We start from the raw sequence: 225212 nt of genomic DNA, 5'->3' as shown, positions 1-225212 counted from the left end.
GCAGCGCATCCCACGCATCGTTCGAGGCCGCCGGGAACTTGTGCTCGGGCGCCAGCCGGTAGTCGAGCGAGATCACGGCAGAGCCGCTCTTCTGGCTCAGCACGCGGCACAGCGTGTCGTGGGTCGCAATGCTGCCGACGGTGAAGCCGCCGCCGTGGAAGAACAACAGCAGCGGCAGCACGGCGCGCGAGGGCGCATAGAGCCGCGCCGGCAGCGCATGGCCGTCGCGCGCAGGCAGCGTGAAGTCTTCGACGCGTTCGAGTTGCGGCTTCGGCACCTCGAGCACGCCGGCGCCCTTCTCGTAGGCGGCCTTCGCCTCCGCGGGCGTCAAGGTGTGGAACGGGGGCTGGTGCGCGCGCGCCATCCGGTCGACCACGCCGGCCATTTTCGGGGTCAGCGCTGGCGCAAGGGTTTGGCTCATGGGCAAGAGAGGCGGCGCTTGTTAAATTGGAAGGCCCGCATCGTACCGTTCACACGCCATGGCCCTCATCCAATACCTCACCCAGATCCAGTTCGAGTTCGGCGCCGTCAAGCTGCTCGGCAGCGAATGCGCGCGCATCGGCATCACGCGTCCGCTGGTCGTCACCGATGCCGGCGTGCGCGCGGCCGGCGTGCTGCAGAAAGCGCTCGATGCGCTCGGCGAGCTGCCGGTCGTCGTGTTCGACCAGACCCCGTCCAATCCCACCGAGGCCGCCGTGCGCACAGCCGCCGCGATGTACCGCGAGGGACGCTGCGACGGCCTGATCGCAGTCGGCGGCGGCTCGGCCATCGACTGTGCCAAGGGCGTCGCGATCGCGGCCACGCACGAAGGCCCGCTCAAGACCTACGCCACCATCGAAGGCGGCTCGCCGAAGATCACCGAGCGCGTGGCGCCGATCATCGCGGTGCCCACCACCAGCGGCACCGGCAGCGAGGTGGCGCGCGGCGCGATCGTGATCGTCGACGACCATCGCAAGCTCGGCTTCCACAGCTGGTCGCTGATGCCCAGGGCCGCGATCTGCGATCCCGAGCTCACGCTGGGCCTGCCGCCGAAGCTCACCGCCGCGACCGGCATGGACGCCATCGCGCACTGCATGGAGACCTTCATGTCGGCCGCCTTCAATCCACCGGCCGACGGCATCGGCCTCGACGGATTGCAGCGCGCCTGGCGCTACATCGAGCGCGCCACCAAGGACGGCAGCGACCGCGAGGCGCGCCTCAACATGATGAGCGCATCGATGCAGGGCGCGCTGGCCTTCCAGAAGGGGCTGGGCTGCGTGCATTCGCTGAGCCACAGCCTGGGCGGCATCGATCCGCGCCTGCACCACGGCACGCTCAACGCCCTCTTCCTGCCGGCCGTGATCCGCTTCAACGCGGGCGCCGAATCGGTGCAGAAGGAGCAGCGCCTGCAGCGCATGGCGCAGGCCATGAACCTCGATTCGGCGGGCGATCTCGGCGTCGCGATCCGCGACATGAACGCGCGCCTCGGACTGCCCAAGGGCCTGGCCGAGGTCGACGTCGCGCCGGCGATCTTCGAGCAGGTGATCGATGGCGCGCTGGCCGACCACTGCCACAAGACCAATCCGCGGCTCGCGACGCGCGAGGACTACCGCGAGATGCTCGAAGCGTCGTTGTAGCCCGTCTGCGCGAGCAGCCAGGTGCTAAAGGCGTCCATCGCCGGGCTCGGTGCGCGCGACCTGAGCCGCGTGAGCCAGTAGCTTCCCGTCAACACCTCGGTCGCGAGCGGCCGCACCAGGCGGCCCTCGCCCAGCTCGCGCTCGAACATCGAGGCCGGCGCCAGCGCCACGCCGGCGCCCTGCATCGCGGCCTCGACCATGAGCCGCGATGAATCGAACACCGGCCCGCGAATCGCCGGGCAGGCCACGCCGGCCGCGGCGAACCAGCCCGGCCAATCGTCGGGCCGGTAGGAGCGCAGCAGGGTCTCGTGCGCGAGGTCCTGCGGCCGCGCGATGCGCGCCGCGATCGCCGGCGTGCACAGCACCGCGAGCGGCGCCGCCAGCAGATGCTCGGACTGCAGCCCCTGCCAGGTGCCGTCGCCGAAGCGGATTGCGAAATCGAGCCCCTCGCCGGCCAGGTCGACCACGTTGTTGTGCGTCATCAGGCGCAGATCGATGAAGGGACAGCTCTGCTGGAACAGGCGCAGCCGCGGCAGCAGCCAGCCCACCGCGAAGGTGCCCACCACGCCAACCGTTAGCACCTCGAAGAAATGGCCGTTGTCGAACTGCTGGACGACGGCTTCCATGCGCCCGAAGGCATCGGCCAGCACCGGGAGCAGCGCATGGCCTTCGTCGCTGAGCGCGAGCCCGCGCGGTAGGCGCCGGAACAGCGGCGCGCCGAGCCGCGCTTCGAGGCCGCGGACCTGCTGGCTGACCGCGGCCTGCGTCACGTTCAGCTCGGCGGCAGCGAGCGTGAAGCTCAGGTGGCGCGCGGAGGATTCGAAGGCGCGCAGTGCGTTGAGTGGAAGATGGGTACGCGCCATAAGATTTTCTTTTGCGAGACAGCAAATACTATCGTTTGTGCCGCCGCCGCGGATGGCCGAAAGTCGCTCGCTTTCAGGAGCAACTCATGATTCATCGACGGCAATTCACAAGCACCCTTTTCGTCTCGCTGGCCGCCACATCCTTCGGCATCCGGGCCGAAGAGGCCAGCGCCCTTTCCAAGCAGCTGGCAGACATCGAGAAAGCCAGCGGCGGCCGGCTCGGCGTCGGCGTGCTCGACACCGGCAACGGCCGGCGCGCCGGGCACCGCGAGGACGAACGCTTCCCGCTGTGCAGCACCTTCAAGTTCCTGGCCGCCGCCTTCGTGCTGGCGCGCGTGGACCAGCGCAAGGAGAGGCTGGAACGTCGCGTGGTCTACGGCCCGCGCGACTTGGTCACCCATTCGCCGGTGACGGAAAAACACGCCGACGGCACCGGCATGACAGTCGCGCAGCTGTGCGAAGCGACGCTCACCCTGAGCGACAACACGGCCGCCAACCTGCTGCTCCAGAGCTTCGGCGGACCGAAGGGCCTGACCGCCTTCATGCGTTCGATCGGCGATGCGAAGACACGGCTCGACCGCTTCGAAACGGCGCTCAACGAGGCCCGGCCCGGCGATCTGCGCGACACCACCACGCCGGCCGCGATGAGCCGCAGCATGCAAAAGATTCTCTTGGGCGACATCCTCACGCAGCCCTCGCGTGCGCAGTTGCTGCAATGGCTGGACGGCAACAAGACCGGCGACGAGCGCATCCGCGCCGGGCTTCCGGCGGACTGGAAGGTGGGCGACAGGACGGGCTCGGGCCAGAACGGCACGACCAACGACATTGCCATCCTGCGGCCGCCGGGGCGTGCGCCGATCCTGCTGTCGGTCTATCTCACGGAGACGGCGGCGGCGCCGGCGGCGCGCAATGCGGCGCTGGCCTCGGTGGCGGCGGCCGTTGCAGGCTGGGCCTGATGATCACTCGGCCTTCACGCCCGCAGTCCTGATCACCCGCGCCCACTTGGCCGTCTCCGCATCGATGAAGGCATCGAACTCCTCGGGCGTGCTGCCGGCCGGAAAAGTGCCCATCGCATCGAGCCTGGCGCGGGTCTCGTCGCTCTTGATGATGCGCGCCACCTCGTCCGACATGCGCTTGACGATCTCTCGCGGCGTGCCCGCCGGCGCCAGCAGGCCGGCCCAGGTGCTGCCGGTGAAGCCCGCGAAGCCTTGTTCGATGAAGGTGGGCACGTCCGGCACCGCGGGCAGGCGGCGCTCGCTGGCCACCCCGATCAGCCGGACCTTGCCGGCCTTGCCCTGGTTGATGAGTCCCGTCGGCGCATCGAAAAAGAGCTGGATCTGCCCGCCCATCAGGTCGGTCAGCGCCGGTACCGCGCCGCGGTACGGGATGTGGATCATGTAGGTCTTGGTCAGCGATTTCCACAGCTCGCTGGTCAGGTGCGCGGCCGAGCCATTGCCCGAGGAGCCGAAGCTGACCTTGCCCGGGTTCGCGCGCGCATAGTCGATCAGCTCCTTCGCCGTCTTGAAGGGCGCGTCGTTGTTGACTGCCGCGAGCAGCGGCGAGACGCCCATCAGCGAAACGCCTGTCAGGTCCTTCTTCGGGTCGTAGGGCAGCTTCGGGTAGAGCGTGGTGTTGGCCGCATAGGCCGCGATGACGACGCCGAAGGTGCTGCCGTCGGGCGGCGCTTTCGCGATCGCATCGACGCCGATCAGGCTGTTGGCGCCGGGCTTGTTCTCGATCAGCACGGGCTGGCCCAGTCGTGCCGAAAGACCCGGCTGCACCAGCCGCGCCATCTGGTCGGTGAAACCGCCGGGCGTGTACGGCACGATGATGCGGATCGGCTTGTTCGGCCAGGTGGCCTGCGCGAAAGAAGGCGCCGCGACCGAGGCCGCAGCCGCAGCGGACCACAGGTTGAAGGCGCGGCGGGACAAAGAGGCTTGCGGCATGAAAGGGTCTCCAGTGGAGCGACGATTCTGGAAGGACGCCACGGCAACGCCCCTCAGGGTTTGCCCTTCGCGCTAGCATCCGCGCATGGCACACGACCACGACCACGACCACAGTGAACTCAGCGAGATGGACCTGCGCGTGCGCGCACTCGAAACCGTGTTGACGCAGAAGGGCTACATCGACCCGGCCGCGCTCGACGTGCTCATCGATACCTACCAGACGAAGATCGGTCCGCGCAACGGTGCCCGCGTCGTTGCGAAGGCCTGGACCGACCCCGCCTTTCGCGACTGGCTGCTGAAGGACGCCACCGCGGCGATCGCCTCGCTGGGCTACACCGGCCGCCAGGGCGAGCACATGGCCGCAGTGGCCAACACCGACACGCAGCACCACATGGTGGTCTGCACGCTGTGCAGCTGCTACCCCTGGCCGGTGCTGGGCCTGCCGCCCACCTGGTACAAGAGCGCGCCCTACCGATCGCGCGCGGTGAAAGATCCGCGCGGCGTGCTGGCCGAGTTCGGCGTGAAGCTGTCCGCCACCACCGCGATCCGCGTGTGGGACTCGACGGCCGAGGTGCGCTACCTGGTCATTCCGCAACGGCCGGCCGGCACCGAAGACTGGAGCGAAGAGGCACTGGCCGATCTGGTGACGCGCGATTCGATGATCGGCACCGGCCTGGCCCGCAGTCCCGAGACCGCACCATGACGTACACCACGCATGCCGATCTCGGCGGACGCGAGGTGGCCGGCGCGATCGTGCCCGAGCCCGAGGACGAGCTTTTCCATGCCGGCTGGGAGCCGCGCGCGCTGGCCCTGACGCTCGCGATGGGCGCCACCGGCTCCTGGAACATCGACGCCAGCCGCAGCGCACGCGAAACCCTGCCGGCCTACGCGCGGCTGAGCTACTACCAGATCTGGCTCGAAGCGCTCGAGAAGCTCATGGCCGAGCGTTCGCAAGTCCTGCCCGACGAGATCGCCGCCGGCCGGATGCTGCATGCGCCCGTGCCCGTCCGTCGCGTGCTCCACGCTGCCGACGTGCCCGCCGCCCTGGCCAAGGGCTCCGCAACCGAACGCTCCCCGACTGCACCCGCTCGCTTCGCCATCGGCCAGAAGGTGCGCACGCGCGCAGAACAGGTCGAGCACCACACGCGTCTGCCCGGCTATGTGCAAGGCAAGCTCGGCACCATCGAGCACCTGCACGGCATGCACGTGTTCGCCGACACGCACGCGCAGGGCCTGGGCGAGCAGCCGCAATGGCTCTACACGGTGGTCTTCGACGGCGTGGACTTGTGGGGCGCCGAGGCCGAACCCGGACTGCGCGTGTCGGTGGACGCCTGGGAAAGCTACCTGACGGAGGCCGCATGAGCCGCCCGGCCGTTCCGAAGGCGAATACCGAAGCGCGTAGCGCGGAGGTTGCCCAATGACTGACTCGACCACGCTGCCGCTGCTGCCCGGCATGCCCATCGACGGCGCCGAGCCGGTGTTTCGCGAACCATGGGAGGCGCATGCCTTTGCGCTGGCCGTCTCGCTGCACCAGCGCGGGCTCTTCACCTGGCCCGAATGGGCCGAAGCGCTGGCAGCGCAGATCGGCGCTGCCCAGGGGGCCGGCGATGCCGACCTCGGCGACACCTACTATCGTCATTGGCTCGCCGCGCTGGAGACGCTGGTGGCTCGCAAAGGCGCAAGTTCCGTCGATGAACTGACGCGCTACCAGCGAGCCTGGGACCGCGCGGCGGACCGCACGCCGCATGGGCGGGCGATCGAGCTGCGCGAGCAGGATTTCGGCTGAGGGCTCAGCCCTTCTTGCCGCCGAACACCAGCAACGCCCCGCCCACCACGATCGCGGCCACGCCGGCCCAGGCCGGGAAGTTGACGTCCTGCTTTTCCTTCACCGACAGCTCGATCGGCCCGATCTTGGCCTGATGGGTCTCCTTGGTGAAACTGAAACCGCCCAGACCGAGGGCGGCGATGCCGGCCACGATCAGGATGATGCCGACGATGCGGGTTGCGTTCATGGAGGTCCTCCGAAATTGATTCAGGCCCGACTTTAGGGCCTGTTGACGCTATTCGCGGGGATCGCGTTGCCCAGCCAAGGGGCTGGATGTAGCGTCGACAGGGCCCCCCGGGGCTCAAAGCGGCAGCAGCTCGCCGGCGTCGCCGCGCGCCAGCCACTCGGCCAGTTCGTCCGCCAGCCGGCGCGCTTCATCTGCAGCCGTGCGCCAGGCCTTCATGCGCGCCGGCGCATCCTTGCCGTAGCGCACGAAGTCGCTGCGATCCGGCAGCTTGCCGTTCGGCAGGCTGCGCACCCATTCCGGATCCGGCGCCAGCACCACCGTGCGGTCCAGAAAATGCGTGGGCTTGTGGCGCCACTTCAGTCCCTTGTCGAGCCAGCCCGGCACCACCGCCTTCTGGAAGTGCGGATACAGCACGACGCCGTCGGTGTTGGCGTAGTTCAGGTGCAGGTGGTAGTCGGTGATGCCGCCGTCCCAGTAGGCGCCGGGCGGCGCGCCGGGAATATCGTGCACCGCCTCCAGCATGAAGGGGATCGAGCACGAGGCCTGCAGCGCGGGCTCGAAGTTGGCTTCCGTGAGCTCGACCTGCCGCGTACGGAAGTCCAGCGTGCCGAAAGGCAGCGCCGCACCGGCGCTGGAGAACACCACGCGCTCGAGCCAGGCGCCCAGGCTCTTGCGGTGCACGCTGTTGGTGATGAAAGCCCCCAGGTAGCCGACCGGCGTGCGTGCCCTGCCCTCGCGCCCGAGGATGTGGCGCCCGCGCGAGGTGATCACATGCAGCCGGTAGCGCGAATGGCGCAGCACCTCGGGCGCGCGGCCGCCGTAGAAGTCGCGCAGCCCTTCGCCGAACTGCGCGCTGACCTGCTTCGCCGTCATGCGCTTCTGGCCCGGCGGCACGTCGAAATGCTGATGGATGTAGCCGTGCTCGAACTGCTCGAAAGCAGTCTTCGGATTGTCGAGGCAGGCGTTGGCGAGCCGCCAGGCGCCGATCGAGGCGCCCACCAGGTCGATGGGCTGCGTCGACTGCGGCAGCCATTCGCCGAACAGGAAGCGGTCGATGGGCCCGAGGATCAGGCCCTTGGGGCCGCCGGCCGCGCCGGGAACGATGCGTACGTCCTGCGGGCGCAGGCCGTGCCGGCCGATGTGTTCGCGCGCGAGCGGGCCGGCATGGATGCGAAGCGCCTTCATCGCTTGCCGACCAGCACGCCGAGGCCCAGCGCCTGCAGCAGCCAGCCGATGCCCAGGCCGCCGGCCAGCGTCGCGGTGACCACGGCAATCAGCCCCCACGGGCCGGCATGCGACACCGCGAACGCCGTGATGCCCGTGCTCCTGCACACCTCCAGCATCGCGACGTTGGCTACGTAGATGGCGAAGGTGTTGCGGCCCACGAATGCGATCGTTCGGCCCACGATCTTCGGCGGCTGCGGTTGCACGCGATCGGCAGCGACCGCGCTCATCAGCAGCAGCAAGGAGGCGATCGTTACGGTGACGGACAGGTAGGCCGAGTGCTCGGTGAAGAGCCTGCTCTCGAGCGGCGCTGCCAAGAGCAGCAGCACGGCGACGATGGCCAGGCCCGGCTTGCGGCCGAACTCGCCGCGTGCCAGCGCGATGCCCATGGCCACGTAGGGAATCCAGTAGATGAAGAGCCGGTCGCCGACGGCCGAGATCCATCGGTTCTCGAACAGCCAATAGCACGCGGCGACGTTCAACGCCACGCCGGCGGCGATGACCGGCAGCGTCGGCGCCTCGGCCACCCAGCGCCGCAGCAGCGGGAAGAGCAGCGTGAGCTGGAACAGGATCACGAAGTAGTACTGCCCCGACCACCCGTAGCCGCCGAACCAGCCGCCGACGATGGTATGCACCGGCGTGGCGTCCCACCGGCCCTGGTAGAACTTCTCGATGTAGAGCAAGGTCCAGGCGATGTAGGCGACGCCCAGCTCGACCAGTCGCTGCCCGAGGTAGGCGAAGTGCGTTTCGGAACTCCGTCGCGCGAGCGCCTTCTCGAGGTAGTAGGCCCACATGCCGATGAATACCGGCACGCCGAAGCGGTACACGTCCTCGAATGGCAGGCCTGCGTGGATGCAGACCACGCCGACGATGGCAGCCGCCTTCAGGTAGTCGGCATGCAGGTCGCGCGTGCCGATGGCGGCCTGCGCATCGCTGCGATCGGCGGTGTTGCGAAGCTCAGCCATCCACGCGCCCTAGGACTTGCGCAGCCCCTGCAGCTTGGCGAAGGCGCTGGCCATCTGCCCCGCAGGCTGCGGCGCGCTGTCGCGGCGCGGGCCCTGCTGGCCGCGCCCTGCCCCTTCGAAGCGGTTCTCGCGCGCACCGTCGCGCCGCGCCGGCGCCGCGTCGAGCTTCATCGACAGGCCGATGCGCTTGCGCGCCACGTCGACCTCCATCACCTTGACCTTGACGATGTCGCCGGTCTTCACGACTTCGCGCGCATCGTTGACGAACTTGTGCGAGAGCTGGCTCACGTGCACCAGGCCGTCCTGGTGCACGCCGAGGTCGACGAAGGCGCCGAACTGGGCCACGTTGCTCACGGTGCCTTCGAGCACCATGCCCTCGACCAGGTCCTTGATGTCCTCCACGCCGTCGTTGAAGCGCGCCACCTTGAAATCGGGACGCGGGTCGCGGCCCGGCTTCTCGAGTTCGCCGAGGATGTCCTTCACCGTGATGACGCCGAACTTCTCGTTCGCGAACAGCTCGGGCTTGAGCGTCTTCAGCATCTCGGCGCGGCCCATCAGTTCGGCAATGGGCTTGCCGGTCTTCTCGATCATCTGCTCGACCACCGGATAGGTCTCGGGATGCACGCCGGTCAGGTCGAGCGGATTGGCGCCGCCGCGGATGCGCAAAAAGCCTGCGCTCTGCTCGAAGGTCTTGCCGCCGAAGCCGCCGACTTCGAGCAATTGCTTGCGGGTGGAAAACGCGCCGTTGGCCTCGCGCCAGCGCACCACCGCCTTGGCCACGCCGGCCGACAGGCCCGAGACGCGCGACAGGAGCGGCACGCTCGCGGTGTTGAGGTCGACGCCGACCGAGTTCACGCAATCCTCCACCACCGCGCTCAAGGTGCGCGCGAGCTCGCTCTGGTTCACGTCGTGCTGGTACTGGCCGACGCCGATCGACTTGGGATCGATCTTCACCAGCTCGGCCAGCGGGTCCTGCAGCCGGCGCGCGATGCTCGCCGCGCCGCGCAGGCTGACGTCGACATCGGGCATTTCCTGCGAGGCGAATTCGCTCGCGGAGTAGACCGAGGCGCCGGCCTCGCTGACCACCACCTTGTCGACCTTCATCTCCGGCGCGCCGGCCTGGGCCGCCATCTTGGCCAGCAGCTTGATCAGGTCGCCCGCCAGCTTGTCGGTCTCGCGGCTGGCGGTGCCGTTGCCGATCGCGATCAGGTTCACGCCATGCTTGGCGCACAGCTTGCCGAGCGTGTGCAGCGAGCCTTCCCAGTCGCGGCGCGGCTCGTGCGGGAACACGGTGGCGGTGTCGACCAGCTTGCCGGTGGCGTCGACCACCGCGACCTTCACGCCGGTGCGGATGCCCGGGTCCAGGCCCATCACAACGCGCGGGCCGGCCGGCGCGGCCAGCAGCAGGTCGCGCAGGTTGTCGGCGAAGACCTTGATCGCGACCTTCTCGGCATCTTCGCGCAGCCGGGTGAACAAGTCGCGCTCGGTGGACAGCGAGAGCTTCACGCGCCAGGTCCAGGCCACGCACTTGCGGATCAGGTCGTCGGCCGGACGAGCAGCATGGCTCCAGCCCAGGTGCAGCGCGATCTTGCCTTCTGCGATCGACGGCTTGCCCGGCTCGGGCTCGACGGGCAGCACCAGCTTGGCATCGAGGATGTCCTGCGCGCGGCCGCGGAACACGGCCAGCGCGCGGTGCGAAGGCACGCGGCCGATGGGCTCGTCGTAGTCGAAGTAGTCGCGGAACTTGGCGATGTCGGCGTTGTTCTCGTCCTTGCCCGCCATCAGGCTGGACTTGAACAGGCCCTCGGCCCACAGCCATTCGCGCAGGCGCTGCACCAGCGCCGCATCTTCGGCCCAGCGCTCGGAGAGGATGTCGCGCACGCCGTCGAGCACCAGTTGCACGGTGGAGAAGTCCAGCCCGTCCGCAGCCGGCTTGACGAAGGCCGCAGCCTCCTCGGCCGGGTTCAGCGTCGGGTCGGCGAAGAGCTTGTCGGCCAGCGGCTCGATGCCGGCCTCGCGCGCCATCTGGCCCTTGGTGCGGCGCTTGGGCTTGTACGGCAGGTAGAGGTCTTCCAGTTCCTGCTTGGTCGGCGCGGCGTCGATCGCGGCGCGCAGTTCGGGCGTGAGCTTGCCTTGCTCCTCGATGCTCTTCAGCACCGCCGCACGGCGGTCTTCGAGCTCGCGCAGGTACGAAAGGCGCGCCTCGAGCTCGCGCAGCTGGATGTCATCGAGGCCGTCGGTCGCCTCCTTGCGGTAGCGCGCGATGAAGGGCACGGTGGCGCCCCCGTCGAGCAGATCGACGGCGGCCTTCACCTGGTGCTCGCCGACCTTGATCTCGGACGCGAGCTGGCGAATGATTTTCTGCATGTCTGGGGAGGATCCCTGGCGAGCGGCGCCGTGCGCGCCCGACGGGTGGAGAAGAAAGGAATGGAACGAAGCGCGGAAGTTTGCCATAGGGCCCTGCGCACAATCCCTCACGATGCGTATCCTGAAGAAACTGCTGCGCGCCCTCGCCGCTGCCCTGCTCGTTCCCTTGCTGCTGTTCGAGGAGTGGGGCTGGGAGCCGCTCGCCGCGCTGGCCGCACGGCTGGCGCACCTGCCGCTCTGGGCTCGACTCGAACGCATGGTGCAGGCCCTGCCGCCCTGGGGCGCGCTGCTGGTGTTCATGGTGCCGGTGCTGATGCTGCTGCCGCTCAAGCTGCTCGCGCTGTTCCTGCTGGGCCGCGGCCATGCTGCAGGCGCCGTGCTGCTGCTGGTGGGCGCCAAGCTGGCCGGCACCGCGGTCGTGGCCCGCCTGTTCCAGCTGGTCGAGCCGGCGCTGATGCGCATTCCGTTGTTCGCGCGCTGGTATCCGCGCTGGAAGCAGTGGAAGGATCGCGTGCTGGGCTTCGTGCGCCTGAGCGCGCCCTGGCGAGCGGCCCGGCGCCTGAAAGACGGCACCCGCCGCTGGTGGCGCAGCCTGCGCCGCGCATCCTGAAGATGTTTCACCCGGGTATATTGCATGGATTGTTTTGCCCGGGTATTATTCGCCCCCATGTCATCTTCTCAATCCAACCTCACCGCCTTCGCCGGTTTCAGGCGCATCGCTGCCGGCCCGCGGGCCGAGGTAATCGCCCTGCTGCGCGCCCGCGCCGATGAGCCCCCGGCTTTCGTGTTCGACGACAGCACGGGTGAGCAGCTCGATCTCGATTTGCGCGAATCGGCCAATGTCGTGTCCGAAAGCGCGAAGCACGATGAACAGGCGGCGCGCGGTGTCGGCCGCCCGAAGCTGGGCGTGGTCGCGCGCGAGGTCACCCTGCTGCCGCGTCATTGGGACTGGCTCAGCCGCCAGCCCGGCGGCGCATCGGTCGCGCTGCGCCGGCTGATCGACGAGGCGCGGCGCGTGCATGCCGACCGCGACGCCGAACGCGCGGCGCGCGAAGCCACCTACCGCTTCATGACCGCGATCGCGGGCGACCTGCCCGGCTTCGAGGAAGCGGCGCGCGCCTTGTTCGCCGGCGACCGTGCGCGCTTCGAAGAACTCGTCGCCCCCTGGCCTGAAGACGTGCGCCTGCATCTGCACAAGCTGGCCGCAACGGCCTGGAGCGTGTCATGAGGACCGATACGCCCGCAACGGCCGCGCAACCGGTACCGCCGGCCCCTCACCTCAACGCGCGCGCAGCGGCCATGGCCTCGCGCCCGCTTTGGAAGACCTTCCTGTTCTTCCTCGCGCCGATGCTGCTCAGCAACATCCTGCAGTCGCTCTCCGGCACGCTCAACAACGTCTATGTGGGGCAGATGATCGGCGTCGGCGCGCTGGCGGCGGTATCGAGCTTCTTTCCGGTGATGTTCTTCTTCATCGCCTTCACCATCGGCCTCGGCGCCGGCGCCTCGGTGCTGATCGGCCAGGCCTGGGGCGCCCGCGACACCGAGAAGGCGCGCGCCGTGGCCGGCACCACGCTCACCGTGGGCGTGCTGTTCGCGCTCGCGGTCGCGGTGTTCGGCGGCACCTTCACGCAGCCGATGCTGGCGGCGCTGGGCACGCCGCCCGACATCCTGGCCGATGCCACGGCCTACGCGCGCATCATCCTGATCGCGATGCCCGGCCTGTTCGTGTTCCTGCTCTCCACCGCCATGCTGCGCGGCGTGGGCGACACGGTGACGCCGCTCTACACGCTGATGATCTCGACCGTGCTCGGCCTCGCGATCACGCCAGCGCTCATCCGCGGCTGGTTCGGACTGCCGATGCTCGGCGTGGCGAGCGGCGCCTGGGCCACGGTGATCTCTTTCGTGGTCGCGACCGCCTGGCTGGCCGTTCACCTGCGGCGCAAGAAGAGCCCGCTGGCGCCGGATGCCGACTTCGTGCGCCACTTGCGCGTGCGGCCGGCGCTGCTGAAGGCCGTGCTCAAGGTGGGCGTGCCCACCGGCGTGCAGATGATCGTGGTCTCGCTGGCCGAGCTCGCGCTGCTGTCCTTCGTCAACGCCTACGGCTCGAGCGCCACCGCGGCTTACGGCGCGGTGAACCAGGTCGTGGCCTATGTGCAGTTCCCGGCGATCTCGATCGCGATCACCGCTTCGATCCTCGGCGCGCAGGCCATCGGCGCCGGCCAGGCGCAGCGCCTGGGCGCCATCACGCGCACCGCGCTGCAGATGAACCTGGTGCTGACCGGCGGCCTGGTGCTGCTGGGCTACCTGTTCTCGCGTCCGCTCATGGGCTTCTTCATCACCAGCGAGCCGGTGATCGAGGTGGCGCAGACGCTCTTGCACATCATGCTGTGGAGCACCGTGATCTTCGGCATGGGCGCGGCGCTGTCGGGGATCATGCGTGCCAGCGGCTCGGTGCTGGTGCCGACCGCGATCTCGATCTTCTGCATCGCGCTGATCGAGGTGCCGGTGGCCTGGTGGCTGAGCCATCGCATGGGGCTCAACGGGATCTGGATCGCCTATCCGGTGGCCTTCACCGCGATGCTGACGCTGCAGGCCAGCTACTACCGCTTCGCATGGCGCAAGAAGACGATCAGCAGGCTGATTTGAGCGCCGGCGGCGCGCGGCCTGTGCTCTATTCGTTCCGCCGCTGCCCTTATGCGATGCGCGCGCGCATGGCCATTGCCGCGAGCGGCCAGCGCTGCGAGCTGCGCGAGGTCGTGCTGCGCGACAAGCCGGCCGAGTTGCTGGCCGCGTCGCCCAAGGGCACGGTGCCGGTGCTGGTCGATGTGGACGGCACGGTGATCGACCAGAGCCTGGACATCATGCTGTGGGCCTTGCGGCGCAACGATCCCGAAGGCTGGCTGCAAGCCGAAGGCGCGACGCTGGACGAGATGCTCGCGCTCGTCGCCGAATGCGACGGCGAGTTCAAGCGGCATCTCGACGGCTACAAGTACCCGGAGCGTCATCCGGACGCCGACACAGCAGCGCATCGCGCGCAGGGCGGCCTCTTCCTGATGCGGCTCGACGCACGGCTCCAGGACAGTGCCGGTCTGTGCGGCGGGCGTATCGCGCTGGCCGACATCGCGATTGCGCCATTCGTGCGGCAATTCGCGCAGGTCGATGCGGCCTGGTTCGAAGCCCAACCGTGGCCAAGGCTTCAAGTCTGGCTGGCCGCACAACTGGATGCACCGCTCTTCGCGCGTGTCATGGAGAAGTACCCGCCCTGGCGCACCGGAGGGCGCGGTGTGGAATTTCCGCCAGCTTGACTCGCTGGTCCTTATTCATGCGTCATCCCGGGGGTGGTTGCGCGCGCATCAAAGGCCCAGTGCCCTCACCCCAGCCCTCTCCCGGAGGGAGAGGGAGCAAGACAGCAGCGTGTCCGCGCCCGGCCAATACAAGCAGCCCTACTCGAACACCTCATCCCCCGTAGGCTCGTAATGCGGCACCGCATTCATCCGGTGCCGCAGCTGCGAGAGCTCCCAGTACATCCTCTTGCGCGCGCGGCTCTGGTTGCCCAGCGGCCGGTGCTCGGCGATGGTGTGCCAGGGGTTGTATGAGAGCCTCTTGGCGAATTCCATCTGCGCCGGCGAGTCGAAGCTCTGGCGCGGTAGGCGCAGCGTGGCCACGGTGATGCGCGGCGAGAGCTTCTCGGGCCACAGCACGCCGGCGTTCTCGATCGGCATTCGATGCGGATCGGTCTGCATCTGCAGCCGGATGTCGAACTCGACATCGCCCTCGGCCAGCGAGGCCACCATGGCCTGGCGCAGGTAGTCGTCCGGCGGGCGCAGCGGCAGGCGCGGGATCGGCGTGCGCTTCTTCGTCTTCGGCCACACGGAGTACTGCATCGCCTGCCCCTCGCCCATCAGGTAGGGCACGCAGCTGAAGTACGGCGCCTCGAAGGGACTCGACTGCGTCTTGATGAAGAGCGACTGCATGATCAGGTCCAGCACATGCGAGTCGTGGAGATTGACGAAGTAGAAGATCTGCGCGTTCTTCACGCTTTCGATCTGCAGCGCCGCGTTGGCACGGGCATCGGGCGTCACGAAGGTGGGCGTGGAGACGCCGAACATGTCCAGCGTGTGCTTCTCCTCCTCCAACAGCTTCGGCCCGGGCACGCCCAATAGCTTGATGCTGATGCTCATGAAGCCGACGTCGTCGATGTCGGGCGTGATGTAGGGGCCGGGCCCCGAGAAGCGCACCCAGGCCCTGAAGGTCTGGGGCCTGGCGTAGATGCCGCGCTTCATGTGCTCCGGGATGTCCTGGTGCACCGTGAACTCGCCGCGCACGATGCCTTGCGTCTTGGTGTTGCCGCCGCGCTCGAAGCCGCCGGGCTTCCAGAGATCGCCCATCTGGCGAGTGAAGCTGCGGACGATCGAATCGGTGAAGCTCTCCTCGTCGGCCATGAGCTTTTCCTCCGCGATCGCGAGACCCTCGTCGGGCCGCCGGCTGTTGATCAGCGCCGTGGTCAGGCGCGCCAGCGGATCGCGCAGCACGGCGTCGAAGGCCGGGCGAACGAAGGGGTCGAACCTGCGTTCCAGCCGCAGCAGGGCCATGCCCGAATCGCTGACGAAGTTCTTCAGCAGGGAGCCCGTGTTGGCCCTGGGCGCGGGACGGCTCACATTCGAATTCATGGCTGCACCTTCGAGAGATAGCGCAAGGCCCGGATGCCGGGCAGGAAGAAATAGGCGCCGCCCTTCACGGTCACGAACTGCGGCAGGCCGGTCAGGCGCCGGTCGGGCCCCGAAGCCGCGGGCATCGAGAAGTTATCGGTCGGCATGCCGTCGGCGCCGGGAAGCCGGTGGCCCAGCAGCGGATCCCCCTCGCCGGACAGGGCGTCGAACTGGGTGCCGGTCAGCCAGGCGCCCTGCACGAACTCGAACTGGCGCGCGATGTTGGCGCCCAGGCAGATGAAGTGCAGTCCCACGTCCTCACCCGGAGTTCCGCCGTACTCGCGGCCCCGGCGAAGCAGCCGGTGGAAGCGCGTCGATGCGATCAGGTCGCGGCGCAACGCGCTCGATCCGAAGCCGAGTCTGCGCACGAGCCGCGAAATCGGATCCGGCCAGCCGGGCGGCAGATCGGCATTGCGCGGATTGCTGCGGCGGATGTGCGCACCGAAGGGGCAGCGCAGGCCGTCCGCATCGCCGTCGTAGGTGAAGCCGTTGAGCGGATCGTCGCCCGCCGACACCACCAGCGGCTCGCCCTCCATGGTGCGGCCAACCATCGCCTCGGCCAGCCTCTTGCGCAAGGCGGCATCGCCCTGCGCCTGGCTGTCGACGAAGCGCCAGAAGCCTTCGACATCCTGGTGCAGCTGGCGCATGACGAGGTAGCTGCCGTTGCGCCCCAGGTCGGCTTTGCCGGCATCGTCTTCGGCGCGCGGCAGCAGCGCCGCGGGATCGCGCCGGGCCTCCAGCACGGGCCGGTCGGTGTAGGCGCCGTACTCGTTGGGATAGCCGAGCAGGTACTCGCCGAGGCATGAGAGATTCGTATATTCGAACTGCTCCAGATCGCGTGCCGCACGTTCGCGCTCCCAATCGATGCGCGGCTGCGAGACACCATCGACAAAGCCGAAGGGCTCGACGCCGTCCAAGTCGGATGTCCCGAGGCAGTCCATCTGCGCAAAGCCCGCATCGCATTGCACGCGGATGGTCCGCAGCCATCCGTCGAGCTCGCCGGGCACCGCATAGAGCAGCACCAGCACGTGCGGCACGCGGTCCTGCGCGCCGCCCCACTGCCAGTGCGCGGGATCGTTCGCGCCGAGGTCGCCGAGCCGCCGGGCACGGCTCTGGTCGCTGTTCATGCCGGCCAGGAACTCGGCCGAGAAGCCTTCGACGATGTCCTCGGCAACGCCCAGCGCACGCAGGCCCGGGGCCGTGAAGGCGATCTGCATCGCCGTTCGGGGCGGCGGCTTGCGCGTAATCGCGCTGGTGACCGGCGCGATCGCGAGCCAGGCACGGGCGGCTTCGGCATCGCGGACGCGCAGCAGAAGAAAGCAGGCCTGCGTCAGGTGCTTGTAGCCGAAGCGCACCAGGCCCTGGATGTCTTCGTACTCGATGCTCATAGCAGCCTCAGCCATGCGAGCACCTGCGCATCGCTCATTTCGACGCGCTCGTAGCCTTCGCGGATGCGGCGGTTGCGGTCCAGATCGGCCAGCGTGAGGCCGGGGTAGGCCTTGTACCAGACCTGGGTCGGCAGCTGGTGTCCGCGCTGGTAGTACTTGAAGCGCAGCTCGTGGCGCGCACCGCCCTTGATGAGCCAGTCGGTGCGCGGCCAGCCGAAGCCGTTGCTGAAGATCAGGTTGAGGCCCCACGCCACCTTGTTGATGAAGTCGTCCATGTAGCTTTCGTGGCTGCCGTCGTAGTTGCTCGCGAACAGCACGCGGGTCTTGTCGTCGAGGAAGACCCAGTGTGCGAAATGGATGGTGCGCACGCGCCCCAGGTGGCCGCGGCCGAACACGTGGCGGCAGGCGTAGGCGATCAGCACCAGCAGCAGCTGCACCAGGCCGCGCCGGAACAAGCCCGGCTTGACCGGGCCGAGCGCGGTGAAGCTGTTGCTCGGGTCGTGGTCTTCGAGCTCCTGCATCTCGCGCACCGCCGCTGCGCGCGGCCGCGGACAGTGTTCGGGGTCGCGCTTTTCGTGGCGGCGCAGCAGCACGAGGAAGGCCGGCAGCAGCACGATCACCAGCGGCAGCAGCACCAGTCCGGCGAGCGGCAGGCCGATCGCATGGAGCAGATTGCGGATCTGCCAGCCGAGCGGCGTCGGCGCGGGCGGCGTCAGCACCAGGCGTCCGGCGGCCTGCTCGGCGCGCGCGAAGGCCAATAGTTGGCGCCGCATCGTTCGCGGATCGACGGCCGCCTCGCTCAGGCCGCGCGGTACCTGCGCCGACAAGAGGCGCTGCAAAGCGCTTTCTTCGCGGATCTGCTGCACGGTGCGCCCGATCCAGTTGACGTAGGGCGCAGCCACCGGCCGGTCGTGCTCGATGAGCCAGTCGAGCAGATCGTCGCGCGGATCGAGGGCCCTGCAGTGCGAGAAGATGCGGCGCAGGCCCTCGCCGGCGCGCTGCACCAGCTCGGCCAGTTGCTCCTGTCCGGGCCCGTCGCAGTCGCCCATGAACACCAGGTAGATCGGAAGCCGCGGCCGCGGCAGGCCGAAGACTTCGAGGTCGGCCATGGTCGCGTCGCCCAGCACCGCGAAGCGCGCGAAATGCAATCGCGGGAAGGCGGCAAAAGGCAGCACTGCATTGGCGGGGTCGACCACGCCGGGCCTCACGTTCATGGTGTCCAGCAGTTTCCGCAGGCCCGCTTCGCGGCCGGGAGAGATAGCTGCGGCCACCACGAAATGCGATTGGGGAGTCACCGCATCGGGGTCGCTAGAACTTGAGGCAGAAATCGATCAACCGCTCTTTGCCCCAGTACACCTTGCCGAGATAGAAGCCCGGAGAGATCAGGCGAATCTCGTCGCGGATCCAGTGGGCCACCAGCGAGGTCTCGGAGTAGTCGAGCACGATGCACTCCTTCTGGTCGAGCCAGCTGTCGCCCTTGTAGACCTTGGCCACGATCGCCTGCACGCCGAAAGGACTGACCTTGTTCTTCAGCACGCCCTTCTCGGCATCGAACACCTTCCCCTGCCAGCCGAAGAAATTGATCATCTTGGCGATCGACTGGGTGTAGCGGGTCCCGGGCGCGATGATCGCGGTGCCCTCGGCTTCGCCCGAGGGAATGTCGCCCGGCGGGCTGGCGCGAAAGAGCTCGTCGAGCTGCTCTTGCGACATGTCGAGCAGTTGCTGTACGTCATAGGCCATGGGCATTCCCCTCGGTTGAAGACCCGTCGTTCACAAGTGTCGGCCTCGGGTCGGAGGGCCGTCAATTTGCCGAAAGTGGTGCGCGCATCGCTGCGCGCAGCACTGCATCGGCCGCCTTCTCCGCGATCATGTAGACCGCGGCGGCCACGAAAAAACCGGGTATGCGCGGGAAGACCGAGGCATCGACCACACGCAGCCGCGGCACGCCGTGCACGGCGAAGGCGCTGTCGAGCACGCCGCCGTCCTCGACCGGTCCGATGGCGCAGGAGCACGAGGCGTGGTGACCCCAGGCCGTGTTGCGCACATAGTCGGCCAAGGCCTCGTCGCTCTGCACGGTCGGCCCCGGCGCCAGCTCCTCGGCGATCCATCCCTTGGCGAGCAGCGGTGCCGTCATCCGGCGTACGGAGCGGATCGCCTGCACCACGGCACGCAGGTCCTCGCCGGCCTGGTCGCCTCCTTCCTCGAAATAGTGAAAGTTCACGAGCGGCGTGTCGCGCGGATCGGCCGAACGCAGGCGCACGGTGCCGGCGCGGTTCTGCGTATGTGCCTTCAGCACGGCCCAGGTCAGCTGGTCCTGCTGCTCGCGGACCTGCTTCGAGAAGCCGGGGAAGTAGCCCTCGAAGCGTGCCAGCAGCGCCATGCAGAAAAGATCGGGCTCCTGTCCCGGCCGCTCGGCGGCGGTCGAGCGGCTCACCACGCCGAGCGCGGCGCCGTTGGAGGCGTACATGCCCGAGCGCTCCTCATGCCAGTGGCGCCACAGCGTGTCGTCGCGATCGAAGCGGGCGCCCTCCAGCACCTCCCAGGGTTCGCGCATGCGGTGCGTGACGGCGATCTCGTAGCGGTCCTGCAGGTTGCGGCCGACGCCGGGGAGGTTCTTCTGCAGCGCGATGCCGTGCGCTTCGAGTTCGGCGGCCGGGCCGATGCCGGACAGCATCAGGAGCTGAGGCGTGTTGAAGGCGCCACCGCACAGGATCACCTCGCGCCGCGCGCGCACTTCGCGCCGCACGCCCTCCACGGTGCTCGACACCGCATGGGCCCGGTAGAGCCGCTTGCCTTTGAGGTACTCGATGCCACAGGCCGCGCCTTCGGCATCGAACAGAACGCGCGTCGCCAGCGCGTCGAGCTCCAACTGCAGGCGGCCCGGATGCCTGGCCGCGACGTCGAGCAGCCGTTCGCGCACACCCACCCGGCGGTGCTCCGAAGTCGCGAGCGGCGTGTAGCAGATGCCCTCGAAGCTGCCGGGCCGCAAGCGACGCGAATTCGGGTCGCCCAGCCCGCCGCGCAGCCAGCGCAGGGTGCTGAGCATGGGCGTCGGCAGGCTGCTCGCGAAGGCGCCGGCCGTGTCGCGCAGCACGCGCACCAGGCCCTCGTCGCCCAGCACCGACAGCGGGATCGATTTCTCGATGCGCAGCCAGCCGCCCCAGCCGTGCCCCGTCGGATCGAGCCCCACATGGCGCAGGGTTCGCCAAACCGGCCGATGGCGGCAGTCCTCGACGCGGCGCGCGTAGCGGCGCATGCGCGAGGCGCGCCACGAGCGGTCGCCGGTGAGCTGTGCCACATGGTTCCAGTCGGCATCGTGCGGCAGCATGAAGATCATCGCGTTGTGCGAGGTGCATCCGCCCAGCCCCGCCGCGCGCGGGTACAGCACGCCCTGCCCCGCCTCGTACTTCCAGTCCTTCGCCTGCCGGCCTTCGTCTGCGTAGTGGCGCACGCGAAAGTTCCAGCTCATCGCCGCGTTCTCGCAGGCGAAGGCATGGAAGGCCGGCACGTCGTAGTCCTCGGGCAGGCGTTCGCCGGCAGCGCGCGGATCGCCTCCGGCCTCGAGCAGGAAGACGCGCATGCCGGCTTCGACCAGGCGGGCCGCGAGCGTGCCGCCGCCGGCGCCCGAGCCGACGATCACGTAGTCCCAGGCAGCTGATTCGGCATCGGACATGGCCCCGGCGCAGGTGATGGTGATGGTGATGGTCAGAAAGTCTTGAGGAAGGCGATCAGCGCGCGCTTGTCGTCGTCGCCGAGCTCCGGCTCGCGGCCGAAGGCTTTTTCGTCCTCGCTCAAGCCCTCTTGCCGGTTGAACTGCGCGGTGCCGAAATAGTGGCCGCGGTTGACCACGAAATCGGGGCACTTGCTCAGCTCCATCATCGGGCCGCGAAGGCTGGCGAAGTGCTCGCGCAGCTGCTCGTCGGAAGCACCCTCCGGCGCGCTCCTGAGCGCGCGCTTGAGCTTGATCAGCAGCTCGCCCACGTCGCGCGCATGCGAGGCCTTCTCGCCGAGGCCATCGCCTTCCGCGCGCAGCTTGAGGTTGGCCAGCAGCGCCACCGGAACGCCCTTCGGAATCGGGCCGAGCACGATGTCGCCGTCCTGCTCGACCAGCCACGGGAACCAGCGATGCAGCCGGCCCTGCAGCGGCTGCATCGCCTCGGGCACGAAGCCGATCGGCACGGTCACCGTGCTGCGCTCGGTGGTGCGGTCGATGAAGCCGCCGACCTTGTCGCCGACCTCGGGGTCGCGGTCCCGCATCTCGGGCCACAGCATCTGCTCGATGGAGGCATCGAAGGACTTCAGGCGCGCCTCGACCGAAGGGCTGGATTCGAATGGGCCGACCGTGTTGTTGAGCAGGAAAGGCGCGGTCGACCAGATGCTGATCAGCGAGGGCACGCGCGTGTAGCCGCGCCCGCCGCCCGGCATGGCGTAGGGCCTGGGTTCGCCGGTGAAGGGATCGTGCAGCGTGACGGTGCCGACCGAAGGCAGGCTCTTGTAGGTCTGCGAGGAGAAGTTGTCCCAGATGTTGCCCTTGATCGCGTTGGTCGCGAGCGGGCTGCAGACGTTGGTGCGCAGCAGGGTCGCCGGAATGCGCGCTTCGGTCGACAGGTAGTTGCCCTGCAGAAAATCGGGCGACTGCACGATCTTGCGCATCTGCGCCTTGTAGTCGTCGGTCTGGGTCCACGTCCAGTAGCGCTTGAAGCAGTCCACGTAGCCGGGGCCAGCGCATTGCCCGGCCGTGAGTTCGAGGGCTGCCGGCGGCGGCGGCACCTTGCTCGAATGGCAGCGCGCACAGGTGTCGGCGAAGGCGTTCTTCCCGCGCTCCAGCATGGCCGTGTCCGCCGCCAGGTGGGCGTTGCCGCCGGGTGCATCCTTCAGCCGGTCGGGCTGGGCCGCCTTCAGGAAGAACAGCGCCGTGGCGGGCGTGCCGGCCTCGGTGGCCTGCCAGTAGCTCGAGTTCTTCTGCGCGGTCGCGATCGGGATCGGGCTGATCGTCTTGCCGCCGACCACCGGGTTGAAGTGCAGCAGCCACTCCTCGCTGAACAGGCCGATGTTGAGGTAGACCCGGTTGAGCGCGCCGAGCAGGCCCACCGAATCGGCGCCGTCCTTCAGCACATGGGGCGTGCGAACCGTGGCGTCGGACTTGTTGAAGAACTCGGTCAGCGGGCCGCTCTTCACATAGTCGTTGAACTGCTTGTTGTCGAGCTCGCCGCCGTCGATCTTTTCCTGCCCGATGCGCTTGGCCATGTCCAGGCGGGCGACGAAGTCGTAGACCGCGTTCATGCTGCGCGGATTGTTGATGCTGTCGGTGGAGACCAGCGAGGTGTCCATGGTGCCCTGCCGGTAGGTGTGGGCCAGCTGGTACATGTAGTTCTTGCGGCCCTCTGGCTTGTTGGCGTTGTAGATGAAGAGCCGGTCCACCCACATGTATTGCGCGCCGACGGACGAACTGAGGTTCTCGAACTTCGGGTTGTTCGGATCGGCCGGCGGCTTCACCGGGCTGGGCCCGACGTGGCAAAAGCCGCAGGACATGCCCACGCGGTAGGGCCGCACCAGATCCTTGCGGTTGTAGTAGTTCGGGTCGGTGTAGTACTTCTCGGCGTCCCATTCCTTGGCCGCCTTCTCGTCGAATGCCGGATTGGGGAAGAGGCGCAGGCCGGCGATGCCGGTGCCCCAGCCGTAGAAGGAGCCCACCGGCTGGGTGCTGCCGTCGCCTAGCGGCTTGCCGCGCGAACCGGTTTTCACGCCCGGGTACTTGCTCTCGTTCTCGAAGGGGTCGGGCGCGCAGTCCTTGCTGCGCATGTCGAGCCACAGGCCGCGGCGGCTCTTGTCGGGGCCGGTGGCGGGCTCGAAACAGGGCTCGTTGACGAGGCCGAAGTATTCCCATCGATTGGCGCGCGAGTAGCCCAGCGTGGGATGGGTGCTGACCACCTTCAGCAGGTCGAAGGCACCGAAGGTGTAGTCGGTCATTTGGGTCCAGAAGCGGTCGTTGCCGCCGCTCCAGACCAGCCACATGTTGCGGCCCTTCTCTTCCTCGGGCGTGAGCGCGATGCCGCCGTCCATGTCGCTGAAGTAAGGCTCGTCGGCGTGCGGGAACGAAGCTGCATTGCGGCCGGCCAGCTTCGCCTCATCGAACACCTCGCCGGGCCGCGGGGCGTCGGAACATGCCGCGAGAAGCATGCAGGCAACAAGCGGCAACAACTTCGCGGCGTCCCAGCAACTTTGGATCATTGCCATTCCTCCTGCGTCCGACAACGTCGGTGAATGGGCAAACACGAGGGGCAGTGTCGATGCGGGGTGGTGCCTTGCCTATCGGCCATGCGCGCTAACGCAAAGGACGTAAGCAATGCCGAAGAGGCAGGCGCGGCGCGAGGACTATCGGCGCGCGGGAGCGGAAGCGGGAACGGCCGCGCGGCCGATCATGATCCACGCGCTCAGCGCGCTCAGCAGCGCCAGGCCGGCGCAGAGCAGCATGACCCAGCGGAAACCGGCCACGAAGGATTCGGCGACCGCGCGCTTGAACACGGCCGCCGCGGCCGCATCGATGCCCGGCGGCATCTCCGCGCCCGCGAGCCGGCTGCGCTGGCCTTCAAAGAAGGCGCTGATTTCGGCCGACGCGCCCGCCTCGCGCAGGCCATGGGCCAGCATCGCATCGAAGGCCCAGGCCATCACCACGCCGAAGACCGCGATCGCGAGCACCGAGGCCGCGCGCGACACCGCGTTGTTGACGCCCGATGCGATGCCCGCAGAATCCGGTCCGACGGCGTTCATCACCGTGGTCGTGAGCGGCGCGACCGTGATCGTCATGCCGAAGCCGAGCACCACCACGGCCGGGAAGAACGTGGTCCAGTAGTTGGCGCCGACGCCCGGCACTGCGAACAGCGCGAAGCCCGCCGCCGCAATGGCCGGCCCCACCACCAGCGGCAGGCGCGGACCGAAGCGATCCACCAGCTGCCCGGCCCAGCCGGAGAGCGCGAACATGATCAGGATGAAGGGCAAGAGCGCCGCGCCGGCCACGGTGGCCGAATAGCCCTGCACCTGTATCAGGTTGAGCGGAAAGAAGTAGAGCCCGCCGCCCAGCGCCGCATAGAGCAGCAGGGTCAGCAGGTTGGCGCCACCGAAATTGCCGATGCGCATGAGCGAAAGCGGCAGCATCGGCGATCGGACACGGCTTTCGACGACCACGAAGGCGGCGCTGGCCGCGATGCCCGAGGCCAACGCCGCCAGCACGGCCAGCGAGTTCCAGCCCTGCGTGGGCGCCTCGATGAACGCATAGACGATGCCGCCGAGCGCGACCGTGGCGAGCGCCGCGCCCCAGAGGTCCAGCTCGCCGTCGGCAGCGCTGCCGCGGCTTTCCGGGACGTGGCGCCAGACGATCAGCAGCACCGCGACTGCTATCGGCACATTGACGAGGAAGGCCCAGATCCACGAGTAGTGGTCGACCAGGAATCCGCCGACCACGGGCCCTATGGCCGCCGTGATGCCGCTGAAACCCGACCAGGTGCCGATCGCCCGCCCGCGCTCCTTCTCGGGAAAGGAGGCGCTGATCAGCGCCAGGCTGCCCGGCACCAGCAAGGCGCCGCCGATGCCTTGCACGGCACGCGCGAGGATCAGCTGCTGCACGCTGCCCGCGAGCGCGCAGCCCACCGAGGCCAGTGCGAAGATCACGACGCCGATGGCGAAGATGCGCCGCCGCCCGAAACGGTCGCCGAGCGCGCCGCCCGCCAGCAGCAGCGCCGCGAGGAAGAGCGCATAGGACTCCACCACCCACTGCGCCTGGAAGGCCGTGGCGCGCAGATCGTGCTGGATCGCCGGCAGCGCCACGTTCACCACCGTGCCGTCGATGAAGGCCATGCTCGAGCCGATGATCGCCGCGGCCAGCACCCAGGGCTTGGAAGCCTTCGGGCACGGCACCGCTTCGCAGCCGTGGCGGATCAGCGTGTCGTCGCCAGGCGGCTTGCCGATCTGGCTCATTGGCCCGGCTCTCCCAGAGGTTCCAGCTTGCCCAGCAGCGTCGGGATGAATTCCGAGACGGTCGGATGGATGTGCATCGCGCGCTGCAGCACCGTGTACGGCGCGCCGGCGGCCATCACGTCGAGGATCGAATGGATGACTTCGTCGCCCTCGATGCCGAGGATCGCGGCGCCGAGGATCTTCTGGTCCGACGCATCCACCAGGATCTTCATGAATCCCTGCGTCTCGCTGCGCTCCTTCGCGCGGCCGACACGGCTCATCGGCAGCTTCGCGACGAGTGCGCGGCGGCCGTCCTGCCTGAGCTCGCGCTCCGTCACGCCGACGCGGCCCAGCGGCGGATCGATGTACAGCGCGTAGGCAGGCAGGCGATCGGAGACGCGCCGATGCGCGTTGTCGAGCAGGTTGGCTGCCACGATCTCGTAGTCGTTGTAGGAGGTGTGGGTGAAGGCGCCGCGGCCGTTGACATCGCCGAGCGCCCAGATGCCGGGCACGCTGGTGCGCAGCTCTTCGTCCACCGTGATGTAGCCGCGCTCATCCGTCTTCACGCCCGCCTTGTCGAGGCCGAGGTCGTCGGTATTCGGCACGCGTCCGACCGCGAGCAGAAGGTGCGAGCCCTCGATCTCGTGCGGGTCGTCCTGGCAGTCGAGTCCGACGCCGATGCCGCCCCCGCGCCGCGCCAGCGTGATGCACTTGGCGTTGAGCCGGACCTGGATGCCCTCGCCTTCGAGGATCTCGCGGATCGCCGCCGACACTTCCTCGTCCTCGCGCGAGACGAGGCGCGGGCCCATCTCGACGACGGTGACGCGGGCGCCGAAGCGCCGGTACATCTGGGCGAACTCCAGGCCGATGTAGCTCCCGCCGACCACCACCAGGTGCTCGGGCAAGGTGTCGAGCTCGAGCATGCCGCCATTCGTGAGATGGTCGACCTCGTCGAGGCCGCGAAGGTCCGGCACATTCGCGCGCGTGCCGACGTCGATGAAGATCTCGCCGGCCTCGAGCTGCGCGTCGCCGACCCGCACCGTGCGCGGGCCTTCGAAGCGCGCATGTCCTTCGTAGACCGTGAGATTCGGCGTCCCCCTGAGCCATTGCTCGACACCCTGGTTGGAGGCCCGCACCACGGCATCCTTGCGCGCCTTGACGCGCGCCATGTCGACGCGCACGTTGTCGACCATCACGCCGAAGTCGGCCGCACGGCGCGCCAGGTAGGCAACCCGCGCGCTCGCGATCAAGGTCTTGGTCGGAATGCATCCGGTGTTGACGCAGGTGCCGCCGAACAGCTTGCGCTCGATGATCGCGGTCTTGCGGCCGGCCTGCGCCAGGCGCACGGCCAATGAAGGCCCGGACTGGCCGGTTCCGATGACAATGGAATCGTATCTCTCGCTCATTTGGATGCTGCTCCAATCAGGGAAACAGGCATGCAGGATAGATGCGAAACGTGGATACGTCACGGCCGCTGCGCGGCGCTGAAGCAAGGAAGCGCCGCTCAGGCGTGGCGGGTGCTGGGCCCGCGCGTGCGCAGCGCGCTGCACACCGCCGCCACGGCCGCGCAGCAGGCGGCCAGCCCGAGCGCGATCACCTGGCCCTTGCCGTCGTGCGGGCTCCAGACGCTGAAGATCGCGGCCAGCAGCACGGCGCCGAGGGTCTGGCCGGTGAGCCGCGCCGTGCCCAGCATGCCGCTCGCGGCGCCGCTGCGGTGCGCGGGCGGCGAGGTCACGATGGTGTGGTTGTTGGGCGACTGGAACAGGCCGAAGCCCAGGCCGCACAGCGCCATGCGCCAGACGATGTCGGCATTGCCCGGCTGCGCGGGCAGCGCCGCGAGCAATGTCAGGCCGAGCGCGAGCAGGCCGAGGCCGATGCCGCCCAGCAGGCCGTCCGGATAGCGGCCGATCAGCCGGCCCGCGATCGGCGCCATCACCACGATCGCCAGCGGCCAGGCGGTGATCAGCAGGCCGGCTTCGACATGCGAGCGGCCGTAGGTGTCGAGCAGCAGAAAAGGCAGCGCGATGAAGGACAGCATCTGAGCGCAGAAGGCCGCCACCGAAGTCCCCATCGACAACGCGAACACCGGGATGCGCAGCAGGTCGACCGGAAACAGCGGCACGGCCTGCGCGCGCTGGCGCCGCAGGTAGACGAAGCCCACCGCCGCGCCCGCCAGCAGCAGCGCCCAGGCCATGGGCTGCGCACCCTGCCCTGCATCGCTGCCGCGCACGCCGAGCCGGTCGGCGCCGATGAAGACGAGCGAGAACATCAGCACGTTGAGCGCCACGTCGACGACCGAGAAGCGCGCGCCGGCGGCGGCCGCCGCGCTGTTGGCCGGCAGCGCGTAGAAGCCCAGCGTCAGCACCAGCGCACCCAGCGGCAAATTGAGCACGAACAGCCAGGGCCACGAGGCCACCGACAGGATGGCGGCCGCCACCGAGGGCCCTGCCACCGACGCGGTCGCCACCACCATCGAGTTGATCGCCATGCCGCGGCCGAGCTGCGCCCTGGGATAGATCAGCCGCACCAGCGCCGCGTTGACGCTCATGATGCCGGCGGCGCCCAGCCCCTGCACCGCGCGCGCTGCGATCAGCGTCGCGAGCGAATCGGCCAGCACGGCGCCGAGCGAGGCAAAGGCGAACAGCGCCATGCCGACCAGGTAGACGCGCCGGTAGCCCACCAGGTCACCGAGCGAGGCCAGCGGCAGCAGCATCACCAGCGTGGCGATCTGGTAGGCGTTGACCACCCAGATCGCATGCGCCGGATCGGCACGGAGCTCGCGCGCGATGCCGGGCAGCGCCAGGTTGACGATGGTGCCGTCGAGCACCGCGACCGCGATGCCGAGGATGATCACCAGCATCGCGTGCCGGCGCTGCGGCAGCGGCAGCCCGTCGAGCGCGGCCGTTGGAGAGTGGCTCACCGGCTCAGCGCGCCGCATAGGCCGCCGGCTGCCGGCCGCCGAGCGTGAACCATGTCAGTACCACCGCGATCAGCGCGCCGGCGGCCATGCCCGTCACCATCGGCAAGGGCCGGCCGTCGGTGAACAGGCCGACCACCGCCATCACCACCGCGCCGGTCAGCATCTGCAGCGTGCCCAGCAGGGCCGATGCCGTGCCGGCGATCGCGCCGTGCTTCTCGAGCGCCAGGACCGAGGTGGTCGGAATGACGAAGCCCATGAAGCCGCTGGCGATGAAGTACAGCACGATCAGCACCGCCAGCCGGTCGCCGCCGGCCAGGTAGTAGGCGAACATCGCCAGCATGACGAGCCCGCAGGCGCTCACGCTGGCCTTGACCACGCGCACGATGCCGAAGCGCTCGCACAGCGCGCCGTTGAGCTGCGCGGCGCCGAAGAAGGCCGCGGCGTTGATGCCGAAGGCCAGGCTGTAGAGCGTCGGCGAGAGGCCGTAGTGGTCGATCATCACGAAGGACGAATTGGCCAGGTAGGTGAAGAAGCCGGCCATCGCGAAGGCGCCGATGAAGACCAGGCCGAGGTAGTGCGTGTCGCGCAGCAGCACGCGGTAGGCGCGCAGCGCGCTGCCCAGGCTGCTCTCCACCCGCTCTTCGGCGGGCCGGGTTTCCTTCAGCATCAGGCCCATCATTGCGAGGCCGGCCACAGCCGCCAGCGTCACGGCCCAGAACACGCCGCGCCAGCCGGCGAAGGCGATCACGCCGCTGCCGGCCAAGGGCGCCAGGATCGGCGACACGCTGAACACCAGCATCAGCAAGGACATCAGCCGCGCGGCATCGTTGCCGGTGTGCAGGTCGCGCACCACGGCGCGCGGGATCGCCATGCCGGCGGCGGCGCCGAGCCCCTGCACGAAGCGCAGCGCGATCAGGGTCTGGATGTCGGTGGCGAGCGCGCAGCCGATGCTGGCCAGCGCGAACAGCCCGAGCCCGAAGTACAGCGGCGGCTTGCGTCCCACCATGTCCGACACCGGCCCGTACAGCAGCTGCCCGACGCCGAGCGAGATGAAGAAGGCCGTCAGACTCATCTGCACCGGGCCGATGCCGGCGCCGAGGCTCGCGCCGATCTCCGGCAGCGCGGGAAGGTACATGTCGATCGCGAACGGGCCGATGGCCGACAAGAGGCCCAGCACGAGCGCGATCTTGAAGAAGCGCGAAGAAGTCATGCGTCCATTGTCGCCAAGGCAGCAATGGCGTTGGGGAGCGCAATGCGGCGCGCTGTGCTAGCACAGCGCCGCGGCGTGATCCGCGCGGTTCTCGAGCCGAAGCCGATCAAGGCGCCGCCGTAGCCGCCGACCCGCTCACTTCTTGTAATGCAGCGCCCAGAGCCAGAACGGCCGCGGCGTCAACAGCATCGAGAGCACCAGGCCCGAGCGAAGGGAGAATCTCTCCCGCCAGGGAACGTCGGGCGAAAGGAAGGCTCGCCATGCGTTCATGCGTTCGCCATCGCGCGCATAGCGCACGGCCACGACCAGCATGTACCGGTTGAAGCGCTTGCGCTTCGCCGCTTCCATTTCGGGAGGCACGCGCAATTCGCACGCCAGTTCGTAGGCCCGGTGGGCGTCGACGCCGCGCCCGGCACTCGTGACGGATCCGGCCTGCACCCTGTAGCGCGATACGACCTGCCCGATGAAGCGCGCCCAGCCGCCGCCGTTGGCCAGACGTACCGAAAAGGCCCAGTCCCCCACGTTGCCGTCGTGCTCGCCGCGCATGTATTGCAGGTAGGTCGCCGTCTCCACCAGGAAGGCATTGGAGGGGATGGACTCCGTCAGGCACCACTCCCACACCGGGCGCGTCGCACCCGGGCCCTGCCTGCCGAACCACCGGTCGCTGGCGGCGGTTCGCTCGGGATCGACCACACCCGCCTCGTCCATGATCGAGTGCGTGCCGAACCACAGCTTCACGCGCGGATCGGTCTCGCTGGCGCAGGCATTCGCCAGCAGGCTCAGCGCGCCGGGGCAAAGCTGGTCGTCGTTGTGCAGGAAAAGCAGATGCTCGCACTTGGCCCGCGAAGCCAGGAACCACTGGTTGGGATAGGTCCCCCTCGACGGTTCGCTCGGCAGATATTCGATGAGCTCCGCCAGGCCGCTCGCCGCGATGACGGCCTGGTTGCTCGCCCAGTACGAGCGCGGGCTGTCGTCGCCGATGATGATCTCGCCGATCAGTGAGCGATCCTGCTGCGCGATGCTTGCCAGCGCTTCGGCCAGCTGTTCCGGCCGCGCGTAAGCCGGGATGAGGATGGAAATCAGCACGACGCAGTGGATGCCAGCGCTGCATGCGGCTGCAGAATCAGCCGCACCGCGGAAATCACGTCGCCGACGTCCTGATCGCTCAGCTTGGCCGAGATCGGCAGCGAGACGGTCTGTCTGCCCACGCGCGTGGCATGCGGCGTGTGCTCGGGCCGCCAGCCGAGGCTTTGCTGATAGTAGGGGTGCTCGGTCAATGCCAGGTAGTGCACGCCGACGCCGATGCCCTGCGCCGTCATGGCGTCGAGGAAGCCGTCGCGCGAGATGCCGCAGCGCGCCTCGTCGACCTGCACGCTGAAGAGATGATGTGCGTGGCGCGTATCCGGCGCCGGTTTCGGGGGCAGCTGGAGAGGCATGTCCGCCAATTCAGCGGTATAGCGCTCCCAGATCGCCCTGCGCCGCTGCCAGTACGACTCGACGCGTGCCAGCTGCTTGAGGCCGATCGCCGCCTGCAGGTCCATCATGTTGTACTTGAACCCGGCCTCGACGACGTAGTAGTGCTTGTAGCCCTCGTCGCCGAAGCGCTTCCACGCGTCCTTGCTCATCCCGTGCAGGCCCAGCACCTTGATGCGGGCAGCGTCTTCTTCCTTGCGCGCCAGGACCATGCCGCCCTCGCCGGTGACGACGTTCTTGGTCACGTAGAACGAGAAGCAGCCGAAGTCGCCGATCGTGCCGACGTTGCGGCCGTGGTACTGCGTTTCGATGGCGTGGGCGCAGTCCTCGATGACCTTGAGTTCGTACTGCCGCGCCAGCGACATCAGCTCGTCCATTTCGCAGGGCCGCCCCGCGAAGTGAACCGGCACGATGGCACGCGTGCGCTCGCTCAACCTGGCTCGCACCTGCACCGGATCGATGTTCAGCGTGTCGGGGTCGATGTCCGCCAGCACCGGCGTCGCCCCCGTGTGGATGATGGCGTTGACCGTTGCGCAGAAGGTCAGCGGCGTGGTGATGACTTCGTCGCCCGGCCCGACGCCGGAGGCCAGCAGGGAAAGATGAAGGGCTGCCGAGCAGGAGTTCAACGCTACGGCATGCGCTGCACCGCGGTAGACGCCGAAATCATGCTCGAACTGCGCCACCCGCGGGCCTGTGCCGAGCCAGCCGGAGCGCATGACCGCCTCGACCTCCAGTATCTCGTCCTCTTCGATCTTCGGGGAGCCGAAGATCAGAAAGTTGTCCTTACCTCGTGTTGGCATCGAGTTCCCCGGTTGCGCGGAGGCCATCAGGCCCGAATCAGCTTTGCTGACTCGAAACTGACTCTCCTGCTCTTGAGGCGAATGCTAATACAAAATGACGCATTCCTAACAGGTTGTGATGTCGGACAAGGGCTCGCCATGCCCGCCCGGCAGATGCGTCACGGTTCAGAACAAGGGCGCGGTATCGCTCTGCGGCCTCGCGCCTTCGATCATCAGCATCCTGAGCTTCGCCGTCGCACCGCCGTGCGCCGAGAAGCCGCCGGGCTTTCCGCCGGCGGCGAGCACGCGATGGCAAGGCACCACCGGCGCGAAAGGGTTATGGCCCAGCGCCTGGCCGACGGCGCGCGCCAGGCCCTTGTCGCCGAGCTCGGCCGCGATCTCGCCGTAGCTGCGCGTCTGCCCCGGCACGATGCGGCGCGCGATCTCGTAGACGCGGCGGTGGAAGTCGGAGACGCCCTCGTAGTCGAGCGCGATCTCCGCCAGGTCGAGCGGCTCCCCCGCCATCAGGGCGCGAATCGAGGCCGTTGCCTTCTGCACCTCGGGCGGGAGCTCGGTCTCGTTCAGGCGCGGAAAACGCCGCAGCATGCGCGCGCGCGTCGCGCCCTCCCCGGCTTCGGGCAACTGCACGCCGACGATGCCGCGCGGCCCCCAGGCGATGCCGCAGGCGCCGATGGGGGTGTCGAACAGTGCGAAGCCGGCGTCGTTCATCTCAACCCGGGCAGGCATTCGCCGTCACGCTGCGCGCGATGGCGTCGGCCAGCTTCGCGGTGGCGCGCTGGGTGCCGCGGGCCAGCGCATCGATGCCGGCCCCGTCGACCGGCTCCGACAGCGCCAGTTGGCAGGCGACCGGCAGGCCCTCGTCGCGGCGGCGCAGGGTCCAGCTGAAGCCGGCATCGATGCGGCTGCTTTCCACCGCGTCGAACTGCCGCAGCTGGACGGCGATACGCACCACCGGCTGGCCGCGCGGCGATCCGCCCCGGGTCGCGTCGACGGCGCCGAGGCGGCCTGCGATGCCGCTGCCCAAGGCGTCGCGCAGTTCGTTCTCGAACGAGGAGGACCAGCGGTGCTCTTCGAGGACGTCGACCTGCGGCCCGTCGATGGCGGCCTTCTGCCGCACCACCAGCTGCGGGCGCGCGAAGCGCTCGGGCATGGCAACGGGCGCCAGCTCGATGAAGAGCAGCGCGTTGCTGCCCGCGGCCGGCATGCGCGCTGTGGGCGCGGTCGGCGCGATCGGCGCGGTCTCGGCCAGGCTGTAGTACTGCGGCGCGGTGCTGGCGCAGCCCGCAAGCAGCATGGCGGCGAGCAAGGCCGCCGCCCGGGTATTCGTCGTTCTCATCTCTTCTTGTCCTCCGGCTTGCCGCGAATCAGCGATTCAGGATGGCGTTCGAGGTAGTCGGTCAGGATGCGCAGCGACCCGGCCGCGCGCGCGACCTCCTGTAGAGTCTGGCGCAGGTCCTGCTGCAGCGGCGAATCGTCGGCCAGCGTCTTGTCGGCGGCATTGAGCGTCTTGCGCACATCCTTCATCGCGGCCGTCATCTCGGGTGCGACGTCGTTGTTCAGCCGGCCCGCGAGCTGCTCGGCGCTGCCGAGCGTCTTGTTGAGCGTGGCCAGGGATTTGCGCAGATCGGAGCCGATCTCCTCGAACGGCACCTTGTTGAGCTTGCTGGCGATCTCGCCGATCTGCGCCTGGATCTCGTCCAGGCTGTTGGGCACCGTCGGCATCTCGATCGGGTTCTGGTTGATGTCGATCTTCGCCGGCGGCGCCTTCGGGAAGAAGTCGAGCGCCACGTACACCTGGCCCGTGAGCAGGTTGCCCGTGCGAAGCTGCGCCCGCAGCCCCTTGGCGACCAGGAAGCGCAGGCGATCGGTCTGCGCATAGCGCGACTCGTCCGGCTCGTGGCCTGCGCCGCGGCGCAGGCGATCGGGATAGACCTGAATCAGCACCGGCATCTTGAACTGGTTCTCCTGGCGGTCGAACTCGACGCCGATGGATTTGACCTCGCCGATCTCCACGCCGCGGAAATCGACCACCGCGCCCGGGGACAGGCCGCGCAGCGACTGGTTGAAGTACAAGAGCAGCGTCTGCGAGGGCCCGTCCGGTGCCTTCATCGCCGTGGTTTCGTCGGCGGCCAGCGTGAACGCGGCGTTTTCCTGCGCCGCCGGGCCCATCGCATCGTCGGGCGCCTGGAAGGCGATGCCGCCGAGAAGCACCGTGGCCAGCGACTGGGTGCGCAGCTTGACGCCGCTCGCGCTCAGTTCCACATCGAGGCCGCTCGCATGCCAGAAGCGCGTGTTGACGCCGACCAACTTGTCGTAGGGCGCATTGATGAACACGCGCAGCGTGACGCCGCGGCCGTCGCCGTCGAGTTCGTAGGCCGCGAGCTGGCCCACCTTGATGCGCCTGAAGTAGACCGGCGAGCCGATGTCGAGCGAGCCCACGTCGTGTGCGCGCAGCAGGTACTGCCGCCCCGAGGCGTCACGCGTGACGATCGGCGGCACCTCGAGCCCGGTGAACTCGCCGGCCGTCTCCTTCGAGCTGCCCGCGTCCGCGCCGATGTAGGCGCCCGACAGCAAGGTGCCGAGGCCCGAGATGCCCGAGGTGTCGAGCCGCGGCCGCACCACCCAGAAGCGCGTGTCGGCGGCAGTGAAGCCCTTGGCCTCCTTGGTGAGCTGCACCAGCACGCGCACATGCGAGCGATCGTTGGCCAGCCGAATGGTCTGCACCGTGCCGATCTGCACGTCCTTGTACTTGACCGCGGTCTTGCCCGCTTCCAGTCCCTCGGCGGTCTTGAAGGTCAGCACCACTTCGGGCCCGCGATCGAGCAGGATGCGGGCGACCAGCGCGATGCCGACCAGCGCCGCCACGATGGGAATCAGCCAGATCAGCGAAGGCAGCCAGTTGCGGCGCCTGGCGACGACCGGTTCGGCCAGCGGTGGCGTCTTGTCTTCGTCGCTCATTGGGCAACCTCCGTGCTACGCATTGCGGTGCGAACCCCTTCGGGCGGCCGGGCGGGGCTCATGCAATCCCTTCTTTTCTTCCGTGCATGTCGTGCGCGGGTTCCGCTTCTTCCATGACGTCCTTGCTGTCCCAGGTGAGGCGCGGATCGAAGCTCAGCGAGGCCAGCATCGTCAGCACCACCACCGCGCCGAATGCGGCGATGCCGACGCCCGCCGTGATCTCGGCGAAGCCCTGGATGCGCACCAGGCCGGCCAACAGCGACACCACGAAGACGTCGAGCATCGACCAGCGGCCGACCACCTCGAGGATGCGATAGAGCCGCGCGCGTTCGAGTTGGCCGGCGGGGCTGTGCCGCTGGGCCATGTAAGCCAGCAGCATCAGCGCCGTCAGCTTGAACAGCGGCACCAGGAAGCTGGCGATGAAGATGATCGCCGCCAGCCCATAGGCGCCCGAGACCCAGAAGTAGATCACGCCGGAGAGGATCGTGTCGTACTGCGTGCCCAGCAGGCTCTTGGTGATCATCACCGGCAGCAGGTTGGCCGGCACATACATGATGCAGGCCGCGATCAGCAAGGCCCAGGTGCGCTGGATACTGTGGGGCTTGCGGCGATGCAGGTGCGTGCCGCAGCGCCCGCAGGCCTCGCCCTCGGCGGCGCCCTGCCAGACGGTGCCGCAATGGCGGCAGCTCAGGAGTCCGAGCCGCGCCGCCGTCCTGATGATCGGCGCCGTCGCCGTCATGCCTTCTGTCCCGGCCGCGGCTCGAAGGCCATTTCCCAGAAGGTGCGCGGGTTGAAGGACAGCACCGCCGTCAACAGCACCGTGAGGCCCATGAAGCCCCACAGCGCCGGTCCGGCCACCACCTGCGCCAGGCTCGAGAGCTTGACGATGGCCACCAGCACGCCGAGCAGAAAGACCTCGATCATTCCCCACGGCCTGAGCGATTGCAGGATCCGGACCAGCACGCCGAAGCCGGCCGGCCGCCGCTCGCGCGCCATCGGCACCAGTAGGTAGAACAGGATGCACAGCTGCAGCAAGGGAAAGAGGATGGTGGTGGCCAGCACCAGCAGCGCCACCACCGACATGCCCTCGCCGGTGAGCACGATCACCGCGCCGGCCAGCGTGGTCTGGCTGCTGAGGCCGCGCAACTCGATCTCGACGATCGGAAACAGGTTGGCGATCGCGAACAGGATCAGGCTCGCCACCGTGAGCGGCAGCACGCGCGCGCCCTGGTCGCCCGCATGCCGGTCGAGCTCGGTGCCGCAGCGCGCGCAGTGCGAGGCCTCGCGCGGGCGCAGCGGCGTGCGGCGGTAGACGGCGTCGCAGCCCTCGCAGACGATGGCGTCGGGAACTTCCTTCATGGTCGTGCCCAGCTATTGTCGGCGAGCTGCGCCGACAGGTGGTCGAGCACGGCGCGCACTCGCGCCGGCAGGCGGCCGGGCTTGCCGAGGTAGACGGCATGCACCGGCGTCATGTCGCGCGGATTGAATTCCTCCAGCACCGGCACCAGCCGGCCGGCCTCGATGTCGGGCTGGATGTGATAGAGCGAGAGCCGGCCGAACCCGACGCCTTCCAGCACCAACCGGCGCAGCGTTTCGCCATCGCCGGCACGCACCGAGCCCACGACCGGCATGTCGATCGGGCGCCCGTCGACCACCAGCGGCCAGTCGGGTACGCTGCGGTGGTAGCTGGAGCCGATGCGGTTGTGCGCTTCCAGCTCCTGCGGCGTGCGCGGCGTGCCGTAGCGCTCCAGGTAGGCGGGCGATGCGACGATGGCTTGGCCCGTGTCGAAGAGATGGCGCGCCACCAGGTCGGAGGGCGGCAGCGGGCCCCAGCGGATCGCGACGTCGGTGCGCTCGTCCATCAGGTCGACCACGCGATCGGTCAGCACGATGTCCAGCGTCACCTGCGGATGCAGTTCGAGGAAGCGCGGCACCAGCGGCATCAGCAGAAGGTGGCCGAAGGAGATGCTGGCGTTGATGCGCACGCGCCCGCGCGGCGCGGCGCCGGCCGCTGCGCAGCGCTCGGCCTCGTCCATGTCGGCCAGCACGCGCACGCTGCGCTCGTAGAAATTCTGGCCCTCGGGCGTAAGCTGCAGCTTGCGCGTGGAGCGGTGCACCAGCTGCGTGGCCAGCCGCGCCTCCAGCCGCGCGACCAGCTTGCTGACGGCCGAAGGCGTCATGCCCAGCACGCGCGCGCCGGCCGAGAAGCTGCCGCGGTCGACGACCTGGACGAAGGCCTCCATTTCGCCGGAACGGTTCACGTCGATGCGGGGCATGTCGGTGGCGATTGGCTAGACGCTGTCGCCGAGGAGGACGCGCAAGTCCGCCAGCCGAGAAAAATCGCGCTCGTGCGTCACCAAGGCAATCGCACCGATCTCCAGAGCGGTAGCGGCCTGCATCGCGTCTGGCAAGCGCAGCCCCGTGCTCGCGCGGATGCGCGCAGCGGTCACGGCAATCTCCTGAGAAACAGGAACCACATCGAATCCGGCCATTGCTTTTTCATAGCGCTTCGCCAATACGTCCTGACCGTGCTTGAAAGGGCCAGCGAGGACTTCCGCCATGGCGATTGTCGAGATTGCAATCTGGATCACGCTTTGTGCGTGCAGTTCGAACAGGCCCTCGAACATGGGCGCAAAGTCCGGATGGTCGTCGAGCAGGTAGATGAGCGGGGCCGAATCCACGACGACGAGATCGCCGCCGCGCAGACCACCCCATAGCGATGCGGCCGCAACCGTCTTGCGCGGCCGTGGCTTGCGTACCGCCTGCTTCGCGCGTGCGGCAGCCACTCAGTCCCACTCGCTGCGAGCGTCGGCTATCGCCTGCGAAGGTGAGGCGCCCCAGAGCCCCTTGCCGGTGCCGCGCAAGCTCAGGAAACGCGTGCGCGGCCTCGACCTCATCAGCACGTCGGGCGACACGATCGCGGCGTAGGGCTTGCCGTGCCGCGTGAGGAGGCTCGGTTCCCCTGAGTGCGCGCGGGAAGCGAGTTCCGGCAGCGTATTGCGGCCCTGTTCGAGCCCGACGGTTCGCAACGACATGTTCACTCCTTCTGTACGGTCTGTACATTCTATGCCGAATGCCGGGTGTATGCCCTGGCGCCTGCATTGTTGACTTCAACTCATCAATGCTTGTCCATCAGCCATCCTAGTCAAGACACTTCGATGCCCGCACAGTACGAAGCATCATGCCTGTCGCCCTCCTCGCCCTCACCGCCGGTGCCTTCGGAATAGGCACCACCGAATTCGTCATCATGGGCCTGCTGCTGCAGGTCTCGGCGGATCTTCATGTCTCCATCGCGGCCGCCGGCCTGTTGATCTCCGGCTACGCGCTCGGGGTCGCAGTCGGCGCGCCGCTGCTCACCATCGCCACGCGGCGCGTGCCGCGCAAGACCGTGCTGCTCGCGCTGATGGCGATCTTCACGCTCGGCAACATCGCCTGTGCATTGGCGCCCAACTACGAGATGCTGATGGCTGCGCGCGTGATCACCTCGCTCGCGCACGGCACCTTCTTCGGCGTCGGCGCGGTGGTGGCCACGGGCCTGGTCGCGCCGGAGAAGCGCGCCTCGGCGATCGCGGTCATGTTCACCGGCCTCACGGCCGCGACCATGCTCGGCGTGCCGGCCGGCGCCTGGCTGGGCCTGCACTTCGGCTGGCGCTCGACCTTCTGGGCCGTGGCACTGATCGGCGTCTTCGCCTTCGCGGTGCTTGCGGTCTTCGTGCCGCGCGATCGGGCCGCCGACAAGCAGGCGCCCGCCTCGCTCGCCGACGAGCTCGCGGTGCTGGCCCGGCCGCAGGTGCTGCTCGGGCTCGCGATGACGGTGCTCGGCTTTGCCGGCGTGTTCGCGGTGTTCACCTACATCCAGCCGCTCCTGACCCGCATCACCGGCTTGTCCGAGGCCGCTGTGTCGCCGATCCTGCTGCTCGGCGTCGGCCTCGCGGTGGGCAACATCCTGGGCGGCAGGCTGGCCGACCGCTCGCTGATGCCGGCCGTGCTGGGCACCCTGGCGGCGCTCGCCGTGGTGCTGGCCGTGATGGAGCCGGCGCTCCACTCGGGCGTGACGGCGGCGCTGTTCGTCGGCCTGCTCGGCATCGCCGCCTTCGCGACCGTCGCGCCGCTGCAGCTGCGCGTGCTCGAGAAAGCATCCGGCGCCGGGCAGAACCTGGCATCCAGCCTCAACATCGCGGCTTTCAACCTCGGCAATGCGCTCGGCGCCTGGGTCGGCGGCGTGGTGATCGACCGCGGCCCGGGGCTCGGCGCGCTCGGCTGGGTAGCCGCACTGCTCACGCTCGCTGGCCTCGCGGTCGCGCTCTGGAGCCGTGCGCTCGATCGGCGCGAACTGCCGCTGGCCTGCGCGCCCGTCCGCAGCTGAATCATTCATTCCAACCCTAAGGACTCGTCATGGAACATCGCTATCTCGGCAACTCCGGCTTCAAGGTGCCGGCCCTCGGCTTCGGCGCCGGCACTTTCGGCGGCCAGGGCCCGCTCTTCAGCGCCTGGGGCAACACCGACGTCGCCGGCGCGCGCCGCATCGTCGACATCTGCCTCGAGGCCGGCGTCAACCTCTTCGACAGCGCCGACGTGTACTCGAGCGGCGCCTCCGAATCGATTCTCGGCGCCGCGGTGCAGGGCCGGCGCGACAAGGTGATCCTCTCGACCAAGCTCTCGCTGCGCGCGGGCGACGGTCCCAACGACGTCGGCTCCTCGCGCCATCACCTGATAGCCGGCACCGACGCGGCGCTCAAGCGGCTGGGCACCGACTACATCGACCTGCTGCAGCTGCACGCCTTCGATGCCATGACGCCGGTGGAGCAGGTGGTGGGCACGCTCGACGATTTGGTGCGCGCCGGCAAGGTGCGCCATATCGGCGTCTCCAATTTCTCGGGCTGGCAGCTGATGAAGTCGCTGGCCGCGTCGGACCGCCTGGGCCTTTCGCGCTACGTCGCGAACCAGACTTACTACTCGCTGGTAGGACGCGACTACGAATGGGAGCTGATGCCGCTCGCCATCGACCAGGGCGTGGGCGCGATCGTCTGGAGCCCGCTGGGCTGGGGCCGCCTCACCGGCAAGATCCGGCGCGGCCGGCCGCTGCCCGCGGGCAGCCGGCTGCACGATACGGCCGGCTTCGCGCCGCCGGTGGACGACGAGCGCCTGTACCGCGTGATCGATGCGATGGATCAGGTGGCCGAGGAGACCGGCAAGACGCTGCCGCAGATCGCGCTCAACTGGCTGCTGCAGCGGCCCACGGTTTCGAGCGTGCTGATCGGTGCGCGCGACGAGGATCAGTTGAAGCAGAACCTCGGCGCGCTCGGCTGGAAGCTCACGACGATGCAGGTTGCGCGCCTCGATGCGGCGAGCGCCGTCACGCCGCCCTACCCCTACTACCCCTACTGGAACGGGCAATTCTCGGAGCGCAGTCCGGTACCGGTCTAGGGGCTGTTAACGCTAACAGGCCCGAGGCCTATCCGACCATGCCGAAGTTGCTCTCGCCGAACTGCGATTGCGTCGCGGCCTTCACCAACTGAACCCTGTTGCGTGCCGAGAAGCGCCGTCGCAATTGGCGCATGTGGTAGTCCACCGTGTGCGCCGACAGCTGCAGGCGGTAGGCGATCTCCTTGTCGCTGCGGCCCTGCAGCAGGTGTTCGAGGATGTACTGCTGCGTGGGCGAGAGCTGCGACAAGTCGATGCGCGCCGCCGCAGGCGCCGCCGGCAGGCGCGTATGGCGCGACAGGTACTCATGCACGCTCAGGCTGAGCAGCAGCGCACGGCCCGTCACGCCGCCGTCGATCCAATCGCGTCCGGGCGTGCTGGACAGGAGGCTGATCAGCGTGTGCTCGTTGACGTGAGTGGGCGAAGCGAGGCGAAGGAACAGCCCGCTGCGGATGCCGCTCGCATGCAGGTCCTCGATGAACTGCCGGCGCTGGGCCGGACGATCGGAGCGGTCGAGCTGTGCCTCCAGCTGGCCGACATCCCAGATCAGCGGCAGGCTCGAGGCCGGCGCATCCTGGTGCCGCGTGTCGACCTGGTAGTGCCGGTACGCGAAGTAGCGCCGCATCCATCCGGCGTTGGCATAGCTGGTGAAGAAACTCAGCGGCCACAGGCTGCCCGCCATGAAAGTGACGGCGCCGTAGCCCAGCCACTCGAAGCCGAGCTGGTGCAGCAGGCCGCGCACGAGGCGCGCGCGCGCCTCCACATCGCCCGCCTCGACCAGCTCGCCGACGATGCCCGACGGCTCCGCGCGGCCCCTGGCCATCGACGGTATCGCCGACAGGTCCTCGTCCGCGTAGAGATGCGGCTGCGGTCCCTCGAGCTCGGGCCGCGGGTCGCGCCCGGACTGCGCGAGATCCGCATCGGGATCGAGCGAGGAAGCGGCGGCGCGCTGCAGCAACGACGAAAGAATCATCGGCGGCACCTCGAGGTGCGTTCGGCGTGAATAGATTTCATGGTGATCCAGCCCGCAAGGGCTTTCCAGATATCGTGTCGAAACCGGAACTCTTCTCCTCGACGCAAATTACCAAACGCCCGTGACGGCGCCTTGTAAATTCTTAGCTTCCGACGCCGAGCGACGCGCCTTCCACGGGTGCGGGCAGCCTCGAAAGGAGCTCGTCGATGGCGATCTGAATGCTTTCGTACACACGTGCGCGGCTGCGCGGCGACGGAAGGTAATGGTTGAAGTAGCTGTTGCCTTCCACAGGCACGCCCAGCAGCGTGATCGCACGCACAGAGAGGCCGGTCGCGTCGATCGGGTGGCCCGACCGGTCGATGCAGGCCGGTGAAGCGGGTGTCGCTGCAACCAGGCCCGAGCGAACCATCGCCGAAAGAAGAGAAGGTCCACCGCGCTCGGCCACGGGCTGCGGGGCGCGGCCATCCACCCACTGTTCGAGGACGCTCACGAGCGGCACGTCGAAGGCGCGGCTGCGCGCGCGCCACAAGCCGCGCGCGGGATCGCGCTCGATCGCCGGCGACGGCCCGAGCTCCGGCCGCAGCAGGCCGCATCGCATCAGCGCCAGCCACTCCCGGCCGCGCGACACCGGCGGACCGACCACCAGTTGTTGAATGCGCGGCGCGACGCGGCCATGGAACAGGCGTCGCGAGGCCGGCGCGAGCGCATCGAACTCCACGCCCTCGCGAATGAAAGGCCGCAGCACGCGCAGCATCTCCAAGGCGTACTTGTACGGACTGCCCGCCTCGCCCTTGCGCGCCTCTGCCACGTCGAAATCCAGGCGCTCTTCGAAGCCGGCAGCAAAGGCGGCGGCCGAGTTCCAGCTGGCGCGCGGGTCGGGCATCAGCAGCTGCTCGGGGCAGAACGACGCCATCGCCGGCCATCGACGAAGGCACGCCTCGCGCACGTCGGAGAAAGCCAGCGCGGACAGCGCTTCGTGGCACGCCGCGGCGGCCTGCTCGCCCTGCGCGATCGCCAGCGCGCGGAACAGGTAGGCAGACCGCATCTCGGCGCAGATCGGTGCGAGCACGTCTTCTTCGAGCTGCAGCCCCGCCCTGCCCCGCACCGCGCGTCGAACGGCGAGGTGCGCTTCGGTGCAGAAGAGCGGGCGATGCACGGTCGAGAGATCGAAGGACACCGCGGGGCGGCATGCGAAGGGCGTGCCGGTGCGCGAATGAACGTACATCACGGGCTCCCTGCCGCTGGGCAGGTAGCGCAGCGCACCGTCCCCGCCCTCGATGAAGCGCCCGTCGCGGCCATGCGTCAGTGCCGCCACGACATCGACGGCCACGAGGCCGCTGCCGGCAATGCCCACTGCGCTCCCAGGCTCGATGCGCTCGAGTCCGGCGACCGGATAGGCGGCGATCGCTGCCACGCTGGGCGGCGGGTCCGGCGGGTCCGCGAGCCCGTGGCCGGTGCAGACGAATGCGTGGTCCACGGTCAGCGAAGAAGCGTCGTCGAGCACCACGCGAACCCGGCCTTCTGCCGCGAGCGAGAGCTCCGACACCGACGCGCGCACCATGCGCAGCGCGAGGTTGCAAGGCGCTTGCCTCTGCAGCACCTCGACCACGTGGCGCAGGTATTCGCCGAAGAGCGCCCGCGGCAGGAAGCCGTGGGGATCGGCCTCGATGGCGCGCGCCGCCCGCAGCCACTCCACGAAGCTCGCGGCGCCGGGCAGCGGTGCCTCGCCGAAGTGGGAGGCGCTGAAACTGTCGATCTGGCCCGACACCGTGTTGAGGAGCAGGAACGAAGGCAGCTCCGGCCGATGCACCCCCGGTCCCGGCCCGGCAGGATCGATGACGTTCAACGCGACCTGCAGCTCTGGCTTCCGCCGCGCCGTCGTCACCAGGCGGTCCAGCACGGCCACGCCCCAGGGCCCGGCGCCGACGATGGCGAGTTCGATCGTCATGAACGCGCGCCCTGCCCTTGCGCGGCGCCGGCGGGCGACGCCGTCCCGCCCTTCCAGGTGATCAAGGCCACGCCGCCGAGGATCAGCGCCGCGGCCAGCACGACATTCCAGCCGAGCGGCTCGGACAGGAAGAAGACGCCGAACAGCACGCTGAACAGCGCACGCAGGTAGGCATTGCTGGTCGTGGCCACCGAGCCCAGCGTGCGGATGAGCCGGAAAAAGATCACGCTGGTCAGCGCGGTCGAGAGCAGCGCCAGGCCGAGCGCCGCCAACGTGGTCTCGAAGCCGGGCGCGAGGGTCCATGGCCGGTCGACCGCCAGGCTGATCGGAACCATCAGCATGCTGCCGCACAGCAGCGAGGCCGCCGCCGTCACCAGCGGCGGCTGGTCGTCGAAGCGGTGGCCGAAAACCGCGCCGCAGGCATAGGACACGCTCGCGCCGAGCACGGCCAGCACCGCGAGCAGGTTCGTGCCTTCGAGCGCGCCGATTGCCTCCGCGCCGGCGATCACGAGCACGCCGAGCAGCCCCAGCACGACGCCCGCGAACTTGCGCGGCACGAAGGGCGCCGAACCGAGCACGAAAACCGACAGCATGAACGCGAACATCGGCACCGTCGAATTGATGACGCCGGCCAGGCTGCTCGCGATGTGCAGCTCGCCCCAGCTGATCAGCGTGAAGGGCAGCGCGCCCTGCAGCAGGCCTTGCACGAAGAGCTCACCCCAGCGGCGCAAGCTGCGCGGGAACGCGAGGCCTTTGGCGGCCGCGAGCGCTGCGAGCACCAGCCCGCCGACGAGGACGCGAAGCGCGACCAGCGAGGCCGGCGGGTAGTCCGCAAGCGCCACCTTGATGAGCGTGAACGAGCCACCCCAGAGCGTGGCGAGCAGCAGCAGCAAGGCGTACTCCGCGGCCGGCGGCTTGGTTGTCTCAGGCATGGCAAAGCATCTCCAGGTGGTGGCTGTAGTCCTCGGCCACGCGCTCCACCGCGGCGGGCGAAAGGAGACCGGCACGGTACTGGACCTCGAGGTTCGTGACATCGCTGTGGTCGCGCACCAGGAACAGCAGGTCGTACTTGAGCCGGTAGCCGCGATCGGCATGCCGAAGCGCCGCGGCCGAACCGGTGGACTTGTTCGGCATGAAGTTGAGCGAGAAGCCGGTCAGCGGATTGCGGTCCGGGTCGAAAGCGATGCCCAGGTCGTCCAGCAGCTCGTCGAACTGCCAGGCCTGGTGCGCGGCGGCGCCTTCGATCTGCGCGCGGACTGCAGCGAGGAGCTCGCGCGGCTTCAGGCGGTGAACCTGCATCACGCGCAGCGGCACGAGGTTGATGAAGTCGCCGATGGCGCGCGCGATCTGCGGATGGGCGCGGCCCGCCAGGGGCGTGAGGATGGCGATGTCCTCTTGCCGCGCAAGCGAGGCCGCGAGCCGGAAATACGCAGCGACGAAGAATACGTACGGCGTGCAGCGCTGCCGGCGCGCTGCGCTGCGCAGCATGGCCCGCAACGGCGCCGCCAGCGATGTCTCGAGCGCCAGGCAGCGCTGCGGATCGGCGCACTCGACCATCGGCGGCAGGTAGCGGTGCGTGCGGGGCGGACTCATCAGCGCGCGGAAGTACGCGCGCGCCGCATCCTGGCCCGGCCTGCGCTGCGCAGACGCTGCCATGTCCCGGAAGGACGGCGGCACCTCGGTCTTGTCGCCGGCCAACTGCGCAGCGAGCTCTTGCGCGAACAAGCCCTGGCTGGTGCCGTCGCTCACGAGGTGATGCACCGTCCACAGCAGCTTGCGCGCATCGTCCGGCAGCAGCAGCAGCGTGGCGCGGAACAGGGGGCCGACGCCGAAGAGCGCGATCGCCTGCTCACCCTCGGCAATGCGCAGGGCTTCGATCGTCGCGGCCACGTGCGCGTGCGCTTCGGCACTCAGATCGCAGACGCGCACGTCGAAGTCGGAGCCCGGATCGATCGACTGCATCACCGTGCCGCGCTCGTCCTGGGCAAAGCGCAGGCGCAGGCTGTTGTGCTTGAGCGCGATCTCGGCGAGTGCGTGCTGCAGCGCATGGCGGCCGGTGGCGGGCGGCAGGTCGAAGACAGCGACCATATTGCACCAGTTGCCATTGCCGCCCGCGCAGAAGGTGCGGAAGTAGCGGCGCTGCTGCGGGCTGAGTTCGAACCAGGTCGTGCGCGGCGCGGCCGGGATGGGCTCGGGCGCCTTGCCGCCATGCGCGCGAAGATGGTTCGCGATCTCGCTCGGCGACGCTGCATGCAGCAGGGCCGCGGGCTGCAGATGCATTGCCGAGCGCGTTTCGAGCTCGATGCACAGCTGCACCGCGGCCAGCGAATCGCCGCCGAGCGCGAAGAAGTCGTCGGCCGCGCCGACCAGCCCCACGCCGAGCGCGGCCGCCATGGCGTCGGCCACTGCCTGCGCCAGCGGGTCATCGAAAAGCGGCGCGTCGGGCGAGGCGCTCGAGGGAGCGGGCAGGCGCGATCGATCGAGCTTGCCGTTGGCCGTGACGGGCAGCACGTCGAGCGCGATGAACCGGTTCGGCACCGCCGCCGCGGGCAATCGCTCGGCCATGTAGGGCCGCAGGCGCCGGCGGACGGCTTCGGCATCGCTTGCGGTCGTGAAGTACGCAACCAGCTGCGCATCGCCGGCGTCGTCCGTCACGCAGACCACGGCGGCATCGTCCACGTCCGGGTGGGCTTGCAGCACCGCTGCGACGCCTACCGGCTCGATGCGCGTGCCGAGGATCTTGAGCTGGTGGTCCTTGCGCCCCCGCAGGTGCAGCGCGCCCTGCGCGTCGAGCCAGCCGAGGTCGCCGCTCAGGTAGCCGGGCACGCCCTCGTGCTCGACGAAGCTGCGCGCGGCAGGCTCGGACGGATCAAGGTAGCCGAGCGACCGGTGGACGGTCCGGATCAGTACCTCGCCGAGCTGCCCAGCGGGCACGGGCGCGACCTCTTCGTCGACGATGCGCACCGAGGTCTGCGGCAGCGGCATGCCGCAGGACTGGATGCCCTCCGGCGCTGGGTCGGGGACCAACGCCCAGAACTTGGCGAGCGTCGTCTCCGTCGGACCGTAGAGGTTGTGCACCGCGCTGCGCGCGAAGGCGGCGCGCCAGCGCTCGACCAGCGCGCCGGTGAGCGGCTCGCCGGCAAAGAGCGTGTGGCGCAGCACATCGTTGCGAAAGCCGGCAGGACGCGCGGCCAGGTAGCTCCGGGCGAGCGAGGGCACCGTGTGCATCACGCTGACCTGCATGTCTGCCAGCCACTCCAGCACCTGCGCGGGGCTCTGAACCTCGCCCTGCGGCGGGACGCAGCCCGTGACGCCGGCGACGATGGGCAGCAGCAGGTCGCGCAGCACCACGTCGAAGGACAGGCGCGTGAGCATGCCGACGCGCTCGCCCGGCGCGAGGCCCAGCACCCCCGCCTCCCAGGCCAGGAAGTGCGCGAGTCCGCCGCGCCGGCCGACGATGCCTTTCGGCCGACCGGTGGTTCCGGAGGTGAAGAAGACGTAGCACGGGGCGTCCTGCGCCACCTGCGGCAAGACCATGTCGCTCAGGCCCAGGCCAGGTGTGCCGGACCAGGCTTCGGCCTCGTCCTGCGTGAAGTCGAAGCTGAGCGTCGGCGCTGCCGCCTGCACCATCGCCTGCTTGCGCTGCGCGGGCAGCGTCGCGTCGATCGGCACCACCACCAGGCCTTCGAGCAGGCAGGCCACCAGCATCGCGACGAGCGACGGCGTGGCGACACCGTGCAGCAGCACGCGCGTCCCCTGCGTGGCGCCGTGTCCACGCAAGCGCGCGATCTGCGCCACGACGCGCTGCTCGAACTCGCTGCGCGTCACGCGACAGGCGTCGGCCTGCACCAGCATCTCGGCATGGCCGTGGCGCAAGCCGTGGAGCAGCAGCTGCGTCAGCGAGGGTGCGGCGAGCGCCGCAGCGCCGCGCATCATGCACTCGCCTCGAACACGTCCGCGAAGCGCCGCGGATGGTAGAGCGCGTGCATCGGATGCGGCCTCTCCTGCAGTGCGCACAGCACCGCCTGCGCCACCTCGGGCGACTGGGCGAAGCCGCCCGTGTTGTGGCCGCCGCTGACGACGAGACGGCCGCCGCTCGCCGCGTCCTGCACTTCGAGCAGGCCCAGGCCGGAAGGCGTCCAGGGACGGATGCAATATTCCGGGGTAGCGCCGATCAGGCCGCTGCTGCGCGCGCGGTGGAACTTGTCGCCGAACAGATCCTCGGCCGTTTGCATCACGCAGCGCGCCAGCTCCTCGAGGTCCGCTGCGCGCACGTCGGCCGCATCGACGCCGACGAAGCCATGGCCCGAACTGCAATGCAGCACCGGCGCGCCGGACGCATCGCGCCCCGGCACGATGTTGGCACCCTGCGCCGCCTCGCCGCTGCCGAAGCCGCGCCGCCGCACCTTGAGCGGCGAGGACAAGGGCATGCCATCGTTCGGCAACGTGACCCATATGCCCACCATCGCGCCGATCGCATCCAGCGCCGCGCTGCGCCCCTCGATCGAGCGGCCATGCGCGCCCGGACAGATCACGTAGTGCCGGGCGCGGCAGAGCTGTCCGCCGATGACCAGGCCGCTCACCGCACCGGCGTCGTCGTGCCGGATCGTCTCGAGCTGCTGCTGCCACGAGAAGCGCACGCCCAGCTCCTGCAGCAGCCTGACCAGGTTGCGGCCGAAGCGCTGGATGTTGAGCGAGAAGCCGCGCACGGCAAGCGCGCCCGCGATCGCGCCGCGGTCGATGGCGTCGGCCAATGCGGGCTCGTCGTCGCGCAGGCGCCGCAGGTCGAGTGTGCGGATCAGCGCGCCGATCTCCGCCTCGGCCGTCCGCGCCGCGGCGAAGGAGGCCTGGTCCGGATAGACCCGCAGGAGCCGGCCGATGTAGTGCGCGTCCTGCAGGATCTCGGGATGGAGGCTGAAGATCTCCTGCCAGCGCGCGGCGCTCTGCCGGTTGAAGCCGACGATGTCGTTGCCGTACGCGAGCGCAACCCACGGCGGCACCTGCTCCAGCTGCCGGATCCATTGCTGCTCGCGCGCGCCAAGATGCTCCGGCACGCGCGAAAGCCAGCCGTCCTGCGACACCTTGGCGCGAAACTGCGTGTGCGTCTGCGGCGTGTAGCGCGGCGAACAGGCGAGGTGCTGCCGCGATTCGTTGAACGAGAAGATCCGCGCATCCCTGCCGCCGAAGGTGGCGCCTGCGCCGCGAGGCCGCTCGTGCTCCGAGGCCAGCGGATCGGCCATGCGATCCACCACCGAGACATCGAAGCCGTGCGTGCGCAGCACGAGCGCCGTCACGAGATTGACTACGCCTGCACCGACGAGGATCACGTCCGCCGGCTGTCCGCCCATCGCCGGCGGATGGGGCCAGTGCCGCGGGCGGCAAAGCGCTTCGGCCAGGACGAAGGCCTCGTACTCCGCGCGTTCCCAGGTGGAGGCGCAAACCCACGCACAGCGCGCGCCGGGTTGCGGCAGGTCGCGCGCCGGCTCCGCGCTTGCGAGGCGGCAGACGATGAAGCGGCAGTCCGGCAGCAAGGCCTGCAGCGCGGCGACGGCTTCGCCGTCTGCAGCGCGCGCGATCACGACATCGGGCGCAAGCAGCGCCAGCTCATCGCCCGCCACATGCGCCGGCCTGGCCGCGAGGTCCGGCCGGTAGGCGATGTTGCTGCGCAGGAAGATCTCCACCGTCTCGCGCGCGAGCCAGGACATCACCACGATCTTCACGGCGCGCTCTCGGTCACAGCCATCCGGGGGGTGCCGGCATGCCAGCTTTCGTCGGCTTGCACGCGATGGCAGGCCACCCATCGGCCTGCCGTCACATTGCGCAACGCCGGCACTTCTTCCGCGCAGCGCGGCAAGGCCTGCGGGCAGCGCGGATGGAAATGGCAGCCTCGGGGCGGGTTCATCGGGGACGGGATCTCTCCCCGGATCGCGACATAGGTCTTCCTGCGCACCTCCAGCCGCGGCGCCTCTTCCAGCAGACCCTGCGTATAAGGGTGCAACGGCTCCTCGAACAGGTCCTCTGCCGACGAGGATTCCACCACCCGCCCGAGGTACATCACGACCACGCGATCGCTGATGTGCCGCACCACGCCGAGGTCGTGGCTGATGAAGAGATAGGTGAGATCGAGCTCGTCGCGCAGCTTCATGAACAGGTTGATCACCTGCGCCTGGATCGAGACGTCGAGCGCCGCGACCGCCTCGTCGCAGATCAGCAGCGCGGGCTCGACCGCGAGCGCCCGCGCGATGCCGATGCGTGCACGCTGGCCGCCGGAGAACTGGTGCGGAAAGCGCCGCATGAACTGCGGGTCCAGCCCGACCTTGTGCATCAGCTCGGCCACCACCGCCTGCTGGTCCGACGCCTCGATCATCCCGTGCGCAACCGGCGCCTCGCCGATGATCTGCTGGACGCGCAGCCGCGGATTGAGACTCGCGTACGGGTCCTGGAAGATCATCTGGACGGCCAGCATCCGGCGCCGCCAGGCCGCGCTGCCGAGCCGGTCTTCGAGCGCCACGGTGTTCTCGCCCTGCCACCAGCGCTCTCCCTCGGTGAGGCCGTGCAGGCCGGCCGCCATGCGGCCCAGCGTGGACTTGCCGCAGCCGGATTCGCCCACCAGGCCGACCACCTCGCCGCGGCGCACCTCGAGGTCGACGCGGTCGACGGCGTGCACGGTCTGGTCGGCGACCTTCGCGCCCAGCAGGCCCGCCAGGCGGGCCGCCGCATCGGGCTTCTTCACGAAGCGCTTGGAGACCCCGCGAAGTTCCAGCAGAGGGAGGGAGGAAGTGGTTGGCATTCGTCAGGCCGGCTGAAAGGGATGGAAGCAGCGCAGTTGCCGCTCGCCCAGCTGCGTGAGCGGCGGTGCGGCGCTGCAGGCCGCGGCGCGGCGGCCGCAGCGCTCCTGGAAGGCGCAGCCGGGGGGCAGCGCAAGCAGCGAGGGCGTCATGCCCGGGATCTGCGCGAGCGGCCGGCCGCGCACGTTGCGCGACGGGGCGCTCGCGATGAGTCCGCGCGTATAGGGGTGGCTCGGAGCCTCGAGCACGTCCGCCACTGCGCCCTGCTCCACGATGCGGCCGGCATACATCACCGAGACCGTGTCGGCGAGGCCCGCCACCACCGAGAGGTCGTGCGTGATCCAGATCAGCGCCGTGCCCGACTCGCGGCACAGCGCCTGCATCTCGGCCAGGATCTGGCCCTGGATCGTGACGTCGAGCGCCGTGGTCGGCTCGTCCGCAATGATGAGATCGGGCTGGTTGAGCAGCGCGATCGCGATCGCCACGCGCTGGCGCATGCCGCCCGAGAACTGGTGCGGATAGGCCAACAGGCGTGCGTGCGGCGAGGCGATGCCCACCGCGGCGAGCGCAGCGGCTGCGCGTTCACGCGCGGCGCCGAAGCTCACGTCGTGATGCGCGCGGATCGCCTCGACCATCTGCGTGTCGATGCGCAGCACCGGATTGAGCGTCATCATCGGGTCCTGGAAGATCATCGCCACCCGGTTGCCGCGCACGCGCTGCAGCGCACGCGGCGACAGCTGCAGCAGGTCGATCTGTTCCCCGCTGCGCTGCGTGAGCAGCACCTTGCCGCCCACCACCCTGCCCGGCGGATCGACGAGGCCCAGCATCGAATAGCCGGTCATCGACTTGCCGGAGCCGGACTCGCCGACCAGGCCCATGATCTCGCCGCGCTTCACGCTGAAGGACACGTCGTCCACCGCCTTGACGACGCCGGCACGGGTGGAAAACGCGGTCCTGAGGCCCTCGACGACCAGCGTGGGAGAGGTCATGGCACTCATTGCTTCTGCAGGCGCGGGTTCAGCACGTCGCGCAGCTGGTCCGCCACCAGGTTGATGGCGAGGATGGTCGCGAGCAGCATCAGGCCCGGGTACAGCGACATCCAGTACTTGCCGGCAAGCAGGTACTGCTGGCCGTTGGCGATCATCAGGCCCAGCGAGGGCTCGGTAATCGGCACACCGATGCCGAGAAAGGACAGAGTCGCTTCCAGCGAGATCGCGTTGGCCACCTGCAGCGCCGCGACCACGATCACCGGCGGCAGGCAGTTGGGCAGCAGGTGCCGGAACACGATGCGCGCGCCCGAGAGGCCCAGGCCGTGCGCCGCCTCGACGTATTCCTTCCTGCGCTCGATCAACGCGGCGGCGCGCACGGTGCGCGCGTAGTAGGCCCATTGCACCGCCACCAGCGCGAGCGCCACGTTGCCGACCCCCGGCTTGAGAACCGTGATCAGCACCAGCGCGAGCAGGATGGCCGGGAACGACAGCTGGATGTCGACCACGCGCATCAAGAAGGCGTCGAGCCGCCCGCCCGCGTAGGCGGCCAGCAGCCCGAGCGTGCTGCCGATCGACAGCGCGGCCAGCGTCGCGACGATGCCGATGCCCAGCGAGATGCGCAGGCCATAGAGCATGGCGGAGAGCATGTCGCGCCCCTGCTCGTCGGTGCCCAGCAGATAGATGCGGCCCGACGCTGCATCGGCGCTCGGCGAGCCCGGCGGCAGGCGCCCGTCCAGGATGTCGAGCTGCGCGAGGTCGTAGGGATTCTGCGGCGCGAGCACCGGCGCGAACGCGGCGCTCGCGACCAGCAGCAGCAGTACCAGCGCGCCGACCAGCGCCAGCCTGGACTCGGCGAACTGGCGCAGGAAGACGCGCAACGGCGAGTCCGCCGGTGGGCTCGCGGGCCGCGCGGCCGGCAGCAGCGCGGGCGTGCCGATCTCGTCGCCCAGGGTTGCAAACTGAGTGCTCATGGTGAATGTTTTTGGTTGGAGTTCGGGGGACCTTGCGCGTCAGGCGGCCTGGTCGCTCAATCGCACGCGCGGATCGAGCGCCGAGTAGGCGATGTCCACCAGCAGGTTGAGCAAGGTGAACATCGACACCACGATCAGCAGGTAGGCCACCACGACCGGCCGGTCGAGCAGGCCGATGGATTCGATGATCAGCTTGCCTGCGCCCGGCCACGCGAAGATGGTCTCGGTGACGGCCGCGAAGGCCACCAGTGCGCCGAACTCCAGTGCCATCACCGTGACGATCGGCACCATGATGTTCTTGAGCACGTGCACGCCGACCACGCGCGTGGGCGACAGGCCCTTGGCGCGCGCGAACCTCACGTAGTCCTGCGTCAGCGCCTCGCGCGTGCCGGCGCGCGTGAGACGCGTGACCAGCGCGAGCTTGAAGAGCGCGAGGTTCACCGCCGGCAATAGCAGGTGCCGCAGGCCCTCGGCGCTTAACATCGACAACTGCAGGCCCAGCACCTCGCGCGTCGGCCCGCGGCCGCCGGCGGGCAGCCAGCCGAGCTGCACCGAGAACACCACGATCAGCATCAGGCCGACCCAGAAGGTGGGCAGCGAGAAGCCCAGGATCGAGCCGGTCATGATGGCCTTGCCGGCCATCGATTCGGGCCGCAAACCGGCCCACAGGCCGAGCGGGATGCCGATCAGCAGCGCGATCGCCATGGCGACGCAGGCCAGCTCCAGCGTGGCGGGCAGCCGCTCCAGCACCAGTGCGATGGCAGGCACGCCGTGCACGAAGGACTTCCCGAGATCGCCCTGGAGCGCCCGCGAGAGGAAATGCTGGTACTGCAGCAGCAGCGGCTGGTCCAGGCCCATGGATTCCACGAGCCGCGCCCGCTCCGCCTGGTCGGCGTCCATGCTGATCAGGATGTCCGCGGGGTTGCCGATCAGGTAGACGCTGGCGAAGACCAGGATCGACATGGCGAAGAGGACCACCAGGCTCTGCGCCAGGCGTCGGATCACGAATGCGAGCATGTGCGTTCTGTGGGTTCGTTCAGGCCGCTGGATGCGCGATGCGCTGCATAAGGTAGCCCAGGCAGTCCTGGCGGATGGCGCGCACGTCGCGCGTCAACATCGCGGCAGTGGCGCCCTCCTTCAGCCGCAGCTCGGCGCCATTGCGCAGCAGCAGGCCTTCGATCGGCTCGTCGGCGAAGCCGCGCACCTGCAGCGGCTCGATGGCCAGGTGCGCTGCGGTGGTGGCGAGCACGCGGTCGGCCTGCAGCGTGCAGAAGTTCATCGACTCGATGTCGGCGGGCAGCCGGACGTCCGCCTCGTCGCCGTCGATCGAGAGCGTGATCGATTCCGGAATCTTCAGCACCGCATAGGCCTGGAAGATGTCCAGCGGCGCCGCCTCGGCTTCGGCGCCGAAGCTCTCGGGCGTGGCGTGCAGGCAGCGCTCGATCAGGCGCGCGGCCTGCACCACCCCCTGCGCGTTGCCGATCTCGCCGCATTCGCAGGTGATGGTCGGGCACAGCGGCGCGAACGCAGCGCCGAGCGACGACTGCGCATGGATCAGCACGCCGATCGGCGAGAACCAGCGGGCCAGCCGCAGGTGCTTCTCGTCCAGCGCGCCGAAGCAGGAATAGAGCGGATTGCGCCCGGAGTTGTTGTGCAGGTCCAGCGCGGCGAAGACTGCGCGCTGCTTCATGAGCTCCAGCACGGCCGCGGCCATGTGCTCGAACTCCGTTGCCGGCGGGGCCGAGGTCCAGATGCGGTTGAAGTCGGGCTGGTGGTCGAGCCTGCGCACGCCTTCCTTGGCCGCCTCCACGTTGCCGACGAAGATCGACAAGGCGCGCGGCAGCGGCTTCGCCGCATGCTTCGCCAGCACCGACTGCAGCGCGTGCAGGCCCACGTCCTCGTTCCCGTGCAGCAGGATCGAGACGAAGAGCGGCGGCTGCGCTTCGCCCGGCAGGTGGATCAGCGTCGGGCCCGGCAGCACGCGATGCAGGTCGCGCGCGGAGGCGGTGGCGAAGCCGGAAGGCAGATGGTGGAGTTGCTGCAGCATCGCGTGGCCGCCTAGTCCGGCCGGACCTGCGACGCGAGCGTGAACTCGTCGACGCGCGGCACGAAAGCGATGCCCTTGCGCGCCGCCCAGGTCGCCACCTGGTTGTAGAGCGGGATGATCGCGTAGTCCTTCTTCAGCGCCAGCTCGGCGGCTTGCTGCAGCAGCTGCTCGCGCCTCTTGTTGTCGACCGTGTGCATGGCTTCGGTCAGGAGCGCGTCGAACTGCGGATTGCTGTAGCTGCTCCAGTTGATGGCACCCATGCCCTTGTCCTTGTCGGCCGTGCCGAGCAGGCCGCGCATCGCGCCGGCGGGCTCGCCGCCGCCGACGCCCCAGCCGAGCAGGCCGAAGCCCAGTTCCTTCTTCGACGCACGCCCGATGTAGGTCGACATCGGCGACACCTGCACCTTGGTCGCGATGCCGCCGCGCGTGAGCATCTGGCCGATGGTCTGCACCACCTGCTCGTCGTTGATGTAGCGGTCGTTGGGGCCGAAGATGGTGAGGCCGAAGCCCTCGGGGTAGCCGGCTTCGGCCAGCAGCTTGCGTGCGCCCGCGACGTCGACCGCCTCCGGCTTCAATGCCGGATTGAAGCCGAACATGCCGGGCGCAGCCACGTTGGCGGTCGGCACGCCGAGCTTGTCGAGCACGCGCTCGGCGAGCACGTTGCGATCGATCAGCTTCGAGATCGCCTGCCGCACGCGTGCGTCCTTCAGCGGGTTCTTCTGAAGCGGCTTGCCTTCCTTGTCGGTCACGAAGGGCGAGCTGTCGCGGTGGTCGGTGTAGAGGAACATGACGCGGCTCGACACCTTGTCGAAGACCGCGAGTTCCTTGTTCTGGCGAAACTGCGGCACCAGGTTGGCCTGCACGTTCTCCACCAGCTGCACGTCGCCTGAGAGCAGCGCCGACATGCGTGCCGAATCTGCGGGCAGCATGCGCAGCGTGAGCGAGGACCAGGCGGCCTTGGCGCCCCAGTAGTCGTCGAAGCGTGCGAACTGCACCGACGAGCCCGGCGTGAACTTCACGATCCTGAACGGGCCGGTGCCGGCGTCGAGCTTGACCTGGTTGAAGTCGTCCGTGCTCGCCTTCTCGGCCAGCTTCTTCGACACGATGAAGATGCGCGTGAGGTCGTTGGGCAGCAGCGGCGACGGCGTCGCGGTCGTCAGCTGCACGGTCAGCCGATCGATCGCCTTCTTGCCGGTGATGCTGCGCGTGTAGGTCGCGAAGGAGCTCGGGCTGTTGGCGATGGTCGCGGGCCGGTCGAGCGAGAAGATCACGTCTTCCGCCGTCAATGCACTTCCATCGTGGAACTTCACGCCATCGCGCAGCTTGAACTCCCAGGTCGTGTCGTCGAGCGTGCGCCACGAGGCGGCCAGCGCGGGGATCAGCCGGGTATCGGGATCCAGAGCCACCAGGGTTTCGTAGGCGTGGTTGACCACCGCGCTCACTGCGTCGTTGTTGTAGAAGTGCGGGTCCACCGTGCTGGGGTTGCTGCTCAGACCGATGCGCAATTCCTGTCCATGCGCGAGGCTCGCGCCGAATGCGAACAGCACCGCGCACAGAAGGCCGCGCGGGCCGCCTTGTCTCCATCTCATTGGTTGCTCCGTCCTCAAAAAAAGATCAGTTCGCACGAGCGTCGGCACCCGGCACGCGGACGTGGGGGGTTTTGGACACCGCGGCTTCACAGATTCGTCCGGCGCTGGCATGCTCCATGCACTTCGAATCGGCGTGTCGACTGCATCGCAATCGACGCCTGTGAAGTTATCAAGGGGCGGCTTTCCCGCCTTGTAAATTCTTAATGTGCAATGCACGCGGCCTTCGATGGAACTCGTTGACTCCTGCTACTGGCGCGACGCTGAGCTCGCGGGCCTGCAATTCACTGCCAACCGCTTTCGCCAGGGCCAGATCCGGCCGCACCGGCACTTCGGCTTCGCGCTCTCGGTATCGGACACCGAGCTGCATCTGCGCACCAGCCGGGGCGTGACGGTCGTGCCGCCGGGCACGCTGATGCGCATCGCGCCGCAGGTGTGGCACTCGGTCGAGGCGCGCACGACGCCTTGGCGCGAAGATGCGATGTACTGCAGCTTCGCGGTGGCGCGCTGCGTCAATCCGCCGGACACATCGCGCGAGCCTCTGCCGGTCGAAGGCGATGCGGAGATCGCGCTCTTTCCGCAGGCTTCGGCCGCGCGCGACTTCATCGAGTGCCATGCGCTGCTGCGCGAAGCGCAGCGCAGCGCAAGCGTCGATGACGCTGCGTCCGGCCGCCAGCTCGTGCGTGACCGGCTCGCGCAATGGATCCCGATTCACCCACCGCTGGTCGACGGGCGCGCTGCACCGCTCGTGGTCGCGGTCGCGGATGCAGGCGACGATCGGGTGAATCGCCTCTACCGAATGATCGCCTCGGGCTTCCACCAGCGCATCACGCTGGAAGGCCTGGCGGGCGAAGTCGGCTGGCATCCGGTGCACCTGCAGCGCCGCTTCAGGAATGCGCTGGGCTTCACGCCGCACGAGCTGCTGGTGGGCCATCGCATCGAGTACGCGCGCGACCTGATCGCCGGCGGCGCGCGCGTTACCTACGCGGCGCACGCGGCCGGCTTCAGCGACCAGAGCCACCTGCACAAGACTTTCCTCAGCACCTACGCGGTGGTGCCCGGCGAGTACCGGCGGCTCTCGGCGTTCGATGCGTTGCAGCCGCTGGCTGCGCGCAACGGGATCGTCGAGTAGCCGCCGGGGCCTGTCGCTGCCCTCAGGCCACCTGCGCTTCCGAACTCGGCTTGACCTGGAAGTCCGCCAGCTCGTTCGAGGCCGGCGACCCCGAGCTCCCTTCCAGATTGAAGAGCTGCGCAAGCGCGGCGTTGGGCGGCGGCGCGACACGTTGCGGTGCCGGCACATCGGCCGTCGTCGCCAGCAAGCTCGATGCGGCGAAGGGCTGTGCGCCCGCCGACAGCATGAACGGCCCGTTCAGCGGCGGCCTTGTCGTTCGCGGCGGCGTGACCGTGGTCGCGGGCGGTGACGGCGACTGCGACGGCGTCGGCGAACGCGATGTGGACGGTGAAGGCGAACGCGACGTGGACGGTGAAGGCGACCGTGATGCGGAGGGTGTCGGGGGCCGCGGCGTAGAGGGTGACGGCGATGTCGATGACGACGGCGGCAGGGTCTGCGATGTGGATGGCGATGGCGACTGCGGCGCGGTCGGTGTCGGTGTCGGCGTAGGTGCCGGCGCAGGCGACGGCGTCCCCGCCTTGCGCTCTGCCTCCTCCTTCTCGCGCAACAGTATCAGCAACTCCTCGAAGCCGACGATCAGCGGCACGCCGATGGCCAGCTTGACCATGGGCGGCAAGCCCTTCCGGATCACCGCGTCGGGCTTGGTCTTCGGCGCGCCCCCCGGCACCGGGGCAGCCGGCGTTGCGTTGCTGTCCGTCGGACGCTTGGCATTGCCCAGCGGCGCGTTGAAGGTCGACACGAGGTCGGAGTGATAGACATCGGCACCCTTGCCGTGCCTGCTCCTCAGCTCGCCCTGGTAGTCCTGCTGCAGGCCGCGGAAGGCGATGACCTCGCCGACCAGCTTGCCCGCGACCAGGCCCGCATGGAGCCATTGCCCGCTGGAGACGGCCTGCACGCCCTCGATCACGGTCCCCGTCGTCAAGTAGATCAGGCCGTTGGCATCGCCCCATGAGGACCATTGCGCGAGGCGCGCGAACTTGGTCGGCTTCAGCAGCGGGTTGCCGTTGATGTCCAGGCCGTTGTGCGTCGCCGCCTCGACGCTGCCCATGCCCTTGATCCAGCGCCGCACGACATTCTGGTTCTCGGTGCTTTTGTACGTCTTGACGGGCTTGCCTTTGTGGTTCACGGGAATGAAAGGCGCCGGTGCCGGCGTGGCTGCCGCGCCCTGCGCCGGCGTCTGCTGCTTGGCCTGCTGCTGGGCCTTCTTCTGCAGGGCCTGGTTCTGTGGGCTTTCCGGATCGTGCGTGATGGTCATGTCGACGCCGTGGCGGCTCTTCTGAACTTCCGCGAACTTCGCGGCCACGGAGGCGGCCAGCCCGGTGTTGTTGGCCCAGACGAAATAGACGCTGCCCGGCATCCCGACCGCCTTCTCCGATGTCAGGCCGTCGACCCAGGCTGTGGTGTCGTAGATCGGGTCCAGCACCAGGCGCGTCGCGCCCGAGTTGCTCCACGCGAAGCTCGCGATGCGCGCCGACAGCAGCGCGCGGCCCACGGGCGTGTTGGAGGTTCCGAGCTTGTCGCCGATGCCCTCCAGCACCTGGTGCGAGGCCGGCGGGTTGGCCCTCAGGTGGTCCATGGCGCGCGCATAGGCCGCGTGGGCGGCTTCGTCGGCGAGCGCGCGTGCCGCGGGATCGCTGGCGTGGGCCGTCCTGCTGGCCTCGAGCGCATCGCCGAGCTCCTGGTGGATCTGCTTCATCCTCGTTCTCAAGGTCTCCGCTTCCAGCTCGATCGTGTGGCGGTCGGCCTTGTGAATGCCTCGCCAGGAACCGCGGTAGTGCGTGGCCATCCGCTGGACCCGGTCGAGGCCGACCAGCTGGAGCGTCAGCATGGCCTGCGGGTCCGCAGGGTTGTGCGCGAGCGCATCGATGGCCTGCCTGTAGCGCCGGCGATCCTCGTGCGGCACGTTGCGCACGAACATGCTTCCGCGCAATCGGCCGGCCTGCTGCTGCGCGCGCAGCACCAGGGCGGCCGTGTCGAGCACCGTCGCCGCGTCAGCGACGCGCTGCACCTCGTCGGGCGTTTTCGGCTTGATGCGGATGTCCTGCATCGCCTGCTCGTACTGGGCCCTGAGCTGCGGCGGTATGCGATTGAACCTGCCGCGCGCGCCGACCATCGGCAGGCCTGCGCGCTGGTAGGCCGCTGCCGTCAGGGTGTCCAGTGCCGTGGTATTGCCGGGATCCTTGCGCAAGGTCTCGATCGCGGCGAGATTGGCGGCCCGGTCGCTCCTGCCGATGCCATCGCGGCGCGCGATGCCGCTGGCCAGCTGCGTGCGCAGCTGGGTCAGCGCAGCCTCCTGCCTGTCGGGATCCGCGATCTCCTTGATCAGGGCGAAGGTGTTGTCGTGATCGGGCGAGGCATGCTTTTGCATGCGCACCTTCAGCCCCTGCTTGAAGCCCGCGGCCAGCCCGCGGTAGAGGAAGGCATCGAAGGCGTAGCGCAGGAACATGTCGCGCGTGCCGGCGTAGGTCGCGACCGAGGCGCCTGCAGCGGTCGACCAGCCGAGGCTGGCGCCGCCGAAGCGCATCGCCGCATAGGTGGCGCCGGCGGTTCCGATCATCGTGGCAGCGGAGAAGAGGCCGACCTTCCAGCGCTGCTTGAACGAGTAGGTTTTGTCGGTGACGCTCATCTCGTTGCGCGGGTCGATGAACTGGTCGCCGGCCCTCGGGATGTGCCGGTTCGGCGTGTTGCGGTTGGCAATGCTCACCGGATTCACCGTGCCGTCCGCGTTCACGAAGACGATCCCGTCGGTCTGGGCGTTGGTGAAGCGCAGGTTGCGCACGCCCGCCGCCAGGTCGAGCTTGGAATCCACGAGTCGAACGACTTCCTGCGCCTGTCCCCTGTCCGTCGCCATCTGCTGCGCGGCGGCCTGTGCCTCCTTGAAGGTGCCGAAGACGCGTTTGACGCCGAAGCTGTCGTCGGCGCCGCCCTGCAGGACCTTGGTCGCGTCATCCGGAATGGCGTAGCGCTTCGCGACGTAGTCGGGCGCGCCGAAGGCGGACGGTGCCCTGCCCCGCAGGTAGTTCGCGAGCCTGGACCGCAGCGACTCGCTGCGCGCCTTGTGCCCGTCGGGCGAGTTGGCGCCGACCAGGTACGCCGTCTGGTCGGCGTCGGCCTGCGTCGCCTGCAGCTTCGGGTCGAAGTTCGCCACGTTGTCCGGGCCTGCGTATTTCGGCCGCGGCGCGGTGAAGCTTTGGCTGCCTTCGATGACGAGGTCGAAATCGACCGAACCTGCCGAGGTGGCTGTCACCTGCCAACCCTGGAAAGCGGGCGCCGGGCCGGTCGATGGTGGCTGGGGCGCGGGCGGCGTGGTCGCGGCGGTCTGCGGTGGCGGCGTGGTCGCGGCCGGCGGTGGCGGCTTGGCCGCGGCCGGCGGCGGTGGCTTGGTCGCGGCCGGCGGGGGTGGCGTGGTCGCGGCCGGCGGGGGTGGCGTGGTCGCGGCCGGCGGGGGTGGCGTGGTCGCGGCCGGCGGGGGTGGCGTGGTCGCGGCTTGTTGCGCCGGCGTGGCCGTTGGTTGTGTGCCGTGAACGGCTGGCGCGTTGGCGCTCTGCCATTGCCGGAAATAGATGTTCGGAATGCCGACGCCGAGGACTTCGCCTCCCGCCGACACGAAGGTCGCGCCACGGCGGTCGGCAGGCTCGACGTGGCCGACCTTCGCGAGACGGTTCCTCCCCGCCGGCGCCAGCACCTGGTGGACATACGCGCCGCCGAGCCCCGCCGCCGCGGCCTGCGCGTCGGCGTAGTTGTCGAAGATGTCGGATCGCTTGGCACGCACCTGCGCGCCGTCGTAGCCCGATACACGGGACACGACGAACACGCTGTTCTGCATGGCCGAGGACAAGGACTGCCGCCATGCCTGCTCGTGCGGCGCCAGCTGCACGGCCGGCCCCCCTTGTGCCGCGGCCTCCTGGTCGGCCATCAGGCGCGGCGCCGCGGCAGCGACGTCGGCCCACTCGGGTCCGGCCACTTGCGGCGGCCGCGGCGCGCGGTTCGAATCGAAACGGATATTTCGCCCAGCCACCAGGTCCTGCGGCCAGCTCTCGGGCAGCGGCTCGTCGGCGAGCGCGCGCGCGCGTGCAATATCGTCCTGCGAGCGAACGGTGTGGTCCACCCGCGGGTGGGCACCGTTCTGCGTCTCGATGACATGGACGACCGGCGCGTCGAAGCGCGACGCGTTGCGGCCCGACAGCCCGTCGATCAGCACCACCTCGCCGCCGCGGACCACGTAGTTGATCATGTGCGAGGTGTCGCCGGCGTCGCCGCCCAGCACCACGAAGCCGCGCGAGCCGTCCGGCAGGCGCGACAGATGGTCCATGGTCGCCGCGCTGTCGTCGAAGCGCGTGATCGGCGGATCGCCGTAGAGGCCGCGCACATCCGCCAGCGTTTTCGCGCCCGAAGGCACGGCAGACATGCGCGTGCCCGGCGCGCTCAGCATGCGGTCGATGGTGACCGAGATGTTCACGCAAGCCGTCATCGAATCCGTCGTGTTGACTCGGCCGTGGATGCCGTCGAGTCCATGCGCCTCGCCGAGCTCCACGCGCCAGCTCGGGTCGGAGGACGCGCTGTGCGCAGCGTCGGCGCGCGCGAGGAAGCGGTAGTCCTGTTCGCCCTCCGGCTGCCGGACAGCGCGCACGTCGATGGACGTCGCGCGCGTGCTGCCCGGCGCGCTGCCGGGCTCGAAGGCGGGGCCGGTCTGGATGCGGCTGCCGCGGAAGGTGTTGAAGACGTGCACCATCTCCGCATTGGTCAGCACCGGGCGCCCCAGGTGCTGCCCTACGAGACCGAGGTATTCCGGCGACAGATTGCAGCCCAGGATCAGCACGGCCGATCCGTCCTCGGGCAGGCGGCCCGCGGCCTCGATGCGCTGCGCCGCCTCGCTCGGCGCGAGCGGTGTCTGACCGTCGGCATCGAGCAGCCAGTTCTGCGAACTCTCCTGGCCCGTGCCGGGGTCGCGAACGCGCACGCCGACGCTGGCGCCTGCCACCACGGGAACATCCTGCACGCCCTTGAGCCGCTCCATGGCCAGCCGCAGCCGGCCGAACTCGGGCGTGGTCGGAATCAGATTGACGTCGACGCCGCGCGACCTGCGCCAGAAGCCCCTGCCGCGGTTCGCCGCGAGCGTGCTCAGCTCGTCGCGGCTGGCGCCCGCCGTGTCGGCGCCGTCCGCGCCGTCCGCGCCGTCCGGGGCGTCCGGGGCGTCCGGGGCGTCCGGGGCGTCGGCGCCGTCGGCGCCGTCCGCGTCATCGGCGTCGCTGCGTCCGTCGGCGCCATCTGCCGAATCGGCGCCCTCGGCGCCGTCCGATGCATCCGGCTTGCCCGGCGCCTCTGCAGATGTCAGAACCCTGTCGGCCGAAGCGGCGGCGGTGGCGACGAGCACCGTCGCCGTGGGTGGCACGCTCGCAGGCGCGGGAATGTCCGGATCGGGCGGTGCCACCGGTTGAGCGGGTGCCTCCGGGGTCGGCGTGTCCACAGGCGTGTCCGCCACGTCCGCTGCATCCTCCGTGCGGGCGGGGTTCGTCGCGTCGGCCGTGTCGGCCGCGTCATCCGTGCGGGCGGGGCTCGTCGCGTCAGCGGTATCGGCCGCGTCATCCGTGCGGAAGCTCGCCGGCACCACCGTGTCGTCCGCCGGATCGTTCACGACGTCGTCGCGCACCGGGCGCCGCGCGCCGCTTCCCGCGCCGTCGTCCGCACCGAGGTGGCCCACATAGCCGCGCGCCGTCGCCATCCGCTGCGGATGGAAGGCGATGCTGGTGATGGTGCCGGGCAGCGTGCCCACGCCGGCCGCCACCAGTTCGCCGGTGTTCATGTGGCGGCCTTCGAGCAGCAGCGCGGAAACCTCGGCAATGCCGAGGTTCATGGCGCCGTCGTTGATGGCCTGCAGCGCGACGCCCGTCACCGGCCGCAGCAGATCCATCCGGATCGCGCCCGAGACGCTGCCGCCGAGCGGCGCGAACAGGACGTTGATGCCGGCGTTGGCGAGCGACTTGCGAAGCCGCTCCAGGCCTTCGGGCGTGCCGAGCTTGCCTTCGATCGCGAGCTGGAGCGCATCGACGCCGACGCGCCCGGCACCGTCCACGCCCTGCCCCACGACCTGGGCGCCGGCGCCGATCGTGACGCGCTGGCCCAGGTTCAAGGTTCCGCCGCGCGCGACGACGCGGCCCGTCATGGCCGCGCTCATCTTGACGCCCGCGGCCACGCCGCCGCCTGTGACCAGGTTCGTGGCGCCGTCGATCACCTTGTCCTTCAGCGCCATGCGGACTTCCTTGCCGGTCACGTCGTCCGTGAAGATGGCGCCGGCGCCCAGCCCGAAGAGCGAGACGTGGCCATCGTTCGACAGCGCCTGTCCGTTCGCCATGGCGCCGACGTCGTTGGCCAGGTCGTAGGCCTCGTTGACCAGCATGCCCGCGGCGGCGCCGGCGAAGATGTTGCCCGTCACCAGCGTGACGCCCAGCGCCGCGCCCGCTGCGAGCACCGTGCGCACTGCCGTGTCGATGGTGCCCCAGGTCTCGTCGGTATCCCGCAGCTGCTGGGTCCAATCGGCCGAATCGATGTTGTAGGCGCCCATCAGGGCGTCGCGGTCGCGCACGTACGCTTGCAGCGTGGTGCGGCCGGCGTTCAGGTCGTCGTCGAGCCGCTCCGCCGCCTCGATCTGCTCTTGGGTGTAGGTCTGGGCATCGTCGGCGGTATCGCCGAACATCGCCGACCACCCGTCCCGCACGAAGCTGTGGTTGTCGATCCCGTCGTTGATGCGATCGAGATCGGTCTGCATGCGCTCCCGGTCTTCGGCGCTGATCCGCCTCTCCTCGGACTCGGCCTGCCGCTGCGCCTCGATGGCCGGGCGCAGCAGCTCTCCCGCCGGTGTCGCGAGAATGTCTTCGCGCTGCTCCAGCCGGTACTCGGCGGCCCGCACCGACATGGTCGTCGAGGGTTCGCCCAGCTCCTCGTACTGCGCCCAGAGTTCGGGATGCTTCGCGCTCCACTGCTCGATGTAGGCGGCCGACGCGTCGATCGATCGACGGCGGCGGGCATTGCTCAGCGTGGTGATCCGGTTGTTGAGTTCCTGCTGCTCGCGCCAGTTGTCTTCCTGGTAGCTTTTCAGCGCCTCCTGCCGCCGCTCCTCCGTGTCGCGCTGCGCGACGGGCAGGGTCAGCAGGTAGCGCTGGAAGTTCGCGTCGTCCTGGCTCAGCAGGCCGCCGATGGTGAGCTGCGTCACGTCGTCCTCGACCGCATCGAGCTCTTCCTGGCGCGGAAAGGCGTCGGCGTAGGCGTCCGGGTTCTCCTGCACCCAGGCGTCCTTCTCCTCCTGCAGCGCGTCGATGTCGTGCTGCAGGACCGCGATGTCCGCATCGGCCTTGGCGCCCACCGCCTCGTCGTAGGCGATCTGCGCATTCGCCTCGTCCTCGAGCGCCTGGTTGCGCCGCAGCCACGCCAGCCGCTCCGGCCGCGAATCGGAGCTATCCACTTCGTCCCACAGTTCCTGCGCCTGGGCGAACTCCTTGCGCGCGGCCTCGTCCGCTTCCTCCGCGGTGCGGTAGCCGCGGTTCCAGCCGCCCATCGGCACCTGGCCTTGTTCCTTCCACTCCTTGATCTGCTCTTCGTCGAGACCGGGCCAGAGCCAGCTCGTCTCCTTCCAGTGCTGGTACTGGGCCTCCAGCTCGGCATCGGCCTCTTCCCGGGCTGCGGTGGCGTTCTGCAGTTCGCGGTCGGCCTCCAGGAAGTCCACGTTCGCGTCGGCCGACACGCTCATGTCGCTGAGCTGGTCGATCAGGCCGAGCGCTTCGTTCAAGAGCTCGGTCGACTTGGTGTGCGCCTCGGTGCCGGGGCGCGTGTTCGTCTGGATTTCGTAGAACTCGCGCGCCAGCGTGATCACCGTGGCCTTGTCCGAGGCCGTGGCCACCTGGTCCGCCTTGCCCTGCTGGATATCCACCACCGCCTGGGCGTCTTCCAGCTGGCTGCTCAGCACCCGGCGTTGTTCGTACAGCTCGGAGGGGTCCTCGCCCATCTTCTGCCAGAGGCGGATCTCCTGGTCCAGATCGCTGATCTGGCTTGCGATGGCGTTCACCGTCTGCTGCCGGCTGTCGACCAGGCTTTGCGCATAGCCGACGCCGCCGGCCATCTCGACGGTGGAGAACGTTCCGGTCTCGGGGTCGTACTGGCGCACCTCGAAGACCGCGTCGCCCGCGATCGTCTCGCGCTGCATGCTGTCGTGCTGGTAGTCGTAGCGCTCGATCACCACTTCGCCGCTGTACGGATCGAAGAGCGTCGTAGTCTGCACGTCGCCGTTGTCCGAAGTCGCTTCCTGAACGTCCACGGTGCCCGGCTCCATGAGCGCCAGCACCTGCGATTGGCTCATCTGCATGTTCGCCGCGACCTGGGCGACGGTGAGGCCATCCTCGAAGATGCTCTCGCGGATGTCCTCGGCCTGCGCCTCCTGCTCGCTCTTTTCGCCGGCGAGGGTGACCCTCTCGCCTTCCGGCGAGACGTAGACCACCTGCTGCTCGCCGTCGCCCGTCGTGCGGGTCTCGAGGATGGAACCGTCGTCGTTGAAAACCTGGACGGTCGTCGGCGAGGTCGCGACCACCAGCTCGTCGCCCGGATGGATCAGGTCCGGATTCTCGAGGTTCGGGTTGAGCGCCAGGAACTCGGCCTCGGTCATGCCCTGCGCCCGGGCGAGTTCGCCGACCGTGTCGCCGTGCTTCACCTCGTAGGTCACCGGCCCGGCGCCCATCTCGGTCGTGGTCTCGACGCGCCGCCCCTGGTCGTCGAAGTCGATGCGGGTCTCGGTGCCTTCCTCGTAGTCGGTGATGACCGACACCTCCTCGCCGGTCTGCGGGTCGGTCACCGTGTGATGGATGCGGCCGTCGCTGTCCTGCATGGCATCGATGGTCCGGGTGCCACCGGGCGCGGCCGGGTCCTCGTAGCTTCCGCGCACGGTGAGCGAATCGTGCTGGTAGTCGCGGTAGTAGCTCAGCTCCACATCGCCCTGCTTCAGGGTGGTGGTCTGCACGTCGCCGTTGCCGGAGTTCGCCGCGGTGGTCGTGATCTCGACGCCGGCCTCGCTGGCCTCGGAGATGATCTGGTCGGTACTGACATTGCGCTCCCTCGCGATCTCTTCCACGCTCTTCCCCTGCGCGATGGCCGCGACCGTGTCCGACACCTGTTCCGTGCCGGGCGGCGCATAGAGGCCCTCCACAGGATTCTCGGAGCCGGTTTGGGCACCCGGCAGGGGAAACGGCGCCACCTGCAGCAGCGGCTGGAGCGGGTATTGCGGCGCGGGCTCGTCGTCGCCGTAGGAGACCTGGGCGAGCAGGTTGTTGTTGCCATAGCTCAGCAGTGCCGGGCTGGTGACGCCGTCGGTGCCGGCGGCGGTCGAGAAGGTCGTGGCCGTCGTCGTCGTGAACAGGAGCGGCTGCTGCGCCGTCTGCTGCGTCTCGTCGTACTCGTCGCGCGCGGCGTTGGCCTCGGTGCGCAGGCGCGTGGCCTCGTTCCTGGCTGCATTGATCTCGTCCCAGTCCGTCTTGCCGTAGGCCTGGGCCGGCAGCCCGGGCGGCGGCTCCAGCGATGCGGCGTGGTTCTCGGCCTCCTGGGCCTCCTGCTCCGTCCGGGCGTAGGTGTCCGCGGCCGTGGACGTGGTCTGGGCCCGGCCATAGGCAAGCTCGGCCGTCCTCAGTTCCTGGTCGGTCTGCGCCGATGCGCGACCGTCGGGGCTTTGCCGTTGCTCCCTCTTCTGCGCGACCCGCGCGTCGGCGAGCTCGACGCCCCGGTCCTCGAGTGCGAGCTTCGCCGTTTCCTTCTTCGAATTGGCCTCAGCGAGGTCGTGGCCCTGCTGCGCCGAATGAGCGGCCGTGTTGTTGGCCTCCGACGGGTTGTTGCGCGCCTGCTCCTGCGCATCCTCCAGCTGCTGCCGCGCCTGCGTCAGCCTGGCCTGCGCCTCGGCCTCGCGCCGGCGCGCCTCGCGGGCTGCCTCCTGGGCGCGCCGCAGCGCCTCCAGCAGGGCTTCCAGCTCGCGCTGCAGCCGTGCTGCACGCGCGGCCGCCGCATCGGCCGCGGCGCTGCTGCCGTTGTCGTTCGTGGTCTGCTGCGTCTGCTGCGTGCGCTGTTGCTGCGCCGCCTGGTTCGCGGCCGCCTGCTGCGCCGTGCGCGATACGCCGCCGCCGTCCAGAAGCATCATGAGGGCCATCGTTCGTTTCCTTTTCAGATCGGTTCTGTTCGCGCCAGCGTCAGGCGCCCGCCTCGCCGCCCTGCGCCCAGCGCAGCAGCTTCGCCACCGGCGCATAGAGCGAGCGCGGGATCGGCTGGTCCACCGGCACTTCGTCGTAGAGGCGATCGGCAAGCGAGGGCTCGAACTCCATCGGCACCAGGCCCTCGCCCGCGAAGCGGCGGATCTGCGCCGCGACCTCGCCTTCGCCGCGCGCGATGACGCGCGGCAGGTCGTGTTCGCCGAGGTACTGCAGCGCGATCGCCGTGCGGGCCGAGTGGATGACCGCCGAGGCGCCGCGCACGCGGTCGGCGAGGCTCGCGTACACGGCCTCGAAGTGCGCCGTGCGCCGCCGCGACTGGTTGATCGGGTCGCCTTCGACCTCCTTGTATTCCTGCCGCAGGTCGTCGATCGACATGCGCTGCTGCTTCATGAATTCGTAGTGCTCGTGCGCATAGTCGACCAGCGCCATCAGCGCATAGATCACCATCGCCCAGACGAAAGCGATCAGCACCATGTGCGCCGACACGCTCATGATGGCCGGCGGGCGGATGTAGCCGAGGTTGAGCGCGGTGTCGAGGAAGCTGCGCACCACCACGTACATCAGCACAGCCAGCAGCACCGTCTTGACGACCATCTTGACGAGGTTGACGAGGTTGCGCGTGGAGAAGATGCGCTTCGCGCCCTCGGCCGGATTCATGCGGTTGGCGTCGGGCTTGATGCGCTCCCACGCCGCCACGCCGCCGACCTGGAACAGCGAGCCGGCGATGCCGGCGAAGGCGGCGATGGCGGTGATCGGCAGCGTGCCCCACAAAAGCGCCTCGCCGGTGTGCAGCAGCAGTTCGCCGAAGCGCTGGTCGGGATTGGCGAGCAGCGTGGCGCTGGTCGCGTGCAGCCACAGTTCGCGAAGCAGGCTGTAGAGTGCCTCGCCGCCCATCCACATCGCGACGATCACCACCGCGAACACCAGCGTCGACGCGACGTCGGCGCTGAACACGACCTCGCCGCGCTTGCGCGCGTCGCGCAGGCGCTTCGGGGTCGGGTCCTGGTTCTTTTCCGCCATGGCCTGCTAGAGCGTGGCGCGCAGAAAATCGAGCACGCTGTTCTCCGGCCGCAGGAATTCCTGCAGCGACTCGTACACGAAGAAGACGAAGAGCAGCATCATGAAATGGGCCAGGATGCTCTTGAGCGGCTGCGAGATGACGAACACGTTGAGTTGCGGCGCCACCCGCCCCACGAGGCCCATGCCCAGCTCGACCAGCAGCAGCACGAAGATCACCGGCGACGCCAGCTTCACGATCCACAGGAAGAGCGTGTCGCCCTGGCGGATCGCGAACTGCTCCAGCACCGCGCCCACGTTCGGGAAGAAGGAGCCGACCGGCCACAGCCGGTAGGAATCGACGATCACGCCCAGCATCGCGAGCAGCCCGCCGGCCGAGACGAAGAGCGTGATCACCATCCAGCTGAGGAACTCGCCCGTGGGACCGTTCTCATGGCCCGCCACCGGGTCGAAGAAGGAGGCGTTGGCCGAGCCGGTCTGGAAGTCGATCAGGTCGCCCACGCTCTGGATCGCCCAGATGAAGATGCCGAAGCCCAGCCCGAGCATCAGCCCGATGAGCGCTTCCTTGCCGGTGATGAGGATCCACATGCCGACCGACGCCGACGGAATCTCGCCGGCCGCGGGCGACATGAAGATCGCCAGCATCAGCAGCAGGCCATTGCGCACGATGCCGGTGAGCATCCCGCCCGAGAGAAAGGGCACGACCGCAAAGATCGCGAACAGCCGCGGCAGCGTGAGCACCACGGACGAGAAGAAGCTCTCGATGGCGGCGAGTTCGAGGCTGCTTTCCATGCCGCTCTTCCCTAGATCGCGCGGCGCGCGAGCCAGGCCTGCGTGGTGGCCTCCTCGGACGCGTCTTCCTGCCGAAGTTCCTGCATGCGTGCATGCTCGGCGCGCTCGCGCTGCTGCATGCACTGCGCCTTCTCGACCTCGCCGCTCGCGGCGCGCAGCGCCTGGCGGCTTCGGGCAAGCAGCTCTTCGTGCTGCGCATGCGCCGCGCCCGCCTGCACGGCCGCGGAGCCGGCCTTGGCGATCTGCGCGTCCAGGGCGCCGCTCCACGCACCCGCCACGCGCAGCTGCGCCACGTTGCACTGGCCGCTCGCGAACGCACCCTGCAAGTCCTGCCAATGGCTGGCCTTGCTCTCCAGCTCCTGCCGATGCCGCTCCTCGGCCTGCTGCAGTTCGGCAAGGCTGCGCGCCGCGGCCTCGCGCTCGCGCGCGACCACGCCCATCGCGGCGGTCTTCTGGCGCTCGCGCACGGCGATCAGCATCTTCCAGTCGACGCTCATCGGCGGCCTCCGGAACCGAGGCGCGCGAGCGCGGCCACGGTGTGCTCGAAGGCGACCTGGCTCTCGGGCGATTGCGACAGGAAGTCGATCATCGCGGGACGCGCCTGGATCGCCTGGTCGGCCAGCGCGTCCGCACCTTGCTTGTACTCGCCGATCTGGATCAGGAGCTCCATTTCCTGGTACTTCGCGAGCAGGCCGCGCGCGTGCGCGGCCGCATCGCGGTGCGCGCGCGAGGCAACCAGCGGCATCACGCGGCTGATGCTCGCCAGCACGTCGATGGCCGGGTAGCGGTTGGCGGCCGCGAGCTTGCGCGACAGCACGATGTGGCCGTCGAGGATGGAGCGCACCTCCTCGGCGATGGGGTCGTTCTCCTCGTCGCCTTCGGTCAGCACCGAGTACACGGCGGTGATGGAGCCGGTCGTGCCCTGCCCTGCGCGCTCCAGCAGCTGCGGCAGCATCGAGAAGATCGACGGCGGGTAGCTGCGCCGCGTGGGGGGCTCGCCGCTCGCGAGGCCGATCTCGCGCTGCGCACGCGCGAAGCGCGTGAGCGAATCCACGAGCAGCAGCACCTTCTTTCCCTGGTCGCGGAAATGCTCGGCGATGGTGGTGGCGACGTAGGCCGACTTGATGCGCTCCATGGGCGGCCGGTCGGAGGTGGAGACCACCATCACCGTCTTCGCGAGGCCTTCGGGGCCGAGGTTGTGCTCGATGAATTCCTTCACTTCGCGGCCGCGCTCCCCGATCAGCGCGATCACGTTGACCTCGGCCGTCGAGCCGCGCGCGAGCATGCCCAGGAGCGTGCTCTTGCCCACGCCGGGCGGCGAGAAGACGCCGACGCGCTGGCCTTCGCCGAGCGTGAGCAGGCCGTCGACGGCGCGGATGCCGGTGGCCAGCGGCGCCGCGATCATGCGGCGCGCCAGCGGACTCACCGGCTCGCGGTGCACCGGCTGCTGCGCCACGGCGCCGAGCGGGCCGTGCTCGTCGATCGGCTGGCCCAGCGCATCGAGCACGCGCCCGAGCAGCGGCGCCCCGACCGGGCAGACATGGCCGCGGCCGGTCGGCAGCACCTCGGTCAGCGCCGAGATCCCGGTGATCGGCCCCAGCGGCGTGAGGATGGCCGTGTTGTTGCGGAACCCAACGACTTCGGCAAGCAGCGGCGGCTCGCCGGGCGTGACCAGCTCGCACAGCTCCCCTACGTGGGCCTGGATGCCGGTGGCGTCGATCAGCATGCCCACGGCCTTGCTCACGCGCCCGCGCATGGCCACCGGCGTGACGCGGCCGAAGGCCTGCTCCAGATCGGCCACGATGCCGAGGGCGGCATCGGACATCGCGTTGCCGGCGAAATCGCTCGAGGTCTGCATCAGCGCCGCCCTCCCGCGGGCGAGGCCAGGCCGCCGCGCTCCACCGCGCGGCGGAAGGCCTCGAGTTGCGCATCGACGCCGATTTCCAGCACGCCGGTCGAGGTCTGCACCACGCACGCACCGGCGGGCAGCGACGCATCGGGCGTGAGATTCACGGTCATGCTCCAGTTGGCTTGCTCGCGCAGCCGATGCAGCAGGTCGCGCATGGTCGCTTCCTGCGCCGGCGCCACGCGCACGGTGATGAAGGGCTCGGTGCGCAGCAGCGCCTCGACGCGCACCAGCGCACTGCGAAAGAGGATGGCGGGGTCGACCTCGGAGATGAACTGGCCCACCGCCTTCACCACCAGCTGAGCCATCGACACGCGCAGCGCCTGCAGCTGCCGCTCGGCAGCCATGCTCTCGGAGACGAGCTGCTTCGCATACTCGGCCTTCGCACGCTGCAGCCCTTCGTCGTAGCCCCTGCGCAGGCTGGCCTCGGCCTCCTGCTCCGCCTGCGCGACGATGCGGCCCGCTTCCTGGCGCGCGCTCTCGACCACGGCCGATGCGTCGAGCAGGGCCGCGTACTCGTTCTCCTTGAGGACCTTGCGCTCGCTCAGGAGCTGCAGGTTCTCCGTGGTGATCAGAAAAGCCAGTCCCATTGGGGCAATCTTTCGGGAACGATGCAGGACAGCATCAACTCGTGGACCTGGCGCGCCTGCGGCGGCTCGAACTGCGGCACGCTCAGGGCGCAGACGCGGCGCGGCAGCTTGTATTGCAGGCGGCGCAGCAGGGAGTCGCCCTCCGGCGCGACCATGCCCACCAGCAGCCGGTAGCCGCGTTCGACCACCACGCGGCCGGCGGCCAGCGGCCTCTGTTCGAGCGCGGAGTGGTTCATGCGCAGCTCGGTCAGTTGCGGCACGCGGTCGAGCAGGAAGTCGACTGCGTCCTCGTCGAAGCGGCAGGCCTGGCGCCGGACCTGGTAGCCGACGCCGCCGCGAATCCTGAAAAGCGGCAGGTGCGCGCTGAAACCCAAGTAGGCCGCAAGCCTGCGCAGCGCTCCCCCATCGAGCAGCGCCAGGCGCTTGACGCGCGAATCGAAGTTGAAGTCGGCGGCCGTCGCGAAGGCGCCCGGGCCGCGCTGCAACAGGCCGGCCAGCACCGCCCGCCCGCCCTCGCCCAGCCGCGCCGGCAAGCGGTGCGGCGCCGGCCAGTTCGCGGGCAGCCAGCTCGGATGCAGGTCGAGCTCGGGATGCAGGTTGAAGCGCGTCACCAGGCGTACCAGGTCCATCGGGCTGCCTGGGGAAGCGCTTTTCATCGCCGGAATACCTGGCTGCGAGCCCAGCTGCGCCAGTCGAGGCCCTGTCGCCGCAACAGGCCGGGCAGCGCCATGAGGCAGAGCACCGCCGCTGCGAGCAGGCCCAGCAGCACCATCGCGGTCTGGGTGGAGAACAGGCCCAGCACCGCCGGCCGCGCCGGTGCGCCGCCCGCGGCCGGCGCCACGGAGAGCTTGCGGGCCTCGAAGAGCGAGAGCGACACTTGGTCGTGCGTGAGGCCCTCGATGCCATGCGCCACCATGTCCTTGACGGCCGGCGCGAGCAGCCGCAGGTCGACGTCGGGCCGGTGCTTGATGAAGACGGCGGCCGACGAAGGCCGGATCTTCTCGGAGAGCGGGTCGTTGGCCGGGATCACCACGTGCACGCGCGCGGCCACCACGCCGTCGACATTGCGCAGCGTCTGCGAGAGCTCCTGCGACACGGCGTAGATGTAGCGCATGCGCTCCTCGGACGGCGTCGAGACCAGGCCCTGCTTGCGGAACACCTCGCCCATGCTGGAGTAGCGCTCGCCCGGCAGGCCCTGGTTGCGCAGAACGTCGAGCGCCTGGCTGAGGCGGCCTTCGTCCACGTCGACCTGCCAGGTGCTGCCTTCGAGCCGGGCCTTGGACGAATCGATGCCCTCGTTCGCCAGCGCGGCGACGATCTCGTTGGCCTCCTGCTCGTTGAGGTTGGAATAGAGCGCGACCTTGCAGCCGGCCAGCGCGAAGACCAGGGCGAGTGCCGCAAGCCAGCGGAAGTGTTTCATTGCTGGTTCTTCAGAAGCGTGCCGAACAGGCTCGTGGCGGCGCTCGCCAGGCCGGTGGAGACGTGCATCTTGGCGAACATCATGTGCGCCTCCATCGAGTGGTCGGTCATCACGAACATGGTCTTGATGGGGTCCGAGAGATCGACGGACTCGAGCATGCTGCGGCGCAGGTCCTCGTAGGAGCGCACGTTGCCCGAGAACTGCGCGGCCAGCGACTTGGCGGCGTCGCCGATCGCGCTGGGCCCGGCCACGGTGGTGGGCGGCGCCTGCACGCCGTTCATCATGTTGGCGAACATGCGCGTGTCGCCCGGATCGAAGCGCGACGGCCCCGCCGTCTGTTGTGCGGCCGCGGGGCCTGCAAGCTCAGCCGGCGGCGCTGCGACGGCGGCCGAGGCGATGGGATCGGTCATGTTCAACTCCTGGAAAAAGGCCCGCACGAGGCCGGCGCCGGCGTCGCGCGGGCACGGCCATCAGGACGACTTCGCCGACTGGCGGATGTCGTTGCCGGTGGTCTTCGCCACTTCGCCGCCGGCAGCGCTCGCGCCGTTCACCGTGTGCGCGGTGGAGGCCGCGCCCTGAATGGCGGTGGAGGCGGTCATGCTGGCGGTCATCAGGCGGGCGTTGTCGGCGGCGGCCTGCTGCATCTGCTGGATCGAGGTGTCAACTGCGCTCATGCGATTACTCCTGGTTGGGTTGCTGTTTCACTGGGGTTTGAAAGACGCTTCGTCCTCGGACGAAGCCATTCCGTGCAGCGGCGCGAACGCAGCCGCTGCACGAAATCGGGGTCGGCACGGGTGCCATCTCGTCACCTCGCCGGCTTGTTGTTGGGAACGCCGCCGCTCAGGACCAGCCCATCGGCCTCGATGCGCTTGAGCTCGGCGCCTGAACGCAGCACCGATCCCTCGTAGTAGCGGTTGCCGTTGGACAACTGGATATGGCGCAGGCCGTTGCCGTCTTCGGTGATGCTCACCATGCGGGCCGGCAGCAGGCCCTGCCATCCATCCCAGTTCGCGCGCATCTCGGCGTCCTTGTCGACCTGCTGCGCCTTCTCGCGGTACTGCACCTTGTCCGACACCAGCACCGAGGGGTGCAGGTCCTCGCTGAGCCGCCGGATCTTCTGCCGCACCGACGAGTCCTCGACCGTGCCGCTCAGCACCAGCCGGCCCTGGCCGGTATAGCTGACCGCCACGCCCGGGTCGCCGACATAGCGGCGCGCCTGCTCGACCATCTCCTCGGCCGAGTGCACGTTGACGGCCACCTGGCGGCCGAAAGGCTCCATCGCGCGCTGCAGCGTGTCGCGCCGCTGCTTCGATTCGACATAGCCCTTGACGTTGAAGAGCCCGCCCGGCGCAGCCACCACCTCGACTTCCGGAAACGGCACCAGCGCGCGCTCGACTTCGGCCAGGTTGACCTGCCCGGGCGTGCCGCCTGCTCCGCCGCGCTGGCCGGCGACCCACACTGCTGCCATCGCGATCGCGGCGAACAGCACCACGATGCCGCCCACCCAGTAGCCGACGAGCCGTTCGCGCTGCAGAGGCGCCCGCCCGGCCGCGTGCATGCCGGCATGCACGTCGTTCGGCGGCGCGAACATGCGGTCCTCGCGCGCCGCGGCGGAGTAGCTGCGGTCGAGCTGGAAATCGATCTGGCCCACGCTCACGATGTCGCCGGCCACCACGCTGCGGCGCGGCTGGTGCATCTCCTCGCCATTGAGCCTTGCACTCGCCGTGCCCAGCCGCTGCATCGACACCACCAATTCTCCGACGGTGAACACCAGGTGGCGCGGCAGCACGTCGCCGCCGGGCAGCATCACCTCGCACTCGCCGCCCGAGCCCAGCACGTTGATGCCGGGCTTCAGGGCGATGGTGCGGCCCTTCACCGCGCCGCTGAGGAAACGCACGCACCAGCCCACGGCCGGCACGGCCGCCTCGGAGGCCTCGTGGCCGAGTTCCGCGTCGCGGTCGGTGCCGGCTCCGTTCACGTCCTCAGCCCCCCGCCGCCGGCGTCGGCGGCAACGGCAGCAATGGCGCCGCGGCAGTGGCGCCGGGCGTCACCAGCCGCGGCGTCAGGAGGTAGAAGCGCTCCATGTTGATCTGCTTCTTGTCGGAGTACTTGAAGAGGCTGCCGACACCCGGAATGTCCTTCAGCACGGGAACGCCGGTCGTCGCATTGCTGCGCTCCTCCGACGAGTAGCCCGCGATCAGCAGGCTCGCGCCCTCGTCCACCAGCGCCTGCGTGTTGACCGTGCGGCGGCGCACGATCGGGATGCGGTCCACGGCCTGCGCGCTGAGGTCGCCGTCGACGATATCGATGGACATCATCACGCCGCGCCCCGCCTTCTCGTCGATGATGAGCGGCGTGACGCGCACTGCGGTGCCGGCTGTGATGCTGAAGAGGCCCGCGTCCTGAAAGCCATCGACGCGCACGTAGAACTCGCTCAGGTTCTCCAGCACCGCCTCCGTGTTGTCCAGCGTCATGACCTTGGGCCTCGCCACGAAGTTGGCGTCGCCGTTGGTCGCGAGCGCGGTCACGCGCGCGAGCAGGTAGTTGCGCGCGCTGTTGCCGATGGCCGCAGTGAACATCGCGCCGAGTGGCGTGACCGGCTGGCCGTTCGCGTTCACGCCGCCGATCTGGCCGGCCTCGCTGGTCGAGCCGTCCCAGGTGAGCGGACTGCGGTCGCCGCGGCCGGTCTGGAGGTCGCCGTGGCGGCCGTGCAGGCGCCAGTCGATGCCCAGGCTGCTGAGCGTGTCGGAGCTGATGTCCATGATCGTCACTTCGATCTCGATCAGCCGCGGGCGCACGTCCATCGATTCGATCAGCTTCGCGTACTGGTTCATGCGGTCGGGCGTGTCGCGCACGAGAACCGCGTTCATGCGCGTGTCGGCCTGGAACTGCGGCAGTTCGCTACCCATTCCTCCCGGCATGCCGCCGAGCGAAGAGGCGCCGTCGCCGTTGATCGGCGAGAGGCCCGAAATCTCGACCTTCGGCGCGTTGATCGACTCGCCGCTGCGCAGCTTGACCTGCCGGTTGGGGCCGACCGAAAGCGTCGCGCTGGTGCCGCGCGCGCCCGGCCCGCCGCTCGACAGGTTGCCGCTCGCGCGGCCATAGAGGCTGCGCAGCACGTTGGCCACACCCGGAATCACGGTCTCCTTGCCCGAGCGGTTGATCCTGAAGTCCGAGGCCCACGCGTACTTCAGCGGAAAGAGCCGGATCTCCGCGCCGTCGGCCATCGCGCTGCGCTGGTCGGCCAGCTTCACGGCCTGGCGGACCATCTCGACGTAGCGGCGCGGGCCGGTCACGTAGACGCTCGCATCCTTGGCGCTGATCGACAGCGGGTAGCGCTCGTCGGAGATGCGCAGGCGCACCAGCGTCTCGGCGATGCGCTCCGCGTTGTCGGCGGCGATCGGCAGCACCTCGCTCTTGGCGTCGCTCGCGAGGTCGATGAAGAGGAAGGCACCGTCGAAGTACCAGGTGAGCCCGTTGACCGAGCAGACGCTGTTGAGGATGTTCTGCGCCGGCCCCGAGAACTTTCCGCTGATGACGCCCGTCACCTTGGGATCGATCACCGCGGTGATGCCCTGCGAGGCCGCCAGCTCCCGCAGGAAGTCGGGCAGCGGCTTCTCGTTGGCGACGATCTGGAACGGGCGGTTGTTCCAGCGCAGCTCCGCCGCCATCGCCCGCTGCGCGCCGGCGAGGAAGAGCGCTGCCAGGGCCAGCAGCATCAGCGCGTGCAGCGTTCGGCTCATTGCAGCTGCGTGAGCGTATGGAACGCCCGCTCCGCGAAGCGCACCATGTCGCCGCCCAGCCAGCCCGCGGTGACGATGATCGCGACCATCACGGCAATCAGCCGGATCGATTGGCCGATGCTCTGGTCCTGCACCTGCGTGACAGCCTGCAGCACGGCGACGACGAGGCCGGTGACGGTCGACACCACCACCACCGGCAGCGAGATCCAGAGCACGAGCATCAAGGCCTCGCGGGTGATGTCGAGGATGTTCTGCGGGGTCATGAAGCGATTCGGCGGAAGAGACGGGATTCATCGGTCAATGGGCTTGCGGATTGGTGACCCAGCCCACCGGCTGCAGGGCCACGTCTTCGTCGACTTCCTGGTAGGAAAGCACCGGAAGCGTCGGCGCCACCGGTTCGATCAGGGTCTTGACGTAGCGGCGCACGTCCGACGAGGCGATGGCCACCACGCGGTTGGCCGTGGAGCCGAGGATGCGGCGCACCTGCTCCCGGATGTCCTGCGTGACCGCAGGGCTCAGGAGCAGGAGGTTGCCGCGCGGCGATCTCTCGACCGCGTTCTGCACGCGCTCCAGCAGGCTGGACTCGAAGAGGATCGCCTCCAGCTGCCGGTTCGCGCCGACGTAGCGGCTGGTGATGTAGCGCCCGAGGTCGATGCGAACCAGTTCCGTGAGTGCGATCGAGTCCTGCTCCTTGGCGGCCCAGATCGCGAGGCTTTCGAAGATCGCGTGCAGGTTGCGGATCGGGATGCCTTCCTGCAGCAGCCGGCGCAGCACTTCCGCGATGCGCTGCGCAGAGGCCACGCGCGAGACCTCGGCCGCGAGCTCGGGCGCATCGCGCTGCACCGAGTGCAGCAGGCGCTGCACCTCCTGCAGGCCGATCAGCTCGCGCGCGTTGCGGCGCACCGCGTGGTCGACGTGGAGGCCGATGACCTCTTCGCTGTTCCAGGTCTTCAAGTCCGCATCGGCACGGGGCACCCACAGCACGCGGGCGAAGGGTCCGAAGGGCTCGGCAACTTCCGCATCGGCCGGCGCAGCAGCGGTTTCCGAAGGATCGAGCATCTGCCAGCCGGGCCTGAGCGTGCCGCGCGCCACCGCGACGTCATGCACCAGCACTTGGTAGTCGTAGGGTGCGGGCAGATCCCAATAGCCGAGCTGCAGGCGCGGAAAGATCGGGCCGAGATCGCTCTCGACGGCCGTCTTCACCGTCGACAGGTGACTGTCGAGCACATGGCGGTCCACCAGTCCGCGCAGGCCGCTGGACAGGCGCACGGCGAGCGGCGCGGCGATCGCGTGGTCGCTCTCGCTTTCATCGGAGGCCACGCCTTCGCGGTGCGAGATCCAGTCCGGCGTATTGCGCTGCCTGCGCAGCATGCGCATCGTGAACCCCAGGCCCAGCAGGATCGCCGCCAGCAGGCCGAACACCCATTTCGGGAAGCCCGGAACGACTAGGAAACTCGCCACCGCCAGGCCCGCGATGATCAGCGCGCGCGGATGGGCCATCAGCTGGTCGCCGATCTGGTTGGCCAGTTGCGCATCGCGGCGTTCGCCCGTGCCGACGCGCGTGATGACGATGCCGGCCGCGATCGAGACCAGCAGCGACGGGATCTGGGAGACCATGCCGTCGCCCACCGTCAGGATGGCGTAGCGCTGCAGCGCACCGCCGAGGCTCATGTCGTGCATCAGCGTGCCGATGGCGATGCCGGCCAGGATGTTGATCAGCGCGATGACCATGCTCGCGATGGCGTCCCCCTTCACGAACTTCATCGCGCCGTCCATCGCGCCGTGCATCTGCGACTCCTGCTCCAGCAGCTGGCGGCGCTTCTGCGCCTGCACGGAAGACAGCACGCCGGCGCGCACGTCGGCGTCGATGCTCATCTGCTTGCCCGGCATCGCATCGAGGGCGAAGCGCGCCGCGACCTCGGCTACGCGCTCCGAGCCCTTCGCGATCACGATGAACTGCACGATCGCGATGATGAGAAACACGACGCCGCCGACCACCACGTTGTTGCCCACGATCAGCTTGCCGAAGGTGTCGATGATGTGGCCCGCGTTCGCCTGCAGCAGGATCAGCTTGGTCGACGCGATGTTGAGCGCGAGCCGGAACAGCGTGGTGAAGAGCAGCAGCGAGGGAAAAGTCGAGAGCGACAGCGCCGAGGGCACGTACATCGCCACGATCAGCAGCACCAGGCTGATCGCCAGATTGCACGCGATGAGAAAGTCCAGGAGCGGCGTCGGCAACGGCAGCACGAAAAGCGCCACCACCACCACCAGCAGGCCGGCCAGCAACAGGTCGTTGTAGCGGCCTGCATTCACGAGGCGATCGCGCATGCTGCCGCGGGGCGTTCGAAGGGGTCGCGCGGGGCTCGCCATGCGTGCTGGGCCTCGTGGGGGTTCTTGGGTGTTATGAATCGAAAGGTTTCGAAAACTGAACCGAACGTGAATTTGTTCACGTCGCGACGCACTCTAAGCGGCGCGATCCGGTCACGACAACCACGAGTTCTCGTAGGCGCGAAGGCGCTGTCGCGCGCAGGGCACTACGCATTTGCGTACTACCTGCAATACCTTCATTTCGCTAAGCTGCGCCTCCCGATGCGGGCTGCATACGCGTGGCGCCGAGGAATGTGGACAGTGACTGAACGTAGCGATTTGTTCAACGAAAGCGTGAATGCCGACGCGGGCTGAGGACGCGGCGACGGAGCTCGGCGACGCGCCTGCGCTGCCTCGCGCAACGGTTGCCTGCGTGCACGCGCTCAATCGGCTCTACGACAGCGCGCGGCCGCGGGAATTGGTATTGCGCAACGTCGGCTATCGCCTTCAGTGGATCCACGACCCTGTCATCGGCCACGGCGCGCGAGAGAGCTATCGATTCAGGATGGGAACGCAAGTCGGCCACCTCGCGCTGGACGCGCCCAGCACGCAGGCGCTGCTCGGCGAGCGCCGCAGCGACCTGCTGCCGCGCGATCTGCGCTACATCCTGCTGGCCGACGCGCTGCATCCGATCGTCGACGCGCTCGAGAAGGCGCTGCGACTGCATTTCGAATGGCAGCCGCCCGAGGCCGAAGCCCGGGACACGGTGCCGGGCGATCCCGAACGCGCGGCCTTCTTCGTCGCCACGGCCGCCGATGAGGGCGCGACGCTGCGCGGCTTCGTGCAGTTCGAGGACGACGCCGTTTTCGATGCACTCGTGCCGGCCGGCACCATGCCGCGCGTCCTGCGAGCGACGCACTCCTTCGACACGCTGCGCCTGCCGCTCGGCTTCACGATCGGCAGCACGCCGATCCAGCTGCGCGAGATCACGAGCATCCGGGCAGGCGACATCATCGGCATCGAGCAATGGAGTTCCTCCGGCGCGGCGATCGTCGTCAGCGCCGAACTCGGCGGCCCCTCGGGCTTTCGTCTCTTCGCCTTCGCCGAAGGCTCCCGGATCACCGTTCAGCAATCCATCGACAGCGCCATGAAGCAAGACCCCGCAGCCCAATCCCAGGACGCCGACGCCAGCGTCAACCTCCCGATCGATCGGCTCGATGCGCTGGAGGTGACGCTTCGCTTCGAAGTCGGCGACCTGTCGCTCACGCTCGGGGAACTGAAGAGCATCCGCGCCGGCCACGTGTTCGACCTCGGTCAGCCGCTCAACCGCAGCCCGGTGCGCATCCTCGCGCACGGCAACGTGCTGGGCAAGGGCTACCTGGTCGCGGTGGGCGACCGCCTCGGCGTGCGTGTGTCGGAGTTCGCGCCCGGCGAAGTCTGAAGAGCGCACACCACAGGCGACCCCGATGCAAGGCGGACTCCCCGAACCTCTCACGCTCGTCGCGCTGATCGTCGCGTTCGGCGTCGCGCCCTTCGTGGCGCTGATGGTGACCAGCTATACCAAGCTGGTCATCGTCTTCGGCCTGCTGCGCACGGCGCTGGGCCTGCAGCAGACGCCGCCCAACATGGTGCTCAACGGCATCGCGATCATCCTGTCGGTCTACATCATGGCGCCGGTGGGCATGGACGTCGGTGACGCCCTGAAGAGCCGCAGCTTCGGCGCCAAGGGCGAAGGGCTGAACGACATCGTCGCGGTGATCGATGCCGCCAAGGCACCGCTGAAGGAGTTTCTGCAGAAGCACACGCACGAGCGCGAGCGGCAGTTCTTCCTGAAGTCGGCCTCCAACATCTGGCCGAAGGCGCGCGCGGAGCGGCTGCAGGCCGACGACTTCATGGTGCTGGTGCCCAGCTTCACGCTCAGCGAGCTGACGCGAGCCTTCCAGATCGGCTTCATCATCTACCTGGTGTTCGTGGTGGTGGACCTGATCGTCGCCACCGTCCTGCTCGCGCTCGGCATGTCGATGATCGCGCCGACCACCATCTCCCTGCCCTTCAAGCTGCTGCTGTTCGTGATGCTGGACGGCTGGACGCGGCTGGTGCACGGGCTGGTGCTGTCGTACCGCTGAGGCCGTTCTCGCTCTGCAAAAAGGTGGGCGTCACCTGGCGAAGAGCATCTCGATGTCGGCGAAGGCCTTGACCTCCAGCGCATTGCCGGAGGGATCGAGGAAGAACATCGTGGCCTGCTCGCCGGGCTCGCCCTTGAAGCGGATGTACGGCTCGATCACGAACTCGACGTCCTGCGCCCTCAGACGAGCCGCCATCGCTTCCCATTCGGCCATCGGCAGCACGATGCCGAAGTGGCGCACCGGCACGCCATGGCCGTCGACTGCGTTGCGCTGCGCCACGCCCGTCTCGCCGGGCGCGAGGTGGGCCACGATCTGATGGCCGTAGAAGTTGAAGTCGACCCAGTCGTCCGCGCTGCGGCCTTCGGGGCAGCCCAGCAGCTCGCCGTAGAACTTGCGGGCCAGCGCGATGTCGTGCACCGGGAAGGCCAGGTGGAACGGGGACATCATGGCCGGGTTGGTTGTAGGAGTCAGCATGGCGGAGGGCTCTGCGTGGATGAAGATGCGTGATCCTAGCGCGCGGCGGCGCCCTCCGCATCGGCGCGATAGCGTCGGCGCAGCGCGTGCTCTTGGCCGATGCGTTGACCTGGCCGAGCCCGCGAGCTTGCTGGCGCAGCTGCGCGGCCCACAACGGTACAGGCTAGGGCCTGTTAACGCTATTTGCGGGGATCGCGTTGCCCAGCCAAGGGGCTGGATGCAAGGCGCCCGCGCGCGGCAAGGCTTGCGCCTTGCAAGCGCGGGCAACGCCGCAGACGGCCCCTTGGCTGGGCAACCCGGAGGGAAGGCCTGCCAGGGCGCGCCACTCGGCGTTGCGCTCCTTGTGCGTGCCGACGCACGCACGGCGTCGCGCGCCTTGATTGGCCCGCCCTGGCAGGCCTTCGCGACCCCGCAAATAGCGTTAACAGGCCCTAGGCTGGCACCACCGCCGTGGCCTCGATCTCGAACAGCATGCCGTCGAGCGCCAGGCGCGGCACCGGAACGAGCGTGCACGCCGGCTTGGGTGCATCGCCCCAGACGCGATCGAGCTCGGCACCGAACACGTGAAGCCGCTCCTCGGTGTGATCGACCACCAGCACCAGCAGTCTCGCGACGTGCGTGACCTCGGCACCGGCCGCCGCGAGCGCCACGCGCATGTTGGAAAGGGCCTGGCGCACCTGCGATGGATAGTCGGGCGGCAAGCTGCCCTCGGCCGTTTCGCCGCCCTGCCCCGCAACGAGCACGAGCCGGCTTCCGGGCGGGACGATCGCCAGGTGCGAATAGCCGTTGGGTGCCGGGTCGTAGAGGCCGGGCGGGTTGATGAGCTGAATGGTGGTCATGCGTTTTCCATGAGTAGTTGATCGGAATGGGCCGAGAGCTTGCCGACCAGGCGATCGACGGCGAGATCGGCCTCGGCGAGCGATCGTGCCAGCTGCTCGCCGCCGAACTCGTCGTACTCGACGGCCACTTCGTGTACCTCGCGGATGCCGATGTAGCCGAACACCGAGCGCACGCTGGCCTCCGTATGGTTGAGGTGCGCGATGCGCTGGCCTCGGCCGTAGCCGAAATCGCCGCGCGAGCCCAGCAGCACCAGCCGCTTGCCCGCATCGGCCAACAGGGGCCAGTAAGGCACCTCGCCGCGCGCGCGGTCGAAGCCGAAGGTGCGGCCCACGCGCACGATGTTGTCGATGTAGGCCTTGAACTGCGCCGGCACGCCGAAGTTGTACATCGGCAGGCCGACCACGATGAGGTCGGCGGCGATGAGCTGGTCGACCAGACGATCGCTCTCCGCAAGCACTTCGTGCATCCACGGCTCGCGCGCGGCCGCCGGCGTGAACGCGGCATGGATCCAGGGACCCGTGACATGCGCGGGCGGCGACTGGCCCACATCGAGGTGATCGATGCGGTCCGCAGGCCGCGCCGCGTGCCAGCGTTCGACGAAGCGCGCCGAGAGCCTGCGGGTGTGGGAACCATGGGGATCGATGCCGGAGCGGCCCGGCCGCGCACTGGCGTCGATGTGCAGAAGCGTGGTCATGAAAGGGTTTTTCCTTGGTGCTATGGATGAATCGAAGTATTCAATCTATGGTTGCGCAGCCCTTTCCACAAACGATGATTTCTTCCAGATGAATGAGTTGGTTTCACCTGTGCGGCGAGCGCGGCGGCTGCCGCCGCTGTCGTCGCTGCGCGCCTTCGAGGCGGCCGCGGCGCACCTGAGCTTTCAGCGCGCGGCGGCCGAGCTCTCGGTCACGCCCACCGCCATCAGCCACCAGGTGCGCGGACTCGAGAGCGCCCTGGGCCAGCCGCTGTTTCGCAGGCTCACGCGCCAACTGGCGCTCACGCCGGCCGGGCTGCGCCTGTTCCATGCGCTGCGCGAAGGCTTCGACACGCTCGAGGCCGGCGTGCATGCGCTGCGCGACCGCGCTGCAGGCGACACGGTCACGCTCACGACCAACACCGCTTTCGCGGCCAAGTGGGTGCTGCCGCGCATGGCGGCCTTTCGCGCCGCCTGCCCCGGCATCGAACTGCGCTTGCACGCGAGCGATCTGCTGGTCGATCTTGCGCGCGGCGATGCCGATCTCGCGATCCGGTCCGGCAGCGGCGGCTGGCCGGGCCTGGCGACGATAGAGCTGATGCCCGAGCGCTATGCGCCGGTGTGCAGTCCCCTGCTCGGACTGAAGCGCGTGCAGGAGTTGCCGAAGCACCGGCTGATCCACTGCGACTGGCAGCCGCAGGCGCGCGCGCCGGCGGTGTGGCCGCGCTGGTTCGAGGCGGCCGGTATCGCCGCGAGCAAGTCGCGCACGACACGCGCCGGCTCGGGCCTCTCGTTTTCCGACGAAACGCACGCGCTGCTCGCCACGCTGGCGGGCCACGGCGTGGCCCTGCTGAGCCTCACGCTGTGTGCAGAGGAGTTGCGAAGCGGCGCGCTGCTGCAGCCCTTCGGGCCCGCGCTCGCCACCGGCAGCTATTTCCTCGCAGCCGCCGAAGGCCGCGAGCGTGAACCGGCGGTCCGCGCTGTGTGGCAGTGGATCGCCGGCCAGGCCGGACTCAAAGCTCGACGATCGGGCTGAAGCCGCCCCAGAACATGCGCTTGCCGTCGAAGGGCATGCTCTTGGGATCCATCATGTCGTTCAGGCGCGGATCGCTCATTACCTTGGCGTTGACTTCGTCGCGATGCTGGCGCGACTCGAACACGATGTACGAAAAGATCACGGTCTCGTCGTCCTTCAGTTTCACGGCCTGCGGAAATGACGTGACTTCACCGGACTTCACATCGTCGGCCACGCATTCGCGGTATTCGAGGGCGCCATGCTCGCGCCAGATCTTTCCTGCCTTGGTCGCGATCTCGCGGTACTTCTCGATATTGCTCTTGGGAACGGGAAGGACGTATCCATCGACATAGGACATTCGAAATCTCCTTGGGGTTGGGATGAAACACAGAACCTGCTGGTTCAGTATAAGCCGGCTTCGACGCCGGTTTCAAGTCCCCGCAACTCTGTGCCGAAGCTCTTGGGAAAGGTGTAGGAAAACATCCCGCGGCCTTCCGGCGGTCCAACATGTCCCCCGCGCCCGTGGACAAGCTTGTGGAAAACTGCACTGGGAACTTTTTAGATCGTTGCCCCGCAAGGCCTGCGCCCGGATTGCCTCCGGAAGCAGCAGTGGAACACTTGACAAGCAGGAAGTGTCATCCGATCGCCCATACCCTGGCCGCCGCCGTTCAACGAGGGACAGACACATGCAGGAAAAACCCGTGAAGATTCCCGGCCCGGACCATCCGATCACCATTGCCGCGAACCCCGCGCGCGTGGTCGTGAAGGCCGCAGGCCGCGTCATCGCCGACACGCGCGCAGCGTTGACGCTGCGCGAAGCGAGCTACCCTGCCGTGCAGTACATCCCGCGCAAGGACGTGGACATGTCGCTGCTCGCGCGCACCGAGCATGCCACCTACTGCCCCTTCAAGGGCGACTGCGCGTACTACAGCATTCCCTCGGCCGGCGGAAAAGGCGCGAACGCCGTGTGGACCTACGAGCAGCCCTACGAGTCGGTCGAGCAGATCAAGGACCACCTCGCCTTCTATCCCGACCGCGTCGACGCGATCGAGGAAAGGACGCAGGGCTGAACGGGCGTCTCAGCCCGCGCGCAGCTGCTCGCGCAGCTTGGCGCCGATCTCCGGCCGCTCCAGGAAGGGATCGGCCGGATTCGAGATCGAGACGATGCTTTCCATGCGGCTCTTCACGTTGCCGAGCGCCTTCGGGTGGCTGAACACGTAGAACTGGTTGGCGCCAATCGCCTCGAACACCATCTGCGCCACTTCGGCCGCCGTCACCTTGCCGCTGCTGACGGCCTTGTTGCTCATCGCCTGGCCGATCAGCTGGCTCTTGGTGAGTTCGCCGGCGGCCAGTGCGCCGGGCCGGTTGCGCTCGCTGCTGGTGATGCCGGTCGGCACGAAGTAAGGGCACAGGAGGCTGGCGCCGATCTGGTCGGTGATGAGCTTCAGGTCTTGATAGAGCGTTTCGGTGAGGCTCACCACGGCCGCCTTGGCTGCGTTGTAGACGCCCATGTTGGGCGGCGCCAGCAGGCCGGCCATGCTCGCGGTGTTGACGATGTGGCCGCGGTACGAAGGGTCCCTGGCGGCGGCTTGCAGCATCATCGGCGTGAACAGGCGCACGCCGTGGATCACGCCCCAGAGATCGACGCCGAGCACCCATTCCCAGTCGGCCACGGTGTTCTCCCACACCAGGCCGCCGGCGCCCACGCCCGCATTGTTGAAGACGAAGTGCGGCGCGCCGAAGCGCTGCTGCACGTCCTTGGCGAGGTGTTCCATCTGCTGCGCATCGGCGACGTCGACCTTGCGCGCGAGCACCTGCGCACCGGCGGCTTCCATCTCGGCGTGCACGCGGTCGAGCGCATCCTGCTGCACATCGACCAGCACGAGGTTCATGCCGCGCGCCGCGCCGATGCGCGCGCACTCGAGGCCGAAACCGGAGCCGGCGCCGGTAAGAACGGCGGTGGTGCCCTTGAAATCCTGAATCATTGCCCGTGTCCTTTTCGTCGCTGAGGGAGACGCTATTGAAGTACGGAAATCCGCACGGCGCAGTCGCGAAGGTGCCCGTCAGCCTTCGACCTTGCGCATCGCATAGCCAACGCGCGGGAAGTGCACATGCACCGTGCCGGCCCGCGGGTCGGTGCGGCGCAGCGTGTAGTGAGTGCGAGTGGCGGCGATGAGTTCGCCTTCGGTCGGTTCGGGGCCGAAGCTTTCGCCAGCGACCGTGACCCGCGTGCCGAGCGGGATGCCGTGCTCATCCTGGAAGGTGCTGTCGGACAGCAGCGTGTGCGGCGTGGAAGCGGCGGCGACGGCGATGGCCTGCTCGGCGTCGAAGCTCTCCATCGTTCCGTGGCCGATCGCGGCCATGCGGTCCATCCAGTCGCCCACGGCTGGCGTGAGCTGCAGGATGCCGGCCATCGAAGGGGTGCGCTTGCGCGTGAACCACAGCGGGTGGTAGCAGGCGAAGTCGGCCACGGTCGGAAAGCCGCCGAGCAGGTAGTCGGTGTCGTCCAGCATGTCGGACATGCGCCGCAGGTAGGACTTGTAGGCCGCAGCCGCATCGCCGGGCCGATGCCGCACCATGTTGACGCTCATGGCCTTGCGGTCCTCGCCGAAGGCTTTCGCCAGCTCGGGCGGCGCCTTGCCGAACAGGTCGGCCGCGCCCTTGCCGCTGAAGCTGTAGGCCATCGCGGCCCAGAAGAGCGTGGTCTCGCCCCATTGGGCAACCACACGCTCCAGGCCCTTGCCGGGCTCGGGATAGATCGACGGCAGCGGCGAGATGTGCTCGAGCACGTCGCAGATCAGCGCGGTGTCGCAGTAGATGTCGGCGCCGATCTGCAGCACCGGCGTCTTGCGGTAGCCGCCGGTGAGTGCGGTCAGGTCCGGCTTGGGCATGATCTGCGGAATGATCACCGACTTCCACGCGAGCTTCTTGTAGCCGAGGATCAGGCGCAGCTTCTCGGAGAAGGGCGAGGTCGCGTAGTGATGGAGGATCAGGTCTGCCATGGGAGGTCCTTGCTTTCTTTGTTGCGCTCACTGCGGCTGCGCGCGCGCGATGACGAGATCGAAATCGGTGCCGGCACCCAGAGTGCCGAAGGCATGGCCCCAGTCGCCGCCCAGGCGCGAGGCGCAGAAGGCACCGGCCACCGCCTGCGGCGCGGTCTGCACGAGCAGCGCACCCTGTACCGCGAGCGCCACGTCCTGCGCGAGGCGGCGCGCTTCGGCCTCGGTGGCCATGGCCTCGATGCGCGCGGGCAGTGCATCGGCCAGCCGGTCGAGTGCCGCATCGACGCCGCGCGCCGGCGCGAGCTCGTGCACCAGCGCCGCGACCGCATCGCCCTTGCGCAGTCCGCGCAGCAGGTCGAGCGCCATGATGTTGCCGGCGCCTTCCCAGATCGAGTTGAGCGGCATCTCGCGATAGACGCGCGCCATCACGCCTTCGCCGCCCTCCTCCACGTAGCCGTTGCCGCCGAGGCATTCCATCGCCTCCTGCGCGAAATGGCTGCCGCGCTTGCAGATCCAGAACTTGGCCACCGGCGTGAGCAGGCGCGCCATCAGGCGCTCGTGCTCGTCGTGCTGGCGATCGAAGGCGCGTGCGAGGCGGATGGCGAGCGCGGTGGCAGCTTCGCTTTCGAGCGCGAGGTCGGCCAGCACGTTCTTCATCAGCGGCTGCTCGATGAGCGGCTTGCCGAAGGCCTGGCGCTGCGCGGTGTGATGCAGGGCCAGGCTCAAGGCCTGGCGCATCAGGCCGCTGGTGCCGAGCGCGCAATCGAGCCGCGTCATCGTGCCCATCTCGAGGATCTGCGGGATGCCGCGCCCTTCTTCGCCGACCAGCCAGGCGCTCGCGCCGTGAAACTCGACCTCGGAGCTGGCGTTGGCCTTGTTGCCGAGCTTGTCCTTCAAACGCTGGATGCGGATGCCGTTGCGCACGTCGTCGCCCATCCAGTCCGGCAGCACACGCGGCATGAAGAAACATGACAGGCCGGCCGGCGCCTGCGCAAGCACCAGGAAGGCGTCGCACATCGGTGCCGAGAAAAACCACTTGTGGCCCGTGATTTCGTAGCGCTCGCCCCAATCGTCGCCGGCGACGCGAACCGCCCGCGTCGTATTGGCGCGCACGTCCGAGCCGCCCTGCTTTTCGGTCATGCCCATGCCCATGGTCACGCCGGGCTTGTCGAGCACGGACTTGAGCACCGGGTCGTACCAGTGGCTTGCGAGCTTGGGACCCCAATCGGCATGGATGGCCGCGTTGCCGCGCAGCGCGGGCGTCACGGCATAGCTCATCGAGATCGGGCACAGGATCGAAGGTTCGAGCTCGGTGAAGAGCATGAAGCCTGCGGCGCGCTGGACGTGCGGGGACGCGCCGAGCGCCGACGGGCCGCCCCTAGGCGCGAGCGCCCCCTCGGGGGGCAGCGCAGCGGGCTTGCCCGCAAGCGTGGGGGCCTCATGCTCCGCGGTCCATGGCGTGCCGTGCAGGCCCGCGCCCACCGCCGCTTTCATCAACGCGTGGTAGCTCGGATGAAATTCCACCTCGTCGATGCGCCGGCCGAAGCGGTCGTGCGTGTGCAGCACCGGCGGGTTCGTGTTCGCGAGCCGCGCGTGGGTCTGCATCTCGATCGAACCGACCACGCCGCCCAGATGCGCCAGCGGCGCAAGCTGCAGCTGCGGCGCGTTGAACTTCAGCGCGTCAAGCAACGGCCGGTTGGTTTCGAACAGGTTGTAGCCGGCCAGCGGTGCCGGCTGGTTGAAGACCTCGTGCGTCGTGATGTCCATCGCCGGCCTCCGCGCGTTCTGCTCAGATCAGCTTCACCAGTTGCTTGCCGAAGTTCTTGCCCTTGAGCAAACCGAGGAAAGCCTCGGGTGCCGACTCGATGCCCTGCACGATCGACTCGCGCGGCTTGAGCTTGCCGCCGGCCACCAGCGCACCCAGCTCGGCCAGTGCCTCGGGCCAGACTTCCATGTGCTCGCTGACGATGAAGCCTTCGAGCTTCATCCGGTTGATGAGGAACAACGCCGGATTCGCCAGCGGCAGCGGCTGGCCGTCGTAGCCGGCGATCATGCCGCACAGTGCGACGCGCGCGAAGGCATTGGCGCGCAGCAGCACTGCGTCGAAGATGTAGCCGCCGACGTTCTCGAAGTAGCCGTCGATGCCCTTCGGGCAGGCTTCCTTGAGCGCCGCGCTCATGCTCTTGACGTCGGGGTGTTGCTTGTAGTCGATGCAGGCGTCGAAACCCAGTTCGTCGGTCACGTACTTGCACTTGTCCGCGCCGCCCGCGATGCCGACCACGCGGCAGCCGCGCGCCTTGGCCAGCGCGCCGAAGGCGCTGCCCACCGCGCCGCTGGCAGCCGTGACGACCATGGTCTCGCCGGCCTTGGGGTTGATGATCTTCACCAGGCCGTACCACGCGGTCACGCCGGGCATGCCGACCGCGCCGAGGTAATACGAGAGCGGCACATGCGTGGTGTCGACCTTTCTCAATGCGCCGGGCTGCGAAGCATCGACCACGCTGTATTCCTGCCAGCCGCCGAAGCCGACCACCTTGTCGCCCACGGCGTACCTGGGGTGCCTGCTCTCGACCACCTCGCCGGCCGTACCGCCCTGCATCACCTGGCCCAGCGGCTGCGGCTGGGCATAGCTCTTGGCATCGTTCATGCGGCCGCGCATGTAGGGGTCCAGGCTCATGTAGTGGTGGCGCACCAGCACCTCGTTGTCCTTCAACGGCGGCGTCTCGGTGCTCGCGAGCTTGAAATTGGAGGCGACGGCTTCGCCCTCGGGGCGGTTGTCGAGCAGCTGCTGTCTGTTGGTGGGCATGAAAGTTCTCCTAATCTGTGGAAGGCGGACGCATCGCGTTGGCGCTGCCGGGGCCGGTGGGCAGGCGCCGCTTCACGTACTTGAAGGTGCCGGTGGCGTGCGCGCAGACGCGCTCCTGCTCGTCGAAGATCTTCGCTTCGACGAAGGCCATCGTCGCGGTTCGGTGCAGCAGCTTGCCGCGCGCATGCAGCGGGCCGACCGAAGGCTGCATGAAGCTGGTCTTCATCTCGATCGTGACCACGCCCATCTCCGGCGTCTGGCTGCGCGCGGCCGCGGCCATCGTGATGTCGAGCAGCGTCATGCAGGCGCCGCCGTGGGTCACGTCGAAGGTGTTGAGATGCTCGGGCTTGGCCGTGTAGCGGATCTCGGATTCGCCGCCCTCGAACTTGGTGAGCTCGAAGCCCAGGTGCCGCGCGAACGGGATCTGGCTCGTGTACGAGCGGACATTGATGTCGTCCACGTCAGGCACCCAGGACCACGCTCACGCCGCCGTCGATCGCCAGCCACTGGCCGGTGATGTGCTTGCCGGCGTCGCTCGCGTACAGCAGCGTGATGCCCTTCAGGTCTTCGTCGTCGCCCAGCCGGCCAAGCGGCGCGTGCGAGGCCATCTTGTCCTCGCCGATCGACTTGATCAGGCCGGCGGCCATCTTGGTCATGAAGAAGCCCGGGCAGATCGCGTTGACGTTGATGTTGTACTTGCCCCATTCGGCCGCCAGCGTGTGGGTGAAGCCGATCACGGCGCTCTTCGAGGTGTTGTAGGCCAGGGTCTGCATCTCGGGCGGGTTGCCGTTCAGGCCCGCGATGGAGGCGATGTTGATGATGCGGCCGCTCTTCTTCGGGATCATGTAGCCGCGAGCGATCTGCTGCGCCAGGATGAAGTAGCCGCGCACGTTGAGGTTCATGACCTTGTCCCAGGCCTCGACCGGATGGTCTTCCGCCGGTGCGCCCCAGCTCGCGCCCGCGTTGTTGACCAGGATGTCGACCGCGCCCAGGCGCTCCAGCGTCTCGTCGGCCAAGCGGCGCGTTTCCTCTTCCTTCGAGCAATCGGCCGCGATCCAGCGGGCGTCGATGCCAGCCGCCTGCAGCTCGGCCGCGGCCTGCTCGAGATCGTCGGCCTTGCGCGAGCTCAACATGATCCTGGCGCCGGCCTCGCCGAGCGCATGGGCCATCTGCAGGCCGAGGCCGCGCGAGCCGCCGGTGACGAGTGCGGTCTTGCCGCTGAGATCGAACAGTTTCTGGATATTCCGTGCAGTCATGGTCTCTCCTTTGTCTCAGTCCAGGAACACCGCGGAACCGGCTTTGCCGGGCCGCTGGTGTTGCCCCCGGTGAGGGGGTTGGCGCAGCAACACGAAGTGCGCGAAGCCTGGGGGTGGTTCATATTTCGTAGTCGAGCGCGCTGCGCGACTCGCGCAGGCTGCCGAGCACCGCCGAGACTTCGACGTGCTGCGGATGCTCGAGGTAGGCCTGCAGCGCAGCCTTGTCGTCGAAGGCCGAGCACAGCACGACGTCGCAGTTGGCTTCGAGGCCCGGCGTGCGAACCGCGACCTCGAACTCGCGCATGCCTGGCACCAGGCCGCGGCAGCTGTCGAGCTTGGCCTTGAACAGCGCGGCCTTGGCCGGGTCCTTGAGCTTCCACATGACGATGTGCTTGATCATGGCATTGCCCGCCCGGCCGCCCGAAGGGCAATGAGCGCCCCCTCGGGGGACAGCGAACGAAGTGAGCTTGGGGGCATGTCAATCTTTCAATCTGGAGCGAACGTAGATGAGGACCACGCCGACCAGGGCCACCACCACCCCGGGCACGGCCATGGCCCAGCCGAGGGTCGCGTCCGTTCGGCCCGTCGCGATGCCGAGGACCAGCATGAAAAGACCACCATAGATCAGGATCCATATCCATTTTTCGAGCGTGGCGTGGGGTTTGACGGCCATCAGAAAGCCTCTTCGGGCAACGCGGCGCAAGTCGGATCGCGGCGTTCGACGACCCGGAGCCAGGCGCCGATCTTCGGCAATTCGTAGTTGAAGAAATAGTCTGTCGCGCCGACGCGCCCTACCGTGGCCGGCAGCGCCTTCGACGCGTCGCGTTCGAGCGCATGCTGCGCCACGTCGAGCCAGATCCAGGCCAGCACCGTGTGGCCGAAGGCCTGCATGTAGGGCACGGCATTGGCCAGCGCCTCCTGCGGATTGCCGGTGGCCCAGGCCGCCTTGGTCGCGCTGCCGATGTGATCGAGCGCCTCGGCCAACGCCTTGGCATGGGCAGCCAGCGATGGCACGCGGGCCGCACGTGCAATGGTGTCGGTGATGCGCGCGGCCACCAGCTGCAGGCCGCGGCCGTCTTCCATCAGCACCTTGCGGCCCAGCAGGTCGGCCGCCTGGATGCCGTGCGTGCCTTCGTGAATCATGTTCAGCCGGTTGTCGCGCCAATACTGCTCGACCGGAAAGTCGCGCGTGTAGCCGTAGCCGCCGTGCACCTGGATTGCCAGCGAGTTGGCCTCCAGGCACCACTCGCTGGGCCAGCTCTTGGCGATCGGCGTCAGCACTTCCAGCAGCAGGCGGGCATCGTCGGCCGCCTGCGCATCGCCGGTCTTCTGCTCGTCGACCAGGCGCGCGCAGTAGAGCTCGAGCGCCAGCGCGCCTTCGCAATACGCCTTCTGCGCGAGCAGCATGCGGCGCACGTCGGCGTGCTCGATGATGCGCACCTGCGGCTTGGCCGCGTCCTTGCCGGCCGGGCCCCCGGCGCTGGCGCCGGCTTTTTGTGCATGGCGGCCCTGCGGCCGGTTCTTCGCGTAGTCGAGCGAGGCGTGATAGCCGGCCATGCCGAGCATCGTCGCCGCGGTGCCGACGCCGATGCGCGCTTCGTTCATCATGTGGAACATGCAGTGCAGGCCCTTGCCGGGTGCGCCGACCAGATAGCCCACCGCGCCCGCCTTGCCGCCGACCGGGAACTTGCCTTCGCCGAAGTTCAAGAGCGTGTTGGTGGTGCCGCGCCAGCCTAGCTTGTGATTGAGGCCCGCCAGGGCAATATCGTTGCGCTCGCCAGTGAGGCGGCCTTCCGTATCCACCATCTTCTTCGGCACGATGAACAGCGAGATGCCGCGCGTGCCCGGGATGAGCTTGCCGTTCTCGTCCGGGATCTTGGCCAGCACGATGTGCACGATGTTCTCGGTCAGCTCGTGGTCGCCGGCCGAGATCCACATCTTGTTGCCGAAGAGCCGATAGCGGGGTCCCAGCGGATCGTCCTGGAAATCGGCACCGTCGGGCACGGCGCGCGTCGCCACGTCGCTGAGGCTGGAGCCGGCCTGCGGCTCCGACAGGCACATGGTGCCCGACCAGCGGCCGGCGAACTCGTTCGCTGCGAACACCGATTGCTGCATGGGCGTGCCGTGCACCATCAGCAGGTTGGCATTGCCGCTGGTCAGCATGTTGGCGCCGATGCTGACCGAGGCCATCGCGAAGAAGCTGTTGGCCGCCGCCTGCAGCGTGTACGGCAGCTGCATGCCGCCGATCTCGTAGTCCTGCGCGGCGGAGAGCATGCCCGATTCGACGAAGGCCTTGTGCGCATCGTGCGTGGCCTGCGGCAGGATGACTTTCTCGCCGTCGAAGTGCGGCTCCTGGGTGTCGACCGTGCGGTTGTACGGCGCGTATTTCTCGCGTGCGATGCGCTCGCAGGTGTCGAGCACCGCATCGAAGGTTTCGCGCGAGTGGTCGGCGAAGCGCTCGCGCTGGTTGAGCGACTCGGCTTGGAGCCAGTCGTAGAGCAGGAAGTCGAGGGTGGGACGAAGGCTCATGATCGAATCCAGAGGTTGAGGCTAGCCACCCTTGACCGGTGACGTCATTACAGAACTTCGAATACGCCCGCCGCCCCCATCCCACCGCCGATGCACATCGTCACGACCACCTTCTTCGCGCCGCGGCGCTTGCCTTCGATCAGCGCATGGCCGGTCAGGCGCTGGCCGCTCACGCCATAGGGATGGCCGACGGCGATGGCGCCGCCGTTCACGTTCAGGCGGTCGCCTGGAATACCGAGCTTGTCGCGGCAGTAGATCACCTGCACCGCGAAGGCTTCGTTGAGTTCCCAGAGGTCGATGTCGCCGACCGTGAGTCCCAGGCGCTTCAACACCTTGGGAATCGCGAACACCGGGCCGATGCCCATCTCGTCGGGCTCGCAGCCAGCGACCGCGAAGCCGAGGAAGCGGCCGAGCGGCTTCAAGCCCTTCTTCTCGGCGTAGGTCTCGTCGACCACCACACAGGCGCCGCCGCCGTCGGAGAACTGGCTGGCGTTGCCGGCCGAGATCACGCCGCCCGGAATGGCCGGGCGGATGCCGCTGATGCCTTCCTTGGTGGTGCCGGGGCGGATGCCCTCGTCGTTCTCGACCGTGACTTCCTTGGTACGCAGGCCCAGCACCGGGTCGGCCACGCCGGCCAGCACGGTGATCGGGGCGATCTCGGCCTTGAAGAGGCCGGCCTCGAGCGCGGCGGTGGCCTTCTGCTGGCTCGCGGCGCCGTACTCGTCCATCGCGTCGCGGCCGATGTCGTAGCGCTTGGCGACCTGCTCGGCCGTCTGCAGCATGTTCCAGTAGATCTCGGGCTTGTGCTTCACCAGCCAGGGGTCGGCCAGCATGTGCTTGTTCATCTCGTTCTGCACGCACGAGATGCTCTCGACGCCGCCGGCCACGTAGACCTCGCCCTCGCCCGCGATGATGCGCTGGGCGGCGGTCGCGATGGTCTGCAGGCCCGAGGAGCAGAAGCGGTTGATGGTCATGCCCGCGGTGGTGATCGGCAGTCCGGCGCGCAGCGCGACCTGGCGCGCGATGTTGGCGCCGGTCGCGCCTTCGGGGTTGGCGCAGCCCATGATCACGTCGTCGACCTCCGCGGCCTCGATGCCGGCGCGCGCCACCGCGTGCTGCACCGCATGGCCGCCGAGCGTGGCGCCGTGCGTCATGTTGAAGGCGCCCTTCCAGCTCTTGGCGAGCGGCGTACGGGCGGTGGAAACGATGACGGCGCTGGTCATGGTGGGGTCCTTTGAAAAAGAGGGGTGATGCTTATTGGGGCTGCTGCACGGTGTTGCGCAGCAGCTGGTGATAGAACTGGACCATCTCGACGTAGTTGGCGATCGAAATGCGCTCATTGGTGCCGTGGAAGCGCGGCAGGTCCTCGCTCCGCGCGCGCACCGGGGAGAAGCGGTAGATCGCGTCGCTCAGGATCGCGAAGTGGCGCGAGTCGGTGGCCGCGATCATGAGGCCCGGCGCGACGATGGCATCCGGGAAGGTCTGGCGCACCGATTGCGCGATCGTGCGATAGCCCGTGCTGTCGATGGGCGAGACCGGCGAGGGCTCCGAGTTGCCTGGGTATTGCTTGATCGTGATGGCGTCGTTCGCGACGGTCTTGCGGATGTGCGCCTCCACCGAAGCCAGCGTGTCGCCCGGCAGCACGCGGAAGTTGACGGCTGCCTCGGCACGGCCCGGCAGCACGTTGTCCTTGTTGCCGGCGCGCACGATGGTCAGCGCGGTGGTGGTGCGCAGCATGGCATTGCTGCTCACGCCCTTTTCGAGCTGGCCCTGCACCACCGGGCCGAAAAGCCAGAGGTTGGAGAGCGCGACGCGGCCGAAGCCCTTCATCTCGGGCGCCAGCGTCGCGAACATCTCGCCCGCCACGCCGCCGATCGCGGCCGGCATCGGGTTCGCTTCGAGCTTGGCCAGCGCAGCGCTCATGCTGCCGATCGCCGTGCTGGACGGCGGCATCGACGAGTGGCCCGGCGGCGTGTCGAGCGAGAGGAAGAAGGTGCCGTAGCCCTTCTCGGCCAGGCCGATGAGGGCAGCCGGCTTGTCGAGGCCGGCGAGCACGCCTTCGGTGACCAGCAGTCCCTCGTCGAGCACCCATTCGAGCCGGACGCCGCGCGACTTCAAGAGCTCCGCGATCGGCTTGGCGCCGCGCAGGCCGCTGACCTCCTCGTCGTCGCCCGCCACCAGGTAGATGGTCTGCCGCGGCTGGAAGCCGCCGGCCACGAGCATCTCGACGGCTTCCATCTGCGCCAGCAGATTGCCCTTGTTGTCCCAGGTGCCGCGGCCCCAGACGAAGCCGTCCTTGATCTGGCCGCTGAAGGGGTCGACCTCCCAGGCACGCTCGGTGCCGGGCGCGACCGGAACCACGTCCTGGTGCGCCATCAGCGCGACCGGCTTCGCGGCCGGGTCGCTGCCGGTCCAGGTGTAGAGCAGCGCATGGTCGCCGACGATTTCCTTCTTCAGCGTCGCATGCAGCTTGGGAAATTGCTGTGCCAGGTAAGCGTGGAGCTTCCTGAACTCCTCGCCGTTGGACTGCGCGCCTTCGAAGCTGGAAACAGTGCGGATCGGGATGGCGCCCGAGAGCCGCTCGGCAACCGCCTCGGCATCGACCGCGACCTTCTGGACCGCCGGTACCTGCAACTGCCGCGAGGGCGAGCGCCAGGTGTTGCCCGCGATCACCACTGCCAGCACAAGCAGCGCCAGCAGCAGCCCGAGCAGCACCCTTTTGATCACAGCGCGTCCTCGCCGTCGCTTCAGCTGAACTGCTTGCCTTCGGCCGCCAGCTTCTGGATCAGCGGCGCGGGCTGCCAGAAGCTCGCGTCGTCGCGCGGGTTCTTGGCAAAGCGCTTCATTGCCTCGGCCACGTTGTAGAGGCCGACCTGGTTGGCATAGTGCATCGGGCCGCCGCGCCAGATCGGGAAGCCGTAGCCGGTGAGGTAGACCATGTCGATGTCGCCCGACTTGGAGGCGATGCCGTCCTCGAGGATGTGCGCGCCTTCGTTCACCAGCGCGTAGACCAGGCGCTGCACGATCTCCTCGTCGGAGATCTTGCGCGGCGTGATGCCTTCGTCCTTGCGGTGCTTTTCGATCAGGTCGAGCACGACCTGGCTCGGGATCGCATCGCGCTTGCCGGCCTGGTAGTCGTACCACCCTGCCCCGGTCTTCTGGCCGAAGCGGCCCAGCTCGCAGAGCTTGTCGGCCGTCTTGCTGTACTTCATGTCGGCGCGCTCGGTGGCGCGGCGCTTGCGGATCGCCCAGCCGATGTCGTTGCCGGCCAAGTCGCCCATGCGGAACGGCCCCATGGCGAAGCCGAACTTCTCGATGGCGCGGTCCACTTGCTGCGGCGTCGCGCCTTCGTCCAGCAGGAAGCCGGCTTGGCGCGAGTACTGCTCGATCATGCGGTTGCCGATGAAGCCGTCGCACACGCCGGAAACCACGGCGGTCTTCTTGATCTTCTTGGCGATCGCCATCACGGTGGCCAGCACGTCCTTGGCCGTCTCCTTGCCCCGCACCACTTCGAGCAGCTTCATCACGTTGGCCGGGCTGAAGAAGTGCATGCCGACCACGTCCTGCGGGCGCTCGGTGAAGGCGGCGATCTTGTCGACGTCCAGCGTCGAGGTGTTGGAGGCCAGGATGGCGCCGGCCTTGGCGACGCGGTCCAGTTCCTTGAACACCTTCTCCTTGACGCCGAGCTCCTCGAACACCGCTTCGATGATCAGGTCGGCGTCCTTCAGCTCGTTGTAGTCGAGCGTGGTCGACAGCAGCGCCATCCGCTCTTCGTACTTCTCGGCCTTGAGCTTGCCCTTCTTGACCTGCGCTTCGTAGTTCTTGCGGATGGTGGCGATGCCGCGATCGAGCGCCTCCTGCTTCATCTCGAGGATCTTGACCGGGATGCCCGCGTTCAGGAAGTTCATCGAGATGCCGCCGCCCATGGTGCCGGCGCCGATCACGCCGACCGACTTGATGCTGCGCTGCGGCGTGTCTTCCGGCACGTCGGGAATGCGCGAGGCTGCGCGTTCGGCCATGAACAGGTGGCGCAGCGCTAGCGATTCGGGCGTGAACATCAGCGCGGTGAAGAGGCGGCGCTCCTCGGCCATGCCGTCGTCGAACTTCATCTGCGTAGCGGCCTGCACCGCATCCACGCACTTGAGCGGCGCCGGATAGTTCTTCGACATGCCGCCGACCATGTTGCGCGCGAACTGGAAGTAGGCGTCACCCTGCGGATGCTTGCACGGCAGCTTGCGCACCAGCGGCAGATCGCCGCTCTTGCCGGCCACCGACTTCGCGAACTCCACAGCTTCCTCGAACAGCGTCTCGGGCGATGCGGCCAGCTTGTCGAACAGCTTCTGGCCGGGCAGCGAAGCGAGCAGCTCGCTCTTGACGGCCTCGCCGGTCACGATCATGTTGAGCGCGGTCTCCACGCCCAGCACGCGCGGCAGGCGCTGCGTGCCGCCGGCGCCGGGCAAGAGGCCCAGCTTGACCTCGGGCAGCGCGACGCTGGTGCCGGGCGCGGCCACGCGGTAGTGGCAGCCCAGGGCCAGTTCGAGACCGCCGCCCATGCAGACCGAATGGATGGCCGCGACGATCGGCTTGGTCGATGCCTCGAGCGCGAGGATCACGCTCAGCAGATTGGGCTCCTGCAGCGCCTTGGGCGTGCCGAACTCCTTGATGTCGGCGCCGCCCGAGAAGGCCTTGCCCGCGCCGGTGATCACGATCGCCTTGACGGCCGCGTCGTCTAGCGCCTTCGAGAGCCCGTCGGTGATGCCGATGCGCGTCGAGAAACCGAGGCCATTGACCGGGGGATTGGTCAGGGTGATCACGGCGACGTCGCCGAGCACTTTGTATTCAGCCGTCATGCTGCGTTCCTTTGGGATGGGAGAGGATCAAAAAAGGGGCTCGCGTCAAAAAGCACGAGTGTTCTTTTTTGTTTGAAATTCTAGGCGTTTCGCGTGGCCGGGCAACCCGGGCTCAGTCGCTGGCGGGACAAGACAAACCCGTCTTCATCGCTCCATGCCGCCGAGCGTCTTCCGCAAGGCCTGAAGCGGCTAGACATTCCAGGAACACTGCGGAACCGGCTTTGCCGGCCCGCAGGTGTTGCCCCCGGCGAGGGGGGTGGCGGACCATACGAAGTGGGGGAGCCTGGGGGAGAGCTTCATTCAGACCTCCAGCCACTCCTTGCGGGTGGACGCATCGGCACGCAGGCTGTCCGGCGTGCCGTCGAACACGATGCTGCCATGGCCCATGACCAGCGCGCGGTCGGAAATCTGCATCGCGATCGTCAGCTTCTGCTCGATCAGCAGCACCGAGATGCCCTTGTCCTTGAGCGTGCGCAGGTACTGGCCCACCAGCTCGACGATCTTGGGTGCCAGGCCCTCTGTGGGTTCGTCGATGATGATCAGGTCGGGGTCGCCCATCAGCGTGCGGCACAGCGTGAGCATCTGCTGCTCGCCGCCCGAGAGCACGCCGGCTTCCGTGTGCTGGCGCTCCTTGAGGCGCGGGAACATGTTGTACATGTCGTCGAACTGCCAGCGGCTGTCCCGGCCCTTGCCCTTCTGCCCGAGCATCAGGTTCTGGTGCACGGTGAGCTTGGGAAAGATGTCGCGGTTCTCGGGCACGTAGCCGATGCCCATGTGGGCAATCTCGTAGGCCTTGCGGCGCAGGATGTCTTCTTCCTTCCAATGCAGGCCGCCTTCGGCATGCACCAGGCCCATGATGGCCTTGGCCGTGGTCGAGCGGCCCGAGCCGTTGCGGCCCAGCAAGGCCACGATCTCGCCGGGCCCGACCGCGAACGAAACGCCATGCAGCACATGACTCTTGCCGTAGTAGGCGTGGATGTCCTGGAGCTTGAGCATTTTGTTCAGTGTCCTCCGGTCTGCGCATCGGCCACAGTGGAGCCCAGGTAGGCCTCCTGCACGCGCGCATTGGCGCGCACCGCCGCCGGCGTGTCGAAAGCGATGATTTCGCCGTACACCACCACCGCGATCTTGTCGGCCAGGCCGAATACCACGCCCATGTCGTGCTCCACGGTGAGCAGGGTCTTGCCGACCGTCACCTGCTTGATCAGCGCAATGAAGTGCGCAGTTTCGGTCTTGCTCATGCCGGCCGTGGGCTCGTCGAGCAGGATCACGCTGGCGCCGCCGGCGATGGTGACGCCGATCTCCAGCGCGCGCTGTTCGGCATAGGTGAGGTTCACCGCATGCACGTCGCGCTTTCTCTCGAGGCCCACCTGGCGCAGCAGCTGCTCGGCACGCTCGTTGGCGTCGTCCAGGTTCGAGAGGAAGCGCAGGAAGGTGTAGCGGTAGCCGAGGCTCCACAGCACGCCGCAGCGCAGGTTCTCGAACACGCTGAGCTTGGGGAAGATGTTGGTGATCTGGAAGCTGCGCGAGAGGCCGAGGCGGTTGATCTCGTAGGGCTTCTTGCCGTCGATGCGCTGGCCGTTCAGCAGCACCTCGCCGCTGGTGGGTTCGAGCCGCCCGCTGATGAGGTTGAAGAGCGTGGACTTGCCCGCGCCGTTCGGCCCGATGATGGCGATGCGGTCGCCGGCTTCCACCGCCAGGTCGACGCCGCGAATGATCTCGGTCTTGCCGAAGTTCTTGCGCAGGCGCTTGAGTTCAAGCGCATGGGTTTTCTGCACGACACTCATTGGGTAACCTCCGTGCTCCGCACTGCGGTGCGAGCCCCTTCGGGCGGCCGGGCGGGTCTCATGCCAGCTCCCTGCGCTTGATCTCGGCTTCGATCTCTTCCTGCGCCTGCCCCCAGACGCGCACGAAGCGGCGCCGCACCACCTCGAGAATTCCGAGGCCGGCGGCGAGGAGCACGACCGCGCCGAACCAGCTGCTGAAGCCCGAGGTGTCGAGCGCCGCGCCGAAGAAGTTGAGCGTCGGCCCGAGCGCCGAATTGAGCTGGATGTGATAGATCATCTCGATCAGGGCGGCGGCACCGACCACCACCGGAACGGCCGCAAGCAGCAGCGCGCCGTAGAGGCCCCAGAAGCGGTTGAACTTGCCGAATTTCGCGACCCGCAGATTCATCATGACCAGGCTGGCGATGCCGCCCGGCGCGAACATCACCATGAAGACGAACACCAGGCCGAAATAGAGCTGCCAGGCCTTGGACAGCTCGGACAGCAGCACCGAGGCGAACACCAGCAACACCGCGCCGATGATCGGCCCGAAGAAGAACACCGCGCCGCCGAGGAAGGTGAACAGCAGGTAGCCGCCGGAGCGGATCGCGTTCAGGCTGTCGGCCGCGTTGACGATTTCGAAGTTGATCGCGGCCAGCCCGCCGCCGACGCCGGCGAAGAAGCCCGCGATGATGAAGGCGAAGTAGCGCACGCGCTGCGTGTTGTAGCCGATGAACTCCACGCGCTCGGGGTTGTCTCGCACGGCGTTCAGGATGCGCCCGAGCGGCGTGCCGGTGAAGGCATACATCAACCCGGTACAGATGAAGCAGTAGACGGCGATCAGGTAGTAGACCTGGATCTGCGGGCCGAAGGTGAAGCCGAAGAAGGGCCGGCCGTAAACGCGGTCGGTGGTGACGCCGCCCTCGCCGCCGAAGAAGCCGGGGAACATCAGCGCCATGGAGGCCACCAGCTCGCCGATGCCGAGCGTGATCATCGCGAAGGTGGTGCCGGATTTCTTGGTCGTGACGAAGCCGAGCAGGATCGCGAAGAACATGCCGGCGAGGCCGCCGACCACGGGGATCAGCACCAGGGGGATCGGCCAGTTGCCCTTGCCCGCCAGGTTCATCGCATGGATCGCGATGAAGGAGCCGAGTCCGGTGTAGACCGCGTGGCCGAAGCTCAGCATGCCGCCCTGGCCGAGCAGGATGTTGTAGCTGAGGCAGATGACGATGAGATACCCCATCTGCGAGAGCATGGTCAGCGCCAGGCTGCTCTTGAAGACCAGCGGAGCAACGATGAGCGCGATCGCGAACAGCGACCAGATCAGGTAGCGCCCGACGTTCCAGGGCTTGAAGCGGTAGTACTGCGTGGTCTTCGCAGCGCCTGCCGGCGCCACCGGGGGCACCTGCACTTGCTCGAGGCTTTTGTGTGTGGTGCTCATCTCAATCCTCCCGCGTGCCAAGAAGTCCCTTGGGCCTGAAGATCAGGATCAGGACCAGGAACAGATACGGAAGGATCGGCGCCACCTGCGAGATCGTGAGCTTGAGCAGCTCGTAGCCGAAGGTCTGCTCGGTGACGGCGACGCCGACGGCCTGGAGACCCGTGGCCAGCGACTGGTCCATCGCGACCGCGAAGGTCTGGATGACGCCGATCAGCAGCGAGGCCAGGAAGGCACCCGCCAGCGAGCCCATGCCGCCCACCACCACCACCACGAAGATGATCGAGCCCACCGAGGCGGCCATGGCGGGCTCGGTCACGTAGGTGTTTCCGCCCACCACTCCGGCCAGGCCGGCCAGCGCCGCGCCGCCGCCGAAGACCAGCATGAAGACGCGCGGCACGTTGTGGCCGAGCGCCTCGACCATCTCGGGATGCTTCAGCGCCGCCTGGATCACCAGCCCGATGCGCGTGCGCGTCAGCAGCAGCCACACCGACAGCAGCATCAGCAAGGCCACCAGCATGATGAAGGAACGCGACTTGGGGAACTGCGTGCCGAACAGCGTGAAGAGCGGGCCCTGCAGCTGCGTCGGCAGGCCGTAGGGCACGGTCGAGCGGCCCCAGACCAGCTGCACCAGCTCGAGGATCAGGTAGGACAGGCCGAAGGTCACGAGCAGTTCGGGCACATGGCCGAACTTGTGCACGCGCCGCAGGCTGTAGCGCTCGAAGCCGGCGCCGAGCGCGCCCACCAGCAGCGGCGCGATGAAGAGCGCCGGCCAGAAGCCGATGATCCCGGACAGGGTGTAGGCCACGTAGGCCCCCAGCATGTAGAAGCTGGTGTGCGCGAAGTTGAGCACGCCCATCATGCTGAAGATCAGCGTCAGGCCGGAACTCAGCATGAACAACAGCAGCCCGTAGCTGACGCCGTTGAGCAGCGAGATGACGAAGAATTCGACGTTCATCGTTCCTTGGGGTACGCGTTGAAAAAGAAAAAGGCCCGAGTGTTGAAGTCGGGCCTCGCCGCTCTCAGGGCCTGCTCACCCATCAGGGGCTGGGGCGCTTCATCTGGCAGGAGGTGGGCGTGCTCGCCACGTACGACTCGTAGTACTTGACCGGCACGAAGGTATAGCCGGTCTTCTCCGCATCCACCTTGAACTTGCCCTCCGCCTTCTCCCACTTGGCGATGAACAAGCCCTGCTGCAGCTGGTGGTCGGTCTTGCGCATCTCGACCTCGCCGTTGAAGCTCTTGAAGCGCATGCCCTCGAGCGCCGCGGCGACCTTTACCGGGTCGGTCGACTTGGCCTTGACGAAGGCCTCGCTCAGCATCACGAAGGCCGTGTAGGCCGACGAGGTGTAGAGGTCCTCGTTGAACTTCTTGTTGAACTCCTCGGCCAGGCGCTGGATCTCGCCACCCATGTTGTAGTGGCCGTAGCCCACCTGGTACACCTTGCCGGCCGAGGCCGCGCCCATGGCGGTCGGCGTGCCGCTCACCGTGCCGTAGTAGGTGTAGAACTTGACGTTGTTCAAGCCCGCGTCGTTGGCCGACTTGATCAGGAGCGCCAGGTCCGAACCCCAGTTCCCGGTGATTACCGTATCGGCGCCCGAGGCCTTGATCTTGGCGACGTAGGGGGCGAAATCGCGCACCTGCGCCAGCGGATGCAGGTCTTCGCCGACGATCTGCACGTCGGGCCGCTTGACCTTCAGGTTCTCCTTGGCGAACTTGGCCACCTGCTGGCCATGCGAGTAGTTCTGGTTGAGCAGGTAGACCTTCTTGACGTCCGGCTGATCCTTCATGAAGGTGGTCAGCGCCTCCATCTTCATCGAGGTGTCGGCATCGAGCCGGAAGTGCCAGTAGCTGCACTTGCTGTTGGTGAGATCGGGGTCGACCGCCGCGTAGTTGATGTAGAGCACTTCCTTGCCGGGATTGCGCGCGTTGTTCTTTTCGACCGCGTCGATGATGGCCAGCGCGGCCCCCGAGCCGTTGCCCTGCAGCACGTAGCGGGCGCCCTGGTCCTGCGCCGAACGCAGCGCGTTGGTGGTTTCCTGCGGGCTCAGCTTGTTGTCGATGCCGATGATCTCGAACTTGACGCCGGCGACGTTCTTCTTGTTGAACTCCTCGGCCAGGAATTGATAGGTCTTGAGCTGGTTGGTGCCGACCGCGGCCATCAGGCCCGACAGCGGATCGAGCCAGGCGATCTTCACCGTTTCGCCCTTCTGGGCCAGGGCCCCGGTGGCGGCGGCGGCGAGGATGGCTGCGGTTGCGAATTTCAGAGCGAATTTCATTCTGTGTCTCCTGTCATGCTGCTGTCGATGCGGGACGAGATTACAAGCCTTTGCATGCACGCCCGTCAGGGAATGCCCGTAAGAAATCCGCGGCCGGGCCCGTTTCTATCACCCATGCGACAGCGCGCACTTCGGTGGTGCTACCCGGCGGTAGGATCCGGGCCCTCATCCTGCCGCAGGACGCTTCATCTGGCAGCTGGTCGGCGTGCTCGCAACGTAGGCCTCGTAGTACTTCACGGGCGCCATGGTGTAGCCGGTGTTCTCCGCGTCGTAGGGGTATTTGCCGCCGGCCTTCTGCCATTGCGTGATGAAGAGGCCCTGCTGCAGCTGGTGGTCGGCCTTGCGCATCTCGACCTCGCCGTTGAAGCTCTTGATCTTCATGCCCTCCAGCGCGGCAGCCACCTTGACCGGCTCGGTCGACTTGGTCTTGACGAAGGCGTTGTCGAGCAGCGCGAAGGCATGGTAGATCGAAGTCTGCGTCATGTCGTCGTTGAACTTCTTCTTGTATTCCGCCTGCAGCGGCTGGATCACGCCGCCCATGTTGTAGTGGCCGTAGCCGACCACGTAGACCTTGCCGGCCGCCCCGGCACCCATGGCGGTCGGTGCCCCGCTGCCGAAGGCGTAGTAGGTGTAGAACTTGACGCTGTTGAGCAGGCCCGCGTCGTTGGCCGACTTGATGAGCAGGGCCAGGTCGGAACCCCAGTTGCCGGTGATCACCGTGTCCGCGCCCGACTGCTTGATCTTGGCGATGTAGGGCGCGAAATCGCGCACCTGGGCCAGCGGATGCAGGTCTTCGCCGACGATCTCGACGTCCGGCCGCTTGACCTTCAGGTTCTCCTTGGCGAACTTGGCCACCTGAACGCCATGGGCATAGTTCTGGTTGAGCAGGTAGACCTTCTTGATGTCGGGCTGCTCCTTCATGAAGGTGGTCAGCGCCTCCATCTTCATCGAGGTGTCGGCGTCGAGCCGGAAGTGCCAGTAGCTGCACTTGCTGTTGGTGAGATCGGGGTCGACTGCCGCGTAGTTTAGGTAGACCAGTTCCTTGCCGGGGTTGCGCGCGTTGTGCTTTTCCAGCGCATCGATGATGGCCAGCGCCGCGCCCGAGCCGTTGCCCTGCACCACGAAGCGCACGCCCTGGTCCATGGCCGAGCGCAGCGCGCTGGTGGTTTCCTGCGGGCTCAGCTTGTTGTCGATGGGAATGATCTCGAACTTCACGCCGGACAGGTTCTTCCGGTTGAACTCTTCGGCCAGCAGCTGGAAGGTCTTGAGCTGGTTGGTGCCGACCGCGGCCATCAGGCCCGACAGCGGATCGATCCAGGCGATCTTCACCGTCTCGCCTTTCTGGGCGAAGGAGGCGGCGGCGCCCAGCAGCATGGTGCACGCGGCGAGGGTCTTGATGGCAGCTTTCATGTCTTGTCTCCGTTGGTCTTGAACATCGTTCCGATCGCGTTTCAGGCGTCCGGCAGCTTGTAGTCGCGCAGCTGTTCGCGCAGCCGGGTCTTGAGGATCTTGCCGGTAGCGCCGATCGGAATCGCCTCGACGAAGACCACGTCGTCCGGGATCTGCCACTTGGCCGTCTTGCCCACATAGAAGGCCAGCAGGTCCTCGCGCGAGAGTTCGGCGCCGGGCTTCTTCACCACCGCGACGATCGGACGTTCGTCCCACTTCGGATGCGCCACGCCGATGCAGGCCGCCATCGCGACCGCCGGATGCGCCACCGCGATGTTCTCGATGTCGATCGAGCTGATCCATTCGCCGCCGGACTTGATCACGTCCTTGCTGCGGTCGGTGATCTGCAGGTAGCCGTCGGCGTCGATGGTCGCCACGTCGCCGGTGGGAAACCAGCCGCGCCCCTGCTCGTCGGGCTGCAGCGGGTCGCCGCCCTCGCCCTTGAAATACTCCTTGACCACCCACGGCCCCTTGACCAGCAGGTCGCCCGAGGTCTTGCCGTCCCAGGGCAGATCACGGCCGTTGCCGTCGACGATCTTCATGTCGACGCCGTAGATCGCGCGGCCCTGCTTCATGCGAATGGCCGTCTGCTGCTCGGGCGACTGCGTGAGGTGCTTGTTCTTCAAGGTGCACAGCGTGCCGAGCGGCGACATCTCGGTCATGCCCCACGCATGCAGCACCTCGACGCCGTACTGCTGCTGGAAGGCGTTGATCATGGCCGGCGGACAGGCTGAGCCGCCGATCACGGTGCGCTTCAGCGTCGAGAACTTGAGCTCGTTGGCCTGCATGTGGCCCAGCATCATCTGCCAGACGGTGGGCACGCCGGCGGCAAAGCTGACGCGTTCGGATTCGATCAGCTCGAACACCGACTTGCCGTCGAGCGCCGGCCCCGGGAACACCAGCTTGGCGCCGGTCAGCGCGGCCGAGTACGGAATGCCCCAGGCGTTGACATGGAACATCGGCACCACCGGCAGCACCGAATCGCGCGCCGACAGGTTCATCACGTCCGGCAGCGCGGCCGCATATGCATGCAGCAAGGTCGAGCGATGGCTGAAGAGCGCGGCCTTGGGGTTGCCCGTCGTGCCGCTCGTGTAGCACATGCTCGAGGCCGAGTTTTCGTCGAAGCTGGGCCAGGCGTAGGTGTCGGTATGGGGCTCCACCCAGGCCTCGTAGCTCACCAGGTTGGGGATGCCGCTGTCGACAGGGAGCTTGTCGGCATCGCACAGCGCAATCCACTTTCTGATGGTGGGGCACTTGGCGTGCACGGCCTGGATCAGCGGGAGGAACGTGAGATCGAAGCACAGGACCTGGTCTTCGGCATGGTTCGCGATCCAGGCGATCTGGTCGGGATGCAGGCGCGGATTGATGGTGTGCAGCACGCGGCCGCTGCCGCTCACGCCGTAGTAGAGCTCCAGATGGCGGTAGCCATTCCAGGCCAGCGTGGCGATGCGATCGGAAAAAAGCAGTTGCTCGAGGTCCAGCGCGTTGGCGACCTGTCGCGCGCGGGACGCGATCTGGCGCCAGGTGCTGCGATGGATGTCGCCTTCGACCCGCCGCGAGACGATCTCGGCGTCGCCGTTGTGGCGCTCGGCGAACTCGATCAGCGACGAGATCAGCAACGGTTGGTCCTGCATCAAACCCAGCATCTGTAAGCTCCTTTTCAAGTAACGTCCGAAAAATTTCGCGGGCTTTCGTGCCCGCCCGGTTCGCGATTCATTCAATCTTCGGCCGATCACACAATGACAGAAACCCGCAGTGCGATCCGTGCAAGCCGGCGCCGCATGAGGCCGATGGCGCGCATGGCCCCTGCGGCCAGGGGTTTAGTCGCCTGCGGGACAATCGGCGCATGACCATGCTTGCAGACGAGGCGGACATCGTCGACCTGGGCCTCGACTGGACCCCGGGCTTTTCCGCACTGGGCCCGGCCTTCTTCACCGAACTCCGCCCCACCCCGCTGCCCGAGCCCTACTGGGTCGGCCGCAGCGCGGCGCTGGCGCGCGAACTCGGACTGGACGAGGCCTGGCTGCATTCGGCCGAAGGACTGGCCGCCTTCACCGGCAATGTGCCGGTCGCCGGCTCGCGCTCCTACGCCAGCGTGTACAGCGGCCACCAGTTCGGCGTCTGGGCCGGACAGCTGGGCGACGGCCGCGCGATCATGCTGGGCGAGACCGAGCGCGGCTTCGAGTTGCAGCTCAAGGGCTCGGGTCGCACGCCCTATTCGCGCATGGGCGACGGCCGCGCGGTGCTGCGATCGAGCATCCGCGAATTCCTCTGCAGCGAAGCGATGCATGCGCTCGGCGTCCCGACGACCCGCGCGCTGTGCGTGACCGGTTCGGACGCGCGAATCCGCCGCGAAGAACTCGAAACCGCCGCCGTCGTGACGCGCGTGTCGCCGAGCTTCATCCGCTTCGGCCACTTCGAGCATTTCGCGGCCAACCAGCAGGACGAGGAACTGCGCGCGCTGGCCGACTACGTCATCGACCGCTACTACCCCGCCTGCCGCACGACCGATCGCTTCAACGGCAACGCCTACGCCGCCCTGCTCGAAGCGGTGAGCGAGCGCACCGCGGCGCTCCTGGCTCAATGGCAGGCAGTCGGCTTCTGCCACGGCGTGATGAACACCGACAACATGAGCATCCTCGGGCTCACCATCGACTACGGGCCCTTCCAGTTTCTCGACGGCTTCGATCCGCGCCACATCTGCAACCACAGCGACACCGCCGGCCGCTATGCCTACAACCAGCAGCCCAATGTCGCGTACTGGAACCTCTTCTGCCTGGCCCAGGCGCTGCTGCCGCTGATCGGCGACCAGGAGATCGCGGTCGCCGCGCTGGAGTCGTACAAGACGGTGTTCCCGAGCGCGTTCGAGGCGCGCATGCGGTCCAAGCTCGGCTTGATCGATTCGGCGCCGGCCGACCGCGCCCTGATCGAGGGCGTGCTCAAGCTGCTGGCACAGGAAAAGGTCGACTACACGATCTTCTGGCGCCGCCTGTCCGATCACATGGCCGGCGGCAGTTCCGAGGCGGTGCGCGACCTGTTCCTCGACCGCGCCGGCTTCGACACCTGGCTGCTATCCTTTGCCGAGCGCCATGCGCAGACGCCGGCAGCGCAGGCCGCCGACCTGATGCGCAGGAGCAACCCCAAGTTCGTGCTGCGGAACCACCTCGGCCAGCAGGCGATCGAATCGGCGCAGCAAAAAGACTTCGCGGGCGTCGCCACCTTGCTGAAGCTGCTCGAAACCCCATTTGAAGACCATGCCGGCCACGAGGCCTATGCCGGCTTCCCGCCCGACTGGGCTTCCACGATCGAAATCAGCTGCTCATCATGACCACACCCATTCAGAAAACAGAAGCCGAATGGAAAGCCATCCTGGCCGAAAAAGGCGCCGAGCGCGGCGCCTTCGAGGTGACGCGCCACGCCGCCACCGAGCGCCCGTTCACCGGCAAGTACGAAGCCCACTGGGAAGACGGCAGCTACCACTGCATCTGCTGCGGCGCCAAGCTGTTCGAATCCGCCACCAAGTTCGACGCCGGCTGCGGCTGGCCCAGCTTCTCGCAGGAAGCGGTGCCGGGCGCCATCAAGAACATCGTCGACCGCTCGCACGGCATGGTTCGCACCGAAAATGTGTGTGCCAATTGCGGCGCCCACCTGGGCCACGTGTTCCCCGACGGTCCCACGGAAACCGGCCTGCGCTACTGCATGAACTCGGCCTCGCTGGACTTCCGCAAGCGCGACGCGTGACGCGTGACGCAGACGAAACAACATGAAACTGCTTCTCGACTTCTTTCCGATCCTGCTGTTCTTCGGCGCGTTCAAGCTCTACGACATCTACACCGCCACCGGCGTGCTGATGGCGGCCACGGTGCTGCAGACGGGCATCGTCTGGTTCAACGAGCGCCGCCTGGCGCCGATGCAGAAGGCCACGCTGGTGCTGATCCTGCTGTTCGGCTCGCTCACGCTGCTCCTGCACGACGATCGCTTCATCAAGTGGAAGCCGACGGTGCTCTACGGCGCGATGGCGCTGGCGCTGGCCGTCGCGCTCTGGATCTTCAAGAAGAACTTTCTCAAGATGCTGCTCGGCGCGCAGCTGGAGCTGCCGCTTCCGATCTGGGGCCGGCTCAACATCGCGTGGATCGCCTACTGCGTGTTCATGGCCGCGATCAATGGCTATGTGGCCGCGTATTTCAGCACCGAGGCCTGGGTCAATTTCAAGCTCTGGGGCTATGCCTTCCCGATCGTTTTCCTGGTGGCGCAAGGGCTCTACATCTCGCCCCACCTCAAGTCCGACAAGCCTGCAGCATGAGCCTTCCGACCTCTGCGGACCTCGAGGCCCGCTTGCGTAACACCTTGCAACCCACGGTACTCGAGGTAATCGACGAAAGCGCTGCGCATGCCGGCCATGCAGGCGCCGGCCCCGAGGGCTACGGCACCCATTTCCGCGTGCGCATCGCCTCGCCCCTGTTCGCCGGAAAAGCCCGCGTAGCGCGCCATCGGCTTGTGTATGATTCGCTGCAACTTTTCATCGCACAAGGCCTTCACGCCATCGCCATCGAGACGCTTTGAAGCGCTTTGATTCCCGCCTGCCAGGGCGGCAAAAGTATCCTCCCCTTATGAAGAAACAACTCCTGCAGGCCGTCGCAGCCGCCGCCCTTCTGGGCGCCATTCCCGCCGCATTCGCCCAGAACGCGGCCATCGTCAACGGCAAGCCGGTGCCCAAGGCGCGCATGGACGTGCTGGCCCAGCAGCTCGCCGCGGCCGGCCGTCCGGTCACGCCGGAAATGCAGGGCCAGCTGCGCGAAGAAGTGGTCGCCCGCGAGATCTTCATGCAGGAAGCCCAGAAGCAGGGCCTGGACGGCACCGACGACTACAAGAACCAGCTCGAACTCGCGCGCCAGGCCATCCTGATCCGCCAGCTGTTCGAAAACTATCGCAAGGCGAACGCCGTGTCGGATGCCGACGTGCAGGCCGAGTACGACAAGTTCGTCGCAGCCAACGGCGGCAAGGAATACAAGGCGCGCCACATCCTGGTCGAGAAGGAAGAGCAGGCGCAGAAGATCCTGGCCGACCTCAAGAAGGGCCAGAAGTTCGAGGACATCGCCAAGAAGCAGAGCAAAGACCCGGGGTCCGGCGCCAACGGCGGCGACCTCGACTGGGCCGCGCCGGCGAGTTTCGTGCCCGAATTCTCGGAAGCGATGATCAAGCTCAAGAAGGGCGAGACGACGTCCGCTCCGGTCAAGTCGCAGTTCGGCTATCACATCATCCGAGTCGACGACATCCGCCAGGCGCAGTTGCCGAAGGTCGAAGAGGTCAAGCCGCAGATCGTGCAGCAGCTGCAGCAGCAGCGTTTGCAGAAGTACCAGGAAGAACTGCGCGCTAAGGCAAAGGTGGAGTAATCGAAGCCTCGTTAAAAAAGCGGCCCGCGGGCCGCTTTTTTGTTCCAGGGACACCGCGGAACCGGCTTTGCCGGGCCGCCGGGTGTCGCCCCCTTGAGGGGGAGGCGGCTACACGCAGTGAGCAAGCAACGGGGGTGGGCTCCTCAACCGACCCACCTACGGGCGTTGCGCCAGATGCGCATCCAAGGGCTCAGCGCGCTCTTGTCGCCCGAAGTCCAGCTCAACTGGACGTTGCGGAAAACGCGCTCCGGGTGCGGCATCAGCGCGGTGAAGCGGCCGTCGGCGGTGGTCACCGCGGTCAGGCCGCCGGCGCTGCCGTTGGGATTGAAGGGGTAGCGCTCGGTCGGCTCGCCGTGGTTGTCGACGAAGCGCATCGCGGCGATGGCTTTGCTGGCACTGCCGCGGTGCTTGAAGTTGGCGTACCCCTCGCCATGTGCGACCGCGATCGGCAGGCGGCTGCCCGCCATGCCGGCGAAGAACAGGCTCGGCGATTCGAGCACCTCGACCATGGCCAGACGCGCCTCGAAGCGCTCGCTCTGGTTGGTGGTGAAACGCGGCCAGGCTTCCGCGCCCGGGATGATGTCGGCCAGCTCTGCAAACATCTGGCAGCCATTGCAGACGCCGAGGCCGAAGGTGTCGCGGCGCCCGAAGAAGCTCTTGAACTGCTCGGCCAGCTTCGGGTTGAAGGTGATGCTGCGCGCCCAGCCGATGCCCGCCCCCAGCGTGTCGCCGTAGCTGAAGCCGCCGCAAGCGACCACGCCCCTGAAATCCGCGAGGTCCGCCCTGCCCGTCTGCAGGTCGGTCATGTGGACATCGAAACTCTCGAAGCCTGCCTCGTTGAAGGCGTAAGCCATCTCGACATGGGAGTTGACGCCCTGCTCGCGCAGGATCGCAACCTTCGGACGGGCCAGGTTCAGGAAAGGCGCGGCCACGTTCTCTTCGGCGCCCGGCGCCAGCAGCACATGGACGCCAGGGTCCTGCGGCTCGCCGGCGGCCGCATGCTCGGCATCGGCGCAGGCCGGGTTGTCGCGCTCGCGGCAGATCTTCCAGCTGACCGCGTCCCACACCTGGTGCAGGTCGTGCAGGCTGGCGCTGAAGACGGCCTTGGCATCGCGCCAGACTTCGAGCTTGCCCTTGCCCGCATCCATGGGAGAAGCGGCGGGCCGGGTCTTGCCGACGAAATGGCTGTGGGCGCTGAGGCCGTGCGCGCGCAAGGTCTGCATGACCTCGTTGCGCTCGGCGGTGCGCACCTGCAGCAGCATGCCGAGCTCTTCGTTGAAGAGCGCCTTGAGCGTCAGCTCTTCGCGCCGCGCACTGACCTGGCCGGCCCAGTTCTTCGCATCGCCATACTCGGCGCGGCTGTCGCTGATGCCGTCGCCTTCGGTCACGAGCAAGTCGACGTTGAGCGCCACGCCCACATGGCCGGCAAAGGCCATCTCGCAGGCGGCGGCGAACAGGCCGCCGTCGCTGCGGTCGTGCATCGCGAGGATCTTGCCCTCGGCGCGCAGCGCGTTCACGGCCGCCGCCAGCTTAACCAGGTCTTGCGGATCGTCGAGGTCGGGCACCGTGTCGCCGCTCTGCGCCAGCGTCTGCGCCAGGATGCTGCCGGCCATGCGCTGCTTGCCGCGGCCGAGGTCGACCAGCACCAGCGTGGTGTCGGCCTCGGTGGCGTCGAGCTGCGGCGTGAGCGTGCCGCGCACGTCGGCGAGCGTGGCGAAGGCGCTCACGATCAGACTCACAGGCGAGGTGACTTTCTTCTGCGCGCCCTCGTCCTGCCATTGGGTGCGCATCGACAGCGAATCCTTGCCGACCGGGATCGAGACGCCGAGCGCCGGGCACAGTTCGAGGCCCACCGCCTTGACGGTTTCGTAGAGCGCCGCGTCCTCGCCCGGCTCGCCGCAGGCCGCCATCCAGTTGGCGGAAAGCTTGACGCTCGACAGCTCGATCGGCGCCGCCAGCAGGTTGGTGATGGCTTCCCCGACTGCCATGCGGCCCGAAGCCGGCGCGTCGATGGCCGCCAGCGGCGTGCGCTCGCCCATGCTCATGGCCTCGCCTGCGAAGCCCCGGTAGTCGGCCAGGGTCACGGCGCAGTCGGCCACCGGCACCTGCCAGGGGCCGACCATCTGGTCACGGTGGCTCAGGCCGCCGACGGTACGGTCACCGATGGTGATGAGGAAGCGCTTCGAAGCGACCGTGGGATGCGACAACACGTCGATCGCGGCCTTCTGCAGATCGACACCGTTGAGGTCGAGCGGCTTGAAACTGCGCGCGACGGTTTTCACGTCGCGCAGCATCTTGGGGGGCTTGCCGAGCAGCACGTCCATCGGCATGTCGACGGGCGGCGCGCCGTCGTCCGCCACGACCAGCTGCCGCTCCTGCGTCGCCACGCCGACCACGGCAAAAGGACAGCGCTCCCGTTCGCAGAACGCGCGGAACTGGTCCAAGGATTCCGGCGCGATCGCGAGCACATAGCGCTCCTGGCTTTCGTTGCACCAGATCTCCTTCGGCGCCATGCCCGACTCTTCGAGCGGCACGGCGCGCAGGTCGAAGAGCGCGCCGCGTCCGGCGTCGTTGGTGAGCTCGGGGAAGGCATTGCTCAGGCCGCCCGCGCCCACGTCGTGAATCGCGAGGATCGGGTTCGCGGCGCCCTGCTGCCAGCAGTGGTTGATGACCTCCTGCGCGCGGCGCTCGATCTCGGGGTTGCCGCGCTGCACCGAATCGAAGTCCAGCTCGGCCGCGTTGGCGCCGGTCGCCATCGAGCTCGCGGCGCTGCCGCCCATGCCGATGCGCATGCCGGGGCCGCCGAGCTGGATCAGCAGCGAGCCCTCGGGGAAGTGGATCTTCTTCGTCTGCGCCGCGTCGATGCTGCCGAGGCCGCCCGCGATCATGATCGGCTTGTGGTAGCCGCGCTGCACGGTGTCGGCGTCGCTCTCGATCGCCTGCTCGTACTCGCGGAAATAGCCCAGGAGGTTGGGTCGGCCGAACTCGTTGTTGAATGCGGCGCCGCCCAACGGACCCTCGGTCATGATCTGCAGCGGACTCGCAATGTGCCCGGGCTTGCCGTAGCTGCCTTCCGCAGGCCAGAGCTTCGATACCGTGAAGCCGGTCAACCCGGCCTTTGGCTTGGAGCCGCGGCCGGTGGCGCCCTCGTCGCGGATCTCGCCGCCGGCGCCGGTCGAGGCGCCCGGAAAGGGCGAGATCGCAGTCGGATGGTTGTGCGTCTCGACCTTCATCAACACGTGGCTCAGCGCGCTTTGCTTCTGATAGCTGCCCGAGGCCGAGCCGGCCACGAAGCGCTCGACCTGCGTGCCCTCCATGATGGACGCGTTGTCGGCATAGGCCACCACCGTGTGCTGCGGGTTCTGGCGCTCCGTATGGCGAATCATCGAGAACAGGCTCTGGGGCTGCGCCACGCCATCGACGATGAAGTCGGCGTTGAAGATCTTGTGGCGGCAGTGCTCGCTGTTGGCCTGCGCGAACATCATCAGCTCGACATCGCTCGGGTTGCGGCCGAGCCGGGTGAAGGCCTCGACCAGGTAGTCGATCTCGTCCTCGGCCAGCGCAAGGCCGAAGCTCTTGTTGGCCGCGACCAACGCGGCGCGGCCGCCCCCCTGCACGTCGACCTGCGCCATCGGCTGGGCCGGCAGCTCGGCGAACAGGCTGGCAGCCTGATCGAGCTCGGCCAGCACCGATTCGGTCATGCGATCGTGCAGCAGTGCCGCGACCGCGGCGAGCTTGTCGCCTTCCAGCGCGGGCGCCTTTCCCAGCAGCGGCGCCTTCAGCACCAGGTGGTACTGGGTCACGCGCTCGACCCGGCGCAGCGCCAGGCCGCAGTTATGGGCGATGTCGGTCGCCTTGGAGGCCCAGGGCGATACGGTCCCCAGCCGCGGCGTGACGACGACCGTCGGCCCGGCCTTGGAGGGCGCCACGAAGGGCTCGCCGTAATCCAGCAGCGCGGCGAAGCGCTCGCGCTCGGCAGGCTCGAGTGCCGCATCCGTCACGACCAGGTGCACGAAACGCGCGGAAATGCCATCGAGACGCGGCTCGATGGCTGCGAGGCGGGGCAACAGCTGCCGCGCCCTGAAATCGCTGAGCGCACTGCCGCCCTCGAAGAAGGTCACCACCGGGGCGACGGAATGGGAAGACGGGTTCACGGGCAACGTCACGGTCGGATCGGCCGGGCGGCCGCGTTTGAGAATCAAGAGAAGGAGGCGGCGGCCGCTGACTGGGGCCATCCGCGCCAACCCTGAATTTTAGCGGGGTGGATGGGATAATTCTGCGATGAGCATTACCTACAAAGACGCCGAAGGCGTGGCCGGCATGCGCGTGGCGTGCCGCCTGGCCTCCGAGGTGCTGGACTACCTGACCCCGCACGTCAAACCCGGCGTGACCACCAACGAGATCGACAAGCTCGCGCACGACTACATCACCCAGGTCCAGGGTGCGATTCCGGCGCCGCTCAACTACCTGGGCGCGAGCAGCGTCCCCTACCCCAAGTCCATCTGCACCTCGGTCAATCACGTGGTGTGCCATGGCATCCCGAACGACAAGCCGCTGAAGAAGGGCGACATCGTCAACTGCGACATCACGGTCATCAAGGACGGCTGGCACGGCGACACCAGCCGCATGTTCGTGGTCGGCGACGCCTCGATTGCGGCCAAGCGGCTTTGCGCCTTCACTTACGAGGCCATGTGGCACGGCATCGTCAAGGTGAAACCGGGCGCGCACCTGGGCGACATCGGCTTCGCAATCCAGCGCTTTGCCGAAAGCAACGGCTTTTCGGTGGTGCGCGAGTTCTGCGGCCACGGCATCGGCCGCGGCTTCCATGAAGAACCGCAGGTGCTGCACTACGGCAAGCCGGGCACGCTGGACGAGCTCAAGCCCGGCATGACCTTCACCATCGAGCCGATGATCAACGCCGGCAAGCGCGACATCAAGGAAGACGCCCGCGGCGGCCAGTACGACGGCTGGACCATCGTCACGCGCGACCACTCGCTGTCGGCGCAGTGGGAGCACACGGTGCTGGTCACCGAGACCGGCTACGAGGTGCTCACGCTGTCGGCCGGCAGCCCGCCGCCGCCCGCTTTCGTCAACGCCGCGGCTTGACGCCGGTCCGGCCTCTGAGGGCTGCCATGGTGGACATTCCATCCTTGCGCGACGCCTACCGCACGCACAAGCTGGCGCTGTTCGATCAGCTGCGCAGCGCGCGCGCGCCCACGCGCAGCGTCCACACCGTGCTGCGCCAGCTTGCGGCCCTGGCCGACGAGGCGCTGCACGCGCTGTGGGCCGATGCGGGCTTCGGCAACCAGTTCGCGCTGGTCGCCGTCGGCGGCTTCGGGCGGGGCGAGCTGTTCCCCTATTCCGACGTCGACGTGCTGCTGCTGCTGCCGCAGGACCATGCGGCAGCCATCGAGCCGGCGCGGATCGAGGCCTTCATCGGCCGGTGCTGGGACACCGGGCTCGAGATCGGCTCCAGCGTGCGCACGGTCGACGAATGCCTGGCAGAAGCGTCGAAGGACGTCACGGTCCAGACCTCGCTGCTCGAATCGCGCCTCGTCGCAGGCGACAAGAAGCTCTACGCGGCCTTCCGCAAGCGCTTCGTCGCCGCGATCGACCCGCAGGCCTTCTTCGCGGCCAAGTCACAGGAGATGCGGCATCGGCACCAGAAGTACGACAACACGCCCTACGCGCTCGAGCCCAACTGCAAGGAATCACCCGGCGGCTTGCGGGATCTGCAGACCATCCTCTGGATGACCAAGGCCGCCGGCTTCGGCAAGCGCTGGGACGACCTGGCGAAGAACGGCCTGGCCACCGCCTTCGAGGTGCAGCAGATCAAGCGCAACGAGGCACTCCTGAGCCTGATCCGCGCCCGCCTGCACGTGACCGCCAACCGGCGCGAGGACCGGCTGGTATTCGACCTGCAGACCGCCGTGGCCGCCACCTTCGGCTACGTCGGCGAGTCGCAGCGCAAGTCCAGCGAGGCGCTGATGCGCCGCTACTACTGGGCGGCCAAGGCGGTCACGCAGCTCAACCAGATTCTCTTGCTCAACATCGCGGAGCGGCTGCAGCCGCAGGCCGAGGAGCCGACGCGGATCAACGAGCGCTTCTTCGAGCGGGCCGGGCTGATCGAGGTGGCGAGCGACGACCTCTACATCAAGGACCCGCACGCGATCCTCGAGACCTTCCTGCTCTACCAGAAGACCATCGGCGTCAACGGCCTTTCGGCCCGCACGCTGCGCGCGCTCTACAACGCGCGCCACGTGATGGACAGCAAGTTCCGCAACGACCGGGTGAACCACGTGACCTTCATGCGCATGCTGCTGGAACCGCGCGGCATCACGCACGCGTTCAGGCTCATGAACCAGACCTCGGTGCTGGGGCGCTATCTGCGCGTGTTCCGCAGCATCGTCGGCCAGATGCAGCACGACCTGTTCCACGTCTACACGGTCGACCAGCACATCCTGATGGTGCTGCGCAACGTGCGGCGCTTCTTCATCGTCGAGCATGCGCACGAATACCCGTTCTGCTCGCAGCTCGCGGCCGGCTGGGACAAGCCCTGGATCCTGTATGTCGCAGCTTTGTTCCACGACATCGCCAAGGGCCGCGGCGGCGACCATTCGGAGCTGGGCGCGCGCGACGTGCGCCGCTTCTGCCGCCAGCACGAGATCGCGCGCGAGGACGCCAAGCTGATCGAATTCCTGGTGGCCGAGCACCTCGTGATGAGCCAGGTCGCGCAGAAGCAGGACCTGAGCGATCCGAAGGTGATCGGCGACTTCGCCAAACGCGTCGGCAACGAACGCTACCTGACAGCCCTCTACCTGCTCACCATCGCCGACATCCGCGGCACCTCCCCGCGTGTGTGGAACGCCTGGAAGGGCAAGCTGCTCGAGGACCTCTACCGCTCTACGCTGCGCGCGCTGGGCGGCCGCATGCCCGACCCCGGCGCCGAGGTCGAGGCGCGCAAGCGCGAGGCGCTGGTGCAGCTCGCGCTGCATGCGCAGCCTTTCGAGGCGCACAAGGCGCTGTGGGAGACGCTCGACGTCGGCTACTTCATGCGGCACGACGCATCCGAGATCGCGTGGCACACCATGCAGTTGTCGCGCCATGTGCCGCACAAGAATGCGCCGGTCGACCCGCAAACGCCGGCCGTCGTCCGCGCGCGGCTCTCGCCGGTGGGCGAGGGATTGCAAGTGGTGGTCTATACCCCCGACCAGCCGGACCTGTTCGCGCGCATCTGCGGCTACTTCGACCAGTCCTCCTTCAGCATCCTCGACGCCAAGGTGCACACGGCTACCAACGGCTATGCGCTCGACACATTCCAGGTCGTCACCACCTTCATCCCCGAGCACTATCGCGACCTGATCAACATGGTCGAGACCGGCTTGGCCAAGACGCTCGACGAGGCCGGCCCCCTGCCCCCGCCGAGCAAGGGCCGCGTGTCGCGCCGGGTGCGCAGCTTCCCGATCAAGCCGCGCATCAGCCTCCTGCCCGACGACAAGGCGCAGCGCTGGCTGCTCAGCATCTCGGCCAGCGATCGCGCGGGCCTCCTGTATTCGGTGGCGCGCGTGCTGGCACGCCACCACCTGAATCTGCAGCTGGCGAAGGTCACGACCCTGGGCGAGCGCGTGGAAGACACCTTCCTGATCAGCGGCTCGGAACTGCAGGGACAGCGCGCGCAGCTGGCCATCGAAACCGAGCTGCTCGAAGCGCTCGCGGCCTGAAGCGGTCGCAGCGGCGACGGAACGAATTTATCGACCACAATCGCCCCTGTTTTCAACAACAGAAAGGCTTCGACATGATCCGTTCCGACGACACCGGCAAACTCGTTCTGCGCCTGGCAATTGGCATCCTGATCCTGCTCCACGGCATCGCCAAGATCAACGGCGGAGTAGGCTTCCTGTCCAACACACTGGCCTCGCACGGTCTGCCGGGCGCGCTCGCCTACCTGGTCTACATCGGCGAAATCGTTGCGCCGGTGCTGTTGATCATCGGCCTGTACACCCGTCCCGCGGCATGGATCGTGGTCATCAACATGCTGGTGGCGATCTGGCTGGTGCACATGAAGGAACTCGGGATGCTCAACAAGCAAGGCGGCTGGGCGCTCGAACTGCAGGGCATGTTCCTGTTCGGCGCGCTGGCTGTCGCTTTCCTGGGTGCCGGACGCTTCAGCGTCGGCGGCACGGGCGGCAGGTACAACTGAGTTCGAACTTCAATCGTCTTCGGCCGCATCGAGCCCCGGGAACAGGACCTCGGTGTAGCCGAAGCGCGAGAAATCGCGCACCCGCATCGGATAGAGCTTGCCCAGCAGGTGATCCACTTCGTGCTGCACCACCCGCGCGTGAAAACCGCTTACCGTGCGATCGATGGGGTCGCCGTAGGGGTCGAAGCCGGTGTAGCGGACGGTGGCGAAACGCGGCACCACGCCGCGCAGGCCCGGTACCGAGAGGCAGCCTTCCCAGCCCTCCTCTTCCTCGTCGCCAACCGGCGTGATCACGGGGTTGACGAGCACCGTGCGCGGCACGATCGGCGCGTCCGGGTAGCGCGGATTGATGGTGTCGGTGCCGAAGATCACCAGTTGCTGATCGACGCCGATCTGCGGCGCCGCGAGGCCGGCGCCGTTGACGGCGTGCATGGTCTCGAACATGTCGCGCACCAGCAGGTGCATCTCGTCGGTGTCGAATGCGGCAACCGGCTGCGCAATGCGCAGCAGCCTCGGGTCACCCATCTTGAGAATCTCGCGTACCGTCATGAGGCAATTATCGCCACCGCGGCCGCGAGCGAGATCAAGGCGGTGTCTGGTTGCGAGAATCCGGTGAGGTCAGCATCTGATTGATTTCGCGCGCCGAGCGGCCCGGCGGAATCGGGACGATGTTGCCGGCCACACCGCCGCCGTCTCGAGCGCCCGGTCTCGGCCGCGGCACCACCCCCGCCCCCGGACGCGGGCCCGGGCCCCGGCCCGGATGCGCATACCCGTGACGCGGCCCGTAGTAGCCAGGGCGGCCGTAGTAGGGGTAGCGAGGCCGCGAGTAGTAGCCGCCATCGATGTACACGTTCGGCTGCACGTACACCGGGCCCGGATCCACGTAGTAGGGATCGGCATATCCGTAGGAGCCCGCCGGATAGGTGGCGCAGCCGCCGACCAGGGCCGCCCCGCCGAGGGCGAGGCAAGTTCCGAGTAAACGCATTTTGATCATGATGGACTCCTGGTCGGCACCCTTGTTCAACGTCCGGTTGTATGCCTTGTTGACTGCGCTTGTATGAAGTCGCGTAACGCCCGGTAAAGCAGCCGCCCGGTCAAAGGCCATTCTCAAGAATTTCGAGCATTCGCGCCTCGTCGATCACAGCCACACCCAACTCGAGCGCCTTGTCGAGCTTGCTGCCGGCCTCCGCACCGGCAACGAGGTAGTCGGTCTTCTTGCTGACCGACCCGGCTACCTTGGCACCGGCCGTTTCCAGTTTGTCCTTTGCTTCGTCGCGGCTGAGCGTAGGAAGCGTACCAGTGATGACGAAGGTCTTGCCCGCGAGCGGCTTGGGTGCGCGCGTGGCCGGCTCGCCCTCTTCCCAGTTCAGGCCGCAGGCGCGCAGCTGTTCGACCACTTCGCGGTTGTGCGGCTGGTCGAAGAAGGTGCGCAGGCTTTTCGCGACCACGGGCCCCACGTCGTTGACCTCCAGCAGCTGCTCCTCGGTCGCATCCATGATCGCATCCAGCTTGCCGAAGTGCTTGGCCAGGTCCTTGGCCGTGCTTTCGCCGATGTGCCGGATGCCGAGCCCGAACAGAAAGCGCGGCAATGTGGTCTTCTTCGACGCCTCCAGCGCGTCGACGAGGTTCTTCGCCGACTTGTCGGCCATGCGATCCAGGCCGGCCAGGGTGGTGAAGCCGAGCTTGTAGAGATCGGGCAGCGTGCGGATCAGGTTGGCGTCGACCAGCTGCTCGACCAGCCTGTCGCCCAGGCCTTCGATGTCGAGCGCGCGCCGCGCGGCGAAATGCAGGATCGCCTCCTTGCGTTGTGCGCCGCAGAACAGGCCGCCGGTGCAGCGGTAGTCGACCTCGCCCTCCTCGCGCAGCGCGTCGGAGCCGCAGACCGGGCACTTGCGGGGCATGGTGAACACGGGCCCGCGCTGCTGCGCCGGCCGGGCCGCGCTCTCGGGCAGCACGCCGACCACCTCGGGAATCACGTCGCCGGCACGCCTGACGATGACCGTGTCGCCCACCCGCACGTCCTTGCGCCGGGCCTCGTCCTCGTTGTGCAGCGTGGCGTTGGTCACGGTGACGCCGCCGACGAAGATCGGCGCCAGCTTGGCCACCGGCGTGAGCTTGCCGGTGCGCCCGACCTGCACCTCGATGCCGAGCACCTCGGTCAATTGCTCCTGCGCCGGGTACTTGTGGGCCACGGCCCAGCGCGGCTCGCGCGAGACGAAGCCGAGCCGCCGCTGCAGCTCGAGGCTGTCGACCTTGTAGACCACGCCGTCGATGTCGTAGGGCAGCGCATCGCGCTGGCGGGCGATGGTCTCGTGGAAGGCGATCAGCTCGATGGCGCCGCGGGCGCGCTGCGTCTGCGTGCCTATGGGAAAACCCCAGGCGTGGAACTGCTGCAGCCAATCGAACTGCGTCGCGCAATCGGGCCCGCCCTGCTCGGGCGAAGAGACTTCGCCGAGACCATAGGCAAAGAAGCTCAGCGGCCGGCTCGCCGCGATCGCCGGATCCAGCTGGCGCACGGCGCCGGCCGCGGCATTGCGCGGGTTCACGAACACCTTCTCGTTCTTCTGGCCGGCGGCGATCTTCTCGCGCTGGCGCTCGTTGAGCGCCTCGAAATCATCGCGCCGCATGTAGACCTCGCCGCGCACCTCCACCACCGGCGGAGCATGGCCATGCAGGCGCAATGGAATCTGCTGCACCGTGCGGATGCTCTGCGTGACGTCCTCGCCGATCTCGCCGTCGCCACGGGTCGCCGCCTGCACCAGCACGCCTTGCTCGTAGCGCAGGTTGACGGCCAGCCCGTCGAACTTGAGTTCGCAGACGTACTCGACCTGCGGCCCGTCCTCGGCCAGGCCGAGTTCCTTGCGCACGCGCGCATCGAAGGCGCTGGCGCCGCCCGGCGTGATGTCGGTCTCGGTGCGAATCGACAGCATCGGCACCTTGTGGCGCACCTTGGCGAAGCCTTCGAGCACCTTGCCGCCCACGCGCTGCGTCGGCGAATCCGAAGTGCGCAGCTCGGGATGCTCGGCTTCAAGTGCCTGCAGGCGCTGGAACAGCTTGTCGTACTCGGCGTCCGGCAACTCGGGTGCGTCGAGCACGTAGTAGAGGTGGGCGTGGCGGCGCAGCTGCTCGCCCAGTGCAGCGGCTTCGCGAGTCGCATCTTCGCGCGTGGTCATAGCTCACCCCCAGGCTTGCCCACTTCGTGTGGCCGCCCACCCCCTCGCCGGGGGCAATACCAGCGGCCCGGCAAAGCCGGTTCCGCGGTATTCCTGACAGAAGAAAGAACAGTCAACTTCACGAGAACAAACGGCGCGCCAAGGGCGAACCGGCCGAGAGCTCGCGCGAATCGAGCGTGTCGTAGAGCTGTTGAAGGTCGGCGCCGATCACGTCCATGGTGTCTTCGCGCAAGGGCTGGCCGTCGCTGTCGGTCACGATGCCGTCCATCTCGCGCGCCAGCGTGGCGGCGGTTTCGCGCATGCGTTCGAAGGGCCGCTCGGCACGGTCGACTTGCGGCACGTCCAGGCTCAGCGTGAGCTCGCGGATGGCCGACTGCGCCGGATCGTCGGCCAGTGCGGCTTGGGTGTCGAAGGACAGGCCGAGGATCGGCGGCAGCCCCACTTCGCCCGCAGGCAACACCATCCGGCCCGGAATGATGCCGGCCACGAAGCCCAGCCGCGCCGCGTTCTGCTGCACGTAGCCCGGGCTCCATGCCGCATGCAGCGCGCGCAGCACGAAGCTCAGCTGCGCGTCGTGCGAGCTCGCGAACTGGTCGAGCTCGCGCGCGCGCGCCACCTCGTCCAGCATCTCGGGAAACTCGGGCGCGCCGTTCACTGCGTCGGCGAAGGCCTGGGCCTTGACGACGAATTCGGAGTACTCGATCTCGTTGAGCGCGCCAGTGCGATTGGCCAGCTGTACGCCGGCCTGGAAGGCGCCGTAGCGCTGGCCGGGCGCCGCGGGCTCCCACTCGCCGGTGTGCTCGTTCAGGCCTTCGATCGCAACCGGCTTGCTGCCGGCGCGCCGCGTGGCCGGCATGGCCGCGATCGCGGCGTCGCCGGAGGCCAGGCCCTCGAGGGAGATCGGCGCGATCACGTCGATCAGCGGATCGAGGCCGCCGCGGCGCTCGGCCGTCGGCACCGGCAGCGCGCTGGGCGCCGGCAGATCGGGGTCGAACAGCGGCTCGTGCCGCTCGTTGCTTCGCATCGGATGCGGGTCGATGTGCAGCACCGGCTCCTCGCCGCCGGCCGGTGCGGGCGCAGCCTCGGGCGGGTCGCCGTCCTGCGCATCGGGCTGCCGCGGCGCATTGCGGCGCGACATCCATGTGTTGTAGCCGACCACGGCTGCCAGTACGAGGCCGCCGAGGATCGCAAGGGCGACGGTGAGGCTGCTCATCGACGGCGCGCGTCTAGGCGGCTTCGACCATCGACACGGCGGATTCCATGTCGACCGCCACGATGCGCGAAACGCCCTGCTCCTGCATGGTCACGCCGATCAGTTGCTCGGCCATCTCCATCGCGATCTTGTTGTGGCTGATGAAGAGGAACTGGGTCTCGCGGCTCATGGCGGTCACGAGTTTGGCATAGCGCTCGGTGTTGGCGTCGTCCAGCGGCGCGTCCACTTCGTCCAGCAGGCAGAAGGGAGCCGGGTTGAGCTGGAAGATCGCGAACACCAGCGCGATGGCCGTCAACGCCTTCTCGCCACCCGAGAGCAGGTGGATGGTCTGGTTCTTCTTGCCGGGCGGCTGCGCCATTACCTGCACGCCGGAATCGAGGATCTCGTCGCCGGTCATCATGAGCTTGGCGTTGCCGCCGCCGAAGAGCTCCGGGAACATGCGGCTGAAGTGCTCGTTGACGATCTTGAAGGTGCCGCCCAGGAGCTCGCGCGTTTCGCCATCGATCTTGCGGATCGCGTCCTCCAGCGTGCCGATGGCCTCGTTCAGGTCGGCCGACTGCGCGTCGAGGAAAGTCTTGCGTTCGCTGGCCACCGCCAGTTCGTCCAGCGCGGCGAGGTTGACCGCGCCGAGCGAGGCCACTTCGCGGTTGAGGCGATCGATCTCGCTCTGGAGGCCGGTGAGGCGCACCTTGTCGGTCTCGATCGACAGCGCGACCGCTTCGAGGTCGGCCTCGGCATCGGTCAGCAGCTGCTGGTACTGCTCGAAGCCCAGCCGCGCGGCCTGCTCCTTCAGCTGGAACTCGGTGATGCGCTGGCGCAGCGGATCGAGCTCGCGTTCGAGCTGCAGCCGGCGCTCGTCGCTCGCGCGCAGCTTGAGCGTGAGATCGTCGTACTGGCTGCGCGCTGCGCCGAGGGCGCTTTCGCGTTCGAGCTTGAGCGCCAGCGCGTCCTGCAGGCCCGCCTGCGCGGCTGCGTCGGACAGGCGCCCGAGCTCGGCACGGGCGCGCTCGTCTTCTTCCGCCAGCGAAACGGTCTGCTGCGTCGCCGTCTCGATCGCGCGATTGAGCTCGGCGCGGCGCGCTTCGAGGGTGCGCTGGGCGAAGGTCGCTTCCTGCGCCTGGCGCTCCAGGCTGCGGTGCTGTTCGCGGCTCGCGGTGAGCGCGCGGCCGGCTTCGATCACCCGTTCGTCGAGCTGCGCATGTCGCTCCTGGCTGTCGGCGAGCTGCATGTCGAGCTCCTCGAAGCGGGCCTCGGCGGCAACGCGCTTCTCCTGCAGCTCTTCGAGCTGGGCCTCGACTTCGCCGAGGTCATTGGAGAGCTGCTCGCTGCGCGCGCGCGTCTGCTCGGCCAGCTGCGAGAGCCGCAGCGTCTCGACCTGGAGCTCGTGGGCGCGCGACTGCGTCTCCGCCACTTCGCGGCGCTGCGTAACGAGCCGCGAAGCCGCGTCGGCGTAGGCCGCTTCGGCACGCGCCAGCGCGGTGCGCGCCTCTTCGGCGATCAGCGTCTGGGCGCGCAGCTGGCGCTCCAAGTTTTCCATCTCCTGCTGGCGCGCCAGCAGGCCGGCCTGCTCGGAGTCCTGGGCATAGAAGCTCACGCTGTGCGCGGTGACCGCGTGGCCGCTCTTGACGTAGATCGCCTCGCCGGGCTGCAGCTTGTCGCGCTGCACCAAGGCCTCTTCGAGCGTCGGCGCCGTCAGGCAGCCGTGCAGCCAGTCGGCCAGCAAGGCCTGCTGGCCCGCGTCGCTCAAACGCAGCAGATCCGACAGGCGCGGCAGCGCGCTCTGGCCCTGCGGCGCACCGGCAGCCGGGGGACTGTAGAAGGCCAGCTTGGCCGGCGGCGCGTCGCTGCCGAAGGCGCGGACCATGTCGAGCCGGCTGACTTCGAGCGCGCCGAGGCGCTCGCGCAGCGCCGCTTCGAGCGCGTTCTCCCAGCCTTGCTCGATATGGATGCGGCTCCACAGGCCCTGCAAACCTTCGAGGCCGTGCTTCGCGAGCCAGGGCGCGAGCTTGCCGTCGGTCTTGACCTTTTCCTGCAGCGCCTTGAGCGCCTCGAGCCGCGCCGACAGCTCGGCATGGCGCGCGCCTTCGGTGTTGACGGCCTGCTGTCGCGTGCGGCGATCGTCGTCGAGCTGCGGAACGGATTCCTGCAGTTCGTGCAGTCTCGCATCGGCCTCGCTCGCGGCCTCCTGCGCGGCCGCCAGTTGTTCCTGCAGGTCGCTCAGGCGCGCCTCGTCGGGCGCCGCGAGCGCGTTCTGGTCGCTGCGCAGGCGCTCGGAGCGCTGCGTGAGCTGGCGGCTCTGCTCTTCGATGTTGCGCTGGTCGGCTGCCAGCACCTGGATTTGCTGCTGCACCTGCGCGACGCTGGCGCGCTGCGCGTTGGCTTCGTCCAGCGCGCGCTGCTGCGCCTCTTCGAGACCGGGCATGCGCGCGTCGTGCTCTTCGAGCTGCGCGGCCAGCAGCTCGGCTTGCTCCTCGGCGTTCACGCCCTGCCCGGCCAGGGTTTCGATTTCCGTCTCGGCGTCTTCGCGGCGCGTATTCCATTGCGCGATCTGCTCGCTCAGCTGGACCAGCCGCTGCTCCACCCGCTGGCGACCCTCGACCACGAAGCGGATCTCGCCTTCGAGCCGGCCGACCTCGGCGCTGGCTTCGTACAGCTTGCCCTGCGCCTGATTGACCTGGTCGCCGGCCGCGTAGTGCGCCTGGCGCACGGTTTCGAGCTCGGCCTCGACGTGGCGCAGGTCGGCCATGCGCGACTCGAGGTCGTTGATCGCCTTTTCGGCGTCGGCCTTGACCTTCGCCTGATCGTTCTCGCTTTCGCTGCGCTTCAGGAACCACAGCTGGTGCTGCTTGCGCGTGGCGTCGCCCTGCAGCGTGTTGTAGCGCGCGGCCACCTCGGCCTGCTTCTCGAGCTTTTCGAGGTTGCTGTTGAGTTCGCGCAGGATGTCTTCGACCCGCGTCAGGTTCTCGCGCGTATCGCCGAGCCGGTTCTCGGTCTCGCGGCGGCGCTCCTTGTACTTGGAGACGCCCGCTGCCTCTTCGAGGAAGAGCCGCAGCTCCTCGGGCTTGGATTCGATGATCCGGCTGATCGTGCCCTGGCCGATGATCGCGTAGGCGCGCGGGCCGAGGCCGGTGCCCAGGAACACGTCCTGCACGTCGCGCCGGCGCACCGGCTGGTTGTTGATGTAGTAGCTCGAATTGCCGTCGCGCGTCAGCACCCGCTTGACCGCGATCTCGGTGAACTGCGCCCACTGGCCGCCGGCGCGGTGGTCGGCGTTGTCGAACACCAGTTCCACGCTCGAACGGCTGGCCTGCTTGCGCGTGGTGGTGCCGTTGAAGATCACGTCCTGCATCGACTCGCCGCGCAATTCGGAGGCGCGCGATTCGCCGAGCACCCAGCGCACCGCATCCATGATGTTCGACTTGCCGCAGCCGTTGGGGCCGACGACGCCCACCAGTTGGCCGGGCAGCAGGAAATTGGTGGGTTCGGCGAAGGACTTGAAGCCGGAGAGCTTGATGGAATTGAGACGCACGACTGGTCGGCCTTAAGCCTGGTTATTTGCCAAGGTGTTGATTTGTAAGGAGAAATCTGCCGGCCCGAAGCTCGAGGACCGGCTGGGCACCCGAGGCGACGATGATAACGTGCGAGCCATGAGCGATTCCTCTGTTTCCCCCCGCGCCGGGCTTCGTCTATGGCTGCTGGGCGGCACCGTGGCTCTGATGGGCCTGGCCGCCTGCAGCACGACCGAACGCGCCGAGCCTTATGCCGGCAACGAATGGCTCCAGTCCGGCGCCAACCGCATCGCCAACCTGGCGCTGCGCGACAACCTGCAATCGATCCGGCGCGTGCAGCTTTCGCTCTACCGCCGCAATCCGCGCGAGTGGCGCAAATGGGCCCCGAGCGCGGAAGACGCCATCCAGCGCACCTGGGACGCGATCTCGCAGGAAAGTCCCCTGCCGGGCCTGCAAGGCGCCACCGGCATCGATGCGATCCGGCTCGCTTTCGAAACCCGACCAAAGGCTTACGAAGGCGACCGCGTGGCCGCGCTGGTGGTCGGATGGGCGTCGATGCTGAAGCAGGCCAACGGCGGCACCTGGGAGCAGAGCATGCTCGACGCAGTGAACGCCGAGAACAGCTACCGCGCCGCGCGCAACGTCGAGATCTCGCTCTGGCTGATCAGTTCCAAGACCAACCCGGAGGGCCAGCCCCTGCTGCTCGCCACCGAGATCAGCGAACGCGGCCGCAACCTGGTGGTTGATCGCGAGCTCTCCAAGGTGGTTGCGCGCCTCGATCTGCTGGCCGCGCAGGCCGACGAGAAGTACCGCCGTGCCGCACTCGACTTCAGTCAGAACTGGCTGCTTGGCAGTCTGGTGCCCTTCTTTTCGATGGTCCAGCGCTAGTGCGTTTCTAGGCGAACCACTCGGCCTCCGGATGTCGCTTGCGCCACGACGCGACGCTCGGATTGGTCTGGATGTACTCGGCGAGTCGGGTTCGATGCACAGCGGACAGCGGCAGCGTCTTCAGAAGATTCGGCCAGGTCCTCATCGCCTGGTCCACGCAGCCTGCGACGACCTCGCGCAGCTGCTTTTCAGGGATGTCCCAGGCGTTGCCGAGTTCGCGCAGTGTCTTGGGCGTGAGCAGCGTCCGCTGCGTCTGACTCGGGAAGAACTGCAGCCCATGCCCCGAGCCGCTGAAGTACACGCCGTAGGCGACGATGTCATAGGCCCTGGAAAGCTCGGGCCTGGATTGGCCGGGGGGGTACACGAAGCTGAAGTTCTTCAGATGCGCGTCGTAGTTGCCCAGGAGCTCCGAAACCTTGATGCGCCGCAGCAGCTCGGCGACGTCGGCTTCGCCCTTGGCCGAGCGCCGCTTGAGCAGAAGGCCGATGGCCGCGTAGGTGCCCGAATACTTGTACTCCGACGGCGTCCCCGTCACCTGGGCGAAATCCTCCATGTGCAGGCGTCTGGTTTCGGTATCGACGTCGCGGTCGAACCTGGACACCAGAAGAAAACTTCGCTCGTCCTTCTGCAGCGCATAGGGCAAGCGGTCGGCAATCGCGGACAAGGGCTCGAGTCGGAATTCGCAGGTGTTCACGCCGGCGGCAGCGGCCAGTGTCAGCGAGCTGTATTCCACTTCCGGAAGCCGGTCGTATTCGCCCGTCGGCAGCTTGCCGATGAAATGCTTCTCATCCGATTGCTTGGACCGCATCACGTAGCGCCCCGGGCTGCCCAGAACCAGCGCCACCTTGGGCTGAACACCCGAGATCGAGGTCTGCTGAGGGGTGGGCACCTGCCCGGAGCTCATTTCGTAGCTGTCCCGGCTTTGACCGATCAACCGGCCCAGCGCCACCTCGTCCAGCATTTCCGCATCCGCCCAGACGTCGCCGGGCAGATCACCGCCGCAGGCTGCCAGCAAACCGAGTTCGTCATTCACGTCCAGACCCAGGTCGCCGACCAACTGCTTGCGCAGAGGCCCCTCCGGAAGCAGGTTCTGGAAGAAAGGCGGCAATCCGAATTTGCCGTCGCCGCGGTTGACATCCAGGGCCGGATCCAGCAACTGGGCCACCGTGGCCGCTTCGGCTTCGGCGATCGCCAGGGCCACTCTTTCGGCGCCGCCCGAAGTCGCTGGCGCGACGACATAGAGCTGCGACAGCACCGGCCGGGCAGGATTCTTCGCATATGCATCGTCGAATCTGAAATACACCCGCCCGTCATCGAGCCCGAAGAGCGATCCGACGTCGGTTCTTCCCAATCGGATCCGCAGCGAGCGCACGACGCTCATCTGCCGCGCCTCGACGGTTGCGGCATCAAGCGGCTCACCTCGTCCTGCAGGCTGGTGGATTTGGTATCGGTGCCGGCCCGCGTCAGGCCTGCGACCACTCGCGGGACGAACTGCAGTTCGAGTCCCAGGCTCTTGAGCAAGGCGAGCAAGGTGTTCAGTTCGACGTTCCCCCGGCCCGCTTCCAGAGCACCCAAGGTGTTTCGGGAGATGCCTGCTTTCAGGGCCAGCTCGGAGGCGGTCATAGCACGATCCTTTCGAGCCTGGCGGAGGATGCTGCCAACTTCGGCGAGAGTGGTCATGTGCAACTTGTTGGGCAAAGTTTAATTTTGCAAACCATATTAAGCACAATCGCTGCCGCCGTCGAGTCGAGTTGCACAATATAATGTTCATATAGATATATTGCATATCTTATTGTGCACATGTAGGATCCACGCCGGGACCACCTTCTCGACCTCGCGACGGCCCCTAGAATGCTCCGCACTTCTCCATCCCCAGGAACCTCATGAGCTCCCTCAATTTCATCGGCGGCGAAAAGGGCGGTGTCGGCAAATCCGTCACGGCACGGGTCTTGGCGCAGTACTTCATCGATCACAGCCGGCCCTTCGTCGGCTTCGACACCGATCGCTCGCACAGCTCCTTCACCCGCTTCTATGAAGGCTTCGCCTCGCCGGTGGTGGTGGACAGCTACGAAGGCCTCGACACGGTCGTGAACGGCTTCGAAACGAATCCGCAGCAGAGCGTGATCGTCGACCTCGCTGCGCAGACGCTGGCGCCGCTGGCGCGCTGGATCAAGGAGTCCGACCTGTTCGACGTGTTCGCCGAGCTCGGCGTCACCGTCAATTTCTGGCACGTGCTCGACGACGGCAAGGACTCGAGCGACCTGCTCGGCACCCTGGTCGACACCTTCGGCAACCGGCCGAACTACGTCGTGGTGCAGAACTACGGCCGCGGCAGCGACTTCGGCCTGCTGCTCGGTTCGCAGTCGCTCAGCAAGGCGACGACGCACGGCGCCCGCATCATCGCCCTGCCGCGCCTGCACGAGGCCAGCATGCGCAAGATCGATGGGCGCAACACCAGCTTCTGGAAGGCGGTCAACGACCGGGAAGGCCAGCACGCGCTCGGGCTGCTGGAGCGCCAGCGCGTCAAGAGCTGGCTCGCAACCTCTTACGCGGCCTTCGACACCCTGCCGCTCTGACCGCTCTGACCTGTTCGGCGAAGCAGCAGCACCAGCAGCAACAACCCGAAGACCGTGAACGCGATGAATGACCAGTTCGCGATCGACAGGCCGAGGAAGGTCCAGTCGATCTGCGTGCAGTCGCCGCCGCCGCGAAAGATCATCGGCAGCGCGCGCTTGAGCGGGAAGGTCTCGATCATCCCGTAGAGGTCGCGGCCGCAGGACACGACCTCCGGCGGATTCCACTGCAGCCAGCTCTGGCGCGCGGCCGTGTAGGCGCCGCCGACCGCCATCACCAGGGCCAGCAGTGCGCCCGTGAGCTGCAGGCCCCGGTTGCGGCTGGCCGCCGCCAGCCCGGCAAAGACCGCCACCAGCGCCAGCGCATAGCGCTGCACGATGCACATCGGGCACGGCTCGAGGCCGACCACATGCTGCAGATAGAGCCCGAAGGCGAGCATCGCCACGCAGGCGGCGCAGATCAGCGCGAGAGCGCGGCGCGGTGCGCCGAAATACCAATCGATCACGGAGAAACCCAATCTTCGACAAAAACCCTGGCCTTGCGCGGCCTGGCGACGACGGTGTCGCCTTCCGCCAGCGCCAGGTCCCGGAACTGTTGCGCGGGGAGTTGCGCCTCGATGATGGTTCCGGAGCCAGGATTGTCTGGATTCGATTCCACCGGTTCGAGTTCCAGCCGCGCGATCGGCCCGACCACGATGGCGCGGCTCAAGGTCGCGACGATGCCGGTGGCGCCCGGGGTATAGCGCTCGATGTCGAGGTCGTGCGGCCGCACATAGGCCAGCGCCTTGCCGTTGCGCAGCTCGCGGTGCTCGGGCGAATCGATGCGCAGGCCTTCGACATGCACCTCGCCCTCGTGCGCGCGGCCATGGAACAGGTTGACGTCGCCGAGAAAGCCGTAGACGAAGGGGCTGGCCGGGTGATCCCACACGTCCTGCGGCGACCCGACCTGCTCGACGCGGCCGCTGTTCATCAGCACCACGCGATCAGCCACTTCGAGCGCTTCCTCCTGGTCGTGGGTGACGAAGATGCTGGTGACGTGCAGCTCGTCGTGCAGCCGGCGCAGCCAGCGGCGCAGCTCCTTGCGCACCTTGGCGTCGAGCGCGCCGAAGGGTTCGTCGAGCAGCAGCACCTTGGGCTCCACCGCGAGCGCGCGGGCCAGCGCGATGCGCTGGCGCTGGCCGCCCGAGAGCTGCGACGGATAGCGGTCGGCCAGCCAGTCGAGCTGGACCAGCTTGAGCAGGTCGTGCACCTTGGTTTTGATCTGGGTTTCGCTGGGGCGCAGTCCGCGCGGCTTGACCCGCAGGCCGAAGGCCACGTTCTCGAACACCGTCATGTGGCGGAACAGCGCATAGTGCTGGAACACGAAGCCGACCTGGCGCTCGCGCACATGCACGTCCGTCGTGTCCTCGCCGGCAAACAGGATGCTGCCGGTATCGGCGGTCTCCAGCCCCGCGATGATGCGCAGCAAGGTGGTCTTGCCGCAGCCCGAAGGGCCCAGCAGCGCGACCAGTTCGCCCGAATCGACGTCGAGGCTCACGTCGCGCAGGGCGTGGAAGTCGCCGAAGCGCTTGCTGACGTTGCGGATATCAATGCTCATGATCTGTTCTCCTCAGGCCGCGACGGCGGCTTGCGGCCGCTCCGGCGGCAGTTCGGCGATGGCCTTCATTTCGCGTTCGTGGCGCCATTCGATGACCGACTTGATCACCAGCGTGACCAGCGCCAGGATGGCCAAGAGCGAGGCCACCGCGAAGGCGGCGACCGACTGGTACTCGTTGTAGAGCACTTCGACATGCAGCGGCATGGTGTTGGTCTGGCCGCGGATGTGGCCCGACACCACCGACACCGCGCCGAACTCGCCCATGGCGCGCGCGTTGCAGAGGATCACGCCGTAAAGCAGGCCCCACTTGATGTTGGGCAGCGTCACGCGCCAGAAGGTCTGCCAACCCGTCGCGCCGAGCACGATGGCGGCCTGCTCTTCCTCCGTACCCTGCGCCTGCATCAGAGGAATCAGCTCGCGCGCGATGAAGGGAAAGGTCACGAACACGGTGGCCAGCACGATGCCGGGCACCGCGAAGATGATCTTGATGTCGTTGGCCGCGAGCCAGGGCCCGAGCCAACCCTGCGCGCCGAACACCAGCACGTAGATCAGGCCGGCCACCACCGGCGACACCGCAAAGGGCAGATCGACCAGCGTGGTCAAAAAGGCCTTGCCGCGGAACTCGAACTTGGCGATGGCCCATGCAGCCGCCACGCCGAACACCAGGTTCATCGGAACCGCGATCGCGGCTGTGATGAGCGTGAGGCGGATCGCGCTCCAGGCATCGGGCTCCTTGAGGGCTTCGACGTAGGCTTCGACGCCCTTGCGCAGCGCCTCGGTCGCCACTGCGGCAAGCGGCAGCACGAGGAACAGGAACATGAAACTCAGCGCCAGGCCGATCAGGGTCCAGCGCACCCAAGCCGACTCGGTGGTGCCGGCCTGCGCGCGGCGAATCGTTCTCGAAGGCGCATTCATACAGATGCTCCCCTGCGCCGTTGCCAGGCCTGCAGGCCATTGATGACCAGCAGCAGCAGGAACGAAATGACCAGCATCACCAGCGCGACGGCCGTGGCCCCCGCGAAGTCGTACTGCTCCAGCTTGCCGATGATGATCAGCGGCGTGATCTCGGAAATCATCGGCATGTTGCCGGCGATGAAGATCACCGAGCCGTACTCGCCGATCGCGCGCGCGAAGGCCATGGCGAAGCCGGTCAGCAGCGCCGGCGTGATCGAAGGCAGGATCACCTTGGTGAAGGTCTGCAGCCGCGTCGCGCCGAGGCTGGTCGCGGCTTCTTCGAGTTCCTTTTCGGTGTCTTCGAGCACCGGCTGCACCGTGCGCACCACGAAAGGCAGGCCGATGAAGATCAGCGCGATCACCACGCCGGCCGGCGTGAAGGCCAGCTTGATGCCCAGCGGCTCGAGGAACTGGCCGATCCATCCGTTGCCGGCCAGCAGCGCGGTCAGCGAGATCCCGGCGACGGCCGTGGGCAGCGCGAACGGCAGGTCGACGAGCGCATCGACGATGCGCTTGCCGGGAAACTTGTAGCGCACCAGCACCCAGGCCACGAGCAGGCCGAACACCAGGTTGACCAGCGCGGCGATCAGCGAAGCGCCGAAGGTCAGGCGGTACGAGGCCATCACGCGCGGCGCGGTCACCGCCACCCAGAACTGCTCCCAGCTCAGCGTGAAGGTCTTGAAGACCAGCGCCGACAGCGGGATCAGCACGATCAGGCTCAGGTACAGGATCGAGAAGCCGAGCGTGATGTGAAAGCCGGGCAACACGCGCCGGGAGGCGCCCGTGTTGCCCGCACGTGCAGCCGGCGCCGCCGCGGACGGCAGCGCCGAGGTCATCGCACCGCTCATTTACTTCCCGCCGGGCGTATAGAGCTTGTCGAACTGCCCGCCGTCGTTGAAGTGCACCTTCTGCGCTTCGCCGAGGCTGCCGAACAGCTCCTGCACGGTGAAGAGCTGCAGCGGCTTGAAGATCGCTGCATGCTTCTTGAGCACCGCCTCGGAGCGCGGACGCAGCGCGTGCTTGGCCGCGATCTCCTGCGCTTCGTCGGAATAGAGATAGTCGAGGTAGGCCTTGGCGAGTTCGCCGGTGCCCTTCTTCGCAACCGTGCGCTCGACCACGGCCACCGGGTTCTCGGCCAGGATGCTGATCGAGGGATACACCGCGTCGACCTTGCCGGCGCCGAACTCGCGGTCGATGGAGACCACTTCCGATTCGAATGTGATCAGCACGTCGCCGATGTTGCGCTGCAGGAAGGCGGTGGTCGCATCGCGGCCGCCGCGCGCGAGGATGGGCACGTTCTTGAACAGCTTGCCGACGAACTCGGCCGCCTGCGCATCGCTGCCACCCTTCTTCTTCACGTAACCCCATGCGGCCAGGTAGGCATAGCGGCCGTTGCCACCGGTCTTGGGGTTCACGATCACGACCTGAATGCCCGGCTTGACCAGGTCTTCCCAGTCCTTGATGCCCTTCGGGTTGCCGTTGCGCGTCAGGAACAGCATGGTCGAGGTGGTGGGCGCTGCGTTGTTCGGAAAGCGCTTGGCCCAATCCTTGGCGACCACGCCGGTGTTGGCGAGGAACTCGATGTCGGTGGTGGTGTTCATCGTCACCACGTCGGCCTCCAGCCCGTCGGCCACGGCGCGCGCCTGGGCGCTGGAGCCGGCGTGCGACTGGTCGATCTTGATCTCCTTGCCCGTGGTCTTCTTGTAGTTCGCCACGAAGGCGGCGTTGTAGTCCTTGTAGAACTCGCGCGCCACGTCGTAGGACACGTTGAGCAGGGTCTGGGCAGAGGCCGCGCCGGCGGCGGCGAGCGCCAAGGCGCCGAGGATCGTCTTGATGGTTCTGGAGGTCATGGTCTGGCTTCGAGTGGGGGACGGCCGGCCATCAGGGCCGCGGGCTCGTCGGTCAGCGATTGGAGCAGAGCCAGGCCCAAAGGCCAATCGCCATGCCCCGAATCGATGTTGATGTGGCCGGCATTCTGCATGCGAACGAATTCGCTGCCCCAGGCACGGGCATAGGCGCCGGCCAGGCGCGCCGGGCAATAGGGGTCGTTGCTGCTGGCCACCAGGATGCTGCGGTACGGCAGCCTCGCATAGGGCACCGGCGCGAAATCCGACAGCACCGCGCGGCGCTCGGGGTCGGCCGGCGCCACCAGCAGCGCGCCGCGGATGCGTGCGGCGGCCGCCTCGCGCAGGTGCGTGGTCGTGATGCAGCCCAAGCTGTGCGCGACGATCACCACAGGGCCCGGGCTTTCCAGCACGAGCTTCTCGAGCGCTGCGACCCAGGCGCTGCGCTTCGGCGTCGCCCAGCCGTCCTGCAGCACTCGCACCGCGCCCTGCATGCGCTCCGCCCACAGGCTCTGCCAGTGGCCGGGGCCGGAGTCGCGCCAGCCTGGAACGATGACGATGGTCGGCTTCGTCACGAGAGCTTTATCTGTTGGGCTGCGGCTCAGGCGCAGGTAGAGCCGCACGGCACAGGTGGAAGTCGATCGGTCCTTCGCTCAAGTCTTGCGTGAAGTCGGGGGCCGTATCGCCTAGCCGCAGGGTTGCCATGGTCGTTCCGTGGATGAAGGAGCGCCGATTCTGCAAAGCATCGCTTCGATGACAAACGAATATCTACTTGTTTCGATATGGCGTTTAGCGAATAAGGCCTTCTCAGACCGTGAGCCTGAAGCCGCCGGCGCCGATGTGCTCGGCAAGGAAGTCGATCAAGTGGCGAATCGCCGGCACCAGTGCGCGGCGTGACGGAAACACCGCATGCAGGATGCCCGGCGGCGGCCCCCAGCCGGGCAGCACCTCGACCAAGCGGCCCGCTTCCAGATCTTCCTTGCACATGTAGTCGGGCAGCATGCTGGCGCCGACGCCTTCGACCACCGCGAACTTCAGCGTCAGCAGGTCGTCCGCCAGGTAGCGCGGCGTGTGCTGCATCGTGTGCATCGCCCCGCCGGGGCCTTCCAGGCACCAACTGGCCCGCCCGCCGGCCGCGGTCTGGGAGACCGTGTCCAGGCGGGCCAAGTCATCCACCGTATTCACGGGACCCTGGCGCCGGAGCTGGCCGGGGCTGGCCACCAGCACGCCCCGGGCGCTCGCGAAGCGCTTGGCCACCAGCGTCGTGCTGTCCTCGATGACCGGCCGCACGCGCAGGGCAAGGTCGATGCCCTCCTCGATCAGGTCGACGGGCCGGTTCAGGATGCGCATCTCGATCTGCACCGCCGGATAGCGCAGCATGAACTGCGACACCAGCACGCCGACGCCGCTTTGCGCCAGCGTGATAGGGCAACTGATGCGCACTACGCCGCGCGGTTCGGTCTGCACCTGCGCGATCGCTTCCGCCGCCGCATCGGCCGCGTCGCGCATGGCGATGCTGTGCCGCAGATAGAGCTCGCCGGCCGGCGTGAGCGAGAGCTGCCGCGTACTGCGCTGCAGCAGCTGGACGCCCAGCCGCGCTTCGAGCTCCGCCACTCGCCGCGACAGCCGCGACTTCGGGATACCCAGCGCGCGGCCGGCTGCCGCAAAACCGCCGCGCTCTGCCACTTCGGCAAAGAAAACCATGTCGTTCAGATCTTGCATGGCGTCGATTGTCCTGCCAGCAGGACAATCTGTGTGAAATTTGCCTCCTTATCAATCAATCGACTCAAAAATAGACTATCACCCATGCCGACCGCTTTCTGTGCCGGCGCCAACATCGAAAGAGAGCGATAGATCATGAAACTGCTGCACATCGATTCCAGCGTCCTGGGCGACAACTCCGTCTCGCGTCAGCTGACGGCCGAAGTGGTGGCCGAGTGGCGCAGCAATCACGCGGGCACCGAGGTGGACTACCTGGACCTGGCGGTTTCCGCTCCCAGCCACCTCGATGCCCACTCGCTGGGCTTCCGGGCACCGGCAGGCACCGAATTCACCGAACGCCAGCGCAACGAGAACGCAGTCTCCGAAAAGCTGGTGAGCCAGTTTCTCGCCGCCGACGTGGTCGTGATCGGCGCACCGTTCTACAACTTCTCGATCCCGAGCCAGCTCAAGGCATGGATCGACCGCATCGCGCAAGTCGGCCGCACCTTCAAGTACACCGAGAAGGGCCCCGTGGGCCTGGCCGGCGGCAAGACGGTGATCGTCGCGATCACCCGCGGCGGCATCTACTCGACCAGCGAAGGCGGCCAGGCGATGGAGCACCAGGAAAGCTACCTGAAGGTGGTCCTCGGCTTCCTCGGCGTCACCGACGTGCGATTCGTGCGCGCCGAAGGCCTGGCCATGGGCGAAGCGCCGAAGGCGGCCGCACTCGGTGCCGCCCGCGCAGAGATCTCCGCCGTGACCGGCGAAGCCGCCAATCAGGACGTCGCTACCCTCGCCGCCTGAGGAACCGCGGGCTATGCGTGGCTCTTGATCCAGGCCACGTACTTGTCGACCCAGCCCTGCAGGAACTTCTTGGTGCTGCCGTCGGCGATGTGGCCCTTGTCGTCGAACAGGCCTTCCTTGTTCTGGAGGAAGGCCTCGGGCTGGCCCAGCGTGGGCACGTCGAGGTAGGCCAGCACATTGCGCAGATGCTGCTGCGCGACCGCGGTGCCGATGGCGCCGACCGACACGCCGATCACGCCGGCAGGCTTGCCGGCCCAGGCGCTCTGGCCATAGGGCCGCGAGGCGTTGTCGATCGCGTTCTTGAGCACGCCGGGCAACGAACGGTTGTATTCCGGCGTCACGAACAAGAGTCCCTGCGACGCGACGATCTCCGACTTGAGCCGCATGACCGCGGGCGCCTGGTTGCCGTCGTCGTCTTGGTTGTAGAGCGGCAGGTCGTCGATGCGCAGATGTTCGAACGTGAAGTCCGAGGGCGCAAGCTGCGCGATCGAGAGTGCGAGCTTGCGGTTGAACGAATCCTTCCGCAGGCTGCCGACGATGACGGCGATTCGGGTCTGGGCCATGAAAACTCCTTTTGAACGGGTTGACGAAAAGGCGGCACCTATTGTGCGAAGCGCCTATGACCTTTTCCAGAAAAGCCCAATCACGGCAACCGGTGATGCGGGGCGTTCTGCAGGCTCGCCTGCGTCACGCTGGCACCGGCCGGCACGTCCTCGATGATCCATACGTTGCCGCCGATAGTCGCGCCCTTGCCCAGCCTCACCCGGCCGAGGATGGTGGCGCCGGCATAGATCACCACGTCGTCTTCCACGATGGGGTGGCGCGGCAGGCCCTTCTGCAGGTTGCCTTCGACATCGGTCGGAAAACGCTTGGCGCCCAGCGTCACGGCCTGGTAGAGGCGCACGCGCTTGCCGATCACCGTGGTCTCGCCGATCACGACGCCGGTGCCGTGGTCGATGAAGAAACCGGCGTCGATCTGCGCGCCCGGATGGATGTCGATGCCGGTCTGCGCATGCGCGAGCTCGGCCACGATGCGTGCCAAGAGCGGCAGGCCCAGGTCGTAGAGCTGGTGCGCGAGGCGGTGATGGATCATCGCCAGGATGCCCGGGTAGCACAGCAAGACTTCGTCGACGCTGCGCGCCGCCGGGTCGCCCTGGTAGGCGGCGAGCACGTCGCCGTCGAGCAGGCGGCGAATGCCGGGCAGCGCGGCGGCAAAGGCGCGCACCGCCTCCTCCGCCTGCGCATCGATCTCGGCCGCATCGCGCGGCTGGTGGCGCGCGTTGTAGCGCAGCTCCAGCCGGGCCTGCGTCAACAGCGACTGCAGAGACGAGTCCAGCGTGTGGCCGACATAGAAGTCCTCGCTCTCGTGCCGCAGGTCGGGCGGGCCGAGCCGCATCGGGAACAGTGCGCCCTTCAGCGATTCGACGATGCCGGCCAGCGCGTCGCGCGAGGGAAACTCACGGCTGCCCGGCTCGCGTGAACGCTTCTGGGAATCGCGCCATTCGTCGCGCGCCTCGTGCAGCGCACTGACGATTTCACTCACATCGAATCCGGCCATGGCTTGCTCCTTGTTACCGCATTGTTGCGGCATCGGAAGCAATCGCGGCGTCGGAAGGGTTTAGCGCTTCAGGGCTTCGCGATCGGGATCCCGGTGGGCTTCATCAGCGCGACCGCATCTATTTCTGCTTGGCGGTGTAGATCTGGTCGAAGGAGCCGCCATCCGCGAAGTGCTCCTTGTCCGCCTTGGCCCAGCCGCCGAAGGCCTGGTCGATGGTGAACAGCGTGAGCTTGGGGAACTGCTTCTCGTACTTGGCCTTGGCCTTGTCGGAGGTCGGGCGGTAGTAGTTGCGCCCGGCGATGTCCTGCCCTTCGTCGGAGTACAGATACTTGAGGTATTCCTCGGCCACGGCGCGCGTGCCCTTCTTGTCGACCACCTTGTCGACCACCGTCACCGTCGGCTCGGCCAGGATGCTGGCGGAGGGCACGACGAGGTCGAACTTGTCGGGGCCGAATTCCTTCAGCGCGAGGAAGGCTTCATTCTCCCAGGCCAGGAGCACGTCGCCCACGCCGCGCTGCACGAAGGTGATGGTCGAGCCGCGCGCGCCGGTGTCGAGCACCGGCACGTTCTTGTAGAGATTGCCGACGAACTCGCTGGCCTTGGCGTCGCCGCCGTATTTGCGCTTGGCGAACTCCCACGCGGCCAGGTAGTTCCAGCGCGCGCCGCCCGAGGTCTTGGGGTTGGGCGTGATCACCTGCACGCCGGGCCTGGCCAGGTCGTCCCAGTCCTTCAGGCCCTTGGGATTGCCCTTCTTCACGAGGAAGACGATGGTCGAGGTGTACGGCGCCGAGTTGCGCGGCAGGCGCTTCTGCCAGTCGGCCTTGACCAGCCCGCCGTGCCTGACCAGCGCATCGGTGTCTCCGGCCAGCGCCAGCGTGGCGACGTCGGCGTCGATGCCGTCGATGATCGAGCGCGCCTGCTTGCCGGAGCCGCCATGCGACTGCTTGATGCTCACGTCCTGGCCGGTCTTGCCCTTCCAGTACTTGGCGAAGGCCTTGTTGTAGTCGACGTAGAACTCGCGCGTCGGGTCGTAGGACACGTTGAGCAAGGTCACGCTTTGCGCGAACGACGGCAATGCCGTCATGGCGATGCCGGCTGCAACGGCGGCGCCGAGGGAAAGCTTGATAAAGTCGCGGCGAAAGCTCATGGTCTTGTGCTCAGGAGGGCATAGAAGTGAAGCCGCGAATTCTGAAGAGCGCATACGGAAACTGGAACGACCGAGTTCTCAGTTCTAAATAGCGAAATCAACTAAGCAACCCACACGAAGGCAATCCAAATGGCACGCATGGTCCAGTGCATCAAGCTCGGCAAAGAGGCCGAGGGGCTCGATTTCCCGCCCTACCCCGGTGAACTCGGCAAGCGCCTGTGGGAGAACGTCAGCAAGGAGGCCTGGGCCGCCTGGCTCAAGCAGCAGACCATGCTGGTCAACGAGAACCGGCTGAACCTGGCCGATGCCCGTGCCCGCCAGTACCTGGCGCGCCAGATGGAAAAGCACTTCTTCGGCGAAGGCGCCGACGTCGCGCAGGGCTACGTTCCCCCGACGAACTGATCGCGCGCCCGCGCCATGACCGAACCGGTCGACTGGCGCGCCGACGGTGTGCCGCAAAGCGCGCGCTTCGGCGATATCTACCACTCCGAAAGCGGCGCGCTGGCGCAGGCGCAGCGCGTGTTTCTGGCCGGCTGCGGCTTGCCCGAGGCATGGGCCGGGCAGCCGCAATGGCGGATTCTCGAAACCGGCTTTGGCCTCGGCCTCTCTTTTCTGACAGCCTGGCAGGCTTGGCGGGCCGATCCTCAGCGCCCGCGCCTGCTGCACTTCGTCTCGGTCGAAGCGCACCCGGTGTCGCGCGGCGATCTGCAGCGCGCCGCGGCGGCCTATCCGGAACTCGCGCCGCTGGCCGCCGAACTGGGCGACCAGTGGTGGGGCCTGCTGCCCGGCTTTCACCGCCTGGCCTTCGACCAGGGCCGCGTGCTGCTCACGCTGTGCATCGGCGACGTGCAGCCGATGCTGCGCACCCAGCAGCACTTCGAGGCCGACAGCATCTTCCTGGACGGCTTCAGCCCCGAGCGCAATCCGCAGATGTGGTCGCCCGAGACGCTGAAGGCCGTGACGCGTTTTGCGCGCCGCGGCACCCGTGTCGCGAGCTGGACCATCGCACGGGCTGTGCGCGACGCGCTGAACCAGTACGGCTTCCAGCTCGACAAGGCGCCAGGCCTGCCGCCCAAGCGCGATTGCCTGCAGGGCGTGTTCGAGCCGGCCTGGCAGATCCGTCGTCGCGCGCCGCTGCCCGCCCCCATCCCCGTGCCGGGTCGCTGCGCGGTGATTGGCGCGGGCTTGGCGGGCGCCGCCGTAGCGGCCAGCCTGGCGCGGCGCGGCTGGCAGGTCACGGTGCTCGAGGCCGGTGCCCGCTCTGCCGCCGGTGCGTCGGGCCTGCCGGTCGGCGTGCTCGCGCCGCATGTGTCGCCCGACGACGCGCTGCTGTCGCGCCTGACGCGCGCCGGCGTGCGGGCCACATGGCAGCAGTTGGAGGCGCTGCTCGCGCAAGGCAGCGACTGGCGGGCTTGCGGCGTGCTCGAACGGCGCGCCGCCGGCCTAGACCGCCTGCCTGCCGACTGGACGGCCGAAGGGCCGAATGAATCGTGGCACGCCTCGGCCGAGCAGCTTCGCGAGGCCGGGCTGCCGGCCGATGCGCCCGCACTCTGGCATGCGCGCGGCGGCTGGGTCAGGCCGGCGCGCTTGATCGAAGCCTGGCTGGCGCAGCCCGGCATCGCGCTCGAAGCGGACCGGCGCGTGGCACGGATCGAAGCGCCGGGAGACGGGCTCGCGTGGATGCTGTACGACGCCCAAGGCGCCCTGCTGGCCGAAGCCGAACGCGTGGTCATCGCGGCCGGCGTCGAAAGCCGTGCACTCGCGCCCGCGCTGGCGCTTCAGCCGGTGCGCGGCCAGGTCGCCTGGGGGTGCATGGACGACGGCGTGCGGCTGCCCCACATGCCGATCAACGGCGACGGGCATCTCATTGCGCACGTGCCCGATCCCGACGGCGCGCTCTGGCTGACCGGCGCCACCTTCGATCGCGACAGCAGCGATGCCGCGCCGCGCGGCGTCGACACCGAATCGAACCGCGAGCAGCTGGCCAGGCTGCATCCGGATGCCGCGCTGCAGCTCGCATCGGCGTTCGAGCGCGGCGAGGCGAAGGCCTGGGCCGGCGTGCGCTGCGCGTCGGGCGATCGCCGCCCGCTGGTAGGCCCGCTCGATCCCGCATCTCCAGGCGGCGTTTGGCTCTGCACCGCGCTGGGCTCGCGCGGCCTCACGTTCGCCGCGTTGTGCGCCGAACTGCTCGCAGCGCAGTGGCACGGCGAGCCGTTGCCGCTTCCGGCATCGCAAGCCCGGGCCCTGGATGCGCAGCGCGCGAGCGCTCAGATGTTGGCGAGCGCCAGGTAGTCCAGCAGTGTCGAGCCGCCCAGCGTGGCGAAAGGCAACAGCACCGCCTTCACCAGCGGCTGCTGCCAGAACGGCGCGAAGGCGCCCATGCGCAGGTTCTCGATGCGAGACTGCAGCAGCTCGAGCTGCCTGGGCGTGGCCTCGCCGGGCGCGACCGGCGCCTTGGCGTTGGCGCGCATCAGCGCATCCTTGAGCAGATCGAGCGCATGCCGGCGCGAGGCTTCGGCGGCGAGGCGCAGCGCCAGCGCACAGCCCAGCGCGACGATGGCCCCGCCGACGGACAGGACGATGGTGCTCACCGGCATGGTCCACTGGTCGAACACCGCGCTCCTCGAGAGCAGCAGCAGCGAAATCACGATGAAGGGGTAGTAGATGAGGTGCGTGACGCTGCGCGTGCGCAGCGCGATGAACTGCAGGTCGACCCAGTTGTCCAAGTGCGCCCGCGGGATGCCGGTCTGCGCCTCGAACAGGTCCAGCGTGGCTTCGGGCCAGTTGGCCGCCTGCTCGCGCAGGCCGCGCACGAAGCCGACGCAGAAGGCGGTCGCGTCGACGACGAAGAACACCAGGAAGTACATCGCCACCAGCGACGGAATGCGCAGGCCGTCGTGCACCGCGAGCGACAGGTCCCCGCGGTACGGCACGGCGCGCTCTTCGTCGAAGGCCAGCACGACCAGATAGCTCCACGGCAGCGCCGCGGCCACATAGGCCGTGGTGCGCAACAGCCGCGCGCTGAGCCTGTTCTGCGCCACGTAGCGTTTCCAGAAGTCGAGCGCGGGAGCCGGCATCCCGAGCGCAGCCTGCTTCGAGCGGCCTGCGGCGGGCTCGAAGCGCATCGAGAACACCTGGGCCAGCTTCTGCCACCAGCGCAGTCGCGCCTGGGCCTCGCGCTGCTCGGCTATCAATTCGCGGCGCGTGCTGCCCAGTCGGAACTCGCGCGTGATCTCGTCGACATTGCGCGTCAGCGCGCACCAGCCCCGAATGAGCAAGTACAGGCACAGCACCAGGTTGAGCACGCGGATGGCTTCGGTCGGCCAGAGGCTGATGCCTTCGAACGCGGTCAGCGGCTTGCCTTCGCGCGTGAGCCATTCGGCGAAGGGCTGCCAATGGGCGGCCAGCCAGAGCGGCAGCTCGAGCTGCAGCAGCACGACGAGCACCGCCAGCGCCGCATAGCGCGCGAGCAGCGCGGAGCCGTCGGGTGCGCGGGCGACGAAGCGCCCCAGGAAGCGCCGTGCGCCGACGCTGATGAAGAGCGCGGGCGCCCACAGCGCGAGCACGAGAAGGCTCGCGACCAGGATCAGCGTGGCCTCCCGCGGCATCGGATAGCGGGCCGATGCAGGCGGATGGATGTCCTTGCATTCGGTCCAGCGAGGGCCTCGGCACAGATCCGCCCTGGCCCGCTGCACGCCTTCGTTCGCCGGACGGCCGAGGAATTCGAAAGCCTCGGTCCGGCCGATCTCGAAGACCCGCGGCGTCCCGAACCACTGGGCAACGGCCGCCTGCGACACGGGCCGCGATGGCTGTTGGGCGTCGTTCATCGCGAGCCGGGTGGCCAGAAAGGCAGACACCTGGTAGCTGTCGCGAAACGGCGGTGCGCCGCCCTGCAGTTCGTCTCGCAGGCGCAGGCCGAAGTTGGAGGCGACGATGAGGTTGCGCGTCCAGGCCTGTTCGCGCGGATGCAGGAAGCGCGCATCCAGGTCGGTGGTGAAGAAGATGGCGTTCGGAAACTCCGGCTTGAGCGCCTGCAGCACCAGCAGCTTGTCGTGCACGTCGTTGCCCAGCACGCCGATCGCGCGCAGGCCCGTGCCATCGGCGCTGGCAGCACGCACGTACCGGTCTTTTTCGCGCATCTGCACGGCGAGCCGGCGCAGATAGTCGAACTGGCTCTGGCCCTCGGCGCGCTCGACGAGGGTACCGTCCTTGCGGCGCGTCGCGTCCTTGTCGCCCTGCGCCGGCTTCGCGCCGGCGGCGGAATCCGGCGCGCCCTGGCTGCCCGCAGGCAGCTGGCCGTCGAGCCCGCGCACGTAGTTGAAGGAGTCGACGCAGAAACCGCGCTCCCCCGGCGCCGGCCGGAATTCGCGCCGGAGGCTGCGGCCGTACAAGGTGTCCCATTCGGCCACCACGGCGACATGGCTCAGCGAATGCCGCGGCTTCTCCCCGTCGCGCGGGTGGCAGGTCTGCCAATAGAGGCTCCGTTCGGACTTCGGGTCGGGCGGCCCCAGCTCCTCGCTCTTGAGCGCCTTCAGGCCGCGCAGCATCAGCTCGTCGATCAGGCTCTTGGCGAGATTGCCGTCGTTGCCGATGGTGCGCACCAGCGTCACGCCCCTGGCATCGAAGAAGTCGGCGAGGCTGGCCTCGGTGTCGCCGAGCAGCACGCTGTCCGGCACGGTCGCATACAGCGAATAGAAACGCATGCGCGGCGCCGGCACCTTGCCCTTGAAATCGGATGCCGCCGCTTCGTCGATCATGGCCTTGAGCCCGTCCGAACCGTTCGGCCCGAGGACGCGCCAGTTCGCGCCGGCCTCGAGGAAGGGTTTGGCCAGCGCCCCCATCCGCGCGAGCGGCTCGGCGTCGAAGGCCTCGCTCTGGAGCCACATGACGAGCACCCGGGGCGAGCGGCCATCGTCGCCGCGCCGCGCATCCAGCGTCGGTTCGAACCACTCGTAGGGAATGGGCTCCGGAGGCTTCGCATTCGGGCCGCGACGAGCCGGCGGAAAGAAATAGCCCAGATGCTCGGTATCGACAGGGGAAAGCCGGCTCGCGTTGAGGCCTGCCAGCACCGCATAGCGTCCGCGCCGGCGGCTCTCGACGTTCTCCGAGTAGGGTCCGCCCGGCAGCATGACCGCGACGATTTCCACCGGCCGCCCGGCCCCATTGCGCGGGCCAGCTCGGCCGCGGTGCGCCGCGCATCGTCGGTCTGCGCTTTCTTCGCGTCGTTCTTCCTGGCTTCGGCCCGGCTCTTCGCCACCGCGCCGAAGGGATCCTGCCAGAGCCGCGCGTCGATGTCCTGCAGCGAAAAAAGCTGCACGATGCGCGGTTCATTGGCCGGCAGGCGGGTGGTTTCGAGCGGTGCTTCGCGCACGAACAGCACGCCTGCGACCAGCAGCATCACCGCGATGAGGCCGTTGCCTGAAAGACCGCCGAGCCCGGACTTGGAATCCTTTTCCATAGGACCCCCTTCGTTCTGCAGTCTAGGGACGCGCCTCGACTCCACAATGTGCCGTTCGGTGCAGAGGCATCCGCCAAACGGACGGTAATCCCCCGGACAATCCGCCATGCACATCCGCTACGACATCACCCACACCACCATCTACCGCTACAACGCGCCGGTGAGCTTCGGCCTGCACCGCGTGATGTTCAGGCCGCGCGACAGCCACGACCTTCGCGTGCTCGCCACCGACTTGCAGGTCAGTCCCGACGCCTACGTGCGCATGATCCAGGACCCGCACTCCAATTCGGTCGCGCTGGTGCAGCCGATGGGCGAGGCCACGGAACTGCGCATCGTCTGCGCCTTCACCATCGAGCACGTGCAGGCGCCGTTGGACGAACTGGCGCTGGAACCGGCCGCCGAGTTCCTGCCCTTTGCCTACTCGGTGCAGGAGCGGCTGGACCTCGAACACTACCTGCGCCCGCACCACGACGATTCCGAAGGCACGCTGATCCGCTGGGCCCACCAGTTCCTCAAAACCGACAAGCCCAACAGCACGCGCGAGGTGCTCACGCGCATGAACGCGCATATCGGCCAGAGCCTCACCTATGCGGCGCGCGACGAGGAAGGCACGCAGACACCGCTGCAGACGCTGGCGCTGGGCAGCGGCAGCTGCCGCGACTACGCGCTGCTCATGATGGAAGCCGCGCGCCGGCTCGGCGTCGCGACGCGCTTCGTCACGGGCTACATCTACGACGCCGCGCTCGACACCGGCAGCACCGAGCCGGGGGCGGCCGTCTCGGGCGCCGGCTCGACGCACGCCTGGCTGCACGCCTACCTGCCCGGTGCCGGCTGGGTCGCCTTCGATCCGACCAACAACCTCATGGGCAGCGGCCAGCTGATCCGCGTGGGCGTGGCGCGAGATCCTTCGCAGGCGGCGCCCATCAGCGGCAGCTGGTACGGCAAGGCGGAAGCCTACGAGGGCCTGGAAGCAACGGTTCAGGTGAGACGCACCGTGAGCTGAAATCGGCCCTTGGCAGGAGCGTGTCATGACACTGTATTTTTATACAGCCAACATGGGGCGCCCTCCAAGAAAAACCCAAGGCGCCGGCCATGCCACTCCCTCATCTTCCAGGCCCTGCTCCCCGGCAGGTCCCTCGTCTCTTCCTGATCGCGCCGACCCCGCGGCGCCCGCTGTCGAAGCAGGCGCCCTCGCCGCCGGCCGACCTCCGGCACCATGCGGCGCGCGTGATCGCCGTCACCCTGCGTCATTGGTGGCCGTGATCGGCTCGAGCCCGGTCCGCGCCGCCGCGACCACCGCTTCGGTGAGCCGATCGAGCATCGGGATCTTCAGGCGCACGTGGTGCCAGTAGAGCGGCACTTGCAGATCGACGCCCGGCACCAACTCGACCAGCGAGCCGTCGCGCAGTTGCGCCTCGACCAGGCTCGCCGGATTCGTGCCCCATCCCATGCCGGCGACACAAGCCGCCACGAAGGCCTGCGGCGAAGGCAGCCAGTGCCTCGGCGTCTCGACCGGCTTGCCGCAGGCCGCGCGCAGCCATTGCGCCTGCAGCTTGTCCTTGCGGTTGAAGACCAGGCTCGGCGCTTCGGCCAGCGCCTGTGCGGTCACGCCGCCGGCGAAGTACTTGTTCCTGAAGGCCGGGCTCGCGGTGGCGAAGTAGCGCATGCGGCCGAGCGGCACGCTGCGGCAGCCCTGGCCGGGCTTGGCGCTGGCGGTCACGGCGGCGAGCACGGCGCCGGTGCGCAGCCACTCGGCCGTGTGCTCCTGGTCGTCCAGGCTCAGGTCGAGCAGCGCCGGTTCGCTGGCGCTGAAGGCCGCGATCGCGGGTACGAACCAGGTGTCCAAGCTGTCGGCATTGACCGCGACACGCAGGGTAACGCGCTGGTCGGCGGCATCGAGCGCGCCGAGCGCGGGCATGGCGCGCTGCAGATCGCGCTCCAGCATGCCGACCTGCTCGACATGCCGGCACAGCCAGGTGCCGGCCTCGGTCGCCACGCAGGGTGAGCCGCGCACGATCAGCGCCAGGCCGAGCCGGTCTTCGAGCAGCTTGACGCGTTGCGACACTGCCGAGGGCGTGACGTGCAGCGCGCGCGCCGCGCGCTCGAAGCTGCCTTCGCGCACCACCTGCGCAACTGCGGCCAGGGACAGGTAGTCGAGCAATGAAGTATTCCTAATGCAGCTGCAGATAAGTTAACTGGACTGATTCTGCCGCAGCGCCAATCATCGGCGCATGACCGTCTTTGCCTTCCCCGCATTCGCCACCGGCTTCGGCCTGACCTTGGGCCTGATCGTCGCCATCGGCGCGCAGAACGCCTTCGTGTTGCGCCAGGGCCTGCGGCGCGAGCATGTGTGGCCGGTGATCCTGTTCTGCGCGCTGGCCGATACGGTGCTGGTCGCCGTCGGCGTGATCGGCATGGGCCAGGTGCTCGAACGCCTGCCGATCCTGGCGCCGGCGCTCACCATGGGCGGCGCGCTGTTCCTGCTGGCCTATGCCGCCTTCGCCTGGCGGCGTGCGCTGCGCCCTGCCGCGCTGCATGCGGCGGCGGGCAATGCGGGCCGGAATTCGCTCGGCCGCGTGATGACGCAGACCGCCGCCTTCACGCTGCTCAATCCGCATGTGTATGTCGACACCCTGCTGCTGGTCGGCGCCGTCGGCGCGCAGCAGGCCGGCCTGGGCAAGGGGGCCTTCGTGGCGGGCACCGCGCTGGCCAGCGCGGGCTGGTTCGCGGGGCTCGGCGCGGGTGCGCGGCTCCTGGCGCCGCTGTTCGCGAAGCCGGTGGCCTGGCGCTGGCTCGATGCGCTCGTGGGCCTGGTGATGCTGGTGCTCGGCGTGGTGCTGGCCGCGCAGGCGGTCTCAGCGCTGCGGGGCTGAAGCGGCCCGCGCCTGCGCCAGCCGCGCCTCGAGCTCGGCCACCAGCGCACGCGCCTCGTCGCCCTCGGGAACAGGCCGGCCGCTGTCGCGCCATGCGACGGCGCTCTTGAAGCCTTCGACTTCGGCATGGCGCCGGAACCACATGCCTTCCGGGTTGTGGCGCGTGATGCCGTCGAACACGGTGGCGAACATCTGGCTCTGCTCCAGTCCCATCGAGAGCCAGACCTGGTTGACCACCAGCTTGTGCATCATCAGCTGCGAGCGCGGCACGCCGGCGATGCGCTCGGCCAGCTTCAGCGTGGCGGCGTCGAGCTCCTCGGGCGGCACGGCGAAGTTGGCGAGGCCCCAGTCGGCCGCCTGCGCACCGTCGATGGTGTCGCCGGTGAACATCAGCTGCTTGGCGCGCAGCGCGCCCAGCCGGTAGGTCCACATCGCGGTCGTCGGGCAGCCCCACACGCGGGTGGGCATGTAGCCGATCTTCGCGTCCTCGGCCATCACCAGCAGGTCGCAGCACAGCGCGATGTCGCTGCCGCCGGCTACCGCGTAGCCGTGCACCTTGGCGATGGTGGGCTTGGTGCAGCGCCACAGCGACATGAAGTCCTCGGTGTTGGCCTTCATCGCGGCGTAGTCGAGCATCGGGTCCCAGGGCGTCTTCTCCTGCCTGCAGGGATGGTCGGCCTGCGATCGGCCCTCGGCGTATTCGCCCAGGTCGTAGCCGGCGCAGAAGGCGCGGCCCGCGCCTTCGACCACGATCGCGTGCACCTCGTCCTCAGCCTGCGCCCACTCGACCGCGTGGCGAATGTCGGCCGGCGTGGTGTTGCCGATGGCGTTGAGCTTCTCGGGGCGGTTGAGCACGAGGCGCGCGATGCGCGGGTGCTGCGGATCCTTGTCGACGAGGACGGTGTTGAAGGTGGGCATGGGTGTCTCCTTGTGGATTCGATCCTATGGCGGCAATCCGCGCGGCGGTAGGCCTTCCGTCGATCCCGCGAATGCGCTACGGCCAACGCCCAAGTCCAACGGTGGATGCGCCAAGCCGTCGATCGGCGTCTGATGTCATGACAGCGCAGCAAAGGCGCGGCCCACTCGACACATCAATTCAGGGTGACCACCATGTACCAAGGCGAACGCTTCAACGGATACAGCCATCTGCTCGGGCTGATGCTGGCCACGGCCGGCTCCGCCGTGCTGCTCGCCAAGACGGTGCCGGTGAACGACCCGGCCAAGACGGCGAGCGCGCTGGTGTTCGCGCTGTCGATGGTGACGCTCTACGCGGCGTCGGTCCTGTTCCACAGCACGCGCGGCCGCATGAAGCTGTTCTGGCAACGCATCGACCACTGTGCGATCTACCTGCTGATCGCCGGCAGCTATACGCCCTTCGCGCTGGTCACGCTGCAGGGCGCCTGGGGCTGGGCGCTGCTGATCGGGGCCTGGGGCGCGGCGCTGTTCGGCATCGCCCGCGAGTTGCGGCCCGGCGACCCGCCGACGCCCTCGCTGGCGCTCTACCTGGGGATGGGCTGGCTCGGCGTGATCGCTGCCGTGCCGTTGATCGCGCGGCTCGACAGCACAGGCCTCGCCTGGCTGATGGCCGGCGCCGTGCTGTACTCGACCGGCACGGTGTTCTACCGCAACCCCCTCGGCTGGCGCCATGCGCACGGCACCTGGCACCTTTTCGTGCTGGCCGGCACCGCGAGCCACTACGTCACGGTGGCGCACTTCGTGTTGTAGCGACGGGTCCAGGACCTGTCGCCAGGTCCTAGACTGCGGCGACGTGCCGCCCTCCCCGCCTTCTTCTCCTCCACCGCAACCCAGGCGCCGCTGGATCAGGCGGCTGGCCTGGACGCTGCTCGCCGCGGCAGTGCTTTCGTCGGTGTATGCGTTGAGAACCGGCCGGATCTCCATTCCGGAACGCTGGAATCCATGGGCGCCGCTGAACGTGGCGGCCGAGCCGAATCTGCTCACCGGCCTTAAGCTGCATCGCACGCGCGCCGATCCGGCGCGCTGCATGGCTGCGCTGGCCGAGACGGGTCTCGAACACGAAGCCGTGCCCGACCGCATCACCGGCCCCGGCTGCGGATTCGAGAACGCGGTCCGCGTGCGGCGCGGCCGCACCCTGGCACTGGGGTCGCCGGTGGTGCTCAGTTGCCCGGCCGCGCTGTCGTTCGCGATGTGGGAGCGGCATGCGCTGCAGCCTGCGGCCGCACGCCATCTCGGCGCTCCGCTCGTCTCGCTGGAGCACCTGGGCAGCTACGCGTGTCGCAATGTCAACAGAGGCGAAGGGGGCGCGCAAGGCGGCCGCCGCAGCCGGCATGCGACGGCCGATGCCTTCGATATCGCCGGCTTCACGCAGAGCGACCGCCGGCGCATCACGGTGCGGCGCAACTGGGGCGGCGACGACGCAGAAGGGCTTTTTCTGCGGGATGCACACGCCGGCGCATGCCGCTTCTTCGACGGCGTTCTGGGCCCCGGCTACAACGCGTTGCATGCCGATCATTTCCACCTTGAGGTCGGCGGCTGGGGCGTCTGTCGTTAACATGCCTCGCCCGAAAGAACCCGAATGAAAGCCCAGAACTTCTCCTTCCACCACCCGATCGCGTTCTGGATCGGCTGCATCGCCCTCATCGGCGGCGTGCTCGCGCACGTGCCGATGTTCATGATGGGCCGGCACACCGGCTACCAGATGGTCGGCATGGAGATGGACGCGACCATGCTGACCGGCATGGCGATGATCCCGCTCGGCGTGCTGCTGGCCACGTACGGTCTCATGCCGCGCATCGCGCAGATGCAGAAGAGCCTGCACGGCGACAGCCACCTCCAGTTCCACGTCGCCGACGGCGTGCCGCTGAACCGCGAGCACTGGAAGCTGGTGATCGTGCTGGTGATCGCGCTGGCGGTCGACGTGCTGAAGCCGGCCACGCTCGGCTTCGTGATGCCGGGCATGACCACCGAGTACGAGATCAGCAAACAGACCGCCGGCGTGCTGGCGCTGGTGGCGCTCACCGGCACGACGGTGGGCTCGGTGCTCTGGGGCCGGCTGGCCGATATCTTCGGCCGGCGCGCGGCCATCCTGCTGTCGGCGCTGATGTTCATCGGCACCGCGATCTGCGGTGCGATGCCGAGCTTCGGCTGGAACCTCGCGATGTGCTTCCTGATGGGCGCGTCGGCCGGGGGACTGCTGCCGATCACCTTCACGCTGATGGCGGAAACAGTGCCCGCCGCGCACCGCGGCTGGCTGCTGGTGGCGCTGGGCGGCGTCGGCACCTCGGCCGGCTATCTGCTCGCGGCCGGCTCGGCCGCGCTGCTGGTGCCGGAGTTCAGCTGGCGCGCGCTATGGCTGCTGGGTTTGCCGACCGGGCTGCTGATCGTCTTTCTGGGCCGCTACATCCCGGAATCGCCGCGCTTTCTTTCCAATGCCGGGCTCGACAACGAAGCCCGCGCGGTGCTCGCACGCTTCGCGGGTACCGGAGCGACAACGGCAGCGAATGCGCCGGCTGCCGCGGTCATCGCCGAGCAGGAGCCGCCGGCCGGCGGCATCGCCCAGCTGCTGCGCGGCAGCCATGCACGCATCACCTGGGGCCTGATCGTCTGCGGCGTGGCCTGGGGCCTGGTGAATTTCGGCTTTCTGCTGTGGCTGCCGACCAACCTCGGCAGCATGGGCATGGACGCCACGGCGGCAAGCGCCCTGCTCGCGCGCTCGGCCCTGCTGGCGCTGCCCGGCATCGCGATCGTGATCTGGCTCTACCACCGCTGGAGCAGCATCAAGGCGCTGGTGCTGTTCATCGCGCTCACCACCGCGACCTTGCTGGTGTTCTTCGGTCTCGGCCTGACGCAGGTTCAGTCGACGCTGGCGATGGTGCTCACCACCGCCCTGCTGCTCGTGAGCTCGAGCGGCGTGATCGCGATGCTTATCCCCTATGCCGCGGAGATCTACCCGGTGCACCTGCGCGGCACGGGCTCCGGGGTGATCGCGGCCAGCTCCAAGTTCGGCGGCATCCTGGGCGCGGGCTTCGGCGTGCTGGGCGTGTTCAGCCACTTCACTGTCTCGGCCCTGTTGATCGCTGTGCCGATGGCGGTCGCGGCGCTGATGCTCATCAAGAGCGGGATCGAGACGCGCGGGCGCGGCCTCGAAGACATCCAGGACCTGCTGGATGCCGGGCGCGGGACGGCGTCGTAGACGCCGACATCGGAGTACATCTAAAGCAAACATTGCTTGAAAGTGTGAAGTTTTCGCGCCTCGAATCGGGCTGCCGTCTGCGAACCTCGCGACATGACCCATTCGAGTGCCGATCTCGCCCTTGTCGAAAGTGCCCTGACCGCCGTGGAGCGCCTGCTGCTCGCAGAGGGCAGTCGCGCGAGTCCCGCCGAGGCCAGCCTTCACATTTGTCTCAACTCGGCCGCTGCGCTGCTGGATGCCAGCCGGTCCTTGATGCGGACGCCGCGCGTCGATGCCGCGCCCGACGAACTGGAGCACGAATGGAAGACGCTGATCGAGCTGACGAAATCAGCCAGCCGATCGGTCTATCGTGCGACGCTCATCATGGCAGCGCAGAGGAATCTCGTCGCGGCGCAGCTTCCGCAAGCAGCCCGCGACGATGCGACTGCGCACTGAGGGGCTTTGGCAATGGCCCTGATCTGCCCCCAATGCAAGACAAAGAATCGATCTGCCGCCAAGTTCTGCATCGAATGCATCGGCACCTTGCCCACCGTGTTCGCCAGCGCTGACGCGCCGCGCGCCAGTGCCGCGAATTCCCTGTTCGGATTCATGCGGAAAGCGGAGCAGTCGCAGAGGCCTGCTGCCCTTAGCGCCGCCCCTGCAGTTCCCGAAGCAGCGCCAACTTTTTCCAAGGGGATGTGGGTCAGCGTCGCTGCCCTCAGCATCGCGTTAACCGTCGGGGCCGCGGGCTGGCTGGTGGCGGGTGCCGGCGGATGGTATCTCTACACGGCTGGCAAGGCACAGGTGCATCCCGTCCGCACGGGCCTTTCGGTGCAGACTGACGCACGTGCTGCTTCACCCGCCGCCGCGGCAGAAGCGCCAACCACAGCCATCGAAGCACAAGCGGAAAAACCGCATCCCGCGCCGACGAAAGCGCCGGATCCGGTCACGGCGGCAAGCGAGCCGGCGCAGACCAAGTCAGCCAAAGCGCCGCGCAGCGCAGCCGGCATCGCGCCCGGCCAAGCATGTTCGGGCATGAACTTCGTCCTTGCTGCCCGGTGCATGGCCGCGCAATGCGAGAAAGCAGAGTTCAGGGCGCACGCGCAATGCACCGCGGTGCGCCGGCAGCAGCTTCTCGAAGAGCAGAAGAGAAATCCGGTTGCTCCGTAGCCGGCCCTTGTTCGACGACGGATTCGCGCCCGCCTACTGAGCGCGGGGCAAGGCGCACCAGGCCTTCCTAGAATCGACCGGTGTTCGACGCGCGGCAACCGCCGCCGGCCTTATCCCGAATAAGCATTGCATCGTCCCGCGACCCGCACGGGGACTGGAGAATAAGCTTATCCGCATAAAGCGCGAACCAAAAAATAGTTTGTTTCCATAAGGCGCGCTTCTACATTCCCGGCTCACGTTGACGGGCCGTGGACGCACCGCCTTCCAGCAACTGACACACGATGTACCAATACACAGATTTCGACCGCCAGTTCGTGCACCAGCGCGCCGCGCAATTCCGCGACCAGCTGGAACGCTGGCAGACCGGCAAGCTTTCCGAAGACGATTTCCGGCCGCTTCGGCTGCAGAACGGCTGGTACGTTCAGCGCTACGCGCCGATGCTGCGCGTCGCGGTGCCCTACGGCGAACTCTCCAGCGCCCAGCTGCGCGTGCTGGCCCGCATCGCCCGCGAGTACGACGAGCCCGAGGCCGAGGTCTACAAGACCGCACTCAAGACCCAGGGCAAGCTCGGTACGCACAAGCTGCCCACGCACTACGGCCACTTCACGACGCGCCAGAACGTGCAGTACAACTGGATCCCGCTGGCCAAGTCGGCCGACGTGATGGACCTCTTGGCGTCGGTCGACATGCACGGCATCCAGACCAGCGGCAACTGCATCCGCAACATCACCAGCGACGAGCGCGCCGGCATCGCAGTCGACGAGGTCGCCGATCCGCGCCCCTTCGCCGAGATCATGCGGCAGTGGAGCACGCTGCATCCGGAGTTCGCCTTCCTGCCGCGCAAGTTCAAGATCGCGATCACCGGCGCGGCCGAAGACCGCGCCGCCACCGGCTGGCACGACGTGGGCCTCAAGCTCGTGAAGAACGAGGCCGGCGAGCTCGGCTTCCGCGTGCAGGTGGGCGGCGGCATGGGACGCACGCCGATCATCGGCACCGTGCTGCGCGAGTTCCTGCCGTGGAACCAGATCATGAATTACCTCGAGGCCGTGGTGCGGGTCTACAACCGCTACGGCCGGCGCGACAACATCTACAAGGCGCGCATCAAGATCCTCGTGAAGGCCGAAGGCCAGCGCTACATCGACGACGTCGAAGCCGAGTACAAGCAGATCCTCGAGCACGACGGCGCACCGCACACCATCACGCAGGCCGAGTACGACCGCGTGGCCGCCTCCTTCGTGCCGCCCACGCTCGCGACCCGCGTCTTCCAGAGCGCCGAAGAGACCGATGCCGAGCTGCGCGCGCAGGCGGCCGACGACGTGATGTTCGCGCGCTGGCTGCAGCGCAACGTGGCGCCGCACCAGAACCCCGCGTTGCGCGCGGTCACGCTCTCGTTCAAGCGCATCGGCCAGGCGCCGGGCGACGCGTCGGCCGATCAGCTCGACACCGCAGCGCGGCTGGCCGACCGCTTCAGCGCCGGCGAGGCGCGCGTCACGCACGACCAGAACCTGCTCCTGCCCTGGGTCCATGCTGAAGACCTGCACGCGCTATGGCTCAGCGCCCGCGAGGCCGGCTTCGCGAGCGCCAACGTGCACCTCTTGACCGACATGATCGCCTGCCCCGGCGGCGACTTCTGCGCGCTGGCCAACGCACGCTCGATCCCGATCGCCGAAGCCATCACCGAGCGCTACCAGGACCTCGACGAGCTCGATGACCTGGGCGAGATCGACCTGCACATCAGCGGCTGCATCAACTCCTGCGGCCACCACCACAGCGGCCACATCGGCATCCTCGGCGTCGACAAGGACGGCAAGGAGTGGTACCAGATCACCTTGGGCGGCGCCGACGGCTCGCTGCTCTCGGGCACGGCGCAGCCCGGCAAGGTGGTCGGCCCCTCGTTCTCGGCCGCCGAAGTGCCGGACGTGATCGAGGCCGTGCTCAACACCTACCGCGACACGCGCGAGGCCGGAGAGAGCTTCATCGACGCGCTGCGCCGCGTGGGCCACGAGCCATTCAAGGCCGCGGCCAACGGCGCGCGCTTCAAAGTGGAGGAAGCGGCATGAGCGCAGCGCAGAACCGCTTCAACCAAGCTCGCGCCCCCTTGGGGGGCAGCGAGGACACGTCAGTGCCGAGCGTGGGGGCCCTATGAACAAGACGCTTCGCATCCTCTCCGCGGAAGAGCACGTGGACAACGGCGAGCCGAACGTGCTGCAGCTGCCCAACGACGCCGACCCGCTCGCGATCGAGGTCTGCCTCGACGACCTGGATCGCATCGACCTGAACTTCCCGAAGTTCACCGACGGCCGCGCCTACAGCCAGGCCTTCCTGCTGCGCCGCCGGCTCGGCTTCAAGGGCGACATCCGTGCCACCGGCGACGTGCTGATCGACCAGCTGGTGCAGATGGAGCGCACCGGCTTCTCCAGCGCCGTGCTCAAGGAAGGCGTCGACGCCTCCGCCGCGCAGCGCCAGTTCGACCGCTTCGCCGCCTTCTACCAGGGCGACGCGGTGCAGCCGGCGCCGCTCTTCAAGCGCGAAACGGCCTGAACGCCATGAACGCCATCTCGCTCTACGCCAAGCCCTCCGCCGACTTTGAGGCCAAGATCGTCGAAAGCGTGGCGCTGCTGCGCGGCGCGGCGCAGGAGTTCGCGCCGATCACGCAGGCCTCCAGCCTGGGTGCCGAGGACATGGTGGTGACCGACCTGCTGCATCGCTTTCAGATGCAATCCGGCATCTTCGTGCTCGAAACGGGCAAGCTGCATGCCGAGACGCTCGACCTGCTCGAACGCCTGCAGTCGCACTACGGCCGCGAGGTCGAGATCTATCGCCCTGTGGCCGAAGCGGCCACGGCCTTCGTGGCTGAGAACGGCGAGGAAGCGATGTACCGCAGCCTGGAGCTGCGCAAGGCCTGCTGCCACATCCGCAAGATGGAGCCGCTCGAGCGTGCGCTCGCCGGCAAGCGCGGCTGGATCACCGGCCTCAGGCGCGAGCAGTCCGGCGCGCGGGCCGAGGTCGAACTCATCGAAGAGCAGGCGGAGCGAGTCAAGATCAACCCGCTCGCGAACTGGACCTGGGGCGACGTCTGGCACTACATCGCCACGCACCAAGTGCCCTACAACCCGCTGCACGACCAGTTCTTTCCCAGCATCGGCTGCGCGCCATGCACCCGCGCCGTGACCCTGGGCGAAGATTTCCGCTCGGGCCGCTGGTGGTGGGAGCAGGAAAGCGCCAAGGAATGCGGCCTGCATGTCGATGGCGCCGTGTCCTCAATCATTCCGATTCGCGCCATTGCCTGAACCTGCTTTTTTCTGATCTCCGAATCCTCCTCATGAACGCCCGCACCGAATACGACCTGCTGCTGCAAAGCACGCCCCTGCCCGCGCGCCTGTCCAACACGCAGCTCGACGCGCTGGAAGAAGAAACCATCTTCATCCTGCGCGAAGTGGCGGCCTCCTTCGAGCGCCCGACCCTGCTGTTCTCGGGCGGCAAGGATTCGCTGGTGCTGCTCAAGTGCGCCGAGAAGGCCTTCGGGGCCGGCCGCATCCCCTATCCGCTGCTGATGATCGACACCGGCCACAACTTCCCCGAAGTGACGGCCTTCCGCGACCACCGCGCGCAGGAGCTCGGCGCCGAGCTGATCGTGCGCAGCGTCGAAGACTCGATGGCGCGCGGCACCGTGCGCCTCGCTCATCCGGGCGAATCGCGCAATGTGCACCAGTCGGTCACGCTGCTCGAAGCGATCGAGGAATTCCGCTTCGATGCGCTGATCGGCGGCGCGCGCCGCGACGAAGAAAAGGCACGCGCCAAGGAGCGCATCTTTTCGCATCGAGACGCCTTCGGCCAATGGCAGCCCAAGGACCAGCGCCCCGAGCTCTGGACCCTGTTCAACACGCGCCTGGCGCCCGGCGAACACTTCCGCGTGTTCCCGATCTCCAACTGGACCGAACTCGACGTCTGGCAGTACATCGAGCGCGAGCATGTCGCCCTGCCCTCGATCTACTACACGCACAAGCGCGAGGTAGTCGAACGCCGCGGCCTCTTGGTGCCGGTGACCGAACTCACGCCGCCGCGCGACGGAGAAAAGGTAGAACTGCGCGACGTGCGCTTCCGCACCGTGGGCGACATCACCTGCACCTGCCCGGTCGACAGCCTGGCCGCCGACGCCGCCGACGTGGTGGTCGAGACGCTGGCGGCCGAAGTGAGCGAGCGCGGCGCCACGCGCATGGACGACAAGACATCCGAGGCTTCGATGGAGAAGCGCAAGAAAGACGGTTACTTCTGATGAGTGCGAGCACCTTCACCACCCCCGCCGAAGCGGCAGCGATCCACGGCGACACCGGCACAGCCCTGCGCTTCATCACCTGCGGCAGCGTCGACGACGGCAAGAGCACGCTGATCGGGCGGCTCCTGGTCGACAGCAAGACCGTGCTGCAAGACCAGCTCGCCGGCGTGCAGCGCGGCGGCGAGACCGACCTGGCATTGCTGACCGACGGCCTGTCGGCCGAGCGCGAACAGGGCATCACGATCGACGTCGCCTACCGCTACTTCTCGACCGCGCGGCGCAAGTTCATCATCGGCGACGCGCCTGGCCATGAGCAGTACACGCGCAACATGGTCACCGCCGCGTCGAGCGCCGATGCCGCGGTGGTGCTGGTGGATGCCACCAAGCTGGCCTGGGCCGCCGAAGTGGAGGATGGCGAAGTGGTGCGCCGCGAGCTGCTGCCGCAGACGCGCCGGCACACGCTCTTGTGCCACCTGCTGCGCGTGCAGTCGATCGTGTTCGCGGTCAACAAGCTCGATGCGATCGCCGATGCCGACCTCGCCTTCGAGCGCATCTCGGGCGCACTCGCAGCCTTTGCCGAAGCTGCAGGCGTGCAGGTCGCGGCCACCGTGCCGATCTCGGCGCTCAAGGGCTGGAATGTGGCCTCGCGCCACGGCAACTGGTGCGGCTACGAAGGTCCGAGCCTGATCGAGCTGCTCGAGGAATTGCCGGTCACGCAGCAGGACGAGGCCGTGCCCTTCGCCTTCCCGGTGCAGTGGGTCGAGAAATTCTCGGCCTCGGCCGATACATCCCGCGGCCGCCGCGTGTTCTGGGGCCGGGTGGCCAGCGGGCACGTCGAGCCGGGCCAGCGCGTCACCGTGCTGCCGAGCAACCAGACGGCCACCGTCGCGCAGGTGCTGAGCCATACCCGCCAGCCGAAGACCGTGCACGCGGGCCACAGCGCGGGCATCGTGCTCGACCGCGAGCTCGACGTCTCGCGCGGCGATTGGCTCCTGGCGCCGGACGCCTTCGAGCCAACGCGCGAGATCACCGCCACCATCGCGTGGCTCGACGACGAGCCGCTGGTCGCGGGCCGTGTCTACTGGGCGCTGCAGGGCCACCGCTGGGTCAAGGCGAAGGTGGCACGCATCGTCGATCGCGTGAACATCACGACGCTCGACTCCGAGCCGGCCGACCGGCTCGAAGCCAATGCGATCGGCGACGTGGTGCTCTCGCTGCAGCAGCCGCTGGCGGTGCTGCCCTTCAAGCAATCGCGTGCGCTGGGTTCCCTGGTGCTGGTCGATACCGCATCCCACAAGACCTCGGCGGCTGTGCTGGTACAGCCCTCTCACGCAAGCGCCTAAAATTCGCGGTTCTCCCGATCATTCCCGCCAGCCAAGAATATGACTCACGTCGTCTCCGAATCCTGCATCCGCTGCAAATACACCGATTGCGTCGACGTATGTCCCGTGGACTGCTTCCGCGAAGGGCCGAACATGCTGGTGATCGACCCTGACGAATGCATCGACTGCGCGGTCTGTATTCCCGAGTGCCCGGTCAATGCGATCTACGCCGAGGAAGACCTTCCGGCCAACCAGCTCGCCTTCATCAAGCTCAATGCCGAGCTCGCCGTGGCCGACGGCTGGAAGAGCATCACCAAGCGCAAGCCCGCGCTGCCCGATGCCGAAGAGTGGAAAGACAAGACCGACAAGATCGGGGAGTTGGTCCGCTGAGCACGACACCGGCTCCCATCGAGACCGAGGCGCTGGTCATCGGCGCCGGGCCGGTCGGCCTGTTCCAGGCTTTCCAGCTGGGCCTGCTCGAGATTCCCTGCCACATCGTCGATGCGCTGCCCTCCGCGGGCGGCCAGTGCGTGCAGCTCTACGGCGACAAGCCGATCTATGACATCCCGGGCGTGCCGGCAACCAGCGGGCGCGGCCTGGCGGAGTCGCTGCTGCAGCAGCTCGCGCCCCTCAAGCCGCAGTTCCATTTCGAGCAGCAGGTCGCAACGCTCGAACGCCAGGACGACCAGCGGCTGCTCTTGGGCACCTCGACCGGAACCACTTTCCTCGCGAAGACGGTTTTTATCGCCGCCGGTGTCGGCGCCTTCGTCGCCAAGCGCATCGCGCTCGAAGGCATCCAGCGCTTCGAGGGCACCAGGCTTTTCTATCATCCCGAAACGCTGGAGCGCTTCGACGGCCATGCCGTGGTGGTCAACGGCGGCGACGATGCCGCGCTGGCCACCGCCCTCGCGCTGGTCGGCAAGGCCCGCCAGGTCACGCTGCTGCACCGGCGCGACGGCTTCCAGGCCGACGAGGCGCTCGTGGCCCGCATGCGCACCTTGGTGGCCGAGGGCGCACTGAACTTCGCCGTGGGCCAGCCCGCGGGTTTCGACGGCCAGGCGCTGCAGATCACGACGCCCGACGCCCGGACCGTGACGCTGCCGCTCGACGCGCTTATCGCATGTCTCGGCATCTCGCCGCGGCTCGGGCCCATGGCCGACTGGGGCCTCGATCTCGTGCGCAAGCAGGTGCCCGTCGACACCGAGCGCTTTCAGACGCGCGAGGCCGGCGTTTTCGCGGTGGGCGACATCAACACCTATCCGGGCAAGAAGAAGCTGATCGTCTGCGGTTTCCATGAGGCCACGCTCGCGGCCTGGGCCGCCACCACGATCGTGTTTCCGGGCAAGGCGGTGCCGCTGCAGTACACCACCACCAGCACGCGGCTGCACCAGTTGCTCGGCGTGGGCTGAAAAACAAAGCAACCATCCTGAACGAAGGCTGAACGCCGCATTCACGCGTTCGACACGAGACCGTCCTAGGATGACGGGCATGCTCGCGTTGAACACCGCACTGTTCCAGGCCATGGGCGCTGGGCACACCCCTGATGCCGAAGTTATTTGGTTCGCGTCCATCGTGGCAGAGACTGCCTCCTGGCTCTGCGTGGCCCTCATGGGCTGGGTCGCCTGGCGCCGGCCCTCGCAGCGGGTCTATGCAATGGTGACGCTGGTCGCCGCGGCCGCGGCGACCATGCTGGCCCACGCGCTGGCGGACGCCATCGCGATGCCGCGCCCCTTCATGGTGGGCCTGAGCCCGGCGCACATCGAGCATGGCGCGCGCGGCTCGCTGCCGAGTGCGCACGCCTCGGTGATGTTCACCATCGGGCTGCTGTTCTGCCTGCGGGAATCGATTCGGAAGATCGGTCTGGCGATCATGGCGATCGCGGTCCTCACGGGCTGGGCGCGTATCTACGTGGGCGTGCATTTCCCGCTCGACATCGCCGCCGGACTGCTGCTGGCCGGGGGGATCGCCGCCGCGTTCTGGGCGCTCCAGCAATTCGCGCGCCGCTTCGTCCTGCCGCTCGTTCGCCACGCCCCCTCGGGCGCGCGGCGGCTGTCGACCGCCGGCGATCACTGAGGCACAGCCCGGTCCGGGGCGGTTTCGCGCCGCCGTATCGCACCGGCCAGCCACGGCTCTACAATCCGAACTGCTTCGCCAGACTGAAGCAACGCTAGGGGTGCCGGCCCGCAACGCCAGTTGCAGGTTGGCTGAGAGAGTCCCTTTGAACCTGACTGAGGTAATCCTCGCGCAGGGAAGCTGGTCCGGCGGCCGCCACGTTTTCTCGCGTGCCGGTCTTGCCGCTGTGGCCTCGCCCACCTGCCAAACACTTTGCAATGGAGCAAATGGATGGCAACGACGCAACCCACCACCGGTGCCAACGAGGCGCTGACGCCGCTGCGCGACGCCAGCCGCGTCTTCCGCTGGCACGACCACACGGCGCTGTGGTTCAGCCTCGGCGTCGGCCTGCTGGTGATGCAGATCGGCGCCTACCTGGTGCCGGCGGTCGGCACGCGTGAGGCGGCGATCGCGATCGTGCTGGGCTCGTTGATCGGCGCCGGCCTGCTGGCCTGGACCGCCCGCCTCGGCTGCGAGAGCGGGCTGGCCAGCGCGGGCCTGATGCACGCCACGTACGGCAGCGCCTTCGCGCGCCTGCCGGTGGTGCTCAACATCGTTCAGCTGATCGGCTGGACCACCTTCGAGATCGTGATCATGCGCGAGGGCACGCAGGCCATCGGCAAGCAGGCCTTCGGCTGGTCGCTCGACGGCACGCTGGGCATGGTGCTGACTACGCTGCTGTGGGGCGCCGTGCTGCTCGCGCTGCTGGCCGGCTCGATGGTCAAGCTGGTGCGGCGCTTCGTGAGCCGCTTCGGGCTGCCGCTGGTGGTGCTGTCGCTGCTGTGGCTGAGCTGGCAATTCGCGACGCAGCTTCAGGCCAAGGGCCTGGAGGCCTTCTGGTCGCGTCCCGGCAACGGCAGCATGGGCATGTTCAGCGCGCTCGACCTGGTGATCGCGATGCCGGTCTCCTGGCTGCCGCTGGTGGCCGACTATGCGCGGCACGGCAGGCGCAGCGCGGGCGGACTCGGCGGCGCCTTCGGCGGCACCTGGGTCGGCTATGCGCTTGCCAACATCTGGTGCTACGCGCTCGGCGTGATGGTGGTGAGCGTGGCGGAACCCGGCACCAACCTCGTGGCGGCGCTGCTGCTGGCGCAGGGCGGCCTGGTCGCGCTGGGCCTGATCCTGATCGACGAGCTCGACAACGCGTATGGCGACGTCTATTCGGGCTCGGTTTCGGCCCACAGCCTGCAGCCGCGCTGGAGCGTGCGGCGCTGGGGCCTGTGGCTCGCTGTCGCCTGCATCGCATTCGCGCTGGTGCTGCCGATGCACTCGCTCGAGCCCTTCCTGCTGCTTCTGAGCTCGGTGTTCGTGCCGCTCTACGGCGTGATCCTCGGGCGGCTGGGCACGGGTGGTGCGGCGCCCGCAGTAGGTGCGCGCAAGATCGATTGGGTCGCGGCGCTGATCTGGATCGCGGGCATCGCCATCTATCACGCCTGCGCCAAATGGGCGCCGCAGTTCGGGTCGGCGCTGCCGACGCTTGCCATCACCTTCGTGCTGGCATGGATCACGCGCCCGGCAACGGCAGACGGACCGTCGGCACTGGCGCAAAGCCGTGGTTGAGCGGACCGTGGCCGGCACCGATCTTCACATCCGCACCGGCCGCCATCGCGGCGACGACATAGCCGCGCGCGCGTTCCACGGCATCGGCCAGTTGGTAGCCCAGCGCGAGGTGTGCGGCAATGGCCGAGGACAGCGTGCAACCCGTGCCGTGCAGGTTGCGGCTCGCAATGCGTTCGGAAGACAGCCGCAGCCGCTCGCCATTCGCTTCCGCCAGCAGATCGACGACATCGTCTCCCGGCAGGTGCCCGCCCTTGAGCAGCACCGCATGCGCGCCCAGCGCGAGCAGTTCGCTCGCGGCATCGTCGAGCGCGTCGACGCCGTCGATCGCATGGCCGATCAGCAGGGCCGCCTCGTCGAGGTTGGGCGTGACCACGGTGGCGCGCGGGAACAGCTCGCGCACCAGCACCTGCACGGTTTCTTCGGCGATCAGCCGGTCGCCGCTGGTGGCGACCATCACCGGATCGAGCACCACCTTGGAAAGCCTGTAGTGATCGATGGCCCAGGCCACCACCTCCACCACCTCGGGTGCGTGCAGCATGCCGAGCTTGACCGCATCGACGCCAATGTCTTCGATCACCGCCTGAATCTGCGCCTTGAGAAAGGCCGGCGGCACGCCGTGGATGCCAGACACGCCCAGCGTGTTCTGCGCGGTGAGCGCGGTGATGGCAGTCATGCCGTAGCAGCCGAGCGCCGAGAAGGTCTTCAGATCGGCCTGGATGCCGGCGCCGCCGCTGCTGTCGGAACCGGCGATCGAGAGGACGCGGGCGTAACGAGAGAATGCTTGGGTCATGCCGGCAAGCTTACCGAAATGATCTGCCGATGAACGCTGCCACCCTTCCTTTCCGCTCCGCCGCCGTCCTCGGCGCCGGGCTCATGGGCCGCCTGCTCGCGGTGACGCTGGCGCAGGCCGGCTGTAAGGTCGAGCTCTTCGACGCCGGCGGGCCGGAGGCCGACGGCGCGGCCGCGCGCGTCGCAGCCGCCATGCTTGCGCCGCTGGCCGAATCTGCGATCGCACCGCCCTCGGTCGTGCGCATGGGCCACCACGCGCTCGACCGCTGGCCGGTGCTGCTCGCATCGCTGGCGGCGCCCGTGTTCTTCCAGCGCGCAGGCACGCTGGTACTGTGGCACCGCCAGGATGCGGCCGAAGCCGCGCGGCTGGCGCGCTTGCTGGCGCACACCGGCGAAGTGGTGCCCGAACTGCCTGCAATGAAGCCGCTCGATGCGGCCGGCATCGCCGCCTTGGAGCCCGCACTGGGCCAGCGCTTCGCGCACGGCCTGCTGCTGCCGGAAGAAGGCCAGCTCGACAACCGCGGATTGCTCGCCGCACTGCTCGCAACGCTGCAGGCCATGCCCAACGTCCGATTGCATTGGCAGGCGCCACGCAGCATCGACGACTTCGACGCCGGAGGAACCGGCCAACCCGAACGGGTCATCGACTGCCGCGGCCTCGGCGCCCGTCCGCAGTGGGGCGCCCTGCGCGGCGTACGCGGCGAAGTCATCCGGGTGCATGCCCCGGAGGTCGTGCTGCAGCGGCCGACGCGGCTGGTGCATCCGCGCTACCCGCTCTACATCGCACCCAAGCCGGGGCAGCTATTCGTGATCGGCGGCACCGAGATCGAGTCCGACGACATGTCGCCGGCCAGCGTGCGCTCCACGCTCGAACTGCTGAGCGCCGCCTATTCGGTGCACAGTGGCTTTGCCGAAGCACGCATTCTCGAGATCGCGACCCAGTGCCGGCCGACCCTGCCCGACAACCTGCCGGCGTTCCGCCAGCCGCGACCCGGCGTGATGCAGATCAACGGCCTGTACCGCCACGGCTTCATGATCGCGCCGGCCATGCTCGATGTCGCGATGGAACTGCTCGCCACCGGCCATTCCGCGCTCGCCAGCCGTTTCGACCTCGCGCCTCGCCTGGAAACCGTTTTGCCATGAACATCCTGATCAACGACACACCGCAGACGCTGCCGAGCGGCGCGACTCTGGCTGACGCGCTGGCCCTCATCCGCGCGACGCCACCCTTCGCGGCCGCGGTGAACCGCCAGTTCGTGCCGCGTTCGAATTACGCGTCGCACGCCTTGCAACCCGACGACCGCATCGAAGTGATCCGCCCCGTCACAGGCGGCTGAGGAAAAGCCATGACCACAACCCCATCCAACGACCCGCTGGTGCTCTACGGCCAGGCCTTCCAGAGCCGGATGCTGCTCGGCACCTCGCGCTACCCATCGCCCGACGTGCTCGAAGCGGCCGTGCGGCGCGCGAAGCCGGCGATGCTGACCGCTTCGCTGCGCCGCCAGACGGCCACGCCGAACGGCGCAGGCAGCGACAACGGTTTCTGGGAGCTGCTGCGGCGGCTCAATGTGCCCGTGCTGCCCAATACGGCCGGCTGCCACAGCGTGCAGGAGGTGATTGCCACCGCGCAGATGGCGCGCGAGCTCTTCGACACGCCGTGGATCAAGCTCGAGCTCATCGGCGACGACTACACGCTGCAGCCCGACACGCTGAATCTGGTCGACGCCGCATCGCAACTGATCCGCGACGGCTTCCACGTACTGCCCTACTGCACTGAAGACCTTGTGCTGTGCCGGCGCCTGGTCGATGTCGGCTGCCAGGCGGTGATGCCCTGGGCCGCGCCCATCGGCACCGGCCGCGGCCCCGTCAATCCCTACGCCTTGCAGGTGCTGCGCGAGCGGCTCAGCGTGCCGCTGCTGGTGGATGCCGGCCTCGGCCTGCCTTCGCATGCCTGCCAGGTGATGGAATGGGGCTATGACGGCGTGCTGCTCAACACCGCAGTCGCTCTGGCGCAGGACCCGGTCGCGATGGCCGGCGCCTTCGCCGATGCGGTGCAGGCCGGCCGCAGCGCCCACCTCGCGGGCGCGATGGCCGCACAGGAATCCGCACAGCCGAGCACGCCGGTGCTCGGCACGCCGTTCTGGCATCACGCTGCATCGCAGTGATCCCCATCATGAGCAACACCACCGCCCCCCAAAACATCGCCCAGGCCATCGTCGCGACGCATGCGCCGCGCTTCGGCGAGACGGCCCGGGCGCCCGCGTCCTTCTCGTCCGAAGACGCCGTCTATCGCGGCGCCAAGACAGCGTGCGCCGCGCTCGGCTTCATCGAGGTCGATGCCGAGTGCCTGGCGCGCGCCTGGCGCGCGCAAACGCAGCGCACGGGCAGCTTCGATGCGCATGCCTGGCCCGAGTTGCCGGCCGACTTCGGCATGCTGCCCTTTCCACCCGCGGAGCGCCGCAATGCCTTCCCTCCCTGCCCGCAGAAGCTGGGCCTCTACGCGGTGCTGCCCGACGCCGCCTGGGTCGGCCGCATGGCGCGCGCCGGCGTGCCGACGGTGCAGCTGCGCTTCAAGTCCGACGACGCGGAAGCCGTCGCGCGCGAAGTGCACGCGGCCGTCGAAGCGGTGCGCGGCACCGGCGCCCTGCTCTTCGTCAACGACCACTGGCGCGCCGCCATCGAGGCCAAGGCGTACGGCCTGCACCTGGGCCAGGAAGACCTGGACGCGCTGACGCCGCAGGAGCTGCAGACGATCCGCGCCTCCGGTGTGCGCCTGGGCGTCAGCACCCATGGCTACGCAGAGATGCTGCGCGCCGATGCCGTGAGCCCGAGCTACATCGCGATGGGCGCGGTGTACCCGACCACCCTGAAGCAGATGGCGACCGCGCCGCAGGGCGTGGCGCGGCTCGGCGCCTATGCGCGGCTGCTGCGCGGCTATCCGCAGGTAGGTATCGGCGGCATCGACGAAGCGCGCCTGTCCGAGGTGCTGGCCACCGGCGTCGGTTCGGTGGCGGTGGTGCGTGCCTTGGTGGCCGATCCGGCGCCCGAGGCCGCGGCGGCCCGGCTGATGGCTGCCGTCGAGGCCGGCACGCATCCATGAATTGCGAATCGCGATTCGTGTGATCTGGCCCGGCCGGAAGGCCTCAAAAAGCACGCTATAATTTGAGGCTTGTTCCTCGATAGCTCAGTCGGTAGAGCGCCGGACTGTTAATCCGTAGGTCCCTGGTTCGAGCCCAGGTCGAGGAGCCACTACAAGCCGCAAGGCCACTGGAAAGCCCGCTATCCAATCGATAGCGGGCTTTTTCACTTGTTTGGCGCTTATTTGGCAATTGCCAAATATCCAGTGTTTCGGACTACGGCCGCTCGCGCTCGAGCCGCTGCTTCGGCACCAGATCGCGTGATGAAGAAGCCTGCGGCAACGATGGCCGCGGTCCGAAGACAGGCCGGGAAATAACGGCCTGTCGACCTCGGCGGCGAGCAAAGGTGCACCGAGGGATGCCGACACCATTGCGAGGCAGAGCCGGGCAAGCGCCAGACGCTGCAAGACCTTCGCCACGGCGGTGCTCCTGGTGCGTCAAGATGGCAGGGCAACTACTTCTTGCTGCCGGTTGCCTCATGCGCCTGATAGTTGCCAGAGGTCAGATTGTTGTCACACACGAGCACGATGTCGGATCGCTCTCCTTCCACCCCGCCACGGACGCATTCCTTGGGCATCCAGTGCGCCCTGGGAACGTTGAAGAAGAGTCGTACATGCCCAGAGGCCGACAGTCTATACGCGCGGGACCGAAGCGTCGTCGTACGACAAACTCCTGTTGACCGAGATCAGCTTCGCTCTTAGTCCGCCGAAGACGACGAGCAGCAACGGAGGGCGCCTACAAGACTGCCAGCAGCGGGATGCGCCAATTTCCTGCATGGATTCCCGCTTCGCTGTCGTCGAACTGATTCAGGATCTGTCGGCAGCCGAGCGGCGCTGGCAGCCCGACCCCATGGATTGGCTAAAGGAGCACGACAACATGGCAGACGACAAGACGAAGGTGGGCGGTCAAGACCGCCAACGCATCAACCTGAGCGAAGACTACGAGGTCAGGGACTGGGCCAAGTCGCTCGGCATCAACGAGGAGCAGCTGCGCATGGCGGTTGCGGCCGTGGGCGACCAAGTCGACAAGGTTCGCGAGCACCTGAAGAAGAAATGAGGCCGCAATGCCCACCGAGAGGCAAAAGAAATTCGAGGCGGACGGGGACCGGCTGATCGCGTCCCTCAAGACGCGGCGCCCCGCTCCAGCGGAGCGGGCGCCAGCGAGGCCGGCGGCGAAGAACGCGCGGCTGTCGATCGGCGCCGGGGACGCAACGCCGAGGCATTGCGCATCAAGGACTTTAGGATAATCCGGAGATCCCGTTCGGCCCCTTCGCCTAGCGCTGTCGGTGCGGACTCGCTCGCGCGTGATCGCATTCGGCTGCGCCGTTCTCCACAGGTCTTCGTGTGCAGTGCGTTTCGGCCGAACGGCGAGTGCGTATTCAGCAACTACTTTGCTGTGAACGGAGATCGCGATGAAGCTGTATGAATATGCGTTCACCCGCTCGATCCGCGCGCGCTGGACGTTGCAGGAGCTCGGCGTCGACTTCGAAGCGATCAGCGTGAACGTGTTCGCCGGCGAGGCACTTCGCCCCGAGTTTCTGAAGCTCAATCCAGCCGCCAAGCTCCCGGTGCTGGTCGACGGCGATTTCGTGCTGACCGAGTCGGCCGCGATCGTGCTGTATCTCGCCGAGAAGTATGGGAAGTTCCTGCCGACGGACGCGCGCGGACGCGCGGAGGTCAACAAGTGGCTGCTGTTCACGGTCACGGAACTGGAGCAGCCGCTGTGGCGCATCGCCAAGAACGAATTCCTCTACCCGGAGGAGCAGCGCCTGGCGGCCGACATCCCCCTGGCAAGCGAGGATTTCCGCAGGATGGCGGACGTCTCGGAGAGGCACATGCAGGAACGCAGGTTCGTCGTCGGCGACAGCGTCACGGTCGCTGACTTCGTGCTCGCGTACACACTCGATTGGGCCAACGAAGTCCAGTTGCTGGATAGATATCCGCAGTTGGCAGGCTACATGGAGCGCATGTACGCGCGTCCGAAGGCACCGAAGCGAATCGCAGAGCTGCGCGCCTCGATTCAGAGCTAGAGCGCGAGCTTGCAGGTCGGGCAGACGCGCGGCGTTCGCTGAGTCAGCAGCGACGCGACGCGCGCCTTGCAGCGACATGTGGCTGTCGGGAGTGCGCAATAAGCAGAAAAAGGGGCAATTCTTCGGCGGATTTGTTTGGCATCTGCAAGCGGGAAGCGAGCATCCATGCGGGCTGGCGACCCGATCGGGTACCCGCTAATCCGAGGTCCCCTGGTTCAAGCCCAGGTCGAGGAGCCACTACAAGCCGCACGGGCACGAAGGCCCTGCTATCAAATCGGTCGCAGGGCCTTTCTCTTTTGCCGCGCAATAGAAGATGGCCGCGCATCGCGAGCGGTCGCTTCCTACAGATCGTGGCGCGTCATGAATCATGCTGGCGCCAATGAAGAACACCAACACCTCATCCGAGCGGCGGAACTTCGCGATGCTTCAGGTGCGCGTGAGCGCTCGTGAAAAAGCGCTGTTCGCAGAGGCCGCAGCGGCCGCCCGCAAATCGATGGCGACATGGGCACGCGAGCACCTGGAAGCAGCCGCGGTTCGAGACTTGCGATCCGAGAGTCGACCCCGCTGATGCTCGAGCGCCGTGGCGGCCGTTACTGCGAATCCGCCAGGCCTACGGGGCCACAGCCGTCGATGAAGCTGAGAAGATCGTCGCAAGCCGGGCCGTACTCGTGCCCATCCACCGCAGCGATCAATTGCAGGCTGCTGGCGCGCACGTGGCCGCTGCTTCCGCGGGTGAATCGGACGCCGATTTCCGGGTCGCGACCATCGTTGCCGCGGTCGGACATGCAGACGACCACCATCTGCCCAACGAGCGACGAGTCGCCGCCGCCCAGCACCAGCGCCAGGTCCCCGCGCCGAAACGGCCGCGGCGCATGCGCCGGCCGGAAAGCGATCGGCTTGTAGGCAGTTTTACGTACTGGCGCGATGTTCGGCAGAGCCATGGTGATACAGATCCTTTGGAGCGATTGCGTGTTGCGATCGGACAGTCACGATGGTGTCTCACTACCGTGTTCAGCGCATTCTTTTGCCCCAAATAAAGGCACACGATGTGCATTCCGTCCTGCCGGCCAGAGGGGGCGAGTTTGAACTGTTCCGTCCGCGCCGGATGTCAGCCGGATTCCCGCACTTGATCGCGGCCACGTCCGGCGCTCGCCGGCACGCGCCGCGCGACACTGGGGCCACATTCAGACTCAGGAGACGCGCAGATGGCAGATGACTTGAGCAATCGCGGCCCGCAGGACCGGTCGCGCGTGAACGTCAACGAGACCCACGAGCTTCGGTACTGGACCAAGGAACTGGGAGTGACCGAGGCCCAGCTCCGGGCGGCCGTCGCCGCTGCAGGCACTTCGGCGCAGGCGGTGCGTAACTATCTCGGGAAGTAGAGGAAAGGTGGAAAATCCGCCGCGCGGAGCGCGCCATGCCAAGGAGTGTCGTGTTCGTCTATCGGGGCTATCACTTTCTCTGCACCGCGGAGAAGGAGAAGCCCGCGCAGTTTCGACCGGTGCTCATCCGCCAGCTGGGATGGCCGAGCGAAAAAACGGTTGTCCTGCTCGGCGACACCGACTTCTGTAGAACCGAGGCGGAAGCGCTGCGACACGCGGAGCAGCAAGCGATGAAATGGGTGGACAGTCGAACGACGATCGAGATGTCGTGACCCGAAAGGAGACACCGTGCCAATGGAACTTCTTCGGCGCATTGCAGACCAGAAGCTGCCCTACACGGTCTACGCACCGGCCGAAATCGACAAGCTGCGCGTGCTGCGCGCCGCCGAACTCGTCAGCGCTTTCATTCCGCCGGCGGAAACGCTGCCCTGCGGCGAGAGCCACAAGCCGGCGCAAGTGCTGGCCATCACCGCCAAGGGGAAGAAAGCCCTGCAGGATCAAGCCGAAGGCATCGTCGATCCTTAGCCCCGCTTGAACGCCGCACCCATCCCTATTTGCCGAAATTAGGGAAGTCACTGATCAATCGGTGCATCCAAGTATCGATAGCGGCGTGGCGAGTACCAATTCCGCAAGCAAGAGTCTCCAGAATCCGGGCACGGCGATCGCCTCGTCGCCGACCACAAGGAGACATACATGAAGCGTTTTCTGAAGGCGGGCCTGGTGCTCGCGCTCGCGGGCGCCGGCCTCGCCCACGCCGCGACCGAACTGGTCATCGCCACCGTGAACAACGGCCACATGATCGAGATGCAGAAGCTCACGCCTGTGTTCGAGAAGGCGTATCCCGAGATCAAGCTCAAATGGGTCACGCTCGAAGAGGGCACGCTGCGCCAGCGCGTCACGACCGACATCGCGACCAAGGGCGGCCAGTTCGACGTCATGACCATCGGCCTCTATGAAGCGCCGATATGGTCGAAGAAGGGTTGGCTTCAACCGATCACCACCGATGCGGCCTACGACGCCGACGACTTGCTGCCGGCCATCCGCGACGGCCTGTCCTACCAGGGGAAGCTCTACGCAGCGCCCTTCTACGGCGAAAGCTCGATGCTCATGTACCGCAAGGATCTGGCCGACAAGGTCGGATTCAAGATGCCGGAGCAGCCGACCTGGACACAGGTCAAGGAGCTGGCGGGCAAGATCCACGACCCGAAGGCCGGCGTCTACGGCATGTGCCTGCGCGGCAAGCCGGGCTGGGGCGACAACATGGCTTTCCTCACGACCCTGGTCAACACCAATGGCGGCCAGTGGTTCGACATGAGCTGGAAGCCGCAGATCGACACCAAGCCGTGGAAGGACGCGATCACCTTCTACGTCGACATCATGAAGGCCTACGGCCCGCCCGGCGCCTCGGCCAACAGCTTCAACGAGAACCTTGCGCTCTTCAACGAAGGCAAGTGCGGCATGTGGGTGGACGCGACCATCGCCGCGTCCTTCATCAGCGACCCGAAGCAGTCGAAGGTGGCCGACAAGGTGGCCTTCGCGCAGGCGCCGGTCGCGGTCACGCCCAAGGGCGCGAACTGGCTGTGGTCGTGGAACCTCGCGATTCCCGCCAGCTCGACCAAGTCCGAAGCGGCGCAGACCTTCGTCAAGTGGGCGACTTCCAAGGATTACGTCAAGCTGGTGGCCAAGGAACACGGCTGGGCTACCGTGCCTACGGGCACGCGCAAGTCGACCTATGCGAATCCCGAGTTCCAGAAGGTGGCCAAGTTCGCCGAGTCCGAGAAGAAAGCCATCGACACGGCCAACCTGACCGACAGCACGCTGCCGAAGTCACCCTATGCCGGCGTGCAGTACGCGGCCATCCCCGAGTTCCAGGCCATCGGCGTGGCGGTGGGCCAGCAGATGAGCGCGGCACTGTCGGGCAAGGTCACGGTCGACCAGGCGCTCAAGACCTCGCAGACGGCGGCCGAACGCGAGATGAAAAAGGGCGGGTACTACAAGTGAACGCCTGAAGGCCGGACGCCCAGCGTCCGGCCTTTGTCGTTGTCACTGGCCGCACCGCCGACATGAACCGATTCCTCCCTCGGGCGCTGATGGCGCCGGCCGTGGTCACGCTCGTTCTCTGGATGATCGTGCCGCTGGTGATGACGATCTACTTCTCGTTCGTCACCTACAACCTGATGCAGCCCGGCGATCGTCCGTTCGCGGGCCTGGACAACTTCCACTACTTCGTCACCGACCCGGACTTCTGGGCCTCCGTTGCGAACACGCTGAACCTGATCGGCAGCGTGATCGTGATCACCGTCGTCTTCGGCGTGTTGCTGGCGCTGCTGGTGAACGAGCCCTTCCCGGGGCGCGGCATCGTGCGCGTGCTGCTGATCTCGCCCTTCTTCGTCATGCCGGCAGTCAATGCGCTGCTGTGGAAGCACATGATGATGAATCCCATCTACGGCGTGCTGGCCGACGTGTGGCGCGCCTTCGGCGCCGAGCCCATCGACTGGATGACCGACGTGCCGCTGCTGTCGGTGATCATCATGGTGGCCTGGCAGTGGCTGCCTTTCGCCTGCCTGATCTTCATCACCTCGCTGCAGTCGCTCGACCGCGAGCAGATGGAAGCGGCCCGCATGGACGGCGCCGGCGCGTTCCAGCGCTTGTACTACCTGATCCTGCCCCACCTGGCCCGGCCGATGGCGGTGGTGATCATGATCGAGATGATCTTCCTGCTCTCGATCTTCGCCGAGATCGCCATCACGACCAACGGCGGCCCCGGCAACGAGAGCACCAACCTCACCTACCTGATCTTCAAGCAGTCGCTGATGAATTTCGACGTCGGCGTGGCTTCGGCGGGTGCGCTTTTCGCCGTGGTGCTGGCCAACATCGTGGCGGCCTTCCTGATCCGCGTCATCGGCAAGAGCCTCGACTGAGGGCACAGCATGCAACCCACTCTTCTGTTCACTTCGTTGCGCGCCACCGGCGCGTGGGTGGTCACGCTGCTGCTGTTCTTCCCGCTGGGCTGGCTGGTGCTGACCGCATTCAAGACCGAGCTGCAAGCCATTGCCGTGCCGCCGCTTTTCGTGTTCGAGCCCACGCTCGGCAACTTCGAAGAGGTGCAGCGGCGCAGCGACTACGTGCTGTTCGCGCGCAACTCGCTGATCACCAGCCTCGGCTCCACCATCCTTGGCCTCCTGATCGCCGCGCCGGCCGCCTACTCGATGGCCTTCTTCCGCACCAAGCGGACGCGTGACATCCTGATGTGGATGCTGTCGACCAAGATGATGCCGGCCGTGGGCGCGCTGGTGCCGATCTACGTGATCGCGCAGACCGCCGGCCTGCTGGATTCGCTGACGGCGCTCACGATCGTCTTCACGCTGTCCAACCTGCCGATCATGGTCTGGATGCTGTACAGCAGCTACAAGGACATCCCGCACGAGATCCTCGAGGCCGCACGCATGGACGGCGCCAACCTCTGGACCGAGTTCCGCCACGTCGTGCTGCCGCTCTCGGTCGGCGGCCTCGCCTCCACCGGACTGCTGTGCCTGGTGCTGAGCTGGAACGAAGCCTTCTGGGCCCTCAACCTCAGTTCCGCCAAGGCCGGCACGCTCGCCGTCCTCATCGCTTCCTATTCGAGCCCCGAAGGCCTCTTCTGGGCCAAGCTCTCGGCCGCCTCGCTGATGGCCATCGCACCGATCGTGGTCTTCGGCTGGTTCAGCCAGAAGCAGCTCGTCCAAGGCTTGACCTTCGGCGCCGTGAAATGAGACCACCCCCAGGCTGCGCGCACTGCGTGTCGCTTCGCCAACTCCCTTCGAGGGGGCGTCGCCTGCGGCCCGGCAAAGCCGGATCCGCAGCGGCCCCTGCCTCGCCGGCGCGCAACGACGCGATCGAATGAAAGCCAAGTCACAGGAGATATTCGCATGGCCTACCTCCAGCTCGACAACATCCAGAAAAGCTTCGGCGACGCCCACATCATCAAGGGCGTGAACCTGGAAATCGATAAGGGCGAGTTCATCGTCTTCGTCGGCCCGTCCGGCTGCGGCAAGTCGACGCTGCTGCGACTGATCGCCGGGCTCGAGCCGATCACCAGCGGCCAGCTCATGCTCGACGGCAAGGACATCACGCACATACCCTCGGGCAAGCGCGACCTGGCGATGGTGTTCCAGAGCTACGCGCTCTATCCGCACATGAGCGTGTACGACAACATGTCCTTCGCGCTCAAGCTCGCGAACGTGGCCAAGGACGTCATCAAGACCAAGGTCGACCACGCAGCCAGGACGCTCAACCTTACGCAGTACCTTACGCGCACGCCGAAGGAGCTCTCCGGAGGCCAGCGGCAGCGGGTGGCGATCGGGCGCGCCATCGTGCGTGCGCCCAAGGTGTTCCTATTCGACGAGCCGCTCTCCAACCTCGATGCGGCGTTGCGCGGCAACACGCGCGTCGAGATCCACAAGCTGCACCGCGCGCTGGGCGCCACCAGTATCTACGTCACCCACGACCAGGTCGAGGCCATGACGCTGGCCGACCGCGTGGTGGTGCTGCGCGACGGCCTGATCGAACAGGTCGGCACGCCGATGGAGCTCTACGACCGCCCGGCCAACCAGTTCGTGGCGCAGTTCATCGGCATGCCTTCGATGAACATGGTGGATGCGCGCGCGATCCCGAGCTTCTCGGCTCAGACAGGCGGGCGGCTGCCGGGCGACGGCTTCCTCGGCGTGCGGCCGGAGGGCCTGCGCGTGCACCGAGACCACGGCGCCGGTGCGCCGGGCAAGGTCGAGCTGATCGAGGCCCTCGGCGCCGATACGCTGATCCACGTCGAGGTCGGCGGCGTGCCGCTGGTCGCGCGGCAGAACGAGCGCACGCAGCTGCAGGCCGGCGACGCGGTGAGCGTCGAGCTCGATCCCTCGGTGCTGCATTTCTTCAACCGTGAAGGCCGCACCGTTGCCGCCTGAGCTCCATCTCGCCATGCCATCTTCCACTCCGTCCGAACTCGTGGTGCTGCACCTCGGGCTCGGCTCCTTCCATCGGGCGCACCAGGCGGTCTACCTGCAGCAGCTGATCGACACAGGCGACACGCGCTGGTCCATCGCCGGGGCCAACCTGCGGCCCGACATGGCCGAGCCGCTCGCCGCCCTGCGCGCGCAGAACGGGCGCTACACGCTGGAGACGGTGTCGCCCGCGGGCGAGTACCGCTACCGGCGCATCGAGTCGATCCGCGAGGTGTTGGACTACGAACCGGCACTCGGCACGGTGATCGCGCGCGGCGCCGATGCGCGCACGCGCGTGATCTCCTTCACCGTGACCGAAGCCGGCTACCACCTCGATCCACAGAACCGGCTCGATCTCACGTCCACCGAACTCGCCGAAGACCTCGCACGCGCCAAGCGCGGCGAAGCCGGCAGCACAATCTACGGCGCGATCTGCGCGATCCTGCTTGCGCGCCGCGCGGCCGATGCGGGGCCGGTGACGCTGCTCAACTGCGACAACCTGCGCCACAACGGCGAGCGCTTTCGCAAGGGGCTGCTGGAATTCATCGAGCAGGCCGGCGAACAGGATCTGCTCGGCTGGGTGCGCGAGCACACCACCTGCCCCAACGCGATGGTCGACCGCATCACGCCACGGCCACCGCCCGAGCTGCGCGAACGCGTGCGCGCAGCGACCGGCTGGGACGATGCCGCGCCGGTCATGGGCGAGAGCTTCATCCAGTGGGTGATCGAGAACGACTTCGCGAACGGGCGGCCCGACTGGGAACGCGTCGGCGTGCAGCTGGTCGATTCGGTATTGCCGTACGAGGAGGCAAAGATCCGCATCCTCAACGCGAGCCACAGCTGCATCGCCTGGGCCGGCACGCTGATCGGGCTGGAGTACATCCACGAAGGCACGCAGAACGCCGCGATCCGGCAACTGGCCTACGAGTACGTGACGGACGACGTCATCCCCTGCCTGAACGCACCCGGACGCGCCAGCCCGGTCGACCTGCCTGCCTACCGCGACCTCGTGCTCGAGCGCTTCGGCAACCCGGCCATCCGCGACACCAACCAGCGCGTGGCGATGGACGGCTTCTCGAAGATCCCCGGCTTCATCGCGCCGACGGTGCGCGAGCGCCTGGCACGGGGCGAGAGCATCGTGAGCGTTGCGATGCTGCCGGCCCTGTTCCTGGCTTTTCTGCGGCGCTGGCATCAGGGCACCCTGCCCTACACATACCAGGACCAGGGCATGGACGAAGCCACGGCGCACGCGATCTGCGACGCAGCCGATCCGGTCGCAGCCCTCTGCGCCGATGCCGGCCTCTGGGGCGATATCGCAGGCGACCTGCGCCTCACGCAGGCAGTGCGCGAGGCCGGCGCACGCATCCGAACACTCATCGAAGGAGCAAAGCCATGACGGGCCGTCTCGTACAAACCCACGTGCTGGTGACCGGCGCCGGCGGCGGCATCGGCCTGGCCATCGCCGAGGCCTGCCTGGCCGAGGGCGCACGCTGCACGCTGATCGACCGCTCGCCTTCGCCTTCGGACGGCGTGGCGCTGCTGCAGCGGGCCCATCCGGCGCGCGTGCTCTACCTGCCGGCGGACGTGACCGACACAGACGCGATCACGCATCTCATCGATGCGGCGCAGGCCGCGCACGGGCCGGTGCACACGCTCGTCAACAACGCCGCCGTCTTCGACATGGCGCCGCTGCTGGAGAGCGACGAGGCCTCCTTCGACCACCTGTTCGCGGTCAATGTGAAAGGCATGTTCTTCGTGATGCAGCGCGTGCTGCAGCACATGGTCGATGCCGGAACTGCCGGTGCCTCCGTCATCAACATGGCCTCGCAGGCCGGCCGTCGCGGCGAGGCGCTGGTCTCGCACTACTGCGCGACCAAGGCCGCCGTCATCAGCTATACGCAGAGCGCAGCGCTCGCGATGGCGCCGCACGGCATCCGCGTCAACGCCATCGCGCCCGGCGTGGTCGACACGCCGATGTGGAGCCATGTCGATGCGCTGTTCGCGAAGTACGAGGGGCGCCAGCCCGGCGAGAAGAAACGCCAGGTCGGCCTAGAGGTGCCGCTCGGCCGCATGGGCACGCCGGAGGACATTGCCGGCGCCGCCGTCTTCCTGGCCAGCGACGAGGCGCGCTACATCACCGCGCAGACGCTCAATGTCGACGGTGGTAATGTCATGAGCTGACGAGGACACGGTCATGACATCGGTGCGCCAACGCCACCTGCCCCGCCACCGGGAACCCGAGCTCGAGCGCGACATCACGCGCTCGCCCTCGCTCGGCTACGAGGCGCCCGAAGAGACCGGCCTGGTGCGCTGCCTGGCGCACGGCTTCCCGAGCCCGCTGGTGCGCTGGCACTTCCACGAAGAATACGAGCTGCACCTCATCACTGAGACCTCGGGCAAGGCCTTCATCGGCGACTGGATCGGGCCCTTCGAGCCCGGCCATCTGGTGCTGTGCGGGCCGCGGCTGCCGCACAACTGGATCTCGCTCGATGTGCCGGCGGCCGGCGCGGCCGGGCGCGACCGCGTGATCCAGTTCCGCCACGACCCGATCGAGCGCGCGGCCGCGGAGATTCCGGAGCTGCGCGAGGTGCTCCAGTTGCTCGAACGCGCCCGCCACGGCATCGAATTCTTCGGCTTCGCGGAACGCGCTCTGGCGCACTGGGATGCGGTCAAGGCGGCGCGCGGCCTGCGCCGCTTCGCCCTCTTCTGCAACTACCTGGCCGACCTCGCGCAGTGCACCGACTACCGCCTGCTTTCCAACGTCCAGATGCAGGGCGTGGAAGGCGATGCCGAGGTCGATCAGATCAATGTCATCGTCAACCGCATCACCGCCAATCTGGCCGAGCCGATCGTGATGGCCGACATTGCCACCGAGCTCGGCATGAGCGAAAGCCGCTTCAGCCGCTTCTTCAAGCGCTCGACCGGCAACAGCTTCACGGATTTCGTGAACCGCGTGCGAATCAACAGCGCCTGCCACCTGCTGATGCAGACCGACCACTACGTGACCGACATCTGCTACCAGGTCGGCTTCAACAACGTCGCCAACTTCAACCGCCGCTTCCTGGAGATCAAGGGCATGACGCCGACCGAATTCCGGCGCCAGAGCGACCACCGCTTCGGCGGCGGCAGCTGAGGATCCGCGCTTGTACCTCGGACTCGATCTCGGCACCTCCGAGCTGAAGGCGCTGCTCTTGGCCGACGATCACCGCATCGTCGCGCTGGCCAGGGCCCCGCTCAGCGTCAGCCGGCCGGCGCCGCTGTGGTCGGAGCAATCGCCTTCGCAATGGTGGGAAGCGCTGGAAGCCGTCATGACCGAGCTGCAGCGCCATCACGGCGCGGCACTTTCGGCGGTGCGTGCGATCGGCCTCTCGGGCCAGATGCACGGCGCGGTGGCGATGGATGCGCAAGGCCGCGTGCTGCGTCCCGCCATCCTCTGGAACGACGGCCGCAGCGCCGCCCAGTGCGACGCATTGGCGGCGCGCGTGCCGTGCCTTGCCGCCATCGCCGGCAACCTCGCCATGCCGGGCTTCACCGCCCCCAAGCTTCTGTGGATGCGCGAGCACGAGCCGGCACTCTTCGCGCGCATCGCCTGCGTGCTTCTCCCCAAGGATTGGCTGCGCTTCGGCTTGAGCGGCGAGCGCGCGAGCGACATGTCGGACGCCTCCGGCACGCTCTGGCTGGACGTGGCCGCGCGCGACTGGTCCGACGAACTGCTCGCGGCCTGCGGCCTCACGCGCGCACAGATGCCGCGGCTGGTGGAAGGCAGCGCCGCCGCGGGGCGGCTCCGGCCCGAGCTCGCGCAACGCTGGGGGCTGAAGGCCGGCGTCCCGATTGCGGGCGGCGGCGGCGACAACGCGGCCAGCGCCGTCGGCATGGGCCTGGTCGATGCCGGCCAGGGCTTCGTCTCGCTCGGCACCTCGGGCGTGATCTTCGTCTGCGGCGAGCGCTTCGAGCCGCGGCCCGAGGCCGCCGTCCATGCCTTCTGCCATGCGCTGCCCGGGCGTTGGCACCAGATGTCGGTGATGCTCTCGGCCTCCAGCGCCATCAGCTGGGCCGCGCGCAGCTTCGGCTTGGGCAACGAGGCGGCGCTGCTCGCAGCGGCGGCCACGCTCGACGCCGAAGCGCGCCGCCGCGCGCCGCTGTTCCTGCCATACCTCTCCGGCGAACGCTCGCCGCACAACGACGCGGATGCGCAAGGCGTGCTCTTCGGCCTGACCCACGCGCATGGGCCCGCCGACGTCGCCTATGCAGTAGCGGAAGGCGTGAGCTTCGGCTTGCGCGACGGCTTGGACACGCTGACACCGCCGGGCGGCGATCTGGTGCTGGTCGGCGGCGGTGCGCGCAGTGCCTGGTGGGCCCAGCTGCTGGCCGACATCCTCGATCGGCCCCTCGCGATATGCGAAGGCAGCGAAGCCGGCGGCGCGCTCGGCGCGGCGCGGCTCGCTTGGCTGGCGGACGGCGGCACCCAAACAAAGGTGTGCCTGCGGCCGGCCGTGCGACAGCGTTTCGAGCCGGCGCGAGCGGAGACCCATGTCCATGGCGCGCGCCATGCACGCTTCAAAGCGCTGTACGCGGGCCTGCGCGCCTGCTTCGCCGACGACCGATCGACGCCAGAGAATGGATGACTTGTTCGGGCGCGGCTTCCGACCTATGCCGCCTGGACAGGCCAGGATGCGACCTTCGGCGGATTGGCCGATTGCGCCGCGGCAGCTACCTTCGAGGCCATGCCATCACTGCTCAAGTTCGCAGCCCGATGCCGCGCGCCCTTTGCGGCGTCCGGCGGCAACGGGCGCCCATCGAAGCCCTGCAGCGCACTCGCGCAGCCCCTGCTGGTCTTGCGCGGCGTCTCGCAGCAGGGAACGGTCCGCGCCCATGCGGCCAAGGTGATCGCGATCACCGCACTGCATTTCGGCACCCAGCTTCGATAGCGGAATTCGCTGCGTCGTCCTGCGTGGCTTACAGCATCGAGTGACCGGTGGTGAGCATGCAGGAATCCGCGCCTTCCTTCGATACGGAGGCTGCAGACGGCTGCGGAACCCCATCCCCGAGGCCCACCGGCGCCATGGGCCTGCCGAAGGGCGCAAGCCCTTGCAGCACGCGCAGTGCCGAGGCACCCTGGATGAGCGCCTCCGAATAGTCCGGCAGACCCTGGGTCGAGGAATCGACCGGCCGATAGACCAGGCACTCCTCGGAGTCCGCCTGCACTGCCTCCATCAGAACCCAATGAAATTCAAGGGGCTCGAGTTCGAGAACAGTCAGAGCGAGATCGCGCAGCGCCATAGGGAAACCTCTTATCCAGCTTGTTTGGGCGAATTGTTACAGCCGGTTAATGATCCCACAAAGGCACTTTTGCACGATGTGTCCTCCATGTGGCGAGCCTTCGCCAACGCTGCAGCGGCCGCTGTGACTTCTATCAGCCGATACGCACCGGCACGAAGATTCGATCGCCGTCGCGCTGGATGAGCAGCGCGATCGACTTGTCGGCCTTGCCCACCACCTCGCGCACCTGCTCGATGCTCTTCGCCGGCGTGCCGTTGATGGCCAGCAGCACGTCGCCCGCCTGCACGCCGGCGAGCGCCGCCGGGCCGCCTGCGTCCTCGATCAGCAGGCCGCTCTCGACCGCGGCCTCGCGCTTCTCCTGCGGCTGCAGCGGCCTGAGCGCGAGACCGAGCTTGCCGCCGCCGGCGCGCTCGTCGTTCTTCGCCACCGCGTTCGCCTTCTCGCTCGCATCTCCCAGCTTTGCGCTGAGTTCCTGGCGCGCACCCTGGCGCCAGACATCGAGGGTGATCTTGGTGCCGGGCTTCTTCTGGCCGATCAAAGCCGGCAGGTCACCCGAAGACACGATGGGTTCGCCGTCGACCTTGCGGATCACGTCGCCGGAGCGCAGACCGGCCTGGTCGGCCGGCCCGCCCTTTTCGACGTTCGACACCAGCGCGCCCTCGGGCTTGTCGAGCTTGAAGGAGTCGGCGAAGGTCTGGTTCACCTCCTGCACCGCGACGCCCAGCCGCGCATGGCTGGCGCGGCCGGTGGCGACGATCTGGTCCTTCACCTGAATGGCGACGTCGATCGGGATTGCGAAGGACACGCCCTGGTAGCCGCCGCTGCGGCTGTAGATCTGCGAGTTGATGCCCACCACCTCGCCGCGCGTGTTGATCAGCGGCCCGCCGGAGTTGCCGGGGTTGATGGCCACGTCGGTCTGGATGAAAGGCACGTAGCTGTCGTCGGGCAGCGAGCGGCCCTTGGCGCTCACCACGCCGGCCGTTACGGTGTTCTCGAAGCCGAAGGGCGAGCCGATCGCCAGCACCCATTCACCCGGCTTCAGTTCCTTGGTGTTGCCCAGCGACAGGGTCGGCAGGTTCTTCGCATCGATCTTGAGCACCGCGATGTCGGTCTTCTCGTCGGAGCCCAGCACCTTGGCGCGGAACTCTCGGCGATCGGTCAGCTTGACCGTCACTTCCTTCGCGTCCTTCACCACGTGGGCGTTGGTCAGGATGATGCCGTCGGCGCTCACGATGAAGCCCGAGCCCTGTCCACGCACCGGCATCTCGCGCTGCAGCGGCTGCTTGCCGCGTGGTCCCATCTGGCCCTGGAAGCGGCGGAAGAATTCGAACATCGGATCGTCGGGATCCATGCCGGGGATGCCGGCCACACCCTCCATCGAAGTCTTCATCGTGCCGGTCACGCTGATGTTGACCACGGCGGGACCGTTGCGCGTGGTGATGGCCGAGAAGTCGGGCATGGTGACCATCGGCGCCGCAACGGCGGGCGTCGGCGAGCCCACGGCATTGGCGCTGGTGTAGGCGCCGGCGCCGACGGCGCCGATCACGCCTGCGGCCGACAGGGCGAGGACAAGCGCGCGGGGCGAGTTCAGACGGACATTCATTGAAGTTCCTTTCGAGGTGTCGGTTGGAAACACGATGAAAGGAATGTCGCTCCGTTCGCTTAGGCCCGCCTTAAACAGTTCTTGGAAAGCGCACGCTCACGCGCAGCCCGCCCAGCCCGGCGGAGCGATCGATGGCCAGCGTGGCGCCGTGCAGGTCGGCAATCGACTTCACGATCGCCAGCCCGAGGCCGCTGCCCGGCGCCTGCGGCTCGCCCGAACGATAGAAGCGGTCGAGCACGCGCGCGCGCTCCTCGGCCGGCAGGCCCGGGCCGCTGTCTTCCACGCTGAGTTCCGTTCCTTCGGCCGAGGCCGCGATGCCGACGTCGACGCGGCCGCCCTCGGGCGTGTACTTCACGGCGTTGTCGAGCAGGTTGCGCAGCAGCGTGCGCAAGGCCTCGGCCTGGCCGCGTACCTCGGCGGCATCCGCGCGCGCCATGCCGATGTCGATGCGGCGCGCCTGTGCGGCGGCAATGGCATCGGAGATCGCGAGCCGCGCGATCTCCCGCAGGTTCACCGGCTCCGCTCCGGCACCCGCGGCGGCGCTGGCTTCGTGCCGCGCCAGCGCGAGCATCTGTTCGACCAGCCGCGTCGCCCGGTCGATGCCGGCTGCCAGCCGGGCGGTGGCGAGTTCGCGCACGGCGTCGTCGGGCGCGCGCTGCAGGCTCTGGACCTGGAGCTTCAAAGCCGCGAGCGGCGAGCGCAGCTCGTGCGCCGCATCGGCCACGAAGTGCTTCTGCGCCTCGAAGGCGCGGCGCACCCGGTCGAACAACAGGTTGAGTTCGTGCACCAGCGGGCGCACTTCTTCGGGCAGGCCGCTTTCGCTGACCGGCGACAGGTCATCGGCCTGGCGCGAGGCGACCTGGCCGCGCACGCGCGCCACCGGCGCCAGCGAGCGGCTCACCACCCACCACACTACCAGCATCAGCAGGGGCGCCGCCAGTGCGATCGGCCCGACGGTGCGCAGCGCGAGCGTGCCGGCCATGGTGCGGCGCGCCGCCATGTCCTGCGCCACCTGGATCACCAGCCCGGCGCTCTGGATCGAGAACACCCGGTAGGTCGTGCCGCGCGCCTGCACGTTCGAGAAACCCAGCACAGCGCGCTGCGGCAGTGCAGCCCGCGCGGCCGACTCGAAGATGCGCACGCCGTCAGCCGTCCATATCTGCACGACGAACTCGAAGTTCTCCTCGCCACTGCCGAGTCCACCCACCGCCGCGCTGGGCGGCAGGCCAGCGCGCAGCGAGAACGCCATCTGCTGCATGTGGTAGTCGAAGATCTGATCGGCCTCCTTGAGCACCGTGCGGTAGGCGACGAAGGCCTGGGTGCCGGCCGCGAGCACGATGGCAGCCAGCAGGAACCACAGAAGACGCGCGCGTAAGGACTTCATGGCCCCCACGCTCGGCACTGCGTGTCCTGGCTGCCTCCCGACGGGGCGCGCGCTTGCTTGGGGCGACCCTGCGCTGCGCGCATCATTCCTTCGGCACCATGTAGCCGACCCCCCGCACGTTGCGAATGAGGTCTGCACCGAGCTTCTTTCGCAGTCCGTGCACATAGACCTCGACCGCGTTGCTGCTGATCTCGTCCTTCCAGCCGTAGAGCTTTTCTTCGAGCTGCGCGCGCGAGAGCACCATGCCGGGCCGTGCGATCAGCGGTTCGAGCACCGCCCACTCGCGCGCCGACAGCACCACCGGCTGGCCGCCCACCGCCACCTCGCGCGTCGACGGATTGATGCTCACGCCCAGGTGCTCGTAGACCGGCTCGGCCCGCCCCGACGCGCGGCGCAGCAAGGCGCGGATGCGCGCCAGCAGTTCGTCGAGATCGTAGGGCTTCAGCACGTAGTCGTCGGCGCCGGCGTCCAGCCCCTCGATGCGCTGCTGCACCGAATCGCGCGCGGTGGCGATCAACACCGGCATGCGCTGCTTGCGGGCGCGCAGCGCGCGCAGCACCTCGAGCCCGTCGCGGCGCGGCACGCCAAGGTCGAGCAGCACGAGGTCGTACTGCTGCATGCGCAGCGCGGTCTCGGCAGCGTCGCCGTCCTTGACCCAGTCGACCGCGTAGTTCTCGGCGCGCAGCAGGTCGAGCACGGTCTCGCCGATCATCACGTCGTCTTCGAGCAGCAGCAGTCGCATCGTTTCGTTCATCCGCTGAAAGGCGGTTCGAGATCGTAGCGTCGGCGAAGTTCAAGCGCGTTCACAGAAGCGCCCTGACCTCGCGCGCCGCTTCGAACAACAGCGGCAGCATGTCGCGGCGCAGCGCCTCTTCGGAGTGGCGCATGCCCGACAGCACGACGTTGAGCGCCGCCACCGTGTGGCCTTGCATGTCGCGCAGCGGCACGGCCAGCGCCTGCACGCCGAGCTCGTGCTCCTCGCTGGCAAAGCAGAAATCGTCCTTGCGCGCCTGGGCGATGCGCTGCCGCAGCACGCGCGCCTGGGTGATGGTGTGCGGCGTGAGGCGCGGCAGGCTGCGGCCCTTGAGCCACTGCGTGAGCTGCGCCGCGCTCATGCCGGCGAGCAGCACGCGGCCGGTCGATGTCGCATGGGCCGGCAGGCGCGCACCGAGGTGCAAGCCGTAGGCCAGCACGCGGGTCGGCGTGCCATAACTGCCGCTGCGCGCGATGATGACCACCTCCTCGCCGTCGAGCACCACGGCCGAAAACGACTCCTGCGTCTGCGCCGCGAGCCGGTTGAGCGTGGGCTGCAGCGCGCGCGGCAGCCGGGACGACGCGAGGTAGCTGCCCGAGAAGCGCAGCACCTTCGGCGCCATCCAGAAATAGCTGCCGTCGGTTTCGAGGTAGCCGAGGTGGGCGAGCGTCAGCAGGTGGCGCCGCGCGGCGGCGCGCGTCAGCCCGGCGCGCTCGGCGGCCAGCGTGGCGTTGAGGCGCTGGCGCTCGGTGTCGAAGCTTTCGAGCACGGCCATGCCCTTGGCGATGCCCTCGATGAAGTCGGGTTTGGCGATAGTCATGGCGCGAAGTGTTGCGCGATGATCGCGCAAGCCGCTTCATCATCGCACAGACGATGGCACTGCGGCGATCCGGGGAGATCGCATCGTCCTACGCTTGGGGCCAAGCAATCAGGAGACACGCATGCGCACACAGGTCGCCATCATCGGCGCGGGCCCGGCCGGCCTCTTGCTCGGCCAGCTGCTCTACAAGGCCGGCATCGACAACATCATCATCGAGCGCCAGACCGGCGACTATGTGCTGGGCCGCATCCGTGCCGGCGTGCTGGAGCAGATCACCATGGACCTGCTCGCGCGCGCCGGCGTCGACGCGCGCGCCAAGGCCGAAGGCCTGCCGCACGAAGGCATCGAGCTGCTGTTCAAGGGCGCGCGCCATCGCATCGACATGCATGGCCTGACCGGCGGCAAGCATGTCACCGTCTACGGCCAGACCGAGGTGACCCACGACCTGATGAATGCGCGGGCGGCGGAAGGGCTGCAGACCATCTACAGCGCGTCACAGGTCAGCCTGCACGACTTCGATTCGTCGAAACCGCGCGTGCGCTACCAGAAGGACGGTGCCACGCACGAGATCGAGTGCGACTTCATCGCCGGCTGCGACGGCTACCACGGCGTGAGCCGCGCCAGCGTCCCGGACCAGGCGATCCATACCTACGAAAAGATCTATCCCTTCGGCTGGCTCGGCGTGCTGGCCGACGTGCCGCCGGTGTCGCACGAACTGATCTACGCCAATACGCAGCGCGGCTTCGCGTTGTGCAGCATGCGCAGCGCCACCCGCAGCCGCTACTACGTGCAGGTGCCGACCGAGGAGCGCGTGGAGAATTGGAGCGACGAGGCGTTCTGGAACGAGCTGCGCCGGCGCCTCGACCCGGTGGCGCGCGAGCGGCTCGTGACCGGCCCATCGCTCGAAAAGAGCATCGCGCCGCTGCGCAGCTTCGTCGCCGAGCCGATGCGCTTCGGCAGCCTGTTCCTGGCCGGCGACGCGGCCCACATCGTGCCGCCCACCGGCGCCAAGGGACTTAACCTGGCGACGGCCGACGTCGGCTACCTGTCGCGCGCCTTCGAGATCTTCTACCGCGAGCGCAGCGGCTCGGCGCTCGACCGCTACTCCGACCTGTGCCTGCGCCGGGTCTGGAAGGCCGAGCGCTTCTCCTGGTGGTTCACCTCGCTGATGCACCGCTTCCCGGAAACCGGCGAGTTCGGCCAGAAGATCCAGGAAGCCGAACTCGACTACCTGGTGCACTCGCGCGCCGCCTCGACCTCGCTGGCGGAGAACTACGTGGGGCTGCCGCTCGAGGAGTTCTGAAGCGCGTCAGGGCCCCGGCTGCATGAGCGCCCACATGCGCGCCGGCGAAAGCGGCATGTCCAGGCGAGGCGCGAGTCCGGCCATGCCGGCGCGCGCCAGCGCATCTGCCACGGCGTTGACGACTGCCGGCGTGGCGCCGATGGTGCCGAGCTCGCCCACGCCTTTCACGCCCAGCGGGTTGTTGAGGCAGGGTGTGCTCTGGTCCATCTCGGTCTTGAACATCGAGGCGATGATGTCGGCGCGCGGTGCGGCGTAGTCCATCAGGCTGCCGGTCAGCGGCTGGCCGGTTTCGACGTCGTACACCACGCGCTCGCACAGCGCCTGGCCGATGCCTTGTACCGCCCCGCCTTCGAGCTGGCCGCGCACGATCATCGGATTGACCACGCGGCCGACGTCGTTGACCGAAGCGTAGGCCAGCACGCTCACGTCGCCCGTGGGCGGATCGAGCTCGACCTCGCAGATGTGGCAGCCGTTGGGCCAGGTCGGTCCGGCAACGGCGCTGGTGGAGTCGACGAAGATCTGCCGATCCGGCTGCCGTCCGGCCAGGGTGAAGAGGTCGAGCTGCAGATCGGTGCCGGCAACCTTGAAGACGCCGGCCGCGTACGCCACGTCCGCGGGCGCCACTTCGAGTTCCTGCGCCGCGAGCTCCCTCGCCTTGTCGATGGTGCGCTCCGCGCCCACGTGAACGGCCGAGCCGCCGGTGAAGAGCGAGCGCGAGCCGGCGCTGCCGAAGCCGTCGCCGCGGTCGGTGTCGCCAAGCACGATGCGCACTTTCTCGATCGGCACGCCGAAGGCATCGACCGCCAGCTGCGCCAGGGTGGTCGCGATGCCCTGCCCCATCGCATTGACGGCGGAGAACACCTCGATGATGCCGTCGGCCTGTACCGAGACGGTCACGCGCTCCTCGAACACGTTGCCGCCGGTCCATTCGAGGAACGTGGCGATGCCGAGCCCGCGCAGCTTGCCCTGCCGCATCGATTCGGCAGCTCGCGCGTCGAAGCCTTGCCAGTCGGCCAGCTGCAGGGCCTGGTCCATCACCGACTCGAACTTGCCGGTGTCGTAGGTCTGCTGCATCGGGTTCGTATAGGGCATCTGCGCCGGCTGGATGAAGTTGCGCCGGCGCAGCTCGATGCGGTCGATGCCGGTCTGCCGCGCGGCCTCGTCCATCAGCCGCTCGATGGTGTAGATCGCTTCCGGCCGCCCGGCGCCGCGGTAGGCGCCCGTCGGCGCGGTGTGGGTCAGCACCGCTTGGAAATGGAAGTCGATGGTCTGGATGTCATACACGCTGGTCTGCACCCAGGGGCCGATCAGGAGCTGGATCGCCACGGCGGTGACGCCGGCGTACGCGCCTATGTTGGCCAGGGTTTTGATGCGCAGCGCAAGAATCTTGCCCTTGGCATCGAGCGCCAGTTCGGCATGCGCCTCGATGTCGCGGCCATGCCGGCTGGAGAGGAATTCCTCGCTGCGATCGGCCACCCACTTCACCGGCCGGCCGAGCGCGCGCGAAGCAAAGGCCACCACGATGTCCTCCGGATAGGCACCGGTCTTCATGCCGAAGCCGCCGCCAACGTCGCCCACCAGGACGCGCACCTGGTTGTTGGGCAGGCCGAGGGCATCGCACACAGAATCGCGCACGCCGGAAGGCATCTGGGTGGCCATGCGCAGGGTGATGCGGCCCGAGGCAGCATCGAAATCGGCCAGCACCGAGCGCGGTTCGATGGTGAGCGCGGCCACGCGCTGGTTGACCACGTCGAGCGCCACCACATGGCTGGCCTTGGCGAAGGCGGCGCTGGCCGCGTCACTGCTGCCGTGGCGCATTTCGGCGGCGATGTTGCCGGTGGCCTCGTCCCAGACCAGGGGCGCGCCGTCCGCGGTGGCACCGGAGAGGTCCACCACCATCGGCCGCTCTTCGTAGTCGACCAGCACCGCTTCGGCCGCATCGCGCGCCTCCCGGGCTGTTTCGGCAATCACCGCAGCGACCGGCTCACCGACGAAGCGCACCGCGTCGATCGCCAACATGTGCCGCGGCGGCGATGCGCAGTCGCTGCCGTCGGCACGCTTGAATCCTTCGGCGCCCGGCAGAGGCTTGACGCCCGCGGCGCGCAGCTCGGCACCCGTGAAGATGCGCAGCACGCCGGGCATGGCGGCAGCCGATGCGGTATCGACCGACGCCAATCGAGCATGCGGATACGGGGAACGTACGAAGGCCAGAAAGGTCTGATTCGGTAGCGTGACGTCGTCGGTGAAGCGGCCGGCGCCGGTCAGCAGGCTCTCGTCCTCGAGTCGTCGAACGGCTTGGCCGCTGCCGAAGCGCATGGGATTGGTTTCTGTACTCACCGTGGTCCTTTTTGCTTTGAGCGATGGCTGAATGCGGGACGACTATAGGGGCTTCAGGCAAATTCGGCTTGCGACGACAGCGCCTCTTCAGAAGCCGTGTATACCTTCGATCATGCAACTGCCCTGGCTTGCTCCCGGAGACCCGCTGCCCGATGCCGCTTCGGCCTGGGGCGAATCCGACCCCGTGCCCGGTCTTCTGGCTGCGGGGGGCGGGCTCGATGTCGCCAGCCTCCTTCAGGCCTACGCCAACGGCATCTTCCCTTGGTTCAGCGAGGGCCAGCCGATCCTCTGGTGGAGCCCCGATCCGCGGATGGTGCTCGAAACCGCCTGCTTCAGGCTGCACCGTTCGCTGCGCAAGACGCTGGAGCGTTTCCGTACTACCCCGGGCTGCGAGATCCGCATCGACCACCGTTTCGAGACGGTGATCGATGCCTGCTCGCAGGCGCCGCGCGTCGGCCAGACCGGCACCTGGATCCTGCCCGAGATGGTGCGCGCCTACGCGGCCCTGCACCGCGCCGGCCATGCGCACAGCGTCGAAACCTGGATCGACGGTGAACTCGCCGGCGGGCTCTACTGCGTGGCGATCGGCCGCGCGGTGTTCGGCGAATCGATGTTCGCACGCCGCCCCGACGCTTCCAAGATCGCGCTGGCGGCGCTGGTCGCGTTCTGCCGGCGGCACCGCATCGCGATGATCGATTGCCAGCAGAACACGGGTCATCTGGCCCGCCTCGGCGCGCGCGAAGTGCCGCGCGAACGCTTTCTGTCGCATGTGGCCGACGCACGCCTGCAAGCAGGCCCGGCGTGGCGTTTCGAGCCCGTATACTGGTCCGAACTCCTGCCTGCGCGACCTTCCTTCACGACGTGACGCACCTCAAGGATCTCCCGCTCCACACGCTGCAGTTCTACGCGACAGCGCCCTATCCGTGCAGCTACCTGCCGGACAGGCAGGCGCGCTCGCAGGTCGCGACGCCGAGCCACCTGATCCACAACGACGCGTACTCGGACCTGGTGCTTGCCGGCTTCCGGCGCAGCGGGATGTTCACCTACAGGCCGCATTGCGACGGCTGCAGCGCTTGCATACCGTTGCGCGTGCTGGCAAGCGAATTCAAGCCCAATCGCAGCCAGCGCCGTGCCTTGGCACGCCATGCCGACCTGCAAGCCCGCGTGCTCAAGCTTTGCTTCGTGCCCGAGCACTACCAGCTCTATCTCCGCTACCAGAACGGCCGCCATGCCGGCGGCGGCATGGATCACGACAGCATCGACCAATACACCCAGTTCCTGCTGCAAAGCAGGGTCAACTCGCGGCTGGTGGAGTTTCGCGAAATCCGGCCGGACGGCAGCGCGGGCGCCTTGAAGATGGTGTCGATCCTCGACGTGCTGAATGACGGGATCTCCGCGGTCTACACCTTCTACGAGCCGGAGGCGGGCGCGGGCTACGGCAACTACAGCGTGCTGTGGCAGATCGAGCAGGCCCGCAAGCTGGGCCTCGCCCACGTCTATCTCGGCTATTGGATCGAGGGAAGCGCCAAGATGAACTACAAGGCGCGTTTTGCCCCTCATGAAGTGCTGATCGACGGTCGCTGGCAGGCGCCGACCCATTTCACCAAGTAAAATGGCGGCCGGTCCAAACCGCGTTGCCCATGAGAAAACACCAATCAGACGTTCCGTCCGTGCCCGTCATCCAAGTGATCGAGCGCATGTTCGCGCTGATCGACGTCTTGGCATCGCGGGAAGAAGCCATCTCACTGAAAGAAATCAGCGAGAAGACGGGCTTGCACCCGTCCACCACCCATCGCATCCTGAACGATCTGGCCGTCGGCCGCTTCGTCGACCGGCCGGAGGCCGGCAGTTACCGGCTAGGCATGCGTCTGCTGGAGCTCGGTAACCTCGTCAAGGGTCGGCTCAACGTGCGCGACGCCGCGATGGCGCCGATGCGCGAGCTGCACAAGCTCACGCAGCAGCCGGTGAACCTCAGCATGCGGCAAGGCGATGAGATCGTCTATATCGAGCGCGCCTACAGCGAGCGCTCCGGCATGCAGGTGGTGCGCGCCATCGGAGGCCGGGCGCCACTGCACCTGACTTCCACCGGCAAGCTGTTCCTCGCCCTCGACGAACCGCAGCGCGTTCGCAGCTACGCCACGCGAACCGGCTTGGCCGGCCACACGCGCAACAGCATCACGCAGCTGCCGGCGCTGGAGCGCGAGCTTTCCAAGGCGCGCCAGTACGGCATCGCCCGCGACAATGAGGAGCTCGAGCTCGGCGTGCGCTGCATGGCCGCCGGCATCTACGACGATCAAGGAAAGCTGGTTGCGGGATTGTCGATCTCGGCACCGGCAGACCGGCTCGACGACGGGTGGCTGCCGAAGCTGCAGGCAACCGCCAACGAAATCTCGAGCGCGCTAGGCCACAACGCGAACACGCCCGCTGCAGCCTGATTCATCAGGCCGGCAGGCTCATCCCGCGACGTTCGTTGCGACGGCCTGCGGCTGCGCAGCCGGATTCGCCATGTTGTGGGTGGCTTCCACCCAGCGGCGCACACGCTCGGCATCACCGATGCGGCTGAGCCTGCCGGCCGAATCGAGGAACACCATGATCAGCTTGCGACCGGCGATCTTGGTCTGCATCACCAGGCATTGGCCGGCTTCCGAGATGTAGCCGGTCTTCTGCACGCCGATGTCCCAGTCCGGGTTCTTGACCAGGCGGTTCGTGGTGTTGTACTGCAGCACCCGGCTGCCGACTTCGACCTGGTACTCGGGAGAAGTGGAGAGCTGACGCACCGTGGCGTCGGCATAGGCGGCATTGACCAGCAGGGCCAGGTCCTGCGCGCTCGACTGATTGCGGCTCGAGAGCCCGGTGGGCTCGACGTAGCGCGTGTCCGTCATGCCGAGCATCTTGGCCTTGGCGTTCATGACGCTCACGAAGGTGGCCAGGCCGCCCGGATAGGTGCGTCCGAGCGCATGTGCCGCGCGGTTCTCGCTCGACATCAACGCCAGGTGCAGAAGTTCGCCGCGCGAAAGCGTGGTGCCGACCGTCAGTCGCGAGCGGCTTCCCTTTTCGGTGTCGACATCGTCCTGGCTGATGGTGATCAGTTCCTCGGAAGGAAGGCGCGCCTCGCTGATGATCAGCCCCGTCATGAGCTTGGTCAGCGAAGCGATGGGCAGCACGGCGTGGTCGTTCTTGCTGAAGAGCACCTCGCGCGTGTCCTGGTCGATGACCAGAGCCACGCTGGATCTCAGGTCGAGCGCATCTTCGGTGCTGTGCAGGCCGGCCAGCTGGCCGAAAGACTGCCGGGCCGGCGCTTCGGTCACGCGCACCACCGAACGCCGCTGCACCGCAACCACCGTCTTGCCGCCCCGCTTGCGAATCGAAGCCACCACGTTGCGCCCGCCGCTCACGACCCGGTCGGCCTTGCTGTCATCCTTCACGCTGCGCTTGGATGCCGACTTGCCGCTGCTGCGCTTGCTGTCGGCACTCACCTGCTGGACCTTCTTGCCTGCCGGCGCCTTCTTGGCTGCCTCTGCTGCGGGCAGCAAAAACGCCGTGGCGCAGAGCGCGACGGCGAACAGGCGGAATGCGAGAAGGAACCGCTGGCTGGAAACTCGGCAGGAACGGGCTTCGGGCATCAAAAACTCTCCAGCGGGACGAATAGGAACCGCAGTGTATCCAAATCAAAAAAGGCACGCAATATCAGTTACTTGCATCCCTTTCTTCATTAGAACCAAAGGATCTGTCGCAAGAACTAACCTTGTGCCGCCACTCTCTCAGCTTGGCTCTGTAACTTGTTGAGCGCACTCAAATAAGCCTTGGCCGAGGCCACCACGATGTCCGGATCGGCTCCCACTCCGTTGACCACACGGCCCGCATTCTGCAAACGCACCGTGACTTCGCCCTGGCTCTCCGTCGATCCGCTGATGGCATTGACCGAATACAGCACCATCTCAGCCCCGCTCTTCACATGGACCTCGATGGCCTTCAGCGAAGCATCAACCGGGCCATTGCCATCCGACTCGCTCGTGACTTCCTTGCCATGCACGGTGAAAACGATTCGCGCCTGGGGCCGCTCGCCGGTTTCGCTGTGCTGTGACAAGGATACAAAGGTGAACTGCTCGGCAACATGGGAATGATCCTCAGCGCTTACAAGTGCAAGGATGTCTTCGTCAAATATTTCACTTTTTCGATCAGCAAGTTCTTTGAAGTGTGCAAACGCGGCGTTGATGTCGGCCTCGCTCTCCATCGTCACGCCGAGTTCCTGTAGGCGCTGCTTGAAGGCGTTGCGGCCGCTCAGCTTGCCGAGCACGATCTTGTTGGCGGTCCAGCCCACATCTTCGGCGCGCATGATCTCGTAGGTGTCGCGCGCCTTGAGCACGCCATCCTGGTGGATACCCGAAGCGTGCGCGAAAGCGTTCGCTCCCACGACCGCCTTGTTGGGCTGCACCACGAAACCGGTCGTCTGGCTGACCATGCGGCTGGCGGCAACGATGTGCCGGGTGTCGATGCCGAGCTCCAGGCCGAAGTAGTCCTTCCGTGTCTTCACGGCCATCACGATTTCTTCGAGCGAGCAGTTGCCGGCGCGCTCGCCGAGGCCGTTGATCGTGCATTCGACCTGCCGCGCGCCGCCGATCTTCACGCCGGCCAGCGAGTTAGCGACGGCCATGCCCAGGTCGTTGTGGCAGTGCACAGACCACACGGCCTTGTCGCTGTTCGGGATGCGCTCGCGCAGCGTCTTGATGAAGTTGCCGTAGAGCTCCGGAACGGCGTAGCCGACGGTGTCAGGCACGTTGATGGTGGTAGCGCCCTCATGAATGACGGCTTCCAGCACACGGCACAGGAAGTCGACGTCGCTGCGATAGCCGTCCTCCGGGCTGAATTCGACGTCGCCCACCAGGTTGCGCGCGAAACGCACGGCAAGCTTGGCCTGCTCGAACACTTCGTCCGGCGACATGCGCAGCTTCTTCTCCATGTGCAGCGGCGAGGTCGCGATGAAGGTGTGGATGCGGCCGCTTGCCGCGCCTTTCAGGGCTTCGGCTGCGCGCGAGATATCGCGGTCGTTGGCCCGCGACAGGCCACACACCGTCGACTCCTTGATCGCGTTGGCGATCGCCATGACGGCTTCGAAATCGCCGTTCGAACTGGCCGGAAAGCCCGCCTCGATGACGTCGACCCGCAGGCGCTCGAGCTGGCGCGCGATGCGCAGTTTCTCGTCCTTGGTCATCGAGGCACCCGGCGACTGCTCGCCGTCACGCAAGGTGGTGTCGAAAATGATGAGTTTGTCGGCCATCGTGGATCTCCTTCTTGTCAGGCGGCTTCAACCATGGATTGTGCGCTGCGTGCACCCCGTGCCCGGGCCCGCTCGAGGCCCGAAACGATCGCCTTGAGCGAAGCCGAGATGATGTTCGCGTCCATGCCCACGCCGAACAGGGTCTGCGCTTCGTCGACCCGCAGTTCCAGATAAGCCACCGCCTGCGCATCGGCGCCGGCGCCGATCGCATGCTGGTGATAGTCGATCACGCGGATCGAGTGCCCGGTGGCGCCGGCCAAAGCTTGGATGAAGGCATCGATCGGCCCGTTGCCGCGGCCTTCGATCTTTCGAATTTCGCCGTCCCACGGCAGATCGGCGCGCAGCACGACGGAGGCATCGGCGCCCTCGCCCTGCTCCTCGAGCACGCGGTGCTGAGGGCCGGTCTCGTCCTGGATGCGGTATTCGCGCTCGAACAGTTGCCAGAGGTCGACCGCCGTGAGTTCCTTGCCGTCGACGTCCATCACGCGCTGCACGGACTGGCTGAACTCCATCTGCAGGCGGCGAGGCAGCTCCAGCCCGTATTCGCTTTCGAGCAGATAGGCGATTCCACCCTTGCCCGACTGGCTGTTGACGCGAATCACGGCCTCGTAGCTGCGCCCCACGTCCTTAGGGTCGATCGGCAGGTAGGGCATGTCCCAGATGTCGCCGTCCTTGCGCGCGGCGAAGGCCTTCTTGATCGCGTCCTGGTGAGAGCCGGAGAAGGAGGTGTAGACCAGATCGCCCACGTACGGATGGCGAGGATGCACCGGCAACTGATTGCAGTGCTCGACGGCCGCACGGATCTCGTCGATGTTCGAGAAGTCGAGTCCGGGCGATACGCCTTGCGTGTAGAGGTTGAGCGCGACGTTCACCAGGTCGAGATTGCCGGTGCGCTCGCCGTTGCCGAACAGGCAGCCTTCGATGCGGTCCGCCCCCGCCATCAGCGCGAACTCGCCGGCCGCGGTGCCCGTGCCGCGATCGTTGTGCGGATGGACCGACAGCACGATCGAATCGCGGCGCGCAAGGTGGCGATGCATCCATTCGATCATGTCCGCGAAGATGTTGGGCGTCGAATGCTCGACCGTCGAAGGCAGGTTGATGATGCACTTGCGCTCGGGCGTCGGAGCCCAGATCTCGGTGACCGCATCCACCACTCGCTTGGAGAAGCCGAGGTCGGTGCCGGAGAACATTTCCGGCGAGTATTGGAAGACCCACTCGGTCGCCGGCTGCTTGGCGGCAAGCGCGTTGAACATGCGGGCATGCGTGGTGGCCAGGTCCACGATCTGGTCTTCGTCCATGCCGAGCACCACGCGGCGCATGACCGGCGCCACGGCGTTGTAGAGGTGAACGATGGCGCGCGGCGCGCCCTGCAGCGATTCGAAGGTGCGCTCGATCAGGTGGTCGCGCGCTTGCGTCAGCACCTGGATCGTCACGTCGTCGGGAATGCGGTCTTCCTCGATCAGCTTGCGCACGAAGTCGAACTCGATTTGCGAGGCCGAGGGAAAGCCGACCTCGATCTCCTTGAACCCGATCGCCACCAGCATCTCGAACATGCGCATCTTGCGGGCGATGTCCATCGGCTCCACCAGCGCCTGGTTGCCGTCTCGCAGGTCCGTCGACAGCCAGATCGGGGCCTGGGTCAGCACGGCATCGGGCCAGGTACGGTCCTTGAGGCCGATAGGCGCAAAGGCGCGGTACTTGCGGTCGGGTTGCTTCAACATCTGGTATTTCTCGCTTGGTTGGAGGATCAACCAGCAACCCCAAAACAAACGGCCCGTTGCTGGTGCGAACGGGCCGTGGTGAAGGATTTGCGCGTGCGCTACCGACTCCGCCCGTAGGGGATCAGTAGTAGGGCCAGCGAAATCTTGTTCATGGGAGCGGCGAATGTAGCACAGGCCGAATCACTTGTGCAGGCCACGCTCGTCGGGCTCGTCGGTCGAGGTGCTGATGACGCTCACATGCTGGCCCTTAGCCTTGCGCCAGCCGTAGACCACGTAGCCGCTCAATCCGTAGGCCACGAAGATGCCGAACAGCACCGTCGGCGGGTGGATGTTGACGACTGCGATGGCGAGCGCGATCAGCACGATCACGGCGAAGGGCACGCTCTTCTTCACCTGGATGTCCTTGAAGCTGTAGAACGGCGCATTGGTCACCATCGACAGGCCGGCATAGAGCGTGAAGCCGAAGGTGATCCAAGTGATCTGCTGCCAGGACAGATACAGCACCTCGCCGCCCCGCTTGCCCCATTCGGTCATGAGCCAGATGAAACCGGCCACCAGCGCCGCCGCCGCCGGCGAAGGCAAGCCCTGGAACCAGCGCTTGTCGACCACGCCCGTATTGACGTTGAAGCGCGCAAGGCGCAAGGCCGCGCAGGCGCAGTAGACGAATGCCGCGATCCAACCCCAGCGGCCGAGGCCCTTGAGCGACCATTCGTAGGCGATCAATGCCGGCGCGGCGCCGAAGGACACCATGTCGGACAGCGAATCCATCTGCTCGCCGAACGCGCTCTGGGTGTTGGTCATGCGCGCGACGCGGCCGTCGAGGCTGTCGAGGATCATGGCGGCGAACACGCCGAGCGCAGCGAGGTCGAAGCGCGCGTTCATGGCCATCACGACCGAGTAGAAACCGCCGAAAAGCGCCGCCAGCGTGAACAGGTTCGGCAGGATGTAGATGCCCTTGCGGCGCTTTCGCGGCGCAACGTCGTCGGGGAGCGTGTCGTCATGCATGGATCGGTCGCAGTGTAGTTCAGCCGCTTGCGCAGCTTCAAAGAAAAAGGGCCACCGCGCGGGTGGCCCTTGTCGAGGCGAAGCCGAATCAGTTGCGGGTCTGGTCAACCAGCTTGTTCTTCTTGATCCACGGCATCATCGCGCGCAGCTTCTCGCCGACCACTTCGATCTGGTGTTCGGAGTTCAGGCGGCGACGGCTGATCAGCGTGGGTGCGCCCCCGGCGTTTTCCAGCACGAAGCTCTTGGCGTATTCCCCGGTCTGGATGTCGCGCAGGACCTGCTTCATGACCTTCTTGGTTTCCTCGGTCACGATGCGCGGGCCCGTCACGTACTCGCCGTACTCGGCGTTGTTCGAAATCGAATAGTTCATGTTGGCGATGCCGCCCTCATAGATCAGGTCGACGATCAGCTTCAGCTCGTGCAGGCACTCGAAGTAGGCCATCTCGGGCGCGTAGCCGGCTTCCACCAGCGTCTCGAAACCGGCCTTGATCAGCTCGACAGTACCGCCACACAGCACGGCCTGTTCACCGAACAGATCGGTTTCGGTCTCTTCGCGGAAGTTGGTTTCGATGATGCCGGCCTTGCCGCCGCCGTTGGCGGTGGCGTAAGACAGAGCCAGGTCGCGCGCCTTGCCGGTCTTGTCGGCGTGCACCGCGATCAGGTGCGGCACACCGCCGCCCTGGGTGTAGGTGCTGCGCACGGTGTGGCCGGGGGCCTTCGGCGCGACCATCCAGACATCGAGGTCGGCACGCGGCTGAACGAAGCCGTAGTGCACGTTGAAGCCGTGCGCGAACACGAGAGATGCGCCTTCCTTGATGTTCGGAGCGACGTCGTTCTTGTAGACGTTGGCGATCTGCTCGTCGGGCAAGAGGATCATGACCACGTCGGCCGACTTCACGGCGTCGGCCACTTCGGCGACCTTGAGGCCGGCCTTCTCGACCTTGGGCCAGGAGGCGCCGCCCTTGCGCAGGCCGACGACGACCTTCACGCCGCTGTCGTTGAGGTTCTGCGCGTGCGCATGGCCCTGGCTGCCGTAGCCGATGATCGCGACCGTCTTGCCCTTGATGAGGCTCAGATCGGCGTCCTTGTCGTAATAGACCTTCATGATGGTTGCTCCTTCGTAGATTCGGTGGATGTGAAACGGGCTGCTGTGTCAGACGCGCAGGACGCGCTCGCCGCGGCCGATGCCGCTGGCGCCGGTGCGGACGGTCTCGAGAATCGCGCCACGGTCGATGGCCTCGAGAAAGGCGTCGTTCTTTCCGTGGTCGCCGGTGAGCTCGATGGTGTAGCTCTTGTCGGTCACGTCGATGATGCGGCCGCGGAAGATCTCCGCCATGCGCATCATCTCTTCGCGCTCCTTGCCGACCGCGCGCACCTTCACCATCATGAGCTCGCGCTCGGTATAGGCGCCTTCGGTCAGGTCGACGACCTTGACGACTTCGATCAGGCGATTCAGATGCTTGGTGATCTGCTCGATCACGTCGTCGGAACCGGCCGTGACGATGGTCATGCGCGACAGGCTCGCGTCCTCGGTGGGCGCGACGGTCAGCGACTCGATGTTGTAGCCGCGGGCCGAGAACAGGCCCACGACGCGGGAGAGTGCACCGGGCTCGTTCTCGAGCAGCACGGCAATGATGTGTTTCATGTCAGCAGGACTCCTCTTTTCGCCGCCCTCCCCCGCGCACGGTAATGCGCGGGCTCGACAAGCAATAGATTCGTCGGAAAAAGGTTGAACAAGAAGCCGTCCGCACCACGGGCCGGCTTTTCGACTGTTTAAAGGTCCTCGGAGCCCAGCAGCATTTCAGTGATGCCCATGCCGGCCTTGACCATCGGGAACACGTTCTCGGTGGGGTCGGTGCGGAAGTCCATGAACACGGTGCGGTCCTTGAGCTTGCGCGCCTCGCGCAGCGCGGGTTCCACATCCTGCGGGCGTTCGATCAGCATGCCGACATGGCCATAGGCCTCGGCCAGCTTCACGAAGTTGGGCAGCGCGTCCATGTAGCTGTGGCTGTAGCGGCCCGAATACTCGATCTCCTGCCACTGTCGCACCATGCCGAGATAGCGGTTGTTGAGCGAACAGATCTTGATCGGCGTGTTGTACTGCAAGCAGGTCGACAGCTCCTGGATGCACATCTGCACCGACCCTTCGCCCGTGATGCAGAACACCTCCGACTCGGGCTTGGCGAGCTTGATGCCCATCGCATAGGGGATGCCAACGCCCATGGTGCCCAGGCCGCCGGAATTGATCCACCGGCGCGGCTCGTCGAAGCGGTAGTACTGGGCCGCCCACATTTGGTGCTGGCCGACGTCGGAAGTGATGTACGTGTCGACATCCTTGGTCATGTTCCAAAGGGTCTCGACCACGTACTGCGGCTTGATCACATCCTTGTTGCCGCGGTCGTACTTGAGGCAGTCCTTGCTGCGCCAGCCTTCGATGGTGTCCCACCAGCCGGAGAGCGCCGCCGCGTCGGGCCGGGTGCTGCCCTCCTTGATCATCGAGATCAGCTCGGTCAACACGTCCTTCACATCGCCGACGATAGGAATGTCGACCCGGACGCGCTTCGAGATGCTCGAGGGGTCGATGTCGATGTGGATGATCTTGCGTTCGTTCTGCGCGAAGTGCTTCGGATTGCCGATCACGCGGTCGTCGAAGCGCGCGCCGACAGCCAGCAGCACATCGCAGCTCTGCATCGCGTTGTTGGCTTCGATGGTTCCGTGCATGCCCAGCATGCCGAGGAACTTGCGGTCGCTGGCCGGGTAGGCGCCCAGCCCCATCAGCGTATTGGTGACGGGGTAGCCGAGCAGGTCGACCAGCGTGCGCAGCTCGTTCGTGGCATTGCCGAGCAGCACGCCGCCGCCGGTGTAGATATAGGGTCGCTTGGCGTTCAGCAGCAACTGCAGCGCCTTGCGGATCTGGCCGCCGTGGCCTTTGCGCACGGGGTTGTAGGAGCGCATCTCGACCTTGTCGGGGTAGCCGTTGTAGCTGACCTTCTTGAAGGACACGTCCTTCGGTACATCCACCACCACAGGGCCCGGCCGGCCGCTGCGCGCGATGTGGAATGCCTTTTTCATCGTCATGGCCAGATCCTTTGGATCCTTGACGAGGAAGTTGTGCTTGACGATCGGCCGCGTGATGCCAACGGTGTCGCACTCCTGGAATGCGTCGAGCCCGATCGCCGCCGTCGGCACCTGGCCCGAGATGATCACCATCGGGATGCTGTCCATGTAAGCGGTCGCAATACCGGTGACCGCATTGGTCAGGCCCGGACCCGAAGTCACGAGCGCCACGCCGACGTCGCCGGTCGCGCGCGCATAGCCGTCCGCGGCGTGCACCGCGGCCTGTTCGTGACGCACCAGCACGTGCTGGATGGTGTCCTGCTTGTAGAACGCGTCGTAGATGTAGAGAACCGCGCCGCCGGGATAGCCCCAGACGTACTTCACGCCTTCGGCCTGCAGTGCCTTGACCAGCACTTCGGCGCCCATGAGTTCCTGCGTTTGACCGCCGATGACGGCTGCTGCGGAAGCGAGTTCCGCCTTCGAGATTTCCATGATGAACCTTTGCGTTTTTTCGGGAACGAAAAACCTTGGGTGCTCCTTCGCAAGCTCTTGTGAAGCCGCGTCGAAACTTGAGACCAAAGCCATGGGCGGACTTGTCGTACCGCCGGACCTTGACCCGTTTGCCTTTTGACTTGCAGCGCGGATTATGACACCGCCCCGTCGGTTCCCGCGCGACGCACGGCTGCCACAGGGGCGCAGGCATAATCCGCGGCGACAAAAACCTCACGCGTCCCCGAGACGCGTCCCCACGCGGCGCCTTCCCTGCGCCGGATTCGCTTGGCCACTGAACAAGAACTCTCCGATTTCCTGAAAGGCGTCGAACGCCGCGCTTTCAAGCGCTCGGTCTACCACGTGCGGGATGAGGAAGCTGCACTCGACATCGTGCAGGACAGCATGATGAAGCTGGCCGAGCACTATGGCGACAAGCCGGCCAACGAACTGCCGCTCTTGTTCCAGCGCATCCTGTCGAACTGCACCCTGGACTGGTTCCGCCGCCAGAAGACCCGCCGGGCGCTGTTCTCCAATCTGAGCGATTTCGAGGCCGTGGACGACAACGGCGACTTCGACCTGCTCGAACACTTCGTGCTGCCGACCGACTCCCGAGAAAGCGAGAGCGCGGAGGACACCACGCGGCGGGCACAGATTTTTCATGCGATCGAGGAACAAATCGCCGCTTTGCCGGGTCGTCAACGCGAGGCCTTCTTGATGCGTTACTGGGAAGAAATGGACGTCGCCGAAACGGCCGCCGCAATGGGCTGTTCCGAAGGCAGCGTCAAGACCCACTGTTCGCGTGCTGTGCACGCCTTGAGCAAGGCGCTCAAGGCCAAGGGAATTTCGCTATGAGTACAACGTTTTCGCACACCCCTGCCGCGACCGAGGAGGAATTCGGTCGCCGGGTGGCCGCTCGGCTTTCGGCCGGCAATCTCGAACTGCCGCACGAAATCGGCGAACGTCTGCGCGCCGCCCGCATGCAGGCCGTGGGGCGCCGCAAAGTGGTGCGGCAGCTTCGCACGGCATCGGCGGTCGTGGCTAAAGGCAGTACGGCGACGCTCGGGAGCGGCTGGTGGACGCGCATCGGCTCGGTCGTCCCCCTGATCGCACTCGTGGCAGGTCTCCTGGTCATCAGCGCGATGCAGGACGACAACCGCGCCAATGAGTTGGCAGAGCTCGATTCGGCCTTGCTGACCGACGATCTGCCACCCGCCGCTTACACGGATCCCGGGTTCGCCCAGTTTCTGAAGACCGAGGCCCAGTCCGAGCGCTGATCGGTCGCCCGTCCCGATGCCGCATCGTCCCTTCTCCTGCGCGAAAGCGTCTTCTCTGCTGCGCCCGATCCCGTCGGGCGTGGGCACCAGGGTGGGCGCCGCCTTGATGCTCGCGGCCTCGGGCTTCGTTGCGCTCCCTGCCGATGCGCAGGTCAAGGAAGCATCACCGGCGGCCTCGGTGCCAGCCACGAAACAAGTCGTTTCCAAACCGTTGTGGCGCGAACTCACCGCGCGCCAGCAGCGCGCTCTGGGGCCGCTCGCTCCGCATTGGGACAGCCTGACGGAGCCCCACAAGCGCAAATGGCTGGCCTTGTCGCGCAACTACGCCTCACTGCCCCCTGCTGACCAGGAAATTCTGCACAGTCGCATGATCGAATGGGCCGCACTGAGCAATCAGCAGCGAACACAGGCCAGGTTCAATTTCGCCGAGGTCAAGCAGGTTCCGGTCGACGAGCGAAAGGCGAAGTGGGAGGCCTATCAGGCTTTGAGCGAGGAAGAAAAACGCAAGCTGGCTGAGCGCGCGAAGCCCCGGCCGGGCGCTGCTGCGACGATCCGGCCGGTGCCGCCCCAGAAGCTCGCGCCGCTTCCCGCCGTTGCGCCCGATGGCCAGCACACGCCGCGAATCCAGCTGGCGCCGCCTGCGCCGTTGCCCCTGCGTCCGCAACTCGTGGCCCCGGCGCCGCGTCCCGCTCCGGCAGCGGCCTTTCCGCCCGTTTCGGCCGAAGCCCAGATACCGCCCCCGTCTTCGACGCCCCCGGTCGAAGCGTCCGCCTCTGACGCGCCGCCGGTGCGCGTCACCGAGCAACCCTCTTCCGCACCCTGACTCAAGGTGTCGATGGCTTCTCCTGACGGGCCCAACCCGGGCCGACCGCTTCTCGCCGAAACACCCGCACCGAGCGCACCCGCCGCCCTGATCGCGCCCAGCCTGTGGCGCCGCATGGCCTGCTGGCTCTACGAGGGCATGCTGCTCTTCGCCGTCGTGTTCGTCGCCGGCTGGCTGTTCAGCACCCTCGGCCAGATGCGCGATGCGATGGACTCGCGCCGGCACCTGCTGCAGGCCTTCCTGTTCGTCGTGTTCGGCGTCTATTTCGTGTGGTTCTGGTCCAAAGGGCAGACGCTGGCCATGAAGACCTGGGGCATTCGCGTGGTCGATAGGCTCGGCCGACCGCTCACGCAGGGCCGCGCGCTGCTGCGCTACCTCTTGAGCTGGGTCTGGTTCCTGCCGCCGCTTGCCGCCATTGCGCCCTTCAACCTCGGCGGGGGCGAATCTTCCGTACTGATCTTCGGCTGGGTTATCGTCTGGGCCTTGCTCGCGCGCTTTCACCCCGATCGCCAGTTCTGGCACGATGCCTGGGCCGGTACCCGCCTGATTCCCTCCAAGCCTCTCAGCCGCAGATGAGCGCCAACATCAATGACCCCGTCAATCCGCAGAAGTCGCGACGCGGCCTGGACCGCATCTGGCATGCCACGCTGATCTCGCTCGACGGCTTCCGCGCCGGCTGGGGCGAAGCCGCGTTCCGCCAGGAAGTCCTGTGCGCCATCGTCATGCTGCCGGCCGCGTTCTGGCTGGGCCGCGGCTGGGTCGAGGTGTCGCTGCTTGCCGCGACCGTGATGCTGGTGCTGATCGTCGAGCTGCTCAACACCGGCATCGAAGCCGCCATCAACCGCGTAGGCCCGGAATGGCACTCCTTCTCCAAGAGCGCCAAGGATCTGGGGAGCGCCGCGGTGCTGCTGTCGATCGTCCTTTGCGGCGGCGTTTGGGCCGCCGCGTTGTGGGAACGTTTCGCGACCTGAATGCAAGCTGAGCGTCATCCGATCGCGGCATGATCGGGGGATGACTCCTCGTTTCTCTATTTGTGTTTATTGCGGCTCGCGCCCCGGCGAGCGGACCGAATTTGCGGCCGTGGCCCAGGCGGTCGGCCGCTGGATTGGCGAACGCAACGGCCAGTTGGTCTATGGCGGCGGTCGCACCGGCCTGATGGGTACGGTGGCAGAAGCCACGCGCACGGCGGGCGGCCGCGTGGTCGGCATCATTCCGAAGGCCCTGGTCGACAAGGAGCTCGCCAACCCTCTGTGCGACGAACTGCACGTCGTCGACACCATGCACGAGCGCAAGGCCATGATGGGCGAACGCGCCGACGCCTTCATTGCCCTGCCAGGCGGCATCGGCACTTTCGAGGAACTGTTCGAGATCTGGACTTGGCGCCAGCTCGGCTACCACGACAAGCCGGTCGGCATCCTGAACGTTGCGGGCTACTACGCCGGCTTGCTCGATTTCCTCGCCCACAGCGTTCGCGAGGGCTTCATGGGCGAATGGCAGATGGGGTTGATACGAGCGGGCGGCGAAGCCACGGTCCTGCTCGAAGCGCTGGTCGAGGAGGCGGGCCGCCATCCGCGCGGCGACAAGCTCGCCGAGGTGCTCTAAGCGCCTAGACGGCGGCTTCGTCCTCTTCGCCCGTGCGGATGCGAACCACGCGCTCCACATTGGTCACGAAGATCTTGCCGTCACCGATCTTGCCGGTGCGGGCGGCGCTCACGATGGCGTCGACACAACGCTCGACATCGGCCTCGTTGACCACCACTTCGACCTTCATCTTCGGCAGGAAGTCGACCACGTACTCCGCACCACGATAGAGCTCGGTATGCCCCTTCTGTCGGCCGAAGCCCTTGACCTCGGTCACGGTGAGCCCGGTGACGCCAACCTCCGCCAGGGCCTCGCGCACGTCGTCGAGCTTGAACGGTTTGACGATGGCGGTGATTTGCTTCATACGGTCTCTCTTCCGGCGGTTTCATTGAACTTGCTGGTGACAGGGTAGCGCCAATCCGTAACCCGCAGCGATGATCTCGTCGCTGCCGTCGGCGTCCTGCATGTAGCGTGCCAGGATGCCGTCGCAGCGATCATCTTCGCGAGCGACGGCGAGGCCACCCGCTGTGAAATTATGTCATTCGCCTTCGGAAGTCATGGCTTGTCGAACCCATTCCACGCCCGGTGGCAGGGACTGATACGCTCGACGCTCGATGCGTTCAGGTCCTTCCGCCGGCTTTTTCGGCTCCTTCCTTCCCTGGCTGCAGGGCCAAGCCTACCCGCTGCTGGTGTTCACCACGCTGATCTGGGGCGCCAACGCGGTGGCCGCACGGCTCGCAGTGGGCGAGGTGTCACCCATGATGCTGACCTTCTCGCGCTGGATCGTCTGCTGCATCGCGCTCGGCCTCAGCTCGCGGCGCCAGATCACAGCGCATTGGCGTAGCCTGCTGCCTTCGTGGCGCTTCATCACTCTCATGGGCACGCTCGGCTTCACCGGGTTCAATGCCCTCTTCTACGCCGCAGCCCATCACACGACGGCAATCAACATCGCGATCATCCAGGGCACCATCCCGGTGCTCGTACTGGTGGGCAGCCTGTTTTTCTTCCGCACGCGGATCACCTGGCTGCAGCTCGTGGGCGTTGTGCTCACCATCGCGGGCATCGCGGTGGTGGCATCGCGCGGTCAACTGGCCTTGCTCGCGGATCTGGCCTTCAACATCGGCGACGTCTGGATGATCATCGCCAGCCTGCTCTATGCCGGCTACGCACTCGGCCTGCGCCGCCGCCCGCAAGTGCCGACCATCGTGTTCTTCGCCGCCACGGCGGCCGTGGCCTGCCTCGTTTCGATGCCGCTGGTCGTTGCGGAGATCGCAATGGGCGACTTCTTCCTGCCGACGCCGAAGGGCGTGGCGCTGATCCTCTTCGTCGGACTCCTGCCCTCCTTCATTTCGCAAATCAGCTTCATCCACGCGGTAGGCTTGATCGGTCCTGCGCGAGCCGGCGTCTTCCTCAACCTGGTGCCGATCTTCGGACCGCTGCTGGCAGTCCTCGTGCTGGGCGAGCCGCTGTCGGTCTATCACGCGGTGGCGCTGGCCCTGGTGCTCGGCGGCATCTACATTGCCGAAAACCTCGGTACACGCAAGCGTTGACGAGAGTCCCTTGACCGCCCCTGTCATCCGCATCCACGGTGCCGCGTCCGAGATCGACGCCGCCGCCTGGGACAGGCTGCTTGCCGCGCAGGCCGCACCCTCCCCCTTCATGCGCCACGCCTACCTGGACGCCTTGGACCAGAGCGGCAGCGCCTCGCCCCGAAGCGGCTGGACGCCCCGCTTCTTCACGCTGTGGCGCGGCCGGCAGCTGGCGGCCGCCTGCCCGCTCTATATCAAGGCCCACTCCTACGGGGAGTACGTGTTCGACTGGGCCTGGGCCAATGCCTACGAGCAGCACGGGCTCGTCTACTACCCGAAAGCGGTCGTTGCCGTGCCCTTCACGCCGGTGCCGGGTACGCGCCTGCTCGCGCGCGACGCCGACAGCCGCGCCCTGCTGGTGCAGGCGCTTGTCGCTTGGTGCAAGCAGGAGGAGCTCTCGTCGCTGCACATGCTGTTCGCCGCCGACGAGGACATCGCAGCCTGCGCCGATGCGGGCCTGATGCTGCGGCACACCGTGCAGTTCCACTGGAATAACATGGCCCCCACGCTCGGCACTGACGTGTCCTCGCTGCCCCCCGAGGGGGCGCATTCCGCCTTGGGGCGGCCCGGCGGCGAAATGGCCCCCACGCTCGGCACTGACGCGTCCTCGCTGCCCCCCGAGGGGGCGCATTCCGCCTTGGGGCGGCCGGGCGGCGAAATGGCCCCCACGCTCGGCACTGACGTGTCCTCGCTGCCCCCCGAAGGGGCGCATTCCGCCTTGGGGCGGCCCGGCGGCGAAATGGCCCCCACGCTCGGCACTGACGTGTCCTCGCTGCCCCCCGAGGGGGCGCATTCCGCCTTGGGGCGGCCGGGCGGTGGAACGGGCTGGAGGGATTTCGATGCCTTCCTCGCCAGCCTCTCGCACGACAAGCGCAAGAAGATCCGGCAGGAACGCCGCAAGGTGAACGATGCCGGCGTGAGCTTCCGCTGGTCGCGCGGCGCCGACATCGACGACGCCGACTGGGACTTCTTCTACCGCTGCTACGCCCGTACCTACCGCGAGCACGGCAACCCGCCCTACCTGAACCGCGACTTCTTCCATCGCATGGCGGCGGAGCTGCCCGAAGCCTGGCTGCTCTTCGTCGCGGAGCGCAAGGGTCAGCCGATCGCCAGCAGCCTGATCGCGCTTTCGGACGATGCCTCGGTGGCCTACGGCCGCTACTGGGGCGCGCTCGAGCGCGTGGATTGCCTGCACTTCGAGGCCTGCTACTACCAGCCGCTCGCCTGGTGCATCGAACACGGCGTGCAACGCTTCGAAGGCGGGGCGCAGGGCGAGCACAAGATGGCGCGCGCGCTGATGCCCGTGAAGACCACCAGCGCGCACTGGCTTGCCCACCCCGCATTCGCCGACGCCGTCGAGCGCTTTCTCGAGCGCGAAGGCGAAGGCATCGAAAACTACATCGATCATCTAGGCGAACGCAGCCCGTTTCGCCGCGCCGAATAGGGGCCCCCCGCCCTATGCAGACATCCTGCGCGCCCGGCCGAGCCTGCGCCTGCCGCCGCTGGCGATGGCCGCGACCAGCTGCTGCACGAGCGCGCGGGCGAGCGGCGACAACGTGCGGCCGTCGAGCGACAGCACCTGCAGGCGGCGCTGCTGCATCTGCGGCTCTACGAAGGGGCGCGCGACCAGCGTGCCGTTGTCGATCAGGTGAACGGCGGTGAGATGGCCGGAAAGGACGATATCGGGCGTGCGCACCAGCGGCAGCAGGACCGATGAGAAATTGCTGACGAAGGCCGGCTCGTAGCTCAATCCCTGCACGCTGCAGCTCAGGTCGAACAGCTGCCGCGCGGTGACGCCCTTGCTGCCCACGGCCAGCGGATGGCGCACCACCTCGGCCACGCTGACGGCACGCTGGCGCGCCAGCGGATGATCCGGAGACATCAGCGCGTACACCGGCGCGGGCGCCGAGTGCTCGATGCGGAATCCTCTCTCCGGCGCGACCGCATACTTGAGAGCGATGTCGGCTTCGCCGCGGCCCAGCAAGGCGCTGACTTCGTCGGGGGCGCCCACGTGGAGCTGCAATCGACTTTGCGCATGCGCCGCACGAAAGCGACGCATCACCTCGGGCATGAAGCCCACGGCGAACCCCTCGGTACATGCCACGCGAACGCGGCCCGCCTCCCGGCCGCCGATGCCGCGCACCTGCTCGACCACCTGCTCGGTATCCGCCAGCATCGTTCGCAGATGGGCGGCCAGGCGCTCGCCTGCCTGCGTGAGCGCCATGCCGCGCGCCTTGCGCTCGAACAGCACGGTCCCAAGCGAATCCTCGAGCTTCGCGATCTGTCGGCTCACGGCGGAAGAAGCGACATAGAGCCGGGCCGCCGCCTGGCTGACCGACCCGTGCGCCGCAACTTCCATGAAGTAGCGCATCGGGATGCTGAGGACCGAAGGTGTCATGGAATGCTCACAGCGTTGCCTTGAAGGCAATGGTAGCTTGCCAATTCGGTGGTTCACGCAATGGCGGCCAGGCCTTTTACTTGGCATCCATCGCCATCACACGCACCCACGACCATGCAACGCAACGATTGCCTCTCCGCCGCCGCCGCCTACTTCGACGACGGCCGCTTTCTTGCCGACCTGCGGCGGCGCATCGCCTTTCGCACCGAGAGCGACACCGGCGCCGCGACGCCCGCGCTCGGCGCCTACCTGCGCGAGGAGATGAGCGTGCCACTCACGCAGCTCGGCTTCACGTGCGAGGTGATCGACAACCCGGTGCCAGGCGGCGGACCCTTCCTGATAGCGCGCCGCATCGAAGGCGCCGAGTTCCCCACCGTGCTGACCTACGGCCATGGCGACGTCGTCAGCGGCCAGGACGCCCAATGGCGCGAAGGCCTCACGCCATGGGTGCTGACGACCGAGGGGGAGCGCTGGTACGGCCGCGGCACCGCCGACAACAAGGGGCAGCACACCATCAACCTCGGCGCGCTCGCGCAGGTGCTGCAGGTACGCAACGGCGAACTGGGCTACAACGTGACGCTGCTGCTCGAGATGGGCGAGGAAGCCGCGTCGCCCGGCCTGCATGAAGTCTGCAGACAGCAGGCCGACAAGCTGCGCGCCGATCTCCTGATGGCCTGCGACGGGCCGCGTGCGAGCGCCCGGCGGCCGACGCTGTTCCTCGGTTCGCGCGGTGCGGTCAACTTCAGCCTGCGGCTGCGCGCGCGGCCGCGCGGCTACCACTCGGGCAACTGGGGCGGCGTGCTCGCGAACCCGGCCACGGTGTTGAGCCATGCGGTGGCGACGCTTGTGGATGCAAAGGGCCGCATCCTGGTCGAAGCGCTTCGGCCGCGAGACATTCCCGCTTCGGTACACGAAGCGCTGTCCACCATCGAGATCGGCGGCGATGCGGACGATCCCGCGCTCGATGCCGGCTGGGGCGAACCCGGCCTCGGTCCGGCCGAGCGCCTGATGGCCTGGAACACCATCGAGGTGCTCGCACTCGGCGCGGGTTCGCCGCAGCGACCGGTCAATGCGATCCCGGGCGAAGCGGTGGCGCATTGCCAGTTGCGCTTCGTGCTCGGCACGCCATGGCGGGAGCTTGCTTCGATCGTGCGTGCTCATCTCGACGCGCATGGATTCGAACAGGTCGAAGTGCAAGTCACGCTCGAAGGCGCCGCGACCCGCCTGGATGTCGGCAACCCGTGGGTGAACTGGGCGCAGCGCTCCATCGAGGCGAGCACGGGCCAACGCCCCGACGTGCTGCCAAACCTCGCCGGCTCCCTGCCCAACGACGTCTTCGCCGACCTGCTGGGCCTGCCCACCTTGTGGGTGCCGCACTCCTACCCGGCCTGCGCACAGCACGCGCCCAACGAACACCTGCTGGCGCCGCTGGCCCGGGAGGGCCTGCAGATCATGGCCGGCCTCTACTGGGATCTCGGCGACGCCGCTGCGAACGCGCCCTGGCAGGCCGGATCGCTCGCTACAACGACTTCACACCGGAAAGCCGCATGAAGCAGCTCGCTCACCTCCTCCTCGCCGTCGCCTTCACCGCCGCTGCCGGCCTTGCGCAGGCTGCCGATGCCTGGCCCGCCAAGACCGTCAAGCTGGTCGTGCCCTTCCCGCCCGGCGGCGGCACCGACATCGTGGCGCGCGCCCTGGGCCAGAAGCTGGCCGAGCGGCTCGGCCAGCCGGTCGTCGTCGACAACAAGCCCGGCGCGGCAACCATCATCGGCGCCGATACGGTCGCCAAGGCGCAGCCCGATGGCTACACGCTGCTGATCTCGGGCTCTTCCACCTACAGCGTGAATGCAGCGCTGCGCGCCCGGCTGCCCTACGACCCGCTGAAGGACCTGGCGCCGGTGGCGATCATCGCGAAGGCGCCGCTGGCGCTGGTCGTCAACGCGGGTTCGCCCTGGCACAGCGCAGCGGCACTCGCCGCTGCGGCCAGAGCCAAGCCCCGCGACATCCGCTATGCCACCTTCGGCAGCGGCTCCGGCCCGCACCTGGCGGGCGAGCTGTTCGCGATGGCCGCGGGCGTGAAGCTCCAGGACGTGCCTTACAAGGGCAGCAGCCAGAGCACGGTCGCATTGATCGGCGGCGAGATCGAGATGGGCATCGATACCGTGGCCGCGGTCGCGCCGCATGTGCGCTCGGGCAAGCTGCGCGCGCTGGCCATCGTGGGCACGACACGTTCCAGCATGCTGCCGGATGTGCCCACCATGGCCGAGCTCAAGATGCCCGACGCCACCTTCGACGCCTGGTACGGATTGGCCGCGCCGGCCGGCACGCCGGCACCGGTGATCCAGAGACTGGCGGCCGAGGTAAGCGCCGTGATGGCGGACAAGGCGATCCAGGACCAGTTGCGCGCACAGGGCATGGAGCCCGTGATGATCGGCGTCGCCCCTTTCCGAAGCCTGATGGAATCGGAGATCTCGCGCTATCGCGCGCTGGCCCATCGGGCGGGGATCGCTGCCGAATGAGCCGCGGCCCTGCCCGCCCCTACTTCTTGTAGTTGGCGATGCCGTCCATGATTTCCTTCCTGGCGGCATCGATGCCTTCCCAGCCCAGCACCTTGACCCACTTGCCGGCTTCGAGGTCCTTGTAGTGCTCGAAGAAGTGCGTGATGGCCTTCAGGCGCATCGGGTTCACGTCCTCGACCTTCTTCCAGTGGCTGTAGATCGGCAGCACTCGGTCGGTGGGCACGGCGAGCACCTTGCCGTCGACGCCGGCTTCGTCTTCCATCATCAGGATGCCGATCGGCCGGCACGGCACCACCACGCCCGGCACCAGCGCCCACGGGGTGATGACCAGCACGTCGACCGGATCGCCGTCGCCCGAGAGCGTCTGCGGCACATAGCCGTAGTTGGTCGGGTAATGCATCGCGGTCGTCATGAAGCGGTCGACGAAGATCGCGCCCGATTCCTTGTCGACTTCGTACTTGATCGGATCGGCGTTCATCGGGATTTCGATGATGACGTTGAAGGCTTCAGGAGCGTCTTTGCCGGGGGAGACTTTGCCGAGGGACATAGATCTGTCTTGGAGTAGTTGAAAGTGTTCGCGGGATGCGGACAAACCCGAAGTTTACTTTCCGTGTCACGGCCCGGTCGCACGAAACCCGGCATTTGCCTGTAAATTGACCGCGTTGGCCAATCGGCCCCAGCCTTTTTTCAAGGCATCGGGGCTTCGAGGAAGCAACGCGGCGGAAGCACAGACCCGTACGCGTTGCGCGCAGGGCTAAGTGCTTTCGTCTCCACAAGTCACAACGAACGAATGGAGAAGCAAGGCATGATCGGCAACACCCCTCTCGTCCTCGCCATCGTCTGCGGCCTCGTGGCCGTCGGCTATGGGTTCTGGGCGCGCAGCTGGATTCTTTCGAAAGACCCGGGCAACGCCCGAATGCAGGAGATCGCGGCGGCGATCCAGACGGGTGCGGCGGCCTACCTGGCCAAGCAGTACCGCACCATCGCCATCGTCGGCATCGTGCTCGCGATCCTGATCGGGATCTTCCTCGACGTGACCACCGCGGTCGGCTTCGTGATCGGCGCGGTGCTCTCGGGCGCCTGCGGCTTCATCGGCATGAACGTCTCCGTGCGCGCCAACGTGCGCACCGCGCAGGCGGCGACGCAAGGCATCGGCCCGGCGCTCGACGTTGCCTTCCGCGGCGGCGCGATCACCGGCATGCTGGTGGTCGGGCTGGGTCTGCTGGGCGTCTCGGCCTTCTACTGGTTCCTGGCAGGCGACGGCCAGCTGACGCCGGACAAGAGCCTCGCCAACCTGCTCAATCCGCTGATCGGCTTCGCCTTCGGCTCCTCGCTGATCTCGATCTTCGCGCGGCTCGGCGGCGGCATCTTCACCAAGGGCGCCGACGTCGGCGCCGACCTGGTGGGCAAGGTCGAGGCCGGCATTCCTGAGGACGATCCGCGCAACCCGGCGGTGATCGCCGACAACGTGGGCGACAACGTCGGCGACTGCGCGGGCATGGCGGCCGACCTGTTCGAAACCTATGCGGTCACGCTGATTGCGACCATGGTGCTGGGCGCGCTGATGGTGGCTGCAGCGCCGGTCAACGCGGTGCTGTACCCGCTTGCGCTCGGCGGTGTGTCGATCATCGCGTCGATCGTCGGCTGCTTCTTCGTCAAGGCTTCGCCCGGCATGATCAACGTGATGCCGGCGCTCTACAAGGGGCTGGCGGTAGCGGGCGGCCTGTCGCTGATCGCATTCTGGTTCGTGACGCAATGGATCATTCCTGACAACGCGATCGCCGCCTCGGGCAGCCAGCTCAAGCTCTTCGGCGCCTGCTTCGTCGGCCTGGCGCTCACGGCCGCGCTGGTGTGGATCACCGAGTTCTACACCGGCACGCAGTATTCGCCGGTGCGCCACATCGCGCAGGCTTCGACCACCGGACACGGCACCAACATCATCGCGGGCCTCGGCGTGTCGATGCGCTCCACCGCCTGGCCGGTGATCTGCGTCTGTATCGCAATCATGGCTTCCTATTGGCTCGCGGGCCTCTACGGCATCGCCGTAGCGGCCACGGCGATGCTCAGCATGGCCGGCATCGTGGTGGCGCTCGACGCCTACGGCCCGATCACCGACAACGCCGGCGGCATCGCCGAGATGTCGGAGATGCCGGCCAGCGTGCGCGACATCACCGATCCGCTGGATGCCGTGGGCAACACCACAAAGGCCGTGACCAAGGGCTACGCGATCGGCTCGGCCGGCCTGGCAGCGCTGGTGCTGTTCGCCGACTACACCCACAAGCTCGAGAGCTTCGGCCTGGCCATCAGCTTCAACCTGAGCGACCCGATGGTGATCGTGGGCCTCTTCATCGGCGGCCTGATCCCCTACCTGTTCGGCGCCATGGCGATGGAAGCCGTGGGCCGCGCGGCCGGCTCGGTGGTCGAGGAAGTGCGCAGGCAGTTCCGCGAAATCCCCGGCATCATGGAAGGCACCGGCAAGCCCGAGTACGGCCGCGCCGTGAGCATGCTGACCGGTGCGGCGATCAAGGAAATGATGATCCCCTCGCTGTTGCCCGTGGTGGTGCCGATCCTGGTCGGCCTGCTGCTGGGGCCGAAGGCGCTGGGCGGCTTGCTCATGGGCACCATCGTCACGGGTCTGTTCGTAGCCATCTCGATGTGCACCGGCGGCGGCGCTTGGGACAACGCGAAGAAGTACATCGAGGACGGCAACCACGGCGGCAAGGGCTCGGAGGCGCACAAGGCCGCCGTCACCGGCGACACCGTGGGCGACCCCTACAAGGACACCGCCGGCCCGGCGGTAAACCCGCTGATCAAGATCATCAACATCGTAGCGCTCCTGATCGTGCCGCTGGTGGTCGAGTTCCACGCCGGCGATGCGGCTGCGATATCGACGCCTGCTTCAACCCCTGCGCCGATCGCCGCACCTGCGCCGGCACCTGCAACGGCGCCGGCAGCGTCCGGCGATACGGGCGCCTCGATCAAGACCGACAACGGCGTGGTCAAGTTCTACTTCGCCACCGCCAGCGCCGAGGTTCCCGCGGGCTCGAGCGCCGCGTTGGCCGACATCGTGAAGGCCGCGCAAGCCGGCGGCCGTGTGCTGGTGAGCGGCTACCACGACGCCACCGGCGATGCCGAGAAGAATGCCGAGCTTGCCAAGCAGCGCGCTCTGGCAGTGGGTGCCGCCCTCAGGCTGGCCGGCGTGCCCGAGGACAAGATGGAACTCGCCAAGCCCGCGCAAACCCAGGCCGACGGGCCGCCGGCCGAAGCGCGGCGGGTTGAAGTGAAGCTGCGATAAGGGATATGCGGCGCGTCGAGCGCGCGCCGCGACGCCTCAGTTCAAGCTGAGGTCATGCGTGGGCAAGCCACCCTGCGCGGTGCGAAGCGGCACGCCCTGCAGCGTGTCGAAGTCGGACGGCGCGTCCGGCATGCGCATCTCTTCCAGCTCGTGCAGCGAGGCCACCCAGCGGCCGGCCGCGGAGTTGGCGGGCTCGTCGTTGGTGAAGATGCCGTCGCGGATGTAGAAGGTTTCGCCCGCAGGCCGCTCGGCATGCAATTCGATCAGACGTGCGATCGGGAAGGTATAGGTGACCAGCTTTTCCTTGGTCTTGCGATCCTTGCCGCCGCAGTTGAAGAAGCCTTCCGCGGCGATGACGATGCAGGAGCCGTCGACCTGGCTGTCGATGTCGCCGCCGCAGCGCCATACGGCGGTGGGAAGGCGAACGCGCACCTTGTCGATCACGAGATCGCGCTGCTTGTTGAGGGCGTTGAGCGGCGGCACCAGCGAGCGCAGCTGCCGCAGGCGCTCGGCGAAGTTGTCGTCCATGCTGAATTCGACGTGGTGCGTCGCGCCCCCCGAGCGCTTGACGACCTGCATGATGACGTGACGGGGCGGCCTGCTCATACGCGCTCCGACCAATAGAAGGCAATGGTTTTAAGCGGGATCATTTGATCGACCATCAATTAGAACTTTGGTATTGAGGCAAATAATTGCATCAATTGTTTCCAACTGTAGATCCAAATTCGCCGCTTTGGTAGCCGATTTGCAGAGGCAAATCGAATTCGTCAACTACGTCGCGGCGCTGTCACGAATCGATCAGTTCGTCGAGTGCCTTACACGAGGGCGCACAGACGGTTTGCGACTTGCCCAGCAGCTGCCGGGTCCGCAGCTGCGAGCGCACGCGGTGCTTGCCGCACATGAAGCAGGACATGGTCGCGCCGCTGAACGAGGCCGAGGCGCGGAAAGGAGATCCCGGCGCCTTGGCCTTGTAGCGCAGGCCGTCGGCTACGACGGCGGTCTTGACATCAGCCTTGGCCATGGGTCGCGTCGGGTTCGGCGCGGCGCATGACGCGCGCGATCGCATCCTTGGCAGCCAGTTCGGCGGCCAGCGACGCATCCAGCCCGGAGCGGCACAGGCCGGCGTGCTGATAGTTGAGGTTCTCGTACACCTCGGCGGCGGCCGGATAGGCGTCCAGCAACTGCCCGAGGCCGGTGCCGGGTTCGACCTCGCGGAATTCGTCCACCAGGTGCATCACGACCGATCGGTATTGCTCGGCACCCACCGGCACGGCGCTGTGCTCGAGCCGCTCGAGGAGCTGGGCCAGCACGTGCGTCACCGCCAGATCGGTCCTGGGCGACGGAGTCTTGGTAGCGTTCATGGCTTGCATTTGGGGCACGGACGCCGGATTACAAGGGAGCCGCGGCCGGCGCATCCCTGAACTTCATCAGGAGGCTGTGCAGCATTTCGGTGGACAGGCCGTGGATCACCAGCCGGTGTCCCGCGCGCAGGGTCGACAGCGGTACCAGCGGATGCTTGTTGTTCACCAGGATCAGGTGCTCGGGCGCATCCAGCACGGTGGCGGCGTAGATGCCGATGGTCTCGTCCAACTGCAGCGAATTGGCGGCGCGCCAGAAGTCGTTGTCGGTCAGCATGAGCTGGTAGAGCGGCGTGAACAGCTCGATCGCGCTCTGCAGGTCAAGAAAATTGAGCCGACCGCGCGGCATGTCTTCGAGCCGCAAGCCGGGCTCGCGGATCATCGAGAAATCCACCTGCTCCGCCTTGCGCAATTCGAGCCCCTGCGCGCGCAGCGCCTGGTTGAGCCGGATCACGAAGTTGAACAGGTTAAGGTCGTGCTGCAGGAACATGTCCTCCTTCAGCGCGTCGATGTCGGCCGGCTCCAGCGGCGAGGTAGCCACCGGCACCGGCGAATTGGCGCCGATGAAGGCCAGCACCTGCGAGCCCAGGTGGAAGTGCCGCAGGATCAGCCAGTTGGCCTCGGGCGAAACGAAGCGTTTGAGGCCCCAGGCCAGCAGGCGGTGCAAGAGCCGCGAATGTGCCCACTTGCGCGGCACGAACACCTTGATCACCTGGAACAGCACGATGGCGGCGCGCGCCAGCGGCCGCAGAAACGGCAGCAGGTATTGGCGCGAGGCAGAGCTCGAATCGGCGAGCCAGGCTGCCTTCACCTTGTCGGGCAGCGGCGTGCTCTGGTCGAGGTAGAGCGCGAGCCAGGGGCTCGGGTCGCGCAGATCGTGCTCTCGCGCCAGGAAGTCGGGGGTCGTGTTCATTGGGGAACCTTCGCGCTGCGCGCTCCTGTGCTCTGGCGATGGGCACGCAGTTGCGGCTCGGCCGCATCGGCCGCGATGCGCGTGCGGAACAACCGGTCCATGAAGGTGAACTGGAAGCCGTAGTTGCCGCCGTGGCAGGCGTGGTGCAGATGATGCCGGCGGCTGGCGGCGAACCAGTGGTCGTACGAGACTTTGGGAAAGAAGTCGTAGTTCGAATGCCCGACGTTGTTGAAGAACAGGCTGAACAGCGGCACCGAGGCCAGCGCCCAGAAGCTGAAGTCGTGCACCAGCATCGGCGGCAGGATCACGTTGCCGAGCATGAGCGCCTCGAGCGGATGAAAACTGTAGGTGGCGAAGGGCGTGGTCACGATCGAGCGATGGTGCGGGCCGTGGAAGCGCCGCAGGAGCCGCGTGTGCAGCAGGCGATGGTTGAGCCAGAAATGCACGTCGTTCCAGACTGCCAGCGCGAGGATCTCGAGTGCGATCTGCAGCCCGCCCGGGGTCGCATCGAGCCGCGCCCAGCCCAGTTGCAGGAATCCCCATGGGAACACCATGCCGATGCCGAAGATCAGCACCGACACGGCCGACTGCGCGAGCTCCCGGCGCAGCTGCTCGGGCCGCACCGGCCGCGGGTCGAGTTCGCGGCCGATGCCCAGCGCGGGCAATAGCCTGCGCGTCAGCAGCCAGTTGGCGGCGCCGAAGAGCAGGTAGATGCTGCCGAAGAAGGCCACGCCCCACAGCATGACCTGCAGGAAGGACAAGGATTGGAAGGTGGCTGCCACGCGCCGAGGCTACAGGAGCATTTCCGGCACGATCGGCGCGATCAGCCTGTTGTAGAAGCGCTGGAAGAAGGTCGCCTCCGGCTCGGAGGTGAGGACCACCTCCTTCTCGCCGTCGGTAGTCAGCCACTCGACGGCGCCGGTGTCCTTGGCCAGCCGCAGGCGGTAGGAGTTCTGCACCCTGCTGACGTTGATCACGCGCAGCAGCTCGCGCGCCAGCTGCGGGCTGTCGATCAGCACGCCCATCTCGGTGTTCTGGGTGGCCGAGCGCGGGTCCAGATTCGCCGAGCCGATGAGGAGGCGGGTGCGGTCGATGGCCGCGGTCTTGGCGTGCAGGCGTCCCAGCGAAGTGCCGAAGGAGCCGAAGCGCTTGCTGGCGGTCGTGCGTTCAGGGCTCAGCTCGTAGAGGTCGGCGCCCGATCTCAGCAGCCGTTGCCGATAGCGCACATAGCCCGTGTGGACCAGCGGCTCGTCGTTGGCCGCCAGGGAGTTGGTCAAGAGCACGACCTTGACCTTGCGCTGAGCCAGGTCCTCGAACGCCGCCATGCCCTTGTCGCCGGGCACCAGGTAGGGCGAAGTCATCTGCACCTCGTTCTTGGCGCCCAGCAGGATGGTCCACATGCGCATCGTGACGCTGGTGGCCAGGGCTTCGTCGGCCGTCATCGTGGTGGGCTTGGTGGGCGGATCCGCCACCGCATAGGCCCAACCCCACAGCAGGCCCATGCGCCCGCCGTCGAGCTCTTCGGCGATCGGCCCGTAGCCGAGGATATCGGCGGGCGGCAGCACGATCTTGGGCGGCGGCGCGGCCATGCCGACCCAGGCGTCGAAATCCTCCACGCCCGGCGTCCGACCGCCCTCGCCGCGAACGATGTCCTCGATCGGCCAGGCCTGCTCGCTGTTCCAGTAGGCGTCGAAGATGGCTTCGAGCTGCGGCAGCACCTTGCCCACCACCACCGCGTCCATATCGATGAAGTTCTGCGCCTCGCTGAGCACGAAGTACTCGTCGGCGATGTTGCGCCCACCCACCACCGCCATCGCGCCATCGGCGATGAACAGCTTGTTGTGCATGCGATGGTTGAGCCGGTAGATCTCGTGCGGCGATGCGACGAAGCGCGAAAAGAAACCGTCGCGGCCGCAGCAGAAGGGATTGAAAAGCCGCACGTCGACGTTGGGCGTCTGCGAAAGCGCCAGCAGCAGGTGCTGGCTCTTGGCGGTATAGAGATCGTCCACCAGCACGCGCACCTTGACGCCGCGCGCCGCCGCCTCGCGCAGCGAGCGCATCAGCAGGCGGCCGACGGCATCGTTCTCGAGCTGGTAGTACTGCACCACCAGCGAACGCTCTGCCCGCTGTGCGAGCTGGATGCGTGCATCCAGCGAATACACGCCGAGCGGCATCAGGCGAAAGCCGGAATGCTCGTCCGGCGGCGTGGATGCGGCGACGATCTTCGCCAGCATGGTCGACGGGTCCGCCGGCGCCGCATGCTCCGCGGGTCGCTCCTTGGCCGGCGGCAGCGAGCCGCAGGCGCCGAGCCCGGCGGCCAGCGCGCACAACAGCGCGATGCGCAGCAGACGAACCAGTGCGTTCATGACCTTCCCCTCTTGACCTGCTTCTCGAATACGGCGGCACACGCCTGCCGGTTTCACCTCTGCGCGCAATGCGCCCGGGTTCTAGAATTCGCGATGCCCCCTCCCGGAGTTACATCATGACCCGTCGGATTCTCGCGCGTATCGTCGCCCTTGCGCTCGCAAGCCTTGCTCTTTCTCCCGTCTACGCCGCGCTCGACATCGGCGACCCGGTGCCGAAGTTCACGGCCACGGCGGCGCTGGGCGGCAAGACCTTTCGCTACTCGCTGGCCGACGCGCTGGCCAAGGGGCCGGTGGTCGTGTATTTCTTTCCAGCGGCCGGTACCCACGACTGCAACATCGAGGCCCACGCCTTCGCGGAAGCCATGAGCCAGTTCGAAGCGGCGGGCGCCACGGTGATCGGCGTCTCGGCCGATGACGTCGACACGCTGAAGGACTTCTCGGTCAAACAGTGCCAAAGCAAATTCCCCGTCGCCTCCGATCAGTCCAAGACAGTGATCCAGGGTTTCGATGCGCTGATGCAGACGCGGCCGGATTTCGCCAACCGGCTTTCCTACGTGATCGCGCCGAACGGCACGGTGGCCTACTACTACCAGAACCTCAATCCCGACAAGCACGTGGAGCGTATGCTCAATGCCGTGAAGGCGCTGCCAAGGGTCCAGGCATCGAAGTGAGACTCAGCGAACCCTGACGCCCTCAGTCCAGCCTTTTTCGAGTGGATTCAGCAGCAGCTGGATCAGCTTGCGCCTGTCGGTTTGAATGTCCGCCTGCAAGCTCATTCCGGATTGCAAGGTCGGCGGCCGGCCCTTGACGACAATGCTGTCGCTATTCGCAGGCAAGGCGATCTGAACGCGGTACGTCAGGCCGCCGGCGCGGCTGTCGGAGCTGTCGGGGCCCAGCACCTGGCTGCCGGAGCCCGGCCGGCTCGAAGTGCTTTGCCTGTCGAGCGCCTGCGGATTCTGGAATTCAGCGTCGGCACTGATCCACTTGATTGTCCCCGGCACCGCCCCATACTGGGTGAACGGAAAACTGTCGAGCTTGACTTCGACCGGCTGGCCGATCCTGACGTAGCCGATGTCGTTGTTGCTCAAGAGCACTTCGGCGACCAATGGGGTGTTCTCGGGGACGATGGTCAGCAAGGGCTGATTGGCCGCCACAGCGCTACCCAGAGTCGTCACGCCGATGCTTTGGACGACCCCCGCAACCGGCGCGCGCAGGGTCTTCAAGGCATTGAGTTGCTGCGCCTTCGCGAATTCGGCCTGGAGAGCCGCGCCTTCCTTGCTGGCCTGCTCGACCTCGGCGAGTATCTGGACCTTGCGCTCCTGCTCCACCGCCGTCTGGCGGAAGCGCGCCTCCTGGAGGCCGGCGCGCAGTTGCGCGAGCGTCTGGGTCTGCGCCGCCAGGTCGTGTTCCAGGCTGACCACCTCCTGCTGCTGCTTGAGCCGCTCGGCTTCGCTGAAAAAGCCTTCCTTGACCAGGGCCAGGCTCTGCTGGTAGCGCCGATTGGCAAGATCGAAGTTGATTCGCAGCTTGGTGTGCGTTGCCTCTGCAGAGGTGATGGCTTTCGTCTTCTCGTCGACGGACGCCCGAGCCTCGGCCAGTTTGGCCTCGTACGCAGCCTCCCGCGCCTGGATCGTCGCCAACTGGCTTGGCGTCAGCGCCGGGAGAAGGGCCTTCGCCGGGGCATCGCTGCCGAACTCCGGCGGCAATCGCTGCCCCTTCAGTTCCACAGTGAGCCGCGCCATCTGCTGCTGGTTCTGCTGCAGCCGCTGCTGGCTGCTGGCGAGATCGGCTTGCGACATCGTGGGATCGAGTTCGATCAGAAGATCCCCTTCCTGCACTCTTTGTCCTTCGCGCACATGAATGGCCCGAACCAGAGCCGGCTCGATGGTTTGCAGCACTTTCACGCGACCATCGGGAATCAGACGGCCCGGCGCCGTCGCGACGATCTCGATCTCGCCGATGCAGGCCCAGCCGATCGCGCCCAACAGCAGCGCCGCCAACGCCCACAGCAGGCCGCTGGCCAGCGGCGCGGCCGGTGTCTCGACGATGGCGAGCGCCGGCGAGTGAAAGCTTCTTTCCTTTGCGTTCAGCATCATGCTCATCGGGCAACCTCCGCGGGCAGCGCGCGCTCCGCCCCGGGGAGCAGCGAATGCAGATGGGGTTGCCGATGCAGCGCATCCTGCTGCTGCATGGCCCACATCTTGGCAAAGGGGCCGTCCTGCGCGAGCAGATCCTGCATGGCGCCCTCCTCCACGACGCAACCACGGTCGAGCACGACGATCCGATGGCAGGCGCGCAAGGTGGAAAGACGATGGGCGATCATGATGACTGTGCGCCCGCGGCAGATGTGCGACATGTTGGCGTGAATGGCCAGTTCGCTCTCGACATCGAGCGCGCTGGTTGCCTCGTCCAGCAGCAGGATTCGGGGATCGCCGATCAACGCACGCGCGATCGCGATGCGCTGCCGCTGCCCCCCGGACAACATCGCGCCACGTTCGCCCACCTGGGTGTCGTAGCCCTGCGGCAGTCCGGCGATGAAATCGTGGGCGCCCGCCTGCCGGGCTGCGTTGACGATGCGCTCCAGCGGCATGCCGGGCTGGGCGATAGCAATGTTCTCCGCCACGGTTCCGCTGAACAGAAAGCTGTCCTGCAGCACCACCCCGATCTGGCGACGCAGACTTTGCGGGTCGCCGTGGGCGATGTCCTGCCCATCGACGAGCACGCGGCCCGATTCGACGGCATACAGCCGCTGGATCAGCCGTGTGAGGGTGGACTTTCCGCAGCCCGATCTGCCGACGATGCCCACCACCTCGCCAGGCTCCAAGGTGAGGCTCAGGTCACGCAAGACCAGCGGCGTCTCGGGCAGGTAGCGGAAATGCACGGATTGGAGTTCGATCCGGCCGCGCAGCAACGGCATAGCCTGCGTTTCGATGCCGATGGACTCGGCACGCGCGTTCATCAGGTCGCCCAAGCGGTCCACGGAGAGCTTGACCTGCTGAAAGTTCTGCCACAGGCCGACCAAGCGGGCGACCGGCTGCAGCACTTGGCCCGACAGCATCTGGAAGGCGATCAAGCCGCCGACGGAGAGTTCGTTCTTCATCACCAAGGTCGTCCCGACCCACAAGACCGCAAGCGTGATGGCGCGCTGCACTGCCTGCGACACGCTTTGCGCCGCGTTGCCGAACTTCTGGACGTCGAAGCCGGCCGTGACCTGCCGGGCCGCCAGCAGATCCCACTTGCGTTGCCAGATGGCACCAAGCGCCAAGCTCTTGACGGTATGGATTCCGTGAATGCTCTCGACGAGAAAGCTGCCGGCCTCCGCGCCGCGATCGAACTTGGCCTTCAAGGCACGCTCGAAGATCGGCTGCGCGATGAGGCTGATCAACGCGAGCAGGGGCAGCCCAACCAGGGCCACGATGGTCAGCTTGATGCTGTACAGCAGCATCACGGCAATGAAGATGCCGATGAACAACCCGTCCAGCAGCGTGGTGAGCGCGCTGCCGGTGAAGAATCCGCGAATGCTCTCGAGTTCGCGAGTGCGCGCCAGCGTGTCGCCGGCTTGGCGCTGTTCGAAATAGCGCAGGGGCAGGCTCAGGACGTGCCTGATCAGATCGCTGGACAAGCCCGCGTCGAGCCGAGCCGAGGTGTGCGCGAGCATGTAGCCGCGCAGCACGCCGGTCACCGCCTCGAACACGATGAGCCCCGCCATGCCGATGCCCAGCACGTGCAAGGTCGAAAGGCTCTTGTGCATCAGTACCTTGTCGATGATGACCTGGCTGAACAAGGGCGTCGTGAGTGCGACCAGTTGGAGCAGGAAGGCGCCGAGCAGCACCTGGCCCAATGGTTTGCGGTAGCGCCATAGCAGCGGAACGAACCAGCCCAGGTCGAAACGGGGGGGCGGGCTGCCGGGTTTGGTGGTGAGACGCAGCGGCTGATGGAAGGCCAGCGCCTCGGCAACGCCATCACGACCGAACTCGACAACCAGTTCTGCAAATCCCAGCCAGCGGAATTTCGCACTCCCTGGCTCCCACAGCAGGAACTCCTCCGTCGCTTCGGGCTGACGCGAGGCCGGGTCGCCCGGATCGACCGAAGGCTCAGCCGCCCGATTCGCAGTGCCGGGGAAACGACGCGCAACGATGGTTGCGACTTTTCCGTCTGGGCCGAGCACCAAGCTCGGAACAGGAACCAACGCGCCCGAGGCAGCATCCGCGCGTCCGAACCAGCGCCCGGCAGCACGACGCCGAAGTTCCACCCTCCTGGTCTTGAGGCCGAGCGACTGGGCAGCCCATCGGATGTCCTGGACGGTGACCGCAGTCGCCGGCTGCCACCCGAGCGACTGGCCGATGGCTCGGGGGGTCAGCCCTAGCGAAAAGTGCGCCGCGATGGGCTCCAGCGCGGACAAGGCAATCCGCGCAGGAAAAGAAGCAACGTGATCGTTCACCATGGAGCCAAGGTTCCGCGGCGAATCGAGCACCACGAGCGATGGCCGCGCATCTTGCGGCCGCTCGGTGCAGGCGAAGCGCCCAATGCGTCTACGTGGTCACGAAGATGCTTGTCTGTGCGACCTGCGACAACGTGACGTTGTGGAAAGTGATGCTCTGTCCGGCGTCGGAGAACACCACGTTGTGCCCGTCCTGGGCCATATGCGACATCGCATCTGAAGCGCTGCCGTAGCCGTACCCGCTGAACCAGAGCCGGTCGATGTTCTCCAGGCCGTAAACATCGTTGCTGCCACCAGCGTCGCTGTTGCGGAAAGAGAAGGCGTCTGAGCCCCGGCCGCCGATCATGACATCGTTGCCGGCACCGCCCTCGAGCCAATCGCCCCAGCTGCCGAAGCTGTTGGTCATATAGTTCTTGAACCCGAATGAGCTTGTGGAACGGAACTCCGCGGAATCGGAGAACCCCACAACCACGTCGGCTCGACTCATGCCATGGTTCAAGGCGTTCACCCAGTTCGACAAGCCGCCTGCGTCGGGTGCTCGATTCAAGACATTGTTGTACAGCAGCGTGACGAACTGCTCGTTGTTCAACGAGCCATAGGTCGCCTTGAATTCGGCGGATTCAACGAATCCTTTGGCCACTGAACCGAGCGATTGCGCGCCGGCGTCCAGGGCATTCATCCAATTGAGAAAGCCTGTCGAATCGGGGTTTCGATCCAACGTTGCCTGGTAGAGCCTGTAAATCTGACCCTGGTGCTCATTGCTGACTTGCGAGGTCACGTAGGCATCCGCCTCCAGGGCGGTATTGTTCTTGAACTCGGTCGAATCGGAGAAGCCAACGACCACGCTGGCACGGGAAACGCCCGAATTGAGCGCATGGACCCAGCTCGACAATCCAGTCGCATCGGGTGCGCGACCCAGGACGTTGCTGTACAGGAGCGTGACGAACTGGGTATTGTCGAGCCCGCCGTAGGTGGCCTGAAATTCGGGCGAGCCAATGAATTGCGAAGCGGCTGATTCCGCGGACATGCCGTGACCTAGTGCATAGGCCCAGCTTTCAAAACCCTTCACATCGGGGTCGCGGTTCAGGGTTGCGCGGTAAAGGCGATAGGCTGTTCCCCAAGTGCTGTCGGAGATTCCGGAAATCCCGTCGCCTCCGTTCAGCGTGTCGTTCCCATCGGCGCCGAACAAGACGTCGTGGCCCCAGCCGCCGTCGATGCTGTCATCACCTCCGTTGCCCATGAAACTGACATTCCAAGTGGCCCCGGTGGCGTCCATCGTGTCATTGAAATTCGATCCGCTGACGGAGTAGATCTGGGACAACGTGTCCAGGCCGCCCCATCCGTCAATGGCTGTGCCCCGTCGAAGATTCACGTTCACGCCCATAGGATCCTGGGAATAGAAAACCCAGACGTCCGAGCTTCCGTTTCCGAAGATGCTGTCGGAACCAGCGTCTCCCCAGATGAAGTCGGCGCCGGCGTCGCTGAAGATCATGTCGTTGCCCGAGCCGCCGAATAGGAAGTCATCGCCGGCACCGCCGCGGATGATGTCGTTCCCGTCGAAACCAGCGATGTTGTCGTGGCCCTCGAGCCCATTGATGGTGTCACCCGCCGATGTTCCCGTCAGGAAATCGTCCCCCGTGGTGCCATTGATAGTCGCCATCGTTCCTCCTGCTGAAGTATTGGATTTATTGCCGACGCTCACGAGCGCCGCGGGTCCGGGCACATCCACAGCGCCGAAACCGGCAGAGTGTAACGTCGTGTACGCGCGGTCGATTTGTCCAGAAGGACCATTGACGCGGCACTTTTGCACACCGCCCACAGGATTTACGCAGCAGCCCGTCGGGCCACAATCCCTTCCATGCAGCACAACTACATCGCCAACACCAGCGTCCCCTCCTCCTCCGGCCGCACCCTGCCGGTGATCGACCCTTCCGACGGGCAGCCCTTCGACGAACTGCAGCGCGGCAACGCGGCCGACATCGATGCCGCCGTGCGCGCGGCGCGCCATTGCTTCGAAACCCACTGGCACAAGAAGAGCGCGGCCGATCGCGGCCGGTTGCTCTACCTGCTCTCCCAGAAGATCGCCGCTCACGCCGACGAACTGGCACTCATCGAGCAGCGCGACTGCGGCAAGCCGGTCAAGCAGGCGCGCGCGGATGCGCTGGCGCTGGTGCGCTATTTCGAGTTCTATGCCGGCGCCTGCGACAAGCTGCACGGCGAGACCATCCCCTACCAGGAGGGTTACAGCGTCTTCACCTGGCGGGAGCCGCACGGCGTCACCGGCCACATCATTCCGTGGAACTACCCGATGCAGATCTTCGGCCGCAGCGTAGGCGGCGCGCTGGCCGCGGGCAACGTCTGCGTGGTCAAGCCCTCGGAAGACGCCTGCCTGTCGCTGATCCGCGTCGCGCAACTCGCGTCAGAGGTCGGCTTCCCGCCCGGAGCGATCAACATCGTGACCGGCTACGGCCACGAGGTCGGCGACGCGCTGGCGCGCCACGAGGGCATCGACCACATCAGCTTCACCGGCAGCCCCAAGGTGGGCACGCTGATCCAGCAGGTCGCGGCCGAACGCCACTGCCCGGTCACGCTCGAACTCGGCGGCAAGAGCCCGCAGATCATCTTTGCCGACGCCGACCTGGGCGCCGCCATTCCGGTGCTGATCAACGCCATCGTGCAGAACGCCGGCCAGACCTGCTCGGCCGGTTCGCGCGTGCTGATCGAGCGCGAGATCTACGAGCCGCTGCTCGAGCGGCTCGGCCGCGCCTTCGAGGCGCTGCGCGTCGGCCCCGCCGCGATGGACCTCGACGTCGGCCCGCTGATCCGCCAAACGCAGCAGCAGCGCGTCTGGGACTTTCTGTCCGATGCCCAACATGCCGGTATTCCGATGGTCGCGCAGGGCGTGGTGGTCGACGAGGCGCCGGAAACCGGCTTCTACCAGGCGCCGACCCTGCTGCGGGATGTGCCGGTCGGTCACCGCCTGGCGCAGGAAGAAGTCTTCGGCCCGGTGCTGGCCGCGATGGTGTTCAGCGACGAG

General features: G+C 67.5%; 205 protein-coding genes, 1 tRNA gene, 1 pseudogene and 1 riboswitch (2 of these 208 only partly in view). Of the genes and pseudogenes, 82 read left to right on the top strand and 125 right to left on the bottom strand.

Annotated elements, in window-relative coordinates:
- A protein-coding gene (locus EJI01_RS01295; protein ID WP_126835303.1) for an alpha/beta hydrolase crosses the window boundary here: on the bottom strand, window positions 1–421 show its 5' portion. It extends 530 nt beyond the left edge of the window; the window shows 421 of its 951 coding nt (coding positions 1–421); it begins with the start codon at window positions 419–421; its stop codon lies beyond the left edge, outside the window.
- Between the two features lie 58 nt (window positions 422–479).
- On the opposite strand from EJI01_RS01295, the gene EJI01_RS01290 reads away from it, so the two are divergent.
- Entirely contained in the window at window positions 480–1616 is a 1137-nt protein-coding gene (locus EJI01_RS01290) for an iron-containing alcohol dehydrogenase (RefSeq protein ID WP_126835302.1), read from the top strand.
- Here the strand turns inward: EJI01_RS01290 and EJI01_RS01285 are convergent.
- Window positions 1586–2479: a LysR family transcriptional regulator gene (locus tag EJI01_RS01285; protein ID WP_126835301.1), complete on the bottom strand. Its 894-nt coding sequence runs from the start codon at window positions 2477–2479 to the stop codon at window positions 1586–1588. The two genes, EJI01_RS01290 and EJI01_RS01285, sit on opposite strands and share 31 nt — an antisense overlap.
- A gap of 86 nt (window positions 2480–2565) precedes the next feature.
- On the opposite strand from EJI01_RS01285, the gene bla reads away from it, so the two are divergent.
- Window positions 2566–3435 (top strand): class A beta-lactamase, encoded by an 870-nt coding sequence (gene bla / locus EJI01_RS01280; RefSeq protein WP_126835300.1) that lies wholly within the window; start codon window positions 2566–2568, stop codon window positions 3433–3435.
- A 3-nt stretch (window positions 3436–3438) separates the two neighbouring features.
- Here the strand turns inward: bla and EJI01_RS01275 are convergent, their stop codons facing one another.
- Window positions 3439–4425 carry a tripartite tricarboxylate transporter substrate binding protein gene (locus EJI01_RS01275; RefSeq protein ID WP_126835299.1) on the bottom strand — a complete coding sequence of 329 codons (987 nt, stop codon included), beginning with the start codon at window positions 4423–4425 and terminating at the stop codon, window positions 3439–3441.
- Between the two features lie 85 nt (window positions 4426–4510).
- On the opposite strand from EJI01_RS01275, the gene nthA reads away from it, so the two are divergent.
- The 3 genes from nthA to EJI01_RS01260 are packed head-to-tail and all read left to right on the top strand — an operon-like array spanning window position 4511 to window position 6211.
- Entirely contained in the window at window positions 4511–5128 is a 618-nt protein-coding gene (gene nthA / locus EJI01_RS01270) for a nitrile hydratase subunit alpha (protein ID WP_126835298.1), read from the top strand.
- Window positions 5125–5787, top strand: coding sequence for a nitrile hydratase subunit beta (gene nthB / locus EJI01_RS01265; RefSeq protein ID WP_126835297.1), 663 nt, complete (start codon window positions 5125–5127; stop codon window positions 5785–5787). Before nthA ends, nthB begins: the two co-directional genes overlap by 4 nt.
- 55 nt (window positions 5788–5842) lie before the next feature.
- A complete protein-coding gene (locus tag EJI01_RS01260) occupies window positions 5843–6211 on the top strand; it encodes a nitrile hydratase accessory protein (protein ID WP_126835296.1) in 369 nt (122 codons plus the stop codon).
- Between the two features lie 4 nt (window positions 6212–6215).
- Here the strand turns inward: EJI01_RS01260 and EJI01_RS01255 are convergent, their stop codons facing one another.
- The 4 genes from EJI01_RS01255 to EJI01_RS01240 all read right to left on the bottom strand — a co-directional run bounded on the left by EJI01_RS01255 (window position 6216) and on the right by EJI01_RS01240 (window position 10993).
- Window positions 6216–6437, bottom strand: a complete 222-nt coding sequence (locus EJI01_RS01255) for a hypothetical protein (protein ID WP_126835295.1) — start codon at window positions 6435–6437, stop codon at window positions 6216–6218.
- 114 nt (window positions 6438–6551) lie between these two features.
- On the bottom strand, window positions 6552–7622 hold the full coding sequence (locus tag EJI01_RS01250) for a phospholipase (protein WP_126835294.1): 1071 nt from the start codon (window positions 7620–7622) through the stop codon (window positions 6552–6554).
- Window positions 7619–8626 (bottom strand): acyltransferase, encoded by a 1008-nt coding sequence (locus EJI01_RS01245; protein WP_126835293.1) that lies wholly within the window; start codon window positions 8624–8626, stop codon window positions 7619–7621. The genes EJI01_RS01250 and EJI01_RS01245 overlap by 4 nt, the downstream gene beginning before the upstream one ends.
- Before the next feature lie 9 nt (window positions 8627–8635).
- Window positions 8636–10993 (bottom strand): Tex family protein, encoded by a 2358-nt coding sequence (locus EJI01_RS01240; protein WP_126835292.1) that lies wholly within the window; start codon window positions 10991–10993, stop codon window positions 8636–8638.
- 112 nt (window positions 10994–11105) lie between these two features.
- On the opposite strand from EJI01_RS01240, the gene EJI01_RS01235 reads away from it, so the two are divergent.
- The 4 genes from EJI01_RS01235 to EJI01_RS01220 all read left to right on the top strand — a co-directional run bounded on the left by EJI01_RS01235 (window position 11106) and on the right by EJI01_RS01220 (window position 14298).
- Complete coding sequence (locus EJI01_RS01235) at window positions 11106–11603, top strand: hypothetical protein (protein ID WP_126835291.1); 498 nt, start codon at window positions 11106–11108, stop codon at window positions 11601–11603.
- Between the two features lie 57 nt (window positions 11604–11660).
- Window positions 11661–12221: a DUF2239 family protein gene (locus EJI01_RS01230; protein WP_126835290.1), complete on the top strand. Its 561-nt coding sequence runs from the start codon at window positions 11661–11663 to the stop codon at window positions 12219–12221.
- Between the two features lie 71 nt (window positions 12222–12292).
- Window positions 12293–13639, top strand: coding sequence for an MATE family efflux transporter (locus tag EJI01_RS01225; RefSeq protein WP_126835671.1), 1347 nt, complete (start codon window positions 12293–12295; stop codon window positions 13637–13639).
- Entirely contained in the window at window positions 13606–14298 is a 693-nt protein-coding gene (locus EJI01_RS01220) for a glutathione S-transferase (RefSeq protein WP_126835289.1), read from the top strand. Before EJI01_RS01225 ends, EJI01_RS01220 begins: the two co-directional genes overlap by 34 nt.
- A 138-nt stretch (window positions 14299–14436) precedes the next feature.
- Here the strand turns inward: EJI01_RS01220 and EJI01_RS01215 are convergent, their stop codons facing one another.
- The 20 genes from EJI01_RS01215 to EJI01_RS01120 all read right to left on the bottom strand — a co-directional run bounded on the left by EJI01_RS01215 (window position 14437) and on the right by EJI01_RS01120 (window position 37439).
- Complete coding sequence (locus tag EJI01_RS01215) at window positions 14437–15663, bottom strand: hypothetical protein (protein ID WP_221885623.1); 1227 nt, start codon at window positions 15661–15663, stop codon at window positions 14437–14439.
- Window positions 15660–17105, bottom strand: coding sequence for a Dyp-type peroxidase (locus EJI01_RS01210; protein WP_126835288.1), 1446 nt, complete (start codon window positions 17103–17105; stop codon window positions 15660–15662). The genes EJI01_RS01215 and EJI01_RS01210 overlap by 4 nt, the downstream gene beginning before the upstream one ends.
- Entirely contained in the window at window positions 17087–18304 is a 1218-nt protein-coding gene (locus EJI01_RS01205; protein WP_221885622.1) for a hypothetical protein, read from the bottom strand. Before EJI01_RS01205 ends, EJI01_RS01210 begins: the two co-directional genes overlap by 19 nt.
- Before the next feature lie 94 nt (window positions 18305–18398).
- Entirely contained in the window at window positions 18399–18830 is a 432-nt protein-coding gene (locus EJI01_RS01200; RefSeq protein ID WP_126835286.1) for a hypothetical protein, read from the bottom strand.
- A gap of 61 nt (window positions 18831–18891) precedes the next feature.
- On the bottom strand, window positions 18892–20763 hold the full coding sequence (locus tag EJI01_RS01195) for a GMC family oxidoreductase (RefSeq protein ID WP_126835285.1): 1872 nt from the start codon (window positions 20761–20763) through the stop codon (window positions 18892–18894).
- A gap of 32 nt (window positions 20764–20795) precedes the next feature.
- Window positions 20796–23321 carry a hypothetical protein gene (locus tag EJI01_RS01190; RefSeq protein WP_126835284.1) on the bottom strand — a complete coding sequence of 842 codons (2526 nt, stop codon included), beginning with the start codon at window positions 23319–23321 and terminating at the stop codon, window positions 20796–20798.
- Between the two features lie 144 nt (window positions 23322–23465).
- Entirely contained in the window at window positions 23466–25064 is a 1599-nt protein-coding gene (locus EJI01_RS01185; protein ID WP_126835283.1) for an MFS transporter, read from the bottom strand.
- Window positions 25061–26449 carry an FAD-containing oxidoreductase gene (locus EJI01_RS01180; RefSeq protein WP_126835282.1) on the bottom strand — a complete coding sequence of 463 codons (1389 nt, stop codon included), beginning with the start codon at window positions 26447–26449 and terminating at the stop codon, window positions 25061–25063. The genes EJI01_RS01185 and EJI01_RS01180 overlap by 4 nt, the downstream gene beginning before the upstream one ends.
- Before the next feature lie 98 nt (window positions 26450–26547).
- The gene (locus tag EJI01_RS01175; RefSeq protein ID WP_126835281.1) at window positions 26548–27981 is read right to left on the bottom strand and encodes an MFS transporter; all 1434 of its coding nucleotides are present in this window, start codon (window positions 27979–27981) and stop codon (window positions 26548–26550) included.
- The gene (locus EJI01_RS01170) at window positions 27968–29173 is read right to left on the bottom strand and encodes a multidrug effflux MFS transporter (protein WP_126835280.1); all 1206 of its coding nucleotides are present in this window, start codon (window positions 29171–29173) and stop codon (window positions 27968–27970) included. The genes EJI01_RS01175 and EJI01_RS01170 overlap by 14 nt, the downstream gene beginning before the upstream one ends.
- Window positions 29174–29308: 135 nt before the next feature.
- Window positions 29309–30259, bottom strand: coding sequence for a glycosyltransferase family 2 protein (locus EJI01_RS01165; protein WP_185878779.1), 951 nt, complete (start codon window positions 30257–30259; stop codon window positions 29309–29311).
- Entirely contained in the window at window positions 30253–31446 is a 1194-nt protein-coding gene (locus tag EJI01_RS01160; protein ID WP_126835278.1) for a DegT/DnrJ/EryC1/StrS family aminotransferase, read from the bottom strand. Before EJI01_RS01160 ends, EJI01_RS01165 begins: the two co-directional genes overlap by 7 nt.
- Window positions 31447–31611: 165 nt before the next feature.
- On the bottom strand, window positions 31612–32172 hold the full coding sequence (locus EJI01_RS01155; RefSeq protein ID WP_260602262.1) for a methylated-DNA--[protein]-cysteine S-methyltransferase: 561 nt from the start codon (window positions 32170–32172) through the stop codon (window positions 31612–31614).
- Window positions 32156–32782, bottom strand: coding sequence for a membrane integrity-associated transporter subunit PqiC (locus EJI01_RS01150; protein ID WP_126835277.1), 627 nt, complete (start codon window positions 32780–32782; stop codon window positions 32156–32158). Before EJI01_RS01150 ends, EJI01_RS01155 begins: the two co-directional genes overlap by 17 nt.
- Window positions 32779–34404, bottom strand: a complete 1626-nt coding sequence (locus EJI01_RS01145; protein ID WP_126835276.1) for an intermembrane transport protein PqiB — start codon at window positions 34402–34404, stop codon at window positions 32779–32781. The genes EJI01_RS01150 and EJI01_RS01145 overlap by 4 nt, the downstream gene beginning before the upstream one ends.
- Window positions 34405–34462: 58 nt before the next feature.
- Window positions 34463–35143 (bottom strand): paraquat-inducible protein A, encoded by a 681-nt coding sequence (locus EJI01_RS01140; protein WP_126835275.1) that lies wholly within the window; start codon window positions 35141–35143, stop codon window positions 34463–34465.
- Complete coding sequence (locus EJI01_RS01135) at window positions 35140–35763, bottom strand: paraquat-inducible protein A (protein WP_126835274.1); 624 nt, start codon at window positions 35761–35763, stop codon at window positions 35140–35142. Before EJI01_RS01135 ends, EJI01_RS01140 begins: the two co-directional genes overlap by 4 nt.
- Window positions 35760–36680 (bottom strand): LysR family transcriptional regulator, encoded by a 921-nt coding sequence (locus EJI01_RS01130; RefSeq protein ID WP_126835273.1) that lies wholly within the window; start codon window positions 36678–36680, stop codon window positions 35760–35762. Before EJI01_RS01130 ends, EJI01_RS01135 begins: the two co-directional genes overlap by 4 nt.
- Before the next feature lie 15 nt (window positions 36681–36695).
- Window positions 36696–37190, bottom strand: a complete 495-nt coding sequence (locus tag EJI01_RS01125) for a type II toxin-antitoxin system VapC family toxin (protein WP_126835272.1) — start codon at window positions 37188–37190, stop codon at window positions 36696–36698.
- Window positions 37191–37439: a type II toxin-antitoxin system Phd/YefM family antitoxin gene (locus EJI01_RS01120; RefSeq protein WP_126835271.1), complete on the bottom strand. Its 249-nt coding sequence runs from the start codon at window positions 37437–37439 to the stop codon at window positions 37191–37193.
- A 146-nt stretch (window positions 37440–37585) separates the two neighbouring features.
- On the opposite strand from EJI01_RS01120, the gene EJI01_RS01115 reads away from it, so the two are divergent.
- Both EJI01_RS01115 and EJI01_RS01110 read left to right on the top strand, forming a co-directional pair.
- Window positions 37586–38770, top strand: a complete 1185-nt coding sequence (locus tag EJI01_RS01115; protein ID WP_126835270.1) for an MFS transporter — start codon at window positions 37586–37588, stop codon at window positions 38768–38770.
- A 29-nt stretch (window positions 38771–38799) separates the two neighbouring features.
- Entirely contained in the window at window positions 38800–39831 is a 1032-nt protein-coding gene (locus EJI01_RS01110) for an aldo/keto reductase (RefSeq protein WP_126835269.1), read from the top strand.
- 28 nt (window positions 39832–39859) lie between these two features.
- Here EJI01_RS01110 and EJI01_RS01105 read toward each other — a convergent pair whose 3' ends face one another.
- The 11 genes from EJI01_RS01105 to EJI01_RS01060 all read right to left on the bottom strand — a co-directional run bounded on the left by EJI01_RS01105 (window position 39860) and on the right by EJI01_RS01060 (window position 55133).
- Window positions 39860–40801 (bottom strand): helix-turn-helix transcriptional regulator, encoded by a 942-nt coding sequence (locus tag EJI01_RS01105; protein ID WP_126835268.1) that lies wholly within the window; start codon window positions 40799–40801, stop codon window positions 39860–39862.
- 142 nt (window positions 40802–40943) lie between these two features.
- On the bottom strand, window positions 40944–42749 hold the full coding sequence (locus tag EJI01_RS01100; RefSeq protein WP_126835267.1) for an FAD/NAD(P)-binding protein: 1806 nt from the start codon (window positions 42747–42749) through the stop codon (window positions 40944–40946).
- Entirely contained in the window at window positions 42746–43681 is a 936-nt protein-coding gene (locus tag EJI01_RS01095) for a DMT family transporter (protein ID WP_126835266.1), read from the bottom strand. Before EJI01_RS01095 ends, EJI01_RS01100 begins: the two co-directional genes overlap by 4 nt.
- Window positions 43674–46685, bottom strand: a complete 3012-nt coding sequence (locus tag EJI01_RS01090) for an AMP-binding protein (protein ID WP_185878778.1) — start codon at window positions 46683–46685, stop codon at window positions 43674–43676. The genes EJI01_RS01095 and EJI01_RS01090 overlap by 8 nt, the downstream gene beginning before the upstream one ends.
- Window positions 46682–48469, bottom strand: coding sequence for an FAD-dependent oxidoreductase (locus EJI01_RS28600; RefSeq protein ID WP_185878777.1), 1788 nt, complete (start codon window positions 48467–48469; stop codon window positions 46682–46684). The genes EJI01_RS01090 and EJI01_RS28600 overlap by 4 nt, the downstream gene beginning before the upstream one ends.
- Window positions 48466–49539 (bottom strand): ABC transporter ATP-binding protein, encoded by a 1074-nt coding sequence (locus tag EJI01_RS01085; RefSeq protein WP_126835264.1) that lies wholly within the window; start codon window positions 49537–49539, stop codon window positions 48466–48468. Before EJI01_RS01085 ends, EJI01_RS28600 begins: the two co-directional genes overlap by 4 nt.
- Before the next feature lie 3 nt (window positions 49540–49542).
- Window positions 49543–50526, bottom strand: a complete 984-nt coding sequence (locus EJI01_RS01080) for an ABC transporter ATP-binding protein (RefSeq protein ID WP_126835263.1) — start codon at window positions 50524–50526, stop codon at window positions 49543–49545.
- A 5-nt stretch (window positions 50527–50531) separates the two neighbouring features.
- Window positions 50532–51497, bottom strand: coding sequence for an ABC transporter permease (locus tag EJI01_RS01075; protein ID WP_126835262.1), 966 nt, complete (start codon window positions 51495–51497; stop codon window positions 50532–50534).
- Between the two features lie 39 nt (window positions 51498–51536).
- Window positions 51537–52514 carry an ABC transporter permease gene (locus tag EJI01_RS01070; protein ID WP_126835261.1) on the bottom strand — a complete coding sequence of 326 codons (978 nt, stop codon included), beginning with the start codon at window positions 52512–52514 and terminating at the stop codon, window positions 51537–51539.
- A gap of 19 nt (window positions 52515–52533) precedes the next feature.
- Complete coding sequence (locus EJI01_RS01065; RefSeq protein ID WP_126835260.1) at window positions 52534–53544, bottom strand: M14 family metallopeptidase; 1011 nt, start codon at window positions 53542–53544, stop codon at window positions 52534–52536.
- 11 nt (window positions 53545–53555) lie between these two features.
- On the bottom strand, window positions 53556–55133 hold the full coding sequence (locus EJI01_RS01060) for an ABC transporter substrate-binding protein (protein ID WP_126835259.1): 1578 nt from the start codon (window positions 55131–55133) through the stop codon (window positions 53556–53558).
- A 226-nt stretch (window positions 55134–55359) separates the two neighbouring features.
- Here EJI01_RS01060 and EJI01_RS01055 point away from each other — a divergent pair, with 226 nt between their 5' ends.
- Complete coding sequence (locus EJI01_RS01055; RefSeq protein WP_126835258.1) at window positions 55360–56262, top strand: helix-turn-helix domain-containing protein; 903 nt, start codon at window positions 55360–55362, stop codon at window positions 56260–56262.
- Between the two features lie 22 nt (window positions 56263–56284).
- Here EJI01_RS01055 and EJI01_RS01050 read toward each other — a convergent pair whose 3' ends face one another.
- From EJI01_RS01050 to sctV, 14 genes are all read right to left on the bottom strand, one after another.
- Window positions 56285–66439 (bottom strand): LysM peptidoglycan-binding domain-containing protein, encoded by a 10155-nt coding sequence (locus EJI01_RS01050; RefSeq protein WP_126835257.1) that lies wholly within the window; start codon window positions 66437–66439, stop codon window positions 56285–56287.
- Between the two features lie 40 nt (window positions 66440–66479).
- The gene (locus EJI01_RS01045; RefSeq protein ID WP_126835256.1) at window positions 66480–67520 is read right to left on the bottom strand and encodes an EscU/YscU/HrcU family type III secretion system export apparatus switch protein; all 1041 of its coding nucleotides are present in this window, start codon (window positions 67518–67520) and stop codon (window positions 66480–66482) included.
- A 6-nt stretch (window positions 67521–67526) separates the two neighbouring features.
- Window positions 67527–68309 (bottom strand): type III secretion system export apparatus subunit SctT, encoded by a 783-nt coding sequence (gene sctT, locus EJI01_RS01040; RefSeq protein WP_126835255.1) that lies wholly within the window; start codon window positions 68307–68309, stop codon window positions 67527–67529.
- Window positions 68310–68320: 11 nt separating this feature from the next.
- Window positions 68321–68806: a serine kinase gene (locus tag EJI01_RS01035; RefSeq protein ID WP_126835254.1), complete on the bottom strand. Its 486-nt coding sequence runs from the start codon at window positions 68804–68806 to the stop codon at window positions 68321–68323.
- Window positions 68803–70134 carry a FliI/YscN family ATPase gene (locus tag EJI01_RS01030; protein ID WP_126835668.1) on the bottom strand — a complete coding sequence of 444 codons (1332 nt, stop codon included), beginning with the start codon at window positions 70132–70134 and terminating at the stop codon, window positions 68803–68805. The genes EJI01_RS01035 and EJI01_RS01030 overlap by 4 nt, the downstream gene beginning before the upstream one ends.
- Window positions 70135–70166: 32 nt before the next feature.
- Complete coding sequence (gene sctL, locus EJI01_RS01025; protein ID WP_126835253.1) at window positions 70167–70805, bottom strand: type III secretion system stator protein SctL; 639 nt, start codon at window positions 70803–70805, stop codon at window positions 70167–70169.
- Window positions 70787–71461, bottom strand: a complete 675-nt coding sequence (locus tag EJI01_RS01020; RefSeq protein ID WP_126835252.1) for a SctK family type III secretion system sorting platform protein — start codon at window positions 71459–71461, stop codon at window positions 70787–70789. Before EJI01_RS01020 ends, sctL begins: the two co-directional genes overlap by 19 nt.
- The gene (sctJ, locus tag EJI01_RS01015) at window positions 71458–72225 is read right to left on the bottom strand and encodes a type III secretion system inner membrane ring lipoprotein SctJ (protein ID WP_126835251.1); all 768 of its coding nucleotides are present in this window, start codon (window positions 72223–72225) and stop codon (window positions 71458–71460) included. The genes EJI01_RS01020 and sctJ overlap by 4 nt, the downstream gene beginning before the upstream one ends.
- The gene (locus tag EJI01_RS01010) at window positions 72222–72635 is read right to left on the bottom strand and encodes a hypothetical protein (protein ID WP_126835250.1); all 414 of its coding nucleotides are present in this window, start codon (window positions 72633–72635) and stop codon (window positions 72222–72224) included. Before EJI01_RS01010 ends, sctJ begins: the two co-directional genes overlap by 4 nt.
- A gap of 60 nt (window positions 72636–72695) precedes the next feature.
- A complete protein-coding gene (locus EJI01_RS01005; protein ID WP_093108715.1) occupies window positions 72696–72899 on the bottom strand; it encodes a hypothetical protein in 204 nt (67 codons plus the stop codon).
- Window positions 72900–73030: 131 nt separating this feature from the next.
- Window positions 73031–74203: an FHA domain-containing protein gene (locus EJI01_RS01000; RefSeq protein WP_126835249.1), complete on the bottom strand. Its 1173-nt coding sequence runs from the start codon at window positions 74201–74203 to the stop codon at window positions 73031–73033.
- Window positions 74204–74207: 4 nt separating this feature from the next.
- Window positions 74208–75968 carry a type III secretion system outer membrane ring subunit SctC gene (gene sctC / locus EJI01_RS00995; protein ID WP_126835248.1) on the bottom strand — a complete coding sequence of 587 codons (1761 nt, stop codon included), beginning with the start codon at window positions 75966–75968 and terminating at the stop codon, window positions 74208–74210.
- Complete coding sequence (sctS, locus tag EJI01_RS00990; RefSeq protein WP_126835247.1) at window positions 75965–76231, bottom strand: type III secretion system export apparatus subunit SctS; 267 nt, start codon at window positions 76229–76231, stop codon at window positions 75965–75967. Before sctS ends, sctC begins: the two co-directional genes overlap by 4 nt.
- Window positions 76232–76265: 34 nt before the next feature.
- Window positions 76266–78338, bottom strand: a complete 2073-nt coding sequence (sctV, locus tag EJI01_RS00985; RefSeq protein ID WP_126835246.1) for a type III secretion system export apparatus subunit SctV — start codon at window positions 78336–78338, stop codon at window positions 76266–76268.
- A 295-nt stretch (window positions 78339–78633) separates the two neighbouring features.
- On the opposite strand from sctV, the gene sctQ reads away from it, so the two are divergent.
- Both sctQ and sctR read left to right on the top strand, forming a co-directional pair.
- Window positions 78634–79716, top strand: coding sequence for a type III secretion system cytoplasmic ring protein SctQ (sctQ, locus tag EJI01_RS00980; protein WP_126835245.1), 1083 nt, complete (start codon window positions 78634–78636; stop codon window positions 79714–79716).
- 25 nt (window positions 79717–79741) lie between these two features.
- Window positions 79742–80401, top strand: coding sequence for a type III secretion system export apparatus subunit SctR (sctR, locus tag EJI01_RS00975; RefSeq protein WP_126835244.1), 660 nt, complete (start codon window positions 79742–79744; stop codon window positions 80399–80401).
- Between the two features lie 30 nt (window positions 80402–80431).
- Here the strand turns inward: sctR and EJI01_RS00970 are convergent, their stop codons facing one another.
- The 3 genes from EJI01_RS00970 to EJI01_RS00960 form a co-directional block, all read right to left on the bottom strand.
- The gene (locus tag EJI01_RS00970) at window positions 80432–80875 is read right to left on the bottom strand and encodes a VOC family protein (protein WP_126835243.1); all 444 of its coding nucleotides are present in this window, start codon (window positions 80873–80875) and stop codon (window positions 80432–80434) included.
- Window positions 80876–81306: 431 nt separating this feature from the next.
- Window positions 81307–81714 (bottom strand): RidA family protein, encoded by a 408-nt coding sequence (locus tag EJI01_RS00965; protein WP_126835242.1) that lies wholly within the window; start codon window positions 81712–81714, stop codon window positions 81307–81309.
- Window positions 81711–82409 (bottom strand): FMN-dependent NADH-azoreductase, encoded by a 699-nt coding sequence (locus tag EJI01_RS00960; protein ID WP_126835241.1) that lies wholly within the window; start codon window positions 82407–82409, stop codon window positions 81711–81713. The genes EJI01_RS00965 and EJI01_RS00960 overlap by 4 nt, the downstream gene beginning before the upstream one ends.
- A gap of 88 nt (window positions 82410–82497) precedes the next feature.
- On the opposite strand from EJI01_RS00960, the gene EJI01_RS00955 reads away from it, so the two are divergent.
- Entirely contained in the window at window positions 82498–83442 is a 945-nt protein-coding gene (locus EJI01_RS00955; protein WP_126835240.1) for a LysR substrate-binding domain-containing protein, read from the top strand.
- Here EJI01_RS00955 and EJI01_RS00950 read toward each other — a convergent pair.
- Window positions 83420–83779 (bottom strand): DUF1428 domain-containing protein, encoded by a 360-nt coding sequence (locus tag EJI01_RS00950; protein ID WP_126835239.1) that lies wholly within the window; start codon window positions 83777–83779, stop codon window positions 83420–83422. The genes EJI01_RS00955 and EJI01_RS00950 overlap by 23 nt on opposite strands.
- A 328-nt stretch (window positions 83780–84107) precedes the next feature.
- Between EJI01_RS00950 and EJI01_RS00945 the strand changes: the two genes are divergently transcribed.
- Window positions 84108–84491, top strand: coding sequence for a DUF427 domain-containing protein (locus EJI01_RS00945; RefSeq protein ID WP_126835238.1), 384 nt, complete (start codon window positions 84108–84110; stop codon window positions 84489–84491).
- A 9-nt stretch (window positions 84492–84500) separates the two neighbouring features.
- Here EJI01_RS00945 and EJI01_RS00940 read toward each other — a convergent pair whose 3' ends face one another.
- The 19 genes from EJI01_RS00940 to EJI01_RS00845 form a co-directional block, all read right to left on the bottom strand.
- The gene (locus tag EJI01_RS00940; RefSeq protein ID WP_126835237.1) at window positions 84501–85406 is read right to left on the bottom strand and encodes an SDR family oxidoreductase; all 906 of its coding nucleotides are present in this window, start codon (window positions 85404–85406) and stop codon (window positions 84501–84503) included.
- Window positions 85407–85484: 78 nt separating this feature from the next.
- The gene (locus EJI01_RS00935; RefSeq protein ID WP_126835236.1) at window positions 85485–86423 is read right to left on the bottom strand and encodes a glutathione S-transferase family protein; all 939 of its coding nucleotides are present in this window, start codon (window positions 86421–86423) and stop codon (window positions 85485–85487) included.
- Between the two features lie 27 nt (window positions 86424–86450).
- Complete coding sequence (locus tag EJI01_RS00930) at window positions 86451–88190, bottom strand: acyl-CoA dehydrogenase family protein (RefSeq protein ID WP_126835235.1); 1740 nt, start codon at window positions 88188–88190, stop codon at window positions 86451–86453.
- A gap of 22 nt (window positions 88191–88212) precedes the next feature.
- Entirely contained in the window at window positions 88213–89229 is a 1017-nt protein-coding gene (locus tag EJI01_RS00925; protein WP_126835234.1) for an NADP-dependent oxidoreductase, read from the bottom strand.
- Window positions 89230–89239: 10 nt separating this feature from the next.
- Window positions 89240–89698: a PaaI family thioesterase gene (locus tag EJI01_RS00920; RefSeq protein ID WP_126835233.1), complete on the bottom strand. Its 459-nt coding sequence runs from the start codon at window positions 89696–89698 to the stop codon at window positions 89240–89242.
- A complete protein-coding gene (locus EJI01_RS00915) occupies window positions 89691–90485 on the bottom strand; it encodes an SDR family oxidoreductase (RefSeq protein WP_126835232.1) in 795 nt (264 codons plus the stop codon). Before EJI01_RS00915 ends, EJI01_RS00920 begins: the two co-directional genes overlap by 8 nt.
- Window positions 90486–90603: 118 nt before the next feature.
- Window positions 90604–90885: a Dabb family protein gene (locus EJI01_RS00905; protein WP_126835231.1), complete on the bottom strand. Its 282-nt coding sequence runs from the start codon at window positions 90883–90885 to the stop codon at window positions 90604–90606.
- A 78-nt stretch (window positions 90886–90963) separates the two neighbouring features.
- Window positions 90964–91158, bottom strand: coding sequence for a hypothetical protein (locus EJI01_RS00900; protein WP_126835230.1), 195 nt, complete (start codon window positions 91156–91158; stop codon window positions 90964–90966).
- On the bottom strand, window positions 91158–93014 hold the full coding sequence (locus tag EJI01_RS00895) for an acyl-CoA dehydrogenase (protein WP_126835229.1): 1857 nt from the start codon (window positions 93012–93014) through the stop codon (window positions 91158–91160). The genes EJI01_RS00900 and EJI01_RS00895 overlap by 1 nt, the downstream gene beginning before the upstream one ends.
- A 47-nt stretch (window positions 93015–93061) precedes the next feature.
- Window positions 93062–94237: an acetyl-CoA C-acyltransferase gene (locus EJI01_RS00890; protein ID WP_126835228.1), complete on the bottom strand. Its 1176-nt coding sequence runs from the start codon at window positions 94235–94237 to the stop codon at window positions 93062–93064.
- 31 nt (window positions 94238–94268) lie between these two features.
- Window positions 94269–95741, bottom strand: a complete 1473-nt coding sequence (locus EJI01_RS00885) for a M20 family peptidase (protein WP_126835227.1) — start codon at window positions 95739–95741, stop codon at window positions 94269–94271.
- Between the two features lie 20 nt (window positions 95742–95761).
- Window positions 95762–97864 carry a 3-hydroxyacyl-CoA dehydrogenase NAD-binding domain-containing protein gene (locus EJI01_RS00880; RefSeq protein WP_126835226.1) on the bottom strand — a complete coding sequence of 701 codons (2103 nt, stop codon included), beginning with the start codon at window positions 97862–97864 and terminating at the stop codon, window positions 95762–95764.
- A gap of 300 nt (window positions 97865–98164) precedes the next feature.
- A complete protein-coding gene (locus EJI01_RS00875) occupies window positions 98165–98860 on the bottom strand; it encodes an ABC transporter ATP-binding protein (RefSeq protein WP_126835225.1) in 696 nt (231 codons plus the stop codon).
- Between the two features lie 5 nt (window positions 98861–98865).
- Window positions 98866–99651: an ABC transporter ATP-binding protein gene (locus EJI01_RS00870; RefSeq protein WP_126835224.1), complete on the bottom strand. Its 786-nt coding sequence runs from the start codon at window positions 99649–99651 to the stop codon at window positions 98866–98868.
- Window positions 99652–99709: 58 nt separating this feature from the next.
- Window positions 99710–101071 carry a branched-chain amino acid ABC transporter permease gene (locus tag EJI01_RS00865; protein WP_126835223.1) on the bottom strand — a complete coding sequence of 454 codons (1362 nt, stop codon included), beginning with the start codon at window positions 101069–101071 and terminating at the stop codon, window positions 99710–99712.
- Window position 101072: 1 nt separating this feature from the next.
- Window positions 101073–102026, bottom strand: a complete 954-nt coding sequence (locus EJI01_RS00860) for a branched-chain amino acid ABC transporter permease (RefSeq protein WP_126835222.1) — start codon at window positions 102024–102026, stop codon at window positions 101073–101075.
- Between the two features lie 82 nt (window positions 102027–102108).
- Window positions 102109–103347, bottom strand: a complete 1239-nt coding sequence (locus EJI01_RS00855) for a branched-chain amino acid ABC transporter substrate-binding protein (RefSeq protein ID WP_126835221.1) — start codon at window positions 103345–103347, stop codon at window positions 102109–102111.
- Between the two features lie 165 nt (window positions 103348–103512).
- Window positions 103513–104757, bottom strand: a complete 1245-nt coding sequence (locus tag EJI01_RS00850; protein WP_126835220.1) for a branched-chain amino acid ABC transporter substrate-binding protein — start codon at window positions 104755–104757, stop codon at window positions 103513–103515.
- Window positions 104758–104798: 41 nt separating this feature from the next.
- Entirely contained in the window at window positions 104799–106442 is a 1644-nt protein-coding gene (locus tag EJI01_RS00845) for a 3-(methylthio)propionyl-CoA ligase (protein ID WP_126835219.1), read from the bottom strand.
- Between the two features lie 200 nt (window positions 106443–106642).
- Here EJI01_RS00845 and EJI01_RS00840 point away from each other — a divergent pair, with 200 nt between their 5' ends.
- From EJI01_RS00840 to EJI01_RS00820, 5 genes are read left to right on the top strand one after another with little or no spacing between them, the layout of a single operon-like run.
- Window positions 106643–108124: a protein adenylyltransferase SelO gene (locus tag EJI01_RS00840; protein ID WP_126835218.1), complete on the top strand. Its 1482-nt coding sequence runs from the start codon at window positions 106643–106645 to the stop codon at window positions 108122–108124.
- A complete protein-coding gene (gene msrB / locus EJI01_RS00835) occupies window positions 108121–108537 on the top strand; it encodes a peptide-methionine (R)-S-oxide reductase MsrB (protein ID WP_126835217.1) in 417 nt (138 codons plus the stop codon). The genes EJI01_RS00840 and msrB overlap by 4 nt, the downstream gene beginning before the upstream one ends.
- Window positions 108538–108559: 22 nt before the next feature.
- The gene (locus EJI01_RS00830) at window positions 108560–109099 is read left to right on the top strand and encodes a septation protein A (protein WP_126835216.1); all 540 of its coding nucleotides are present in this window, start codon (window positions 108560–108562) and stop codon (window positions 109097–109099) included.
- Entirely contained in the window at window positions 109096–109359 is a 264-nt protein-coding gene (locus tag EJI01_RS00825) for a BolA family protein (protein ID WP_126835215.1), read from the top strand. Before EJI01_RS00830 ends, EJI01_RS00825 begins: the two co-directional genes overlap by 4 nt.
- Window positions 109360–109406: 47 nt before the next feature.
- On the top strand, window positions 109407–110189 hold the full coding sequence (locus EJI01_RS00820; protein ID WP_126835214.1) for a peptidylprolyl isomerase: 783 nt from the start codon (window positions 109407–109409) through the stop codon (window positions 110187–110189).
- A gap of 143 nt (window positions 110190–110332) precedes the next feature.
- Here EJI01_RS00820 and purL read toward each other — a convergent pair whose 3' ends face one another.
- Window positions 110333–114343, bottom strand: a complete 4011-nt coding sequence (gene purL, locus EJI01_RS00815; protein ID WP_260602293.1) for a phosphoribosylformylglycinamidine synthase — start codon at window positions 114341–114343, stop codon at window positions 110333–110335.
- Between the two features lie 127 nt (window positions 114344–114470).
- On the opposite strand from purL, the gene map reads away from it, so the two are divergent.
- The 3 genes from map (at window position 114471) to EJI01_RS00800 (ending at window position 118389) form a co-directional block, all read left to right on the top strand.
- Window positions 114471–115295 (top strand): type I methionyl aminopeptidase, encoded by an 825-nt coding sequence (gene map / locus EJI01_RS00810; protein ID WP_126835212.1) that lies wholly within the window; start codon window positions 114471–114473, stop codon window positions 115293–115295.
- A gap of 26 nt (window positions 115296–115321) precedes the next feature.
- On the top strand, window positions 115322–117910 hold the full coding sequence (locus EJI01_RS00805) for a [protein-PII] uridylyltransferase (RefSeq protein WP_126835211.1): 2589 nt from the start codon (window positions 115322–115324) through the stop codon (window positions 117908–117910).
- A gap of 74 nt (window positions 117911–117984) precedes the next feature.
- Window positions 117985–118389: a DoxX family protein gene (locus EJI01_RS00800; RefSeq protein WP_126835210.1), complete on the top strand. Its 405-nt coding sequence runs from the start codon at window positions 117985–117987 to the stop codon at window positions 118387–118389.
- A 9-nt stretch (window positions 118390–118398) separates the two neighbouring features.
- Here the strand turns inward: EJI01_RS00800 and def are convergent, their stop codons facing one another.
- The 5 genes from def to smc form a co-directional block, all read right to left on the bottom strand.
- The gene (def, locus tag EJI01_RS00795; protein ID WP_126835209.1) at window positions 118399–118938 is read right to left on the bottom strand and encodes a peptide deformylase; all 540 of its coding nucleotides are present in this window, start codon (window positions 118936–118938) and stop codon (window positions 118399–118401) included.
- A 34-nt stretch (window positions 118939–118972) separates the two neighbouring features.
- The gene (locus tag EJI01_RS00790) at window positions 118973–119383 is read right to left on the bottom strand and encodes a hypothetical protein (protein ID WP_126835208.1); all 411 of its coding nucleotides are present in this window, start codon (window positions 119381–119383) and stop codon (window positions 118973–118975) included.
- A gap of 100 nt (window positions 119384–119483) precedes the next feature.
- Window positions 119484–121562 carry an NAD-dependent DNA ligase LigA gene (gene ligA, locus EJI01_RS00785; protein ID WP_126835207.1) on the bottom strand — a complete coding sequence of 693 codons (2079 nt, stop codon included), beginning with the start codon at window positions 121560–121562 and terminating at the stop codon, window positions 119484–119486.
- Between the two features lie 118 nt (window positions 121563–121680).
- A complete protein-coding gene (locus EJI01_RS00780; protein ID WP_126835206.1) occupies window positions 121681–122775 on the bottom strand; it encodes a cell division protein ZipA C-terminal FtsZ-binding domain-containing protein in 1095 nt (364 codons plus the stop codon).
- Between the two features lie 13 nt (window positions 122776–122788).
- The gene (gene smc / locus EJI01_RS00775) at window positions 122789–126304 is read right to left on the bottom strand and encodes a chromosome segregation protein SMC (protein WP_126835205.1); all 3516 of its coding nucleotides are present in this window, start codon (window positions 126302–126304) and stop codon (window positions 122789–122791) included.
- 118 nt (window positions 126305–126422) lie between these two features.
- On the opposite strand from smc, the gene EJI01_RS00770 reads away from it, so the two are divergent.
- Entirely contained in the window at window positions 126423–127172 is a 750-nt protein-coding gene (locus EJI01_RS00770; RefSeq protein WP_126835204.1) for a hypothetical protein, read from the top strand.
- A 7-nt stretch (window positions 127173–127179) separates the two neighbouring features.
- On the opposite strand, the gene EJI01_RS00765 is transcribed toward EJI01_RS00770, so the two are convergent.
- On the bottom strand, window positions 127180–128553 hold the full coding sequence (locus EJI01_RS00765) for a type II toxin-antitoxin system HipA family toxin (RefSeq protein WP_126835203.1): 1374 nt from the start codon (window positions 128551–128553) through the stop codon (window positions 127180–127182).
- Window positions 128550–128852 (bottom strand): helix-turn-helix transcriptional regulator, encoded by a 303-nt coding sequence (locus EJI01_RS00760; protein ID WP_126835202.1) that lies wholly within the window; start codon window positions 128850–128852, stop codon window positions 128550–128552. Before EJI01_RS00760 ends, EJI01_RS00765 begins: the two co-directional genes overlap by 4 nt.
- A 203-nt stretch (window positions 128853–129055) precedes the next feature.
- On the opposite strand from EJI01_RS00760, the gene EJI01_RS00755 reads away from it, so the two are divergent.
- Window positions 129056–129748: a mobilization protein gene (locus EJI01_RS00755; protein ID WP_126835201.1), complete on the top strand. Its 693-nt coding sequence runs from the start codon at window positions 129056–129058 to the stop codon at window positions 129746–129748.
- On the opposite strand, the gene EJI01_RS00750 is transcribed toward EJI01_RS00755, so the two are convergent.
- The 9 genes and pseudogenes from EJI01_RS00750 to EJI01_RS28595 all read right to left on the bottom strand — a co-directional run bounded on the left by EJI01_RS00750 (window position 129718) and on the right by EJI01_RS28595 (window position 135999).
- Window positions 129718–130251, bottom strand: a complete 534-nt coding sequence (locus EJI01_RS00750; protein ID WP_126835200.1) for a disulfide bond formation protein B — start codon at window positions 130249–130251, stop codon at window positions 129718–129720. The genes EJI01_RS00755 and EJI01_RS00750 overlap by 31 nt on opposite strands.
- A complete protein-coding gene (locus EJI01_RS00745; RefSeq protein ID WP_126835199.1) occupies window positions 130248–131342 on the bottom strand; it encodes a sulfate/molybdate ABC transporter ATP-binding protein in 1095 nt (364 codons plus the stop codon). Before EJI01_RS00745 ends, EJI01_RS00750 begins: the two co-directional genes overlap by 4 nt.
- Before the next feature lie 12 nt (window positions 131343–131354).
- Window positions 131355–132257 (bottom strand): sulfate ABC transporter permease subunit CysW, encoded by a 903-nt coding sequence (cysW, locus tag EJI01_RS00740; RefSeq protein ID WP_126835198.1) that lies wholly within the window; start codon window positions 132255–132257, stop codon window positions 131355–131357.
- Window positions 132254–133132, bottom strand: coding sequence for a sulfate ABC transporter permease subunit CysT (gene cysT / locus EJI01_RS00735; protein ID WP_409513921.1), 879 nt, complete (start codon window positions 133130–133132; stop codon window positions 132254–132256). The genes cysW and cysT overlap by 4 nt, the downstream gene beginning before the upstream one ends.
- A gap of 12 nt (window positions 133133–133144) precedes the next feature.
- Window positions 133145–134146, bottom strand: coding sequence for a sulfate ABC transporter substrate-binding protein (locus EJI01_RS00730; RefSeq protein WP_126835196.1), 1002 nt, complete (start codon window positions 134144–134146; stop codon window positions 133145–133147).
- The gene (locus EJI01_RS00725; RefSeq protein ID WP_126835195.1) at window positions 134143–134715 is read right to left on the bottom strand and encodes an RBBP9/YdeN family alpha/beta hydrolase; all 573 of its coding nucleotides are present in this window, start codon (window positions 134713–134715) and stop codon (window positions 134143–134145) included. The genes EJI01_RS00730 and EJI01_RS00725 overlap by 4 nt, the downstream gene beginning before the upstream one ends.
- A 55-nt stretch (window positions 134716–134770) precedes the next feature.
- Window positions 134771–134845 (bottom strand): annotated as a pseudogene (locus tag EJI01_RS29565) (peroxidase); the annotation flags it as partial.
- A gap of 102 nt (window positions 134846–134947) precedes the next feature.
- Entirely contained in the window at window positions 134948–135862 is a 915-nt protein-coding gene (locus EJI01_RS00715; protein WP_126835194.1) for a LysR family transcriptional regulator, read from the bottom strand.
- Window positions 135850–135999 (bottom strand): hypothetical protein, encoded by a 150-nt coding sequence (locus EJI01_RS28595; RefSeq protein ID WP_185878776.1) that lies wholly within the window; start codon window positions 135997–135999, stop codon window positions 135850–135852. Before EJI01_RS28595 ends, EJI01_RS00715 begins: the two co-directional genes overlap by 13 nt.
- Here EJI01_RS28595 and EJI01_RS00710 point away from each other — a divergent pair.
- Window positions 135998–136645: an FMN-dependent NADH-azoreductase gene (locus tag EJI01_RS00710; RefSeq protein ID WP_126835193.1), complete on the top strand. Its 648-nt coding sequence runs from the start codon at window positions 135998–136000 to the stop codon at window positions 136643–136645. The genes EJI01_RS28595 and EJI01_RS00710 overlap by 2 nt on opposite strands.
- A gap of 11 nt (window positions 136646–136656) precedes the next feature.
- Here the strand turns inward: EJI01_RS00710 and EJI01_RS00705 are convergent, their stop codons facing one another.
- From EJI01_RS00705 to EJI01_RS00695, 3 genes are all read right to left on the bottom strand, one after another.
- Window positions 136657–137208, bottom strand: a complete 552-nt coding sequence (locus EJI01_RS00705) for an NADPH-dependent FMN reductase (RefSeq protein ID WP_126835192.1) — start codon at window positions 137206–137208, stop codon at window positions 136657–136659.
- Window positions 137209–137288: 80 nt separating this feature from the next.
- Window positions 137289–138203 (bottom strand): serine O-acetyltransferase EpsC, encoded by a 915-nt coding sequence (gene epsC, locus EJI01_RS00700; protein WP_126835191.1) that lies wholly within the window; start codon window positions 138201–138203, stop codon window positions 137289–137291.
- A gap of 118 nt (window positions 138204–138321) precedes the next feature.
- Window positions 138322–139350, bottom strand: a complete 1029-nt coding sequence (locus EJI01_RS00695; protein ID WP_126835190.1) for a sulfate ABC transporter substrate-binding protein — start codon at window positions 139348–139350, stop codon at window positions 138322–138324.
- A gap of 129 nt (window positions 139351–139479) precedes the next feature.
- On the opposite strand from EJI01_RS00695, the gene EJI01_RS00690 reads away from it, so the two are divergent.
- Window positions 139480–139752, top strand: coding sequence for an oxidative damage protection protein (locus EJI01_RS00690; protein ID WP_093108778.1), 273 nt, complete (start codon window positions 139480–139482; stop codon window positions 139750–139752).
- Window positions 139753–139767: 15 nt separating this feature from the next.
- On the top strand, window positions 139768–141642 hold the full coding sequence (gene mnmC / locus EJI01_RS00685) for an FAD-dependent 5-carboxymethylaminomethyl-2-thiouridine(34) oxidoreductase MnmC (RefSeq protein WP_126835189.1): 1875 nt from the start codon (window positions 139768–139770) through the stop codon (window positions 141640–141642).
- Here mnmC and EJI01_RS00680 read toward each other — a convergent pair.
- Complete coding sequence (locus tag EJI01_RS00680) at window positions 141618–144497, bottom strand: hypothetical protein (protein WP_126835188.1); 2880 nt, start codon at window positions 144495–144497, stop codon at window positions 141618–141620. The two genes, mnmC and EJI01_RS00680, sit on opposite strands and share 25 nt — an antisense overlap.
- A 417-nt stretch (window positions 144498–144914) precedes the next feature.
- Here EJI01_RS00680 and EJI01_RS00675 point away from each other — a divergent pair, with 417 nt between their 5' ends.
- On the top strand, window positions 144915–145811 hold the full coding sequence (locus EJI01_RS00675) for a transglutaminase N-terminal domain-containing protein (RefSeq protein WP_126835187.1): 897 nt from the start codon (window positions 144915–144917) through the stop codon (window positions 145809–145811).
- 234 nt (window positions 145812–146045) lie between these two features.
- Here the strand turns inward: EJI01_RS00675 and EJI01_RS00670 are convergent, their stop codons facing one another.
- On the bottom strand, window positions 146046–146969 hold the full coding sequence (locus EJI01_RS00670; RefSeq protein WP_126835186.1) for a LysR family transcriptional regulator ArgP: 924 nt from the start codon (window positions 146967–146969) through the stop codon (window positions 146046–146048).
- Between the two features lie 70 nt (window positions 146970–147039).
- On the opposite strand from EJI01_RS00670, the gene EJI01_RS00665 reads away from it, so the two are divergent.
- Complete coding sequence (locus EJI01_RS00665) at window positions 147040–147681, top strand: LysE/ArgO family amino acid transporter (RefSeq protein WP_126835185.1); 642 nt, start codon at window positions 147040–147042, stop codon at window positions 147679–147681.
- On the opposite strand, the gene EJI01_RS00660 is transcribed toward EJI01_RS00665, so the two are convergent.
- The gene (locus EJI01_RS00660) at window positions 147664–148599 is read right to left on the bottom strand and encodes a crotonase/enoyl-CoA hydratase family protein (protein ID WP_126835184.1); all 936 of its coding nucleotides are present in this window, start codon (window positions 148597–148599) and stop codon (window positions 147664–147666) included. The two genes, EJI01_RS00665 and EJI01_RS00660, sit on opposite strands and share 18 nt — an antisense overlap.
- Window positions 148600–148791: 192 nt before the next feature.
- On the opposite strand from EJI01_RS00660, the gene trhA reads away from it, so the two are divergent.
- From trhA to EJI01_RS00590, 14 genes are all read left to right on the top strand, one after another.
- Window positions 148792–149406 (top strand): PAQR family membrane homeostasis protein TrhA, encoded by a 615-nt coding sequence (gene trhA, locus EJI01_RS00655; RefSeq protein ID WP_126835667.1) that lies wholly within the window; start codon window positions 148792–148794, stop codon window positions 149404–149406.
- A 43-nt stretch (window positions 149407–149449) separates the two neighbouring features.
- Entirely contained in the window at window positions 149450–150211 is a 762-nt protein-coding gene (locus EJI01_RS00650) for an extensin family protein (protein WP_260602257.1), read from the top strand.
- Window positions 150212–150235: 24 nt separating this feature from the next.
- The gene (locus EJI01_RS00645; RefSeq protein WP_126835182.1) at window positions 150236–151852 is read left to right on the top strand and encodes an MFS transporter; all 1617 of its coding nucleotides are present in this window, start codon (window positions 150236–150238) and stop codon (window positions 151850–151852) included.
- 93 nt (window positions 151853–151945) lie between these two features.
- Complete coding sequence (locus EJI01_RS00640) at window positions 151946–152287, top strand: hypothetical protein (RefSeq protein WP_126835181.1); 342 nt, start codon at window positions 151946–151948, stop codon at window positions 152285–152287.
- Between the two features lie 12 nt (window positions 152288–152299).
- A complete protein-coding gene (locus tag EJI01_RS28590; RefSeq protein ID WP_185878775.1) occupies window positions 152300–153001 on the top strand; it encodes a hypothetical protein in 702 nt (233 codons plus the stop codon).
- Between the two features lie 281 nt (window positions 153002–153282).
- Window positions 153283–155061, top strand: a complete 1779-nt coding sequence (locus EJI01_RS00630; RefSeq protein ID WP_126835180.1) for a nitrite/sulfite reductase — start codon at window positions 153283–153285, stop codon at window positions 155059–155061.
- An 82-nt stretch (window positions 155062–155143) separates the two neighbouring features.
- Window positions 155144–155542, top strand: a complete 399-nt coding sequence (locus EJI01_RS00625) for a DUF934 domain-containing protein (RefSeq protein ID WP_126835179.1) — start codon at window positions 155144–155146, stop codon at window positions 155540–155542.
- A gap of 5 nt (window positions 155543–155547) precedes the next feature.
- The gene (locus EJI01_RS00620) at window positions 155548–156291 is read left to right on the top strand and encodes a phosphoadenylyl-sulfate reductase (protein WP_126835178.1); all 744 of its coding nucleotides are present in this window, start codon (window positions 155548–155550) and stop codon (window positions 156289–156291) included.
- A 32-nt stretch (window positions 156292–156323) separates the two neighbouring features.
- Window positions 156324–157277, top strand: a complete 954-nt coding sequence (gene cysD / locus EJI01_RS00615; RefSeq protein WP_126835177.1) for a sulfate adenylyltransferase subunit CysD — start codon at window positions 156324–156326, stop codon at window positions 157275–157277.
- Window positions 157277–158620, top strand: coding sequence for a sulfate adenylyltransferase subunit 1 (locus EJI01_RS00610; RefSeq protein ID WP_126835176.1), 1344 nt, complete (start codon window positions 157277–157279; stop codon window positions 158618–158620). The genes cysD and EJI01_RS00610 overlap by 1 nt, the downstream gene beginning before the upstream one ends.
- A 39-nt stretch (window positions 158621–158659) precedes the next feature.
- Window positions 158660–158989, top strand: a complete 330-nt coding sequence (gene fdxA, locus EJI01_RS00605) for a ferredoxin FdxA (protein ID WP_126835175.1) — start codon at window positions 158660–158662, stop codon at window positions 158987–158989.
- The gene (locus tag EJI01_RS00600) at window positions 158947–160008 is read left to right on the top strand and encodes an NAD(P)/FAD-dependent oxidoreductase (RefSeq protein ID WP_126835174.1); all 1062 of its coding nucleotides are present in this window, start codon (window positions 158947–158949) and stop codon (window positions 160006–160008) included. Before fdxA ends, EJI01_RS00600 begins: the two co-directional genes overlap by 43 nt.
- 79 nt (window positions 160009–160087) lie before the next feature.
- Window positions 160088–160672: a phosphatase PAP2 family protein gene (locus tag EJI01_RS00595; protein WP_185878774.1), complete on the top strand. Its 585-nt coding sequence runs from the start codon at window positions 160088–160090 to the stop codon at window positions 160670–160672.
- 86 nt (window positions 160673–160758) lie between these two features.
- A riboswitch (TPP riboswitch) is annotated at window positions 160759–160867 on the top strand.
- A gap of 75 nt (window positions 160868–160942) precedes the next feature.
- The gene (locus EJI01_RS00590) at window positions 160943–162271 is read left to right on the top strand and encodes a purine-cytosine permease family protein (protein ID WP_126835172.1); all 1329 of its coding nucleotides are present in this window, start codon (window positions 160943–160945) and stop codon (window positions 162269–162271) included.
- Here EJI01_RS00590 and thiD read toward each other — a convergent pair.
- Window positions 162216–163061 (bottom strand): bifunctional hydroxymethylpyrimidine kinase/phosphomethylpyrimidine kinase, encoded by an 846-nt coding sequence (gene thiD, locus EJI01_RS00585; protein ID WP_126835171.1) that lies wholly within the window; start codon window positions 163059–163061, stop codon window positions 162216–162218. The two genes, EJI01_RS00590 and thiD, sit on opposite strands and share 56 nt — an antisense overlap.
- 29 nt (window positions 163062–163090) lie before the next feature.
- Here thiD and EJI01_RS00580 point away from each other — a divergent pair, with 29 nt between their 5' ends.
- The 8 genes from EJI01_RS00580 (at window position 163091) to EJI01_RS28585 (ending at window position 168794) form a co-directional block, all read left to right on the top strand.
- Window positions 163091–164203, top strand: coding sequence for an FAD-dependent oxidoreductase (locus EJI01_RS00580; RefSeq protein WP_126835170.1), 1113 nt, complete (start codon window positions 163091–163093; stop codon window positions 164201–164203).
- On the top strand, window positions 164200–164397 hold the full coding sequence (thiS, locus tag EJI01_RS00575) for a sulfur carrier protein ThiS (RefSeq protein ID WP_126835169.1): 198 nt from the start codon (window positions 164200–164202) through the stop codon (window positions 164395–164397). Before EJI01_RS00580 ends, thiS begins: the two co-directional genes overlap by 4 nt.
- 9 nt (window positions 164398–164406) lie before the next feature.
- Window positions 164407–165225: a thiazole synthase gene (locus tag EJI01_RS00570; RefSeq protein WP_126835168.1), complete on the top strand. Its 819-nt coding sequence runs from the start codon at window positions 164407–164409 to the stop codon at window positions 165223–165225.
- A gap of 8 nt (window positions 165226–165233) precedes the next feature.
- Window positions 165234–166160, top strand: a complete 927-nt coding sequence (locus EJI01_RS00565) for a thiamine phosphate synthase (RefSeq protein WP_126835167.1) — start codon at window positions 165234–165236, stop codon at window positions 166158–166160.
- Window positions 166161–166233: 73 nt separating this feature from the next.
- Window positions 166234–166309, top strand: a tRNA-Asn gene (locus EJI01_RS00560).
- A 563-nt stretch (window positions 166310–166872) separates the two neighbouring features.
- Window positions 166873–167253: a DUF3606 domain-containing protein gene (locus tag EJI01_RS29635; RefSeq protein WP_409513920.1), complete on the top strand. Its 381-nt coding sequence runs from the start codon at window positions 166873–166875 to the stop codon at window positions 167251–167253.
- 355 nt (window positions 167254–167608) lie between these two features.
- Complete coding sequence (locus EJI01_RS00550) at window positions 167609–168226, top strand: glutathione S-transferase family protein (RefSeq protein ID WP_126835166.1); 618 nt, start codon at window positions 167609–167611, stop codon at window positions 168224–168226.
- Between the two features lie 379 nt (window positions 168227–168605).
- Entirely contained in the window at window positions 168606–168794 is a 189-nt protein-coding gene (locus tag EJI01_RS28585) for a hypothetical protein (RefSeq protein ID WP_185878773.1), read from the top strand.
- Between the two features lie 22 nt (window positions 168795–168816).
- Here the strand turns inward: EJI01_RS28585 and EJI01_RS00540 are convergent, their stop codons facing one another.
- Window positions 168817–169167, bottom strand: a complete 351-nt coding sequence (locus EJI01_RS00540; RefSeq protein ID WP_126835165.1) for a hypothetical protein — start codon at window positions 169165–169167, stop codon at window positions 168817–168819.
- 264 nt (window positions 169168–169431) lie between these two features.
- Between EJI01_RS00540 and EJI01_RS00535 the strand changes: the two genes are divergently transcribed.
- From EJI01_RS00535 to EJI01_RS00475, 12 genes are all read left to right on the top strand, one after another.
- Window positions 169432–169608, top strand: a complete 177-nt coding sequence (locus tag EJI01_RS00535) for a DUF3606 domain-containing protein (RefSeq protein WP_093108804.1) — start codon at window positions 169432–169434, stop codon at window positions 169606–169608.
- Between the two features lie 50 nt (window positions 169609–169658).
- A complete protein-coding gene (locus EJI01_RS00530; RefSeq protein ID WP_260602255.1) occupies window positions 169659–169880 on the top strand; it encodes a hypothetical protein in 222 nt (73 codons plus the stop codon).
- Between the two features lie 22 nt (window positions 169881–169902).
- Window positions 169903–170133, top strand: a complete 231-nt coding sequence (locus EJI01_RS00525; protein ID WP_260602292.1) for a hypothetical protein — start codon at window positions 169903–169905, stop codon at window positions 170131–170133.
- 168 nt (window positions 170134–170301) lie between these two features.
- Window positions 170302–171609, top strand: a complete 1308-nt coding sequence (locus tag EJI01_RS00520) for an ABC transporter substrate-binding protein (protein WP_126835162.1) — start codon at window positions 170302–170304, stop codon at window positions 171607–171609.
- Between the two features lie 62 nt (window positions 171610–171671).
- The gene (locus EJI01_RS00515) at window positions 171672–172529 is read left to right on the top strand and encodes a carbohydrate ABC transporter permease (protein ID WP_126835161.1); all 858 of its coding nucleotides are present in this window, start codon (window positions 171672–171674) and stop codon (window positions 172527–172529) included.
- Window positions 172530–172538: 9 nt separating this feature from the next.
- Window positions 172539–173360, top strand: coding sequence for a carbohydrate ABC transporter permease (locus EJI01_RS00510; RefSeq protein ID WP_126835160.1), 822 nt, complete (start codon window positions 172539–172541; stop codon window positions 173358–173360).
- A gap of 156 nt (window positions 173361–173516) precedes the next feature.
- Window positions 173517–174548: an ABC transporter ATP-binding protein gene (locus EJI01_RS00500; protein WP_126835159.1), complete on the top strand. Its 1032-nt coding sequence runs from the start codon at window positions 173517–173519 to the stop codon at window positions 174546–174548.
- Between the two features lie 13 nt (window positions 174549–174561).
- Window positions 174562–175980: a D-arabinitol 4-dehydrogenase gene (gene dalD / locus EJI01_RS00495; protein ID WP_185878772.1), complete on the top strand. Its 1419-nt coding sequence runs from the start codon at window positions 174562–174564 to the stop codon at window positions 175978–175980.
- On the top strand, window positions 175977–176765 hold the full coding sequence (locus tag EJI01_RS00490) for an L-iditol 2-dehydrogenase (RefSeq protein ID WP_126835158.1): 789 nt from the start codon (window positions 175977–175979) through the stop codon (window positions 176763–176765). The genes dalD and EJI01_RS00490 overlap by 4 nt, the downstream gene beginning before the upstream one ends.
- A 13-nt stretch (window positions 176766–176778) precedes the next feature.
- Window positions 176779–177717: an AraC family transcriptional regulator gene (locus EJI01_RS00485; protein ID WP_126835157.1), complete on the top strand. Its 939-nt coding sequence runs from the start codon at window positions 176779–176781 to the stop codon at window positions 177715–177717.
- A gap of 10 nt (window positions 177718–177727) precedes the next feature.
- Window positions 177728–179209 (top strand): xylulokinase, encoded by a 1482-nt coding sequence (gene xylB / locus EJI01_RS00480; RefSeq protein WP_126835156.1) that lies wholly within the window; start codon window positions 177728–177730, stop codon window positions 179207–179209.
- A gap of 99 nt (window positions 179210–179308) precedes the next feature.
- Window positions 179309–179512 carry a hypothetical protein gene (locus EJI01_RS00475; protein ID WP_126835155.1) on the top strand — a complete coding sequence of 68 codons (204 nt, stop codon included), beginning with the start codon at window positions 179309–179311 and terminating at the stop codon, window positions 179510–179512.
- Between the two features lie 28 nt (window positions 179513–179540).
- Here EJI01_RS00475 and EJI01_RS00470 read toward each other — a convergent pair whose 3' ends face one another.
- The 5 genes from EJI01_RS00470 to EJI01_RS00450 all read right to left on the bottom strand — a co-directional run bounded on the left by EJI01_RS00470 (window position 179541) and on the right by EJI01_RS00450 (window position 184425).
- Complete coding sequence (locus tag EJI01_RS00470; protein WP_126835154.1) at window positions 179541–179864, bottom strand: hypothetical protein; 324 nt, start codon at window positions 179862–179864, stop codon at window positions 179541–179543.
- Window positions 179865–179997: 133 nt separating this feature from the next.
- Window positions 179998–181467: a DegQ family serine endoprotease gene (locus tag EJI01_RS00465; protein WP_126835153.1), complete on the bottom strand. Its 1470-nt coding sequence runs from the start codon at window positions 181465–181467 to the stop codon at window positions 179998–180000.
- A gap of 70 nt (window positions 181468–181537) precedes the next feature.
- A complete protein-coding gene (locus EJI01_RS00460; protein ID WP_126835152.1) occupies window positions 181538–182851 on the bottom strand; it encodes an ATP-binding protein in 1314 nt (437 codons plus the stop codon).
- An 82-nt stretch (window positions 182852–182933) separates the two neighbouring features.
- A complete protein-coding gene (locus tag EJI01_RS00455) occupies window positions 182934–183593 on the bottom strand; it encodes a response regulator (RefSeq protein WP_126835663.1) in 660 nt (219 codons plus the stop codon).
- A gap of 61 nt (window positions 183594–183654) precedes the next feature.
- Entirely contained in the window at window positions 183655–184425 is a 771-nt protein-coding gene (locus EJI01_RS00450; protein WP_126835151.1) for an IclR family transcriptional regulator C-terminal domain-containing protein, read from the bottom strand.
- A gap of 121 nt (window positions 184426–184546) precedes the next feature.
- On the opposite strand from EJI01_RS00450, the gene pobA reads away from it, so the two are divergent.
- Window positions 184547–185728, top strand: a complete 1182-nt coding sequence (gene pobA, locus EJI01_RS00445; protein WP_126835150.1) for a 4-hydroxybenzoate 3-monooxygenase — start codon at window positions 184547–184549, stop codon at window positions 185726–185728.
- Window positions 185729–185734: 6 nt separating this feature from the next.
- Here the strand turns inward: pobA and EJI01_RS00440 are convergent, their stop codons facing one another.
- The gene (locus EJI01_RS00440; protein ID WP_126835149.1) at window positions 185735–188065 is read right to left on the bottom strand and encodes a xanthine dehydrogenase family protein molybdopterin-binding subunit; all 2331 of its coding nucleotides are present in this window, start codon (window positions 188063–188065) and stop codon (window positions 185735–185737) included.
- 112 nt (window positions 188066–188177) lie between these two features.
- On the opposite strand from EJI01_RS00440, the gene aat reads away from it, so the two are divergent.
- The 3 genes from aat to EJI01_RS00425 are packed head-to-tail and all read left to right on the top strand — an operon-like array spanning window position 188178 to window position 190500.
- A complete protein-coding gene (aat, locus tag EJI01_RS00435; RefSeq protein WP_185878771.1) occupies window positions 188178–188930 on the top strand; it encodes a leucyl/phenylalanyl-tRNA--protein transferase in 753 nt (250 codons plus the stop codon).
- Window positions 188927–189676: an arginyltransferase gene (locus EJI01_RS00430; protein WP_126835148.1), complete on the top strand. Its 750-nt coding sequence runs from the start codon at window positions 188927–188929 to the stop codon at window positions 189674–189676. Before aat ends, EJI01_RS00430 begins: the two co-directional genes overlap by 4 nt.
- 29 nt (window positions 189677–189705) lie before the next feature.
- Entirely contained in the window at window positions 189706–190500 is a 795-nt protein-coding gene (locus EJI01_RS00425; protein WP_126835147.1) for an IclR family transcriptional regulator, read from the top strand.
- 18 nt (window positions 190501–190518) lie between these two features.
- On the opposite strand, the gene EJI01_RS00420 is transcribed toward EJI01_RS00425, so the two are convergent.
- The 7 genes from EJI01_RS00420 to EJI01_RS00390 form a co-directional block, all read right to left on the bottom strand.
- Window positions 190519–191688 (bottom strand): serine hydrolase, encoded by a 1170-nt coding sequence (locus tag EJI01_RS00420; protein ID WP_126835146.1) that lies wholly within the window; start codon window positions 191686–191688, stop codon window positions 190519–190521.
- A gap of 116 nt (window positions 191689–191804) precedes the next feature.
- Complete coding sequence (locus tag EJI01_RS00415; RefSeq protein WP_126835145.1) at window positions 191805–193343, bottom strand: 2-isopropylmalate synthase; 1539 nt, start codon at window positions 193341–193343, stop codon at window positions 191805–191807.
- Between the two features lie 17 nt (window positions 193344–193360).
- Entirely contained in the window at window positions 193361–195064 is a 1704-nt protein-coding gene (gene leuA, locus EJI01_RS00410) for a 2-isopropylmalate synthase (protein WP_126835144.1), read from the bottom strand.
- Between the two features lie 180 nt (window positions 195065–195244).
- On the bottom strand, window positions 195245–196069 hold the full coding sequence (gene pssA, locus EJI01_RS00405) for a CDP-diacylglycerol--serine O-phosphatidyltransferase (protein ID WP_126835143.1): 825 nt from the start codon (window positions 196067–196069) through the stop codon (window positions 195245–195247).
- 88 nt (window positions 196070–196157) lie between these two features.
- The gene (ilvC, locus tag EJI01_RS00400; RefSeq protein ID WP_126835142.1) at window positions 196158–197174 is read right to left on the bottom strand and encodes a ketol-acid reductoisomerase; all 1017 of its coding nucleotides are present in this window, start codon (window positions 197172–197174) and stop codon (window positions 196158–196160) included.
- 48 nt (window positions 197175–197222) lie between these two features.
- Window positions 197223–197714, bottom strand: coding sequence for an acetolactate synthase small subunit (ilvN, locus tag EJI01_RS00395; protein ID WP_093108829.1), 492 nt, complete (start codon window positions 197712–197714; stop codon window positions 197223–197225).
- A gap of 128 nt (window positions 197715–197842) precedes the next feature.
- Window positions 197843–199618, bottom strand: coding sequence for an acetolactate synthase 3 catalytic subunit (locus EJI01_RS00390; RefSeq protein ID WP_126835141.1), 1776 nt, complete (start codon window positions 199616–199618; stop codon window positions 197843–197845).
- 285 nt (window positions 199619–199903) lie between these two features.
- On the opposite strand from EJI01_RS00390, the gene EJI01_RS00385 reads away from it, so the two are divergent.
- From EJI01_RS00385 to EJI01_RS00360, 6 genes are read left to right on the top strand one after another with little or no spacing between them, the layout of a single operon-like run.
- Window positions 199904–200470 (top strand): RNA polymerase sigma factor, encoded by a 567-nt coding sequence (locus tag EJI01_RS00385; RefSeq protein WP_126835140.1) that lies wholly within the window; start codon window positions 199904–199906, stop codon window positions 200468–200470.
- Window positions 200467–200892: a DUF3619 family protein gene (locus EJI01_RS00380; RefSeq protein WP_126835139.1), complete on the top strand. Its 426-nt coding sequence runs from the start codon at window positions 200467–200469 to the stop codon at window positions 200890–200892. The genes EJI01_RS00385 and EJI01_RS00380 overlap by 4 nt, the downstream gene beginning before the upstream one ends.
- A gap of 16 nt (window positions 200893–200908) precedes the next feature.
- Entirely contained in the window at window positions 200909–201715 is an 807-nt protein-coding gene (locus EJI01_RS00375) for a DUF3106 domain-containing protein (protein WP_126835138.1), read from the top strand.
- 12 nt (window positions 201716–201727) lie between these two features.
- Window positions 201728–202291, top strand: a complete 564-nt coding sequence (locus tag EJI01_RS00370) for an RDD family protein (RefSeq protein ID WP_126835137.1) — start codon at window positions 201728–201730, stop codon at window positions 202289–202291.
- Window positions 202288–202686 carry a diacylglycerol kinase gene (locus tag EJI01_RS00365; RefSeq protein WP_126835136.1) on the top strand — a complete coding sequence of 133 codons (399 nt, stop codon included), beginning with the start codon at window positions 202288–202290 and terminating at the stop codon, window positions 202684–202686. The genes EJI01_RS00370 and EJI01_RS00365 overlap by 4 nt, the downstream gene beginning before the upstream one ends.
- Before the next feature lie 40 nt (window positions 202687–202726).
- The gene (locus tag EJI01_RS00360; protein ID WP_126835135.1) at window positions 202727–203317 is read left to right on the top strand and encodes a TIGR00730 family Rossman fold protein; all 591 of its coding nucleotides are present in this window, start codon (window positions 202727–202729) and stop codon (window positions 203315–203317) included.
- 4 nt (window positions 203318–203321) lie between these two features.
- On the opposite strand, the gene EJI01_RS00355 is transcribed toward EJI01_RS00360, so the two are convergent.
- On the bottom strand, window positions 203322–203660 hold the full coding sequence (locus EJI01_RS00355) for a P-II family nitrogen regulator (protein ID WP_126835134.1): 339 nt from the start codon (window positions 203658–203660) through the stop codon (window positions 203322–203324).
- A gap of 250 nt (window positions 203661–203910) precedes the next feature.
- Here EJI01_RS00355 and EJI01_RS00350 point away from each other — a divergent pair, with 250 nt between their 5' ends.
- Window positions 203911–204846, top strand: a complete 936-nt coding sequence (locus EJI01_RS00350) for a DMT family transporter (protein ID WP_126835133.1) — start codon at window positions 203911–203913, stop codon at window positions 204844–204846.
- Between the two features lie 10 nt (window positions 204847–204856).
- The gene (locus EJI01_RS29175; protein WP_260602254.1) at window positions 204857–206329 is read left to right on the top strand and encodes a GNAT family N-acetyltransferase; all 1473 of its coding nucleotides are present in this window, start codon (window positions 204857–204859) and stop codon (window positions 206327–206329) included.
- A 12-nt stretch (window positions 206330–206341) separates the two neighbouring features.
- Here the strand turns inward: EJI01_RS29175 and EJI01_RS00335 are convergent, their stop codons facing one another.
- Window positions 206342–207283: a LysR family transcriptional regulator gene (locus EJI01_RS00335; RefSeq protein WP_126835132.1), complete on the bottom strand. Its 942-nt coding sequence runs from the start codon at window positions 207281–207283 to the stop codon at window positions 206342–206344.
- 114 nt (window positions 207284–207397) lie between these two features.
- Between EJI01_RS00335 and EJI01_RS00330 the strand changes: the two genes are divergently transcribed.
- Both EJI01_RS00330 and EJI01_RS00325 read left to right on the top strand, forming a co-directional pair.
- A complete protein-coding gene (locus EJI01_RS00330) occupies window positions 207398–208834 on the top strand; it encodes a M20 family metallopeptidase (protein WP_126835131.1) in 1437 nt (478 codons plus the stop codon).
- A complete protein-coding gene (locus EJI01_RS00325; RefSeq protein WP_126835130.1) occupies window positions 208831–209802 on the top strand; it encodes a tripartite tricarboxylate transporter substrate binding protein in 972 nt (323 codons plus the stop codon). Before EJI01_RS00330 ends, EJI01_RS00325 begins: the two co-directional genes overlap by 4 nt.
- A 19-nt stretch (window positions 209803–209821) precedes the next feature.
- Here EJI01_RS00325 and ppa read toward each other — a convergent pair whose 3' ends face one another.
- Window positions 209822–210349 (bottom strand): inorganic diphosphatase, encoded by a 528-nt coding sequence (gene ppa / locus EJI01_RS00320; RefSeq protein ID WP_126835129.1) that lies wholly within the window; start codon window positions 210347–210349, stop codon window positions 209822–209824.
- Between the two features lie 258 nt (window positions 210350–210607).
- Between ppa and EJI01_RS00315 the strand changes: the two genes are divergently transcribed.
- Window positions 210608–213097: a sodium-translocating pyrophosphatase gene (locus tag EJI01_RS00315; RefSeq protein WP_126835661.1), complete on the top strand. Its 2490-nt coding sequence runs from the start codon at window positions 210608–210610 to the stop codon at window positions 213095–213097.
- A 36-nt stretch (window positions 213098–213133) separates the two neighbouring features.
- Here the strand turns inward: EJI01_RS00315 and EJI01_RS00310 are convergent, their stop codons facing one another.
- The 6 genes from EJI01_RS00310 to EJI01_RS00285 form a co-directional block, all read right to left on the bottom strand.
- Window positions 213134–213703: a hypothetical protein gene (locus EJI01_RS00310; RefSeq protein WP_126835128.1), complete on the bottom strand. Its 570-nt coding sequence runs from the start codon at window positions 213701–213703 to the stop codon at window positions 213134–213136.
- 181 nt (window positions 213704–213884) lie between these two features.
- Window positions 213885–214118: a hypothetical protein gene (locus tag EJI01_RS00305; RefSeq protein ID WP_126835127.1), complete on the bottom strand. Its 234-nt coding sequence runs from the start codon at window positions 214116–214118 to the stop codon at window positions 213885–213887.
- Window positions 214105–214467, bottom strand: coding sequence for a hypothetical protein (locus EJI01_RS00300; protein WP_126835660.1), 363 nt, complete (start codon window positions 214465–214467; stop codon window positions 214105–214107). The genes EJI01_RS00305 and EJI01_RS00300 overlap by 14 nt, the downstream gene beginning before the upstream one ends.
- Window positions 214468–214486: 19 nt before the next feature.
- Window positions 214487–215368: a DUF6999 family protein gene (locus EJI01_RS00295; protein WP_126835126.1), complete on the bottom strand. Its 882-nt coding sequence runs from the start codon at window positions 215366–215368 to the stop codon at window positions 214487–214489.
- Window positions 215365–216111, bottom strand: coding sequence for a sterol desaturase family protein (locus tag EJI01_RS00290; RefSeq protein ID WP_409513925.1), 747 nt, complete (start codon window positions 216109–216111; stop codon window positions 215365–215367). Before EJI01_RS00290 ends, EJI01_RS00295 begins: the two co-directional genes overlap by 4 nt.
- Window positions 216112–216159: 48 nt before the next feature.
- On the bottom strand, window positions 216160–217734 hold the full coding sequence (locus EJI01_RS00285; protein WP_126835124.1) for a phospholipase D family protein: 1575 nt from the start codon (window positions 217732–217734) through the stop codon (window positions 216160–216162).
- A 116-nt stretch (window positions 217735–217850) separates the two neighbouring features.
- Between EJI01_RS00285 and EJI01_RS00280 the strand changes: the two genes are divergently transcribed.
- A complete protein-coding gene (locus EJI01_RS00280; RefSeq protein ID WP_126835123.1) occupies window positions 217851–218405 on the top strand; it encodes a peroxiredoxin in 555 nt (184 codons plus the stop codon).
- A 3-nt stretch (window positions 218406–218408) separates the two neighbouring features.
- Here EJI01_RS00280 and EJI01_RS00275 read toward each other — a convergent pair whose 3' ends face one another.
- The 3 genes from EJI01_RS00275 to EJI01_RS00265 form a co-directional block, all read right to left on the bottom strand.
- A complete protein-coding gene (locus tag EJI01_RS00275) occupies window positions 218409–219836 on the bottom strand; it encodes an HlyD family type I secretion periplasmic adaptor subunit (protein WP_126835122.1) in 1428 nt (475 codons plus the stop codon).
- On the bottom strand, window positions 219833–222136 hold the full coding sequence (locus EJI01_RS00270; protein ID WP_185878770.1) for a peptidase domain-containing ABC transporter: 2304 nt from the start codon (window positions 222134–222136) through the stop codon (window positions 219833–219835). The genes EJI01_RS00275 and EJI01_RS00270 overlap by 4 nt, the downstream gene beginning before the upstream one ends.
- Window positions 222137–222266: 130 nt before the next feature.
- On the bottom strand, window positions 222267–223835 hold the full coding sequence (locus tag EJI01_RS00265) for a DUF4214 domain-containing protein (protein ID WP_126835120.1): 1569 nt from the start codon (window positions 223833–223835) through the stop codon (window positions 222267–222269).
- 198 nt (window positions 223836–224033) lie between these two features.
- On the opposite strand from EJI01_RS00265, the gene EJI01_RS00260 reads away from it, so the two are divergent.
- Window positions 224034–225212, top strand: the 5' portion of a protein-coding gene (locus EJI01_RS00260; protein WP_126835119.1) for an aldehyde dehydrogenase family protein. It continues 255 nt past the right edge of the window; 1179 of the gene's 1434 nt are visible here — the first part of the coding sequence; the start codon lies at window positions 224034–224036; its stop codon lies beyond the right edge, outside the window.

The sequence above is a fragment of the Variovorax sp. MHTC-1 genome, assembly GCF_003984645.1.
Classification (GTDB): domain Bacteria; phylum Pseudomonadota; class Gammaproteobacteria; order Burkholderiales; family Burkholderiaceae_C; genus Variovorax.
The sequence above is the reverse complement of the archived record's forward strand: the minus strand, read 5'-3'. Positions and strand labels throughout refer to the sequence as shown.

Bases quoted from the DNA above. Each gene is read 5' to 3' on its own strand.
- EJI01_RS01290 (WP_126835302.1), top strand. From the start codon at position 480: ATGGCCCTCATCCAATACCTCACCCAGATCCAGTTCGAGTTCGGCGCC.
- EJI01_RS01285 (WP_126835301.1), bottom strand. From the start codon at position 2,479: ATGGCGCGTACCCATCTTCCACTCAACGCACTGCGCGCCTTCGAATCC.
- bla (WP_126835300.1), top strand. From the start codon at position 2,566: ATGATTCATCGACGGCAATTCACAAGCACCCTTTTCGTCTCGCTGGCC.
- EJI01_RS01275 (WP_126835299.1), bottom strand. From the start codon at position 4,425: ATGCCGCAAGCCTCTTTGTCCCGCCGCGCCTTCAACCTGTGGTCCGCT.
- nthA (WP_126835298.1), top strand. From the start codon at position 4,511: ATGGCACACGACCACGACCACGACCACAGTGAACTCAGCGAGATGGAC.
- nthB (WP_126835297.1), top strand. From the start codon at position 5,125: ATGACGTACACCACGCATGCCGATCTCGGCGGACGCGAGGTGGCCGGC.
- EJI01_RS01260 (WP_126835296.1), top strand. From the start codon at position 5,843: ATGACTGACTCGACCACGCTGCCGCTGCTGCCCGGCATGCCCATCGAC.
- EJI01_RS01255 (WP_126835295.1), bottom strand. From the start codon at position 6,437: ATGAACGCAACCCGCATCGTCGGCATCATCCTGATCGTGGCCGGCATC.
- EJI01_RS01250 (WP_126835294.1), bottom strand. From the start codon at position 7,622: ATGAAGGCGCTTCGCATCCATGCCGGCCCGCTCGCGCGCGAACACATC.
- EJI01_RS01245 (WP_126835293.1), bottom strand. From the start codon at position 8,626: ATGGCTGAGCTTCGCAACACCGCCGATCGCAGCGATGCGCAGGCCGCC.
- EJI01_RS01240 (WP_126835292.1), bottom strand. From the start codon at position 10,993: ATGCAGAAAATCATTCGCCAGCTCGCGTCCGAGATCAAGGTCGGCGAG.
- EJI01_RS01235 (WP_126835291.1), top strand. From the start codon at position 11,106: ATGCGTATCCTGAAGAAACTGCTGCGCGCCCTCGCCGCTGCCCTGCTC.
- EJI01_RS01230 (WP_126835290.1), top strand. From the start codon at position 11,661: ATGTCATCTTCTCAATCCAACCTCACCGCCTTCGCCGGTTTCAGGCGC.
- EJI01_RS01225 (WP_126835671.1), top strand. From the start codon at position 12,293: ATGGCCTCGCGCCCGCTTTGGAAGACCTTCCTGTTCTTCCTCGCGCCG.
- EJI01_RS01220 (WP_126835289.1), top strand. From the start codon at position 13,606: ATGGCGCAAGAAGACGATCAGCAGGCTGATTTGAGCGCCGGCGGCGCG.
- EJI01_RS01215 (WP_221885623.1), bottom strand. From the start codon at position 15,663: ATGAATTCGAATGTGAGCCGTCCCGCGCCCAGGGCCAACACGGGCTCC.
- EJI01_RS01210 (WP_126835288.1), bottom strand. From the start codon at position 17,105: ATGGCTGAGGCTGCTATGAGCATCGAGTACGAAGACATCCAGGGCCTG.
- EJI01_RS01205 (WP_221885622.1), bottom strand. From the start codon at position 18,304: ATGAACGTGAGGCCCGGCGTGGTCGACCCCGCCAATGCAGTGCTGCCT.
- EJI01_RS01200 (WP_126835286.1), bottom strand. From the start codon at position 18,830: ATGGCCTATGACGTACAGCAACTGCTCGACATGTCGCAAGAGCAGCTC.
- EJI01_RS01195 (WP_126835285.1), bottom strand. From the start codon at position 20,763: ATGTCCGATGCCGAATCAGCTGCCTGGGACTACGTGATCGTCGGCTCG.
- EJI01_RS01190 (WP_126835284.1), bottom strand. From the start codon at position 23,321: ATGATCCAAAGTTGCTGGGACGCCGCGAAGTTGTTGCCGCTTGTTGCC.
- EJI01_RS01185 (WP_126835283.1), bottom strand. From the start codon at position 25,064: ATGAGCCAGATCGGCAAGCCGCCTGGCGACGACACGCTGATCCGCCAC.
- EJI01_RS01180 (WP_126835282.1), bottom strand. From the start codon at position 26,449: ATGAGCGAGAGATACGATTCCATTGTCATCGGAACCGGCCAGTCCGGG.
- EJI01_RS01175 (WP_126835281.1), bottom strand. From the start codon at position 27,981: ATGCGGCGCGCTGAGCCGGTGAGCCACTCTCCAACGGCCGCGCTCGAC.
- EJI01_RS01170 (WP_126835280.1), bottom strand. From the start codon at position 29,173: ATGACTTCTTCGCGCTTCTTCAAGATCGCGCTCGTGCTGGGCCTCTTG.
- EJI01_RS01160 (WP_126835278.1), bottom strand. From the start codon at position 31,446: ATGCCAACACGAGGTAAGGACAACTTTCTGATCTTCGGCTCCCCGAAG.
- EJI01_RS01155 (WP_260602262.1), bottom strand. From the start codon at position 32,172: ATGCCTGCCCGGGTTGAGATGAACGACGCCGGCTTCGCACTGTTCGAC.
- EJI01_RS01150 (WP_126835277.1), bottom strand. From the start codon at position 32,782: ATGAGAACGACGAATACCCGGGCGGCGGCCTTGCTCGCCGCCATGCTG.
- EJI01_RS01145 (WP_126835276.1), bottom strand. From the start codon at position 34,404: ATGAGCGACGAAGACAAGACGCCACCGCTGGCCGAACCGGTCGTCGCC.
- EJI01_RS01140 (WP_126835275.1), bottom strand. From the start codon at position 35,143: ATGACGGCGACGGCGCCGATCATCAGGACGGCGGCGCGGCTCGGACTC.
- EJI01_RS01135 (WP_126835274.1), bottom strand. From the start codon at position 35,763: ATGAAGGAAGTTCCCGACGCCATCGTCTGCGAGGGCTGCGACGCCGTC.
- EJI01_RS01130 (WP_126835273.1), bottom strand. From the start codon at position 36,680: ATGCCCCGCATCGACGTGAACCGTTCCGGCGAAATGGAGGCCTTCGTC.
- EJI01_RS01120 (WP_126835271.1), bottom strand. From the start codon at position 37,439: ATGTCGTTGCGAACCGTCGGGCTCGAACAGGGCCGCAATACGCTGCCG.
- EJI01_RS01115 (WP_126835270.1), top strand. From the start codon at position 37,586: ATGCCTGTCGCCCTCCTCGCCCTCACCGCCGGTGCCTTCGGAATAGGC.
- EJI01_RS01110 (WP_126835269.1), top strand. From the start codon at position 38,800: ATGGAACATCGCTATCTCGGCAACTCCGGCTTCAAGGTGCCGGCCCTC.
- EJI01_RS01105 (WP_126835268.1), bottom strand. From the start codon at position 40,801: ATGATTCTTTCGTCGTTGCTGCAGCGCGCCGCCGCTTCCTCGCTCGAT.
- EJI01_RS01100 (WP_126835267.1), bottom strand. From the start codon at position 42,749: ATGACGATCGAACTCGCCATCGTCGGCGCCGGGCCCTGGGGCGTGGCC.
- EJI01_RS01095 (WP_126835266.1), bottom strand. From the start codon at position 43,681: ATGCCTGAGACAACCAAGCCGCCGGCCGCGGAGTACGCCTTGCTGCTG.
- EJI01_RS01090 (WP_185878778.1), bottom strand. From the start codon at position 46,685: ATGATGCGCGGCGCTGCGGCGCTCGCCGCACCCTCGCTGACGCAGCTG.
- EJI01_RS01085 (WP_126835264.1), bottom strand. From the start codon at position 49,539: ATGCCAACCACTTCCTCCCTCCCTCTGCTGGAACTTCGCGGGGTCTCC.
- EJI01_RS01080 (WP_126835263.1), bottom strand. From the start codon at position 50,526: ATGACCTCTCCCACGCTGGTCGTCGAGGGCCTCAGGACCGCGTTTTCC.
- EJI01_RS01075 (WP_126835262.1), bottom strand. From the start codon at position 51,497: ATGAGCACTCAGTTTGCAACCCTGGGCGACGAGATCGGCACGCCCGCG.
- EJI01_RS01070 (WP_126835261.1), bottom strand. From the start codon at position 52,514: ATGCTCGCATTCGTGATCCGACGCCTGGCGCAGAGCCTGGTGGTCCTC.
- EJI01_RS01065 (WP_126835260.1), bottom strand. From the start codon at position 53,544: ATGCTGCAGCAACTCCACCATCTGCCTTCCGGCTTCGCCACCGCCTCC.
- EJI01_RS01060 (WP_126835259.1), bottom strand. From the start codon at position 55,133: ATGAGATGGAGACAAGGCGGCCCGCGCGGCCTTCTGTGCGCGGTGCTG.
- EJI01_RS01055 (WP_126835258.1), top strand. From the start codon at position 55,360: ATGGAACTCGTTGACTCCTGCTACTGGCGCGACGCTGAGCTCGCGGGC.
- EJI01_RS01050 (WP_126835257.1), bottom strand. From the start codon at position 66,439: ATGGCCCTCATGATGCTTCTGGACGGCGGCGGCGTATCGCGCACGGCG.
- EJI01_RS01045 (WP_126835256.1), bottom strand. From the start codon at position 67,520: ATGGCGGAAAAGAACCAGGACCCGACCCCGAAGCGCCTGCGCGACGCG.
- sctT (WP_126835255.1), bottom strand. From the start codon at position 68,309: ATGGAAAGCAGCCTCGAACTCGCCGCCATCGAGAGCTTCTTCTCGTCC.
- EJI01_RS01035 (WP_126835254.1), bottom strand. From the start codon at position 68,806: ATGAGCGTCGACTGGAAGATGCTGATCGCCGTGCGCGAGCGCCAGAAG.
- EJI01_RS01030 (WP_126835668.1), bottom strand. From the start codon at position 70,134: ATGTCCGATGCCGCCCTCGGCATCGTGGCCGATCTGGAGCAGGCCTTC.
- sctL (WP_126835253.1), bottom strand. From the start codon at position 70,805: ATGGGACTGGCTTTTCTGATCACCACGGAGAACCTGCAGCTCCTGAGC.
- EJI01_RS01020 (WP_126835252.1), bottom strand. From the start codon at position 71,461: ATGAAAAGCGCTTCCCCAGGCAGCCCGATGGACCTGGTACGCCTGGTG.
- sctJ (WP_126835251.1), bottom strand. From the start codon at position 72,225: ATGAAACACTTCCGCTGGCTTGCGGCACTCGCCCTGGTCTTCGCGCTG.
- EJI01_RS01010 (WP_126835250.1), bottom strand. From the start codon at position 72,635: ATGACCGATCCCATCGCCTCGGCCGCCGTCGCAGCGCCGCCGGCTGAG.
- EJI01_RS01005 (WP_093108715.1), bottom strand. From the start codon at position 72,899: ATGAGCGCAGTTGACACCTCGATCCAGCAGATGCAGCAGGCCGCCGCC.
- sctC (WP_126835248.1), bottom strand. From the start codon at position 75,968: ATGAGCCGAACGCTGCACGCGCTGATGCTGCTGGCCCTGGCAGCGCTC.
- sctS (WP_126835247.1), bottom strand. From the start codon at position 76,231: ATGACCCCGCAGAACATCCTCGACATCACCCGCGAGGCCTTGATGCTC.
- sctV (WP_126835246.1), bottom strand. From the start codon at position 78,338: ATGGCGAGCCCCGCGCGACCCCTTCGAACGCCCCGCGGCAGCATGCGC.
- sctQ (WP_126835245.1), top strand. From the start codon at position 78,634: ATGCCGACGCGGGCTGAGGACGCGGCGACGGAGCTCGGCGACGCGCCT.
- sctR (WP_126835244.1), top strand. From the start codon at position 79,742: ATGCAAGGCGGACTCCCCGAACCTCTCACGCTCGTCGCGCTGATCGTC.
- EJI01_RS00970 (WP_126835243.1), bottom strand. From the start codon at position 80,875: ATGCTGACTCCTACAACCAACCCGGCCATGATGTCCCCGTTCCACCTG.
- EJI01_RS00965 (WP_126835242.1), bottom strand. From the start codon at position 81,714: ATGACCACCATTCAGCTCATCAACCCGCCCGGCCTCTACGACCCGGCA.
- EJI01_RS00960 (WP_126835241.1), bottom strand. From the start codon at position 82,409: ATGACCACGCTTCTGCACATCGACGCCAGTGCGCGGCCGGGCCGCTCC.
- EJI01_RS00955 (WP_126835240.1), top strand. From the start codon at position 82,498: ATGAATGAGTTGGTTTCACCTGTGCGGCGAGCGCGGCGGCTGCCGCCG.
- EJI01_RS00950 (WP_126835239.1), bottom strand. From the start codon at position 83,779: ATGTCCTATGTCGATGGATACGTCCTTCCCGTTCCCAAGAGCAATATC.
- EJI01_RS00945 (WP_126835238.1), top strand. From the start codon at position 84,108: ATGCAGGAAAAACCCGTGAAGATTCCCGGCCCGGACCATCCGATCACC.
- EJI01_RS00940 (WP_126835237.1), bottom strand. From the start codon at position 85,406: ATGATTCAGGATTTCAAGGGCACCACCGCCGTTCTTACCGGCGCCGGC.
- EJI01_RS00935 (WP_126835236.1), bottom strand. From the start codon at position 86,423: ATGGCAGACCTGATCCTCCATCACTACGCGACCTCGCCCTTCTCCGAG.
- EJI01_RS00930 (WP_126835235.1), bottom strand. From the start codon at position 88,190: ATGGACATCACGACGCACGAGGTCTTCAACCAGCCGGCACCGCTGGCC.
- EJI01_RS00925 (WP_126835234.1), bottom strand. From the start codon at position 89,229: ATGCCCACCAACAGACAGCAGCTGCTCGACAACCGCCCCGAGGGCGAA.
- EJI01_RS00915 (WP_126835232.1), bottom strand. From the start codon at position 90,485: ATGACTGCACGGAATATCCAGAAACTGTTCGATCTCAGCGGCAAGACC.
- EJI01_RS00905 (WP_126835231.1), bottom strand. From the start codon at position 90,885: ATGATCAAGCACATCGTCATGTGGAAGCTCAAGGACCCGGCCAAGGCC.
- EJI01_RS00900 (WP_126835230.1), bottom strand. From the start codon at position 91,158: ATGGCCGTCAAACCCCACGCCACGCTCGAAAAATGGATATGGATCCTG.
- EJI01_RS00895 (WP_126835229.1), bottom strand. From the start codon at position 93,014: ATGAGCCTTCGTCCCACCCTCGACTTCCTGCTCTACGACTGGCTCCAA.
- EJI01_RS00890 (WP_126835228.1), bottom strand. From the start codon at position 94,237: ATGACCAGCGCCGTCATCGTTTCCACCGCCCGTACGCCGCTCGCCAAG.
- EJI01_RS00880 (WP_126835226.1), bottom strand. From the start codon at position 97,864: ATGACGGCTGAATACAAAGTGCTCGGCGACGTCGCCGTGATCACCCTG.
- EJI01_RS00875 (WP_126835225.1), bottom strand. From the start codon at position 98,860: ATGCTCAAGCTCCAGGACATCCACGCCTACTACGGCAAGAGTCATGTG.
- EJI01_RS00870 (WP_126835224.1), bottom strand. From the start codon at position 99,651: ATGAGTGTCGTGCAGAAAACCCATGCGCTTGAACTCAAGCGCCTGCGC.
- EJI01_RS00865 (WP_126835223.1), bottom strand. From the start codon at position 101,071: ATGAGCACCACACACAAAAGCCTCGAGCAAGTGCAGGTGCCCCCGGTG.
- EJI01_RS00860 (WP_126835222.1), bottom strand. From the start codon at position 102,026: ATGAACGTCGAATTCTTCGTCATCTCGCTGCTCAACGGCGTCAGCTAC.
- EJI01_RS00855 (WP_126835221.1), bottom strand. From the start codon at position 103,347: ATGAAATTCGCTCTGAAATTCGCAACCGCAGCCATCCTCGCCGCCGCC.
- EJI01_RS00850 (WP_126835220.1), bottom strand. From the start codon at position 104,757: ATGAAAGCTGCCATCAAGACCCTCGCCGCGTGCACCATGCTGCTGGGC.
- EJI01_RS00845 (WP_126835219.1), bottom strand. From the start codon at position 106,442: ATGCTGGGTTTGATGCAGGACCAACCGTTGCTGATCTCGTCGCTGATC.
- EJI01_RS00840 (WP_126835218.1), top strand. From the start codon at position 106,643: ATGACCATGCTTGCAGACGAGGCGGACATCGTCGACCTGGGCCTCGAC.
- msrB (WP_126835217.1), top strand. From the start codon at position 108,121: ATGACCACACCCATTCAGAAAACAGAAGCCGAATGGAAAGCCATCCTG.
- EJI01_RS00830 (WP_126835216.1), top strand. From the start codon at position 108,560: ATGAAACTGCTTCTCGACTTCTTTCCGATCCTGCTGTTCTTCGGCGCG.
- EJI01_RS00825 (WP_126835215.1), top strand. From the start codon at position 109,096: ATGAGCCTTCCGACCTCTGCGGACCTCGAGGCCCGCTTGCGTAACACC.
- EJI01_RS00820 (WP_126835214.1), top strand. From the start codon at position 109,407: ATGAAGAAACAACTCCTGCAGGCCGTCGCAGCCGCCGCCCTTCTGGGC.
- map (WP_126835212.1), top strand. From the start codon at position 114,471: ATGAGCATTACCTACAAAGACGCCGAAGGCGTGGCCGGCATGCGCGTG.
- EJI01_RS00805 (WP_126835211.1), top strand. From the start codon at position 115,322: ATGGTGGACATTCCATCCTTGCGCGACGCCTACCGCACGCACAAGCTG.
- EJI01_RS00800 (WP_126835210.1), top strand. From the start codon at position 117,985: ATGATCCGTTCCGACGACACCGGCAAACTCGTTCTGCGCCTGGCAATT.
- def (WP_126835209.1), bottom strand. From the start codon at position 118,938: ATGACGGTACGCGAGATTCTCAAGATGGGTGACCCGAGGCTGCTGCGC.
- EJI01_RS00790 (WP_126835208.1), bottom strand. From the start codon at position 119,383: ATGATCAAAATGCGTTTACTCGGAACTTGCCTCGCCCTCGGCGGGGCG.
- ligA (WP_126835207.1), bottom strand. From the start codon at position 121,562: ATGACCACGCGCGAAGATGCGACTCGCGAAGCCGCTGCACTGGGCGAG.
- EJI01_RS00780 (WP_126835206.1), bottom strand. From the start codon at position 122,775: ATGAGCAGCCTCACCGTCGCCCTTGCGATCCTCGGCGGCCTCGTACTG.
- EJI01_RS00770 (WP_126835204.1), top strand. From the start codon at position 126,423: ATGAGCGATTCCTCTGTTTCCCCCCGCGCCGGGCTTCGTCTATGGCTG.
- EJI01_RS00765 (WP_126835203.1), bottom strand. From the start codon at position 128,553: ATGAGCGTCGTGCGCTCGCTGCGGATCCGATTGGGAAGAACCGACGTC.
- EJI01_RS00760 (WP_126835202.1), bottom strand. From the start codon at position 128,852: ATGACCACTCTCGCCGAAGTTGGCAGCATCCTCCGCCAGGCTCGAAAG.
- EJI01_RS00755 (WP_126835201.1), top strand. From the start codon at position 129,056: ATGAGCTCCCTCAATTTCATCGGCGGCGAAAAGGGCGGTGTCGGCAAA.
- EJI01_RS00745 (WP_126835199.1), bottom strand. From the start codon at position 131,342: ATGAGCATTGATATCCGCAACGTCAGCAAGCGCTTCGGCGACTTCCAC.
- cysW (WP_126835198.1), bottom strand. From the start codon at position 132,257: ATGAATGCGCCTTCGAGAACGATTCGCCGCGCGCAGGCCGGCACCACC.
- cysT (WP_409513921.1), bottom strand. From the start codon at position 133,132: ATGACCTCGGCGCTGCCGTCCGCGGCGGCGCCGGCTGCACGTGCGGGC.
- EJI01_RS00730 (WP_126835196.1), bottom strand. From the start codon at position 134,146: ATGACCTCCAGAACCATCAAGACGATCCTCGGCGCCTTGGCGCTCGCC.
- EJI01_RS00715 (WP_126835194.1), bottom strand. From the start codon at position 135,862: ATGCAAGATCTGAACGACATGGTTTTCTTTGCCGAAGTGGCAGAGCGC.
- EJI01_RS00710 (WP_126835193.1), top strand. From the start codon at position 135,998: ATGAAACTGCTGCACATCGATTCCAGCGTCCTGGGCGACAACTCCGTC.
- EJI01_RS28595 (WP_185878776.1), bottom strand. From the start codon at position 135,999: ATGATCTATCGCTCTCTTTCGATGTTGGCGCCGGCACAGAAAGCGGTC.
- EJI01_RS00705 (WP_126835192.1), bottom strand. From the start codon at position 137,208: ATGGCCCAGACCCGAATCGCCGTCATCGTCGGCAGCCTGCGGAAGGAT.
- epsC (WP_126835191.1), bottom strand. From the start codon at position 138,203: ATGGCCGGATTCGATGTGAGTGAAATCGTCAGTGCGCTGCACGAGGCG.
- EJI01_RS00695 (WP_126835190.1), bottom strand. From the start codon at position 139,350: ATGAGCTTTCGCCGCGACTTTATCAAGCTTTCCCTCGGCGCCGCCGTT.
- EJI01_RS00690 (WP_093108778.1), top strand. From the start codon at position 139,480: ATGGCACGCATGGTCCAGTGCATCAAGCTCGGCAAAGAGGCCGAGGGG.
- mnmC (WP_126835189.1), top strand. From the start codon at position 139,768: ATGACCGAACCGGTCGACTGGCGCGCCGACGGTGTGCCGCAAAGCGCG.
- EJI01_RS00675 (WP_126835187.1), top strand. From the start codon at position 144,915: ATGCACATCCGCTACGACATCACCCACACCACCATCTACCGCTACAAC.
- EJI01_RS00665 (WP_126835185.1), top strand. From the start codon at position 147,040: ATGACCGTCTTTGCCTTCCCCGCATTCGCCACCGGCTTCGGCCTGACC.
- EJI01_RS00660 (WP_126835184.1), bottom strand. From the start codon at position 148,599: ATGCCCACCTTCAACACCGTCCTCGTCGACAAGGATCCGCAGCACCCG.
- trhA (WP_126835667.1), top strand. From the start codon at position 148,792: ATGTACCAAGGCGAACGCTTCAACGGATACAGCCATCTGCTCGGGCTG.
- EJI01_RS00645 (WP_126835182.1), top strand. From the start codon at position 150,236: ATGAAAGCCCAGAACTTCTCCTTCCACCACCCGATCGCGTTCTGGATC.
- EJI01_RS00640 (WP_126835181.1), top strand. From the start codon at position 151,946: ATGACCCATTCGAGTGCCGATCTCGCCCTTGTCGAAAGTGCCCTGACC.
- EJI01_RS28590 (WP_185878775.1), top strand. From the start codon at position 152,300: ATGGCCCTGATCTGCCCCCAATGCAAGACAAAGAATCGATCTGCCGCC.
- EJI01_RS00630 (WP_126835180.1), top strand. From the start codon at position 153,283: ATGTACCAATACACAGATTTCGACCGCCAGTTCGTGCACCAGCGCGCC.
- EJI01_RS00625 (WP_126835179.1), top strand. From the start codon at position 155,144: ATGAACAAGACGCTTCGCATCCTCTCCGCGGAAGAGCACGTGGACAAC.
- EJI01_RS00620 (WP_126835178.1), top strand. From the start codon at position 155,548: ATGAACGCCATCTCGCTCTACGCCAAGCCCTCCGCCGACTTTGAGGCC.
- cysD (WP_126835177.1), top strand. From the start codon at position 156,324: ATGAACGCCCGCACCGAATACGACCTGCTGCTGCAAAGCACGCCCCTG.
- EJI01_RS00610 (WP_126835176.1), top strand. From the start codon at position 157,277: ATGAGTGCGAGCACCTTCACCACCCCCGCCGAAGCGGCAGCGATCCAC.
- fdxA (WP_126835175.1), top strand. From the start codon at position 158,660: ATGACTCACGTCGTCTCCGAATCCTGCATCCGCTGCAAATACACCGAT.
- EJI01_RS00595 (WP_185878774.1), top strand. From the start codon at position 160,088: ATGCTCGCGTTGAACACCGCACTGTTCCAGGCCATGGGCGCTGGGCAC.
- EJI01_RS00590 (WP_126835172.1), top strand. From the start codon at position 160,943: ATGGCAACGACGCAACCCACCACCGGTGCCAACGAGGCGCTGACGCCG.
- thiD (WP_126835171.1), bottom strand. From the start codon at position 163,061: ATGACCCAAGCATTCTCTCGTTACGCCCGCGTCCTCTCGATCGCCGGT.
- EJI01_RS00580 (WP_126835170.1), top strand. From the start codon at position 163,091: ATGAACGCTGCCACCCTTCCTTTCCGCTCCGCCGCCGTCCTCGGCGCC.
- thiS (WP_126835169.1), top strand. From the start codon at position 164,200: ATGAACATCCTGATCAACGACACACCGCAGACGCTGCCGAGCGGCGCG.
- EJI01_RS00570 (WP_126835168.1), top strand. From the start codon at position 164,407: ATGACCACAACCCCATCCAACGACCCGCTGGTGCTCTACGGCCAGGCC.
- EJI01_RS00565 (WP_126835167.1), top strand. From the start codon at position 165,234: ATGAGCAACACCACCGCCCCCCAAAACATCGCCCAGGCCATCGTCGCG.
- EJI01_RS00550 (WP_126835166.1), top strand. From the start codon at position 167,609: ATGAAGCTGTATGAATATGCGTTCACCCGCTCGATCCGCGCGCGCTGG.
- EJI01_RS28585 (WP_185878773.1), top strand. From the start codon at position 168,606: ATGAAGAACACCAACACCTCATCCGAGCGGCGGAACTTCGCGATGCTT.
- EJI01_RS00540 (WP_126835165.1), bottom strand. From the start codon at position 169,167: ATGGCTCTGCCGAACATCGCGCCAGTACGTAAAACTGCCTACAAGCCG.
- EJI01_RS00535 (WP_093108804.1), top strand. From the start codon at position 169,432: ATGGCAGATGACTTGAGCAATCGCGGCCCGCAGGACCGGTCGCGCGTG.
- EJI01_RS00525 (WP_260602292.1), top strand. From the start codon at position 169,903: ATGGAACTTCTTCGGCGCATTGCAGACCAGAAGCTGCCCTACACGGTC.
- EJI01_RS00520 (WP_126835162.1), top strand. From the start codon at position 170,302: ATGAAGCGTTTTCTGAAGGCGGGCCTGGTGCTCGCGCTCGCGGGCGCC.
- EJI01_RS00515 (WP_126835161.1), top strand. From the start codon at position 171,672: ATGAACCGATTCCTCCCTCGGGCGCTGATGGCGCCGGCCGTGGTCACG.
- EJI01_RS00510 (WP_126835160.1), top strand. From the start codon at position 172,539: ATGCAACCCACTCTTCTGTTCACTTCGTTGCGCGCCACCGGCGCGTGG.
- EJI01_RS00500 (WP_126835159.1), top strand. From the start codon at position 173,517: ATGGCCTACCTCCAGCTCGACAACATCCAGAAAAGCTTCGGCGACGCC.
- dalD (WP_185878772.1), top strand. From the start codon at position 174,562: ATGCCATCTTCCACTCCGTCCGAACTCGTGGTGCTGCACCTCGGGCTC.
- EJI01_RS00490 (WP_126835158.1), top strand. From the start codon at position 175,977: ATGACGGGCCGTCTCGTACAAACCCACGTGCTGGTGACCGGCGCCGGC.
- EJI01_RS00485 (WP_126835157.1), top strand. From the start codon at position 176,779: ATGACATCGGTGCGCCAACGCCACCTGCCCCGCCACCGGGAACCCGAG.
- EJI01_RS00475 (WP_126835155.1), top strand. From the start codon at position 179,309: ATGCCATCACTGCTCAAGTTCGCAGCCCGATGCCGCGCGCCCTTTGCG.
- EJI01_RS00470 (WP_126835154.1), bottom strand. From the start codon at position 179,864: ATGGCGCTGCGCGATCTCGCTCTGACTGTTCTCGAACTCGAGCCCCTT.
- EJI01_RS00465 (WP_126835153.1), bottom strand. From the start codon at position 181,467: ATGAATGTCCGTCTGAACTCGCCCCGCGCGCTTGTCCTCGCCCTGTCG.
- EJI01_RS00460 (WP_126835152.1), bottom strand. From the start codon at position 182,851: ATGAAGTCCTTACGCGCGCGTCTTCTGTGGTTCCTGCTGGCTGCCATC.
- EJI01_RS00455 (WP_126835663.1), bottom strand. From the start codon at position 183,593: ATGCGACTGCTGCTGCTCGAAGACGACGTGATGATCGGCGAGACCGTG.
- EJI01_RS00450 (WP_126835151.1), bottom strand. From the start codon at position 184,425: ATGACTATCGCCAAACCCGACTTCATCGAGGGCATCGCCAAGGGCATG.
- pobA (WP_126835150.1), top strand. From the start codon at position 184,547: ATGCGCACACAGGTCGCCATCATCGGCGCGGGCCCGGCCGGCCTCTTG.
- aat (WP_185878771.1), top strand. From the start codon at position 188,178: ATGCAACTGCCCTGGCTTGCTCCCGGAGACCCGCTGCCCGATGCCGCT.
- EJI01_RS00425 (WP_126835147.1), top strand. From the start codon at position 189,706: ATGAGAAAACACCAATCAGACGTTCCGTCCGTGCCCGTCATCCAAGTG.
- EJI01_RS00420 (WP_126835146.1), bottom strand. From the start codon at position 191,688: ATGCCCGAAGCCCGTTCCTGCCGAGTTTCCAGCCAGCGGTTCCTTCTC.
- EJI01_RS00415 (WP_126835145.1), bottom strand. From the start codon at position 193,343: ATGGCCGACAAACTCATCATTTTCGACACCACCTTGCGTGACGGCGAG.
- leuA (WP_126835144.1), bottom strand. From the start codon at position 195,064: ATGTTGAAGCAACCCGACCGCAAGTACCGCGCCTTTGCGCCTATCGGC.
- pssA (WP_126835143.1), bottom strand. From the start codon at position 196,069: ATGCATGACGACACGCTCCCCGACGACGTTGCGCCGCGAAAGCGCCGC.
- ilvC (WP_126835142.1), bottom strand. From the start codon at position 197,174: ATGAAGGTCTATTACGACAAGGACGCCGATCTGAGCCTCATCAAGGGC.
- ilvN (WP_093108829.1), bottom strand. From the start codon at position 197,714: ATGAAACACATCATTGCCGTGCTGCTCGAGAACGAGCCCGGTGCACTC.
- EJI01_RS00390 (WP_126835141.1), bottom strand. From the start codon at position 199,618: ATGGAAATCTCGAAGGCGGAACTCGCTTCCGCAGCAGCCGTCATCGGC.
- EJI01_RS00380 (WP_126835139.1), top strand. From the start codon at position 200,467: ATGAGTACAACGTTTTCGCACACCCCTGCCGCGACCGAGGAGGAATTC.
- EJI01_RS00375 (WP_126835138.1), top strand. From the start codon at position 200,909: ATGCCGCATCGTCCCTTCTCCTGCGCGAAAGCGTCTTCTCTGCTGCGC.
- EJI01_RS00370 (WP_126835137.1), top strand. From the start codon at position 201,728: ATGGCTTCTCCTGACGGGCCCAACCCGGGCCGACCGCTTCTCGCCGAA.
- EJI01_RS00365 (WP_126835136.1), top strand. From the start codon at position 202,288: ATGAGCGCCAACATCAATGACCCCGTCAATCCGCAGAAGTCGCGACGC.
- EJI01_RS00360 (WP_126835135.1), top strand. From the start codon at position 202,727: ATGACTCCTCGTTTCTCTATTTGTGTTTATTGCGGCTCGCGCCCCGGC.
- EJI01_RS00355 (WP_126835134.1), bottom strand. From the start codon at position 203,660: ATGAAGCAAATCACCGCCATCGTCAAACCGTTCAAGCTCGACGACGTG.
- EJI01_RS00350 (WP_126835133.1), top strand. From the start codon at position 203,911: ATGCGTTCAGGTCCTTCCGCCGGCTTTTTCGGCTCCTTCCTTCCCTGG.
- EJI01_RS00335 (WP_126835132.1), bottom strand. From the start codon at position 207,283: ATGACACCTTCGGTCCTCAGCATCCCGATGCGCTACTTCATGGAAGTT.
- EJI01_RS00330 (WP_126835131.1), top strand. From the start codon at position 207,398: ATGCAACGCAACGATTGCCTCTCCGCCGCCGCCGCCTACTTCGACGAC.
- EJI01_RS00325 (WP_126835130.1), top strand. From the start codon at position 208,831: ATGAAGCAGCTCGCTCACCTCCTCCTCGCCGTCGCCTTCACCGCCGCT.
- ppa (WP_126835129.1), bottom strand. From the start codon at position 210,349: ATGTCCCTCGGCAAAGTCTCCCCCGGCAAAGACGCTCCTGAAGCCTTC.
- EJI01_RS00315 (WP_126835661.1), top strand. From the start codon at position 210,608: ATGATCGGCAACACCCCTCTCGTCCTCGCCATCGTCTGCGGCCTCGTG.
- EJI01_RS00310 (WP_126835128.1), bottom strand. From the start codon at position 213,703: ATGAGCAGGCCGCCCCGTCACGTCATCATGCAGGTCGTCAAGCGCTCG.
- EJI01_RS00305 (WP_126835127.1), bottom strand. From the start codon at position 214,118: ATGGCCAAGGCTGATGTCAAGACCGCCGTCGTAGCCGACGGCCTGCGC.
- EJI01_RS00300 (WP_126835660.1), bottom strand. From the start codon at position 214,467: ATGCAAGCCATGAACGCTACCAAGACTCCGTCGCCCAGGACCGATCTG.
- EJI01_RS00295 (WP_126835126.1), bottom strand. From the start codon at position 215,368: ATGAACACGACCCCCGACTTCCTGGCGCGAGAGCACGATCTGCGCGAC.
- EJI01_RS00290 (WP_409513925.1), bottom strand. From the start codon at position 216,111: ATGCTGTGGGGCGTGGCCTTCTTCGGCAGCATCTACCTGCTCTTCGGC.
- EJI01_RS00285 (WP_126835124.1), bottom strand. From the start codon at position 217,734: ATGAACGCACTGGTTCGTCTGCTGCGCATCGCGCTGTTGTGCGCGCTG.
- EJI01_RS00280 (WP_126835123.1), top strand. From the start codon at position 217,851: ATGACCCGTCGGATTCTCGCGCGTATCGTCGCCCTTGCGCTCGCAAGC.
- EJI01_RS00275 (WP_126835122.1), bottom strand. From the start codon at position 219,836: ATGAGCATGATGCTGAACGCAAAGGAAAGAAGCTTTCACTCGCCGGCG.
- EJI01_RS00265 (WP_126835120.1), bottom strand. From the start codon at position 223,835: ATGGCGACTATCAATGGCACCACGGGGGACGATTTCCTGACGGGAACA.